General features: G+C 32.7%; 174 protein-coding genes and 4 pseudogenes. 42 read left to right on the plus strand and 136 right to left on the minus strand.

What is annotated here, in order from left to right; genetic code table 11:
• Nucleotides 1–480: 480 nt before the first annotated feature.
• Together MRU_RS05940 and MRU_RS12155 are read left to right on the plus strand one after the other, a co-directional pair.
• Entirely contained in the window at nt 481–2,175 is a 1,695-nt protein-coding gene (locus MRU_RS05940) for a tetratricopeptide repeat protein (RefSeq protein WP_012955985.1), read from the plus strand.
• Nucleotides 2,176–2,549: 374 nt separating this feature from the next.
• Complete coding sequence (locus MRU_RS12155; RefSeq protein ID WP_012955986.1) at nt 2,550–2,684, plus strand: hypothetical protein; 135 nt, start codon at nt 2,550–2,552, stop codon at nt 2,682–2,684.
• Between the two features lie 152 nt (nt 2,685–2,836).
• Here the strand turns inward: MRU_RS12155 and MRU_RS05945 are convergent, their stop codons facing one another.
• Complete coding sequence (locus tag MRU_RS05945) at nt 2,837–4,126, minus strand: TIGR02710 family CRISPR-associated CARF protein (protein ID WP_012955987.1); 1,290 nt, start codon at nt 4,124–4,126, stop codon at nt 2,837–2,839.
• A gap of 374 nt (nt 4,127–4,500) precedes the next feature.
• Here MRU_RS05945 and MRU_RS05950 point away from each other — a divergent pair, with 374 nt between their 5' ends.
• Nucleotides 4,501–4,839, plus strand: a complete 339-nt coding sequence (locus MRU_RS05950) for a hypothetical protein (protein WP_012955988.1) — start codon at nt 4,501–4,503, stop codon at nt 4,837–4,839.
• A 76-nt stretch (nt 4,840–4,915) separates the two neighbouring features.
• On the opposite strand, the gene MRU_RS05955 is transcribed toward MRU_RS05950, so the two are convergent.
• The 7 genes from MRU_RS05955 to MRU_RS05985 all read right to left on the minus strand — a co-directional run bounded on the left by MRU_RS05955 (nt 4,916) and on the right by MRU_RS05985 (nt 15,294).
• Nucleotides 4,916–5,185, minus strand: a complete 270-nt coding sequence (locus MRU_RS05955; protein WP_012955989.1) for a hypothetical protein — start codon at nt 5,183–5,185, stop codon at nt 4,916–4,918.
• Between the two features lie 336 nt (nt 5,186–5,521).
• Nucleotides 5,522–6,907 carry an MFS transporter gene (locus MRU_RS05960; protein WP_227717029.1) on the minus strand — a complete coding sequence of 462 codons (1,386 nt, stop codon included), beginning with the start codon at nt 6,905–6,907 and terminating at the stop codon, nt 5,522–5,524.
• An 897-nt stretch (nt 6,908–7,804) separates the two neighbouring features.
• Nucleotides 7,805–9,589 carry a DUF2207 domain-containing protein gene (locus tag MRU_RS05965; RefSeq protein ID WP_012955991.1) on the minus strand — a complete coding sequence of 595 codons (1,785 nt, stop codon included), beginning with the start codon at nt 9,587–9,589 and terminating at the stop codon, nt 7,805–7,807.
• A 135-nt stretch (nt 9,590–9,724) separates the two neighbouring features.
• Nucleotides 9,725–10,474, minus strand: coding sequence for a DUF2207 domain-containing protein (locus tag MRU_RS05970; protein WP_012955992.1), 750 nt, complete (start codon nt 10,472–10,474; stop codon nt 9,725–9,727).
• Between the two features lie 69 nt (nt 10,475–10,543).
• Nucleotides 10,544–11,104 (minus strand): LemA family protein, encoded by a 561-nt coding sequence (locus MRU_RS05975; protein WP_012955993.1) that lies wholly within the window; start codon nt 11,102–11,104, stop codon nt 10,544–10,546.
• Nucleotides 11,105–11,641: 537 nt separating this feature from the next.
• Nucleotides 11,642–13,432: a DUF2207 domain-containing protein gene (locus MRU_RS05980; protein WP_012955994.1), complete on the minus strand. Its 1,791-nt coding sequence runs from the start codon at nt 13,430–13,432 to the stop codon at nt 11,642–11,644.
• Between the two features lie 107 nt (nt 13,433–13,539).
• Nucleotides 13,540–15,294, minus strand: coding sequence for a DUF2207 domain-containing protein (locus MRU_RS05985; RefSeq protein WP_012955995.1), 1,755 nt, complete (start codon nt 15,292–15,294; stop codon nt 13,540–13,542).
• A gap of 412 nt (nt 15,295–15,706) precedes the next feature.
• Here MRU_RS05985 and MRU_RS05990 point away from each other — a divergent pair, with 412 nt between their 5' ends.
• Nucleotides 15,707–16,195, plus strand: a complete 489-nt coding sequence (locus tag MRU_RS05990; protein WP_012955996.1) for a hypothetical protein — start codon at nt 15,707–15,709, stop codon at nt 16,193–16,195.
• 548 nt (nt 16,196–16,743) lie between these two features.
• Here the strand turns inward: MRU_RS05990 and MRU_RS05995 are convergent.
• The 25 genes from MRU_RS05995 to MRU_RS06115 all read right to left on the minus strand — a co-directional run bounded on the left by MRU_RS05995 (nt 16,744) and on the right by MRU_RS06115 (nt 54,872).
• Nucleotides 16,744–17,250, minus strand: coding sequence for a hypothetical protein (locus MRU_RS05995; RefSeq protein WP_012955997.1), 507 nt, complete (start codon nt 17,248–17,250; stop codon nt 16,744–16,746).
• A 224-nt stretch (nt 17,251–17,474) separates the two neighbouring features.
• Nucleotides 17,475–17,939 (minus strand): hypothetical protein, encoded by a 465-nt coding sequence (locus MRU_RS06000; protein ID WP_012955998.1) that lies wholly within the window; start codon nt 17,937–17,939, stop codon nt 17,475–17,477.
• Between the two features lie 103 nt (nt 17,940–18,042).
• Nucleotides 18,043–18,510, minus strand: a complete 468-nt coding sequence (locus MRU_RS06005; protein ID WP_012955999.1) for a hypothetical protein — start codon at nt 18,508–18,510, stop codon at nt 18,043–18,045.
• 246 nt (nt 18,511–18,756) lie between these two features.
• Nucleotides 18,757–20,013, minus strand: a complete 1,257-nt coding sequence (locus tag MRU_RS06010; protein ID WP_012956000.1) for an MFS transporter — start codon at nt 20,011–20,013, stop codon at nt 18,757–18,759.
• Between the two features lie 436 nt (nt 20,014–20,449).
• Nucleotides 20,450–21,919, minus strand: coding sequence for a sodium-dependent transporter (locus MRU_RS06015; RefSeq protein WP_012956001.1), 1,470 nt, complete (start codon nt 21,917–21,919; stop codon nt 20,450–20,452).
• Between the two features lie 336 nt (nt 21,920–22,255).
• A complete protein-coding gene (locus tag MRU_RS06020) occupies nt 22,256–22,468 on the minus strand; it encodes a hypothetical protein (RefSeq protein WP_012956002.1) in 213 nt (70 codons plus the stop codon).
• A gap of 11 nt (nt 22,469–22,479) precedes the next feature.
• Nucleotides 22,480–22,689, minus strand: coding sequence for a hypothetical protein (locus MRU_RS06025; RefSeq protein ID WP_012956003.1), 210 nt, complete (start codon nt 22,687–22,689; stop codon nt 22,480–22,482).
• A 529-nt stretch (nt 22,690–23,218) separates the two neighbouring features.
• The gene (gene metX / locus MRU_RS06030; RefSeq protein ID WP_012956004.1) at nt 23,219–24,691 is read right to left on the minus strand and encodes a homoserine O-acetyltransferase MetX; all 1,473 of its coding nucleotides are present in this window, start codon (nt 24,689–24,691) and stop codon (nt 23,219–23,221) included.
• 597 nt (nt 24,692–25,288) lie between these two features.
• Nucleotides 25,289–26,056, minus strand: a complete 768-nt coding sequence (locus MRU_RS06035; RefSeq protein ID WP_012956005.1) for a hypothetical protein — start codon at nt 26,054–26,056, stop codon at nt 25,289–25,291.
• A 338-nt stretch (nt 26,057–26,394) separates the two neighbouring features.
• Entirely contained in the window at nt 26,395–26,595 is a 201-nt protein-coding gene (locus tag MRU_RS06040; RefSeq protein WP_012956006.1) for a pseudomurein-binding repeat-containing protein, read from the minus strand.
• A 304-nt stretch (nt 26,596–26,899) separates the two neighbouring features.
• Nucleotides 26,900–28,393 (minus strand): IMP dehydrogenase, encoded by a 1,494-nt coding sequence (gene guaB / locus MRU_RS06045; protein WP_012956007.1) that lies wholly within the window; start codon nt 28,391–28,393, stop codon nt 26,900–26,902.
• 334 nt (nt 28,394–28,727) lie between these two features.
• Nucleotides 28,728–29,447 (minus strand): (5-formylfuran-3-yl)methyl phosphate synthase, encoded by a 720-nt coding sequence (locus MRU_RS06050; protein WP_012956008.1) that lies wholly within the window; start codon nt 29,445–29,447, stop codon nt 28,728–28,730.
• A 436-nt stretch (nt 29,448–29,883) separates the two neighbouring features.
• The gene (locus MRU_RS06055; protein WP_171776165.1) at nt 29,884–37,104 is read right to left on the minus strand and encodes a right-handed parallel beta-helix repeat-containing protein; all 7,221 of its coding nucleotides are present in this window, start codon (nt 37,102–37,104) and stop codon (nt 29,884–29,886) included.
• A gap of 1,119 nt (nt 37,105–38,223) precedes the next feature.
• Nucleotides 38,224–39,453, minus strand: coding sequence for an LUD domain-containing protein (locus MRU_RS06060; RefSeq protein ID WP_012956010.1), 1,230 nt, complete (start codon nt 39,451–39,453; stop codon nt 38,224–38,226).
• A complete protein-coding gene (locus MRU_RS06065) occupies nt 39,453–40,211 on the minus strand; it encodes a (Fe-S)-binding protein (RefSeq protein ID WP_012956011.1) in 759 nt (252 codons plus the stop codon). The genes MRU_RS06060 and MRU_RS06065 overlap by 1 nt, the downstream gene beginning before the upstream one ends.
• A gap of 345 nt (nt 40,212–40,556) precedes the next feature.
• Entirely contained in the window at nt 40,557–40,922 is a 366-nt protein-coding gene (locus MRU_RS06070) for a DUF2304 family protein (RefSeq protein ID WP_338036737.1), read from the minus strand.
• Between the two features lie 78 nt (nt 40,923–41,000).
• On the minus strand, nt 41,001–41,708 hold the full coding sequence (locus tag MRU_RS06075; protein WP_012956013.1) for a glycosyltransferase family 2 protein: 708 nt from the start codon (nt 41,706–41,708) through the stop codon (nt 41,001–41,003).
• Between the two features lie 104 nt (nt 41,709–41,812).
• Nucleotides 41,813–42,271 carry a riboflavin synthase gene (ribC, locus tag MRU_RS06080; RefSeq protein WP_012956014.1) on the minus strand — a complete coding sequence of 153 codons (459 nt, stop codon included), beginning with the start codon at nt 42,269–42,271 and terminating at the stop codon, nt 41,813–41,815.
• A gap of 268 nt (nt 42,272–42,539) precedes the next feature.
• A complete protein-coding gene (locus MRU_RS06085; RefSeq protein ID WP_012956015.1) occupies nt 42,540–43,730 on the minus strand; it encodes a hypothetical protein in 1,191 nt (396 codons plus the stop codon).
• Between the two features lie 246 nt (nt 43,731–43,976).
• Nucleotides 43,977–44,810 carry an ATP-binding cassette domain-containing protein gene (locus tag MRU_RS06090; protein ID WP_048812444.1) on the minus strand — a complete coding sequence of 278 codons (834 nt, stop codon included), beginning with the start codon at nt 44,808–44,810 and terminating at the stop codon, nt 43,977–43,979.
• A 204-nt stretch (nt 44,811–45,014) separates the two neighbouring features.
• Entirely contained in the window at nt 45,015–46,118 is a 1,104-nt protein-coding gene (locus tag MRU_RS06095; protein ID WP_012956017.1) for an adenosylcobinamide amidohydrolase, read from the minus strand.
• A 174-nt stretch (nt 46,119–46,292) separates the two neighbouring features.
• Nucleotides 46,293–46,994 carry an ECF transporter S component gene (locus MRU_RS06100; protein ID WP_012956018.1) on the minus strand — a complete coding sequence of 234 codons (702 nt, stop codon included), beginning with the start codon at nt 46,992–46,994 and terminating at the stop codon, nt 46,293–46,295.
• Nucleotides 46,995–47,197: 203 nt separating this feature from the next.
• Nucleotides 47,198–49,135, minus strand: a complete 1,938-nt coding sequence (locus MRU_RS06105) for an ABC transporter ATP-binding protein (RefSeq protein ID WP_012956019.1) — start codon at nt 49,133–49,135, stop codon at nt 47,198–47,200.
• A complete protein-coding gene (locus tag MRU_RS06110; protein WP_143714318.1) occupies nt 49,126–50,181 on the minus strand; it encodes an energy-coupling factor transporter transmembrane component T in 1,056 nt (351 codons plus the stop codon). Before MRU_RS06110 ends, MRU_RS06105 begins: the two co-directional genes overlap by 10 nt.
• A 635-nt stretch (nt 50,182–50,816) precedes the next feature.
• On the minus strand, nt 50,817–54,872 hold the full coding sequence (locus tag MRU_RS06115; RefSeq protein WP_012956021.1) for a right-handed parallel beta-helix repeat-containing protein: 4,056 nt from the start codon (nt 54,870–54,872) through the stop codon (nt 50,817–50,819).
• 470 nt (nt 54,873–55,342) lie between these two features.
• Here MRU_RS06115 and uvrC point away from each other — a divergent pair, with 470 nt between their 5' ends.
• On the plus strand, nt 55,343–57,190 hold the full coding sequence (gene uvrC, locus MRU_RS06120; RefSeq protein ID WP_012956022.1) for an excinuclease ABC subunit UvrC: 1,848 nt from the start codon (nt 55,343–55,345) through the stop codon (nt 57,188–57,190).
• 258 nt (nt 57,191–57,448) lie between these two features.
• Here the strand turns inward: uvrC and MRU_RS06125 are convergent, their stop codons facing one another.
• The 3 genes from MRU_RS06125 to MRU_RS06135 all read right to left on the minus strand — a co-directional run bounded on the left by MRU_RS06125 (nt 57,449) and on the right by MRU_RS06135 (nt 59,702).
• A complete protein-coding gene (locus MRU_RS06125) occupies nt 57,449–57,991 on the minus strand; it encodes an AAA family ATPase (RefSeq protein WP_012956023.1) in 543 nt (180 codons plus the stop codon).
• Nucleotides 57,992–58,183: 192 nt separating this feature from the next.
• Entirely contained in the window at nt 58,184–58,930 is a 747-nt protein-coding gene (locus tag MRU_RS06130) for a 4-phosphopantoate--beta-alanine ligase (protein ID WP_012956024.1), read from the minus strand.
• A gap of 193 nt (nt 58,931–59,123) precedes the next feature.
• Entirely contained in the window at nt 59,124–59,702 is a 579-nt protein-coding gene (locus MRU_RS06135) for a thymidylate kinase Tmk2 (RefSeq protein ID WP_012956025.1), read from the minus strand.
• A gap of 245 nt (nt 59,703–59,947) precedes the next feature.
• Between MRU_RS06135 and MRU_RS06140 the strand changes: the two genes are divergently transcribed.
• Nucleotides 59,948–60,475: an SseB family protein gene (locus tag MRU_RS06140; protein WP_012956026.1), complete on the plus strand. Its 528-nt coding sequence runs from the start codon at nt 59,948–59,950 to the stop codon at nt 60,473–60,475.
• 211 nt (nt 60,476–60,686) lie between these two features.
• Here MRU_RS06140 and MRU_RS06145 read toward each other — a convergent pair whose 3' ends face one another.
• Nucleotides 60,687–61,544, minus strand: coding sequence for a DUF1002 domain-containing protein (locus MRU_RS06145; protein ID WP_012956027.1), 858 nt, complete (start codon nt 61,542–61,544; stop codon nt 60,687–60,689).
• Between the two features lie 274 nt (nt 61,545–61,818).
• Between MRU_RS06145 and MRU_RS06150 the strand changes: the two genes are divergently transcribed.
• Complete coding sequence (locus MRU_RS06150; protein WP_012956028.1) at nt 61,819–62,385, plus strand: hypothetical protein; 567 nt, start codon at nt 61,819–61,821, stop codon at nt 62,383–62,385.
• Between the two features lie 102 nt (nt 62,386–62,487).
• Here the strand turns inward: MRU_RS06150 and MRU_RS06155 are convergent, their stop codons facing one another.
• The 4 genes from MRU_RS06155 to MRU_RS06170 all read right to left on the minus strand — a co-directional run bounded on the left by MRU_RS06155 (nt 62,488) and on the right by MRU_RS06170 (nt 65,630).
• Nucleotides 62,488–63,087 (minus strand): hypothetical protein, encoded by a 600-nt coding sequence (locus tag MRU_RS06155; RefSeq protein ID WP_012956029.1) that lies wholly within the window; start codon nt 63,085–63,087, stop codon nt 62,488–62,490.
• A gap of 144 nt (nt 63,088–63,231) precedes the next feature.
• Entirely contained in the window at nt 63,232–63,915 is a 684-nt protein-coding gene (locus MRU_RS06160; protein WP_012956030.1) for a diphthine--ammonia ligase, read from the minus strand.
• Between the two features lie 272 nt (nt 63,916–64,187).
• Complete coding sequence (locus tag MRU_RS06165; RefSeq protein WP_012956031.1) at nt 64,188–64,973, minus strand: hypothetical protein; 786 nt, start codon at nt 64,971–64,973, stop codon at nt 64,188–64,190.
• A gap of 267 nt (nt 64,974–65,240) precedes the next feature.
• Nucleotides 65,241–65,630 (minus strand): hypothetical protein, encoded by a 390-nt coding sequence (locus MRU_RS06170; RefSeq protein ID WP_048812445.1) that lies wholly within the window; start codon nt 65,628–65,630, stop codon nt 65,241–65,243.
• 13 nt (nt 65,631–65,643) lie between these two features.
• Here MRU_RS06170 and MRU_RS06175 point away from each other — a divergent pair, with 13 nt between their 5' ends.
• A complete protein-coding gene (locus tag MRU_RS06175) occupies nt 65,644–65,850 on the plus strand; it encodes a hypothetical protein (RefSeq protein ID WP_143714319.1) in 207 nt (68 codons plus the stop codon).
• Between the two features lie 66 nt (nt 65,851–65,916).
• On the opposite strand, the gene MRU_RS06180 is transcribed toward MRU_RS06175, so the two are convergent.
• The 13 genes from MRU_RS06180 to MRU_RS06240 form a co-directional block, all read right to left on the minus strand.
• A complete protein-coding gene (locus tag MRU_RS06180; RefSeq protein ID WP_012956033.1) occupies nt 65,917–66,825 on the minus strand; it encodes a prepilin peptidase in 909 nt (302 codons plus the stop codon).
• 756 nt (nt 66,826–67,581) lie between these two features.
• Complete coding sequence (locus MRU_RS06185) at nt 67,582–68,181, minus strand: hypothetical protein (RefSeq protein ID WP_012956035.1); 600 nt, start codon at nt 68,179–68,181, stop codon at nt 67,582–67,584.
• Between the two features lie 436 nt (nt 68,182–68,617).
• Nucleotides 68,618–70,294 carry a CTP synthase gene (locus MRU_RS06190; RefSeq protein WP_012956036.1) on the minus strand — a complete coding sequence of 559 codons (1,677 nt, stop codon included), beginning with the start codon at nt 70,292–70,294 and terminating at the stop codon, nt 68,618–68,620.
• 275 nt (nt 70,295–70,569) lie between these two features.
• Nucleotides 70,570–70,950, minus strand: a complete 381-nt coding sequence (locus tag MRU_RS06195; RefSeq protein WP_012956037.1) for a hypothetical protein — start codon at nt 70,948–70,950, stop codon at nt 70,570–70,572.
• 184 nt (nt 70,951–71,134) lie between these two features.
• Nucleotides 71,135–71,587 (minus strand): hypothetical protein, encoded by a 453-nt coding sequence (locus MRU_RS06200; RefSeq protein WP_012956038.1) that lies wholly within the window; start codon nt 71,585–71,587, stop codon nt 71,135–71,137.
• A gap of 53 nt (nt 71,588–71,640) precedes the next feature.
• The gene (locus MRU_RS06205; RefSeq protein WP_012956039.1) at nt 71,641–72,384 is read right to left on the minus strand and encodes a hypothetical protein; all 744 of its coding nucleotides are present in this window, start codon (nt 72,382–72,384) and stop codon (nt 71,641–71,643) included.
• 104 nt (nt 72,385–72,488) lie between these two features.
• Entirely contained in the window at nt 72,489–77,177 is a 4,689-nt protein-coding gene (locus tag MRU_RS06210; protein ID WP_012956040.1) for a hypothetical protein, read from the minus strand.
• Between the two features lie 369 nt (nt 77,178–77,546).
• Nucleotides 77,547–77,846: a nucleotide pyrophosphohydrolase gene (locus MRU_RS06215; protein WP_012956041.1), complete on the minus strand. Its 300-nt coding sequence runs from the start codon at nt 77,844–77,846 to the stop codon at nt 77,547–77,549.
• Nucleotides 77,847–77,955: 109 nt separating this feature from the next.
• On the minus strand, nt 77,956–78,729 hold the full coding sequence (locus MRU_RS06220; protein WP_012956042.1) for a hypothetical protein: 774 nt from the start codon (nt 78,727–78,729) through the stop codon (nt 77,956–77,958).
• Between the two features lie 123 nt (nt 78,730–78,852).
• The gene (locus tag MRU_RS06225; protein WP_012956043.1) at nt 78,853–79,749 is read right to left on the minus strand and encodes a shikimate dehydrogenase; all 897 of its coding nucleotides are present in this window, start codon (nt 79,747–79,749) and stop codon (nt 78,853–78,855) included.
• A 13-nt stretch (nt 79,750–79,762) separates the two neighbouring features.
• Nucleotides 79,763–80,275 carry a DUF2115 domain-containing protein gene (locus MRU_RS06230; RefSeq protein WP_265101230.1) on the minus strand — a complete coding sequence of 171 codons (513 nt, stop codon included), beginning with the start codon at nt 80,273–80,275 and terminating at the stop codon, nt 79,763–79,765.
• Nucleotides 80,276–80,624: 349 nt separating this feature from the next.
• On the minus strand, nt 80,625–85,187 hold the full coding sequence (locus tag MRU_RS06235) for an Ig-like domain repeat protein (protein ID WP_048812448.1): 4,563 nt from the start codon (nt 85,185–85,187) through the stop codon (nt 80,625–80,627).
• 404 nt (nt 85,188–85,591) lie between these two features.
• A complete protein-coding gene (locus tag MRU_RS06240; protein ID WP_171776166.1) occupies nt 85,592–90,583 on the minus strand; it encodes an Ig-like domain-containing protein in 4,992 nt (1,663 codons plus the stop codon).
• Between the two features lie 393 nt (nt 90,584–90,976).
• Between MRU_RS06240 and hisS the strand changes: the two genes are divergently transcribed.
• The 7 genes from hisS (at nt 90,977) to MRU_RS06275 (ending at nt 99,049) form a co-directional block, all read left to right on the plus strand.
• Nucleotides 90,977–92,278, plus strand: a complete 1,302-nt coding sequence (hisS, locus tag MRU_RS06245; protein ID WP_012956047.1) for a histidine--tRNA ligase — start codon at nt 90,977–90,979, stop codon at nt 92,276–92,278.
• A gap of 100 nt (nt 92,279–92,378) precedes the next feature.
• The gene (hisI, locus tag MRU_RS06250; RefSeq protein WP_012956048.1) at nt 92,379–92,792 is read left to right on the plus strand and encodes a phosphoribosyl-AMP cyclohydrolase; all 414 of its coding nucleotides are present in this window, start codon (nt 92,379–92,381) and stop codon (nt 92,790–92,792) included.
• Nucleotides 92,793–93,001: 209 nt separating this feature from the next.
• On the plus strand, nt 93,002–95,098 hold the full coding sequence (locus tag MRU_RS06255) for a PINc/VapC family ATPase (protein ID WP_083777671.1): 2,097 nt from the start codon (nt 93,002–93,004) through the stop codon (nt 95,096–95,098).
• Between the two features lie 186 nt (nt 95,099–95,284).
• On the plus strand, nt 95,285–96,052 hold the full coding sequence (locus MRU_RS06260) for a sugar phosphate isomerase/epimerase family protein (RefSeq protein ID WP_012956050.1): 768 nt from the start codon (nt 95,285–95,287) through the stop codon (nt 96,050–96,052).
• Between the two features lie 81 nt (nt 96,053–96,133).
• Nucleotides 96,134–96,889 carry a sugar phosphate isomerase/epimerase family protein gene (locus tag MRU_RS06265; RefSeq protein ID WP_227717030.1) on the plus strand — a complete coding sequence of 252 codons (756 nt, stop codon included), beginning with the start codon at nt 96,134–96,136 and terminating at the stop codon, nt 96,887–96,889.
• A gap of 317 nt (nt 96,890–97,206) precedes the next feature.
• Nucleotides 97,207–98,508 carry a phenylacetate--CoA ligase family protein gene (locus MRU_RS06270; protein WP_012956052.1) on the plus strand — a complete coding sequence of 434 codons (1,302 nt, stop codon included), beginning with the start codon at nt 97,207–97,209 and terminating at the stop codon, nt 98,506–98,508.
• Between the two features lie 106 nt (nt 98,509–98,614).
• A complete protein-coding gene (locus MRU_RS06275; protein WP_012956053.1) occupies nt 98,615–99,049 on the plus strand; it encodes an amino acid-binding protein in 435 nt (144 codons plus the stop codon).
• A 201-nt stretch (nt 99,050–99,250) separates the two neighbouring features.
• On the opposite strand, the gene MRU_RS06280 is transcribed toward MRU_RS06275, so the two are convergent.
• From MRU_RS06280 to MRU_RS06320, 9 genes and pseudogenes are all read right to left on the minus strand, one after another.
• A complete protein-coding gene (locus tag MRU_RS06280; RefSeq protein WP_012956054.1) occupies nt 99,251–100,201 on the minus strand; it encodes a malate dehydrogenase in 951 nt (316 codons plus the stop codon).
• 324 nt (nt 100,202–100,525) lie between these two features.
• Nucleotides 100,526–103,009: pseudogene (locus MRU_RS06285) on the minus strand (excinuclease ABC subunit UvrA); the annotation flags it as partial.
• Nucleotides 103,010–103,281: 272 nt separating this feature from the next.
• Entirely contained in the window at nt 103,282–103,779 is a 498-nt protein-coding gene (locus tag MRU_RS06290; protein ID WP_012956056.1) for a ferritin, read from the minus strand.
• A 67-nt stretch (nt 103,780–103,846) separates the two neighbouring features.
• The gene (locus MRU_RS06295) at nt 103,847–104,002 is read right to left on the minus strand and encodes a rubredoxin (protein WP_012956057.1); all 156 of its coding nucleotides are present in this window, start codon (nt 104,000–104,002) and stop codon (nt 103,847–103,849) included.
• A gap of 313 nt (nt 104,003–104,315) precedes the next feature.
• Entirely contained in the window at nt 104,316–104,474 is a 159-nt protein-coding gene (locus MRU_RS06300; protein ID WP_012956058.1) for a rubredoxin, read from the minus strand.
• A 113-nt stretch (nt 104,475–104,587) separates the two neighbouring features.
• Nucleotides 104,588–105,196, minus strand: a complete 609-nt coding sequence (locus MRU_RS06305; RefSeq protein ID WP_048812450.1) for a flavodoxin family protein — start codon at nt 105,194–105,196, stop codon at nt 104,588–104,590.
• A gap of 26 nt (nt 105,197–105,222) precedes the next feature.
• The gene (locus MRU_RS06310; RefSeq protein WP_012956060.1) at nt 105,223–105,633 is read right to left on the minus strand and encodes a universal stress protein; all 411 of its coding nucleotides are present in this window, start codon (nt 105,631–105,633) and stop codon (nt 105,223–105,225) included.
• Between the two features lie 163 nt (nt 105,634–105,796).
• Nucleotides 105,797–107,518 (minus strand): ATP-binding cassette domain-containing protein, encoded by a 1,722-nt coding sequence (locus MRU_RS06315; RefSeq protein WP_012956061.1) that lies wholly within the window; start codon nt 107,516–107,518, stop codon nt 105,797–105,799.
• A 453-nt stretch (nt 107,519–107,971) separates the two neighbouring features.
• A complete protein-coding gene (locus MRU_RS06320) occupies nt 107,972–110,557 on the minus strand; it encodes a right-handed parallel beta-helix repeat-containing protein (RefSeq protein ID WP_012956062.1) in 2,586 nt (861 codons plus the stop codon).
• 450 nt (nt 110,558–111,007) lie between these two features.
• Between MRU_RS06320 and MRU_RS06325 the strand changes: the two genes are divergently transcribed.
• Nucleotides 111,008–112,063, plus strand: a complete 1,056-nt coding sequence (locus tag MRU_RS06325; protein ID WP_012956063.1) for a glycosyltransferase — start codon at nt 111,008–111,010, stop codon at nt 112,061–112,063.
• Nucleotides 112,064–112,218: 155 nt separating this feature from the next.
• The gene (locus MRU_RS06330; RefSeq protein ID WP_012956064.1) at nt 112,219–112,860 is read left to right on the plus strand and encodes a DUF447 domain-containing protein; all 642 of its coding nucleotides are present in this window, start codon (nt 112,219–112,221) and stop codon (nt 112,858–112,860) included.
• Nucleotides 112,861–112,933: 73 nt separating this feature from the next.
• Here the strand turns inward: MRU_RS06330 and cofH are convergent, their stop codons facing one another.
• The gene (gene cofH, locus MRU_RS06335) at nt 112,934–114,052 is read right to left on the minus strand and encodes a 5-amino-6-(D-ribitylamino)uracil--L-tyrosine 4-hydroxyphenyl transferase CofH (RefSeq protein ID WP_012956065.1); all 1,119 of its coding nucleotides are present in this window, start codon (nt 114,050–114,052) and stop codon (nt 112,934–112,936) included.
• 375 nt (nt 114,053–114,427) lie between these two features.
• Between cofH and MRU_RS06340 the strand changes: the two genes are divergently transcribed.
• Nucleotides 114,428–114,964 (plus strand): nicotinamide-nucleotide adenylyltransferase, encoded by a 537-nt coding sequence (locus tag MRU_RS06340; RefSeq protein WP_012956066.1) that lies wholly within the window; start codon nt 114,428–114,430, stop codon nt 114,962–114,964.
• 208 nt (nt 114,965–115,172) lie between these two features.
• Nucleotides 115,173–115,610 (plus strand): molybdenum cofactor biosynthesis protein MoaE, encoded by a 438-nt coding sequence (locus MRU_RS06345; protein WP_012956067.1) that lies wholly within the window; start codon nt 115,173–115,175, stop codon nt 115,608–115,610.
• Nucleotides 115,611–115,966: 356 nt separating this feature from the next.
• On the opposite strand, the gene MRU_RS06350 is transcribed toward MRU_RS06345, so the two are convergent.
• The 5 genes from MRU_RS06350 to MRU_RS06370 form a co-directional block, all read right to left on the minus strand.
• A complete protein-coding gene (locus tag MRU_RS06350) occupies nt 115,967–116,173 on the minus strand; it encodes a TOBE domain-containing protein (RefSeq protein WP_012956068.1) in 207 nt (68 codons plus the stop codon).
• A gap of 98 nt (nt 116,174–116,271) precedes the next feature.
• Nucleotides 116,272–116,478, minus strand: coding sequence for a TOBE domain-containing protein (locus MRU_RS06355; protein ID WP_012956069.1), 207 nt, complete (start codon nt 116,476–116,478; stop codon nt 116,272–116,274).
• Between the two features lie 109 nt (nt 116,479–116,587).
• Nucleotides 116,588–116,794, minus strand: coding sequence for a TOBE domain-containing protein (locus tag MRU_RS06360; RefSeq protein ID WP_012956070.1), 207 nt, complete (start codon nt 116,792–116,794; stop codon nt 116,588–116,590).
• Nucleotides 116,795–116,855: 61 nt separating this feature from the next.
• Nucleotides 116,856–117,062, minus strand: coding sequence for a TOBE domain-containing protein (locus MRU_RS06365; protein ID WP_012956071.1), 207 nt, complete (start codon nt 117,060–117,062; stop codon nt 116,856–116,858).
• A gap of 164 nt (nt 117,063–117,226) precedes the next feature.
• Complete coding sequence (locus tag MRU_RS06370) at nt 117,227–117,433, minus strand: TOBE domain-containing protein (RefSeq protein WP_012956072.1); 207 nt, start codon at nt 117,431–117,433, stop codon at nt 117,227–117,229.
• A 569-nt stretch (nt 117,434–118,002) separates the two neighbouring features.
• Here MRU_RS06370 and MRU_RS06375 point away from each other — a divergent pair.
• From MRU_RS06375 to MRU_RS06385, 3 genes are all read left to right on the plus strand, one after another.
• Nucleotides 118,003–119,226, plus strand: a complete 1,224-nt coding sequence (locus tag MRU_RS06375; RefSeq protein ID WP_012956073.1) for an HD domain-containing protein — start codon at nt 118,003–118,005, stop codon at nt 119,224–119,226.
• A gap of 79 nt (nt 119,227–119,305) precedes the next feature.
• Nucleotides 119,306–119,860 carry a UbiX family flavin prenyltransferase gene (locus tag MRU_RS06380; protein ID WP_012956074.1) on the plus strand — a complete coding sequence of 185 codons (555 nt, stop codon included), beginning with the start codon at nt 119,306–119,308 and terminating at the stop codon, nt 119,858–119,860.
• 101 nt (nt 119,861–119,961) lie between these two features.
• On the plus strand, nt 119,962–120,525 hold the full coding sequence (locus MRU_RS06385) for a methyltransferase domain-containing protein (RefSeq protein WP_012956075.1): 564 nt from the start codon (nt 119,962–119,964) through the stop codon (nt 120,523–120,525).
• Between the two features lie 160 nt (nt 120,526–120,685).
• Here MRU_RS06385 and MRU_RS06390 read toward each other — a convergent pair whose 3' ends face one another.
• A complete protein-coding gene (locus tag MRU_RS06390) occupies nt 120,686–121,417 on the minus strand; it encodes a molybdenum cofactor guanylyltransferase (protein WP_012956076.1) in 732 nt (243 codons plus the stop codon).
• A 137-nt stretch (nt 121,418–121,554) separates the two neighbouring features.
• Nucleotides 121,555–122,253 (minus strand): ribonuclease III, encoded by a 699-nt coding sequence (rnc, locus tag MRU_RS06395; protein ID WP_012956077.1) that lies wholly within the window; start codon nt 122,251–122,253, stop codon nt 121,555–121,557.
• A 796-nt stretch (nt 122,254–123,049) separates the two neighbouring features.
• Here rnc and MRU_RS06400 point away from each other — a divergent pair.
• Nucleotides 123,050–123,508, plus strand: a complete 459-nt coding sequence (locus MRU_RS06400; RefSeq protein WP_012956078.1) for a hypothetical protein — start codon at nt 123,050–123,052, stop codon at nt 123,506–123,508.
• A gap of 314 nt (nt 123,509–123,822) precedes the next feature.
• Here MRU_RS06400 and MRU_RS06405 read toward each other — a convergent pair whose 3' ends face one another.
• From MRU_RS06405 to MRU_RS06420, 5 genes are all read right to left on the minus strand, one after another.
• Entirely contained in the window at nt 123,823–124,335 is a 513-nt protein-coding gene (locus MRU_RS06405; RefSeq protein WP_012956079.1) for a flavodoxin, read from the minus strand.
• A gap of 393 nt (nt 124,336–124,728) precedes the next feature.
• A complete protein-coding gene (locus MRU_RS11415; protein ID WP_012956080.1) occupies nt 124,729–124,914 on the minus strand; it encodes a 50S ribosomal protein L37e in 186 nt (61 codons plus the stop codon).
• Between the two features lie 229 nt (nt 124,915–125,143).
• Nucleotides 125,144–125,377 (minus strand): LSm family protein, encoded by a 234-nt coding sequence (locus MRU_RS06410; protein ID WP_012956081.1) that lies wholly within the window; start codon nt 125,375–125,377, stop codon nt 125,144–125,146.
• A 527-nt stretch (nt 125,378–125,904) separates the two neighbouring features.
• Nucleotides 125,905–126,609 carry a 2-amino-5-formylamino-6-ribosylaminopyrimidin-4(3H)-one 5'-monophosphate deformylase gene (arfB, locus tag MRU_RS06415; protein ID WP_012956082.1) on the minus strand — a complete coding sequence of 235 codons (705 nt, stop codon included), beginning with the start codon at nt 126,607–126,609 and terminating at the stop codon, nt 125,905–125,907.
• A 149-nt stretch (nt 126,610–126,758) separates the two neighbouring features.
• Nucleotides 126,759–127,241 (minus strand): RNA-binding protein, encoded by a 483-nt coding sequence (locus tag MRU_RS06420; protein WP_083777672.1) that lies wholly within the window; start codon nt 127,239–127,241, stop codon nt 126,759–126,761.
• Nucleotides 127,242–127,628: 387 nt separating this feature from the next.
• On the opposite strand from MRU_RS06420, the gene MRU_RS06425 reads away from it, so the two are divergent.
• The gene (locus MRU_RS06425; RefSeq protein ID WP_012956084.1) at nt 127,629–129,116 is read left to right on the plus strand and encodes a sodium-dependent transporter; all 1,488 of its coding nucleotides are present in this window, start codon (nt 127,629–127,631) and stop codon (nt 129,114–129,116) included.
• A 210-nt stretch (nt 129,117–129,326) separates the two neighbouring features.
• On the opposite strand, the gene MRU_RS06430 is transcribed toward MRU_RS06425, so the two are convergent.
• From MRU_RS06430 to MRU_RS06440, 3 genes are all read right to left on the minus strand, one after another.
• Nucleotides 129,327–129,776, minus strand: coding sequence for a dCMP deaminase family protein (locus tag MRU_RS06430; RefSeq protein WP_012956085.1), 450 nt, complete (start codon nt 129,774–129,776; stop codon nt 129,327–129,329).
• Between the two features lie 157 nt (nt 129,777–129,933).
• Nucleotides 129,934–132,357, minus strand: coding sequence for a hypothetical protein (locus MRU_RS06435; RefSeq protein WP_012956086.1), 2,424 nt, complete (start codon nt 132,355–132,357; stop codon nt 129,934–129,936).
• Nucleotides 132,358–132,674: 317 nt separating this feature from the next.
• Nucleotides 132,675–133,469, minus strand: a complete 795-nt coding sequence (locus MRU_RS06440; RefSeq protein ID WP_012956087.1) for a metallophosphoesterase — start codon at nt 133,467–133,469, stop codon at nt 132,675–132,677.
• A 208-nt stretch (nt 133,470–133,677) separates the two neighbouring features.
• Between MRU_RS06440 and MRU_RS06445 the strand changes: the two genes are divergently transcribed.
• From MRU_RS06445 to MRU_RS12165, 3 genes are all read left to right on the plus strand, one after another.
• A complete protein-coding gene (locus MRU_RS06445) occupies nt 133,678–134,052 on the plus strand; it encodes a diacylglycerol kinase family protein (protein ID WP_227717031.1) in 375 nt (124 codons plus the stop codon).
• 429 nt (nt 134,053–134,481) lie between these two features.
• Nucleotides 134,482–134,736, plus strand: coding sequence for a DNA polymerase beta superfamily protein (locus MRU_RS12160; RefSeq protein WP_012956089.1), 255 nt, complete (start codon nt 134,482–134,484; stop codon nt 134,734–134,736).
• A gap of 25 nt (nt 134,737–134,761) precedes the next feature.
• Complete coding sequence (locus MRU_RS12165) at nt 134,762–135,226, plus strand: nucleotidyltransferase domain-containing protein (RefSeq protein WP_265101249.1); 465 nt, start codon at nt 134,762–134,764, stop codon at nt 135,224–135,226.
• Between the two features lie 260 nt (nt 135,227–135,486).
• On the opposite strand, the gene MRU_RS06460 is transcribed toward MRU_RS12165, so the two are convergent.
• A complete protein-coding gene (locus MRU_RS06460; protein ID WP_012956091.1) occupies nt 135,487–136,320 on the minus strand; it encodes a hypothetical protein in 834 nt (277 codons plus the stop codon).
• Between the two features lie 359 nt (nt 136,321–136,679).
• On the opposite strand from MRU_RS06460, the pseudogene glmS reads away from it, so the two are divergent.
• A pseudogene (gene glmS / locus MRU_RS06465) lies at nt 136,680–138,462 on the plus strand (glutamine--fructose-6-phosphate transaminase (isomerizing)).
• 229 nt (nt 138,463–138,691) lie between these two features.
• On the opposite strand, the gene MRU_RS06470 reads toward glmS, so the two are convergent.
• The 4 genes from MRU_RS06470 to MRU_RS06485 form a co-directional block, all read right to left on the minus strand.
• Complete coding sequence (locus MRU_RS06470; RefSeq protein ID WP_012956093.1) at nt 138,692–141,796, minus strand: HEAT repeat domain-containing protein; 3,105 nt, start codon at nt 141,794–141,796, stop codon at nt 138,692–138,694.
• A gap of 181 nt (nt 141,797–141,977) precedes the next feature.
• Nucleotides 141,978–142,439 carry a low molecular weight protein arginine phosphatase gene (locus MRU_RS06475; RefSeq protein ID WP_012956094.1) on the minus strand — a complete coding sequence of 154 codons (462 nt, stop codon included), beginning with the start codon at nt 142,437–142,439 and terminating at the stop codon, nt 141,978–141,980.
• Nucleotides 142,440–142,714: 275 nt separating this feature from the next.
• Nucleotides 142,715–143,089 (minus strand): hypothetical protein, encoded by a 375-nt coding sequence (locus MRU_RS06480; protein WP_048812452.1) that lies wholly within the window; start codon nt 143,087–143,089, stop codon nt 142,715–142,717.
• 185 nt (nt 143,090–143,274) lie between these two features.
• The gene (locus MRU_RS06485; RefSeq protein ID WP_143714320.1) at nt 143,275–145,251 is read right to left on the minus strand and encodes a hypothetical protein; all 1,977 of its coding nucleotides are present in this window, start codon (nt 145,249–145,251) and stop codon (nt 143,275–143,277) included.
• A 709-nt stretch (nt 145,252–145,960) separates the two neighbouring features.
• On the opposite strand from MRU_RS06485, the gene MRU_RS06490 reads away from it, so the two are divergent.
• Nucleotides 145,961–147,145, plus strand: a complete 1,185-nt coding sequence (locus tag MRU_RS06490) for an AAA family ATPase (RefSeq protein WP_012956097.1) — start codon at nt 145,961–145,963, stop codon at nt 147,143–147,145.
• A 212-nt stretch (nt 147,146–147,357) separates the two neighbouring features.
• On the opposite strand, the gene MRU_RS06495 is transcribed toward MRU_RS06490, so the two are convergent.
• From MRU_RS06495 to MRU_RS06505, 4 genes are all read right to left on the minus strand, one after another.
• On the minus strand, nt 147,358–151,797 hold the full coding sequence (locus tag MRU_RS06495; protein ID WP_012956098.1) for a DUF4062 domain-containing protein: 4,440 nt from the start codon (nt 151,795–151,797) through the stop codon (nt 147,358–147,360).
• 193 nt (nt 151,798–151,990) lie between these two features.
• Nucleotides 151,991–154,186, minus strand: a complete 2,196-nt coding sequence (locus tag MRU_RS06500; protein WP_012956099.1) for an elongation factor EF-2 — start codon at nt 154,184–154,186, stop codon at nt 151,991–151,993.
• Between the two features lie 309 nt (nt 154,187–154,495).
• Nucleotides 154,496–154,621, minus strand: a complete 126-nt coding sequence (locus MRU_RS12170) for a hypothetical protein (RefSeq protein WP_265101231.1) — start codon at nt 154,619–154,621, stop codon at nt 154,496–154,498.
• Nucleotides 154,622–154,901: 280 nt separating this feature from the next.
• Entirely contained in the window at nt 154,902–156,887 is a 1,986-nt protein-coding gene (locus MRU_RS06505) for a HEAT repeat domain-containing protein (protein WP_012956100.1), read from the minus strand.
• A 223-nt stretch (nt 156,888–157,110) separates the two neighbouring features.
• Here MRU_RS06505 and MRU_RS06510 point away from each other — a divergent pair, with 223 nt between their 5' ends.
• The gene (locus MRU_RS06510; protein ID WP_143714321.1) at nt 157,111–157,446 is read left to right on the plus strand and encodes a hypothetical protein; all 336 of its coding nucleotides are present in this window, start codon (nt 157,111–157,113) and stop codon (nt 157,444–157,446) included.
• Nucleotides 157,447–157,569: 123 nt separating this feature from the next.
• Nucleotides 157,570–158,046: a hypothetical protein gene (locus tag MRU_RS06515; RefSeq protein ID WP_012956102.1), complete on the plus strand. Its 477-nt coding sequence runs from the start codon at nt 157,570–157,572 to the stop codon at nt 158,044–158,046.
• A 177-nt stretch (nt 158,047–158,223) separates the two neighbouring features.
• Here the strand turns inward: MRU_RS06515 and MRU_RS06520 are convergent, their stop codons facing one another.
• The 3 genes from MRU_RS06520 to MRU_RS06530 form a co-directional block, all read right to left on the minus strand.
• A complete protein-coding gene (locus tag MRU_RS06520) occupies nt 158,224–162,978 on the minus strand; it encodes a DUF4062 domain-containing protein (protein WP_048812454.1) in 4,755 nt (1,584 codons plus the stop codon).
• 299 nt (nt 162,979–163,277) lie between these two features.
• The gene (locus MRU_RS06525) at nt 163,278–165,563 is read right to left on the minus strand and encodes an Hsp70 family protein (RefSeq protein ID WP_012956104.1); all 2,286 of its coding nucleotides are present in this window, start codon (nt 165,561–165,563) and stop codon (nt 163,278–163,280) included.
• 173 nt (nt 165,564–165,736) lie between these two features.
• On the minus strand, nt 165,737–167,386 hold the full coding sequence (locus MRU_RS06530; RefSeq protein ID WP_048812455.1) for a serine/threonine-protein kinase: 1,650 nt from the start codon (nt 167,384–167,386) through the stop codon (nt 165,737–165,739).
• Nucleotides 167,387–167,956: 570 nt separating this feature from the next.
• On the opposite strand from MRU_RS06530, the gene MRU_RS06535 reads away from it, so the two are divergent.
• On the plus strand, nt 167,957–169,102 hold the full coding sequence (locus MRU_RS06535; RefSeq protein ID WP_012956106.1) for a hypothetical protein: 1,146 nt from the start codon (nt 167,957–167,959) through the stop codon (nt 169,100–169,102).
• Between the two features lie 55 nt (nt 169,103–169,157).
• Here MRU_RS06535 and MRU_RS06540 read toward each other — a convergent pair whose 3' ends face one another.
• The 8 genes from MRU_RS06540 to MRU_RS06575 form a co-directional block, all read right to left on the minus strand.
• Nucleotides 169,158–169,961 carry an FHA domain-containing protein gene (locus MRU_RS06540; protein ID WP_012956107.1) on the minus strand — a complete coding sequence of 268 codons (804 nt, stop codon included), beginning with the start codon at nt 169,959–169,961 and terminating at the stop codon, nt 169,158–169,160.
• A 220-nt stretch (nt 169,962–170,181) separates the two neighbouring features.
• Nucleotides 170,182–170,952: a hypothetical protein gene (locus MRU_RS06545; protein ID WP_012956108.1), complete on the minus strand. Its 771-nt coding sequence runs from the start codon at nt 170,950–170,952 to the stop codon at nt 170,182–170,184.
• A gap of 168 nt (nt 170,953–171,120) precedes the next feature.
• The gene (locus MRU_RS06550) at nt 171,121–171,837 is read right to left on the minus strand and encodes an SIS domain-containing protein (protein ID WP_012956109.1); all 717 of its coding nucleotides are present in this window, start codon (nt 171,835–171,837) and stop codon (nt 171,121–171,123) included.
• Nucleotides 171,838–171,917: 80 nt separating this feature from the next.
• On the minus strand, nt 171,918–173,030 hold the full coding sequence (locus MRU_RS06555; protein WP_012956110.1) for an RNA-splicing ligase RtcB: 1,113 nt from the start codon (nt 173,028–173,030) through the stop codon (nt 171,918–171,920).
• Nucleotides 173,031–173,232: 202 nt separating this feature from the next.
• Nucleotides 173,233–173,946, minus strand: coding sequence for a hypothetical protein (locus MRU_RS06560; RefSeq protein WP_048812456.1), 714 nt, complete (start codon nt 173,944–173,946; stop codon nt 173,233–173,235).
• A 47-nt stretch (nt 173,947–173,993) separates the two neighbouring features.
• The gene (locus MRU_RS06565) at nt 173,994–175,106 is read right to left on the minus strand and encodes an adhesin-like protein (protein WP_012956112.1); all 1,113 of its coding nucleotides are present in this window, start codon (nt 175,104–175,106) and stop codon (nt 173,994–173,996) included.
• 23 nt (nt 175,107–175,129) lie between these two features.
• A complete protein-coding gene (locus MRU_RS06570) occupies nt 175,130–175,540 on the minus strand; it encodes a hypothetical protein (protein ID WP_012956113.1) in 411 nt (136 codons plus the stop codon).
• Between the two features lie 200 nt (nt 175,541–175,740).
• Complete coding sequence (locus MRU_RS06575; RefSeq protein WP_048812457.1) at nt 175,741–177,486, minus strand: BspA family leucine-rich repeat surface protein; 1,746 nt, start codon at nt 177,484–177,486, stop codon at nt 175,741–175,743.
• A 1,663-nt stretch (nt 177,487–179,149) separates the two neighbouring features.
• Between MRU_RS06575 and MRU_RS06580 the strand changes: the two genes are divergently transcribed.
• Complete coding sequence (locus MRU_RS06580) at nt 179,150–180,094, plus strand: tetratricopeptide repeat protein (RefSeq protein WP_012956115.1); 945 nt, start codon at nt 179,150–179,152, stop codon at nt 180,092–180,094.
• 203 nt (nt 180,095–180,297) lie between these two features.
• On the opposite strand, the gene MRU_RS06585 is transcribed toward MRU_RS06580, so the two are convergent.
• Nucleotides 180,298–180,900 carry a YigZ family protein gene (locus MRU_RS06585; RefSeq protein WP_012956116.1) on the minus strand — a complete coding sequence of 201 codons (603 nt, stop codon included), beginning with the start codon at nt 180,898–180,900 and terminating at the stop codon, nt 180,298–180,300.
• 256 nt (nt 180,901–181,156) lie between these two features.
• Here MRU_RS06585 and MRU_RS06590 point away from each other — a divergent pair, with 256 nt between their 5' ends.
• Nucleotides 181,157–181,666, plus strand: a complete 510-nt coding sequence (locus MRU_RS06590; RefSeq protein ID WP_012956117.1) for a hypothetical protein — start codon at nt 181,157–181,159, stop codon at nt 181,664–181,666.
• Nucleotides 181,667–181,800: 134 nt separating this feature from the next.
• On the opposite strand, the gene MRU_RS12070 is transcribed toward MRU_RS06590, so the two are convergent.
• Entirely contained in the window at nt 181,801–185,313 is a 3,513-nt protein-coding gene (locus MRU_RS12070; RefSeq protein WP_012956118.1) for a DUF5814 domain-containing protein, read from the minus strand.
• 263 nt (nt 185,314–185,576) lie between these two features.
• On the opposite strand from MRU_RS12070, the gene MRU_RS06600 reads away from it, so the two are divergent.
• Nucleotides 185,577–186,545 (plus strand): ketopantoate reductase family protein, encoded by a 969-nt coding sequence (locus MRU_RS06600; protein WP_012956119.1) that lies wholly within the window; start codon nt 185,577–185,579, stop codon nt 186,543–186,545.
• 145 nt (nt 186,546–186,690) lie between these two features.
• Here MRU_RS06600 and MRU_RS06605 read toward each other — a convergent pair whose 3' ends face one another.
• The 5 genes from MRU_RS06605 to MRU_RS06625 form a co-directional block, all read right to left on the minus strand.
• Nucleotides 186,691–187,179 carry a hypothetical protein gene (locus tag MRU_RS06605; protein WP_012956120.1) on the minus strand — a complete coding sequence of 163 codons (489 nt, stop codon included), beginning with the start codon at nt 187,177–187,179 and terminating at the stop codon, nt 186,691–186,693.
• A 584-nt stretch (nt 187,180–187,763) separates the two neighbouring features.
• A complete protein-coding gene (locus MRU_RS06610) occupies nt 187,764–188,006 on the minus strand; it encodes a DUF5654 family protein (protein WP_012956121.1) in 243 nt (80 codons plus the stop codon).
• A 400-nt stretch (nt 188,007–188,406) separates the two neighbouring features.
• On the minus strand, nt 188,407–188,793 hold the full coding sequence (gene tsaA / locus MRU_RS06615; RefSeq protein ID WP_012956122.1) for a tRNA (N6-threonylcarbamoyladenosine(37)-N6)-methyltransferase TrmO: 387 nt from the start codon (nt 188,791–188,793) through the stop codon (nt 188,407–188,409).
• Between the two features lie 313 nt (nt 188,794–189,106).
• The gene (locus MRU_RS06620) at nt 189,107–189,445 is read right to left on the minus strand and encodes a P-II family nitrogen regulator (RefSeq protein WP_012956123.1); all 339 of its coding nucleotides are present in this window, start codon (nt 189,443–189,445) and stop codon (nt 189,107–189,109) included.
• A 79-nt stretch (nt 189,446–189,524) separates the two neighbouring features.
• Nucleotides 189,525–190,736: an ammonium transporter gene (locus MRU_RS06625; protein WP_012956124.1), complete on the minus strand. Its 1,212-nt coding sequence runs from the start codon at nt 190,734–190,736 to the stop codon at nt 189,525–189,527.
• Nucleotides 190,737–191,690: 954 nt separating this feature from the next.
• Between MRU_RS06625 and MRU_RS11210 the strand changes: the two genes are divergently transcribed.
• The 3 genes from MRU_RS11210 to MRU_RS06640 all read left to right on the plus strand — a co-directional run bounded on the left by MRU_RS11210 (nt 191,691) and on the right by MRU_RS06640 (nt 194,906).
• Complete coding sequence (locus tag MRU_RS11210; RefSeq protein ID WP_012956125.1) at nt 191,691–192,110, plus strand: hypothetical protein; 420 nt, start codon at nt 191,691–191,693, stop codon at nt 192,108–192,110.
• Between the two features lie 293 nt (nt 192,111–192,403).
• Complete coding sequence (locus tag MRU_RS06635; RefSeq protein ID WP_012956126.1) at nt 192,404–192,973, plus strand: helix-turn-helix domain-containing protein; 570 nt, start codon at nt 192,404–192,406, stop codon at nt 192,971–192,973.
• Between the two features lie 268 nt (nt 192,974–193,241).
• Nucleotides 193,242–194,906, plus strand: coding sequence for an AMP-binding protein (locus MRU_RS06640; protein ID WP_012956127.1), 1,665 nt, complete (start codon nt 193,242–193,244; stop codon nt 194,904–194,906).
• A 133-nt stretch (nt 194,907–195,039) separates the two neighbouring features.
• On the opposite strand, the gene MRU_RS06645 is transcribed toward MRU_RS06640, so the two are convergent.
• Nucleotides 195,040–195,918: a PfkB family carbohydrate kinase gene (locus MRU_RS06645; protein ID WP_012956128.1), complete on the minus strand. Its 879-nt coding sequence runs from the start codon at nt 195,916–195,918 to the stop codon at nt 195,040–195,042.
• A 223-nt stretch (nt 195,919–196,141) separates the two neighbouring features.
• On the opposite strand from MRU_RS06645, the gene MRU_RS06650 reads away from it, so the two are divergent.
• Nucleotides 196,142–196,693, plus strand: a complete 552-nt coding sequence (locus MRU_RS06650) for a YgjV family protein (protein WP_012956129.1) — start codon at nt 196,142–196,144, stop codon at nt 196,691–196,693.
• Between the two features lie 390 nt (nt 196,694–197,083).
• Entirely contained in the window at nt 197,084–197,356 is a 273-nt protein-coding gene (locus tag MRU_RS06655) for a 2TM domain-containing protein (protein ID WP_012956130.1), read from the plus strand.
• A 151-nt stretch (nt 197,357–197,507) separates the two neighbouring features.
• Here the strand turns inward: MRU_RS06655 and MRU_RS06660 are convergent, their stop codons facing one another.
• From MRU_RS06660 to MRU_RS06670, 3 genes are all read right to left on the minus strand, one after another.
• On the minus strand, nt 197,508–198,458 hold the full coding sequence (locus MRU_RS06660) for a bile acid:sodium symporter family protein (protein WP_012956131.1): 951 nt from the start codon (nt 198,456–198,458) through the stop codon (nt 197,508–197,510).
• Nucleotides 198,459–198,943: 485 nt separating this feature from the next.
• A complete protein-coding gene (locus MRU_RS06665; RefSeq protein ID WP_012956132.1) occupies nt 198,944–201,760 on the minus strand; it encodes a heavy metal translocating P-type ATPase in 2,817 nt (938 codons plus the stop codon).
• A 125-nt stretch (nt 201,761–201,885) separates the two neighbouring features.
• A complete protein-coding gene (locus MRU_RS06670; protein ID WP_012956133.1) occupies nt 201,886–202,269 on the minus strand; it encodes an ArsR/SmtB family transcription factor in 384 nt (127 codons plus the stop codon).
• A gap of 819 nt (nt 202,270–203,088) precedes the next feature.
• Here MRU_RS06670 and MRU_RS06675 point away from each other — a divergent pair.
• Entirely contained in the window at nt 203,089–203,709 is a 621-nt protein-coding gene (locus MRU_RS06675; protein WP_048812458.1) for a DUF3800 domain-containing protein, read from the plus strand.
• An 873-nt stretch (nt 203,710–204,582) separates the two neighbouring features.
• Here MRU_RS06675 and MRU_RS06685 read toward each other — a convergent pair.
• From MRU_RS06685 to psmA, 22 genes and pseudogenes are all read right to left on the minus strand, one after another.
• On the minus strand, nt 204,583–204,765 hold the full coding sequence (locus tag MRU_RS06685) for a hypothetical protein (protein ID WP_012956135.1): 183 nt from the start codon (nt 204,763–204,765) through the stop codon (nt 204,583–204,585).
• Between the two features lie 233 nt (nt 204,766–204,998).
• Nucleotides 204,999–205,694 (minus strand): HisA/HisF family protein, encoded by a 696-nt coding sequence (locus MRU_RS06690; RefSeq protein ID WP_012956136.1) that lies wholly within the window; start codon nt 205,692–205,694, stop codon nt 204,999–205,001.
• 125 nt (nt 205,695–205,819) lie between these two features.
• The gene (locus MRU_RS06695) at nt 205,820–206,443 is read right to left on the minus strand and encodes a metal-dependent transcriptional regulator (protein ID WP_012956137.1); all 624 of its coding nucleotides are present in this window, start codon (nt 206,441–206,443) and stop codon (nt 205,820–205,822) included.
• A 141-nt stretch (nt 206,444–206,584) separates the two neighbouring features.
• Nucleotides 206,585–206,803 carry a hypothetical protein gene (locus MRU_RS06700; RefSeq protein WP_012956138.1) on the minus strand — a complete coding sequence of 73 codons (219 nt, stop codon included), beginning with the start codon at nt 206,801–206,803 and terminating at the stop codon, nt 206,585–206,587.
• A 69-nt stretch (nt 206,804–206,872) separates the two neighbouring features.
• Nucleotides 206,873–208,921 (minus strand): ferrous iron transport protein B, encoded by a 2,049-nt coding sequence (gene feoB, locus MRU_RS06705; RefSeq protein WP_012956139.1) that lies wholly within the window; start codon nt 208,919–208,921, stop codon nt 206,873–206,875.
• 1,038 nt (nt 208,922–209,959) lie between these two features.
• Nucleotides 209,960–211,156, minus strand: coding sequence for an NAD(P)/FAD-dependent oxidoreductase (locus MRU_RS06710; RefSeq protein WP_012956140.1), 1,197 nt, complete (start codon nt 211,154–211,156; stop codon nt 209,960–209,962).
• 394 nt (nt 211,157–211,550) lie between these two features.
• On the minus strand, nt 211,551–212,459 hold the full coding sequence (locus MRU_RS06715; RefSeq protein ID WP_012956141.1) for a hypothetical protein: 909 nt from the start codon (nt 212,457–212,459) through the stop codon (nt 211,551–211,553).
• Between the two features lie 23 nt (nt 212,460–212,482).
• The gene (locus MRU_RS06720; RefSeq protein WP_012956142.1) at nt 212,483–212,923 is read right to left on the minus strand and encodes a hypothetical protein; all 441 of its coding nucleotides are present in this window, start codon (nt 212,921–212,923) and stop codon (nt 212,483–212,485) included.
• A gap of 292 nt (nt 212,924–213,215) precedes the next feature.
• The gene (locus MRU_RS06725; protein ID WP_012956143.1) at nt 213,216–214,622 is read right to left on the minus strand and encodes a TIR domain-containing protein; all 1,407 of its coding nucleotides are present in this window, start codon (nt 214,620–214,622) and stop codon (nt 213,216–213,218) included.
• A 151-nt stretch (nt 214,623–214,773) separates the two neighbouring features.
• Nucleotides 214,774–215,532: a 4Fe-4S binding protein gene (locus MRU_RS06730; protein WP_012956144.1), complete on the minus strand. Its 759-nt coding sequence runs from the start codon at nt 215,530–215,532 to the stop codon at nt 214,774–214,776.
• 57 nt (nt 215,533–215,589) lie between these two features.
• On the minus strand, nt 215,590–215,886 hold the full coding sequence (locus MRU_RS06735) for a DUF3194 domain-containing protein (RefSeq protein WP_012956145.1): 297 nt from the start codon (nt 215,884–215,886) through the stop codon (nt 215,590–215,592).
• Between the two features lie 262 nt (nt 215,887–216,148).
• A complete protein-coding gene (locus MRU_RS06740; RefSeq protein WP_012956146.1) occupies nt 216,149–216,496 on the minus strand; it encodes a prefoldin subunit beta in 348 nt (115 codons plus the stop codon).
• Nucleotides 216,497–216,720: 224 nt separating this feature from the next.
• Nucleotides 216,721–216,999 carry a KEOPS complex subunit Pcc1 gene (locus tag MRU_RS06745; protein WP_338036738.1) on the minus strand — a complete coding sequence of 93 codons (279 nt, stop codon included), beginning with the start codon at nt 216,997–216,999 and terminating at the stop codon, nt 216,721–216,723.
• A gap of 62 nt (nt 217,000–217,061) precedes the next feature.
• Nucleotides 217,062–217,553, minus strand: coding sequence for a Brix domain-containing protein (locus tag MRU_RS06750; RefSeq protein WP_012956148.1), 492 nt, complete (start codon nt 217,551–217,553; stop codon nt 217,062–217,064).
• Nucleotides 217,554–217,881: 328 nt separating this feature from the next.
• Nucleotides 217,882–218,013, minus strand: a complete 132-nt coding sequence (locus MRU_RS06755; protein ID WP_012956149.1) for a DNA-directed RNA polymerase subunit P — start codon at nt 218,011–218,013, stop codon at nt 217,882–217,884.
• The gene (gene rpl37A, locus MRU_RS06760; RefSeq protein ID WP_012956150.1) at nt 218,014–218,283 is read right to left on the minus strand and encodes a 50S ribosomal protein L37Ae; all 270 of its coding nucleotides are present in this window, start codon (nt 218,281–218,283) and stop codon (nt 218,014–218,016) included. It abuts the gene before it with no gap.
• Between the two features lie 536 nt (nt 218,284–218,819).
• Nucleotides 218,820–219,611: an exosome complex protein Rrp42 gene (rrp42, locus tag MRU_RS06765; RefSeq protein ID WP_012956151.1), complete on the minus strand. Its 792-nt coding sequence runs from the start codon at nt 219,609–219,611 to the stop codon at nt 218,820–218,822.
• Nucleotides 219,612–219,622: 11 nt separating this feature from the next.
• Nucleotides 219,623–220,333 (minus strand): exosome complex exonuclease Rrp41, encoded by a 711-nt coding sequence (gene rrp41, locus MRU_RS06770; protein WP_012956152.1) that lies wholly within the window; start codon nt 220,331–220,333, stop codon nt 219,623–219,625.
• Nucleotides 220,334–221,152: 819 nt separating this feature from the next.
• A pseudogene (gene rrp4 / locus MRU_RS12175) lies at nt 221,153–221,977 on the minus strand (exosome complex RNA-binding protein Rrp4); the annotation flags it as partial.
• Nucleotides 221,978–222,193: 216 nt separating this feature from the next.
• On the minus strand, nt 222,194–222,898 hold the full coding sequence (locus tag MRU_RS06780) for a ribosome assembly factor SBDS (RefSeq protein WP_012956154.1): 705 nt from the start codon (nt 222,896–222,898) through the stop codon (nt 222,194–222,196).
• 351 nt (nt 222,899–223,249) lie between these two features.
• Entirely contained in the window at nt 223,250–223,393 is a 144-nt protein-coding gene (locus MRU_RS11940; RefSeq protein ID WP_012956155.1) for a hypothetical protein, read from the minus strand.
• Nucleotides 223,394–223,598: 205 nt separating this feature from the next.
• Nucleotides 223,599–224,354 (minus strand): annotated as a pseudogene (gene psmA / locus MRU_RS06785) (archaeal proteasome endopeptidase complex subunit alpha); the annotation flags it as partial.
• An 889-nt stretch (nt 224,355–225,243) separates the two neighbouring features.
• Between psmA and MRU_RS06790 the strand changes: the two are divergent.
• Nucleotides 225,244–227,487 (plus strand): MSCRAMM family protein, encoded by a 2,244-nt coding sequence (locus MRU_RS06790; protein WP_012956157.1) that lies wholly within the window; start codon nt 225,244–225,246, stop codon nt 227,485–227,487.
• Between the two features lie 209 nt (nt 227,488–227,696).
• Here MRU_RS06790 and MRU_RS06795 read toward each other — a convergent pair whose 3' ends face one another.
• The 4 genes from MRU_RS06795 to MRU_RS06810 all read right to left on the minus strand — a co-directional run bounded on the left by MRU_RS06795 (nt 227,697) and on the right by MRU_RS06810 (nt 230,392).
• Nucleotides 227,697–228,074, minus strand: a complete 378-nt coding sequence (locus MRU_RS06795) for an Rpp14/Pop5 family protein (RefSeq protein WP_012956158.1) — start codon at nt 228,072–228,074, stop codon at nt 227,697–227,699.
• Nucleotides 228,071–229,042 (minus strand): ribonuclease P protein component 3, encoded by a 972-nt coding sequence (gene rnp3, locus MRU_RS06800; RefSeq protein WP_012956159.1) that lies wholly within the window; start codon nt 229,040–229,042, stop codon nt 228,071–228,073. The genes MRU_RS06795 and rnp3 overlap by 4 nt, the downstream gene beginning before the upstream one ends.
• A gap of 217 nt (nt 229,043–229,259) precedes the next feature.
• Complete coding sequence (locus MRU_RS06805) at nt 229,260–229,700, minus strand: RNA-binding protein (protein ID WP_012956160.1); 441 nt, start codon at nt 229,698–229,700, stop codon at nt 229,260–229,262.
• Between the two features lie 143 nt (nt 229,701–229,843).
• The gene (locus MRU_RS06810; protein WP_048812624.1) at nt 229,844–230,392 is read right to left on the minus strand and encodes a 50S ribosomal protein L15e; all 549 of its coding nucleotides are present in this window, start codon (nt 230,390–230,392) and stop codon (nt 229,844–229,846) included.
• Nucleotides 230,393–230,686: the final 294 nt, after the last annotated feature.

Raw genomic sequence — 230,686 nt, forward strand, 5'->3', positions numbered from 1 at the left:
AAAAATAAGGAAAAAATGAGAAATAAAAAAATATTAAAAAATTAGCGGAAAATTGGAAATTTGTTAAAATCCTATAGGTTTGCACAAAATGGATTTTTTTGAATTTTCTTTATACCGGCTAAAACAGATGTATTAATATAATTTACTAAATTATTATTTTTTAAGACTTATTTTATAAAAAATGATATATTAAAACTATTTCTTTTATAATAAACCTTTTATAATTATTTATTTTATTTCATAAATTTTTCTTCTAAAAAAACAAACCTTTATATACTCCCAAGCCAATAAACTGTTTAAAAATATATTCTATTTTTTAAATTTATATAAAAACAAATATTTTAAAATAAAATTTATGTTTAAAATTAAACTTTTAAAAGTAAAAATAAAAGTTTAAAAACTAAAATTAAACTTTAAAAACAAAAATAAGAGTTTAATAACCAAAATTAAACTCAAACCAAAAAAATAAAGGTGATTAATATGTCTAGTCAACTTGAGGAATTAAAAAAAGAATTCCAAATAGCCGAATACAATCTCGACTTTGATAGACTCCACACCCTATGTGACAAGATACTTGAACATGATCCTAATCTAATCGAATACAAGCAATACATTGCAATTAGCTACTTCCTCTCTGAGGACTATGAAAACTGCATAAAGGAATACAGCATCTACCTTGACCGCCGTGAGAAGGATGCTGATGACGCGTACATACTTGCCATGAGCCATCTTCATCTCAACAACGAATCTGAGGCCATGTCGATTATCGAAGGCTTTGATGAGATAGACTCTCTTGAGCTAAAGCTCAAGGCATATCATGATATAAAACACTACTACAAGGCCATCAAGGCCGGTAACGAGCTTCTTGATATTGACAGCTCCAATGATGAAGCCTTGCAAACCATGTCGGAAATATATGACGAGCTTAACAATACCGAGATGTCGCTTTTCTATGAATGGGAGCTATGCAAGCTGAAGCCTGCATTTAAGGGCTTCCATCTCATGAGGCTCTATGAGCTTGGAAGGTATGAAGAGGTCATAGAGATATTTGAAAGGAATCCTGATGACTTTAAATGCGACCTTCTCCACTACCCATTCAACTTCTTGATAGGATCTTCATATTGTGAAATCGGCAAGCATATGGATGCATTGAAGTATCTATACAGGTCCAACCAGCTCCATGAGTGCCGTGATACAGGACTTCAGATAGCCCGTAACTATTATATACTGAAGGATTATGAGATGGCATATAAGATTCTAAAGGGGGTTGCTGTTAAGGAGGGTCTATTGGACTATGATGATTCTCTCTCGGACGATGAGCTATTGAATGATAATTCTCTTCTCCTATTGGATGAAGATGGTTTAGAAGATGATTCTTTACTCCTATCCGATAATGAGACTTTAAATGATGATTCTTTACTTTTATCCGAGGATAAGACTTTAAATAATGATTCCTTATTCTTAAGAGAAGATAAGACATTAGAACAAATAATGGATAAGTACTGCAAGGGGGCACCTGAAGAGAAAGCTGATGAAAAGACTTGCAATGAAGAAGAAAAAGAAACAGAAGTCCTAAGCGATATACAGATTCTTGACCAGATGCTGCTTGAGCTTGATATTGATGAAAGCCATTATACCCAAGTGGAAGAAGAGCCAAGCTATTTCAAGGAAACTGATGAGGATTCAATCGACGGCGACGAGGATATTGACATAGTGGATGCAAACATACTGAGAATGATGTCTGAGGTCTGTCTCTACCTTAAAAGATATGATGAGTGCATCATGATAGCAAACAGACTCTTAAGCGTCTCAGACCGATATGACGAGATTGTGAATGTGATAAGCGCATACTACCTTGAGATGGAAGACGAGTGGAAGGCTGATGAATGGTACCTTCTCCTTCCTATAGAGCTTGCATTCAATAAGCCATTTGTCTATACCATTGCCCGCAACCTCTCTCTCATCGGTGAGAGCGACCGTGCCCTGAAAATCTATAGCACCATAGAGAAGCTGATTGACGAAAGCCCATATCTCCTATATGAAAGGGCCGGCCTCTATAAGAGGATAGGGGAGAAGGAGCTTGCCATGAAGGACCTTGATAAGTATAATGAAATTGCCCTGAAATATCTATATGAGAATGGGGAACCGGAAGTTAAGTATGAGGATCTGGAATAGGTGAAAAAAGATTTCTATTTTTATTAGAATTATTTTCCAAAATGGATTATAATTCTTATTTTTATTTTTTAATAAATGTTCATTATCTAATATATGATTTATTGGATGATTGAATTTCATTTGATTAACTAAACTATTTTTATTAATTATAACTATTTTTATCACTTTTGCTTTTGGTAAACTATATGACATATATAGTAAACCAAAAGGAGAACGGAGATAACTTCTTTTTTTCTGTAAACTATTTATTAACATATGTAAATCATATAAATAATTCAACAATCTTTAAATAGTAAAAGAACATAAAAATAAGAGTTAAAGTGGTGTTACTATGATTAAATCAAAGTAAAAATGCATCGCTTAGGAGGTGAAACATGAAAGTTGAAATAATGATTATAGGGATCTTGCTGCTTTCAAACTTCCTATATCATCATGAGGATGGAAATCCTATTGTGCAGTATGTAGCATATATTGCCTCATTGCTTGTCATAATTTTAGGGTTCTTTTAAATAGAACCTTTTTTTATTTTTTTTAAAATTTTACCCTCCTAAAACAAAGAATAAGCTTTTAAAATTAAATAAATCTAAAAAAAATAAAAATAGAAATTAAAAAATAAAAAATAAAAATTTGATTAAAAAAAAGAAAAGAAAAATAGTAGAAATCAGGCATTATTAATATCCAACTTTAAGTCGAACTTTGCAAACCTGGTCTCTTCCAGGAACTTGTTCATGTCCTTATCAAGCTTTTTGGCCAATCCTATCACAAGCTCTAAAAACTTGTCAAAGTCTTCCTTGGACTGTGAGTCCAATCCGTGGGCCAAAATGGAATTGTTCCTCTTGAATGTAAGGTCCTTTATCTTAGACTCATTCTCCATAAAGTACTTGCCTAGCTCATCATCCAGCTCATTTAAAAGATGATAGTCCTTTATAAGTCCTATCCTAATCTTACCGTCTTCCCTCATATTCTCAAGCTCATCTATAAACTCTTGCCTTAATCCCTTTTCCTTGAGAAGATCTATATCAATATCAGAACTCATGAGATTGTATTTCTCAAGCCTTATCTGTGCAATGAGCTCAAATGACCTGTATAGCCTTGCAATTGCGTCGTCAAACTTATATTCCTCAGCTCTCCTTATTGCATTGTTTATGATGCATGCAAGTATATAGCAGTTCTTAAGGTTCTGGGACTTTGAGTTTACTATTATTCCCAAGGCATTAAGGTTCTTCTTAAGCTCGTTTTTTATCTCTGCAAACTCCATATAGTTAAGGTCTATGCTCTTTAGATGCTCATATGCATGGGAGAAGTCCATGGTGTCCCATGCAAAGTATCCCTTACAGAGGTCCACTAGGGAGTCCTTGTGGATGTTCATGTCAACTATATAGTTCAATACGTCAAGGCATGGCTGGAATCTGTTTGTGTTGAAGTTGTACCTTATCCTCATTATGGCCCTCTTGTCATATATCTTATAGAGGTTCTGGTAGTTTATTATCTCTGTTCCTGCTGATACCTCTCCCTTGGAGCGGTCCCCTCCGACAGAGATAAGGTCACGGCTGTAGAGCATTCCGCAGCATGCCATTGCAGCTGACATGGTCTTTGTCCCTGAGGTATAGTCCATGATTATCTGGTATTTTTTCTCATTGAGATAGTCGTATTCCCATATCTTTGCTTCAAAGGACTCAAAGCAGTAGTTGAAGTCGTCAATGTTGTTAAGTTCAACTATCTCATAATCCTCCCCCTCATTGAACTCGTCGCCGTCAAGCTCAAATAGCGCGTCTATGTATTTTATTGTGTGCTTGGATACGTTAGATGCAAAGAAGATTACATAGTTTGGATATATCTTGTTTAAGGTTGAGTAGAGCTTCTTGGCCAGCTTCTTGTATCCCGCCTCGTTGGAGTCTGGATTGATCCCGGTTCCAACGGTCATGAATAGTACTACTTCTTTTCTTTTCATTTTAATCACTTTAATTTTAGAAAATAATTGTTAGTTATTCTTTTAGGGCTAAGCATTAATTATCTAATCTTGATCTGTTTAAATTTTAATGTCTATTTTAATTTATAAATGCTTTAAATAAGTCATTCTCTTCATTAAGACTGATTGTCAGTTAAATCTCTATCGAATCCAGATGAAATGCTTTTTATGATTAACCCTTTGCTTATTTATATATGCTTATAGTTTGTATTAGAAAATATATATAAATATCTAAATGATGTTGGGTAATACTGAATGTTTTTTAAAAAAAGTATCTAAAACACATTAGTCAATAAATTAAGTTTTAGAAAATGATTTAAAATATAAAAACAGAAATTATACTAAGGAGGTAAGATATGTATAAAATAATTAATGAAGACGGCAGTTTAGTTAGAGGATATCCTTCAGATGCATTATATGATCTTTTAACTGATAAAGAAAAGGAACATATCCAATTATTCAAAAATGAAATTGAAAAGATAACAGAAAAAGAAGGGCTTGGAAAAATAACTGTTTCAGTAAGTTATGATGAACCTATAATTGAAAAAGCATTCCAAATACAAGATAAAAATGGATATAGCTTTGATGAGTTTCAAGAGATATTGGATAAAATTAGATTGCATATGGCAGATTTCTGTAAGAATAACAAAGAGTTATGCGAATTTAAAAAATTCTCTTATATTATTTCTGCTTAATCTCTTCTTAAAAAAAAAATTTTGTCTAAAAGTAGACAATGAAAAATTAGTGTTAAAAAAGTATGAAAAAATAGTTTTAGCAATAAAAACTATTTTCTAAATCTTCTTTTGTTTTCTTTTTTGGGCTGAACAATTCATTAAATAATTCAGAGATGTCTTCAACAGGATCGATTCCCATGCTGAAGCATGCCCCCTTATAAAGATCTTCGATTTTCTCATCAGAGATCTTCTCACCCTTTTCAGAAAGCATATATCCTAAGAAATATGCTGCCATAAGAGGTGTCACATTGATTCTAGAGCCCTTTACATTATTATTTTTTGCTAAATCCTTATCACTAACCATCATATTATCACCGAGTACACAATGTATAGACACAATCATTTATAAACCTTTGTTTTTTATAAACTATTTCTAATAAATAGTAAACCAAGCTTCCACTTAAAAAATTTCTAATAAATAGTAAACCAAGCTTCCACTTAAAAAATTTCTAATAAATAGTAAACCATGCTTCCACTTAAAAAATTTCTAATAAATAGTAAACCAAATTCTACTTTATAAAGCATTAATAAATAGTAAAATGATTGTCTAATAAACTTTTTCTAATATTGTATATAGGCAATAATTATTTTTCAAAGAAATATTTCTAATAATGGTCCTTAAAATTGATTATTTAACTTATATTTAAGTCTCATACTCATCATCAGAGCGCAGTCCAACTAATGATGCAACAACAGCAATCACACACAATACTGCAGAGATAATGCAAGACAATCTAGAGCTTTCCATAAGCAATGGATAATATTCAGGCACAATTGCCACATTTCCCATGATGTATGCAAATATCACAGTAAGCATTCCAAGGCTTAGTGTCTGTCCAATCACCCTAACTGCTGCAAGGGATGCTGAAGCGGAAGAAGTCTCTTCCTTTGGAACAGAGCTCATGATCGCATTTGTATTAGGTGAAGAGAACAATCCATATCCTATTCCCTGGAGAAACATTGCGAGTAGAATCATATATAATGGGGTTGATTCGTTTAGGAAGCATAGGATTGTTAGTGCCACTGTTACAAAACCCATGCCTATTGCTGCAAGCTTTTGAGGATCTATCCTATCTGATAGCCTGCCTGATAGGGGTGCTAGAATTGCCATCATGACAGGTGTTACTATTAATAACATGCCTGAAAATTTAGAGTCAAAGCCCATAATATACTGAAAATGATAAGTTAAGATGTATGTGATTACAAAAGTTGCAGTATAACTAATCAAGGATGCAATATTTGAAGAGGAGAACCTAGAATTCTTAAAGAGTCTCACATCAAAGACAGGATTATTGACCCTAAGTTCAAAATAAGCAAAGGCAATTAATAATAGTAAACCAATTATCAATAGAACTATGCCAAGCCATGTGTTTACTATGGTGAATCCATAGATTACTAGAAGAATACCTATTGAAAATATGATAGATCCAGTTATGTCTATTGGACCGTCATACATTGTCCATTCATCCTTGAGTGACCATGACAGGTAGGCTGAGAATATTAGTGGGATTAGCATTATATAGAATATGCTCTGCCAGCCAAGGTGGTAGATGACAAGGCCTCCGATTACAGGGGCTGATGAGAGTCCTATATAGACTCCAGCAATGTTCAGTCCCAATGCCTGTCCCCGGGTTTCTGGGTTAACTGCTGAAACGATTAATGCCATTGAAGCGACATTGATTAAAGCGGTTCCGATTCCTTGGATTACCCTTGATAGAAGTAGAAGTTCACTGTTGATTGAAAAGCAGGCTATGATTACTCCTATTATTGTAAGGATTATTCCTGCAAGCAATGACTTGTTTAGGCCATGCTTGCTTGTAAGCTTTCCTAAAGGGATGGAAAGCATGGCAATTGGAAGAAGGTAGATTGTGGCTACCCAATTTTGAATGATATTGCTCATTGCAAGCTCCCTTGCTATTAAGGGCAAAGCTACAGAGATGTTTGCAAGGAATGCAGTGACAAAGGATACAACTGCAGCAAGGAGTATGACTGATTTTTCCATACCTATTCTATCAACGATATTTGACATGATTGCACCTAAATGGATCATTATTTATCTAGAATCAAAATAAGTTAAGGTGATTAATTCACCTTAGAATAATTAATATATTGTTTAAATAGATATTTAAAATTTTATAAATTGCTTTATGGTGTAATAATTAAAATAAGAGTTAAATAAAGGAATATAAATCGGGTTAATTCTGAAATTGGATTAAGGATAAAAAGAGTTTAAGAAAATGAATCTGAATTGGGTTAAGTGTTAAATCGGATTAAGGATAAAAAGAGTTTAAAAAAATAAAAAAAAAACAAAAAGAAGGGTGGCAAAAAAGATAGGGTAAGATATAATTAAAATAATTGCTAATTTTTAGATAATGTTTTGTGTAAAGATTATATTTTTAAAATTTTGTGTTTGTTAAATAAATTGATTGTAGTGATTTTAGATTCAAATAAACTTTTCATTAGTAATTATTATAAAAATATCTTAAATATAGGGGGGAAATAGTAACTTACTAAAAAACCCGAATAATAACACTTTCAGCTATTTTTAAATTTTAATTGATTTTTATAGGTAACACAGCGATATAGTGAAAATCTAAAAATAATAATTATTTGCTAAAAAGTATTATTATCTACTTAACTATAAGGAGTAATAATTATATAAAGTTTTTCTTATTACAAATAATGAAAAATTAGGAAAAAAAGTAATATTGCTTATAAAAGGTAATAAAATAATTAGATAAAAAATAAAAAAGTAATAAAAATTTAATTTGAAAAAGTAATACTCAGCATATGAGAAAATTGGAATTTGAGATTAGTAAAAAAATTATTAATTTTCAACACAAATGACAGTAATGTGGGTCAAGCATAGCCAAAATAAAAAATTTTGGTCCAGCTTTTGCGGCCCGGAGGGCCGTAAAAGGTGGAGCTAGAAGGCACCTCCACCTCCACCACCGGAGCCTCCTCCTATTCCTCCTACAGAGCTGTTGTCTGCAGCAGATATGGTAGAGGATGCTGTGTTGAATGAATCATTGATAAACCTATGACCTCCTAAGTAATAGAACATGTAGAGATCATTTGTTCTGTAATAATCATCGCTTCCGCTATAGACTTCCATCTTCATGGCCTTATATACCTCATCTGCCACACCTAATGCTGTAGCATAGACAAGATACTTGTTCCAAATTACAATGGACTCTGGCGGATGCTCCTTTATCAATGAATAATCCTGAAGGTATTTCTTAAACTTCATCCATTTTTCCTCATAGAGCTTTCCTTCGTCTGTGTATTTTCCTGCAATTCCAGATGGAAGCATAAGGCAAACGACACCTACAATGACTAAAAGGACTCCTACGAATATTGTTGAGCCGGTGACTGCAAAGTCGAAGAATATTGATGCTACGAAAGCGATTATTCCAAGAATTATGAGAAGGAATGCGAAGTAATTAAGATAGTCGTTTCCTTTCTTGTCAAAGAGGCGGCTGAAGCTGTCCTCTGAGAAGTATTCATTTTCAAAGTTTTCCTTCCAGCTTTCAAACCTGCCTTGGAAGTATCTGGCTTCAGATTCTCCCCTAAGGCAGTCCTGCATATAGCTTAGGCTTATATTTCCGTTTAGCTCATATCTCTTTAGGATGTTAATGACATCAGCTTCAAATCTCTTGAGGCCTGATGTGTCCTTTATGGTAAGGAAGGTTGTCTTTGTAAATTCAGTGTCTTCCTCTGAGGATACACCCATCTTGCCTCTGTTGATAAGGTCCATTATTGTAGCTTGGAAAGCTTCCTGATTTAGACTGCCTACATCCTTTAGCCCTGAGCCTATCATACCATTCACATAGGCTGGAGGGTCATCTGTAGGAGGCTCATGCTCATATATTGCATCATATGTTGTCTTTGGCTCCCTTCCGAACTTAAGGTAGATGAGTCCTGGAATAAAGCATAGCACTACCAATACCTTATTTAATATTGAGAATAAGGATTTGAAGCCCTCTTGAGATTTCTTGTCATCGTCCTGTATCTTGATTATCTCATCCTTTCCGTTCTTGTTTATATGCTGTGCATATTCTGCATTGGAATCGAATTCGCTTAACGGAATCAATGCCCTTGCCTCAACATATTTGCCGTCTCCTACAAAGTCTGAGTGTATCTTCAGGTGGTCCTCTGCCCATCTGGCCTTAGCATTGCTGAAGTATGGGTTGATCCAGAACTGAAGCTCCTCATCATCTGGGAATGTGATTGTGGATTGAAGGTTTTCAAGGTCTTCGTCCCATTCATCACCCCATACCTTATACTGGAGCTCTCCAATATCGTTATAGATCTTTACAACCTTTGGCATGTCATAGACATAATGGACGGTTATTACAGAGTCTGAAGATAGCTTATGGCTTTTTGAGGAGTCTGTATAGAGATATACCTTTATCCTCTCACCGCTTCCTTTTGGAATGATCTGGTACTCTGCATAGGCCCCGTCAACATAAACCTCCAGATTCTCTATGGACTGGCCGCTTTTAAGGGGTATGTCTCTATAGACACCATTGGGGCTGCTGTCAAAGTCATATGTGATTGCCTCATGGACATGCAATAATCCGTTAGACTTAACCACATAGTCCATATCTGCATTTGTTAGGGTGTAATCAACTGCAGATACTGCGGCTATGGATGCTAGCAATATTAGGCTTAGACTTAGGATTATTAATGTTTTTTGTTTTGAATTCATTATTTTCTCCTTGATAATTAAAAGACTGGTTAAAGAGAGTTTAATTAATTTAAACAGTTAAAATCTGCCTTAAAAAGACTTAAATAAATACGAATTAAACCATAAAATCTGCCTTAAAAAGTACAATTTAAACAGTTAAATCTGCTTAGCCTTTGTCAAGTCCTTTAAATCATCCTTATCATTATCGATATCATTATCTATGTCATCATCATCATCAGTGTCATTGTGGACAGCATTTGAAAAGCCTGAAGCGAACTCATCTAATGGGATTTCAACGATTAATGCAAGACCATCTCCAGCATTAATATTCTCTCCAGTAATGGTCAATGTGTCTCCAGACCACTTGCCTTCAGCACTGCCGCTTGGAACAAGCTCGTAATCAAGCTCCTTCTTTTCAGGGAAATGGACGTTTGCTTCAATCTCCTCTAAGTCAACCTCCCAATCTTCTCCCAATAGATAATAGTTCAATACTGCATTGTCTCCCTTTACATCAAGGAGATCGCTCATGTAGTACTTATAATGGACTGTAACATCTGTACCAGGGTCGATCTTTTCGGTTTTATCCTTATCCTTATAGAGATAGACCTTAGCCTCTATTTGAGAGTCGTCATCATTACCCTCCAGTTCATAATATGCGCCATCAACGTCTACAGCAAAATCTTCCATGTTAAAGTTATTGATTGGAATGTACCTATAGACGCCATTCATGGTCTTATAAAAATGGTAGGTGATTGCCTCATCCACAAAGACTAATCCGTCATCCTGGATTACCATATCTATTTTGGCATTGGTTAAAGAATAATCCTCTGCAGATGCTGCTGCAATTGAACTGAGTAGGATTATGCTTAAGGCAAGGACCATTAGGGCTTTTTGTTTTGAGTTCATTTTTCCTCTCCTAAAAAAAATAACTATCCAATGAGTTTAAAGTTATTGAATAGTTTTGATTTTTTATAATTAGAATTCGACTTTAGGTACAGATCTAGCTTCACCTGCAGCTTCAAAGAAGTCAGCTTCCTTGAATCCGAAGAGGCCTGCAATCAAATTGCTTGGGAAGGTTTGGCATTTGTTATTGTACATCAATACAGTGTCATTATAGAACTGTCTTGAATATGCAATCTTGTCTTCGCTTTCAGCTAATTGAGCTTGCAATTCCTTGAAGTTTTCATTGGCTTTAAGCTCAGGATAGTTTTCAGCAACTGCAAATAAGGTCTTTAAGGTGTTTGTTAATTGGTTGTTAGCTTCACCGATTTCCTTAACTCCGTTTGCATTCATCAATCCTGCCCTTGCAGCAGTGACATCTTCAAATACAGATTTTTCATGACCGGCATAGCCTTTTACAGTTTCTACTAAGTTAGGAATTAAATCTGCTCTTCTGTTTAATTGGACATCAATTTGAGCCCATGCATTCTTTACCTTGTTTCTTGCAGTCACAAGGCCATTATAGAGAGCTACGATTATTCCTGCGATTATTAAAATAATACCAAGTATTATTATGACTAAAATAAAAGTACTCATATTATCACAACGTATTTTTTTTTATTTATAATCCTTAAATCCTTTAAAAATAAATTCAATATCTAAAAATATTATTTTTTGGACTTAATTACTATAATGCTATATATGAATTATCTATATATTTATTTTTTATGATTTAAATCGATAAAATAGATTATTTTTTTAATAGGTTTACTATTCATTATTTATAGTTAATTTAAAAAAATATGATTTTTTAATTGTTATTATTTTTTAATTATATTTTGTTTTAAGTTGATTGAATTGTTTTTAACTAGTTAAATTAATTTTCATAGGAATTAAAAATAGTGTGAAATATTTGATTAGAAAAAGGTATGGTTAAAAAAAAAGAATAAATAGTTGGATAAGAACCAACCGAGATAAAAATAATTGAATTTGAAAGAAGAAAAAACAGACGGATTAGACCCAACCGAGATAAAAATAATTGAATTTGAAAGAAGAAAAAACAGGAGGATTAGACCAAGTGAGATAAAAATTTTGGTCCAGCTTTTGCGGAGCGAAGGGCCGGAAAAGGTGGAGTTAAAAGGCTCCTCCGCCCCCTCCTCCAGATCCGCCTCCGATTCCTCCGATTCCACCGGAGCTAGAGCTGTCTGCTGAGATAATATTATTGACGGTAACAAATGAATTGTCAAGACTCCTGATTCCACCAATATGATAGAATACAAAGAGATCATTTGAACTGAAATTGCTGCCATCTGCCAATCCATCATAGACTTCCATCTTCATGGACTTATAGACCTTATCCGCTACCCCTAAGGCTGTAGCATATACAAGATACTCATTCCATATTGCAACAGATTCCGGAGGGTGCTCCTTGATTAGGGAAAAGTCCTTTAGATACTTTTCAAATCTTTTCCACTTTTGCTGATACTCCCTTCCCTCTTTAGTGTATTGTCCACCAATGCTTGAAGGGAGATAGAAACAGATTACCCCTACAAAAATCAATATTAGTCCCAATACCAGAGGTATCCAGCTGCCGGTTAAAAGAAGTCCAATGATTCCTGTAAATCCTGCAACTAATGCAATCCATTTGAATTTGCCTATCAAATCGCTTCCCTTTGTATTGAAGTATCTGCTTAAAACATCATCCGGCAAGTAGTCAACCTTAAAGTTACTGACCCATCTGTTGAATGCCCTGTTGAAGTGATATGCCTCATTCCTATTGGAGAGCTGCTGCTGCATATAAAGGAAATTGATCTTTCCGTTCTGCTCATACCTTCTAAGGATGTCTATCAATTCCATTTCAAAGTCCTTAAGGCCATCGGTTGACTTTACAGTAAGAAGGGACACAGGTCTTTTCTTATTTGTATATGCTATTTCCATTCCAAGCTTGTCTCTGTTAATGAGATCCATTATTGTGGCTTGGAAACCTTTCTTATCAACCTTTCCAACATCCTTACTCAATCCACTCATCATTGCATTTACAAAGGCTGGAGAGTCATCTGTTGGAGGCTCATGCTCATATATGGCATCACTTGACACCTTTGGCTCCCTGCCGTATTTGAGATATATGCCTAAAGGCGTGAGGATAAGAATGCCATATATAACGTTTAATAGATTGCCAATGGTGTTAAAGTATTGCTGCTTTTTTTGAAAATCCTCTTGCTGCTTTTTGACCTCATCAGAGGCATCATGATTGTAATGTAGAGCATAATCTGCATCAAAATCAAATTCACCTAATGGAATGAGAACTCTTGCTTCCACATAATCTCCCTTAGGAATGTCTGAGCCCTTTACATATAGTGTGTCTCCTGAGAAGCTTGATTCTGTCTTTCCGGAATCGTCATTAATCCAATATTCAATCTCCTCATCATTTGGGAATGTGACCTTTGCGTTTAGATGCTCAACTCCTTGGTCCCATTCCTCACCCCAGAGCTTGTATTCTAGGAGTCCTGTATCTCTGAATAGCTTTACAACATTTTCCATATAATAGTCAAGCTTTAGAGTGACTGTAGAGCCTTCGCTTACTCCGTAATCAGTTAAATCCTTATCCTTATATAAGTATACCCTTACTTCCTTTTCCCCTGAACGGTTAATGATATTATATTCAAAGTATGAGCCGTCAACATCCACTGTCAGATAGCTCATCTTCTCATCTGCCTTTAGGGGTATGACCCTATAGACACCATGTCCGTCGCTTTTGAAAAGATATGTTATGTTTTCGCTGACATGCAATATCCCATTGTCTTCCACATCCAAGTGGACATCTGCATTTGTGATTTTATAATCCACTGCAGATGCTGCTGAAATGCTTGTTAAAACAATAGCGAGTAGAATGAGGATTGCTAATGTTTTTTGCTTATTGTTCATTTTAGTTCACCTGTTCCATAGTTATTTGTTAAAAAGCAGGATTAGACCAAACAGAGATAAAAATTTTGGTCCAGCTTTTGCGGAGCGAAGGGCCGGAAAAGGTGGAGTTAGAAAGCACCTCCACCCCCACCTCCAGAGCCTCCGCCTACTCCGTCAGAGCCTCCGCTATCAGAGTCAAGGGTTGTGCTAACTGCACTGAAAGAATCCCCAATCAAGTCAAGTCCGTTGCCATCGCAGAAGACAAATACATCATTGTCCCTATATGTTTCGTCATTCAATCCGTCATAGAAGTTTATCTTCATGGTGTTTGAGACCTTATCCGCCACCCCTAATGCTGTAGCATAGACAAGATACTTGTTCCAGACTGCAACGGATTCCGGAGGGTATTCCTCCATCATTGAAAAGTCCTTAAGGTATTTCTTGAAGTTGTTCCATCTTTCCTTGAATATCTTTCCCTTCTTTGTGTAATGTCCTGCAAATGCTGAAGGTATGCATATGAGGACAGATGAGAGTATAAATAGAGCAATTACCCAAGGTAAAGGTTCCATTTGATTGAACATCAAGCAATATAAGAAAAGAATAACGCTTAGAATCAATCCGCCATATGCGAAAAACTTAAATAATTTGCTTCCCTTATCTTCAAAGTATTCTGCCTTGATGTCATCTGTAAGGTAATTGCTATAAAGAAGGTGTCCCCAGCTGTTGAATCTGCCTCTGAAATATCTTGCCTCTGACTTGCTGTATAATGAGAGTTCCATATGTTTTAAGTCTATTCTGCCATCTTCTTCATACCTTCTGAGGATGCTGATTAGGTCTGATTCATAATCTGCCAGGCCATCTGTTGATTTTGCCACAAGATATGTCCTTTGCTTGTTCTTTTCATTGATTTCAGTTTCAACAGATAGCTTTCCCCTATTTATCAGGTCCATGATTGTTGCCTGGAATGCCTTTGTATCCACTAGCCCGACGTCCCTAAAGGTTCCGCCCATTATTGCATTTACAAAGAATGGAGGATCATCTGTTGGAGGCTCATGCTCATAGATGCTGTCAAGGGTCACTTTTGGCTCCCTTCCGTATTTCAGGTATATTGCAACCGGAAGGATGAATGCGATGATTACAAAGATTTTTATCAGTATGTTGACTATCTGAATTAGGGAATACTTCAAATCGAATGAGTCGTTTTTAATCGCTTCCAATCCGTCAGAATCAATATGCTGAGCATATTTTGCATCAGCGTCCAATTCATCTAATGGAATTATGACAGTTGCTTTCGCAGGCTGGCTATTGGTCATATGAAAATGGTCCTCATCCCATTGGGCACTGCTTTCGCCCTCTTTAGGAATTATGAAGTATTCATGCTCCTGAGTGCCTGGGAACTTGATTCTTATATGGGCCATTCCTAAAGAAACCCCATTAAAATCTGTTTTATTGATTTGGTAAGTGAATGCCCCTACGTCATTATAGACCTTTACGGCATTTTCAATATCATATTCGACTTCCACATCAAGAAGATATGTGCCTGTGCTTTCAGAGTCATAATCATAATCTGAAGACTTAGGATGTATGACTAGCTCATCTAGAGTGTCCCCTTTCTTGAGGTCATAGGCAACCAAGAGATCGTTGACCCTAATATGGATATTTTCAATGCTTGCATTGGTGCCATGATAGAGGGGAAGGCTTATTTCAGACTCTGGAGATACCATTTGATATGTAAAGCTTTCGTTGACGTGAACCAAACCGTTTTCGTTTACGTTCATATGCACATAATCCATATAGCTTCCTTTATAGTCGCTTGCTGAAATGGCAGACATTAGAAGTATTGAGAGTATGAGCATGATAATTGCTTTTTGTTTAAGATTCATTTTCTTAACCCCTATTAAATATAAAATTATTATAAAAGATTCAATTATCTTCTTCTAAAATTAGTATAATCCTATATTTAATAGTCATATATATTTATTCTTTATGATTTAAATCGATAAGATGAGTTATTTTTTAAAAAAAGTAACTATAATTAATTTATATTAAAAATAAATATGCAAAATATTTTTATATATTCATATTATTAACTAGGTTAAAAATATGAAAAAAAGACCAAACCTTAAGATTTAATCATGAAATAAAAGATATATGAGAGAATATTTTAAAAAAATTTAAATTATATGAAAAATAAACTAAATTTTATAGGATTTGTTGAAAATACGTTTAATTAAATATTTTTTTATTTAATCATTTCAACAAGACCGAATTCTTAAATTATAAAGGAGGAAAAAAATGAAACTCAAATATTTTGCCGTATGTCTTTTTGTCTTGATATTGGCTGCAGGCATTTCAGCTGCTTATGCAACTGATGTGGATTTTGAAGGCGGCCACAGCTTCACCATGCCAGACGGCTATGAGATTGTTGAAGGACAAAACACTACCGAAGACATTATCATGGAAAAGAATGGGGACAATAGGATTGTTTTCCAATACTGGATAGATGAATATGAGGACCTTAAAAACATTGAAGAAAACTATAATTTTGGAGACATCATTAAAGCAGTAATGGAAGATGCAGTAATAGGAAATGAAGAAAACTACACCTTTGAAGACTATGATGTAACTCAAATTGACTATAAAGTACAAGGCATTCAATGTTACTCCTATATCCTTGATAATGGTAAGGAAGGTTATGTCATTCACCATATAGCTAAAGAAGACTTAAAAGACTTAAATGACCCAGATAACGTCATTGGAGATCTTGTTAAAAGTATTAAATAGCTATTGAATTTTTTTAATTTTTAATTTTTTTTAACTTTTTTTCTTTTAAATTATTTTTTTTTATTTTATTTACTTTAAGCTCTTTTTAAACAATAAACCATTATTAATCTCTTTTTAATCAATAAAACCCTTATTAATTTCATTAAAACTCCTTTTAATCAATAAACTATGAATTACATTAACTCTTTTTAATCAATGAACATTTAATTCAAGTATTTTAAAAGCTGTTCATATTATAAATTATGTGTATTAATATTTACTTGATAAGCATAAAAACAATAATTAACACTTAAAAAAAAGGACAAATAATATAAAAAGACAAAGAGAATAATGGAATTCTAAGTAAAAATAGCAATATAAAACATAAAATAAGAAAAACAGAAATAATGCCATATAAAACATAAAATAAGAAAAATAAGATAAAAATAATAAAAGAAAAAGGAAAATAAAAAAATAAAAAAAAGACATTTAAAATATTATAGAATTAAAGATCTTGTTTGAAAAAAGTAAAAAAGAATAAAGTTAAATTAAAAATTTAACTGTTAAATCTATTTAATAATTTCTTCAAGAAGGGTGTCGTCTGTTACAGTAACAGTGACTAAGTCACCATCTTCTGCATAGAAGAATACAGTGAATGTGTCTCCGCCTTCGTTGGAAGTGGTTATGTAACCGTCATGACCGTTAATGGTCTTTGGTTCACCTAAATTCATTTGTTCAAGCATATCGTCAGTTAAGTCAGTTGGATAATCTCCAATTAAGAAAAGGATTGCATCGGTAGCGCCTTTTTCATAACCTTCTTGATATACCTTATAGTCTATACTTCCGCTTGATCTTGTTTCACCATCTAAGGTGTAATTTTCTGCTTTAACATATCCGTCTGGAATGTTAAATTCAATTCCTTTAATAGTAGTTGTCTTGGCATCGCTATCTTCAGCAGCAGTGTCTTGATCGTCATTTCCTCCAAGGAAACCTAAATCAAGAGCGCTAACAGATCCTACTGCAACGATAGCTAAAAGAGCCAAAGCTACAATAACAAATATTTTTTTATTATCCATTATTTCTCTCCTAAATTAATCATCAAAAATATGATGTTAATAATATTTATTTTCTTATCAATAATTAAACGTTTCTATTTTATTTTAGCAAAGATAAAAAGAATATGCGAATAATTAAACGTTTCTATTTTATTTTAGCAAAGATAAAAAGAAAGCATTCATGTGAATAATTAAACGTTTCTATTTTATTTTAGCAAAAAACAAAAGGAAGGTAATTGTTTTATTTATTTAACTACCTCCTCAAGTATGCTTTCATCTGAAACAGTAACAAAACCTAAATTACCATCATCCACAAAACTGAACATTGTAAATCCGTCTTCAGAATTTATATAACCTTTTCGACCGTTAATGGTTTTTTCATCCCCTTTAGTCAGTATTTTTAAAATATAGTCTTCCATATCATCCTGATAATCTGAAGTATAGAGCTCTAGTGAATCCCCATCATCGTTTTCATAATACTGGCTGTTTACAATGTATTCATCATCACCATCATGTAGAGTTTCATTTACTATAGTGTAGTTATCTACTATTTCATATCCCTCTGGGATATTGAATTCAATTCCTCCAAGAGTAGTGGTTTGCTTGTCATCTCCTCCAAAGAAATTTAAATCAAAAGCACTGACTGATCCTACTGCTACGATAGCTATAATGGCTAAAGCTGCAATGGCAAATATTTTTTTATTGTTCATGAATATCTCCTCATATAATCATCAAATTGATTTAAAAATAATAAAAAAAGCAAGAATAAAATAAAAAAAGATAAAAATGTAAAAAGAAAATAAACTATTCAAACTATTTGATTATGCTTTCAAGGGCACTTTCATCTGAAACGGTTACTGTAACCAATTCACCATCTTTAGCAAAAGAGAATACAGTGTATACATCATCGGAAGTTATAAAACCTTCTTGGCCGTTAATGGTTTTTTCATCACCAACTTTCATTGCGGAAAGCATTTCATTGGTGATATCAGTATCATAATGTCCAACTAAGAACAATAGTTCCTCACCGTCGGAGTTTCCATAGCCTTCCTGATTTACAATGTATTCATTGCCTCCGCTGCTGGTTCTAGTTTGATTTTCTATAGTGTATGTATCATTTATCTCATATCCCTCTGGGATATTGAATTCAATTCCTCCTACAGTAGTGGTTGAGCTGTCGTCTCCTCCAAGGAAATTTAAGTCAAAAGCACTTACTGAGCCTACTGCAACGATAGCGAGAATAGCTAAGGCTGCTAGAATAGTTAGTTTTTTAGCATTCATTTTTTTCACTCCTTAATTAATCATTTAAACAATGATTTAATAATATATTGGCCTTATAAACTATTAAAACTTTCTATAATTTTCAATTCTTTGATGAAATTTGGTTATTTCATTCAGTTATTTTAAAGATATATGTTTAAATGGTAGGATTAATCTAAAAAAATTATCATTTTGTATGATTTTAAAAAAATATTTTTCATATCTTTATTCAGATAATTAAGCGCCTAAATTTAGAAAATAAGCAGATTATTTATTTCTTAAGGAATATAAACAGATTGGAAGTGCCATTAGAGTAATGAATGCAGAGATATAATAAATAGGAGCATATCCACTTGTAGCACTTACAAAGCATCCAAGCAAAGCAGGACCGAATCCTATAGTGCTGTCACAGAATATGAAGAAAGTGGAAATAGCATAAGGACGGCGGTCGATTGAGCAATTCCTTGTAACGATTGTTGTGCATGCTGAATTCAAGGTTCCAAAACCTAAAGCCGCACATACAGCACAGATATAAATTGTTATGTCAGATGGAGCATAAGCTATAAGGAAGAGTCCTATTGACTGTGCAACTATGCCTATTACACAGATGATCTTATCCCCATTTTTATCCTGAATCTTACCTGCAATTGGCCTTGATGCAACTAGGATGACTGAATAGATTAAAAAGAAAATTGAGAATGGGCCAACCAGGTCCAGTTCCACTGCATAAAGCCTATAGAATGAGAGTATGGACACATATCCAAGTGCAGTCAATGCTGTAAATAGGGAGACGGGGATAGCATCTATTTCAAATATCTTTTCAATGAAGCTTCTTTTTTCCTTTTGTTTTTTGATTGGGTTTGCATCTATAGATTCTGTGCCTACTGATTCAGCATCAGATAAAATATCTTCATTATTTATCTTTTCATCTGGATGATACCTTTCTATATCAAGGAAAAAGACACAGACCAATGCTATGAATGAGAATACAGTAGCTAGAAGAAAGCTGCCGAAAGAGCCCCAGATATCATAGAAGAATCCGCTGATATATGGACCTAATCCTACAGCGATAGTGGTTCCAAGCATAAAGTATCCGAAAGCCTCTCCAAAGCGTTTTTTAGGAAGAATTGAACTTGCAATAGTCACTATTGCATTTGCTGAAGCTCCAAATCCAAGGCCATGGATGAATCTGACTAAAATAAGCAATTCGACATTGTCGACAAAGAAGTACAATATGCATGCTAAAAAGTGAATTGAAAGGAATATTAGGGCTAAGGTCTTCCAATCCTTCTTTTCCAATGCATTTGCTGAATATATTCTTGAACAAAGCCCACCGAATACATATATTCCAGATACAAGACCTGCAATAGTTGCAGTGGAACCCATAGAGCTGGCATACTCTGTTACAGTGGACATCAATGCATACATTACAAGGGCTGTAAAGAGCAAAGCTCCAAAAATAAGACAAAATGACTTTGTTAATATTTTTTCATCATTATCAGACTGATTTTCTGTTATATTCATGCTTGCACTTCTGATTTATATTTTTTATATACTTATAATTTAAATTTCTATAAATATTAAATTTTCTTTTTGTTTTAATGGGAATTTTATTTTTAATTGGGCAAAAAACTGCCTTTAATGGATTAAAAGAGTACATAATAGTATCTAAAACACATTAGATTTTACAAAACTAAAAAAATAAAAAAGTATCTAAAATACATTAGATTTTACAAAACTGAAAAAAATAAAAAAAGTATCTAAAACACATTAGATTTTGAAAAGTATTAAAATTCAATATTATGTGAAAAATAGAAAAATTAGAACGAGTATTTAAAATTAAAGAAAAATAAAGAGTTAAATAAAAAAAGAATTAGATTTGAATAAAAAGAATAAAAAATAGAATGAATTTAACCCCCATAGGAGCTAAAAACATATTAAAATTTAATTTAATAATTAATTAAGCATTGTCTTCATTGCTTCCTCTTGGATTCAAGTGAGACAATATAAAGCTTAGAATAAGAACTGCAACGATTATAATTATATCAACCATTATCTCAAATGTCTTTGCAGTTGTGAATAAAGTAAATATTCCATATGCCCAGATAACGAATAGCACAACCGGCAATAGGTATTTGATTATAAACTTCCAAATTTTTCCTACCTTTAATATGCCGTTTTCATTTAAAACTGGAATGAAATGATCTATTCCATAAACCCAAGCAAATATTATGCACTGAACTCCTATAAGCAGGAGGATTCCGAATTGATTTACAAATGAATCGATTACTCCAACAAGATAACTGCTTATTCCAGTTGTAAGAAGTATTGAGAATGCGCATCCTATAATTGAAAGGATAGTGGCTGTCCTCTTACGGCTTAGATTAAACTTGGAACTTGCTGAGCTTAGCATAGGCTCGAAGAAGCCTAAAGCGGAAGTGATTCCAGCAAATAGAATTGCTAAAAACAAGAGAGGTGCCAATACTCTTCCTACCGTACCCATGACATTGAATATCATTGGGAAAACAATAAATACAAGCCCTGTTCCTTCTGTAACCAATTTGTTTAAGGCCATTCCAGAATTCAATGACATGTATCCCAATATGGAAAAGACTCCAAATGCTGTGAATATTTCAAACAATGAATTTGAGGCGACAACTATCAATACATTGTCAGTGAGCCTTGAGGACTCTGGAAGATAGCTTGCATATGTAAGGGCGATTGCCTGCCCCATGCTTAATGAGAAGATGATCTGTGCAAATGCTGCAAGCCAGATATTGACATCAAGAAGCATTCTCCAGTTAGGACGAAGCAATGCATCAATTCCTATCATATGTCCTGGCAATGTGATTGAATAGAATACGATTATTCCCATGATGACAAAAAGGGATGGGATCAATACTTTTGAAACCTTTCCTATTCCCTTGTCAACATCCCTATGGGATATAAACCATAATACAATCCACATAAGGACTACGCATATGGTTGTAGGAATTAAAAAGATTCCCCCCTTTGCCAAATCTGCACTGCCTCCAACTGTATTTGTAAAGTAAGCTGCAGTGTCCACTCCCCAGCCAAATGTAAAGCTGGTCAGCAGATATACCATATCCCAACTCAGTATGACCATATAATAAATTACAACTATAAATACAAAAAGAATCAGTATCCAGGCTACTATTTCAAGCCTTCCATCTATTTTCTTTAAGATATTCGTGAACGAATCCTTAAAGCTGAATCCAACACCATATTCAAGTATTAAAAAAGGAATTCCCATGATTGCTATTGCTACAAAATAAGGAATGAAGAATGATCCTCCTCCGTTAGAGTATAGTACATAGCTGAAACGCCATATGTTTCCAAGCCCTACAGCTGCTCCAATCATAGCAAATATAAATGAAAGGGAACTATCCCATTGTGCTTTCTCTCCCATATTAACTTATCCTATTTATATTGCTTATAGTTTTATTAGATAAGATATAAAAATTTATCTTAATAATTTTAAGTTTCAAGTTAAATTAGGGAGAACTTTTAAATGGGATAGTTTTGCTTTTTTAATTAAGTTTTCAAATGTTCTTTTTAATAAAATAAGTTTCAAATGCCTGATTTAGCAAAATTAAGTTTTAAAACAGTTTCAAATGTTCGAATAAGCAAAATTAAGTTTTAAATAGTATTAAATGTTCGAATAAGCAAATTTAAGTTTTAAAACAGTTTCAAATGTTGGAATAAGCAAAATTAAATCCTATTTACTTCAAATGTTCGTTATTAACTAGCCATAAGCATGAAACACTTTTATTGTCTTCATATTTCCCTCTTCCTTGGAACAGGTAATTATGAAGTTCTCACCTCTATCATCTTCATAGGAGTCGATGTTTTCAACCTTCAAACCTGAAACGTCTGTATCAAATGTCTCAGCAATGAGATTCAATAATCCTTCTTCAGTATATTCCCTTGAAGTCTTTAAACAACAGTTATAAGTCATAAAATTCCTCCTTAAGCAATTTCAAATACTCTAATACAATCTTCCTCAGTGGAATCAATTAATACAATTCTAATGGTAGGCTCTACACTAGACTCTCCTAAAGAAATATTAATGATTTCCATTTCAGACACATCTATGCCATATAATAGCCTTAATCTTCTTAACATTATCTCTTCAAACTTTTCTTTAGCTTCTTCATTCGGATATTCCATATCTTTCATTTTCTACCTCCAAATTTATCAGGAACTTAGACGATTTAAAAAACTTTTTAAGATCTTTTAAAAATCTGAAAAAGGATAGTTAATTGATAACAAAATTAAAATAAAAAATCAATATTAATTTTTTAAATCCAATCTAAAGTCCATATAATTAGTCATATTTTAAATGTAGTATATAAATTAGTAGGTTAATCCTAAAAAAGGTAGTTTAAGCCCCATCAATATTGTAGCGAAATTAAAACAATATTTACTTCATCTCGTAAAATTGATGTGAAAGTGTGAAATTGATTTGAAAATGTAAAATTGATATGAAAATGTAAAATTGATGTGAAAGTGTGAAATTGATGTGAAAGTAATAAATTGTTACGAAATCAAAACAATTTTGACTTGAAATCGAAAACATAGCAGAACCAATATAATAGGAAAATAATAATTAAAAAGTAAAAATAGAAATTAAAAAGTAAAAATGAAGTTAAAAAATAAAAATAGAAGTTATAAATAAGTAAAAAATTAAAAATTAGGTTTAAAAAACCTAATAAGATGAAATCAAATGACTAATCTGATCAGTTGTAATAATTCCCTCAAGGCATAGGTCATCATTGACCACAGGCAAGCAGGAAATGTCAAACTTCTTCATCTGTCTTGAAATGTATTCAATAGAGTCAGTAGACTTACAATATCTGACATCCTTAGTCATAACATCCTCTAAAAGCTTGCAGTCCTTTGCAATGGACTTGGATAAGTCCCATGCAGTGACTATTCCAAGCAGCTTATCATTCTCATCCACTACAGGAAGGTGAGTGACCTGATTGTCAAACATTATGTTAGCAGCATCCTTTATTGTGGAATTGATGTCAATGGTTGGAACATCAGTTTTCATAAGGTCGTCAACCACATTCTCAGAGAGGAAATTGTTTAAAAGGAAGTTCATCTGACCGTTTTCCAAAAGGAATGCGTCATGTCCGTAATCTGATTTTACTTCATTATAGCTCACTTCAACCCCAAGGGTCTGAAGGGCTGTAAGCAAGTCCTTAGACTGGTCTACAGGATATAGCCAATCAGAATCTACAGCTATAATCTGGAACTTGGCCTTTACATTCTTCAATCCGTCAGGCAATGAGCCATCAACAGACAGATCAAAGTAATCAACCGCCTTTGTAATGTATAAATATGAATTAGCGTCAAAACGCTTTACAAAACTTTCCCCTTGGTGGTGAAGATAGCTTTCCACCTGGAAATCAAGGGTAAAGTCATAGCTTAGCTGATCCTTATCCTGCAATTCCCTTCCAAACTTGATATACATTGATTCATCACTAAGATATGTGATGTGGCCAATCATACGGGCTACAGCCAAACCAGAACGAGGAGTTCTGTTCTTTCCATAGTACTGTCCATTGTTCCAGAACGGATCTGAAATGATGGACTGCCTTCCTACCTCATTAAAGGCAATCTGCTGAGGGGAAGACCTAGCTGTTGTGGCGATTATGCTTGCCTTTTTCATCATATTAGGATATGAGACTGTCCATTGCAAGGCTTGCATTCCACCCATTGAACCTCCAACTACAGCATGGAGCTTTTCTATTCCCAAATGTTCAATCAGCTTCTTTTGAGCATGAACCATATCCTCTATTGTAATGATTGGAAAGTCAAGCGCATATTCCTCATTGGTTTTTGGATTGATTGATGCAGGACCGGTAGAACCCTTACATCCACCTAAAACATTGGAGCAGATTACAAAATACTTGTCAGTATCCAATGCCTTTCCAGGGCCTATCACTATCTCCCACCAGCCAGGCTTTGTAGCGTTCTTATGCCAGCCTGCAGCATGGGCGTCCCCAGTGAGTGCGTGACATACAAGAATGGCGTTGGTCTTTGCAGTATTTAATTCCCCGTAGGTTTCATAAGCAAGTTCCACATTTTCTAGAGTCTTTCCTGAACTTAATTTTAATTTATCATTGATGGCAAATGTCTTAGTTTCAACTCTACCTACAGAATGTTGCTTCATTTAAGTCCCTTTTATAAGTTTAAGAATACTAAATTTTATAAAAAAAAGAATTTAGTACACTAAAGTTCTCACAGTGTCTTTTTTATCCAATTAAATTTTTTTTTATTGAATTAAAATTATTATAGTTAGCAAAATTATCTTAAAATCTTTATATATAGGCTTACCTAATACATTAAAAAAAAAATATCATTGTATTTATATTTATATATTTAAATACTATTTATATTTATTCATATTTATGGAATTATTTCTTATGTATTGAAATGGATTTATTCGACTGAAATAACTGATTTTAAAAGGGTATTTTATAGATTATGGATTTATTATTGTTTTATTTGCGAATAAGAATAATTTATTATTGTTTTTAGTAGAAAATAAGTATTTTTACTTTTAATAAATTAAAAAAATTAAACTTAAATAAGTTAATGAATTATTAAAAAATATTGAAAAAGTAATAAAAAGTTATAAAAAATGTAAGGGATAAAAAATAGAAGTTAAAAAGTAAAAATAGAAGTTAAAAAATTAAGATAGAAATTAAAAAATAAAAATAGAAGTTAAAAATAGTTAAAAATAAAATAAAAGAATTTAAAATAAGAATTATTCAGTCACATGAACATCTGCTTCGCTATCAAACGGATTGGTACGTATAGCAAGAGATATCATATAAGGATAATGCTTATTAAGGTATTTTAAATAATAAACCCATTCATAAACCAATTTGGAATAAACCCTTTTCATATCACCATTCAAGTGATTGAAATCAGCATCCTTTATGTCAGTTAATTCACCTCTTCTTGCAAGCTCTTCATCCAAGTGCAATAATGCAAGCAGAAGTGATGAGAATTCATCTTTCTCAAGCAAGTTAGGGTTATTGATAAGATTTACTAAAAATTCTCTGTTTTCAACCAATAAGCTCTGGATTCTGTTTAAGAAATCTTCCCTTTCCTCTGGAGCGATATTGGCCTTAAAGTCTACAGGATTGTTTTTCAATTCTTTTAGTTTATTATCATAATCTTTATCGTTCCATGATTTAATAGCCTTTAAATCATCAGTGTTAGCCTTATTTACATTGGCCTTGCTTAATTCTGCAATTAAATCATTTCCAATCTCAGAGAAGAATGTACCCATAAGCATGTCTATCTTCTCTAAAATGGCTTCATGCTCTTTTCTTCCCATGATCTCTTCAAGAACCAATGCTACAATGAGGATATCTATTGGAATAAATCCGATATGCTTCCAAAGATAAGCGATGATCTCTTCCCCATCTCCGCAGATAAGGTATCGAGCAAGGAAAATAAGAACTGCCAAAACAAACATGATAATTGCAAATTTAATTTTCCAGTTCATTTCTTTATTTTCTTTCATTTTTATAATCTCCAAGATAAAAATAATCGTCAATAGAAATAATTATTGTTTTAATAATTAGATACAATTTATATTTTATTGTTTTAAGTATAATAAATTAATCATTCATTAATTAACCAGTTAAATGATTATTGATATTTGTTTAAAAATTAGATAAAATAGTCTAAAATAAATAAAAGCAATAGATCGAATAGCCTAAAAATAACTAATTATTAAAGTAAATATATGCAAAAAAAAGATAAAATAGCCTAAAATAAACTATTAATAAAGTTTAACAACTTAGAATAAAATTATACTCAATATAATTTTTTAAAGATCTTGAATAAAAACAGACATAATCATTTAATTTGAACAAATTCAGGGCTTCTGCCATGCTGTAGAATATAGTTATTAACATCGTTTATCATGGCGGAATAATTCTCATGAGAGATTTCCTGATTGTTTACGCTTGCAAAATCAGGCATCTTACCATTTTCATTTTTAAATTCAATTATATCCTTTACCATTTCTCGGTATTCTGTAATAGTCAAATGTGTCATTAATTATCCCCAAAACATTAAGAACATTTTTAATATATATTAAATTTATTCTCATATATAAAATGTTCTTTTTTGATTTAAGTAATAATTTGCTAAAAGCATACCCCAATAAACAGTTTCATCCTAAAAATTTAGTAAATTGAATTTAAAAAATTAAAAGTGAATAATAATTAAAAAAAGATAAAGAATAGTTTGTAATTAAAATAATAGATTGTAATTAAAAATAAGAATAAAAAATAGATTGTAATTAAAATAAATAATAAGATAATAAAAAAAGTAAAAAGTAAGACTAAAACATATGATTTTAGTCTAAAGTTGGATAATTAGGACTTTCATTAGTGATTAAGAAGTCATGTGGGTGAGATTCCTTAATACCGCTTGTGGTAATTCTAACGAATCTAGCAACTTCTTTCATGGTTTGAATGTCCTTAGCTCCACAGTAGCCCATGGAAGACTTTAATCCTCCAACCAATTGGAAGACAACTTCAGCTACAGTTCCCTTATATGGAACTACACCTTCAACACCTTCAGGGACTAGCTTGGAATGTTTCATGTGAGATCCTTTTTCCAATTCTTGGAAGTATCTGTCAGCTCCACCTCCGGAACCTCCAGTCATCGCTCCCATGGAACCCATTCCACGGTATTGTTTGAACTTTCTTCCATTCATGGTTACTACATCACCTGGAGCCTCTAAAGTACCTGCAAGCAAGTTACCGAGCATTACAACATCTGCACCTGCACCGATAGCCTTTGCAATGTCACCGGAGTATCTGAGACCTCCGTCTGCAATGACTGGAATGCCTGCTTCTCCTGCAACATCTGCAACATCTGCAATTGCAGTGAGCTGCGGAACGCCGATTCCAGCTACAATACGGGTGGTACAGATTGAACCTGGACCGATACCTACCTTAAGGCCGTCTGCACCATGTGCAATCAAGTCTTCAGCAGCCTCTTTAGTTGCAATGTTACCCATACATAAGTCTGCATCGATATTGTCCTTAATGGTTTCAGCAAACTTGACCACATTCATGTTATGTGCGTGAGCACAGTCGATTGAAATGATGTCTGCTCCTGCCTCATCCAATGCCATAGCCCTGTCAAGGTCAAATGGACCGCAGGCAGCTGCAACAAGGTATTTTCCGTTCTTATCTACTGCAGCGTTAGGATGCTGATCTTGATTTAATATGTCTTTAATGGTTAGAATACCTACTAAAGCGCCATCCTCATTAACGACAGGCAATCTTTCAACCTTATTTTCATAGGCGATATCTAAAGCTTCCTCTTGAGAGATGTTTTCCTTGATTGTGACAACATCGGAAGTCATGATTTCCTTAACCAATCTTTTGGAATCGTTTTTTAGGAATGGCCTTACATCCCTTTTGGAGATGATTCCTACAATCCTGTCCCCTTCCATTACAGGAAGACCGCTGACTGATTCGTTTTCCATAATGTCTTGGACTGTTTCGATAGAGGAGTCAGGACTGATGGTTACAACATCACGTACAGTGATGTCTTCAGCGCTTTTTACCTTTCTGACTTCAGCGACTTGAGCCTCTTGATTGATGTTACGGTGAATTACACCGATTCCACCCTCTTGAGCAAGTGCGATAGCCAAATCAGCTTCAGTTACGGTATCCATTGCAGCACTCATAATAGGAATGTTAAGTTTGATATCCTTTGTAAGGTTTATTTTAGTGTCTACATCCTTCGCTTCAATCCAGGAAGCATTTGGAACCAATAAAAAATCATCATAAGTATAACCAGGTTTTGCATTATAAATTTTGTCTGAAAAACTCAATATTTAACCTCCTAATCCTTAAATAAATCAACAAATAAAAGTTAATTAAAAGTTTAAAAAAAATTAATTCTTTAAATGAATAGCAAAGGCTATAATAAAGAATTAATTATTGAATAAATAAATAAAAACTCTTTAAATGAATAGCAAAGCTATTATAAAGAATTAATTATTGAATAAATAAATAAAAATTAATTAATGATTTAAAAAAAATTAATTCTTAAGTTAATAAGAATTAATTTGGATAATTTAATGAATTTATTTTTTGAATAGATAAACACTTGAATAATATAAAGCCATTGAATAATATAAATGTATGTGGCTTTTTAGTCTATATCTATTCTTCAAATGATTGTACAAGCTCTTTTAATTCAGCTACAGCAGTTCTATCAATATGGCCAGTGTTTCTGTCTCCGCCAACACAAGCAGCCCCTCTAACACCAACTACATCACAGCCAACATCATATAATGGCTTTAATTGGTCTTTTTTAACAGATCCTGCTAAGGCAACTTTCAATCCATAGCTATGAGCTTCTTCTGTGAATTTTCTACAATCGTCAATGTCTAGATAATCAAATAAAGTATGTCCATCCTTGACAGCTGTATCTAACATGGCAATGTCTGCTCCTGAATCCTTTGCCACCTTAGGAATGTCCCAAGGACTTACAGCTCCAACTCTATGAGCATCTGCATAGCCGGAAGCAACAACTGTAGCATCAGGATTAGTGTCTTTTACAGCCTTAACTACACCTTTCATTACTTCTACGCCTTCTTCATAGTTGCTTGGACCATATAATCCGACTTTAATATAATCTGCACCAGAGACTAAAGCTCCCATTGCAGCAAGAGAAACGGTTCCAGGCTTGTATGGAACATCTCCTAAAGTTGCGCTTACAAGCATATCCTTTGGGGTAAGCTCTCTGATATCCTTAATTACCCAAGGGAAATTAGCTCCTAAGGAACCTTCTTTAGGATTTTTAACATCAACAATGTCTGCTCCACCTTCAATAGATTCAACAGCTTCTTCATGATTTATAGGACTAATTAATAAAAGCAAATATATTCCTCCATAAATATAAAAATTGAAAAGTATATTAATAATTTTGATTAAATTGAAAATAAATAAATTAATTAAATCAGTTTTTTTAAATTTTAATTAATTTAAATAAATATTTTTTTAAGATTAAAACTTCTTATATCTTGCTTTTTAAAAATCTTAAATAAAAACCAATATTTAGAATTATTAAAAGTTTTTAAAAAATTAATATAATATAAAAAATTTTAGATTATTTATAATTATATTAATAATATTATAAAAAGGTTTATATTTTTTAAGCTTTTTTCATTAAATTTTGGAAAAAAATAAGTAAAAACTATTAAAAAAATAGGGAAAATTTAAGAAAAATAAGTAAAAATCCATGCTAAATAAATAAATTTTGAAAATATATTTCAAATTTGAAAAAAAGAAAAAATGGAGTTATAAAACTCCATTACTAAAATTTAAATTTTCTATAGCTTAATGTAAACAAAGCAAAAATGGTTAAAACCAATAATGCCAATGGATGTCCAGTATTTTTCATTGGAACTCCTTTTTGTTGTTTAGCTTGGACGTGATTGCTAAGGTTCTTTTTAGTTGGATTTTTGACCTTTTTGCCTGCATGGGAATTATTATCCCCCTGGTTGTTTTTATTGGATCCGTCATTGGTTTTATTATCCATATAATCATCCCAAGGGTACATATCATAAAGGTCACTGCCATAATTACCAGAACCGCTGCCTGAGTCATTATCGCCATCTTCATCCAAAGAGCCATTGCCATCGGTATTTCCAGAGCCATCAGTATCACTGGAACCATCATCAGACTTTTCACCAGCATCAGAATTGCCAGAATTATCACCATCAGAAGAACCAGAACCATCAGGATTACCAGAACCGTCAGATGTACTGTTTCCATCACCATCTAAAGGATTATCACCATTAGAATCAGAACCATCAGGATTTCCGGAATTATCACCAGACTTATTATCACCATCGGAATTATCGGAACCGTCAGATGTACTGTTTCCATCACCATCTAAAGGATTATCACCATTAGAATCAGAACCATCAGGATTACCAGAACCATTAGAACTATTGTTTCCATCACCATCTAAAGGTTCATCACCATTTCCACCATTAGGATCAGAACCATCAGATGTACTGTTTCCATCACCATCTGAAGAATTATCACCATCAGGATTAGAACCATCAGATGTACTGTTTCCATCACCATCTAAAGGATTATCACCATTAGAATCAGAACTATTTACAGATTCATTATCTCCATTATCAGCTAATGGAAGAACTTCTACAATAGCGCTGTCAAAGTTATTGGATTTAACGACTTCATAAGTGCTTGTATCCACATTTGAAGGAAGAGTTATATTATCATTTGACCTATTAACCTCTGTCAATAATTTCAAAGAAATACTGTTTCCTTTGGCTAAATCTCCAATGTACCATAAGTTAGTTTCTTCATCGAATGTGTTTGAAGCTTTATCTGAATCATTAGATGAATCATCACTTAAATAAGAGCCAGATTTGAGTGATTTTAATTCCCCATTATCTAAATCAGAACCAACACCATCTAATTTAGAGCTTGCTTTAAGCATATTAGGGGATGAACTATCACTTTCATCTATGGAATCAGAATTTTCAGAATCTTCTGAAGAAATGTCCTTAACAAACAATCTAGAACCGTCATATGAGATGTCCATGCTTGTTGTTCCATAAGTCACATTGGAAAGGATTAGTCCTAAGGTCTTCAAGTCATCTAAAGTGACTATAACATCAGATGCATCATCTGGACCGTCATTATAAACAACTATGGTCCATTCAACAGTGCCTCCCTTGTTTACAGAGCTGTTGGATACAGTTATCTCAATTACCAAATCGCATAAAGGATTGACATCCAATAGCTTATCGTCATGGTTGTTGTCCTTATTAAGCTCATAAGTATCGCCTTGTACTATGGCCTCTACAGGCAAAGATGCATTGGACACATTTGCTTGAGTTGTGACTATTAAATCAACAGTCTCTCCTGGAGCCAAATCCCCTATAATCCATTTACCGGATTCTGGATTATAGGAATCATCAGATACATTCAAGACTATCAATCCTAAATCCTCAAGGTCGCTTAAGTCTAAGATTACATTCTCTGCAGTGTCAGGGCCATCATTAGTGACAGTTATTGTCCAATTGACTACCTCATCCTTATTTATTGTTGAATTTGACACATCAACAACTACAATCAAATCGCATAAAGGATTTACTGTGACTGTATCATTATCATAGTTATTTTCCTTATTCAATTCAAAGGTGTCGCTTAAAACAGCTGATTCAACTTCTATTGTCTTATTGGAAGCGTTAACCCTTGTTGTAATGAGCAATTCAACAGCATCGCCATTGTCCAGATTGCCAATGATCCATTGATAGGCGTCCCCATCAAATGAATCCTCGGAAGCATTAACTAAAATTAAGTTTAAAGCATCTAAGTCATTCAAATAGACTTTAACGTTTTCAGCCATATCTGGACCGTCATTAGTTACTGTTATTGTCCAATCGACAAGATCTTCTGTATTAACTGGAGAATCGGACACAGATATATCTATGATAAGATCGCATAAAGGATTTACAATAAGGCTTTCATTGTCATAGTTATTATCCTTATTCAATTCAAAAGTCTTGCTGTCAACTGTAGACTCAACATCCAATATATCGTCTGAAGTATTTACTTTTGCGGAAATTATTAAGCTAGCATTTTCATTATTATCTAAATCACCTATTATCCATTCATAAGTTTCAGGATTGAAATTATCCTCTGAAACGTTTAATATTTCCAAGTTCAATGATTCCAAATCAGATAAACTGACAATCACATCGCTGGCACCATCTGGGCCGTCATTGGCAACTACAATAGTCCAATTTACAATGTCCCCATTGTTTACAGGAGAATCAGATACTGATATTTCAATTGATAAGTCACATAAAGGATCAATCTCTAAAATATCATCATTATGGTTATTGCTCTTATCTAGCTCAAAGGTGCTTGTATCGACAATTCCATCAAGTTTTATAGTGTCATTGGAACAGTTTGCCTTTGTTGTAATAATAAGGCTTTGACTTTCTCCATCAGGCAAATCGCCTATTGTCCATTGGCCATTATCATAAGAACTCTCGGAAACATTCATTATGATTAGGGCTAAAGGTTCCAAGTCAGTTAGATTGACCACAACAGCCTTTGCATCGTCAGGACCATCATTAGTTACCACAATAGTCCAATTGACAATATCTTCCTTGTTTACAGGAGAATCAGAGACTGATATGTCTATGACAATATCACAGCATGGATTGACATTTAATGAATCATTATCAGCATTGTTTGCCTTGTTCAATTCATATGTGCTTGTATCCACATCAGCTTCAACCATTATGGTCTCATCAGAGGTGTCCACTTGAGTGGCCAATATGAGAGTCAGTCCCTTTCCGCTTGCAAGCTCTCCAATCTCCCAAGCGAATGATTCGCTGTCAAAATCTTTGCTTGATGAATTTACAAAGACCATTCCTAAAGATTCCAAATCAGATACTGTCAAGAAGACATCAGAAGCGGTGTCCGGACCATTGTTTTTTATTTTTATTGTCCAGTTTACAATATCGCCCTTATTTGCAGTCTTCTTTGAAGCGTTCACTTCAACAGCCAAATCACATAATTCCTCTACAGTCAAGAGGTCATCATCATGGTTATTGGCTTTATTAAGCTCATAAGTGCTTGTTGATACATTTCCCTCAACTGATAAGACCTTATCTGAACAGTTGACCTTGGTCTTTACAGTCATGCTTGAGATGTCTCCGGAGGCCATGCTTCCGATGGACCATATATTGCTTGACTTGTTGAAGTTGAATGTGGAATTCTCCAATACGGCAATATCCTTAAAGGTGAATGACCTGTTTTGGACTATTAAGCCTAATTTTTCCATATTGGTCAATGAGACCTTAACATCCTTAGCCTGATTTGGGCCGTTGTTTTTAACATTGACAGTCCAAGTAATGACATCATTCTTGTTAGCACTGTTATCTGATGCAGTCACTTCAATCAAGACATCACAATAAGGATTGACAGATAATGTGTCATTTGCAAGATTATTAGCCTTATTTGTCTCATAAGTGCTTGTATTTACAGTTCCCTTAAGGACAATGTTCTTATTTTCAGTGTTTACCTTAGTGCTAATCACCAATTCCTTAGAGGCATCCTTGTTAAGGTCCCCTACATTCCATTCGTTTGAAGCGTAATTGGCGTCTGACTTGTTAACAAGGCCTAATCCTAAGCTTGCTAGGTCACTGAGTGCAACATTTACATTGCTTGCCTTATCAGGACCGTAGTTTTTAACTGTTATTGTCCATTTGACAAGGTCATTTCTGTTTGCAGTCCTGTTAGAGACCTTTACAGTTATTCCAACATCACATAATGGGGCCACATTGACATAATCGTTGTCCTGATTGTTGTTTAGGTTATATTCAAATGTATCTGAGCTTACTGAGGAATTTACTGTAATCTTCTTATTGGAAGCGTTTACCTTGGTAGTTATTACAAAGCTTACGTTTGATCCACTAGCCAATTTGGAAAGCTCCAATGTCTGAGTGCTTATATTGAAATTGGCATTTGTGGACTTTTGATATATCAATTCGTTTCCAGAGAGATTGCCTAAGGAAACTACAACTTTGCTTGCATCATCCGGACCGTTGTTTTTAACGGTGACTGTCCAGTTTACAATATCGCTATATTTAGGGCTGTGATTAGATGAGGCAATGTCAATGAGCAAGTCACATTCAGGTATCTTTATTGATTGGTTATCCTTATTGTTAGCTTCGTTTGTGTCCTTTTCATAGGAGGATACGCTAACCGGATAATTTACTGCACCTGTAGTGTTAGCCCTTGTGTTTATGGCTAAGGTCTGGTTAACTCCGCTATTTAAGTTGCCAATGGTCCAGATTCCAGTGCTAGAATTGTAAGTGCCAACAGATGGACTTGAAGAAACGAGTATCAGTCCTTTAGGAAGCACAGCACTTACCTGAACGTCTGTAGCATTGTTTGGACCATTGTTTATAACCTTGACTGTGAACTTGTTTGTTCTGTTATATTCCACTATATCCTTGCTGGAGACAATGTCTACAGCCACATCCACAAGAGGGAGAATCTCAAACTGATTGTCCTCATCTATTTCCTTGTAATAGTCATCTTCAGTGTGCTTTGCATATAGAAGATAGTTTCCTGGAGCTATTGCCTTGCCCACAGATGAGCTGAGATTCAAGGACACGTTTCCAAGAATTCCTGTTGTGAATGTCTTGTTTAGGATTATGTCGTTTTTGTTTATTGCAGATAAGGAAGTAGATTTGCTATTAGGATCCTTATACACAATAACATTTACCAATTGATTGTCTTCACGGTCATCCTGGTATAGCAATGCACCGTTTTGGCTGTTTGATGCACCATTTACCGGATGTATTTCATTTGAAGTAGTTACTTTTTTACCCTTTGAGGATATATAGCTTACATTATAAAAGTAAATATCATTCACTGAAGCAGTATTATAAATTGCATTAGCAATATTATTGCCACCTATCAAAGTTAAATTAATTAAAATATCGCTTCTGTTAAAATAACTGCTGCTTGGTTTTATCACAGAATCCAATACATATGACCATGCCTGATTCCTGTCAAAATTGTCATTTGAAAGGTTCATGTTTTTTCCGTCGGTATATATTGCAGATCCGTTACGTGCTGTATTGTACTTGAAGCTTGAGGAATCGATTGTATTGCTGTTTCCCTTAATGTATACAGCGCCTCCAAGGCCGCTTTTAATGTCTGATTCGCTTGGAATCGCATTGTTGTATAGGAAATTTGAAGCCATTAGCTTGGCATTTGAGCCTACAACATAGATTGCCCCTCCGTCCTTTGTAACATTGTTATTTGTGAAATTGCTTAAAATCAATGTTGTGTTTGAGCCTTCAATATATAATGCAGCTCCGTTTTCTCCAGTGTTGCTTGCAAAATTACAGTTATAAACATAAGCGCCTATACCCTTTATATAGACAGAGCCGTTCTTGACATTGTGGTTAGTGAAGTTTGAGCTGAAAAGATTTGCATTTGAACCTATAACATAGATTCCAGCACCATAGCTTGCATTGTTTCTTGCGAAGCTGGAATTCAAGACAGTCACATATGAACCGTTGATTAGAATCCCTGCTCCCACATTCTTTGCATAATTGCTCTGGAATGTGGAATTCAATATCAAAGCATCGTTACCTAGAATGTAAACTGCTCCACCGTCATTTTCTCTTGCCTTGTTTTCTTTAAATGTAGAATTAGTTACCTTTACATTATTTCCTTTTATCAGAATCGCTCCGCCCATAGGGGCATAGTTATTTATAAAAGTACATCCTGTAATGTTTACGCTGATATTATCAGCCATAAGCCCTGTTGAGATTGCTCCGCCATATTCCCCTGCGCTGTTGTTGATGAATGTGCAGTTCATTATCTCCCCATCGCTGTGAAGGGTTGTGGCACCTCCCATCCTATTGCAGTAATTGTTGATGAAAGTGGAATTATAGACCTTGATTCCCGGACGGAAGCATAGCGCTCCTGCATGGGAATAGCTATGGGTGGTGATAACCCTATTGTTTATGAAGGTGCAATTTACCACATATCCTTCATTTATGCCTGAGGATGAAGCCCCTATCTGCAATGCAGCACCGTAACATTGTTCGGTTCCGCTTGCTTCATTGTTGATGAAATTGCAGTTTTTCACAGTGGCATTGTCTGCTACCACATATGCGGTACTTCCCATATCTGTCTTTCCATTTGTGAAATTGCAGTTTGTAAGTGAGAAGTACTTGATGTTTACAGCAACCCACAGGTGCTTATAATTGTAGTCGAAATGGCAATTATCTATTGAGGATCCATTTCCAAAGAAATATACGGAACAGTTGGTACTGTATGAGAAATAACAGTTCTTTATATGGACGTTGGATGCGCTTATCTTAAATATATATGATAAGTTTCTTGCATCGAATCGTGCCAAGTTTGTAGCAGAGCCACCGTTTATGGTGATGGCCTTCTTTATGGTTATAAATGAGCCGTTTCCGATAAATGTCTTTCCATCAAGATTGATTGTTGAACCCTCTTGGGCATTGTTTATCATGGTTTGCAAATCGCCAAATGTACTTGTGCCTGCTCCTAGAGCATTGGAACTTAAAGAATTTTTATTCTTTGAATCTAAAGAATCCTCCAAGTTCTCATATTCATTATCTCCATCTTCATAAGAAGATTTCTTACTAGAATTAATAGAACTAAGACTAGATTTAAGAGAATACTCATCTGAATCAATAGAATTTAGATCAGATTTTAAAGATGTTTTATCCTTGGATAAGTTATTATCTTTAGAATCCTTTGAATCTAAATTAGACAATTCATTCATAGTTTCTACACAATCATAATCTCCACTAGAAACTCTTAAATTATTATTTGCATTTAAATTTGTTTTCGAAGATTCAGACTGTGAAATAAATGCAGACTGATCTGAATGGGAGCCATCTAAATGATTAACTGAAGCAGTTAGATTTCCATCCATATCAATTGCACTAACAGTTGAAAATGTTAATAAAACACAGCAAATCATACAAATTAAATATATTAATTTTAATTTCACTGATTAACACCTCACATACTCGAAGGAAAAATATTATTAAATTGTTTGAATCAAATGAATGGAATTTTAGAAATGATTAAAATCATTCAAATGAATCAAATGTCGGATTTAACAAATAAGAAATATTTTATTAAATCTTCGTGGTCTAATGAATAAATAAATTATATTTATTAAACCAAAAAATCCGATTAAAATGAGCTATTTTTCAAATCTGAAAAGATCAAGTTAATCTGAATCAGATATTTAATAATAATCAAAATTTTTTTAATGAAAAAGATGATTTAAAAACATTGTGTTGGAATCTGATTAAACCAAATCTTTCAAATCCAAAATTATGATTTTTATCCCCGAAAATTATTTTTAAAAAATAAAATCCAGTTGAAAAAACCACCAAATTTTAAAAATTAAAAATCACTTTCAGGGGGTTTTTCCTTCAAATATATGTTGTAAGTTCTCCTTTATATACTAAACGGTTTTATATCGCCTTAAAATTGATTTTAAAATGTAAAATTGTTTCGATTTCGTAACAATTTACTATTCTCAAGTCAATTTCACATTTTCATATCAATTTCACATCTTCACATCAATTTAACACTTTTAAATCAATTTAGCACTTTGACATCAATTTCACATTTTCATATCAATTTCACATCTTCACATCAATTTTTACTTAAGTGTGAATGGTGATTTAAACTTGGACTTCGAGTGAAAAAAAGTCTTGAGAATGTTGGAAAAATTAAAAAATTTTGCCTTGAAAATTGGCAATTTTTGGAAAAAATGAGCAAAAAATTTAGGAAAAAATCAGTGAAATTTTAAAAAAATTAGATTAAAAAATTGAAAAATTAGGAAAAAATGAGCAAAAAATTTAGGAAAAATTCCGTGAAATTTCGGAAAAATTAGTTTAGAAATTTGAAAAATTAGGAAAAAATGAGCAAAAAATAGAAGAAAAAAATTGCAAAAAAATGAAATTTTTCGAAATAATAAGAAAATGAAAATTTTTCAAATTTTTGAAAAAATTAAGAATTAAAAAAATGTATAAAAAGTTGTGTAATTTAAAATAAGAAGTAAAAATTTAATCTAAAAGGAGGATTAATAAGGAGAACCCTTATTTTTAATATTGTCCCTAATAGATTTGTGCTGATTGCGAAAGAGGCCTTCTTTTTGGCTATCGCAACGTAAGTTTTCAATGATTTCATAAGTTGGAGTGAGAACCGGACAGTTTTCAGTGCACATTCCACATAAGGTGCACATATACAATCCAGAATCAACGCTTACCTCATTATCCTTAAGATATCGGCTTAAGGCAATTCCTCTTCCTCCCAAATAACTGGAATAGCCAAATTTGTTTCCAATTATATTGTATACCGGACAGCTTACAATGCAATTGCCGCAGCCAATGCACCATAGGCATTCATCAATTGCCTTTGACCTTCCATTGTCAAGAAGGATAACAGCAACCCTTTCAGCACCATACATATTCTTTAAAAGCTTCTTTTCAATGTCTGCTGTCTTTGAAGGGCCTGAAACTATATTCATATAAGAGGTTAAAGGCTTTCCTGTGGCATATGCAGTCTCCAGCTTTGCAATTGAAACTGAATCCTCAAGATGTGGGACCAGCTTATCTATTCCAGCTACAATTATATGGAGCTTCTTTGATTGGACAAAGCTGATGTTTCCTTCATTGTGAACCATCAGAATTGCACCGTCCTCTGCAGCTATTGAGTTTGAGCCGCTTATGCCAATATAAGACTTATGCATGAGATTCAATACATCAGACCTAACGGCTTCCATTATTTCCTTTGGAACAGGATTTAGATTCAAGTCCATTGATTGGTTGACGATATCTGCAATGTCTGATACTGTAAGGTGTGATGCAGGTCCTGTGGGATGGACCGGATCGTTATCTTCCTTTTTCAATTGAAGTATGCGGTCTCCCAAATCTGTTTCAATGACATTGTAGTTGTTTTCTTCCATAAGTTCCAGAAATCCTATCTCCCTAAGGGTGTTGGATTTGGATTTGCATATGTATACATCATTGCTGTCTATATTGGGGTTAGATTCTATCTCTTCATTGATTAGGTCTAAAATGATTTTTTGAGCCTCTATATCATTGCTTGCTAAAAAGCAGTCGATGTCGTTTTCCTTAAAGCTATTTTGAACTGTTTCTAAAAGCTGACTGTTGTTTTTTATGGCTTCTTTTCTAATTTCCATGACCCTCTTTTGAAGAGCTTGTATTGCAGGAGACTGTGAAAGAGGTTCGATTTTGTCTTTAAGCTGGGAGAATATTTTTCTCATTGATTCTATTTCTTCTTCTTTCATTATTCCATCTTCTTATTTTTAGATAACTCCAAATTATCTTCTTCAAGCATTTTTAAATTGGATAAGTCCAAATCACTTTCTTTAAGCATTTTTAAAACAAATTCAGACAGGTCTAAAACTTCCAAATCATCAGAGTTTTGACTTAGATTTAATTTGCAGAATGGACATGCTGAAACCAATAAGTCTGCACCAGTTTCATTTGCTTCTGCAATTCTTAATTTGGCTATGGAATTAGACAAATCGCCATAAGCAGACTTAACTCCACCTCCAGAGCCACAGCATCTTGACTTTTCTTTAATATTCTTCATTTCAGTCAGATTGGAAAAAGTCTTAATAACTGAACGTGGAGCTTCATATTCCCCCGCATGTCTTCCTAAGTGACAAGGATCATGATAAGTGATTAATAAGTCTTTATCTAACTTATTGATGCTATTTTCATTAATCAATTCATTTAAAAGTTGGGAAATATGAATTACTTCTAAATCTGCATCCAGATAAGTCTTATAATCTTCCTTAAGAGTTTTATAGCATCCTGCACAGGAAGTTAAAATGGTCTTTCCTTTAATGTCTGAGTAGGTTTTATTCATCTGTTCGATTCCATCTTCCTTAAAGCCAGTTCTAAGCAAAACAGACCCACAGCACTGTTCGTTGTCTAAGATTTCATATTCAATGTTAAAGAGTTTTAATAAGCTTTGAGTGGCTTCACTTATTGAATCTAACTTCTCTCGTGCAGTACATCCTCTAAAATATAATAACATAATCTAACCTATTAAATAATAATTATATAATTCTTTTTTAGTTTCTATTTAATTAAACAAATAGTTAAAATGTCTTTTGCAGTTAAATGAATAATAAAATATCTTTATTGTTAAATTAAAGATATCTTTGTCTATTTAATTAAATAAATAGTTAAAATGTCTTTTGTAGTTAAGTATTTAATCTTGTTAGAATTTAAAAAATAGTATTTTTTAGATTCATTATCGTTTAACAGCAATATAAATAATTAAAAATCATTAATAATTATTTTAGTTGAATAAACAACAATTAATCTAAAAAATATTACTTATATAAACTCCAATAAAAAGAAAAAGTGATGATGAAGACTATTCATCATTTTCTTCATCCAATTGTATTTCATTTCTTATAGCAATTTCCCTAACCAAATCAGTCATATTCTGATTTAGATTGTCGATTTTAATATAAAATCTAAATCCAGCATATGCGATTACTGCAAATCCTGCTATAATCAATAGATCCAGTCCTCTGCTGAATCCGAAGAATCCTGCTAGGGGATCACTTATTTTAGGGGCGAAAGCAAAGAATAAGACCACCATCCAAACAACCACCCATAATGCAAAGGTTGCAGGAGTTGATCTCTTATTGCGGACCCTATTATACATGAAGATTATGGCAATAATCATTACAATGATTAGTAAAATCTGATAAATTCTAAATGGACCAATAATAATAACACTACCTTAAATCGAATATCTTTTTATTAAATAATTTATTTGATTATGATTAAGTCAAAAAACCTTTAGCTATCTCTAGATTCTAAATAAGTCAATCACCATTTTACCTAATATCTTTAAGCCAACAATTGCATCTGTACCTTTATGTTGAGTCTCTGGAGTGTAAATTGTTGTGATTGTTACTTCAGCCAATCTGAGATTCTTATCACTGATTTCCTTAATGAATTCAGATGAGACTCCATATCCTGTTGAAACCACATCGATCTTCTCTGCAGCTTCAGCTGTAAAGGCTCTCAATCCTGATTGGGAATCCTTAACATTCCTTCCATAGAATATGAATGTAAGGGCATTCATAACAAGGTTTGCAAAGCTTTTAGACAAGGGCATGTCCTCAAAAGGCCTTGAACCGATTACTGCATCAGCCTCTCCATCCTGCAAAGGCTTGCAGACATTTGGAATATCGCTGATTTCATGCTGGCCGTCTGCATCAAAGGTTATTATGTATTTGGCTCCCTTATTAAGTGCAACCATCATTCCAGTCTTTAAGGCAGCTCCCAAGCCTCTGTTGATTACATGGGAGACAACAAATATCTTATCAGGATACTTTCTTTTGGATTCTGTTGCCAATTCGAGGGTACTGTCTGCAGAGCCGTCATTGACTAGAACTACATTGTATCCCCTCTCTGCAATGCATTCTATGATTTGGGATACGGTTCGCTCCTCATTATATGCAGGAACCACTAAAAATATTCCTTCTGTGTTTTGTGAAATTTCATTTGACATGGTATCTTAATAATTTATAAATTATTTACATTGTAAATCTGATATTTCTATCTGAAAATATGATGATTTTTGAAAAATCCGCTGACAGTTAATAATATTTAAAGCTATAATGGACCAACATCCTCTTTTCCTTCTCTCATTCCCTTTCCTGCTTCCTTTTCCATAAGTCTAGGATGGAACATCATCTTAATAAGGTTTTGTGCATGTTCACGTGCCCTGTTATCTGCCAATTTCTTAAGTTCCTTAGGATCTTCCTCCTCATCCTCATGAACAAATACTTCTAATATATGGGTGTTTGTCATAAGCTGAGCACGTATAAGTCCTGTAGAAGCCTCATGAGCACACATCTTATCCTTTTCCATAGGCCCTGGCATTCCTAAAGCCATGACTATCTCACAGCCTTCCTCTTCAATAAGCTTTTTGCTAGCTACTGGAAGGTCCTTTACCCCAGGAACAGTCCTGCGAATAATCTTAAGGTCTGAAGCGTTCTTCTTTAACTCATCTATTGCTGCAGCACCCATATCATAACGAGCAAAAGTAGTATCTGCAATTCCTATTCTCATTCACTCACCGTTTTAATTGATAAAAAAATTTTAATTGTAATTTTAATTAATTATAATTTTAATAATTCAAATAATAATTTGGTCTTATATGTTAATACATAATAAACTATGTTTTTAATAATATATAAAGTCAATTAATTTTTATAAACATTCAATCTTAAATTGATATAAATTTTTGGCAAAAAATAAAATCTTTAATGAAATAAGCCATCATAAGAACATAAATCACATTTTACAAATAAAAATAAAATTTACTAAAAAAAGAGGCCTAAATCTTATTCGAAAGAGCATTTATTCTTCCTAAGACTTGATTGTCCTTAGTCAAGTCATATAAAATCCTATAGAAGTATAAGGCTTGGCTAGTGTGCTTTCTACTATCCAAATCAAAGCATATAAACTTCAAGGCATCTAAAACAAAGTCATTGACTCCAACTTGAATGTTCTTTGATTCAATGATTCCTACCGCTTCCTCTGTTTCTATTTGGGTGTCCACTCCCCTTGACTTTAGATATTCAAGCTCTTTAACTACATGCTTATTATAGTCATAGTTTAAGCTGAAGTCATAGAATGCAGCTGCAACATCCAATTGATTTTCCTCAACATAAAAGAAGCCAAAGTTTCTATAGGCTCTTGCTATATCCTCATTTCTGTATGCAAACTTCAATGCATCCACATTATATAGGAAAAACCTATTATATGTTCTTGTCTTTGACTTATAGATGTCTGCTAGGGCTAGGATTGTCTTTGAGGATACGGGATTGATTCTCAATGCCTTCAAGAGATATTCCTCTGACTTTCCATATTCATCAGATTCAAAAAGCAAGGTTCCATAAAGATAGTACAAGTCAAATAGAGGCTCGTTGAATGGTATATATGCCAATTCCTTCTTTAGTCCAATGTAATGATAGAACAATATCTCCTCAAGAGGATTTAAGAAGCTATGATATTCCTTTTCATGGATTTCTTCAATTGAATTGCTTTCCATTTTCTTTATCTTGACATCCTTTCTCCAATTCACTTGCCTATCCTTTTTAGGACTTACCCTAAAGGATTTGGGACTGTCTGCCAATTTGTTTTCCCTATATCTTATATATTGAATTTCACGAATGGACCGGTTTGAATTGAAATCACTTTCCTTATGGTCCTCTTTGTTTTCGTATTTGTCTACAAATGACTCCATATATTTATCAAGCTTTTCCTTGGCAGTCCTCTTATCACGAGTTTCAATATATTGCATCACTTCATCAAGAATGCGGCTTGCCATAGTCTTTTTAGAGCCTATATCTTCAATAAGGTAAAAATCCAAGGACTGTAAAATCAAATGGGAGATCTCTTTGATTATCTCATAGGAATATTCATGGCCCTTGTAATATTCCAGTTGGGAAACCAGATAATCCCTATCCAAATCAGGATTTCCGCTCAGATTCCTTTTGATTTTATCAATCTCTTCTTTAGGCATGGTATCATCAAAATAAGTTAAATTAAATAAATAAGAATTCTATTTAAAATTTAATAATTTATATTATTTAAATTTTAAGAGTTGATTAGGACTAATAAAAAGGAAAAATAATTTAAATGGTATGAAAAGCTATAGAAAAAATTATAAATATAAAAAAAAGTAGTGGAGAATAAATAAAAAAAAATAAAATAAAAATTGTTGGAAAATAAGTAATAAAAGATTATAAGAGGCCATTAAAATAAACAGTTATTTTCCAAGCAGATCTAGGATTTTCTGACGGGCCTCGCCGATTGTCAAAGGATACTCTCCGCCGAAATCTATATCATTGTTCTTTTCCAATATCTCAGCAAGGTGAGTTACCCTTGGAAGTCTTAAATCAGCTTTTCTGATTGTTTCAACATCTGAAAATACCTCTTTAGGAGTGCCTGACTTTATAATCTCCCCATCGCTGATTAGAAATATCTTAGATGAATATACCGGTACAAGACCTACATCGTGGGTTGAAATGACAATGGTCATCCCCTCTTCATTCAATGAGTATAGCAATTTAAGAATATGGGAAGCTCCCTTTGGGTCAAGACCTGAAGTAGGCTCATCCAGAATCATTATCTCAGGTTCCATAGCCAAAATTCCTGCAATGGCTATTCTTTTCTTCTGTCCTCCGCTTAGATGGTGTGGAGATTTCTTCTCAAATCCTCCCATTCCAACCTTTTCAAGGGAATCCTTAACCCTCTTTTCAACCTCTTCAATAGGAAGGCCTAGATTCATAGGGCCGAAGGCAACATCCTCCTCTACAGTAGGGGCGAACAATTGATTGTCAGGGTTTTGGAAAACGATTCCAACCTTCTGACGAGCGAGCATAAGCTCTTCCTTGCCATAGGATAATTTTTCTCCATCTATATAGATTTCACCTGACTTTGGCTGGTGAATGCCGTTGAAATGCAAAAATAAAGTTGATTTCCCTGCGCCGTTTCTTCCTAAAAGAGAGACCATCTCTCCCTTTTCCACCTTGAAATTTATATTGTTTAGTGCAACTGTACCGTCTGGATATGCATAAACAATGTCTCTTGCCTCTAAAATAGTATAACCTCCAACAATACTATTATATTATTAAAGATATATAAACCTTTTAAAAGTATTAATAAATTGGTTTGTTTAGTTTATAAAGTATTACTTAATTGTAAAATAATTAATAAAAAAATAGGGAAAAGATAATCTTTAATAGGAGGATAGGATAAAGATGGTTTGAAATTTTATTTATACCAATATTAATCTAGTAAAGTTTTATTCTATCTGCTTTTCAATGACGTATTCCAAAAGCAGTTTCATGGAATTCCATTCCTTTCGGTTGAAATTGCTATTCAAAATAGAATTTAAAACCTTTAAGGCAGGCTTTTTATCCAATAATCCAATCCTATACTGATCTATGATATGAATGATTAATGAAACATATCCAACAAGCTCTGGGTTTTTTGAGACCTTAATTAAGGACATTATAAATTCCTTTTTCTCCATCTCATCCAGATTCAAGCTTTTGTCATAGAACTCATCCAGATTCATCTTAAATCTGTCTAGCCTTACAAGTGCATTCAGCTGATATGATGGAGTGAGCCATTGCAGATTAGCCAAAGCCTCCTTTATTGAGCGGATGACTGCATTTGCAATCAATTCACCAATCTTTGCATGCTTGCTCACATTCTCAATAAAGTTATCGCTTTGGAGATTTGAGCATATTGCTATGCCGTCTGTGCCTGTTCCGGTTGCTATCTCGCTAGAATAATTGCTTGAAGTCATAAGGTCCCTTAGAGCCACTGCCTTAGCCTCTACAGCTATCATTTCAGCTAAAAGAAGGGAGCTTTCATCAAGCCTGCAATTGATTAGGATGATGTTATTGATTGTTCCAGGCTTATTAGGATTTGGATCTTCATTTTCCAAATCAAAATCATATTCTCCGTTCAATTCATAATAGGAAGCGACATCCCCTGCTGAGACCGCATTAACGCGAACTCCAGCTGTTGTAATGGCTAGAACCTCAATGTCCTTATATCTCTCTACAGCAATTGAATACTCATCTATTTGAGCTGAAGTGACCAAACCGCTTAACTTATTGCCCTTCAAGTCAAGTTTATTATAGAAATCGTAGGATAGCATCTCCAAAAAGCCCAATATGCCACCATCACCATATTCGTCAATGTTCTCCTGTGACAGCTGATGATTGAATACAGCAGAGAGATCTTCGCTATAACCTCCATTTAACCAAGAAGTGACTATGGCATTCCTTTTGCCTGCAAATTTCACTACAATTGAATCATGATTGAGAAATATCTCATCGCCATCAATTGTTTTTGAAATGAGTTTGAATTCTTGGGTCTTATCATCATTTGTCATAGAACACTTCCTTTTTAAAAAAAGTCAATAATTATTATAATTCTCTTTAAATATAGTTTAAAGTTTAAAATATATATAATTTCATTCTTAATAGAAAAAAAGTCTAAAAAAATAAAAGTCATATAAAGATAATAAAAAAATAAAAAAAGAAAAATTAAGGCTTAAAAACCTTAATTAATTAGTTAAGTCAATGCTTTCATCACTTGAGCTTGGATTAGACAGATATTTAATCTTAGCTCTTGTAAACATCTTCTTAAACCAGTCATACAATACGACTAAAAGCACTGCATTAGTTACTCCGTGAGTCAAGTCATAGGTGAAACCGTTAATGTACAATGCAATGATTGGAGTAATCTGCAATGCGGTTCCTGAATAGAAGATAGCTGAAATATCAGTTATCCAGCCGTAAAGGAATCCCCATAGGAGTCCGAATATGAATCTGAATGGCAAGCTGTCAAACCTTGAAGCCAAGTATCCTGCACTTGCTCCCATAAGTCCCCAAGCAAGCATCTGGAAAATGACCCAATATCCCATTCCCATGAATATGCCTGAAACAAATGCTGTAAGGGCACCTACAAGGAAACCTTCCTCCTTGCCAAAGACAACCCCCACCATTATTATTACAAATGATGCCAGGTTTACAGCAGGTATTGACATTAGAATAAGACGTCCCACAGTTGCAATAGCTGTTAAAACGGCAATTAGAACGATTGATTCAACTGTAGGCTTTGACTGTTCATACATCTTAAAGACAAAATATATTATGCCTATAAGGAGCAAGATTGTAAAGACTAGAATTGTTATTGTAAATATTGGAGAGCTGGCTGAAGCTCCGCTTTCCGTTATAGACATGTTAGTTACTAATTCCTCTATCATTAAAAACACCTAAAAATATAAAAAATCAATAATTATGAATAAATTTATAAAATACTAAAATTTTGAATTTAATCAATTAAATAGACAAGAATAATTTTATTTAATCAGATAAATATAAATTACTATTTGAATATTTTTCTAGATTTACTTATTTAATCAATAAATAATAATTTAATCACTTTAAATCTAAATTAATGATTAAATCACTTTAAATCCCAAATCTCCTTTACATCATCCAATGTAACAGCTTGCGGAATATAATCCTTGACCATCCTATTTACAAAGGTAGTATAGAAGTTATTCTCTGCAAATATCACCTTAGGGTCGTCATCTATTTGAATGTCCTTATCAAATAGCATCAGACATCTCTTGCAATTGTTTGCAACGAAATCCAAGTCATGGCTTGTCATTACAATTGTCAATCCATTGTCCACCAATGAATTAAGTATATATGCCAAGTTTTTGCTTGATATAGGATCCAAACCTTTTGTAGGCTCATCCAATACCAGAACGTCTGTATTTTGAATCAATGCCTTGACGATTACTATCTTTTCCTGCTCTCCTCCACTGCAGTCATAAGGATGCTTATCCAAGAGATTTTCAATGTCAAAGAATCCAATAAGCTCTTTAAATCTATAGTCTATATTTTTAAACTTTAGATTGTTCAATAGGTCTGACTCTAAAAACTCATTTCCATTCAGCTTTAAAAGACCATCATAGGTTTCCATATTGAATTCGCTTGCGCTGAATGCATTTGAGCTTAATATTGATTCAAGGAACTCTTCCTTAACTGTGTCCTTGGAGAAGTGAATCATAGGATTCTGATGAACATATGCTATCTTCAGATTCTTACTATACCTTACCTTGCCCTTTATCGGCTTTAATATTCCTACCAATATCTGAAGGAAGGTTGATTTTCCTACTCCATTTCCACCTACAAGGCTAAGGAAATCTCCCTTGTTCAATTTAAAGTCCACATTCTTTAGTATAAGATTATTCTTCTCATATGCAAAGTATATTCCATTCATTCTAATTAATGTGTTCTTATCATTAGAGAATGGAAGCCTATCCCTAAGGCCTAACTTATTGGAATTGTATTTTTTTGTGGTCAAACTGGACTTTTGATAATAATCATGTTCTTTTTTGCTTGAAGTGGAATTTTGATTAGAATTATCTTTTTCTAATGAATCATATGCATAATCATTTTCAAAATTATTATTTTTTTGTACATCTTCATTTATTTTAATTAACTCATCACTAATTATATTAAGATAACGTCTACCCTCACGAATGCTTAAAGGAGTATTCAATTTAGTGAACTCTTCATATTCGCTTATATATTCCTCATTTTCAAGGTAGTTTTGGCTAAGGCCATTATAGATCTTTGTTACTGCAGGAAGGTAGTTTTCAAATATATCATCATTAATTACTTCCTCACAGATGTCATGGGCATTGTCATTGAACTCTATCTTTCCATCCTTTAGGAAGACTGCATTGTCTATGAATGGAAATATGCTGTCTGCCTTATGCTCGCTCATTATGACTGTTATTGAAAACTCCTCATTGAGTCTTCTTATTATTGAAAGGAACTCATATGAAGCGATCGGGTCAAGCTGAGACATAGGCTCGTCAAGAAGAAGAACCTTTGGCCTTAAGACAAGAAGGGAACATAGGTTGATAAGCTGCTTCTGTCCTCCAGAGAGCTCGTTTACATTCTTATGGAGAATGTCATTTATTCCAAAGAAGGCAACAATCTCGCTTATTCTGTTTCGAATCTCCTCTGTCGGAAGCCCTATGTTTTCAAGAGGGAATGCAATCTCCTGAATTACAGTGTCTGTCACTATCTGGCTGTCTGGGTTCTGGAAAAGATATCCTATATCGCATGCTGAAGTGAAATCATCAAGCTGGGCGATTTCAGTTCCATTGTATTTTATGCTTCCTTCACGTCTTCCGTTTGGCATCAGCTCCTTTTTAAGATTGGTTAGAAGAGTAGTCTTTCCGCATCCTGAAGGTCCGCATAGAAGAACAAAATCGCCAAAGTTAATATTTAGGCTGATATTGTCTAAGGACTTTTCTAGGGATTCTGTTCCGTCTGAATTTAGATATGAAAAGCTGAAATTCTTAAATTCGATTAACGCCATAGGAATCTCTCCTTAATTTCTAGATAGATTAAAGGTAATAAAAATACTATAAATGCAAAATAATAAATGTTAAATGGTAAATCGCTGAATGAGAAGTCTATTGAAGGATAAATGTTTATCATGCCATATCCTTGTATAAGGCCTATCACTATTATTGATACTGTGACTATGATTATTGCAAGGAATATGATGTCTGCAAGTCCGAACTTGTATGAAAGATAGCTTGTTCGCTCATTGGAGTTGTATCCACGGGCTTTCATTGACTTGGCTGTAAACATGGACTCTTCAAGGGACCATGAGACTGTTATTCCCATGATCTTTCCAAGGACCTTTGCCTCCTTTGCAATGGATTGGAACCTTTTAGAGGACTTTATCTTCTTGAAGACCCTTGAATCGGAACCGATGTCCAGGCTTGATATGTTTGAGTCGAATTGCTCTAAATCGAGAGAGTCTGAATCTTCTTTTGAATTATTTTCATCTGAAAGATTATTTTCCTCAGAAAGATTGTCTTCAAGAGAATCATCATTTAAATCATCCTCTTCATCTGATTCTACCCCATTGGCCTTCAGATTATTCAGCTTTTGAACCTCAATGGCCCTTGAATTGATTAGTGGAATGAACCTTAATGCCATTACAATTATCATTGAGATGATTGGAAGCTTTTTAGAAAAGATATAAAGCATCTCCTGATAGGAAACTGACCTATTATATGATGAGAAAACCAGAATTACAATGAGAAGTGCCAATGACATCAATATCCCATATGCAATTGCCTCATAGGTGATGAAGAATCCGTTGAAAAGATATATCCTATGTGCCCCTGTCCGATTCAGGAGGGGATTTAGAATTATAATCAGTACGCTTAAGGGTATGAAAAATTTCATTATGTTCTTTAGCTCGCTGGAGACTCCCTGAAGAGCGATAAGAATAAGAATCAAAGCTAAAAAACTCAATACAAAATAAGGATCGCTAAAAATGAAAGCCAAGAGAACCATTATAAAATAGTAAAGCAAATATACGCCTGGATGAATAGCTGTAAGTTCCATGATAGTTCTCCATTATAATATATTAATTTATCAATAAGTTACAATTCTATATTTATTTGCAAGCTATATAAAACTTTCTTTAAAAAGAATAAAACCTGATTGATAAAAATAAAATTAAATAGATTAAAAAGAGTTATATTGAAAAATAAGAATAAATTGGTTAAAAAAAGAGTAATAAGTAATTTATTGGTTTTTAAAGCTTTAAAAAAAAGCATACTTTAGGAAAATATTAATTCAATCATTATCTGACAATCTAGCCAACCAGATAATGATACAAAAAAATATTGGGAAATCCTAAAGTATAACTTACAATTATATTTATTAAATAATAAAATTTGTTTTATAGAAAATAAATTATAATTGATGGTAATACTTTATAAAAACATATTTATAAATATTATTATTTTTTTACATTATTAGAACAAAAATAGGCCGATTTTAAAAACGGAAGTAATAAAAAAATTATTATAAATTTTAAAAAAGTTTAAAATAGTGAAAAATAACTAAAAATCAGTCTTATAAAAATAGAAAAATATCTAAAACCTATTATTTACGAATTAACAATAATAAAAAAAAAAATAGTAAAAAATTAGTCTTAAAAAAGACTAAAAAAATAAAAAAAAGAATTTTAAAGATTATCTTATGTTTCTTTTAGACCTCTTGACGAGTTCAGACGCACACGCGAATATAAGCAGGAATAAGATACATAATACAGGTATGTTCATGCCTCCAAATGATAATGATCTACTTGATGCGGCATCTTCATCAACATCCAAATTATAGGCCCTTGCAGACTCTGTAACTGCTGCAGATGAGCTTGTTCCAACAGTGTTTCCCTTTAGTGTATCGGTCTCTGGATTGTTTCCGGAGCCATCCATATCGCTTTGGCTTCCTGAATTTCCATTATTATTATTGACCACAGTGGAATTTGAATTGGAATTCTGGCTTCCATTGGAACTGTTTCCGTTTCCATTGCTGTTGGTTTCGCCGGAGCCTGTTCTATTGGTCTGGCCGTTTCCGCCGGAAGGAGGAGCTGGAACCTCATTGTCAACAAAGATATTGCCTTCACCTCCGTCATCATAGAAAGCACCGGTATGAGGAGGAATCACATCTGCGTGATCTGTAAGATCTGTTCTTAGCAATTCTGACCAGTCCTTATCTGAATAGTCATGCAATGGATTGGATACTCCCAATTCTGAGAATATGGCATCAAAGTCGACGCCTCCAGGCAATTCACTAGCATCCTTAAGCCTGCCTTCCCTAAAGATAGGACTGAGCTTATTTCCTGCAATGTAATTATGTTTGGAGTTATACAAGCTTACATCACCAACATACTGGCCAAAGGCATTTAATGTATTATTGCTTATAAGATTATAATCAGTGTCATAGCCCTCTAGGACATAATTTATCCTAGACCTTGAAATAACGTAATTGGAATCCACCACTGAATTTAAAGCCCCTTCCAATATCACACCATAGCTTACATTGTTTGAAAAGCAAATAATGTAATTTCTAAGGATTGTAGTATTAATTGAATTATAACCTGCAATTATACCTGCTGCATAATAAGTACCATTCACAAATACGATATTGTCGGTAAAACTGTTATTAGTTGCAAATTGGTCTCGCTTACCGGTTTCGGCACCTAAAACCCCTAATCCATAAAGGTATGGATCCTTTGCAGAGACAACAACATTATTATGATGAACCTTATTATAGTTGCTATCATAATAGAGGTCGACTCCTACAATGGAGTTTGTAGACTCCTTAACTGCAGTGTAATACTTTTTAAGGCCTGATGTGGCGTTTATCACATTGTAGCCAATGTCGTTTGAAGATGAATAGAATAGAATTATGCCATATGTCTTATATACTTCAGGAATAATCATGCCCTCTGCCTCATAGTCATCTACGCTGATTGAAGTGTCAACCTGAATTGTAGACTCATATTGATGAGGATCGTCTGTACCGTTGACCTTGATTATATTGTCTTGAATCAGATTGTCCTTAGAATCATAAAGGATGATTCCAAAGGTAAGCTTATCTGCCTTCACATCAATGGAATTGTTTGATACAGTGGAGTCTTGAGTTTCGGATAGATAGATTCCATATCCGCTGTCATAGCTATCCAACTTTATTTTGTTGTTTATTACGCTAACATCCCTTACATAATCCAAAAGAATTGCAAACCGATGGTTGTCTTGCTTGTTTCCAGGATTTCGGTTGACTATTGTAAAACCGTCAACGACGACCTTATCTGATTCTATCTTGATTATTGAATCATAAAGAACTGCAGAATCTGAAATGATCCTTAAAGGCTGGTTCAGCACAATTCTCTTATTGCGGAAGTCACCTTGGAATATTAGGTCTGCATATTCATAATCCCCCTTAAGATATCCGTCTTCGCCGAAGTATTCATAGAAGTTGGATTCATTAAGGTAATATGAAACAGGAATTACAGAAATGTCTATTGTAATATTTGAGGATAGATAATAATTATTTCCCGTAAAGCTTATATTCATAGTGTAATTGTCCGGAATCGCATCAAAATGCAAACTTGCCTTTCCTTCACTGTCGGTTGTCTTAGCATAGACCTTATCCTTAAAGTGGAAGTCGATAGAAACGCCGGAGATAGGATTGCCGTATTGGTCCTTAAGGTAGGCATCCAAGTAGTCTCCCCTTAGGACTGTTGTGTTGTAGACAGTGATTGAAGTGGATAATTTAGTTATGTTAACTGGAATGGTAGCATTTCCTGTGCCGTTAATGTCAGTTCCGTTAACATCTGTTCCGTTAACATCTGTTCCGTTAACATCAGTAACATTAGTGCCGTTAACATCAGTTCCATTAATGTCTGTAATGTTAGTACCGTTTACATCAGTTCCATTAATATCTGTACCATTAACATCTGTAATATTAGTACCATTACCCGTATTTCCAGTACCATTATTACCGGAATCACTTGTATTTGTATTATTCAATCCGCTATCTGTATCATTACGCTCTATTTCAGAAATGTCAGTCAGATTCACAACTATGCCATTAATTGTATTATTAAATATTGCATAATGCTGAGGGACCAACGGGTTTCTGTTTGTATACTTTCCAACAATTATGGCATCCTCTGGATTGGAAATCTCAATAATATTGCCGCAGACAAGGGAATAATCTATCTTACCCTTTAGAACTATCCCTTCAGAGTCTGAACTTATATTATTGTTTCTTATTGTGGTATTTTCAACCAGCTTTGATGTATAGATCCTAACTGCACTTGAGCCTATGCCATTTAATGCATTGTCTTCAACTACTGCATTTGACTTTGTCAGGTTTATGCATGCAGAGGATTCGGTATTGATTGTATTTCCGGAAATGAAGGTTGCATCTCCGCTGGATCTGATTCCATTTGTGCCGACTGTGTCGATTGAATTGCCTATGATTCTTGTATTGGAACCATAGGTGAAAATCCCTACCACATCGCCTTCCTTGTTCCATTGGAATCCTTCAAGCCTTTTGGTGGAGATATTGTTATTCATTATTGTAACGTTATTTCCATCGACTATTATGCCTGCCTCTCCCCCTACATTCAATATGGTATTGTTTATTACCAGAGTGTCAGGTGTTGAGACTGTAATTGGCCTGAAGGTATTGTTGAAGGTATTGTTTGCTATAACCGTACCTGATCCTCCCGCCTCTGCCATGAGACAGACCGAATAGCAGTAGGAATCATATGTACCGTTTCGACTAGTGAAATAATTGTTTGCTATAATATTATCATGGGACTTTTCCAGATCCTCCCTTGGATAGAAATCACCGTTTCCGTACATACAATAGTAGATCATATTGGTATTGTATGTCTCTATGTAGTTTCCATAGAAGAGATTGTTGGAAGAGCCTGTCATTGGTATGGCTGTTGCCTGGCCTGTGATGATTGTGCTGTTGATAATCCTGTTATTTGAAGCGTTTGACATTATTATACCATAACACTTCATCTGGCTGTTGTTTATTGTCAGATTGACTATATCATGACCTGCAGAATTGATTATATGAATCCCGCATAGGTAGAAGGACCCGACTTTCTCATTTCTGTTTACAATCCTTAAATTGGAAAGACTTGTACCGGAGCTTCCCTCTATAAGGCGTATGAGACAATTGGACATTGTGTCCCCATCTGAGATAGGGAGAATGTTAATATTCTTTGTGATTGAGAATATCTTTCCAGAGACATTTCCAATGAGAAGAGTGTCTCCATCCTTGATGGTTCCTTCCCTAATGGCCCCATCCTTGGATAGGTCAAAGTAGCTTGAATATGAAGAATCTGTTATTCTTATTATGGAACTGTCTGATAATCTAGTTTTAGAATCTTCATTCTTTTGTGAATTATCCTGAGTTTTAGATGTCTCTTTAGAATCTTCCAAATCACTATCCTTTGCTAAATCATCTGATGAATCCAAATCCTCTGAGTCGTTTAAGAGTTGAGAACCTGCAGTTTCATCATCAGAGCTTAACCCATCATCATTAATGATGCCATTGTCACTTGAGAAATAATCCGATATGCCATTTGAATTATCAATTACACTATCTTGGGTGTCAGTGACATTAATATTTAAAATATCATCATTTGCACTAACTACAGCCAAAGACAAGAATAATATTAATACTAAAGCAAGTATGGAGGACAATTGAACCTTATTCATTTTTCACCTCCATTCAAATTATTATACTTTAATCTTTCTTATATATTATATATAAATATATCCAAAAAGTTTGAAAAGAACTAAAATTTAATTAAATCGAATTGATTTGAAAGAAAAGATAAGTTTAAATTATTTTTATATATCATTTTATTCTTAAAATTTCAAAACAATATCTTTGATAAATATTTAAAAAAATAAGGCCTTGCAAATATTGTTAGGACAAAACAAAAAATTATAAGAATATCAAATTATACAAAATATATAAGAAAAAGATTATTTAACTATTCTAATGAATATTTATAAAAATTGAAATTGGACAGTTAAAAAAAAAACATGTTTAAAAGAATTTATTTCATTAAAAATAAAGAACTATAAGTTATATTATAAAAATAAAGAACTATAAGTTATATTATAAAAATAAAGAATTTGAATTATTATTTTTCTTATAAAAACAATTTCAAGGTATAAAAATGTCAACTAAAGTACACTCACCAGATGAACTGCCTCAAAAGCCTGGAATATACATAATGAAAGACATAAATGAGGAGATCATCTATGTAGGCAAGTCAAAGTCTCTAAGAAACCGAGTAAAGTCTTATTTTCAAAAGAACCTTGACAGCCCTAAGACAAAGGTGCTGATGAGCCATTTCAACAGCCTTGAATACATAGTCACAAACACCGAAAAGGAAGCCCTCATTCTAGAGGCAAACCTAATCAAGAAGCATCGCCCGAGATACAATATACGCCTTAAGGATGACAAGAGATACCCTTACGTAAAGATAACAGACGAGGACTTTCCAAAGATTGTCATCACCCGCACAATATCAAAGACCGGAACATATTACGGCCCATTTACAGATGTTACAGCTGTTCGCCAAACCGTCAAGTTTCTAAAGCAGCTATTTAGAATCAGAACCTGCAAAAGAATGGACGGCCCATGCTTAAACAGTCAAATAGACCTATGCTATGCACCTTGTGACGGCCAGATCTCAAAGGAAGAGTATAAGGAGCATATAAAAAAGATTGATCTTTTTTTCCAAGGCAAATATAATAAGATAATCAAGGACCTTGAAATTGAGATGAAACAGGCAGCTGAAAGGCAGGAATATGAAAAGGCTGCAGTGATTAGGGACCAGATAAGCTCAATCGATGAGGTTATGAAAAAGCAGTTCGTTGAATTTGAAAACGACTTGGATCAAGATATCATAGCAATCGCATACACAATCCATAATGCAGTTGCAGTTGTTATGAACATCCGAAACGGAAAGATCATGGGCAAGGACGACTTTACAATGGACGGTTCAGAGAATACCACTTCAGATGAGGTTATCTCTGCCTTCATCAAGCAGTACTATGGAATAAACAGACACATTCCAAAGGAAGTTCTACTTGAAGAGGATATACCAGATAAGGAGCTTATTGAAGAATGGCTAAGCGACTTAAGAGGAAATAAGGTATCCTTAAAAGTGCCTCAAAAGGGAAATAAGCTTAGGTTAGTGCGAATGGCAGGAAAGAATGCAGAGATAATCAAGAACCAAAGGCAAAAGATGGAAAATTCAATGATGGAACTTAAGAGATATCTCAATCTTAAAAAGCTTCCAAGAGTCATAGAGGGCTATGACATATCAAACATTTCAGGAAAGCTTGCAGTAGGTTCCAAGGTTTCATTCCTCGACGGAAAGCCAAACAAGAAGCAATATAAGAAATTCAAGATGAATACTCCAGGACCTAATGACTTTGCAATGATGAAGGAACTCTTGGAAAGAAGACTTAAACCCCTTAAGGAACATTACGAAAAGGTCAGAATCAATGAGGAGCATACCAAACATAATGAAGCGGAAACAGAAAAGATAGAGCCCTTAAAATTAGGGGAAGAGCCAAACCTAATAGTTATTGACGGAGGAAAGGGACAGTTGGGAATGGCTGTTGATGTTCTAAAGGAATATAATCTTACCCACATACCGATAATAGGACTTGCAAAGGAGTTTGAAGAGATTTACATTCCTAACAGCAGCTTTCCAATCATCATTCCTCAGGACAATGAGGCTCTCCATCTGCTGCAGCAGGTAAGGGATGAATCCCATAGGTTTGCAGTGACATATCACAGAAAATTAAGGTCTAAGAAAATAGAGGAGTCTCCACTTGATGAGATAGAGGGAATCGGTAAAAAGAGAAAATTAGAGTTATTAAGGCATTTCGGTGACTTTGACAGCATTAAAAAGGCAAGTGTTGAAGAGCTGAAGGGCGTTGATGGGATGAATGAGAAAGTGGCTTTGAATGTTTATAATTATTTTCATGAGGGTGAAAAGGAGCAATAGTGAGAAATAAGTTCTATGAGAATAAAAAAATAAAAAATAAGTCTTATGATAATAAAAATAAAAAAATAAGCCCTATGATAATAAAAATAAAAAAAATAAGCCCTATAAGAATAATATAAAAAATAACTCCTATAAAAGTAAAAATAAAAAAATAAGCATTATCTAACAAATAGCTAAAAAAAGAAAAAAATCTGTTTATTCAAATTATAAGAAAAAATTTAAAAAAAAAGTTAAGGAATGTTTATATGGATTAAAAGATTAATCCATTTCCTTTTCAATAAAATCAGCAACGGATTGCTTGAATTCCTCTAAAGAGCATTCATTGTTAAGCATATAGTCCGCAGTTGCCACAACTTCAGCAATTCCAAATCCTATTTCTCTATTGTCCCTTACAAGGAAGTCCTCATAGACTTCAGGATCGTCTTCCCTGTTTCTAAGGACAAGCCTTTCAAATCTTGTTTGAGGGCTGGCATAAATGGAAACTGAAATGAAATTATCAAAGCTTTCCTTAAAGAGCTCTATTTCATAAGGGCTTCTGATTCCATCAACTAAAATGATCTTTGCATCTTTATCTTTTTCTAAAATTTCCTTAATTCTTTCAATTGTCAGTTCAGCCACTATATATTGGCCAAATTCTTCCCTTAATTTTCTGGCAGTGGTACCGCTGTCTTCTCCTCTTTCTGCAGCCTTTTCACGTACAAGATCGCCCATGCAAACTACTAGAGCTCCTTTTTCTTCAGCAGTATCAAAAAGAATGCTTTTCCCAGAACCTGGTAAACCTGTTACACCTATAACTTTCATTAAAATCACGAACTAGTTTATAATTTTATAATCGTTAGAAAAAATATTCCTATTTTCATTAATTATTAAATTTTTTAATCATTGGAAATAATATTTATATCTTTATTTATTATTAAACTTATCTTATTTTTTAAAAAATCACAAACTGCTAAAATCTTGAATACTATTTTTAAAATTCAAATGGATAATGACTTATTTTAATTTAATCTCAGCCAAGGAATCCTTAAGGTTCTGCTCATTGGAGAAATTCTTAATTATGTTTTCTAAAAATTCCTTATCCTTGTCCTTGCCTTTCTCTTTAAAGTCAAGAGCCATGCTTGTCATCAATGGAACTGCCCTTACAATATTATCCACAATAGAGACTGTAGACATCTTAGAAGTCCTTGATAGAGGATTTAAATCTATGCAAATTATCTTCTTGCCATTTTGAACTAGAACTTCAGCCCTGTCACCATCTTCAAGAGGAACAAGCATCACATCAGCAATGTAGCTACCTTCCTTGCTTGCTGTAGCCCTTGGGCTGTTGAGATTGTCAATATATTCAAGCTTTTCATCGTTTCCGCCAAGAATATCTTCCCAGCCCCTTTCCTTAAACATTCTTTCAATTATTTCAACACGTTCTGGAGTTCTGTAAAAGAGATTTATTTCTATCTTAGAGTCTGTTGCCTTTGCAAGCTCGATTATTTCATCTATGGCAAGTGCAGTAGTGTTTCCATTAACTGACAATACCGGATTTTCTGCAAGCAATATGTATGCAACAGCAGCTTCACATGCCTTTCTAGCAGGTTCTGTGGTTCTCTCGCCTATAAGATAGTCGAATGTCTCTCCCCTTCCGTGAGCAATCATTCCAGAATCTGCTAAATAGCCTTCCTTAAATGCGTTTTTGACTTTATCTCTTAATAATAATGATTCGTAACGTGGATGAGTTTTTGGTATCATAATTATTATATTGTTTAAATTAAGTTATAAAATCTTTTATTGGAAATGGATTTGATGATAAAGTTAATTCAAAAATAGCGAAAAAAATAGTTAATTGTTTCAAATAATTAAAAAGATATTAAATTGATAAAAAGAGATTTAAAATTGATTATTAGTTAAATTAATATAAAATAGCTTTAAGCATTAAAAAGACTTATTCTAAAAGTTTCTTATCTAATTCATCCAAGATTGCTTCTATTCTCGAAAATATTTCATCTGGAGAGTCATCTGCTGGAATAACATTCCAATTGTACAATACAGGCTCTGCCATTTTTCTCACCTTTACAAAGGCATCATAGTTTTCAAACATCTCTTCCTTTTCATTTCTTGACTTGACCCGTCTAACCAGCTCCTTTGGAGAGACATCCAAATAAAAGAAGTATTCGGAGATAGGAAGCAATACACAAACCAATTTATAAACAGGAACAGATATGGCTTTGCTTAAATAGGAAACAGCCAATGTATATCTTACAAAGATAACAGTATCGTATTTTCCATAATATTTAATTACAGACCTTATTGCATCTGCGCCATAGCAAAGGGTTGCAATGATCTTATTAAGCTTTCCCTTTTTCTCTAATGCGGATTTTGAATGGCGGCCAAAGAAATTGTCAGATGTTGGATGAGAACGAATTACCACAGTTCCTTCCTGCTCATACTTTTCCTTGATCTTTCTTGCTTGAGTGTCCTTTCCAGAACCGTCAAGCCCATCAATAGCAATAAATCGTTTCATGATAACATTCCCACAATTGGATAAATCAATTAGACTGTAAAAATAATTGTTTTTTAAAAAAGTCTAAACTTAATTAACTAATATTATATTGGAACTCTTTTATAAATCTTTATAAAATAATCTGTCTTTTTATTTCAAAAAGCATTCTAAATAACTGAATAAGCTTATTAAACAGGATGGTAAAAAACAATTATATCTAATAAAAATCATAGTAAATATTAAGAATAATTAAGAGGAGAGCAAACATGGATGAAAAAATAGAAAATCCCGAACTTAAAGCAATAATGGCAATCGACCCTGAAGAGATGGATGAAGACCAGCTAAACAAGTTTGTTGAAGCGTTTATGGAAGCGACACTAATTGTTCCAGCAGAAATGGAAACAGATATTGACATTGAAGGCATGAGCGATGAGGAAATAGCCTTGAATGAAGAGATTGAAATAACCATAATCAAGCTTGAGGACGATGAGGGACATGAATTCATTCCAGCATACACAGATGATGAGGAAGTTGAAAAGCTTGATTTTGATGTCTATGGATTAATTTTTAAAACAGAAGACTTAGCTAACCTTTTATATGAAAGCGAAGACGAACTTGAAGCGGTTGTATTAAATCCATTCACTGAATATTCTGCTGAAATTCCTTTGGATTCCCTTTTTGAGCTCTTTGATTTAGAGGAATGTGATGATCCTAACTGTGATAATCCACACCACCACCATCATGACCATGAACACAATCACGAGCATCATCATGACCATGAACACGAGCATTAAAAAGATTTAAATGAATTAAAAAGAGTTAAAAGGATAATTATAATTCCAATTGAAAAAAATAGAATTATAAAGTGTTTAAAAAAATAGAATCATAAAGTGTTTAGAAGCTTAAAAACAAGAGAAGCATAGTTAAATTTAAAAAAAAGATAAAAATGAAAATTAAGTAATAAAAAATTACTTAATTTAAAAATAAATAAAAAGATTAATTTTTTTAACTGAAATTAAAAATACTTAATATAGCATTGAGAATACCATCAATGGAGAATCCTGATGTGGTATTGTTAACAGCATCATCCAATTGTTCCTTATAGCTGTTTGCATCATCTTGAACCTCTTGGAGCTGTTGAATGGTATCTGCAAGGTTTTCAATGTCGCTATCGGAAATGTTGATATTATAGGTTGTGCTGTAGTCATTTATTATTGTCACAATTGTATCATGATCTGTAATATTCTTTTCCTGAACCTCTTCCTTTACATCATCCACCAATTTGGATAATTCTTCAGAGCTTACATCATCATTATTTTCAACAATTGCAGCTTCTGTATAAATTTGATCGTTAGCTGCTTGCTTTACATTTTCTGGAATTTCAACATCTGTAACTTCCTCATAACAGTTCATGATTCCTGCAAGGGCAGATTCCCCAGTAGCAGTTACAGGAGTGCTTACATAGACATGTCCGCTTGTAATTCCCGCTGACTTTAAGGCAGAGGCATACATTTGAGGAGTGATTGTTGTAATGGAATTGTCCACTTCAACTGTGATCTCATTGTTTTGGGTCATATCCACCAAAGCGCATGACACTATCTGATTGGAATTGTATGTTTTTCCGCTTATTCCAGAGGATATTGCATTTACGTCAGCTGCAGTAATCACTTCACCTTGAACGTTGGAACTTCCATATCCCTTGCTTGCAAAGTAATTATCCACAATAGACTTGTAATTTTGATTATTGTATGTAGTTTCGCCGTAAGTTATTACAATACCATTGTCAGTTGCTGAAAAGGCAGTTGGAATAACTGAGATTGCTATAATAGCAATTACCAATATAGAAATTATTTCTTTTCTCATACTTATCACCTCTTTAATTTCTATAATCTTAATTAGTCAAACTAGTATATAAATGTAATGTATTTTTTACAAAATAAAAAGATTTATAAAGGCACTCTTAAAATTGTTAAAAATTATAGTTCTAAGATTAGGTAAAAAAGCTTTAAAATTACTGGAATCAACTAAATAAATAAATACTATTTAAATCAAAAAGATCTATAGCGAATAAACTTATAATGATTATAAGGATTATAACGAATTAATCATTTAATCAAAAACAAGCATAGTGAATAAAATGAAAAGCTCCATAACTAAAGAAGACTATTTAAGAATCTATGAAATGACAGATGATGTTTTCACACTTGATTTTGACTGTGGAAAGCTCTGCAACAATATCTGCTGCACCATCGAAAAGGAAGCCAAGGATGATGAGTATCTTGAGATGGTATTGTATCTCTTGCCTGGCGAAGAGGAACTCTTTTTTGAAAACCAATGGTTTGAGATGTATTATGAAACAACAGATGAATATGAATACCCTGATTCATGGAAAGGGAAGGTATATTATGTAAAGTGCTCCGATCCACCATATTGCGATAGGAAAAGAAGGCCTATCCAATGCAGGTCATTTCCGGTAAGCCCACATCTTGATAAGGACAACAAGCTCCATCTTATCTATGATGAGGATGACTTCAGCTATGACTGTCCAATAGTCAGCCAAAAGATGGAATTAAGCGACAATTTCAAGGAAAAGATATTAAAGATGTGGAGCATCTTAATAGAGGATGAACTGATCTTCGATTTAATAAAGATGGAGTCAGTACAACGAGAAAATAATGAAAAAGAGTATGATTTTGTTTTTTAAAATAAATAACTAACCGTTTTAAAAAGAAAAAGGATATAAAAGACTACAAAATCTAGCCAATGAAAAATAATAAAAATAAAAATTATAATTTATTGAAGATTACTACCAATCATAGCCATAATAAGCGCCATCATCAAAGGAATCATCAAAAGAGTCATCATAAACGTCTGATTCATAATAGGCATCATCATCAAAGTCATATTCACTATCATGATAAGGCTTATAATCCCTTTGATTGGTTGATGATAAGACATCTTTAAGCTTTGGCCCTTTTGCTGCAATATATACAAAATCATCCTCTGTTGCAAAGACAAAATGCTTTACGCCATTCTTCTTTGCATAGAATCCAGTTACATGAGATATGGTTTTCTTATTCAGATTGATTCCATTTATTGTAAAGGAACTGAATCCATCCAAAAGGTTCTTGTTAAACTTTGTGGAATGCTTATCCAAGCTGATATTAAGGAAATTGTTTCCCTTTTTAAAATGAGCGTAGCTTAGCCTATTTACATCATCCCATCCCTCATCCACCAGTTTATATGAGTCAGGGACATTGAAGCAGACCCCACGAATATAGTAGTTGCTATATCCCTTTGGAGCATTGTCTGCTGCTGAGAGATTATCATTTAAAATAAAACAAGTGTTAATGAGTGCAAATGCTATAAAAATAGTTAATAATAATTTAAATCTTTTTTTATTCATTTTAACCCCCTTTAAAAATAATTTAAACCTTAAATAATTTAACCTTAAAAAAATAATTTAAACCTTAAAAAAAATAATAGATAATAGAATTTAAGAAATACCATTATTCATTCAATAAGCTATTAAACCCAATAATTTATAAACTTATTCTTTTTCTACCAATCTTGCCTCAATGACATTATATGTACCATTATCCAAATGCCAGTCTGTCTCGGCATCCACTATCTCAATTCTCTTTTTAAATATAGGCCCGTCAATCACAAGGGTTTCAGCCTCTCCCCCTTCAAATGCAAGATTAAGATATGTCTTTTCACTGATTTTCTCAAGCTCTTGGAGGGCTTGAGCATCTATCAAACGGCCTAGCCACTTCTCATCAAGTCCTTCTGCAAAGACACCGCTTATGATTACCTTAAAGCCTGTTTCCAATACAAGTTCCATATATTCCTTTGGATCCTTATGCCAATATGGTGAAATGGCCTTTATTCCAGTTTCATCAGCTAAGTTTTCTATTCTTGACTTTTGATAGGTTGAAAAAAGTGCTCCAGTATAAATTGCTTCAATTCCCTCTTCCTTTAGTTGTATGAATCCTCTTCTTAAGTCTTTAAGCTCTTCTTCCTTTACTCCATCTGTCTCCACTTCCATAAGAGGAATTTCAACAGCCTGTGAGATCAAATCAGTCATATGAATGTTTGGAACATGAAACATATATGACTCATCATTCTGGGATTTCATTGAAAGAAGATATCTAACATCATCTCCATTGTTTATGGCATAGTTTAAGGCCATTGCACTGTCTTTTCCACCTGAAAATAAAACTGCTGATTTCATTTATACACCATCGTAAGAATTAAAGTTAAAATAAATAAAACTGTAAGAATAAAGTAAAATAAAAAAATTTATGATAAAATAGCTAAAATAAATAATCTAAACAAAATAAACCAATAATAATTAAAAATTAAATAAATAAATAATTTAAACAAAATAAAACTTAATAAAAATTAAAAATTAAATAAATAAATAATTTAAACAAAATAAAACTTAATAAAAATTAAAAATTTAAGAAATGAATAAATTTAAATAAAAAATAGAAAGAAACGGGATTATCCCCCTCTTCTAAAGGCTCTTACAAACTTGGTTAAAGGCTCTACATATATGCCTGCAATAGCAACCAATACACCAATTATGCCTGTAATGCACATTACAACATAATCTGGAGCCAGATGATCATAGAAATAATGAATGGTATCCTGAACAGGGCCTTCTACTGAGACTATAGTATAATGATTGTCCCTTAAATATTCCTTGATATCCAGAACCTGATTTGCATTCACATTAACCTTAATGTGAACAAAGGCAAATTCCGAGCTCACTCCAACAGTATTGGAAAGCCAAGTAACAAGGGATCCCAATGTGGCTGTTGAGCTTGCATCGTTCTTTAGGTCAACGGAAATATTATTGGTTCCTATGCTATAGCGCTCTATCTGAGAATCATTCTTAAGATAGCTATCAATATATGTTTTCGTTTCATTATTTATCGAGCTTGTTGTAAGCTCAAATCCATTAGTGCTTACTGAATTGACCCCATTTTGATTTAGAATCTTTTCAGTGACATCACTGATATTGGATGTCGATGGAATGTTCAGGTTTATTATCTCACTTTCCATTGTAAACAATCCCTGGAGATTGCCCAATACATAGGGACTGTCCTGATACATAGGATATATAAAGAAGTATCCGCCAATAGCACCGAGAACAAATCCTATTGCAATAATGGAAATTATTTCACGCCTTCCAACATAGGGTGAGAGAATACCCATTGAAAAGGCAAAGACCATTATTATAATGAATAGGATTAGATATATTATTCCAGAGATTAAATCCATCATAACCAGCTCTTTCAATTAATAAATTTATAAAATATCGTTTAACAAACTAAATACAAAAAATAATTACCTAAATTAAGTTTAAAAATCGCAAAATAAAACATATCGAATATTAGAAACGAATGATAGATTATTTTAGATTTCAGTAAGATAAACTTAAAAAGATAAATATTTACAATTTTTAATCTATTATTATATTTAATACAAATAATTAATAAACCTTATGAAAATCTATTATTTTTATAAGATTTTGCATTTTAAAACGAAAATTTAATTTAACTTAGAGAGCCTGATTAGTCCGGTATCCTCATCCCATTCAACTAAAATCTTATTGAAACCCTTTGAAAACTGAATATTTGTATTTAGACCTATATAATCATATTCGCTAGATATCTCTTTGTGGTTATTATCTGACAATTCCAAATCAGCATATGCAATCCCCTTTTGGCCATTGTTGGTAAATCGAACAGAAAAATCTTGATTGAAATCAAGCAAGACCACCTTTTTAGAACCCTTTCCGCTATAGTAGCAGAAATCAATAGAATCAGTTATTTTTGACAGTTCATTCTTTGTGCTTATAGAGTTTATGACATCATTTGAATAATCAATTGTTAGTGAGAGGATAGGAACAGAAAGGAGTGTTATTAGTAGAATGACCATCATAGCGCTTAGTATGTATTCTAGTGAGAGTTGTCCTTTATTGTCTATTGATATAAACTTAAATAAACCTTTATTGTTGATTGATATAAACTTAAATAAACATTTATTAATTGATATAAACTTAAATAAACTGTTATTGTTTATTGATTTAAAAGGCAAAGAAGATTTTTTAGCTATTGATTTATCAAACATAATTACCTCAGCACAATTAAGAAATTAGATTATAGTTGAAATTAATCATTAATAGAAATTAATTAAATCATTATAAAAATTAATTTTATAAAAATTAGATTATTGTTGAAATTAAAAACACCAAATCACCGAAAGCCAAGAATACCAAATATCCTACAGTCAAAGAGGGAACAAAAGGAACTCCCATTTTGATTTTAAAATTGGGAAAGTTTATTAAAGTTTCCATATATGCAAAATTGATTAGTTTAATGTCATCCCTTGTCAGACCTGCCATTGAAGATGACTTAAGGACATAAGAATTCTCTTTAAATTGACTTGCTTTTAGATTGTAGCACTCTTCATTTCCAGTCAGCTCTTCCATCAAGTTAAATAGCTCCAAGCTATTGAAATAATAATCCTCTACAATCATTCCCTCCTTCAGGTCATTTATAAATACTGTCTTTGTTGACAGTTCCTTTATGAGCAATTTCATATTGGAAAAAGCAAATAATATCAAGTTCAGCTTGTTTTCCCTAAGCAACTTATAAACAAGCAGTAATAGAATAACCGGAAATGACAATAAGATTGAATTTATCAGTATTGAAAAGATCTTAGGATAAAGAATTATCTGGCTATTGAATGAAAAGCTATTTAAGATGCTGCCAGTATAGAAATGATTCAGAATATCTATAAAGGGAAGTGAAAACCCTATTGAACAGAATAGCTTCAGGTCTCCACCTCCCCAAAAGGATATTTTCCATAGGACAAATGAGATAATAAAAATTATAATTAAATAAGATACATAAAATATTGCGTACAATCGATTATTAAGGACAATTAAAATCAATACATTTATTAGAATCCCAAATGTCATAAGGAAAACACTTAACTTATTTGGAATAATCCCATACTTCAGATCATAATAGTTAGCCAATAAGAGTGTAAAGAATACCATAATGAAGCCAGACATCAGATAAAAGTCAATGTTGTTAAAGATATTCCAAAATAAAATATAGATATTCATGGAATCACCATCGCATGATTCAAATCTTTTAGATTCGAATTCTTTAAAATTTAAGGAGTTTGTCTTAGAAAGATTAATTAACTAAATTGTCTTTATTTAATCCAAATAAGACAATAACTATTTTATTTCTTCAAATATTTAAATTTAATGCTTTTTTTCAAGTAAAAATTGATTTCATTTCGTAAAATTGATTTTAGAATGTAAAATTGATGTCATCTCGTAAAATTGATGTCATTTCGTAAAATTTACTTGATTTCGTAAAATTTACTTCAAGATAGTAAATTGATTTCATCGTGTGAAAGTTGTATGAAAATGTGAAATTGACCTGATTTCGTAAAATTGATGCCATCATATGAAAGTTGTATGAAAATGTGAAATTGACCTGATTTCGTAAAATTGATGCCATCATATGAAAGTTGTATGAAAATGTGAAATTGACCTGAAGCTGGAATTTTTTGTTAGATGAGAGACAATAGGATTCTTTTAATTAGTTGGATTTAGAAATATGAAATAATATTTAAAAAGTTTTATTTTTTTAAAATAAAAATTTAAAACTAGAATCAGATTAAATAAGGTAAAATAAAATTAAGATAAAAAATTACAAAAGTCAATGAAATTATGAAAAAAGTAATACAAAAATTGTCAAAAATTTCTAAAAATAGCATGAAACATTTAAAATTAAGAAAATAGTCCAAAAAGATTGTAAAAAAAAATAAAAAATAAGAAAAAATAATTAAAAGAGATTCTAAAAAAGAACTATTTTAAAAAGATATAGCATTCGGATAGAATGACAGTCCCATTGTTTAAAACCATACCATGGCTTTTCAAGACAGACTTATTCTTTGGACTAGGCCTTAAGCTAATGAAATCAACGTCTTTGGAACTTGATTCAACAATTATGCGTTTTCCCTTGAACTTGATAAAGTTGTTTCCCTTATTGGAAAAATGTTGACTTTCATCAAGGTCGTTTTCCTCCAAATAATCCTTGAAGACCTGATCGGCTTTAGAGATCATCTTAATCCTTTCTTCCATAACAAGGTCGTTCAAGATTGTATTGACCAATTCAAATTCCAATTCTAAATTAATTGCTATCTCATCTAAAAAACAGACCTTATACTTTTTGAAGTAGCTTATTACCTCTCTTTTAGCGTCCTGATAATTAATTTTCCTCATGTCAGCAATTTTATAATTCTTCAATTGTTCACGAATCGCTTCCCTTAAGAAGTCTGAAATGCTTAAATAAGCACCACAGTCCACCAAATGAACTAATTCATCATGAACATTCATCGGAACCTTTGTAGCAATGGTTTTACCAATGCCTTTAGCGTTTGCAAGATTATTATCTAAATCATTCATATTACCCCTCTAAATAATTTTTAATTAAATATAATTATAGATTGAACTTAATATCATATAAAACAATTCCTAATGCGAAAAAAAGAAAAAAAGAAAAAGCACAATTGTGCAAAAGTGAAAAAACACAATATCACAAAAGATAAAAAATGAAAAAACACACTTGCACAAAAACACAAAAACACACTTGCACAAAAACACAAAAACACAAAAATGCAAAAATGCAAAAATAAGAAAAATATTCCAAAAAATTAAGTAAATAACTTTAAATAATTAAAATAAGGCCAGAATAAATTAAAAAATTATAAAAATGATTAAAAAAAAGTTAAAAAAACCAAACAATTAAAATTCATTTAATAAGTAAAAATAGGAATAAAAATAATAATTAAAATAAGATAAAAAAAAAGTTAAAAAAAGTTAAATTAGCAGCTAATAAAAACTATTTATTATCAAAAGCTGCTTGTACAAAAGAAGCAAACAATGGATGTGCATTATTTGGTCTGGATTTAAATTCTGGATGGAACTGACATCCAATAAACCATGGATGATCAGGCAACTCAACAATCTCTACCAAGAAATTATCTGGAGTTGTTCCTGCAATGACAAGACCATTCTCAGTAAGAACATCCCTATATTCATTATTATATTCAAACCTATGCCTATGTCTTTCCTGAATGTTCTCTTCTCCATAAGCTTCCATAGTTCTGGTGCCATCAATCAATTTACAGTCATAAGCACCTAAACGCATGGTTCCGCCCATCTTCTTGATTTTCTTTTGCTCTTCCATCATATCAATAACAGGATATGGTGTTTCTGTGTTGAATTCACTGCTGTTAGCACCTTCCATTCCAATTCTTCTTGCAAACTGAATAACCATACATTGCATACCTAAACAGATACCGAAGATAGGAACATCATTTTCAATTGCATAATCAACAGCCTGGAACTTTCCTTCAACTCCACGGTCTCCAAATCCTCCAGGGATAAGGATTCCGTCAAGCTTTGAAAGCTCCTCCTTGAATGCCTTCAATTCATCAACATCTTCCACATCAACATCAGAACTTAAATATTCAATATTCATCTTAGCGCCGATTTTGGCAGCTGCATGATGGAGTGATTCTCTTATACTAATATAAGCGTCTTCCAATTCAACATATTTTCCAACGATTCCGATGGTAACAACCGGATCTTGTATTTTAAGGGAGTTTACGATTTCTTCCCATTCGTTAAGAGTATTTTTATCATTTTCAAAATCGATTCCAAGATTTATTCTATCTGAAATGTATTGTCCGGCATTTTCCCTATCCAATACCAAAGGAACCTCATAGATTGATTGAGCATCAGGAGTGTTTACGACAGCTTTGACATCAACGTCACAGAAGTGAGCGATCTTTCTTTTCAAGTCATCGTCAATAGGTTCTTGGCTTCTTAAGACAATCATGTTAGGGTTGATACCCATGCTTCTAAGCTCTTTTGAAGAGTGTTGGGTAGGCTTTGTCTTGAATTCGCCAGCTGCATTCAAGTAAGGAACGAAAGTCACATGTACAAACATTACATTTTCAGAGCCTTCCTCATTTCTAAGCTGTCTTAAAGCCTCAAGGAATGGCTGGCTTTCAATGTCCCCTACAGTTCCGCCAAGCTCTACCAAAACAACATCATAATCGTCCTTGGCAGATATCTCACGAACCATTTCCTTAATCTCATTGGTGATATGAGGGATAATCTGAACACAAGCGCCTAAGAAATCGCCGTTTCTCTCTTTAGTAATAACTGATTGATAGACTTTCCCTGTGGTAATGTTTGATATTCCAGGAAGCTCTACATCCAGGAACCTTTCATAATGACCTAAGTCCAGGTCAGTCTCCATTCCATCATAAGTGACGAACACTTCCCCATGCTGATATGGGTTTAAAGTACCTGAATCCCAATTCAAATATGGGTCAATCTTAATAGCTGCAACCTTTAAGCCATACGAACGTAAAATACGGCCAATAGATGCAGAAGTAATTCCTTTTCCAATAGAACTAACTACTCCACCAGTTATTATAATATATTTTGTCAGATAAATCCACTCCTTAAAATTTTGAAAAAATCTTGAATCTTTGTAAAAATCCATGTGAATTTTTATAAAAATCCAATAGTAAATACTCAATAAAATATTAGTTTAATTTATTATATATAATTTGCTTATCGATTTTTAATATATGGAAAATTAGTTTTTAAATAGTGGAATATTCGTAAAAATCATAATAAAATTTGAAAAAATTAGTATGAAATTAAAAAAAAGTAAATTGAATAAAAATAGAAAAAATCAGAGTTAAAAATTAAAAAAAAGAATAAAATGATTTAAATAAGAAAAAATAAGGTCAAAATAAAAGAATTCAAATAAAATTAGAATTTAAAGAAATCAGTTACCCAACTTACTTGATGCTTAGCTCTTATAACCTTAATATCATAAGTCTCATCAAAACTTGCATATTCCTTTTCAATGATGTCTCTTTTTTGCTTGAAGTCCATAGGAGAATCTACAATTTTTTTAAGAACATTCAATTCATCATCTATTGAAGACATTTCCTTAGATAAACTTTCTTTTTTATCATTTAGCTCAGCAAGCCTCTCTTCAAGATAATCATTAGCTTGAAGTTCAAACTCTTCCCTAAGATTGAAAATCAGATCTATGGCTTCACCTACACTCAAATTATTCTCTTGCATTATTTGATATTTCTTATATTGCTCCTCATTCAATTCTGCAGTAATAGTTTTTGTATCCATAAAAACACCTCATCAATAATAAGTTTTTCTAACTTCATTAAATAAACTTTAAATATTTAATATAAGTTTATTTTTAATGATATATAAAAATATTCAATCAATCAAAGATTATAAAACACATAAAAATGCTCCAAACAATCCAACATTATAAAAGCCATTCACTATCAAAAAACGCTTCAAATAATCAATCATTTCCAAAGTCATTATTTATTAAAAATGCTTCAATTATTTTAATGTTTGACTCATCTTCCATTAAAATGCTTGAGCAGATATTTAATAATCCATCACCTGTATCTAAAACTTCTATATTATTTAATTCTAATCTATATGAGTCAATCAAAACATATAAAAATTTCATCATTTTGAAGAATTCATCTTTTGAAATGGACATTTCCAAATAGATTTCATTGTCTTCGATGAGGTAATTTCTATATAAATCAGAGAATGAACTTGAACTGGACTCCAAATCAGAATTTAATCTTGATTCTATATCAGAATCCAAATCTGAAATCATATTAGAAACCAAATCCAAACTGGAATTTAATTTAGATTCTGGCTTAAGTATTTTTTCAAGACTTGAATTTTCCTTTTCTAAATTAAGATTATTTTTATTTAATGAAGAATTATCTTTATTCAATCCAGAATAGTCCTTCTCTAATGTAGAATTATCCTTAGAATCTGATAGATCATTTAATTTATCTTCAGAATTCTTTTATTGGAATCATCATCTTCATTAGGATCAATGACCACCAGATCAGAATCCAGCTTATCAAAATTATAGAATCTGTCCTTTAGAACATCCGAATCAGGTTTTGAAAAACTATTGTTTATTGGAATAGATACATTTATTATTTTTGCATAAAGGCCATTGTCATATTCAAAAGTCACATTGGAAATGAAGTTTCGGATGTTTTTCAATGTGGTGAAATCACCAATGGCTCCGAAATTGATAAAGCCCTTTCCATCTTTAAGCTTGGTTATCTTATTCTTATTCTTTAAGACAGTCAATTCATCATTGTTTAGCTGACTGCAGTCTATTCTAAGCAGAATGACATTGTTATATTCTTCGCTGTCTTCAGCAAATACAATAGTTGATTTAGAGGAATCCTCCAGATTCAATACTGCAACTAAGGTAGGTCTTATCTGAGCACCCATATCCATATAAGAGGATGTGCAAACCACATTTTCACGGGCAAGGCCAAATAAGTAAGTGACTTCATCCCTTTCCTTAAAAAAGCTTGTATAATATATGGACTCCTTATTTGGCTTTCTATGTCTGATTGTAACATATGATTCTGAATTGAAATAGTCCAGATTGATATGGTCACAGTCTACTGTGAATGTCTTTTTATTGTTATGGAACCTTTCTAAAAACCTATCAAATTCCTTTTGATTTGCCTTTATCTTTTTGTTTTCAATTATTTTCAATAACATATGAACACCCCTTGAAAAGAAAAAAGTTAAAAAATATTTAATTGCTTAAATTTATTATTGAAGAAATTGCTACGAAATTTAACTCATTTAATTATTTAAAGCAATTAAAACTTATTTAATTCTTTTTTAACCTCCTTAAGACTTAAATTAGAAGAGTCATTCAAATCTTCATCTGATAAATCAGCAAATAAATCTTCTAAATTAGTGCTTTTAATTTCTTCTAAGAGATCTTCGGTAAATTCCTCTTCTGAGACATCAAACTTATCTAAAATCAAATCAACGAACATGGTTCTTTTTTTATGAGCCTCTTTTTCAGTTATTGAGTAACAGACAATAATATCATTTACTGAACTTGTCCATAAGCCCTCTTGTGTATTGAAGTCTATTCCTTCAAATTCGGAATATCTTCCATTCATACCACGTTTAGGCCTTTTGACTTTTCTTCTTAATAGCTTCTTACGTTCAATGTAAGCTTCCTTTGGAGTGTTAAATGACCTGATTAAATCTCCTCCAAGGAATGCAAGCCACTTATCGCTTTCCTCATCATATTCGATTTCAGTGGAATTTGCATACTTTTCATCAAATGCATCTGCTGGAACCTTTTTAGGCTTTTTAGCTTTCTTTACTTTAGGTTTAGATACCTTTGAAGCAGTGGAATCTGATTCTGATTCAGTCTGTTCTGCAGTTTCTTTAAGAGATCCTATTTCTTCCAAATTAGAATCTGAATCATTTGATTCGGTTGACAAATCTTCTTGATTTGAAGAACCTATATTGTCCAATTCATCTTCAAAACTAGTTTCAGATTCATCATCAAACAAATCGCTAGAGCTAGAATCATTATAGCCATCGAATAAGTCGTTAGCGCTTAAATCTGCAGATTCATCAAACAAGTTAGTTGAAGACAGATCAGATGAAACCTTTTCTAAGAAGTCAACATCATCAGAATCCTCATCCAATAAGCCTTCAGAATCCAAATCATCTTCATCATTGAAAATGTCTTCAATGGAATTGGAATTTGAGTTATCTTCACCCAATACATCACCATAATCAAAACTGGAATCAGTTGAGTCTTCTAAGGAGTCTGAATAATCCAAACTATCAAAATCATCATTTAAACTAGATTCAGAAACATAGTTATCTTCTTCAGGATTTAAAACATCTTCAACAGAACCTAAATCATCTTCTTCAGGATTTAAAACATCTTCAACAGAACCTAAATCATCTTCTTCAGGATTTAAAACATCTTCAGCAGAATCCAAATCATCTTCTTCAGAATTTAAAACATCTTCAGCATAATCCAAATCATTTTCAGCAGAATTTAAACCCTCTTTAATAAGATTTAATCCGTTTTCTAAAGTTTCCAGACCATTAGAATTTAAATCATCTTTAAATGTGTCAGAATTATCTTCAATAGACAAATCATCACCAATATCATCTGAAGTAGAGTTAAGTCTTTCTTCTTCCTTAATTCTATTTGCCTCTAAAAGACTATCTAAAGAAGTTGTTTTAAAGTCTTTAACCATTTCTGGCTTCTTATCAATGATCTTGGATTTTATTACCTTGTTTTCCTCAGCATTATCTATCTCATGGGCTTCCTCTAGACTGACTCTAACTCCGCCACGGATAATTGCCTTTTCTGATTTGGAATTAGATTTCTTATTTTTAGAGGATATTGATTCCTGCTTTGGATAGCTTTTTCTTTTGGAAATAGGATTTGCATCCAAATAGTCTTTTGACTTTAAAGATTTATCTTTAGCCTTTTGAGCATCTGAATCTTCTGCATCATTAGAGCTTAGTGAAAATTTATCATAAAGAGATAAGTTTTCCTTAAATTTAGAGCTTCCTTTATTGGAATCAGATTCATTGGAAACTATAGAATCATTAATCTTAGACTTGGAGATTAATGAATCTTCATTATGAGAACTTTTAATCAATTCATTTGAATGGGCTTTCCTTTTGTCTCTGATTTTTCCTATCTTGGATTGGACTAGTGAATTTAGATTTATATCATTGGAAATGGCCAATTTATCCAATAAGTCAAATTCCCAACCTAAATCAGACAAAAGATTTATCAATGTTACTAAATCAATTGTGCTTAACTTATACTGCACATTGATGAAGATGCTGAAATACTCTTCATCCACCTTGGAATAGTTCAATTTGACCATATTGTCCAAAATGTCTAAAAATATGATGTCCTTTAACTCATCCTTATTTACCATGCCCTGAAGGGATACGCATAAATAGGAATCGTTATAGGAGAGAACCATTTCCCTTCTGAAGTTATTGGAGTCGTATGAGTTCAATTTTATTTCCTTTAGTTCCTTACGATTAGAGCTTTTGAAAAGGTTTTCAGATATGTTTAGGAATCCATTGTTCTCATCCAAATTAAGCTGCTCTAAATTGAGGTCTTCCATATATTCGTAATTATCCTCTGATTCCAAATATGGAATTGATAAATCATCTGAAAGCCTATCGTCCTGATTTTGATTGGCAATTCCATAAAAGGAACTTTTCTTATACTCATTTATATTCTTTGAATTGTCCTCTTGGATTATTGCACCCATATTGAATTGCTTGTCTCCATCTGCTAAAAACTCCTGATCGATAACTCCCCTTCCATTGTCGGTTTCAAAAGCGCTGTCATTAGCAATGCTTTCACTGTTGTTTTTAAAATCTTCATCAGCACTTTCTACAGGTTTATTTATGCTTTCTACAGAATCACTTAAACTTTCTACAGAATCACTTAAACTTTCTTCAGAATCGCTTAAACTTTCTTCAGAATCGCTTAAAATATAATTGCCTGTATTTGTTCTAAATACATCATAAAAGCTTATTAATTTATCAGAGCCATCTTTTTGATTAGATGCTTCTGCTGAAGAATCTTCATTAGAAACAGAACCATCACTAAGATAATCCTTAGTGGAATTGTCCTTTATTAGATAATCCTTGCTTGGATTGACTATATTAGACAAGTTACCGTCATTTTCATCATTGCTTTTAATGTCTGAATTGATAAAGTGCATATCTCTTACATCAAAGCCTTCCTTAACAAGAGCTTCCTTCAATCCATAGAATGCATCTTCCTCGGAGTCAAAATGTCCGATCAGCTCCTCACCATTCTTTGCCAACCATAAATGGCTGTTGATGTCATAATCTATTCCATCAATGAATGAATAATTACCATTGGACTTTCTTGGAGGATAAGGCATTTCCTTAAGATATGCCCTACGGAACTTTCTTGCCTCATCTTCAGAGGCTTTCCTTCCTATCTCGTTTCCCCTAAAGTAAATGACCCATTCGTCATTGTCCTTATCGTAATCTACGGCGTTTTCTTCGCTGTTAAGCCTTACCTTAAAGTCAAAGCTGTCATCAAATAATTCCTCTTGGTGGAATATAAGGTCGCTTACATCAAATCCTTTGGATTTTAGGAATTCCTTCTTATAATTGAAGGCGTCCTCTTCACTGTCAAAGAATCCTAATGTCTCTCCCTTGATTGTCAATACCCAAATAAGGTTCTTATCGTCATAGTATATTCCCTTATGGATTGAATACTCCCCATCCTTGTTTCTCTTTGGTGGTGCAAAGCTGGAAATATGGCTTAATCGCTTTTTGATGGCTTCTTCCTTAGTGTCGCAAGTGGTTACATACTTGTTCTTATAGAATATCTTCCATCTTGAATCGTTCTTGTCCTGGACTATGCCTAAGTCCTCTAAGTCTATATCGAGCCTATAGACATTTGAAAGGTTATGTATTGCCTCCCTTTCGCTATCATAATAGTCCAGTATCTTTCCTTCCTTCTTAATGTACCATAGCTTATGGTTCAAGTCAAATGAGATTTCCTTATAATCTGAATAGGAGCCGTTTTTGCTCTCAGGTAATGGCAAGGTGTCTATATATTCCTTTCTTGCGATTATGGCTGAATTTTCAGATATGAAGTATCCCAAATCCTTATCGTCAAAGCTTGCTTTCCATAGCTTTTCTTCCATATCGAAATCTATTCCCTTGGAATCGGAATAGCTTCCATCTTCCAACCTTTCAGGAAGCAGGCATCCGTTAAAGTATTGAAACATCCTAAAGTCCTCGTTTAGAACGAATCTATATCCCTTTCTCACTGCAACTTCCCTTGTCTTGAAATGGCCTATGGTTACTTTCTTGTCATCAAAAATGAAAAATGCAGTGTATGCATTTAATTCCGGATTGAATTCAACATTGTTTTGGTTGAAGTAGCTGTGTACGTTATAGTCAACATCATGCTGATATATGTGATCGTTGGCTGATTTGATTGCTGTGGTGGCCTTATTATTATCTATGGTTTTTACATTGTTGTTTATGTTTTCCTTAAGTTGATTTAAAAAGCTTTCATCATGGCGATAGGTGACTCCAGGATATTTGAGTTTGTAATATGCCTCATCACCCTTATATGTCCCATAAAACCATGACAATATATTAAAAACGTCTTTATGAGTTTTCTTTGCTATGTTCATCTCATCCCTTAATTCATGATGAGTTGCAATGTTTCTATATTGACGTATGGAATCCAATTTATTGTATTTATCTTCAGGTATGATTCCTTTAGAGTATAAGGTATTGAGTTTTTTATTTTGGTCCAATTCGTTTAAATCAATACCCACGAATTTTGTAATATAGTGTGTAACACGTTCTGCTATCTTTCCTGCCCAGATAACTGCATCTACGCCGTCGCCTTCAACTATATTCTTTTCCATCCTCATGCAAAAATTAGAGATATCCTGAAAATCTGAGTCTAAAAACATAAAACTATGGTTTTTCATTACATATGCACCCCGTTTTAATTATAAATAATATATTAAAATCAAGTTTTAATATATTTTTAAAAATAATTTTTTTAAATTATTTTCAATATAGTTTATAGACATGGTTTTATTTAAACTTATTTAAATTAAGATGTTAGTTAAAAATAGTAATATATGGTAAACTTGAATATGAATCTATTTAGTGAATGATGAAATATAGTTTTGAGTCTTTAAACCATTATTTAAGTTTAAATTACTTAATGAATGAAAAAATATAGTTTTGAGTCTTTAAACCATTATTTAAGTTTAAATTACTTAATTAATGAAAAAATATAGTTTTGAGTCTTTTAAACCATTATTAAGTTTAGATTTAGGATATTCATAAATCTACTTAAGATCATCTGAACTGACCTTAGGAGGATATTTTATGGCATTCTTTTTCATCTTATTGAAGACTATTTCCTTAACGTCAACATCCAATGCATCCGCCATTAGAAAGCAGTAGTTAAAGACATCTGCCAATTCATCTACCACTTCATCCTTATCATATTCCTTTTGCCATTGAAAGTGCTCCAAGAGTTCAGCAGCTTCTATAGATATTGATTTGGCTAAATTCTCTGGAGTATGATACCTTTTCCAGTCTCTTTCCATTTGAAACTTGATTAGTTCCTTTCTTATTTCTTCCATAGTAAACCACCTGAGGACCAATTAAGTAAGTTCTATCTACAAATAACAATTAAAATTGCATTAAAAGAATAAAGACATTCAATTAAAATTGCATTAAAAGAATAAATACCTATTTTTGATGTGTCTCTAAAAAGCTAGAGGCTGCCAATACATTTTCCTTAAACTGAGGATTTATTTCGCTTAAAAATCCCATAAAGGAGTCTCCAATGTCATCATTATCATAATCAATTACATATTCCTTTTCTATGCCTAAAAAGTCATAAATCCACTCTTGAGGCACATTGATAAATGGAAATATGATTTTCTTGTCTTTGATATCTGAAGCATTAAAGCCATAAAGAGAAGACAAATCGAATTTCCTATCCCATTCTATTCCCTTTCCATCAAATATGTCATTTAAGATATGATTTACTTCCTGATTTAGGTTTAATGGAGAGACAATGGCATTAAAGTCTTTTAAATTGATATTTTCATTTTCATCATATTCAATAAAGATTATGCCATATTTTCTTGAATAAGACTCTAAAACAATAAATAAAAGCTCGTTATATTCATTGTCCATTTTTGGAATGATGACTCTATCCTTAGGGTCCAGGGAGTTTGACAAGGTCTTTGAAGCCCTTAAACATATCTTTTGAAAAAGGGAAGATCGGACAACTTCAATATCTGGATATTCATTATTGAAAATAGATGTTCTCTTTCTGGAAAACCTTGAAAATCGAAGATTCTCTATATATATCCTTTTTTCATTGTCTTTTTCAAAGAAGCTTACAAAACGAGTGTCCACTCCGATTTGCTTTAGAAACTTTAATACATCCTTTTTGGAGTCTGAGAGACTTGTTTCTTCTTCCTTTAAAACAAAATTTGATAGAAAGTCATCCATAATATCACATAAAAATAAAACTTAATAAAGATTATAAATTAATAAAATTAATAAAAATTTTAAACTAATAAACTAATAAAATAAATAAAAATTAATAAATAGATTAAATATTAATTCAATCACTTAAAAACCATTTAAATGCCTAAAAACTTTCAATAGAGCATTTTCCATTTCTTTTACAGGGGCTTCTTCTCCTAGCCATATTTCAAAGCTGCGAATGCCCTGATACAATAGCATCTTATAGCCATAAACCACTTCAGCATTGGCCTTTTTAGCCTCCTTAATCAAAGAGGTCTCCATAGGAGTGTAGACAATGTCATTTACAATCAAGTCATCATGCATCATATCTGCACTTGCTATTGGCTTGTCATTAATGTTCGGATACATTCCAATAGGAGTTGTGTCTATTAAAATCTCTGATTCCTGTATCTCTCTTTTTAGGCTGTCCATATCATAAGCATTGATATTTAAATTGAAATTATCGTTTAATTGCTTTAAATTACTTTTTATATCATTTGCAAGGGATTCTGCCTTATTGAAATTACGATTCAATATGGATAATTCCCCAATGTCTGAACTTGCCATCTGAAAGGCAATTGCCCTTGAGGCTCCTCCAGCACCTACTATTGTTATTTTTTTATCTTTGACTGATGCTTTCTCTTCAATGGCCCTTAAGCAGCCATAGGCATCTGTATTGTATCCTTTGGTTGATATGCCCTCATTTTCATCATAATCAAATTTGATTGTATTTACAGCACCTATCATATTTGCAATAGGATCCACTTCATCCAGACATGTTATAACTTCTCTCTTATGGGGAATTGTTACATTCAATCCCCTTATTCCAAGGGTTTTTGCCCCTTCTATGGCACTATTTAAATTATCTGATTTGACATGAAATGGAAGATAAATGTAATTTAAATTTAAAGCTTCAAGTCCGGCATTCTGCATAGCCGGTGAGAATGTATGTTCTATAGGGTCTCCTATAACTCCTAATATCTTTGTTTTTCCATCTACCATATAAACACTTCCTCTAAAACTCCAACTGTTCTGCTATGCACATCTTGCAGACAGCATTTGGAGATTCAAGATTTGCTTCCTTAACCGGACAATAAAAGACTCCATTTTTCTGAGTGACCTTAAGTGAGCCTGGAAACGGAGTTCCAACAGGATGAATAGGCTCTTCAAGAATATAAGTTGTGTATAAGGAGACTATTGCATATATTAAAGGAAACTTGGTCTTTGATGTTTTTGATTCACCTTCCTGATATGACTTTAAGGTAGCAACTGATTCAATGAAGTCATCCTTGTCTATGCTGCCATCATACTGATTATTATCATCACGTATGTTCTTTATACGGCCTAAGAAGTATTTTACATAGACAGCATTTGTCTCTTCCCTATATTTGTCCTGGACATATTTGGTATCTTCCCTAAGCTCAGCTGTAACGCTCATAAGGTCATATACAGAAATGGTTCCTGAATGTTCCTTTAAGACCTCTAAAAAGAGCTTGCTTAGATGCTGTCTCTTCTCCGCTAATGACATTCTTAAAGTCGTCATACATAGATTCATTGTCCATAATATCACAATACCTAATAAATTAAACTACTAAAAATTAACTAAATTAGTTAGTTAAATTAACTATTAAATTCTAATTTTTCTTATCATATAATATTATAACTTAATAAATATTAAATTTAATTATTTTTAACTTAATTATTTTTAATTTAATTATTTTATAAAACCAGAACAAGCAATTTGAAAAAATACTTAAAATAGCTTTTATAAAAAAATAAGATAAAAAAAAGAGTTAAAAAGAATCAAAAGAATTATCTGGATTTTAGAGAAAATTAAAAATAAAAAAGAAGATTAAAGGGTTTGAAAACCCTAAGAACTATTTTATAGTAAGTTTTGAGCTTTTAGTAATCTTCTTATATGTGCTGTCTCCTCCAAACTGAACTGTAAAGCTATAGGTTCCTTTCTTGCTTAGGCTGACCTTTACAGTAGCTATACCATCCTCATTAGTATTTGCAGAATATACCTTTCCATTAATAGTGAAAGTGACCTTTTTGCCTGGAAGGGCACTTTCCCTTGAGGATTTAAGTGTAGCAGTCAAGACCTTTGTCTTAGCGCTTGACTTATAGGTCTTAGGACTTGTAGTTAGAACAGGAGTCTGTTCAGTTACACTAATCAGCGCAACATTGAATGATCCGCTATAGCAGTCATCTCCAAGGAATGCTATTGCAAATGTGTAATGGTTGGCATACTTAAGGTTTATCTGAAGCTGTGCCTCACCTGTTTCGTTGGTTGTTCTATTGTATTTGACTCCATTGAAACCTATGAATACCTGTCTTCCGGCTATTGGCTTTCCATTATTATCCAGCAATTTGAATTTAAAGTATTCTCCAACTCTTCCCTCTAATTTTGAATCGAATGCAACTGTATTCATATCTGTGTAGTTAAATGATGTCTTTGCCCTTTTAACTGTCACCATTGCACTTGTGCTGGATTCTGTATAGTTTTCATTTCCTCCAAATGCAATGCTTGCATTGTAGTTGTCTGGAATTAGATTCTTAAGAGACACTTTGATTTGGCCATTGGAATCTGTAGTGTAATTTCTTTTTCCAGCCAAATCAACAAATACATTTGCTCCTGCAATAGGATTGTTCTGAGAGTTAGTTAAGCTTACAATAAGATAATCATCATCATTATAAGTGCTAATAATGTCTGTTGCATTTAATTTGCTTGAATCCTTGATAATAACTATCTTGCTTGAAGAGCTTGAACCGTTGTACTTGTAATTGCCTGCAAATGTGACATTCAAAACATGTGTATCTACAGCCAATCCTGTAGTTGAAAGCTTGATTTGTCCATTTGAATCTGTTATATAACTCTTTTTGCCATTTAAGTCAACAGTTATATTTGCATCTCCAATTGGGTTTCCGTTTATATCTTTTAAGCTGATTGTAAAATTCTTATCCATATTATAGCTTGAAGTCACATTTGGAACTGTCAATACAGTTTCAATCATTAATCCTTCAATGGAGATTGAACAATTATTATTGGACTGATTGGAATCGGCTTCATTGGCCTTGACAGTCACATCATTGCTTATTATTCCAGCTCTGTTGATTTTGGCAACTATTGTTAGGCTTGCACTTTCACCATTATTCAAATTGCCAACCAACCATTTATTTCCATCATAGCTTCCCTTTGTTGAGGAATTGGAAATAAGATCAAGGATGGAGCTTAATGTCTCATCCACATAAACTCCGCTAGCATTGGAAGGACCATCATTGACCACAGAGACTGTAAACTTAATCATGTTATCTACAAAAGCCTTAGATACATTTGCAGTTTTGTTTATTTTCAAATCAACCAAAGGATAAACGTTTATCTTTACAGTGGCATTGGAAGGAGAATAATCCTCATTTCCAGCATAACTAACAAATATAGTTGCATTTCCTTTTAAAATTCCAGTTATTCTTCCATCATTATCAATGACCGCCACAGTTTCATTATCACTTTGGTAATTCAATAAACCTGCTTCCTCTGGAGATAGTGTTGCATTTATTAGAGAGCTCTCTGTTTCGGCAATGGAAATAGAATCTGCCACATCGATGCTGGTTTTGATAAGAACATCAATTGAAACATCTATAGAGGAGCTGTTATGATAATCGTCGACAATCAAGGTCAGATTAGCAATATAATGGCCTGCATCCAATCCTGTGATGATTATCTTATCATCATTTACTGTGAAATTATAGTCTGTTCCATTTTCTAAAAGAGATCCGTCCTTTTTAATGCTTTCTATAGTTACAGTGCCGTTTTGAGCCATATAATTCAATTCTATATCGCTTCCATTTACAGCAACTGCCCCCTCAGCTTCAAGGGCTGAAGCTGCCTTATAGACATTGAAGGATGTCCTGTTTTGAATATAGACAAGCTCAACATTCTCCTGATCGATTGCCCTCAATTGAACATAAGCCCCATAGCCATCCTTTATGTCAAAAAGATGTGGAATTACTATTAGCTTTTCTCCTTTTACTACATCCTCATCGGTGATTGTGATATTATATCCCAATACCCTTCCCCTTTCAACATCCTGGTCTGTGAATGTGACATCATAGCTTGAATTTGCAATATAGACTGTGTAGTTACCTGTATAATTGGCGGTTATATTTACAACAGGATACTGGTCATAAGAGATATCCGCCACATCAATGCCAAGAATGTTTTCACAAAGATATGGGACATTGAATATGTCAGGCTTAAGCTTTTTGGCAGTGTAATAGCTGTTATCTGGAACGGAGACCTGATATGCATAAGTTCCGCTTGGCAAGGTCCTCATCTCATCAAATATAACCTCTCCCATGCTATTGGTCATCTTAGTGACATTTAAGCTATGTCCATTACCCCTGCAGTCAAGGATGATGTTTATTCCAGCTTCCAGATTTCTTTTTATAGGATAGTCGCCGGTGACAAATTCCCCATCCCAATAGGTGACATTGTGAAAATCGACAGTTTTCTCGGCATAGATGGCATTCATATAATTCTCATAGCCCCTTAATGTGACTATAAGATTGGCATTATCATTATAAGCAGATAATGAAAAAATATCTGCCTTATTATACTTGAAGGTTGAATTTGCAATAAGATTTACATCTCCCTCAACATAGATGGCTCCTCCTCTAGAGGCATAGTTATACTCAAAAGTGGAATTTGCAACTATGATACATTTTAATTGATCATATAAATATATCGCTCCCCCCTTTGTATTAGATCCATCCTCTTTAGGATGATTATTTATAAAATCACAATCTGTGATTATAAATCCTGAATCCGCCTCTACATTTGAGCAATAAATTGCAGATCCATATCGAGCCTGATTTTCCTCAAAATAAGAGTTTGAAATCTTACCCTTATTGACATACCAATATATGGCCCCTCCTGAAGAATTGGCAGAGTTGTTTATGAAGCGGCAGTTGTCAATATTGCTGTTGTTGCCCCTATAAATATAGAAGGCCCCTCCCTTTTCTGCCTGATTGCTGTCGAAGATGCAATGGGAGATGTTACAGTCATGGATTGAATAAATGGCGCCTTCGCTTTTGCCGATATTGCCTGAAAAATTACAGTTTTCTATAATGCTTCTACTTGAAACCATCATAATGGCACTGCCTGTAGTTGCATTATTTCCTATTAAAGTGGAGCCTTTAATAATAACTCCCACTGTGTTGGAATCAGTACAGATGGCTCCTCCATTCGCTTCGGCATAGTTATTTTCAAAATAACTATCTATGACATTACTATAGGAATGAAGGAATACAGCGCCAGCATGATGAGCTGAGTTATTTATGAATCGGCAGTCCGAAACATTATAGTTTGCAGTGCCTCTGATGGCACCTCCGGTATTAGCATAGTTATTATAGAATTGGCATAGGGAAACGTCAAATGGTTTTAAACTGCCATAGATGGCGCCCCCAGAATTTTTGGCATAGTTATCTATGAACTTGCAATTATAGACGCTTTGGTAGTAGCCGTCAAAATTGATGGCCCCGCCTCCCCCTGTGGCATTGTTATTTATGAAAGTGGAATTTTCCAAGCGGAAGAAAGTCATATCCCCATTCTTCTGAGTGTCTGTCATTATTGCACCGGCGGTAACGGCGCTATTGTTTTCAAAGCTGCAATTTGAAACAAGGCAATTGAATCCGCATGTGGTAATTCCCGCCCCAATTTGGGCATTGTTCTCTACAAATTTGCAGCCACCCACATAAAGGTCATTGGAATTGTTTGATTGGAAAATGGCTCCCCCCAGCCAAGCATGATTCCCCTTAAAGGAGCAATTTACAATTGCGCAGTTTGTTCCATCCAAATATATGGCCCCTCCATTGCCATTATTGTCAATATTTCCCCCATAGTCAAAGTGAATATTGATTAATGTGACATCGTCTGAATCTATATATAATATTCTGGACTTTAAGTATGCATCTAAATAATGGCTTTTGTTATTGGCTTCATAGCTACCTATGATTGTAAGGGGCTTATTGATGCTGATGGCGGTCCCATTCCCATGGAATTTGTATGACTTGAGATAAAGGATGTCCCCATCATTTGCCCTATCTATAGCATCTTGAATATCTTGAAATGTGCTTCCTGTAACATTTATGACATTTGAGTCCTTTAGGGCATTTGAATAAGAGCTCTTTGTATTGTATTTGAAATCATAATTCTCAAATCCCATTAGGTCTTGATTGGAATCTGCAGATATGTCTTTAGAATCATTAGATAATTCTTGATTAAAATTGGATTCTGGTGAATCCTTATTGATTTTATTTAATTGTTCTGATTCATCAAATTGGGAAATTTCATCAATTGAGTCTTGAATGGATAAATCTCCATTATCTTGAATAGATGAATCATTTGTATTTATAGCTGAAACGCTTGATAAAGATATCAATACGCTTAAAATAATTAGAATAGATAAAAATAATTTCTTTTTATTCGTTTTACTCACCTTTTTAATCTATTATATTAAAATGTTATTTAATTAATTATTATTAATTATATTTTAATTATTATATAATGATTTTCACTTTATTTAAATATTCAAGATAAACTATTAAAAACCATAAAATTTCTAGATTTTTAAAAAAAAAAGAATGAAAAAATAGGATTATTTAACTTAAAAAGAAATTAAAAAAAAGAATGAAAAAATAGGATTATTTAACTTAAAAAGAAATTAAAAAAAAGAATGAAAAAAATAGGATTATCTAACTTTAAAAGAAAATAAAAAAAAGAATTTTTAACTTTTTAAGTAAATTAAAATAAAAAAAGATTATTAGGGTTTAAAACCCTAAAATACTATTTTATTGTTAGTTTTGAACTTTTAGTCACCTTCTTATATGTGCTGTCTCCTCCATACTGGGCTGTAAAGCTATAGGTTCCTTTCTTGCTTAAGCTTACATTTACAGTTGCAATGCCATCAGAATTGGTATTTCCGCTATAAACCTTTCCATTAAGGGTGAAAGTGATTTTTTTGCCTGCAAGGGCTTGTCCTCTTGATGATTTAAGAGTGGCAGTCAAGGCCTTTGTCTTTGCAGTTGATTTATAGGTTTTAGGACTTGTAGTTAGAACAGGAGTCTGTTCAGTCACATTGATCAGTGCTACTTGGAAATCACCGCTATAGTTGTTATCTCCGAGGAATGCGATTGCAAAGGTGTAATGGTTGGCGTACTTTAGGTTGATCTGAAGCCTTGCCTCACCTGTTTGGTTGGTTGTTCTATTGTATTTTACTCCATTGAAACCTATGAATACCTGTTTTCCTGCTATTGGCTTTCCATCATTATCCAATAATTGGAATTGGAAATATTCTCCAACTCTTCCCTCTATATTTGAATCGAAGGCAACTGTATTCATATTTGTATAGTTTAATGATGTGCTTGCCCTTTTAACAACTATGATTGCACTTGCATGAGAGGAGTAATATTTCTCATTTCCTTCGAATCTTATTGTTGCATTATAAGTGTCTGGAATTAAAGACTTAGTTGGAATCTTTATTTGACCATTTGAATCAGTTGTATAATTCTTCTTGCCATTTAAGTCAACAGACACTATAAATCCACTTAATGGATTGCCTTTGCTGTCATTTAATCCAATTATCAAATCTTTATTAAGATTATAGCTTGTAGTTATATTATTTGCAGTCAATTGAGTATTTATTTTAACACAATTAATAGATAATGTGAAATTATTATTGGATTCATTTGAATCCTTTTCATTGGAATATGCAGTTACACTATTTTCAATTTTGCCTGCTCTTATTGCCTTAACAGTTAAATTTAAGCTAACTGGACTATTCGGATCTAATTGATCAACAGACCATACAGAAGTGGAATTATCATAGTTTCCAATGCTTAGATTGACATTGACAAGCTCAATAAACTGACTTAATAATTCATCTACAATAATATTTGTAGCCTTTGAAGGACCTAAATTAATAAGATTAATTGTATAAGTGAATGTATCTCCCACATTAAGTGATTTTTTATTAGAAGTCACATTAATACTCAAATCAACAATAGGGAGTGCTTTAATTGTGCTTATGCTTGCAATATTGTTTGTATAATTGGAATCCCTTTCTGTGGAATTTGCAATTACCTTATTATCAATGTTACCAACAGATTTTACATTTGCAATAATTGTTAGGTTAACTGTTTCTCCTTTATTTAGATTGCCAATAGTCCACTTGCTTCCATCATAATTGCCTTTTGTTGTAGAATTGGAAGCCAAAACAAGATTAGAGTTTAATGCTTCATTTACATATACTCCAGTTGCATTGGAAGGGCCATTGTTTGAAACAGTGATGACAAATTTGATCTTATCACCAATATAGACTTCACCAGATACATTTGCACTTTTAGCAATTTTTAAATCCACTAACGGATAAACTGTAACCAAAGCTGTAGCATTGCTGGCTAAAAACTTCTCATTTCCACTGAAGCTAACAGTTATATTTGCTTTTCCTTGGCCAAGTCCAGTTATCTTTCCATAATTGTCAACCTTCACTATCTTTTCATTGCTGCTTTTATAAGTCAAGTTTCCTGCATTTGCCGGGTCTAGAACTGCACCCATATCAATGGATTCATCCATATACAATTCAAATGACTTATTGACTTTGATTGATGTTGGCATGCTTCCTGAATAGACAGAGACCTTCACTGTAGCATTTGAAGGGGCATAAATATCGTTTCCATCAAATAGAACCATAATGGTTGTGTTTCCCTCAGATATTGCAGTGAGATTGCCTTTAGAGTCAACCTTCACTATGCTTTCATCATTGCTGATGTAACGTAGAGTCCCTGCATCTTCAGGAATTAGGGTTGGACTTAAAAGATAGCTCTTATCCTTTTCAATTGCCACTGACTCTTGAACGTCAATGGCTGTTCGACCTAGGATGCAAATAAAGACTTCTTTTGTTGAAGGGTTATAGTTGGAATCAACAATGGTTTTTAATTTTACAGTATAATTGCCCATATCCAATCCAGTGATTATTATCTTATCTGGAGTGACTGTAAAATTATAATCAGTGCCTTCCTCCAATATGGCAGAGCCCCTTCTAATGTTGTCTATGCTTGCAGTTCCGTTTTCAATTGTGTAGTTTACCTCAGCGCCATCCCCCTCAATGGCAATTGTTTCATTTGCATCTATGCTGGATTCTGCCTTATAGACATTGAATGAAGTCCTATTATGAATATTTATGTAATTTTCGCCGTCTTCAAGGTCTGCAAACTGAATGTATGCTCCATATCCGTTCTTAACATTCAAAGAATTTTTTAGGATTGTCCATTTATTTCCCTTGAGCTCATTCTCATTTACTGTAATATCATAGGCCAATACATTGCCCTTTGCGACATCGTCATCGGTGAATATTGCATCATAATTTGAATTTGCAATATAGATCCTGTATTCTCCAGAGACGTCAGTATTTACATTAACCTTTAGGTCTTCCCCATAGATTGAATCATCTAGAGAAATAGCAAGGGTGTTGTCAGTGGCTTTTTTAGGGACAGTGATCATGCCGCTTAACTTCTCTGACTCTGAATAATAGCTGTCTTTAGGATGATATGCCTCATAATAATAGATTCCTGGAGAAAGACCATTATACTCATTAAAAACAACTTCCCCCTTGATATTAGTTATTTTTGTAATATTTAAAACAACAGGACCTGCCGAAACGCCTTGGCGAAGAACTATTCTGATTTTTATGCCTGCTTCACAGTCACTCTTTATAGGGCTGCCGCTGGTGACAAATGAACCGTCCCAATAGGTCACATTCTCAAAGTTCAAACTGTAATCTTCAGTATAGATAGCATTAATATAATTTTCCTTGCCCTTAAAAGTAAATACTCTTCCATATGACTCTTTGGATTGGTTAATCTCTAAACTGTTTGCATAATTATTCTTAAAGGTGGAATTTGCAATAAGGCCTATACTCCTAAACACATGTATTGCACCTCCATAACTTGCTGAATTATCCTCAAAGCTTGAATTTGCAATAAGGTCTACACTCCCAAACACCTGTATTGCACCTCCATAACTTGCTGAATTATCCTCAAAACTTGAATTTGCAATAAGGCTTAAATTCCAATCCGCCTGAATTGCACCACCATTACTTGCTGAATTATCCTCAAAACTTGAATTTATAATTGCAATCTTTTCCGAAGAGCCATAAGAAATGTATAGGGCTCCGCCCTTATAAAGAGCAGAGTTATTTTTAAAGCTACAATCTAGAATGGAAGTATCCTCACCACTAATTTCCATAAAGACGGCACCACCGAAAGAGTAAAAATTGCTTACCCTATTGCCCTCAAATAGGCAGCCATATATCTGACAATTCTTTCCGAGGAAATAGATGGCGCCACCTTCATTGCGAGCATGATTTTCAATAAATCTGGAATTTTCCACTTTGATATTGTCATGGTCCCAAGAAAAAATGGCCGCGCCGTAATTATATGCATAATTTTTGTCAAATAAACAGTTGCGTATCGTAACATTATCAGTTATTATGTAAATGGCACCTTCACTATCAGCCTGATTATCCGTGAAAGTACAATTGTCTATGTTTAAATAAGCGTTTAGATAAATGGCACTGCCTGTAGTTGCATAATTTCTTGTGAAAGTGGAATTTATAATATTGCCTCCATTGCGCCCTATTTTATAGATAGCACCACCATGGGGAATAGCGTCACCGCCGGTTGCATGATTATTCTCAAAAGTACAATTTAAAAATGTCCCTCCATCAGTTAACCAACATATTGCACCTCCAAAAGCTGCAGAATTATTTTTAAAGGAACAATTAAAGAAATAAGGTTCATACCCATGTTTATAGATATATACTGCACCACCCCATCCTTCTGGAGCATCATTATTTAAGAAAGTGGAATCAATTACATAAACATCTTTAGCACTAAAACTGAGAGCTGCACCATTGGCCATGCCACCAGCATTATTCGAAATACCAAAATTACTGTCAAAAGTACATTTTGAGATTGTGGTATTTTGCGAACAGGTATATAATGCTCCGCCATCATATGCAGAATTATATTTGAATAAACAATTTTCAATATATTGATTTTTGAATTTCAACCCAAAGTAAATTGCACCTCCTTCAATATCCCATTCCATAGAGGAATTGGCGCAATTTAATGAGAAGTAAGAATTTATAATTTTCCCATTGTTTCCAAACCAGTAAATAGCTCCTCCGGGTTCACCTACTACGTAGCCATTGGTAAATTGAATATTGCTTATTGTAACATTATCTGCAGTGATATTGAAAATACGGGAACTATGTAGTGCATTTAAAATTATATATTGGCTGCCGAATTGAGAACTGCCCATTATGGTAAGGGACTTATTAATATAAATTTGTTCTCCAAGGCCATAATAATTATCTCCCTTAAACATATTTTCGCTTAGAATAATAGTGTCTCCAGCTTCTGCACCATCAATCGCTGATTGAATGGATTGAAATGTATTTCCCTTAACGGTTATGGATTTTCCCAGTCTTGAGCTTTTTAAATTGGAATCCTTTATATTCTCCTTTGAAGAGTCTTGGAGACTTGATAAATCTTGATTAGTTAATGTGTCATCTATTGATTCTGTTTGATTTATAGTCTCTTTTAGATTGTCAATAGATGAATCTTGAGTTTTTAACTCTGTATTAGAAGAATCTTGAATTAAATCTTCATTAAAAGAGTCTTGAATGATTAAATCATCATATGAATTTTGAATAGTTAAATCTTCATAGTCTTGAATTAAATCACTTGCAGCTGAAACGCTTGATAAAGATACCAATATGCTGAAAAGGATTAGAATAGATAATAATAATTTCTTTTTATTCGTTTTACTCACCTTTTTATCCATTTTTAAGAAATATTTTTTTAATTAATAATAGTTTATTCCAATCATTATATATTTATTTTCAATTAATTTTTTAGATATTTCAATATTAGTCCATTTCAATATTTTTAAGAGATATTGAAAAAAAATATTTGATTATTTGAATAATATTCACAATTAAGTTCCTCAAGACAGTTTTACTTTTGCAGAATCTAAAAAAATATCAATATATTAACAACTATTATATAATAATAGTACTATATATAATAATGTTAAACGATTAACCATAATAAAAATTATAAAACAAATTAATCTGATTAAATCATTAAAAATATTGGAGAGTTCAAAATGGAATTTGAAAGACCAAGAGGAACAAGAGACTTCCTCTTTGAGGAAATGAGAGAAAGAAAGATGGCTGAAGACACTTTAAGAAATGTCTTTGAAAATTACGGATTCGGCGAAGTGCAGACACCTCTTTTTGAAGACTTAAAATTATTCACTACAAAATCCGGAGAGGAGATTGTAGATCAATTATACAACTTCAAGGACAAGGGAGATAGGGATTTGGCCCTTAGGCCAGAGATAACCGCCCCTATTGCAAGGCTATACTTAAATGAGCTTCAAAAGACCTCAAAGCCAATCAAGATTTACTATTATGGAAGCTGCTTCAGATATGAAAGGCCCCAAAAGGGCAGATTCAGACAATTCTGGCAATTCGGATGCGAATTGATTGGAGCAAAGACTCCTGAAGGTGAGGCTGAAGTCATTGCAATGTGCAACAATGCAATCGAAGAGCTTGGAATAACTACAGCAGAATTCAATGTAAACCACCTCGGAATCATAAGAGGGCTCTTTGCCCACTTTGACATTGACACAGCCACCCAAAGGGAGATAATGGTTGTTATCGATAAGGGAGACAAGGACCTATTAAAGGACTCCCTTGTTGGAGAAAACCCAATCATAAAGGACAAGCCAGAGCTTAATGAAGTGCTGTTCAAACTTATGGACATGGTAGGGGATTCATCAATCATAAAAGACATAGAAGAGCTTGTCGCTCCATACGAAGAAACCCAAGAGGCATTGGAAGAGTTTAAAGAGCTTGTAAAAACCTTAGAAAGCTTCCAGGTATTCAACTACAAATTGAACCTTGGCGTCGCCAGAGGCCTTGACTACTATACAGGAATCGTATTTGAGGTATATGTGGAAGGACTTGGCGCACAGAAGCAGGTCTGCGGCGGAGGAACCTACAATCTAGTCAAGCTATTCGGAGGAGAGGATGTTGTTTCCACAGGATTTGCATTAGGATTTGACAGACTGATGAATGCAATAGAAGAGCTTAATGGCAAAGTTGAATTGGAACCAATAGTTAACACTTATGTTGCTGCAATCTCCGACTCAACAAGACACAATGCTTTCAGCATTGCACAAGACCTTAGAAAGGCCAACATTCCAACTGAAGTGGACCTATCCAGAAAGAAATTCAAGAAGATCTTGGCTTATGCAAATAAGATAGATGTAAAATACACAGTTCTTGTAGGAGAACGTGACCTAGAGGAAGGAAAGGTTACAATTAAGGACATGTTAACTGGAGAGCAGGAATTGGTAGCCATTGATGAAGTGGTTGACTACATTAAAGGCAAATTATATTAAATTAAGACATTAAAGATAAGTTGCATTAGATTAAGGCAATAAAAACAATTTATATTAAATTAAGACATTAAAGATAAGTTTTATTAGATTAGGTGAAAGAATGGAATTAAACTTCAGACTTAATATGGGTGGAGAAGACCTTGTAATTGCAGTTGCACAAGACTACGAAACAAATGATGTGCTCATGGTAGCTTTCATGAACAAGGAAGCTGTAGAACAAACATTAAAGACCAAAAAGGCTCACTACTACTCCACATCAAGACAGAAACAATGGCTAAAAGGAGAAAGCTCTGGAAATGTTCAGACTGTTAAGGAAATGTATATTGACTGCGATGCAGATGCAATCATTATGAAAGTCGACCAAATCGGTGCAGCATGCCATGAAGGATACAGGTCTTGCTTCTTTAGACAATTGGACATTGATAAGGAGAATATTGACTTAGACAGTCTTACAGATGAGGATATAAGCATAATCTCAGAAAGACTCTTTGATCCAAAAGAGATGTATGGATAAATACTCATTTAAAACAAATATTTCTATTAAATTAATCTAGAGATGTACGGATAATTATTCATTTAAAACTAATATTTCTAATAATAATTATTCATAACTCTATTAAAAATTAAATAATAAAAACCTCGAAGGGAGGTGAAAGAATGGATTTTAACGATTATGACTATGATAGCGAATACAACAATGATGAAGAAGAATACAATGATGAAATTAAAAGAATTGTGCCAGATACAAGCGCAATAATTGAAGGAAATGTAGAAAAGATAATAAAGGAAAAGGGATTGAACTACCCCGAAATAATAATTCCAGAAGCTGTCATTGCCGAACTTGAACATCAGGCCAACAACCAAAGGCCAACAGGACTAAGAGGTTTGGAAAACCTAAAGAAACTACAGGAAATGGCAGAGATTGGAGAGCTGTCAATTAGAATAACCGGCAGAAGGCCAACAAAGTTTGAAAAGGACAATGCAAAGCTTGGAGAGATAGACGGACTTATAAGAGATGTTGCAAAGGACGAATTGGCACTACTCATTACAAGCGACAAGATCCAAGCCAAGACAGCAGAGGCACAGGGAATCCCAGTCATATATTATGCTCAAGAGTATAAAGGCTCAATCGACTTGAAGATAGCAAAATTCTTTGATGAAGAGACCATGAGCGTCCATTTAAAGGAAAACGTTCCACCTATGGCTAAAAAAGGTAAGCCTGGCCATATCAAGCTTGTAAAGCTTGCAGATGAAAAGTTCACCTTTAAGCAGCTTGAATTCATAGCTGAAGAGATATTGGAAAAGGAAAGGTATGACCCTAAGACCTATCTTGAAGTGGACAGGCAGGGAGCGATTGTTGTTCAGTCAAGAGACCTTAGGATATCAATTGCAAGGCCTCCATTTGCAGAGGCACTTGAGATAACTGCAGTAAGGCCAGTAGCAGAAGTGTCCCTTGATGAATATCACCTATCCAGCCAGCTTATAGACAGACTTACCAACAGCGCAAGAGGAATACTCATTTCAGGTTCTCCAGGAGCAGGTAAAAGTACATTTGCCCAGGCAATAGCCAAATTCTATGACGAGGACTTGAATAAGGTAGTAAAGACCATGGAATCTCCAAGAGACCTTCAGGTGGCAGATACAATCACCCAATATGCCCCTCTTGAGGGGGATATGGAAAAGACAGCAGACATACTTCTTCTTGTAAGGCCAGACTTTACTATCTATGATGAGCTTAGGAAAAACCATGACTTCAGCATATTTGCAGACATGAGGCTTGCAGGAGTTGGAATGATCGGTGTAGTCCATGCGACAAAGCCTATTGATGCAATATCAAGAATAGCAAACAGGGTTGACCTTGGTACAATTCCTTCAATTGTAGATACAACAATCTATATAGAAAACGGTGAGATATCTGCAATATATGAAAACAAGCTTACAGTGAAGGTTCCAACTGGAATGGAAGAGCGAGACCTTGCAAGGCCTGTAATTGAGGTCAGGGACTTTGAGACAGGAACCCTTGTAAACGAGATCTACACCTACGGTGAGCAGACCATAGTTATGGACATAGGAATGGTTGAAGAGTCTAAAAAGGCAAAGGATAAGGAGGAAAAGACCCCTGTACAAATAATAGCCGAGCGAGAAATCCTAAGGACCATGAAAAGAATAGTCCCTAAGGCTGCAATGGAAGTGAGCATGGAAAATGACAGAAGGGTAAATATCTATATGAGTGAAAAGTACATTCCTAAAGTCATTGGAAAGGGCGGAAAAAGAATTGCAGAGCTTGAAGAGGACATTGGTATAAGCATGAACATTGAACCTCTTGACAAGGCTCCAGACAGCTTCAGCGAAAGATTATCCAAAAGATCCAAGAAAAAGAAGTCTAAAAAGGAGAAAAAGAAAAAATCCAAAAAATCAGGATTGAAGGAATACAATGGAGTAGAGGATGGAGAATTGTCTGAAGATGGTTTGAAGGACTATAATAAGGATAATTATTTTGACTTCACCGATGATAATGAAGATTATTATGAGGATTATGAAGATTATGATGATTCTGACATATTGGAAGATGATTATGAAGAGCTTTTCTATGACACCTTTGAAGTATTCCCAAAAGTTAGAAAGAGCCGTGTTGAATTGCCAATAGGCAAGAAGTATGTAGGAAAATCCTTTGACATATTCATTGAAGATGAGTTCCTGTTCAATGCAACCGTAAGCAAAAAGGGAAATGTCAAGGTACATAGGAAGTTAAAGTCCTATGGAAAGATAGTCTCTGCATTAGATGCGGGAGATAGAATCATTGCTAAGGTTAGAAAATAGTTATTAAAGAATAAAATTTAAAATAACTAAGAAAAAATAAGTAAAATTTATTATTTGCTTAAAATGAGTAAAATTTCTCCAATAATCAAAAAGAGCAAAATTCAACAAATAATTATTAAAACAATTAATTTACTGATAAATCGCAAAAAGAGCAAAATTCACTAAAAACATCATAAGAGGAAAAAAATGAAATTAGGAGCTTCAATATTTCCTAGAAAGATAATTCCAATAGAAAAATCCTTAGATTATTTTGAATCAAACAGATACATCGAATATATGGAAATATTTCACGACTATCCAAATAGGGACATTGATGTTGAAAAGGACTTGATTGACAAGTTTAACTCATATGATTTAAAGTACACAGTTCATGCCCCCTTTATAGAAGTGAATCCTGCTTCTGTAAACCCTGCTCTTGCAAAGGCATCTGTAGATGAGATAAAAAGATCTGTTGACCTTGCAAATCTTCTGGACTCTGACATTGTCGTAATCCATCCAGGAAGAGCCATATTTACAAATGATATGGAATATATGGCCTCTGTCTATAGAATAGCTGAAGAAAACCTAAAGGTTATAGGAGAATATGCCAAGGACAATGGAGTGATGACATGCATCGAAAACCTTCCAAGACTAAGGGGATTCATGTATCAGGACATTAATCAATTGAATGAGACTCTAGAGAGAACAGGTCTTCCAATGACCCTTGACATCGGCCATGCATACACTGCAGGCTTTGATGTTGATGATGTCTCATTTGATTGCATAAGCCATATCCACATCCATGACAATGACGGCATCCGTGACTCACATCTTCCTTTAGGGGAAGGAATCATTGACTTTAAAAGATTCTTTGAAATCTTTGACAAATATGATGGAATCTATAATTTTGAATTAGGCTCAAAGGAATATATAGAAAAGAGCATAGACTATTTGAAAGGCTTGAAATTGATTTAATATAAGAAAAAATAAATCTGGGAATATTTATAATTATTAATTTACTTAAATTGAGGTTAAAACATGAAAATAGGAGCTTCAATGTTAGCAACAGAAGATAAGACAATGAAAGAATCCTTAGACTACTTCGATAGCAACAAATACATCGAATATGTAGAAATATTGCATGACTATCCATATAGAGAATTGAATGACGATAAGGAGCTTATTGATTTAATCAACTCATATGACTTAAAATATACAATTCACTCTCCATTCATTGACTTGAATATCGCTTCCCTTAACTCAGCGCTTGCAAAGCTCTCTGTTGAAGAGATAAAAAGATCAATAGACCTTGCAAATATGATAGACAGCGATATCGTTGTAGCCCATCCTGGCTTTGTATCATTTAATGGAAGAGGCAAGGAAGATATAATTTATGAAATAGGAAGAGAAGGGCTAGTGGAAATTGGAGATTATGCCAAGGACAATGGCGTCAATGCCTGCATCGAAAACCTTCCAAAGATTGAAGGGTTCATGTATCAGGATGTGAACCAACTTAATGATACACTTGTTGAACTTGAGCTTCCAATGACATTGGATATTGGTCATGCACACACTGCAGGCTTCAGTCCTGATGAGATTTACTTTGACTCTGTTAAACACATTCATGTCCATGATAATCCTGGTGATGATGATACACACCTTGCATTAGGTGATGGGACTTTTGATGTAAATGGCTTCTTTGATGTTTTTACTAAGAATGGGTATGACGGCATATATATGTTAGAGTTAAATCATATCGATTTCATTCAAAAAACTTTGGACTATATGAAAAATCTAGGATTGATAGACTAAAAAAAGTTTTAGGAGTATAAAACTGTTTTAAAAAAACAGAACAAAATTTAAACTTTAAATTAAAACTAAAATTCCGATGAAACAAATTGTTTTATAAAAACAGAAAAAAATTTAAACTTTAAACCTATTTATACAATTTAAGATAAAATAAAAAATAGAGATTTTAAAAATTCTAAAAAAAATGATATCACTAAAATCTTAATTGTCAAATTAATATAAAAAATTATTAAATTTATAAAAAAATTATAATTAGCAAATTTTAAAAAAAAAATTACAATTATCAAATTTAAAAAAAAAACAAAAAAAAGGTTAAGACTATGTGGAATGAAGAAATAGAAACCATGCCTAGAGAAGACATTTACGAACTTCAATTGAAGAAGCTGCAAAGCACTGTAAAAAGAGCATTTGACAAGATACCATATTACAATAAAAAGTATAGTGAAGCTAATGTTTTCCCTGAGGACATAGAGACTTTAGAGGATATTGAAAAGTTGCCATTCCTTACCAAAGATGATTTAAGAGCATGTTATCCATTTGGAATGTTTGCAGTTGATAAAAAGGAAATCATAGAAGTACACTCCTCCTCTGGAACTACAGGAAAGCCTGTAGTAAGCGGATACACCCAAAATGACATAGACAACTGGGGAGAGATTGTAGCAAGAGGACTTACCATGATGGGCCTTGACAGTGACGACATCATCCAAAACACCCACGGATACGGCTTGTTTACCGGAGGATTCGGCGTTCACTATGGAGCCCACAGATTAGGGGCAACCATCATTCCTATCTCAACCGGACAGACAAGAAGACAGGTTGAAATCATGGCAGATTTCGGCACCACTTGCCTTATTTTCACTCCATCCTATGGAATCTATCTTGGAGAGGTAGCAAAGGAGGAAGGAATAGACTTTGACAAGCTAGGACTTAAGGCAATCGGATTTGGAGCTGAAATGTGGACTGCTGAGATGAGAGATAGAATCGAAGAGACATTCAAGACCAAGGCATATAACATCTACGGGCTAACCGAACTTATGGGTCCGGGAGTAGGTATAGAATGTTCTGCTCAAAACGGATTGCACATTGCTGAAGATTTCTTCTATCCGGAAATCATCAATCCTAAAACCGGAGAGACCTTAGCTGAAGGCAAACATGGAGAATTGGTATTGACCAATCTTGAAAGGGAAAGCATGCCTATAATAAGATTTAGAACAAAGGACCTTACAGCACTTCACTATGACACCTGCAAATGCGGAAGGACACTTGCAAGAATGGAAAGAATCACCGGAAGGTCAGATGACATGATCAAGGTCAAAGGAGTTGCCATCTTCCCATCACAAATCGAAAAGGCCCTTCTTAAGGTCAGCAATATTGAGCCTCACTATCAAATCATAGTCACAAGGCCAGACATTATGGATGAAATTGAAATTAAGGTGGAAGCTTCTGCATCCCTATTTTCAGATGACATCAAAGAGATGATGGCTGTAAAACGAAAGATTGGAGAATATATTCAAAATGAGACTGGAATTGCAGTTAATGTTAGTTTAGTAGCTCCTAAGAGCATTCCAAGAAGTACAAAAGGTAAAATACAAAGAGTTATTGACAAACGTAACTTACACTAGACAGATTCTATTAAAAAGAGGCTTATTAAAAAACATAACCTACATTATAAGCTTATTGACAAAGTAATTACACTAATCAATATAATTTAATCAGGAAGTTTTAAAAATGTATAAAATAACACAATTATCCATATTTTTAGAAAACAGAAGAGGGAAACTTTACAATACATTGAATTTGCTTGCTAAAAATGACATCAACATCAGAGCATTGTTTTTAGCAGACACTACCGAATTCGGCATTTTAAGGCTTGTTGTTCAAGACCCTATAAAGGCTAAAGACATTCTTGAAGAAAACGACCATATAGTTAAAATGACTCCAATCATTGGAGCAGAGCTTGATGACACTCCAGGTGGACTTTCAACTGTCTTGAAAATTATCAAGGACGAAGAGATTGATCTTGAATATCTTTATGCTTTCACTCATGAGAAAACTGAAAAGGCCATTCTTCTTTTGCAAGCAGATGATTTAGACAATTTGATTGGTATTTTAACTGCTTATAAGGTGCCTTTAGTACCTGCAGAAGAAGTTTATAATTTATAATTTGAATTAGACTTATTTAAATTTAAAAACAGCACAAAACCTTAAATTTATAAATAAATTCTAAAAACAGTTAAAAATTAAAAATTGAAATTTATAATTTTATCTATTATTATAAATTTCAAATTCTTCTTTTTTTATAAAAAATAGATTAAATCTTTTTAAATTAAAAAATAATTAAAAATAATTAAAATAGTTAAACCACTATTTTTCTAATCTTTCAAGAACTTCATTAGTAAGTTCCCTGACATGATTTGCAGCTATTTGAAACTTATTTACCTCATAGTCATTCATATGAATAGGAACAATCATGGCAGCTCCTTTTTTAGATAATACAACCGGAACACCTAAGCAGACTCCTTCAACATCTGCTATCTCTCCTTCAAGATACATGCTTACAGTAAGTATCTTATGGATGTTTGTAATGATTGTGGTAATCAAGTTTGATATTGCATAGGCAGGGCCATACTCGGTTGCCCCTTTCTTTGAAATGATAGTGTTTCCAGCATTTCTAAGGGTCTTCACAATATCTGGAAGGTCTAGTTTCACATCCTTGATAAAGTACTTTAGAGGAATACCCCCTATTGTTGTAGAGCTTAAAAGAGGAACCATCCTTTCACCATGTTCGCCAACAACCCTTGTATGAACCTCACTGCTGTTTATGTCCAGGCGTCTTGCAAAATATGTCTTTAATCTTAATGAATCCAAGTGGTTTCCAAGGCCGATGACTCTTTTCTTATTAAATCCAGAGGCTTCAAGAGCCACTGCAGTCATAACATCCACAGGATTTGTTGCAATTAGAATGATTGAATCTGGAGCATGGATTGCTATCTGCTTTGCATAGTTATAGACAATCTGTGCATTTGTATGTGCCAAGTCGCTTCTTTCCATTCCCTCTTTTCTTGGAGCCCCTGCTGTTATAAGGATAATTTGAGAGCCAGCCATATCCTTATAATCTGAAGTTGGAGTGAGCTTGCAGTCAATATCCTCTGCAGCCAATGCATCATACATGTCATATATCTCTCCTTTTGCTTTTGATAGGCTTTTTTCCCTTGTAAAGAACACTATTTCGTCTACAGTGTCTGCTCTTGCCAATTTAAAAGCTACATTTTTACCTATAACTCCTGTAACTCCAATAATACATACTTTTACCATGCTTAGCCTCCTCCTTTTCTTTTTTTAATAGATTAATATGATTAAAAAGTATAATAATTATAATTTTAATTTGTTTTTTATAATAAAAATAAATTTCTAAATTTTGATTTTTAAATTTTAAATCAAATTATGAAAACTTGTAACACCACTGCCAAAAAAAACACAAAAACACAAAAAACTTGTAACACCACTGCCAAAAAAAACACAAAAACACAAAAAACTTGTAACACCACTGCCAAAAAAAACACAAAAACACAAAAAACTTGTAACCCACTGCCAAAAAAAACACAAACTCAATAATAAATTCAAAATAGAAGAAAATAACTATAAATTAATCTCATTTAAATAATTAGCAGTCAGACTATCCTTAGAATTAAGAATATCTTCTAAAGTTCCCTTTGCAAGTATCTCTCCACCCATATGCTTGTCATCTATTCCAATATCAATTATATAATCGGCATTTGCAATTATATCAAGGTCATGCTCTATTACTATGATTGTTGCTCCGTCATCTATTAATGTCTGGAATACATTAAGCAATACCTTCACATCCAATGGATGAAGACCTATGGAAGGCTCATCAAAGATGAATATTGAATTCCTTTGGGATTTGCCTATTTCAGATGCAAGCTTTAACCTTTGAGCTTCCCCACCTGAAAGACTTGGTGTTGACTCTCCGATTGTAAGGTATCCAAGGCCTAAATTGGACAGTTTAGCCAATTTATTTATCGCTCTTTTTAAAAGAGGATCTATACTCTCATCTTCAATATTGGACAGTTCATCAATGGCCTCATCTATTGTCAATGCCATTATATCTGAAATGGAAAGATGACCTAACATTATTTCACCAGCTTCATCTGAATATCTAAGGCCATTGCAGTCAGGGCAAGTTATCTCCACATCAGGGAGGAACTGGACATCCATAGAGATTGTTCCTGTGCCGTTGCAGGATGGACATCTCAGGCTGCCTGTATTATATGAAAAGTCAGATGCCTTCAGATTCCTTTCAATAGAGGAGTCCAATTTGGCAAATATCTTTCTCAAGTCATCCAATACTCCACTATAGGTTGATACTGTGCTTCTCACATTCTTTCCTATTGGAACGCTATCGATAAGTTCTATTTTATTAATATTCTTTGCATCGATGGATTTTATATTGTTAGGGATATTTTCATCATTTATCAATGATTTAACTGCTGGATACAATGATTCAAGGAGCAATGTGGTCTTGCCGCTTCCTGAAACTCCGCTTACTACAGTGAGCTTTCCTTTAGGAAAACTAATATCCATAGGCTTTACATTGTGGATTTGGCAAGTTGAAATGTCAATGGATCCGTTTTTGAATATGGAGTTCTTATCTGACTTTTTCCTAATTATAATCTTTTCCTCATTTGAGAGGAATCCTGAAATCAATGATTCTTTATTTTTATTTATTTCATCTATTGTGCCTTCAGCAATTATCTTTCCCCCATTTGAACCTGCTGAAGGACCTAACTCAATCAGATAGTCTGCTATCCTTAATATCCTAACGTCATGATCTACAAGTATTATGCTATTTCCATCCTCTATCAGCCTGTTCATGACTTTTATCAGGCCTTCCACATTTGCAGGGTGAAGACCTATTGAAGGCTCATCCAAAACATATAGAACCCCTGTTGTAGGGTTTCTAAGGGTTCTGGCAAGCTGCACCCTCTGAAGCTCTCCAGTGGAAAGGGTATTGCTTGGCCTATCAAGTGAGATATAGCTGAGCCCCAAGTCAAGCAATATCTTGGCATTGTCCATAAACTCCTCTGCAATGTTATTTGCCATATCTTGCATTTCCTTTGGCAGATTGTTTATGACATTAGGAATCCATTTGACGATATCTTCTAGAGTCATCTGACAGGCTTGGCTAATGTTTATTCCACCTAAAAGAGTTGAATTTGCTCTTTTATTAAGCCTTGTGCCATGGCACTGGCTGCACTCCCTTATCTTTAGATATTTGTTTATTCTAGTAAGCCCCTTTTCAGTCTTGGCATTCTTCAATGCCTCTTCAACTGCCCTATGGGCATTTCTGTATTCTGCATTCAACTCAAATAGCTTTCCGTTCTTAGATGGAATGTTAATGTATCTCTTTACAGAGGGTCCCTTATAAACGATTTCCTTTTCCTTATCGCTTAAATCTTTAAAGGGAACATCCACCCTCACTCCAAGCTCTCCAGCCACATGATACATCCAGTTTATTCCAAACATGTTCCATGATTCAACTGCACCTTCCTCCAAGGTCTTGTTTTCATTTGGAACAAGTGTGGAATCGTCAATGACACGTTCTATTCCAGTTCCGCTACAATTGGGACATGCCCCATCTGAATTGAAGGCATATTCCTCAGCTCCAAGACCATAGAATCTCTCGCCACAGACATCACATTCAAGCTCAATCTCCCTTGCAACATTCAATGAAGGCTTGAGGATATGTCCATTTGGACATATATAGCTGCCACAGCGAGAGTATAGCAGCCTTAAGGAATTTAAAAGCTCTGTTGAAGTCCCAAAGGTGCTTCTTATATTTGGAACATTAGGTCTCTGATGCAATGCAAGAGCTGCCGGAACATATTGGACAGATTCCACATTGGCCTTTTCAGATTGGGTGATCCTTCGTCTTGTATATGTGGATAGGGCCTCAAGGTATCTTCTGGATCCTTCTGCATACAGAACTCCAAGGGCTAGGGAAGACTTTCCGCTTCCAGAGACTCCAGCTATAGCCACTATCTTTCCAAGAGGAATGTCCACATCTATGTTCTTTAGATTGTGTACTTTAGCTCCCCTGACTAAAATTGCATCTTTATACATGACAAGACCTTAAAATCAATATTTGGATAAAATAAGATAATTTGAATGAATGTGAGTTATAAAAGTATTTATAGTTAGTATTAGAATAATTAAAAAATTAGAAAAGTATAAACTTCCCTAAAAAAGGAAAGTGGAACTTCCTTTAGAAAAAGGAAGTGTAAACTTCTCTTTTAAAAAAAAAGATGGTTTAAAAAACCGAAATAAAAATTTTGGTCCAGCTTTTGCGGCCCGAAGGGTCGGAAAAGGTGGAACTATTCTGCAGCTCCACGACCTGCAAACTCTTCATTGAGTTTGTATAATAAAGAGTTGTCGTCGCCAGCTAATTTGAGTTTAGCTAAGTTTTCCATAGCGTTTTCTTCTTCTTCAACTTGTTCTTCAACAAACCATTGTAAGAAGTTGTTGGTAGCATGGTCTTTTTCTTCAATAGCTAAGTCCACTAAATCGTTGATTAAACCAGTAACCATTTTTTCATGTTCTAAAACATGTTCAAATGCTGCTAATGGAGATTCCCATTCGGTTTGTGGAGCGTCAATAGCAGTAAGGGTAACGCTTGCTCCTCTTCTAATGAGATAGTCATAGAATTTCATTCCGTGTTCCAATTCTTCTGCTGCTTGAACTCTCATCCAGTTAGCAAATCCTGCTAAATCAACATCTTCAAAGTAAGCTGCCATAGATAAATATAAGTATCCAGAGTAAACTTCTGCGTTTAATTGTGCATTTAATGCTGCTTCCATTTTTTCATTTACCATTGTTTCACCTTTAAATTAAAAAATAAATTTTAGAATTTTCAAAAATTTCATAGACTAATAAATTAGATTATTCTTCTACGAAATCTGCTTTTTCTGCACCACATAATGGACAAGTCCAATCATCTGGTAAGTCTGCAAATGCAGTTCCTGGTTCAATTCCATTATCTGGGTCGCCAGCTTCTGGATTGTATTCATATCCACAAATGTCACATACAAAAACCATTTTTTCACCTTCTCATATGAGAATTGTTAATATAAATTTTAAATCATTATTATCTTAAAACAATCATTAAAATAAAAAAAAATTAATTAAATTTTAAATCATGTTTAGCTTAAAAAAATCATTGAAATAAAAAAATTAATTAAATTTTAAATCATGTTTAGCTTAAAAAAATCATTGAAATAAAAAATTAATTAAATTTTAAATCATGTTTAGCTTAAAAAAATCATTAAAATTAAAAATTAAAAAAATAATTGATTTGAATTGATTAAAAATAAAAATTTTTAAAATACTGTTTGAGACTAGTTTAGAAAGTCTATTGAGCTCTGAACATGGTTTTGACTGCACCGCATAATGGGCAGGTGAAATCGTCAGGTACATCTTCCCATTCGGTTCCAGCAGCAAGATCTCTTCTTTCTTCACCAGTTTCACTGTCGTATACATATCCGCAAATAGTACATCTGTGTTGAGCCATGGCATTACCTCCCTAATTATTTATAATTATAGTTTGAATTTAATAATATATAAAATGTTTTATTAAATAACAAGAAAATAAATAAAAAAAGTATTAATGGATAATCCAGTTAATTAATTGCTTAATTTAGCACCGATTTCATAGGTTTTTTCTAAATTGAGAGTGAAACATTCATCTTCCGAACTAATTTCGCCATCAAAGCTTGTGGAATAGGTTTTCTTGGAATCATATTCTGCTGAGTAGATTTCCACTTCTCCATTGAGCATCTTTAAGATGTCCTCTGAATGCTTGAAATGAGGGCGGACAGACTCTTCAAAATAGCCCTTATCATAATGGAATGTATAGATAAGGCCTACATTGACCTTTCCCTTGAAAAGATTTTCTCCCTTGTTTGAAACTATGCAGAATATCAATCGCTCCAAAAGGGCCATATAATGGCTTGAGGGATTTGAAAAGAAGATTGGGGCAGCTATCAAAAGGCAATCTGCATCCAATATCCGGTCAATCAAAGGTGAAAGATCATCCCTAAGGAAGCATTTGCAGCTTTCAAAATCATCTCTCATGCAAATGAGACAGCTCAAGCAGCCTGTAAACTTCAGACGATATAAGTCTATGAATTCCACTTCAGCACCAACAGATTGGGCGCCCCTTAAAGCAGACTTTGCCATCTCTGCATTGAAGCCTCTTTTTTTAGGACCTGCATTGATTACTATTGTCTTCAAAGAAATCATCCCATAAGAGTTAAATATTATTTTACTAGAAGGACCGGAACTTTAGCCACCTTTAATGCATTCAAGGCAACTCTGCCTATCTTATCATATCTTATTTTGTCCTCTTTGTCTGTGGACTTGCCGAAAGCTCCAAAGATAGCTATATCAGGGTTTATCTTTCTTATCATGGTTTCCATATCTTGAATAGGATCTGCTGTTATAATGTGCTCAACCACAACAACATCCTTCTCTTTACCTTTTGCTGTGATATCATCCAATACAGCCCCTCCTGCATCATCCATATCATCATAGGACAAATCAAGGCCAAAATCCATGATATAAAGGGCAGCTACCCTTGCATCATACTTTGAAGCCAAATCAATAGCTATATCAACTGCCTTGTCTCCACATTTTGAGCCATCACTAGCCACTAAAATATTTTTAAACATAATATCCTCTAAAAATAAGTATTTAGATTAAAATAATTAATTTCCACTAAGACTATTTAAATTAAAAAAATAATTTCCTCTAATAACTATTTAGATTAATAATTAATTTTTGCTTAAAAAAAAGAAAAAATGTTTTGAGATTAAGATTCTCCAAAAAATCAATTTACATCAAGTAATCAGCCTTACAGAATCCAATGAAGTCATCTACAAGCTTATCAACATCTTCGCTATCGTCCTTTAGGTGACCTTGGTCAATGAACACTGCCCTATTGCTTAGCTCCTTAATGAAGTCTGTATTATGTGAAACCATCACAAGGGTTGTTCCAAACTCTTTGCAGATTCTCTTAAGTGAGTTTGCAACTATTCTCAATGTCTTAGGGTCAAGGTCTCCAAACGGTTCGTCAAGCAAGAGAATATCTGGCTTTGAAACAAGAACCAATGCAAGCATGGCCCTTACCTTTTGACCGCCTGACAATTCATATGACCTTCTTGGAAGGATATCGAGCGGCAAGTCAAGGGCTTCAAACAAGTCCTTAACCTCTTCCTTGATTTGAGTTTCTGGGAATTTAGGGAATAATTCATCCAATATAGTTGGGTCAAGACCAATCTGTTCAAGACGTGCCTTAGCCTCCCTTTCCGGAAGGTCTGTCAATTGATACAATGCATCAAGCAAGATATCTGGAAGGCCATTTTCCTTAGCTCTCTTTTTGGCTTCCTCTACCATATCCCATCTTTTGTATCCTAGCTTGACAGCCAATTGACTTTGTATTGTGGCGTAATACATCAATGCAAATTCCTGATGCATAAATCCAAGGTTTCTTCTGATTTCCATCCTGTCAAGGCTTGCATTTTCAATGTTTACCCATCTGATTTCTTCTTCTCCATCTTCCTTATTTACAAGCTTGAAGAGAACATCTCCACTATCAGGATAGTCAAGACCTCCTAGCATCCTAAGCAAAACAGTCTTACCTGCACCGCTTGGGCCAACTAGAGATAGCACATTTCCCCTATTTACTTCAAGGTTGACGTCTTTCATATGGAGAACGTTTTTGCCCTTAAGCAAATAGAACCTTTTGTCAATATCTATTGCTTTAATTATGGTTTCGTCAGTGGATTCGATGTCTATGTCAACAGGTTCCTCAATGTCCTTAAGGAACTCATCCACCACTTCGTTGACATCTCCGTCTTTGACTATCTCACCGTCTTCCATAAGGACTACCCTGTCTGCTAGGAACTTATGGATTTCCGGAAGGTGTGATACGAGAATTACGGTTATTCCAAGTTCATCATTGATTTTCTTGATTGCATCCAATATTTCCTGCTTTGTCTTTGGACATGCCATTGTGGCAGGTTCATCCAATAGCATTACTGCAGGCTTTTTAGCCAATTGACGAGCCATGATAAGTCTTTGCTTTTCTCCTCCGCTTAAGACAGATGCCAAATGATCAGCCTTATGCTCAAGGCCTACAAGCTCTATGATTTCCATAGCTTCCTTGTCAAATTGGTCATGAGCTATTTCAAAGTCAGTTCCAGACTCATCTCCGTATTTGGCACCGTATAATTTTCGAACAACATTGTCCAGCACGCTTTCAGGCCAAATACCAAATGACCTTTGAAGGTGGATTGCAGTTTCCTTCTTGACTTGATTATAATAAAATTGGGAGGAATCCGGCTTAATGGTGTATCTTCCTATGGTGAATTCACCTTCATCAAATTTTTCAACCCCTCTTAATATTCTTAAAAGTGTGGTCTTTCCAGATCCGCTGGTTCCTATGATTCCTAGGATTTCTCCATCCTCAACTTCCAGATTAATGTTTTTTAAGGCAGGAAGTTCTTCTCCATTTTCTAATTTATATGATTTAGAAAGGTTTTTAATACTTATCATGCTTATCACAGTTTATTTTTATAAATAAGGTAAATATTAGTTTAGTTTTGTAAAATAGATTAATTAAACTTAATTAAATTTTTAGAATTTTTTTAATAAAAATCTATAAAAATTTTAGCCATCTTTTAATTAAAATTTATAAAATTCTTAAGGATTTTTTTAATTAATCTTTTATTAATTTATACTACATATAATTTATATTAGTTAATATTTAAAACCTTTTATTAAATTATAAAAATAATAATTATTCAAGTTAAAATATTATTTTAAAAACTAGTATTTGAATTAAAAAAATAGAAAAAAACAAGATTAAAATATAAATCCACAATAAAAAATTAAAAAAGATTAAAAATGGGATGAAAAATAGAAATTAAGAAAAATTAAAAAAAAAAGATTAAAACATGGTATGAAAAATAGAAATTAAGAAAAATTAAAAAATATAAATATAAAGGCTTATTTAGTCTTTATAGTACAACGTGCTGTTTTTCCCAATAGCTTGACCTTAACAACTGCAGTCTTAGAATTGGTCTTTTTAAACTTAACTGTGGCCTTTCCATTTTTTAAATTCACTTTCTTGCTAGATAAAGTGCCTTCAGATACAGTCAAAGTAAGAGGATTGTTAAATGCAGTTGAAACAAGCTTATCGTTATTATTATATCTTAAGTCAATAGTCAATGTTGTGGTCTTTCCTTTAGCAAGCTTAGTGGTCTTAGCCCTTATTTTTAAATGAAGCCAAGTGCTCACTTTAACATTGGTCAATCCTAAAGTCTTAGGGGACTTGTCCTTAATTGACAATGTGTTTCCCCACCAGTTATTGTTTAATGTGATTGAAACTGTGCTGTAGACAGAATAGGATTTTGCAGTGTTTGAGACTATCATGCTTGATTTCATATTGACATTGCCTTCATTGATGAATAATGCTCCTCCAGTTTTTGTTGCTGAATTCTTATAGAATATGGAATTTCTTATTGTGCTTGTTTTTCCACCGCCATATAATGCCCCACCATTTGTTGCAGAATTGCTTGTGAAATTGCACTTATCAATGACCATCTTTCCATGATTGGTTATGGCCCCACCTGATGTGGCCTTATTGCTCTTGAAAAGGCTGTTTTTAATGGTGACTGTACTTCCATTCTTAACGAATACAGCCCCTCCTGAATGGGAGACAACCTTGCCTTGCTTGTTATATATTGTCTTTTTGGATACATTGTCTGCCTTATTGGATGAGAAGATGCAATTGCTAATGCTTACTGAAATGGATTCTATATAGAATGCACCTGCAACGGTTGCCTTATTTGATGTGAAATTAGAGTTTACTATTGATTGGACAGTGTTTACTCCTAAATATATTGCACCTGCTGCCTTGAATGCAGTGTTTGAATTGAATAGGCAATTCTTAATCAATACATTTACCTTATAGCTTCCTAGACTGAATGTGTCAATAGCTCCTCCGTCCTCATTTGCAAAGTTATTCTTGAAAATGGAGTTTGAGATTGTGATGTTTGGGGTTGCTAAGGAAATTGCTCCCCCATCCTCATAGGATGCGTTGTTATTTGTGAAATTACATTTGTTCAATGTAAATTTCCCTACATTTTTGGCTATGCGCACAGCACCTCCGTCGTTTTCTACAGAGTTCTTATTAAAATTAGAGAAGCTTAAAGTATGATTTCCACCATAATAGAATAAAGCTCCACCCATTGATTGAATTGACTTTTTCTGAGAACTGTTTGTAAGAGTTGTTTTACAATGGTTAGATGTGAAGTTTGAATATGCAATTTTAGATCCATAATAGATAAATGCAGCCCCTCCATTGCTTGCTTTATCATAGGCTTCCACAAAGTTTGAAACGAAATTTGAATAGGAAATCACCGTACTGTTGGATGAGCTGTAGAGCGCACCTCCATTTAATGATGCAGAGTTATTATTAAATCGGGAATATTTTATATTTAATCCGCTGCCTTTTGAATAGAGAGCTCCTCCGCTTTCATTAGCGGAATTATTGCTAAAGACAGACTGGTTTAGGATTAGGTTTAAAGTGGAATAGATGGCTCCACCATTTTTGCCTGCATGATTTTTGTTGAATGAGGAATTGTTTATAGTCAGGGTTCCTGTGCTATAGATGGCCCCTCCGCTGTTATTGACATAATTGTTATTAAACTTAGTCCCTTGAACGGTAAGCTTTTTGCTGTTATAGATAGCTGAGCCGTTTGTAAGATATGAAAATCCATTGAATTGGCAATTGAGGACAGTCAATTCTCCAGAGTTAAGTATTGCCCTTAAATTCTCTATTTCATGATAGTTTGTAAAGACAATGTTTTTAAGTGTGATCTTTGCAAAGGTCTTAAACATGTTTGTAACATCTAAGGAGCTTATGGAATGATTCCTACCATCTATTGTAATATTGTTATTAAGTGAGATAGTTTGATTAAGGACCAAATCGTTTTTTAGAACAATTGTGCCTTTAGTAGTTGTTTTGATTGCATTTAAGAACTCATTAAGGGCACTTTCCTCTTGAGAGGATAATTTTATAGTTTGAGTTTTAGATGCATCTGAACTGGAGTTATTGGTGTTAGCATTAGAATTAGTAGAATTAGAACTTGCAGAACTATTAGAATTAGTAGAATTAGAACTTGCAGAACTATTAGAATTAGTAGAATTAGAACTTACAGAACTATTAGAATTAGCAGAATTAGAACTAGTAGAACTATTAGAATTAGCAGAATTAGAACTTGCAGAACTATTAGAACTAGAAGCAACGGAACTATTAGAATTAGAACTAGCAGAATTATTAGAATCAGAAGATGTAGATTCATCCTGACTATTTAAACTTTTTAAATTAGAAATTGCTTCTTTATTTATACTATCTGAATTCACATCTGAATTTATAAAATCATCATTATTTAAGTCATTTAATCCGTTATTATCATTATCCTCCAATACAGTGCCTAAATCATTAGCGCTGATTGAATTAAATGAGATCAAACCGATTAGAACTAAAACCAAACATAAGAATGTGATTTTTTTTAAATTAATATTCATAATTTCAACCTGTTTTTCCTTTAACTCTAAATACCTAAAACTCCAAATATTTTCACAAAACTAAAAATCATTTCTCAAAAGACTACAGATAGACTCTTATTCGAGAATAATTTAATTAATAATTAATATAATTAATATAGTATAATTATATTAAATTGTATTAATAATATATGACTTTTAAAATATATAAAAGTTTTTAAAATTTTCTTAAAAAATGAATTATTCGTTAAAAATTCTTATTTGTTAAAAAGAAAGAAAAATTTGGATTTTTTTATTTAGATTGATTTTAATGGATTTAATCATTTTAAAACCTATGAAAAATAATTAATAAGATTAAAAAGGGTTTATAAGAATTAATAACATTTAATAATAAACAAATCCAAATATTATATAGAACTAGAATAAATTTTATCTAATAAATCCCAAAATGTATTGTTAAGAGGTAGAAACATGGGAATGAAGAATCTAATTTTATCCAAGAGCGATCAATTCAATCATTACAAAGATAAGGCAAATCAATTGAAAAAGGAAAATAAGGAATTAAAGCTAAAAAATGAGGAATTGGAGTTTAAAAACAATGAGCTTAGTCCTGAACTTGAAGAGGGAATTAGCCTAATCATTCCTAGCTATAAGGGAGAAAATCATATTCAGCCTCTTTTAGAGTCCTTGGAAAAGCAAACAATTTCAAAAGACCTTTTTGAAGTAATCTTCATCGTCAATGGAGAAATGGATTCCACAATAGACATATTAACTGATTTTGCAAAATCAAATCCTGACATGAACATAATAATTAGCTATACAAGCGAAGGGGGAGTGTCCAATGCAAGAAACATTGGAATTCGGATTGCAAAAAGGGAATATATAGGATTTCTTGATGATGACGACTTCATCAGCGATAATTATCTAAAAGCCCTTTATGACCATATAGCTCCAAATAGGGTTGTGCTCTCTAATTTCATCGACATCGATGAGGAAACTGGAGAAGAGATAGGGTCTCGCCTTGTCCCATATTCCATGAACAGGGAAGGCATATTCAATGATGTTGTTGTAAAACTGACTAACCTTTCCATCATAACAACTGCAAAGATAATTCCAGCATTAGCCGTTAAGGGAACTGACTTCAATCCAAATCTCAACAATGGAGTTGACGTTTCCTATTATGCAAGGCTATATCCAAAGAATCATTTTGAATTTTATTTTGTAAGCAAGGAAGAAGGAGCTGTCTATTATAGAATAAGGCGAAGCGGTTCCATTTCAAGACAGGAAACTTCCTATCAATTCAATGTACTGGACCGATTGAAGGTCATCGATGACATTAATGAAAGCTATAAACAAGTTGATAAAAGCGATGAACTCTATGTCCACTTCCTAAAGATACTCTTTGATGCTCAAACATACTTCATTGGATTGTATTTGGATGAATATCCTCAAGATCGTGAAAAGGTCATTGAAGAAGTGAGAAAGCATAATTTTGAATACTTTTCATATGAAAAACTAGAAGGATAAAGATAAATGAAAAGATAAGCAATGGAAAATTGTCAAATGACCAACAAGTGAATAAAATAGAGCAATGGAAAATTGTCAAATGACCAAAACAAGTAAAATAAAAAAATATAATATTTACATAAAAAAATGAAATAAAGTCTTAAAAGAGGTAAATCATGTCATTTAGTTTAGAAAGCATTGGAATAAAGGCTGGAGGAAGATATGAGACCATCTACACCACCATGAACAAGGCAGGTGAAATGGACGCTGCTCCAATCGGATTGAAATACATTGGAGACTACGATGTTGCTGCAAGGATATTTGAAGGAAGCAAGACCTTAAAAAACATTCAAGAGACAGGAATCTTTGTAGTAAACATTACAAATGACCCTTCAGTCTTTGCAAGATCCCTTTATGACAATCTGAAGGAAGAGGAATTCGTTAAGGATGATGACATTGTTTATTTGAAAAATGCAGATGCTTACTTCATTGCCCTTGTAAAATCCATTGAAGAGATGAAGCCGGAACATGACCATGTAAATGAAGGGGCAAAGAATTATATCATAAAGGCAGAGCCATTGAAGATAATCATCAATAGGCAAGGAGCCAAGGCACTAAACAGAGGACTATTTGCATTCCTTGAGTCATTAGTTGACTATACAAGAGTTGACATCATCGATGATGAGAAAAAGGAAGAATATAAAAAGAGATTTATTGAAAATGAAAGAGTCATCCAAAGAGTTGCAGAGGATGATGTAAAAGAGAATATGGCTATTTTAAAGGAAAAAATGATTGAAAAAGGATTGGATTTGGAATAATCCAAATCCTAAATAAAAATAAATGAGAATCAGGTTTTAAACAACCAGATCCTAAAAAAATAGTTTAAAGTTTTTATAATTCAATAGGATAAAATTCAGTATATTCAGAGTTTCTTTCTAGAGGGACTCTGCCTAAGTCTCTTACAAGTCTACTTAGGTCTTTTATACTTGCATCAACACCATCTGGAGCACCAGATGCTTCAGACAATTCATCTCCACCTAAAGTTCCACCTAAATCATTTGCACCAGCCAAAAGAGACACCTGTGCAAATCTGAATCCCATCTTTACCCAAGAGACTTGAATGTTTGGAATAATGTCATGAAACATGAGTCTGCTAACTGCATAAAGCTTAAGGTCTTGAGTTCCAGTTGCTCCTAAGTTTTCCTGTCCTTCAAGGAATATGGGAGAGTATTCATGCATGAATGTCATTGGAATGAACTCATTGAAGCCGCCGGTTTCCAATTGGATATTTCTAAGAATGTCCAAATGCTCAACCCTTTCTTCCATTGTTTCAATATGGCCGTACATCATTGTAGCAGAGCCAGTTATCCCTGCATTATGGGCTGTCTTAATAATGTCTATCCATTCCTGTGTTGTGACCTTCTTAGGGCATATAATCTCTCTTGAACGGTCAGTCAATATTTCAGCTGCAGTTCCAGGCAATGTTCCAAGGCCTGCCTTTTTGAGTATCTTGAATGCTTCCTCTATAGGCATTTCACTTTTCAATGCAGCATCCTTAATCATCATTGGGGAAAATCCATGAATCTCAATATCAGGATATTCAGACTTCAAGAGCTTGAGAAGATGCTCATAGTATTCAATGTCTGCATCCTCAAGGACCCCTCCCATCAATGTGAATTCGCGAGCTCCAGTCCTCACTGCACCTTCAGCCTTCTTTAATATTTCCTCATCGCTTAGATGATAAGCGTCAGGATCATCTGCATCCTTTCCGAAAGCGCAGAATCCGCAGCGGACCTTGCAGATATTTGTAAAGTTGATATTGCAATTGTTGATAAATGTAACATTATCTCCAACCACCTTTTCACGTATCGCATCTGCAGTAGCCAAAAGCGGAAAAATCTCTGAACCCTTTAGATTCATTAGGTAATTCCCATCTTCAACTGAGATAGGCCCGTCAAGAGCGCTATCTAATATTTTCTTAGTCTTTGATGCCACATTTTCATTATACATAGTCTTTCCACACTGGTTGATTAATTAAAAGCGTTAAAAAAATATCTAATTTACAATCAATTGATTAAATATAGTTTTTATAATTAGACTTTGTAATTTCTAATAAAAAATACTTATAGGTTTATTTTAATTTTTATTGCTTATTTTTATTAAAAAAATTATAAGGTTTTCTTAAATTTTAAATAAATATTATTGATTAAGTCTATGTATAAAAGTATACATTTAATTAAATATAATTAAATTAGATTAAATTTTAACAATTATTTTAAAATATGGATTAAATGCAATGGACAATGGAACTTATTCAAAAGAGAGAATCTATAAGTTTGCATAAAAAATAAGCATTAAATAATATAAATTATAAAACTAAATACAATGAAAAGAAAAAACCGTGGCTTATTAATTGGAAGAATGCAGCCTGTTCATAATGGACATATTGAAGTTATAAAGGAGACTTTAGAGGAAGTCGATGAGATTATAATCGGAATTGGAAGTGCTCAGTTAAGCCATGAGCTAAAAGATCCATTCACTGCAGGGGAAAGAGTTTTGATGATGAGAAATGCCCTAATAGAGGAAGGGATTGACTTGAATAAAACATATATAATCCCTATAGAGGACATCAACCGCAACAAGCTATGGGTTTCTCAGGTTGAGATGGTCAGCCCTCCTTTCAAGAAGGTCTATAGCGGAAATTCCCTTGTTCAAGTCCTATTTTCCGAAGAGGGATATGAAGTAATCGCTCCTGAATTGTTTGATAGAAAAGTCCTTTCCGGAACTGAAATTAGAAAAAGAATATTGATGGATGAGGATTGGCAATCATTGGTTCCTAAGGCTACAGTTGAAATTATTGAAGAGATAAATGGTGTGGATAGAATAAAACACCTTAATAAAAAGGAAATCAGTGAATTATAATTTCTTTTCATGCTTTTTTTTATTTTTTAAACGATTTAAGCTAAGCTTAAAAAATTTTGAATTTAAAAACTATCTGAATTTAAAAACTATTTGAATTTAGAAATTTATAACAATAGTTATATTTATAAGTGAAAAGAGTCAAAATATAAATAAATTATATTAGTCAATAAATACAAAATTAATTAAGAGAAAACTATAGGTTGATAAAATGGTAATTAAGATTGTTGAAAAAGATGACGAATACTTTACAATAGGCGATTTAATAGAAGAGATTAAAAAGTCCGACAGAGTGGACGAAGCAGGAGCCATCTACAGTTTTGAAGGAATTGTAAGAGGAGAAGAAGAGAATTTAACCGTTGATAAGCTTACTTTAACACTTCCAGACAAGGAAAAAGGACTTGAACAGATAGAATCTATCGTAGAAACCGCTAAAGTAAAGCATGGAGTATTTGAAATAAGCGTTATCCATTTCATTGGAGAGTTCTATACTGGAGATCAGTTATTCCTAGTTGTTGTTCTTGGACCTCACAGAGGAGAAACCTTGGAAGCCCTTACTGAAGTTGTGGAAAGAGTCAAGCATGAGATTGACTTTAAAAAAGAGGAGCTTTCCAATCAAGGAACTAAAATCATAATGGCAGGAGGATAATCCTGTTATTATCTTTTTTTAAATAAATAAATAATTTAGAAAGTTTTAATAAAAAAAAGCTCATTTTAAATAGTTGTCAAATAAATTGACAACTAGATTAAAACTTGATAAAAAGATTATATAATAAATATAAATTAAAAAAAGTGAAATTGAATAATAAATTTATTAAATGAGTTATTTTTAAAAATAAATTTATTATTGAGTGTTTTTATGTGAATAAATTTATTAAAATTATTTATTAGAATAAATTTATTATAAATTGTTTTTATGTGAATAAATTTATTAAAATTATTTATTAGAATAAATTTATTAAATAATATATTTTGTAAAATAAAATAAATAAAGTTTTATTAAATCTATTTAGCTACCATAACTTGAGTAGATTTAATGATAGCACTTACATCATCGCCAACAGCTAAGTCTAAGTCTTCTGCAGATTCTTTAGTAATGACTGCAGTAATTAAAGCAGGATCTTCCACTTTAATCTTGATGCTTGCCATAACTTTACCTAATTTTACACTTTCTACAGTACCTTTAATACCATTTCTTGCACTAATTGCCATATAAATCACCTTAAATTTTTTTTTAAAAAAAAATAATTACCTAAATACCTTTTAAATAAATTACCTAACTAAATTGAATTTTCTTCTTAAATTCACAATTATTTTTCTACCATGATTTCAGTAGATTTAATAACTGCACTTACTTCATCACCTTCAGCTAAAGATAATTCTTCAGCAGATTCACGAGTAATAACAGCAGTGATTACAGCAGGTTCATCCACTGCGATTTTGATGCTTGCCATTACTTCTCCTAATTTTACATCTTCAATTTTTCCTTTTAATCCGTTTCTTGCACTAATTGCCATTCAAATCACCTTTAATAAATATTGTTTTTTAAATTCCCCAAATTAAATTTAATCTGGACAAAGCATATATTTGCTTTTAAAATTCATCAATCGATTTAATTCAATCTATCTATTTCGCTACCATGATTTCAGTAGATTTAATGATAGCCTTTACTTCATCGCCAACAGCTAATTCTAATTCTTCAGCAGATTCAGCGGTAATTGCTGCAGTGATTAAAGCAGGGTCTTCAACTTTGATCTTGATGCTAGCCATTACTTCACCTAATTTTACACTTTCTACAGTACCTTTAATACCATTTCTTGCACTAATTGCCATTCAAATCACCTTTTAATTGTATATTTCTTTTTTTAAATTGATATTTCTTCTTCAATCACAATTATTTTTCCACCATGATTTCAGTGGACTTAATAACTGCACTTACTTCGTCACCTTCAGCTAAAGCTAATTCTTCAGCAGATTCTCTAGTAATGACAGCTGTAATTACAGCAGGTTCGTCAACTGCAATTTTGATGCTAGCCATTACTGCACCTAATTTCACATCTTCAATTTTTCCTTTTAATCCGTTTCTTGCACTGATCGCCATAATATCACCAGTATATTATAATATAATTTTTCAAATATATATTTATTTATAGTCTTATTTAAATTTTGTATAGTTTTTATTGCTTTTATTAAACAAATGAAAAATTATTATAAAATAAAATTTTCTTAATAAAAAGCAAATAAAGAATAAAAATCGTTAAAAACTTATTTTTCCACCATAATATTAGTGGATTTAATAATTGCTTTAACTTTGTCACCTTCTGCTAAACCTAAGTCTTCTGCAGATTCTTTAGTAATGATTGCAGTAATTATAGCAGGTTCATCTACTGCTATTTTGATACTTGCCATTACTTCTCCTAATTTTATACTATCGATTTTTCCTGTTAATCCGTTTCTTGCACTAATTACCATGTTAATCACCAAAATAATTTTGTACAATTTTTTCATTCAAATTTTGTACATAGTTAATAATTAAACTTAATACTATATAAATGTATCTTTTTTTTAGAAAAAAATAAATTTCTATCGATTTCCTTATTTTATTCATATCGTAAAAAATAAAGTCAAAAATAAGTTCAATATGAAAATGTAAAAACTATTGCATATTAATAAAATAAAAAAGCATGAAAAGATTGATTCGATAAAAATAGGTCCCCGAACTATAAAAAAGGACATAGCGAAAAATGAAAAAGCTAAGAAAATCAAACCAATATTCAAAAAAGATATAAAAATTGTTTAAAACTATAAAATTTTAATAATATTGTATAAAAATTAGATATAAAAAGCAAATAATTACTAGAATTTAGTAAACTATATTAAATAAGTCTTTTATAAATATTATTAATTCTATTAGGCTTAACATATTATATATCATAAAAGAAATGAACAATTCATTCCTATACAACTTACAGCAAAAAAAAGAAATGAACAATTCATTATTATAGAAACAACCGCCAAATAAACCTCCACTAGGTGATAATATGTCTGCAAATAAGAAATTCATCAGAGACAGTATTCATGGAAACCTCCCCTTAAATTCATTTGAACTTGAAATTTTAGACTATCCTCAATTACAGCGCCTTAGAAGAGTGAAGCAATTAGGATTCATCTATCTAATCTATCCAGGAGCAAATCACTCCAGATTTGAGCATTCAATCGGAACCATGCATCTTGCAAGCAAGCTGGCAGATCAGCTTGAGCTTAACGATGACGACAAGGACTTAGTTAGAATAGCCGGACTTCTCCATGATGCAGGACATGGACCATTCTCCCATGTATCCGAAGCAGTGTTTGATGTTCCCCATGAGGAGCTAACTGCATTTGTTGTCAAGAACACTTCCCTTGCAGATAAGCTCTCTGAAAAATTCAACACAAGTGAAATAATCGACATCATCAATGGAAAAGGTAAATTGGGACCGATCATCTCTGGAGAGCTGGATATGGATAGAATGGACTATCTAATCAGAGATTCCCACTATACAGGAGTGGCTTATGGAGTGATTGATACCGAAAGAATCATCAGCAATCTGAAGCTAGAAAGGGAACTGATTTTAGACATAAAAGGGGTTCAAGCTGCAGAAGCAGCACTTGTTGCAAGATATCTTATGTATCCAAGCGTATATCAGCACCACACCACAAGAATTGTCAATGCAATGTTTAGAAGATGCCTAAGGCATATGATTCATCAGGACATTTTAAATCCTAAAGAGATGTACAAATATGACGATGCAGACATGATAAGCATGTGCAGAAACTCTGAAGGATTCTCAAGGGACATTATGGAGCGCATTGACAACAGAAGGCTCTTGAAGGTTGCAAAGTCAATTCCAGTCAACAGATTTGAGAACCCAGACAAGATATTTAAAATAAGCAAGGAAGAGTTGCTTAAGGCCGAAGAGGAAATCAGCCAGGACTTCAATATAGACAGAAACTATCTCATTATCAACCTTCCGGAATATCCTAGATTTGATGAGATGAAAACCTGGGTGTCCTTTGGAGATAAATTATATCATTTGAATGAGATTTCAAGCATTGTAGGTGCTTTAAGCAGCGCAAGATTCAATTCCCCAGACATTTGCCTTTATGTGCCTAAGGAAGACCTTGAAAAGACCAAAAGAATCAAGCTGGAAAACTATTTGGACTTGCCTGAAGAAGTGAGAAGGTATGATACAATTCACTTTAACCAGTCCAAATTGTTTGATTAAAAAGAAAAAACCATAAAAGAATTATTAAATCAAACTAAAAAAAAAAGCATAATTTTAAATTATAAATTGAGAGGAAATAATGATTATTATAGCAATTACAGGTGCAAGCGGAGTAATCTATGGAGTGGAACTCTTAAAAGCACTTAAGCAACTTAAAATAGAAACAGGACTGCTTATAAGCAATCCTGCCAAGATTGTAATCGAATATGAATTGGAAGAATCAGTAGAAGAAATCAAATCATTAGCAGACCACTATTTTGAATCTGAAGAGATAGACTCCTCTGTAAACAGCGGATCTTTCAAGTTTGACTCTGCTGTAATCATACCATGTTCCATGAAGACAGTATCAGCAATAGCCAACGGCTATGCATCCAATTCCATAACTCGCCTTGCAGATGTTGCCCTTAAGGAAAGACGCACCCTTGTTCTGGTTCCAAGGGAAACTCCATTAAGGGATGTCCACCTTGAAAACATGCTTAGGATATCTAAGGAAGGAGGCATAATCCTTCCTGCAATGCCTGCCTTCTATCATGACCCTAAAGACATAAGCGACATGACCAATTTCATAGTTGGAAAAGTCTTGGATGTCCTAAAGATAGATAATGATATGTTTAAAAGATGGGAGAAGGAATAAGATAAATCCATATATTAAATAAAACTAAATATTATATTTTTTAAAATACATTTTTATATTAACTTATTTTTTAATTATTTATTATATTATAATGTGATAAAATGATAAAAGATTTTGACTTTATTAATACCTGCGATATCTCCGGATTCATTAAAGAGGAAATTAGAGCAATAGCCCTCTATAAATCAGATGTGAGTAAAGAGGACATTGTTTTAGACATTAACTGTGGAATTGGAGAAATATCTACAGAATTTTCCAAATTATCCAAGGAAGTCTATTGCATAGATGAAGACAATACAGCAATAGAGTTTTCCAAGACAAATATTGAAAAGCATGGAGATATTGATAAGGTCAAATTCATAAATCAGGACCCTCTTTCTGCTATAAGAAGCATCATCGACTTTGACATTGCCATAATAAAAGCAAATGATGACAATATTGGTGAGATTATAGAAGAGATTCACAATAGAATCAATTCAAAAGGCAGAATAATAATCTTGACAAACATTCTTGACTTTGCTTTAATGAGTGTAAATAAGTTAGATGAATTATTATACAATCCAACAATTAGTCAGATTGATGTATCTAAAGGACAGCAGTTAAATAAAGGGGTAAAATTAATTTCAGACAATCCTATGACTATGATTTATGTTAAAAAGAGATAGAAATAATACTGATTAAAAAATTAGTAAAGGCAATAAAACTAGAAAAATAAGACTGATTAAAAAATTAGTAAAGGCAATAAAACTAGAAAAATAAGACTGATTAAAAAATTAGTAAAGGCAATAAAACTAGAAAAAAATAAGATTAAAAATAAAGTAAAAACTATTTTTTAAACTTTAAATTATCAATATCCTCTTGTTTATTTAGATTTTTAAAGTCATCATCAAATAAAACCTTATTATCCACTTCAATAAAAACAGGGCTTTTTAAAGACCTGATAAAAGATTTCACATACAAGCTGTCATCATCTAAAAGAGATTTTATATTATTCAGATTGTCCTTTTTATAAATTGAATGCAAAGGCTCTGAATTCTGTATCTTCATCTCTAAAGACATTTCATCTGCATTTTTAAAGTTAAACTCCTCATTGTCCTTGAACTTATCCTTATTTGACTTAATATGAAAAGGGATTATGGCATCTGCTAAAGGATTTTCATCAAGAATCCCAAACATGCTTTCTATATATTCTCCACTTATAAATGGAGAGTCGCAAGGCAATACTAGTGCATAATCTGTTTTTATATTCTTTAATCCAGTCATGACCCCTGAAATAGGGCCTTTTGACTTGACCTCATCCTCAATGAAGCTCAATTCATAATCAAAATTTTCTTCTATATCATTGTCTGCATATTGATTTAGAAGATTTCTATAAATTGAAATCCTTTCTGCATTATTTAAAACAATTACAGCATCATTTATCTTATGGTTTAGCCTTTCAAGTATGTGTAAAATCATAGGTTTATTGTAAATAATCATAGATCCCTTATCCTGACCCATTCTTCTGCTCATGCCTCCAGCTAAAACTATGCAAGAATACTTATTTTGATTATTCATAATATTATTCCCTATTGAAAAGTTCTGTTAATAAGCATTAAAATAATTTGAAAAGTTCATTATAATAAGCCTTTAAAAAAAAAATTGAAAAGTTCCCTTTAAAAAGCTTAAAAAAAGTCTTTAAGAATTTGAAAGGACTATTTATACAAACGCATATACGCAACATCCTGGCCATGATCCAATCTTAAAGTCTTAATTGCATTGCAGGCAGCGACTTGTTCAGCTTCCTTCTTGCTCTTTCCTACTCCATGGCCGAAATCAACGCCATCTATCAATATTTTCATCACAAATGTCTTGTCATGGGGAGCGCCATGCTCTTCAATCAGCTCATAAGTGATTTCCTTATCTATGGCATCGCCATATTCTTTTATAGTTGACTTATAGTCATGGAAGAAAATCTGCTCATTTTCAATATAAGGAAATACTGTTATTGTCAGGAACTCCTTACACTTAGAAATGCCTTGGTCTAGATAGATGGCTCCTAAAAAGGATTCGAAGACATCAGCTGTGATTGAAATGACCTCATTATCAGTTAATGCATTGTCCTCAAGATTCAATTTCACGCATTTGTCCAATCCAAACTCATGTGAATAAACAATCAATGCATTCTGACAGACATAATTAGCCCTAAGCTTAGTCAATTTGCCTTCACCGAAATCAGGATGCATGTTTTGAAGAAATTCAGAAGTGAGCATGTTTAAAACAGAGTCACCTAAAAATTCTAATCTTTCATAATCGTTCAAATGATGCTTGGAGGCATAGGATGAGTGTGTAAATGCTGTCTCATACAGTTCCATATCATTTGGCACTATGTCAAACTTATTTAATATATCCATTTATATCCCTTTTAAACTAATTAATTAATGGTATAAAAAGAGAAAATGACTTTAAATCGGAATATAATAATTGGGTGATGATTTATTATTAATATTTCAAATTTATATCAATAATAATTTAATATTAGATTATTCGATAGTTTTTTAAAAAAAACCAGATTAGAGAGTCGATAATAATTTAATATTAAATTATTACTTTAAATACCATTATCACTGTAAACAATACATATATAATATTAGTTTATTGCTTATACTTATTAAATGTTTATAAAAGGTTATGGTGATTGTTTTCAAGGCCTTAAAATATATGTTTTTTAGTTTGAATATTAGGGGATTAGTTTTCAAATGCTCTCGGACAAGTCATTTATATATGGTAAGTTAAACTATTAATTGCATTTCAAAATAATTGGGCTTAGTTTTTTTTAGATTTTGGACTGATTGAAATCAAGGACTGAACTTTAATTATTAAAATAAAGACACTCCAACAGATTGAAATCAAAAGGACTGAACTTTAATTAATAAATAAAGACAATCCAACCGATTGAAATCAAGAAGATATCTTTTAAGAATTAAATCTAATTTTTTTGAACATATGTTGAAAATTAGTGATTTTTAATCCCTTATTAGAGGAGTATTGATTTGATCTTTTTTAAAAAATATCAAGGATTTGCATTATATCTCGGATTGCAAAAAAATCCTATCAGATGTTTTTTTAATTTCATATTAGTATATTTTAATAAAATTAAAATAACATTCAACTAAAACACAAGAAAAACAATGATTTGGAGAAAGAAATATGCTATTGAATTGGTGTGAAGAGATAACAAATATAGACCCTTCAATTAACTTTAGAGCAACTGGAGGATGGCTTAAAACCGTTACTGGTTTAGATAAAAGTGTCTTGAATGGCTATTCATTAGTTGGAGAGTTTGTTAAATCAGGAGATTATAAACATGAATATTCCGATGGATTGTATCTTGATTGCAACAAGGAAGGGAAAAAATCAAAGCCAAAACAGGACTTTAGACTCTTTAGACTTAAAAACGGCAAACTGACTCTTATCGATCAAGTTTATGACGGCAAAAAGAATTGGGCCTGTGAATTCTGGGAAAGCGTTAGCGAAGAGCTGAATCCCAATTTCAGAGAAAGCGAAGCTGATAAGATAATCAGCCTTATTTTAGATAAAACAGGTAAAGACAAAAAGCTTTTAAGAGAGGTTCAAAGCCAATTGGATTTAGTCATTTCTGAAATTTGATTTATAATGTTTTAAATATTGCTTGTTATCAAATATAGCATAAGTTAATTGCTTTTTCTAAAAAAAAAGAAGTAAAAATTAGCAAATAATAAAATTTACGGCTTTTTTATAATTTTTTATCGAATAAAAATATAACAGTGTTATATAATAAATTAAAAAAATATAATTAAAAAAGGAATTAGCCTTTTTTAAAAGATTAATTATATAAATCTTTTCTTTTAAAGATTTAGCCTTTTTTAAAAGATTAATTATATAGATTTTACCTTTTAAAAGATTTAAAAGATTAATTATATAGATTTTACCTTTTTAAAGATTTAACCTTTTTTAACCCAATGTTTTACCTTTTTCTTAGAATCTTCAACTGAACTGCCTCGGATGGATAATCCTTTAGCTAATTTAACTCCAGGACATAGGTTTTTAATATCCTTTTCAGATTTGCCGAATCCACTGCCTTCATGGGTGACAAATGGCTTTATGGTTTTTCCATCGAAATCAAGCTTTTCCAATTGAGTCCAGACAGGCATAGGCATAGTGTTCCACCAATTAGGAAAACCAAGATAGATCATATCATATTCACTAATGTCTTCAATGTATTCCTTCAGTTCAGGTCTTGCATCATCATTCAGCTCTTTTTGAGCCACTTCAGTACATTGCATATAATCTTCAGGATAGTCGTTTAAAGGCTCCATCTTAAACATATCCGCTTCTGTAAACTCTTTGATATAATTAGCAATGACCTCAGTATTTCCAATTTCAATGTTTTTTATTCCTTGGCTTGTATAGTTTTCTCCAGCCCTTGAAAAATATAGGATTAAGCTTTTTGTCATATGAAAACTCCATTTAATTGTTTAGAAGTAAGTATTAATTAACCATATTGATTATTTAAATTTTATTTGTATTTAATTTAATATAAATATTTTTATTTTGCATGAATTTTATAAAATTAACCAATTAAAGAACTAAAAAATGAACATATGAATAATATTAGAAAATAGTTTAATAAGTGAGTATAAAAATAAGGATAATTAATCTAATAAAATAAAAAATAGAGTAAACTAAGACAGAATAGCCTAAATAAATAAAAGATAGAGTAATCTGAGATAGAACTATCTCTGAAAATAAAAAATATATAAAAATAGTGGTTTATTGAGATAATTCGCTTTTATTATCTCAAAATAATTTTAAATGCAAAACAATAGTTCTGCAAGCTTATAAAAAATCTACACTAATCTTTGGCGAGTAGTGGATTTTTTGTTTTGCCAACTGTAACTTCTTAATCTGCTAGATCTTCCGAATCCGCAGGAAGCACAAACTTTCTTACGTACGTGGTATGAGTTTTTACCACATCTTCTACATCTAATATGGGTCTTTTTATTCTTTTTACCCATTGATGGAGTTCCTTTCACTTCTCTCTCCTCCTTAAATTAATAATAAAAATTGTAAGTATAAAATAAGTCTTTTTACATAGGATAAACTACATATAAAAAGAATCTAAAAATAATTTAAAAAAGATTTAAAAATCTAATTTAATAGCTTAAAATAGATTAAAGATCTAATTTAAATTGAAATATAAAATTGAATAATCTTTATTGAGAGCAACAAAGAAAATTAGAAAAATAAAAATTAGAAAAAGTTCTATGGAGAAATATATACAATATTGTCTCCTCTAATGAGAACAGTACCTAATCTTCTTAAAACTTCTCCTTTTTCTAATTCTTCAGCATCATCAAGAACAAGGTTCATGTGTAAGTCAAAGCTTTTTAAGATGCCTCTGAATTCTCTTTCTCCTTTGAGTTTGATTAAAACTGGAGAGTTTACTGCTTTTCCTAATGCGTCAAGTGGTCTTTGAACATTTTGTTGTCCGCTCATGATTATCACCTATACTATATTAAATATGTTCGTATAATATATAAATTTATCGATTCTATAGATTTTTAAATCTAAAAAAGTGTTTATTAAAAACAACTATAAAAACACAGCTATTTTTAAAATATTATACAGAGATTAATTAATTTTAGAAAAAACAAATTGATTTTATATTTTAAGACAAAAGCTTAAAAATTAGAATTTTTCTAAAAATTTAATCAATTAATAAGATTAAACTATAAAATTAAAAAACTAAAAAATTATCTTAAAAATCATTAAAAACTATGAAAATTCTAATAAAATTTGAAAATAATCAATAATAATATAGCAAAACCAAATTAATATTATTAATAATTATATTTTATATAGTATATAAAGGTTTGTACTTAAAATTTTAAAATAAGTATAATTTAACTATATTTTCTATTGAAAATAATTAAAAGTTATTAATATAGAAAAAAGATTATGGAATTTAGAATTAATAGCTAAATTAGAATTCAAGTGTTTTAATAAAATCAAAAACAACAGAACTAATAGCCATAATGAGAATCCAACTGTTTTTCAACATCCAAAAGAACAGAATTAATGGCTAGCTTTAAAAGCTCCTGTCCATAGACATCATCCACATAAACGCCATTCTCTTCAACGTCAAGAGCCCCTTCCTCAATGTTAGGATCGTTTCTACGAGCTTCCCCAAACATATAAAGGCCCACTTCACCATATTCCTCAAGATTGGTCTGGTTTTCAACCTGACTTTCATCTATGATTCCTAAAGCCTTAGCCATAGAGAGTTCGCCAGAACCTCCATGAGGTCCTTCAGATTCTATGATCTTGCTGTTTAATGTTATAAGAAGGCCAGTTCTCTCTTCAATATCATATAAAGTAGTTACAATAGGCAGATTTCCACCATGACCATTTACAATGATTACGCTGCTAATCCTTAAGAATTTCTTTGCTGATTTTAATACCTTAACGATTTCATCGGTTAAATCTTCTAAACTAACATGTATGCCATGGTTTATTTCCTTTAGCTCATGAGCAGGATAGATAACTCCTAAAAACTTAGCTCCGCTTTCAAGAGATGCTTGAAAGGCAATATGAGAAGCTATCTTAGCATCTGTATCAATAGGCAGCGCAGGACCATGATTTTCAAGATGAGATCCAAGGGCAATTATGCCAATTTTGTGAACATTAGGATTCTTTACATTTCCAGCATTTACTCTTAATTCCACCATATTATCACTTAAAATATAAAATATTAAAGAATTTACTCTTAATTCAAATATAAAAATAAAATATCAAAAAAATAATGAAAATTAACGATTGAAACTGAAGATTAGACCTCAAGATTCCAAATGGCATCTCCAAAAAATAAAATCTAAAATCAGACCTCAAGATTCCAAATGGCATCTCCAACATAATGAATTGACTTAATAGCCTTTCCTTCACTGTTTTCAACCATTTCAGGCCCAGTTATAAGACTGATTCCAATAGCCAAAGGCTTGTTATGAGTCTCTTCAACGATAATGACAATGTCATCTGGAACGATGGACTCATCTGCATCCACAATTCCCGGACTCATTATATCTGCCCCTTTTGTTACAAATCTGACTGCACCCATATCCACAACAACAACCTTGCTGTCCAATTCCATATTTAAGGCAGCCTTTAAGGTAGGATATGGCTTGTCATTAATTATAATAATATAAGGCTCTCCATTTACAAGAATAAAGTTATAATCCTCTGCCTCAAGCATTTCAAGAGTGTCCTTATTATTTATAAATGATCCGTAATCTCCAAGTTCGCTTTTAATTTCCTTTACTTTCTTCTTCTTTAAAAAATATCTTTTCTTAATTTTCAAAATCAGCACCTTGAAACCATTTAGTAGATTTAAATTAAAAAAATCAATGATTTTAATTAATTTAATCAATTAATAGATTGAATATTATTTTCTTATAAATCAATTTCAATTTTATTTATGTAGTTTATTTTAATAATATTTTACTAATTTTTAATAAATTCACTTAATGTTAATTATGTAACATAGTATAGTTTTTATAGCATAAAATGAAAAATAAATATATCAATTGAATTTTTAAAATGAATGTTTAATAGGGATTGTTTTAATGTAAAATCAATCAAGGAATAAGAAAACATTCAAAATTGATAAAATAAACTCAATCAAACAAATTGATTTAAGATAAAAGATGAATCAATTGAGATAATGTTTTATAAAGATTATTAGTGATTTATTATGAGTGATAAAAATGAATGGGGCAGCAATCTATCATTTGTTCTTGCGATGGTAGGTTCTGCTGTCGGACTTGGAAACATATGGAGATACCCGTATGTATTATACAGCAACGGTGGAGGGGCATTCTACATCCCATATATCGTTGCCATACTATTGATGGGAATTCCATTTTTAATATTGGAATATGGCGTTGGATATAATTTCAAATCATCCTTTCCAAAGGCCATTCGCAAGATTAGCTCCAAAGCAGAATATCTAGGATGGCTGCTTCCTACCTCAGTATTCATCATCATGATATACTATTCATGCATACTGGGATGGGATGGAATCTATGTGATATTAAGCTTCTTTAAGGGATGGGGAGCAGATCCAAACACATTCTTTGCAAGCACATTGCTCCAGTCAAGCGAATCTGTCAGCGGAATAACAAACTTTATTCCAGTCATTGCAATTGTAATGCTTATAAGCTGGGGAATCGTTTGGTACATTTCCCATAAGGACTTGGAAGAGGGCCTTGGAAGGGTGAGCAAGATTCTTGTGCCTTTGCTTTTTATAATCATGATTGTGATTGTATTGTTTTCATTGACCTTGCCTGGCGCAATGATTGGATTGAATGAACTCTTTTCACCGGATTGGAACTTGCTTTTAGACTTCAACATATGGATGGCGGCATTCGGCCAGATAATATTCTCCCTTAGCCTGGGAATGAGCATTGCATTTACATATGCAAGCTATACAGGAAAGGAAGGAGACATTATTACAAATACACTGGCCATTACATTTGCAAATTGCGCCTTTGAAAACTTCTGTGCATTGGGAGTCTTTTCCATTCTTGGATATATGTCCCTTCAAAGCGGAACAGCGGTGGCAGACCTTGTAACTCAAGGTACAGGATTGGTGTTTGTAGCATATCCTACAGTCTTAAACGTATTGGGACAATATGCATATGTAATCGGACCTTTATTCTTCATAACAGTCTATCTTGCAGGGCTTACAAGCATCCTATCAACTATTGAGCCATTGTCTTTCAGCATACAGAATAAGTTCACTTGGTCCCGTAAAAAGACCATGACCGTTCTTTGCCTGATAGGGGCAGTCCTTTCAATGATGTATGCTACAGCTTATGGAGGAACCTTGCTTGGATATGTTGATGCATATATCAACCAAATAGCAATTCTATTTGGAGTGATACTTGAATGCATAGTCTTTGCATGGATATTCAAATGCGAAAACATCATTCCAATCTTGAATGAGCGAAGCAAAACCATAAAATTAGGCAAATGGTGGGTGGTTATAGTAAAATATATTTTGCCGTTGTTCATAACGATTGTATGGATTGGTGGAGTATTGGATACAATCAATGATGGTTCTACTGATCAATTGATTGTATTTGGAATACTTACTGTAATTCTGCTTGGATTAACTGCATTATTTACTCATTTGCCAGCTACAAATGAAGAATGGGATGAAACTGAATATAGATTATGATTTATTTTAAATTATAATCTATTTATTTTTCTTTTTTATTTGATTAACCCATTATTAAACAATTATTCTATTTTTTACTTGATTAACCCATTATTAAACAATTATTCTATTTTTTACTTGATTAACCCATTATTATACGTAATTATTCTTTTTTACTTGATTCATCCAATAAATAAGTTCTTAAAATACTATAAAAAAAGAGAGGGAATATTATAAATCAATAACTACTCCCTTACTTACTATTTTTTTAACTCCAGAGTTCTTAATCATCCTGAAGCATATTGGACAAGGTTCTGCATCTTCTATTTCGAACCAAGAATCGTCCTTAAACATTTCACCAGCAAGATAAATGGTTGCTCCAATCATTTCATTTCTGCTTGCGCTGATCATTGCATTCTGCTCTGCATGAACTGAAAAGCAGTCAGAATAGTCTCCAGAATTAGAAGGAACGTCCATTCTTTTACAGGATCCTCTGTCACAGCAGTTTTCCTCTCCCCTTGGATTTCCATTGTATCCAGTGCTTATTATCTCATCATTGTTGACTATTACAGCACCATAATGTCTCTTTAAGCATGTGCTTCTTTTTGATACTGCAAATGCAATTGCAAGGTAGTAATCTGTTTTACTCATACGACTTAAACTTTTTTCATCATTAACCATATTAATATCTCCGTTTTAAAAAAAATATGTATAAAATAAATCTACAAAAAATAATCTAAAAATAAAAATAGTGGAAAAAATAAATCCACAAAATAATAATCTAAAAATAAAAATAGTGGAAAAAATAAATCCACAAAGTAATAATCAGATTTAAAGACTATTTATTTTTAATAATCTTCAAATCAGCTTTCAAACAAAGTTTAGGCAATTTCTTAAAGGTATTCATATTAGGCTTTTTCAAACTGTAATCCAATTCATCCCAAGGATTTATCCTAGGATTGTCTGTTCCATCCTTATTCTTACCATTAGTGCAACCATCATTCAATTTTCTTAAATACCAAGCATTATGCTCTCTTCCAGCCAAATAGCCAGTTTCCTTATTGTTCTCAAACTTAGTTACAGCAGGTCTCTCATCATCCTTTTCAACAATTTCATAGCCGATTTCATTTAGGTATTTTGCAATGAGATAGGTTTGCTTATAATTTATCTGCTGCAATTCAAATGGCAAGTCCTTAAACTCAGGAACTTCTTTCTTGCCTGCAATATAATCCATATATTCATTATGCATGGCAACTGTAAACAACTTATATCTGTTTTCAACAATCTTTAAAGGATTGTTCTTAATCAATTTCAAATTATCTGGAAGGTCTTCAAACGGCCTTCTATCCTTATTCTTAGAATATTGATTGAGTTCGTCATAAGGAATAATATTTGAATGAACATAAAGGTTTCTCTCTGGAGATTCTATCTTATTATGCTTATTGGTCTCGCAGCCTTCCTCATTTGTTCTGCATAGTCGGTCATATTCTGCATCATCGATAAGACCTCTTTTGAATGCATCATGATGGGAAATGTAACCTACATTCCTTTTTTCTCTGCACCAAGCCTCATGCTCCCTTTCTGCAAGGAAATCAAGCTCATCATCGCTAAGGGAATATTCATCTCTAGGATCATTTTCTGAGACCATCTCACATCCAATGAGATTCAGCTTCATAGGAAACTCCTTAGTCTGTCTTATGCTGGAGAGCTTCCTCTTAGGACTTAATGACTCATAAGGCTCATCAGGATTGCCATGGGCCTTTCCGATTTCATTATATCTGTTATGGCTTGCACGTGCAATCTCCTCAACATGGCGGAGCAATATCCTTGGAGTCTCAACTTCAGATAATGAAATGTCCTCTAAAGGATACTTCTCATCCAAATAAGGAGTTATGTTTACTTTCAAACCATTGGAGAATATTGATGTAACATCCAAAAGATTATTAATTAATTCCTCCTTATTTTCAGAGAAATTAAGACCTAATGCACTGTTTTTAACGATATAATCAACTAAGACCTGATTCTCATTAATATTGATTTTAATATCATGGACATGGTTTTTAGCCTTGTCCTTTAGTCCAATTGGCCTGCGGTTCCATTCTTGAAGTTCGTCACAGAAAATCAAAAGAAAAGCTAATGGGTTTTGCATAGGTTCCAATTTGCCTAGATTAAACTCATCAGTCTTGCTTTCCTTCTCATTTAAGGTTCCTCTAAAATAATTATGAAGCAATATGGAAGTTGCGCTGTTTAAGACAGGATAAAAGAAATAAGCATATTTATTTATATAATAGTCGAATTTTTCCTCATCATCATTGAGATAATGTTTCTGCATAATGGCTCCATAGGAGTTCAATACAAAGATAGATGAAAAGAAGCCGTGGTCAATGAAATTGTTTGATGTCATATAATCCACAAAGCCATCCAAATGGACAACCAACTTATATAGATATTCATTCAACTCATCAAACTCGTCAATGGCCCTAATATCAGAATCCACATACAAATCAGTAAAAATCTGATGAGCCATAAGGTTTGTTGGCTTGTATACATCAATGAAATTGGTTTCAGGATAGTCCATCCTATAGATTATTGGGAATTTAGGGTCTAGCTTTATGATGGAATTCAATTCATTGAAATTCTTAAAGTTGACAGCTGTATTGACCTTATATTTTTGAGATATTGATTGGCTGCTGTCGTTTATAAATTTGGATAACTGCTTTCCAATGATTTCAACAGGATAGCCGATATCATGGAAAAGGGAAGCTATTCCCCAACGGTATAGGAACTCCTCTGCGGAAAATTCACCATCAGCAGTCTTATAGTATTTCTTATATGGACTGTCTGTCACATAAGCCTCAAATGCATTCCTATATTTATGATTGCTTGCATAAATGGCCAAACCAAGGATGAATACGTTTACTGAATGGATGAAATGATCCCTCTGCTTTTCAATCAAATCCCCTGTATTCTCTTCATAGTCCTTCATTACATTGACCAGTTTCAATAATGAATTGGACTCGCTGATGTCTATGCTTTCAGTCTTATGCCCATGGGACTTGTCCTCATCTGTGATTTGATAGATCATGAAAAAGTTTTCATAGATTTCATAGGCGGTATATGTGTTTTCCTTTTCTAAAAAAAGAATAATGCTTCCTTCTAAAAGGTCTTTATAGTGATGACCATTCTTGTAATCGTCATATAATTGCAAATCTCTAAAGAAATCCTCAATATAAGGTCTTAAGTTATTTTGTTCCCCTTCCATTTTATCACCAAATAGGAATTGAATAGATTATTGTGAAAATTATTTATTTTATTAAAATGTTTAGTTATATAAACTTCTTTTAATAATCACTTAAATAATTTTATATCATTATGAATACTATTTTAATTAATAATTGGGTAAAAATTATTTTTGTTTAATGAAATGAAATAGGCAAATCTAAAGTGTCCCAAATTAATTAAAATTGAGCAATAAAAAAAAGAATTGAGAAAAATAAGTAAATAAATAAAAAAAAGGAAAAAAAAGAATTGCAAAAAATAAAAAAATAAATAAATAAAAGAAAAGAAGAAAGAATTTAATCAGTCAAAATACCTAATGCAGTCCAATAAATCCCTCATGTGTTTGATTTCTTTAGACAAATCAATATCCAAATAAACCTTGTCCTCAGTTTGAAAGCTGGAAGAGATTATCAATTGATTTCCATACTGCTTATAGCCATCTACAGGACTATGACCTACCACCATGCAGTTTGCTCCCACAATATTTAGGAAATTGAAGATGTCTCCCTCATCATACAAATTACTGTCAGTCAATATGTTTCTACGTCCATAAAGGTTTCTTTTTGGGCGAAGCCATAAGAAATCATCTAAAATAGGATTATGATAATCTCCATCAAAAATGCCATTAAAGTCTTCGATTGACTTTACCTTTCTTGAAGGCCCTGCATGGGATAAGAAAAGGCCATTTTCAGTTTTTACAAAGAAAGGCATGGATTTAAAGAATCTGATATATTCTGTAATGGCTGGCTCTATAGTACCTTTCTTATAGGATATCAAGTATTCGAAATCCTCCCTAATGTTTTCTCCATTTTTGAATATGTCCCTATGAACAATATGAGCCCATTCATGATTTCCGAGCAATACATGAAAATTGGAATATTTCTTATCCTTTTCGATTACATCATCCAACAGCTCTACAGACTTATCATTAAAGTAAGGGGAATGAATTAGGTCTCCAAGAAAGACAATATGAAAATCAGGATCTTGGCAATCCCAAAGGTCAATATACTTTTCATAGTCATTTAAATTACCATGCAAATCGCTTACAACCATCAAGCGACCATAATTTGGCAATTCTATAAGTTTATCATTCATTCTATCACCTCATTTACTTAGATAAAATTTTTAGAGATTATTGTCATTATATTAAAAAAAAAACATCACATTACTTTCATTTAAAGATTTATTTATTAAGCTATATAAATTGACTAAAGTCTTCACTTTATTTAGATTAAATAGTCGTTATTAGAAAGAATATATTAAAATTATTTTTTTAAAAACAAACAAAGGAAAAGGTGATATCTTGAGAAACCATAGCATGATAGACAGTTTTAGATATGCATTAAATGGAATTGCAGTTTCTATTAAAGATGAGAGAAACCTGAAAATCCAAATGATTGTTATGATGCTTGTTATAATAGCCGGATTTCTTTTAAAGATTAGCAGAACAGAATGGATAATTTGCATAATCCTATTTGCACTTGTAATAAGTGCTGAAATGATAAACACTGCCATTGAAAATGCTATAGACTACACCAGAGAAATGACTGTTGATAAGGACAATGACTTAGCCAGAATTGCTAAGGATGTCTCTGCAGGAGCTGTTCTTGTAATTGCAATTGCATCTGCGATTGTTGGATTAATTATTTTTATTCCGAAAGTTCTCTTATTGCTTTAAAAAACTTTAGAACTAATAGTTTTTTATATTTGAAAAAATTAATCTATTTTAAAGCTATAAAAACTATGATTTTTAAAATAATGAAAAAATTATAGGAATTTTTAAAAAACTTGTAAAAAATATAAAATTATTGAATTTTTTAAAACATTACACAAAAATATCAAAATGTGATTGATTTTTGGCTATAAAATAATTAAAAGTTTACTATATGAAATGTATAGTAAACCAAACAACTAGCCATTTAATGAAGTCAATATTTAATTTAATCAAAAGATATGAAAATATTATATATTTGTTAATTATAAATGTAGATATAGCGATAGAAATTTATTAATTTTGCATGATTTTTAAAAAAATAAACAAATTAAAACAGAATAAAAATTAAAAGAAGAATATAGAAATTTCTTAAAACTAAAAGGGAGGTAAAGAATGGAAGAAATTATTCAAACCTTAAAAGAGATTGAAAAGGAAAATAACATTGAAATCCTATATGCCATTGAATCAGGATCTCGCGCATGGGGATTCAGCAATGAGGAATCAGATTACGACATTAGATTCATATTTAAAAGACCGATCAAAGACTACATCTCCCTAAAAAACAATAAAGATGCCTTAGACATTACAATCGACGATTATGACATAGTGGGATGGGACATTAAAAAAGACTTTAAGCCTCCATTATAAGGACAATCCAAACCTAAGGGAATGGATTAAAAGCCCGATTGTCTATATGGGAAATTGCGACTTTCTAAATGAACTGCCAGACTTCGATAAGGATGTTTTAAAGTACCATTATGCAAGCATAGCATTTAATGTATGGAAAGAAGCCTTGGATAGAGAAGAAATGGATAGAAAATCTACTAAACGTTATTTATATTGTATTCGTTGCATCCTTGCTTGGAAAAGTGCAGATTTAGGCAAAGATTCTTCAATAAGCATTTTTGAGCTGATGGAAGACAGTGAGATTAATGATGATTTGAAAAGTGATATAAATACACTTATTGACTATTACAAATCATTATGCAAGAATGAATTGGATGAAGAGCTGATTGATCGCCTAAGCATTTGGATAGATGATACTGTGAAAAACATCAAGGATCACTATCCTAAAAAAGAGAAAAAGGACATGAGTCTTTATGATGATGTCTTATTTAAAGTCTTGGAGATTGAATAAAAAAAGATTATTTCTAAGTCTTAATAAGTAAAAATCTAAGTTTTAGAGCTTGAATTAATAAAAATTTAAGTTCTAAGACTTTAAAATTAAAAAAAAGAAAAAAATAAAATATAACAATTAAACTGATTTTATAAATAAAAAAATAAAAAAAGAAAAAGTTTTAAATTAAAAAAATAAAAAAAGAAAAAGTTTTAAATTAAAAAAATAAAAAGATTTAAGATATTTTAAGTCTAAATCTTACTTAAATAAAATATTTAAGTCTATAACTCATTTTTTAACCTACTTTTAATGATTTCACGAATCTCTCTGTTTTGAGCATATAAATTCAGACTATCCAACTCTTTTTTACTTAAAAGATTATTGTCTTTGATCATATCAATAGGCTTAAACCATTCCTCACAGTCAAAGGCAAGGTCAAATAAAAGCTCTTTATCATCTATCCTTTCTAAAGCAGCCTTACGAATATCTAAATCAAAGAGCTTTAAAGGCAATTTATCCATATCATAGAAAATATCCACTGCTCCAGTGAAATAATAGTAATTGAAATCATTTCTGACAATATCTAATAGAATAGACTTATCCTTAATATGTTCTAGAACAAATAAGGAAAGATCCTTATCCTTGCTGAAAAGAATAATGGATGCCAAAACATCCTCATCATCGATATATCCAAGGGCAATCTTACGAATCTCATCGTTTGGATGCTCCAATACCTTCTTTGCAAATGGAGAATAATCCTTTCTGTAATTAATTGGATATACCAAATCATCCAATATTTCCTTTGGCAAAAATCCCCTTTCAAAATCAAATTTAGATAAATCCATATATTTTCTAGGAGAGAGCTTACGGTCGATGCGATCTTCCATTATCTCATCGGCAACAGGCTCAAAAATCCAAGTGGAATTTTCCAAAGCAATATTCTCTACAATAGTTCCAGTTAAATTACCACTCTTGTCCTTTGGCACAGTTATGCGGATTCTGTTTCCAATTACATCTGCTGAAACGTTTATCCTATTAAAAGAGCTTCCGACATCAACAGTGACTCTTTTAAAAGGGTCTAGGTATTTGTCTTTATTGTCTTCTTTAAATCCCATTTAGATTCCTCCTTTCGATTTTTAAATAAATTATAGTTTTCTAATTTTAAATGCCTAGAGATTATTGCTTAAATATTTCAAAATCGTAAACTTTTCTCTAGACCTATTAAAAATTTATTTTTATGCTTATTTAAATTGAATAAAGGAAGTGCTTTATTCAAGTTATAAATTCACAAAACTAATATTATAAATAATATTTTGTTTTAAAAAATATATAAATTTTAAAAAAGGGGCTAAATTAAGAAAATATAGTCAATTTTAAATAATATGAATAACTTATAGAATAAAACAAAACTAAAAAAAGTCTAATTGAGCAATAGATTAGAAAAAAGCTTAATAGTCCCAAAGGAGATGATAAAATGTGTGGAATCGTAGGATGCATACTTAAAGATAAGCAAAAGTCTGTAGCTCCCATTTTACTTGAATGTGTGGAAAACCTTGACTATAGAGGATATGATTCAGTTGGAATAGCTACTTTTGACGGCAGCATCCACGTAAAAAAGGACAAGGGAAAAATCCCTGAAGTGGATGAAAAGCTAGACTTGGCCGACATGCCTGGAAACTTTGGAATAGCTCATGTAAGATGGCCATCCACTGGAATTGCAAGCAAGGAGAACGCACATCCCCAATTGGATGAATCCGACAGCATTGCAGTTGTTCACAACGGATCACTGAAAAACTATGACGAACTTAAGGGAGAGCTTATAGCAGATGGATTCAAATTCAAATCCACAACAGACACTGAAGTGATTCCTCATCTAATCAGAAAATATATGAATGAAGGGCTTGACCTTGAACATGCATTTAGAAAGACCATAGAAAGGCTTGACGGCTCATATGCAATTGCAGTAATCTCAAAAGAAGAAAGCAATAAGATTCTAGCTACAAGATACCAATCACCATTGAAGATTGGAATATCAGATGATGCCTACTTCATATCATCAGACATACCGGCAATCATAAACTACACCAGAAAGATCATTCTTCCAGCTGAAGGGGAAATGGTCATATTGGATGAAGATGGAGTCCATGTTCATGATGAGGATGGCAATGAGATTGAAAAGGAGATTCTAGTGATTCCATGGACCGCTCAAATGGCAAGCAAAGGAGACCACCCTTACTATATGATTAAGGAAATCCTAGAGCAGCCAGATGCTGTGGAATTCACTTTAGGTGAAAGGGAGAATATCCAAAGAATCGTTGATGACCTTGGAGATATTAAAAACATCTGCTTTGTAGCATGCGGAACCTCATACCATGCATCCTTAACTGGAAAATATCTGCTTCAACATCTGGCTAAGATAAAAACAGATGTGGTTCTTGCTTCTGAGTTCAAGTACACTGCAGACACATTAGATAAGGACACTTTGGTTGTTTTCATTTCACAGTCAGGAGAAACCTTAGACAGCATGAATGCTTTAAGAATTGCAAAGGAAACTTCACCAACCCTTGCAATCGTCAACAATATAGGCTCTTCAATGACAGAGGAAGCCAAATATACAATAATCACTCAAGCAGGCCCTGAAAAGGGAGTTGCTGCAACCAAAACATATATAGCACAGCTTACTGCAATCTATCTGTTTGCAGGTCTTTTGGCAAATGATGAAAAATTGATCAATGAATTGTATAATGTTCCAGGTTACATTAGGGAAGTGTTGAAAAAATCATCTGAAATCGAGGTTCTATCTAAAAGATACAGCTTTGCAGATGACTTATTCTACCTTGGAAGAGGATTCTCTTATCCTATTGCCTTAGAAGGTGCATTGAAATTAAAGGAAATCTCTCTTATTCATGCAGAAGGCTATGCATCAGGAGAATTGAAGCACGGCCCTTTAGCCTTAATCAACCATAAGATTCCAGTGATTGTGATTCTACCTCCAGGCAGTGATTATGAGGACACTATGGTAAATCTGGAGGAAGTTAAGGCAAGAAAGGCAATTATCCTATCAATATGTGCTGAAGGAGATGCGAAAGCAGAATGCAAATCAAGAGATGTCTTTACAGTCAATTCAAAAGTCAGTGAGACCATTGCACCTCTTGTCTATACAGTTCCTCTCCAATTGTTAGCTTATTATGTGACTTTAGAAAAAGTAGCATGACCCGGATAAGCCTGAGAATTTGGCAAAAGTAATTACTGTATAGCTAAAAATAGTAACTAATTGTTGTATTAGTCTAAAAGAAATAAAAAGTGTCTAAACATCAAATAGTTAAAATAAAACAAGTTAAAAAAATAAATTAAAAAAATAAATCATGAAATAGAATTTTTCATGATTTTTTTCTCTTTTTTTACAAGAATTAAAAATATTCCTAGTGCTAATTTTATAAAATGACTCATATTACTAATTTTATAAATAATTCATATTACTAATTTTTAAAAAACAATTCGTTTAAATTGAAAATCATCGGAAGAACCATCAGAATCATCTGAATTATTACTACGATTTTTATATTCCTTATCCAAACGATCTAAAAGTTCAAGATCTCTTTGATAATCCCTTATATCAAATATAGGCCTGAAGAATTTATTTTTTCTATTATCCTCTTTCTTTATTAAAGGAGACTTAAATCCTAATTCTTCCATTCTAGCTTCAGCCATTTGCCTTTTAGGCCAAAGCTCCCCATAATAATTCTTCAAACAAACCAATTTTAAAAGAATATATTCATATCTTATCCGGGAAATGGCTTTTCTATATACATGATGATTCTTGCTTTTGATAAATATTTTGGCCAATAGCTCATTTCTTTTTATTCCATCAATGGCAGATAATTGAACTTTGATGCTTTTATCATTGCTTACAATGTAAAATAAGAAATATTCATCATCAATATAAGAAACAACAAATGCACGAACCTTTTCTGATTCATCATTAAGTGCCCTGTCAACTAAAAGATCTTGAAGTGTGTATGGTTCATCATCTTCATATAGAACTATTGAACTTGCATCTGCATATTCATTTTTCTCATTTTCACTAGATTTTACCTTATTTTCAGATTTAAACTTCTCATTATCTCCTTTAATCAAAGAATTATAATATTCCCTTCTTTTTAAATGATTTAAATATTTATCCTCATAAACATCAACACTGCTTTTAATGAACTTTCCAACTAGGCGAGCAATAATATTTCGTCGAACCGTCCAATCTTCATCTGTTTTTGCAATATCCACCAAAACACGATTGTCATCAATATTTGAGATTGCTGCATTCCTTACAATCCCTCTTGGATGATTATAAGCAAAGTCCTTAATTATTTCCTCATTATCCAATTTGGACAAGATTGTTCTTAATATATTTGAATCTTCATTTTTATAGATTAAATCCTCCAAAACATCCTCATCATCAATATTTGAGATTGCAAAATCCCTTACTAAATCATCCTCATCTTCATATGCAATATCAATCAAAGCAGACTGATTTTTTATTTTTAGTACGGCCTCCCTTCTAACAATTGCTTCAGGGTCATTTTTTGCAATGCCTATCAATAAATCCTCATCTTTGATGTTTCTTACAGCTTCACTGCGTGTAGGTCCCCATGAATCATTTAGTGCAATTTTCTTTAAAAGGGATTGGTCTTTTACTAGATTTCCTTCAACTAAATAATATGCTTTCCTATTGGTTTCTTTTAAGTAATATTCAATGAAATTATCATCATTTAACTTTTTTATAGCATTAAATGAGACTTTATCATCCTCATCATCTAAAGCAATAGACATCAAATCATTGGTATCTTCAAGACCTAAAACTGCAATAGAGCGAACTAAAGGACTTTCATCAATTTTAGCAAGATCTCCTAAAATATCTGTAATCCTTTTATTAATTATAGGCTTAAAAACTCTATGTTCCTTTAGATTGGGAATATCTAATTTTAAACTAAAGCTTTCAAGAGTCTCATTTAGAGTTTTTCTAGGCAATGCAATAAGAATCTTAGAGGCATAGGCCCGGATATTGTGATAATCTATTTCATCAAATTGAGACTCCCTTATGAAACTATCTTCATCCCCAATACCTCCCTCACAGAGCCCGTCATATAAATCTTGATTTTTTCCTTTGAACCTAGGGTTTGTTATTATTGCAATGGAAAGGAGAATCAAGTAATCCTCATCCTTAATCGTATCCAAGCAAACTCTTGCAAAGCTTGGGTTTGCTTCAGTGTTTGCTAAATTCACTAAAAATACATCATCTTCTATCTTTGATAAGCAATATCTTTTTATTATGCTATCCTTTGACTTATAAAAAAGCTCCTTTAGGAAGCTTTGTGAATCTTCATCAGATAAGTTCTTCAATCTTAAAAGTCTATTTAATAGGGATTTCAATACATCTCCTTCACTAATCTCCCCAGGATAATATAATATTCCATGTCTAGGCTTTGCATCCTTATTAAAACCATTTAATGCAATATCATATAAATAATCAATGTCTGTTATCTTATTTACAGCAATATAGCGTACAGACCATTGATTATGATAATTTGCGATTGCCTTTAAGGCGTCTTGACTTCTTATCTTGCTTACAGCATGTTCATATGAGTTTTTAGGGTCTGTCTTTACAATAAGATCATCATCCTTAATTGAAATTTCACTAATGATGATCTTGTCATGCCTATTAAAAAGAGACTCATCGATTTTAAAATCATCGATTGCGTCGCTATAATCCAAATTAAAATCTATTTCAATAGGAATTTTGCCCAAATAATCAATGTCTTCAATATCGTTTAAATATCTTTCTTTAAAAAGATAAAATAAAGCAGACTTTCGAACAAATAAATCTGGATCATTAAATAGAAAATCAAGCCAAACATATGGTTTTAAAACCATGCCTAAAGCAAACCCTCGAACCTCTGCATCCTTATGATTATAGGCTATATCCAGAAAGGCAGATTCATCATAATCCTCTAAGATTTCTTCATTTAGAAAATCACTTTCAAATATTTCCCATTCATAATAGTCCTGCAATTGAGAAAATTCCTCATCGCTAATGTTGTATAGTTCAAGTATTTCCTCATCAGTTAGATTATTGATATCTAAGCTTTTTCCTTCGTTCAAATGATTAATATCTGAATTTTCTCCATTTTGATTGTCTTTAGAATATAAACTCTTTAGGAGTTTTTCCTCAATCTTTAGATTTTGCTCTTCAATTGCCCCATCTATATTTGATATTTCTTCTTTAATGATTTCAACAAGTTTCAATAATTCATCTTGAATTTCAATATAATTTTTATCAATAGATGCTTCAAGAATCTTATTAAAAGTTTTTCTATAAAATGAAGGGATGGTTTGATAAAATGATAAAAGAATAAAAAGTTCCTCATCATCCAAATAATCAAATTCCTCCTTGATTCTCTCTAAAAGAAGATATCTTAAATCCTTATTCCCTTTAAGTTCATCTCTATTCTTAATGAATATGTTAAGATTTAATAATTCTTCATTATAGATTTCAATTAATCTGGATTTAATTTCTTTAGGGCTGTTTGCTATCATTTTATCAAAATACTTATTATAATAATTTATTTCGAATTTAGAATACCTGATAATCTTTTTTAAAAAATAGTTAATAAAAGAGTTTTCCTTTAAAATTTATTTAAAAGAGTTTAATACATAATTAAAATATTAAAAGTTAATTAAAAGAATTAAAAGCTAATTAAAAACCATATTAGATTATTTAATCCTTTTCTACATTAAAGCCATAGCTTAAAAGCTTATCTGGATCAATCTTTTCTAAAGACTCCTTGATTTCATTGAAAGTGGCTTCATAAACCTCCAAACTTTGATTATAAGGGTCTTCTATATCATAAACATAATCAACATCATTAAATTCCTTGATTGTATAGATGGAAAGATTAGGATACATATTCAATAAGGTGTTTCTATGAGACTCCTCTAAAGTCAATACCAAATCCATATCCTTGATATTTGACCTCTTAACATTAGTGGCCTTATGATTAGATACATCCAAACCATGCTTTTTGCAGACATCAATAGTATTCAATGAAGGGGAACTGCCGTCTTTTGCCATAATCCCTGCGGAGGATATTTCTATATCTCCACTAATCATGGTTTTAAATAAATATTCTGCCATAACACTTCTACAAGTGTTTCCAGTACAAACAAACATTAATTTCATAGTTTCACTTCATTTAAAAATACATTAACTCTTAAAGATATTTTTCTCTTATAATAGTTTAAACATTGAATTAAATAAATTTATGTAAATTAGTAAAAAGTTAAAAATTAAAATAAAAATTAAAAATTAAATAAAATAAAAAAAAAGATATAAAGATTAAAAATTAATAATTTCTCTTTAAAATCAATAAATCAAGAGAAAAATGATAATCATGCTAAATTAGCATGATTACCCTCAATGATTTAAAAATAAATAATTTTTAGATTTTATCTAAATCATCGTAGATTTTTTCTTAATTCTTCAATAGATTTTTCAGATAATTCTTGATCTTGTTTGTTTTCAATAATTGCTAAGATCTTTTCCTTTTGAGCCTTATTAGCCATAGCAATTTTTGCTTTTTCAATCTCAGCGACTTTCATTTGGAAAATGCTTTTTACAATATTGATCTTGCAGTCTAATTCTCCTTTTAAAGGATTTTTATTAGCATCTAATAGAGAATCAACTTGTAAGTCATTTTCGTCTCTTTTTAAATTCTTATAGATGTAGTCAAGGTCCTCTAACTTTAAATCGAATAAGTCTTCAACATTGATTAGACCCTTGAATTCAAATCTATATTTGTTTTTTAATGCTTCAATCCACATATTGTCCATAATCATCTCCTCGATTGATTTTTCTAAGGATAAATAAAATTAATTGATTAAAATAATTCGTATAAACACTAGTCAAATGATAAAATAAAAGAGTTAAAAGAGTTATTAGATGATTATAACCAAAATAGCTAAAATCCTATCCAATAACAAATTAAACACTCTTTCAATAACTAAAATGTCGCTATCTATCCAATAACAACATTAAACACTCTTTCAATGTTTTCAGATTTGACCTTTAAAGTGACCTTATTCTTTTGAGTGAATGAGAAACCAATACCGCTTAGCTGCTCATCAGACTCTTCCACTTTTGCAATAGTTGCTAAAGCTTCAGTTACCTTACGATGGTCCCTTAATTCGCTAACTAAGTATTCGTTAAACCATGGGTTTGGTCTTCCGTCATTTAAACAGTCCTTTAGGATAAAGAAGATATGCTTATTACCTACAGCATTGTCTCCCCAGTAGTTAGGGCTGTAGCAAATCAGGCTTACTGGAACGAATCTGTTGTAGTTTAAGTTCCATTCTTTAGCGCTAGCGGTTTGATTGTCTAAAAAGCTATTTAAAGTGAAGTTTCCATCCTCACCTAAGCTCACTTTTGCAACATCGACATATTCATTTTGATACAGTCTCATTGGATAGATGAAGTTAAAGATCCTTCCGTCAAATTCAATCTCTGCCTTAAATCCGTCATCTCCACCACGGTAGGTGTATTGATGGACACGGAATAGGTAATCTCCAGGAATCATCTGATTTCTGTCTTTAAATTGAATGTTTTCAACAGCAGGTACATTCTTTTCAGGGTTGATGATATCAACATCCAGCCATCCTCCGGTTTTTGAGCTTCTCATATGGCTGAAGTAGATTTCCTCCCCTTCAGGAGTGGTACAATGAGCGTCTAAATCGTTTTTGTCCCATTCATTGTCATTCCATTGGATGGTAAATCTTAAATCTACATCAACGTCTCCACCTAAAGCCTTTACTCTCTCTTTCATAAGGCTGTCTGCAATGTTGTTTTTATAAGCCCAGCTGAAAGGATTGTCCCATTTAAACATTGATGGAGCGTCCCTATTGACCGGTGCGATTAAAGACATGAAATTATTGCTTAAGTCATATGATAGGTATAGTTCAACTTCAAGAGCAGTAGGAAGGATGCTTTCAACAAAGTCCTCTAGTGAGATCTCCTGAACCTTATCAAAGTTACGAGCCCTGTTAACAGTTAGCTCTTTTAGCTTGTCAAAGAAATTCTGATTGTCTTGAATCTCACTGGTGTAATCCCTGTTTGCAAATAGAACATCATTAATGCTTAAGTCTGCCATATTAGCATAGCGTCTGTAGATTGACTCTCCAAAACCTAATTCATTGATCTTCTCTTGTGCGTCCTCTAGCATTCTTTTAGAAAAGATTGGCTTTGGTCTTTGATAATTGGTAGGTGCTACAATTCTTTCATAGTTTGAGACAGCTTCATCTAATGGCACTCCTTGGGTTACGTCCATTAAAAGAACTCCAATACTGTGGTTTTTGATTCTAACAAGTAATGATCCAAGCTCAATGCTTTTAATCCAGTAGAATAAATCTTCATCCATGTCGTTTGCTTCATATTCCTTTAAGTAGTCCTTAAAACTTTTTAAAGCGTCTTCCCATTGGTCTCCACGATATAGGCTGTTAGATGCGATAAGCTCTAATACAGTGTCTACAGCATCTTGAGAGATTCTTTGGGTACTGTTTTCTAGGACAATTCTGTTATTTCTATAGATTGCCTTCTGGCTTAAGTTTCCAACATATTCACTTGGCACATCCACATAGAAATGGTACCAAGTATGGACGCTTCCGCTATCAAGCATTTCATGATTGCTTTCGATTCCTACCCTTTGAGTGTCGCTCATAAATACGTCCTTAATCTTTGCGGATTTGACATATTCGTCTAAAGCACGGAATACTTCTTTTTCTCCATTGGTTTCACCAGCAAATAATGAAATAAAATCACCAGTGTCTTCATCAAGTGCTACAACATTTGCCATTCTTTTAAAAAAGCTGCGGCATGCACTACAATCCAGTTCTCTTCTTTCACGATAGATTGGGTTCATTTCTCTTGGAAATCCGTCTAGATACATGTTCCATAGTTCTTCCCAATCACGGTCTACAATAAATAATTTTCTTGGTGCCATATTTTCATTAAAATGATTGAATAATCTGTCACGCATATTTTTAAAATTGATACTTTCACCTCCTTTTATTATCAATAAAAATATTTAAAAATTATTTTTCTTTGCAATTTAATAAGCAATATTAATGGATATTAACTTAGAGACAAATTTTAATCTTAAATAGATCCAGATTAATTTTAATAATTTAACTTATCAACTATGATTAATTTTAAATCATAATTCCAAGTGAAATTCGTCAAATAGCCAAATATTCAATTAATAAAACCAATCAAATAATTTTATTAATAATCCAATCAAATAACCAATTAAAATAACTATTTTTTTATTTTAACTAAATTAGCCAATCGAAATATTAACAAATATACATATATTTTAAAACTTATATAAATCGAATAAAGCATTTGCTTTGGTCAATGATTATTTTTAGAAAAATAGAATATCTTAAATTTAAAATTAAAAAGGAATAAGGCAAAAATAAGAAAAATTAGAATAAAATAAGATTATTTGGAAATTATATTGCAATGTGTTTGAATTAATTTTTATCATGAGATTAGAATACATAATGCAAAGTGTGTTTTTCCCATTATAATAAAAAATACCATTACATAATGCAAAGTGTGTTTTTCCCATTATAATAAAAAATCCATTATAATGCAAAATACATTACATTTAAATAATATGTGTTTTAACATATTAATAAGGTGAAATTATGGGAACTTTACCATTAGGAAACGATAATGATTTAGATGATTCACAGTTTTACAATAGAGCAGAAGAAATTTCATTTATTTCTGAGAATTTAGAATTAACTAAAAAGGGATCCACCCCAACAATACTCCTTACAGGCATTAGAGGCGTAGGAAAAACTGCATTGATGAAAAAATTAAAAAAAGATTTCCAAAAAGATGGATATATAGTTGTTTATATGGAATTATCTGGAATGAATAAATATAAAAAAGATTCCCTAGACCGCTTTTGTTTTATGAAATTATTCTATGAATCCATTATAAATGCATACAAGGAATCAAATATCTTATCCATAAATACGCAAATCTTGAAATACATAAAAACCCGTAATTTCAAAATAGACAAAATATCATCATTTGAAAAAATTCCAATTCCAATCATCACAACGGAAGAGGACTATTCCAAATTTGCAGGTTTTGTAATGGATTTGCCTCAAATGATATATGATGATTTTAAAGACGAGATAAATGGAGTTTTAATATTTATGGATGAATTTCAAATCTTAAAACAACTCGATGAAGATGTGAATGGGTTCTTATGGTACATCAGAAGCATTATTCAATCACAAAAAAACATAGGTTATATATTCTCAGGAAGCATGAGCCTTAAAGATGATTTGATTGCAGACATTGCAGGTCAAAAAGGTGCCTTTGGCGGGAGAATATTGAATTATGAAATAAAAAGATTTTCTTATGAAACAACAAAAAACTATTTGAATGAAAAGGCAGATTATCTTAATTTTACAGAAGAGGGTTTTGAAAGATTTTACCATTGCACCAAAGGCAATCTATATTATGTAAATAGTTTTGCAAGATTGCTCCCTCCAAATATAGAATTAAATGAAGAAAAGGTAAACTCTGAATTTGACAAGTCCCTGCCTTATTTGGTAATTCATTTATCAAGCGAATGGTATAAATTAAGCAATCAAGAACAAAGAATCGTCATTGCCCTAATCGAAGGACCATTAAAAAGAATTGAAATAGCAAATAAATTACAAGTAACTAGCGGTGCAATTGGCAGTTCCTTAAAAACACTGCAGAATAAAATGTTGATTGAAATGGATAATAATAAATATCAGATATATGATTCCATTTTCAAAGCCTGGCTAAAAAAGGAATATAGGGAAAAGGGAGATTATCCCTTTTAATCCATAAATTCATTTCGACAATGTTCAGATTGCCCCAAATAAAAATAGATCCCACATATTCACTTGATACAGCATTTTGAGTGATTAGGAATTAGAGAGGGTTATGCTGCCTCCTGCAATAAAAGAAATAACACTACTTTTCACTAAATAAAATTTAAATAAAGAAATACAGATACTTATAACTAAATAAAATTTAAATAAAAGAAATGACACTACTTTTCACTAACCCCACCATTATAATACTCGTTTAAATTATCCAATGAAAATATTGCATCATCTGCCAAGGCTTCAACCTTATATCCCAAATCCAATTGACTGCTGCCAAAATTAGACATATAATTCAAAAATGAGTCTACACCATTTATCCTTTTATCAAATTCAGATTTAAACTCCCTTAATTTATCCAAATCCTCTTCATCCTTAATTGCCTTATTGGCATATCTGCAGGCAGCTTCTATAAACATAGGAATGGCATAAAAGGCATCCTGATATTTCATAAAGCTCTCGCTGTCATTCTCATTTCTGAATTTACGCGGCCATTGAGTGTGAGGGTGAGGATATGCTTTCATTGCATACTTCAATGAATCGGCACTCTTTTTAGCAAGGACTAACGCAATTTGGCTAAAGAACTCAAACTTATCTTTAGAGTCTATCATTGTAAAGCCCAAATACTCTTTGCTAGGTCCATAGAACTTTCCATATTTATATCCAAGGAAAATGCAACTAGGATGAATGCCGTTAATCAATCTATCATCATTTAAAACATTCATTATTCCATCATAATCCTTTAGGAGTTCTAGATTATACAATATCTCATCGCTTCCGTTTGCAAGTGAATCTGGAGATTTTAGAATGTTATTCTTATATATTTCAACCAATATTTCCCTTATCCTTTGCTCACAATCACCATATAAGCCAAGGATAGCCTTTTTAAACTCATCAAACTTGATGAAGTACCTATCCTCAATGGCAAGGATATAATCGCCCATTCTATAGAGGAATAGCCTTAGCTTTGATCTTGCATCAATATGGCTTAATGATTCAAGCCCAAAGACCAATTCCTCTTCATTCAACCCATGTTTTGAATAGATGAGCAAAAGCAATGTGTCTCTAGCAAAGCCATTTGCAAAGCTTGCATCATTTTCAAGTGCGCGAAGCAGTTCCTCAAAAGCGCTTAATGTGGAATCTCCGAATCCTTCAATCTTTTCAACTAAATTCTCATAGGAACCGAAGTTTTTAAGCTCATTCAAGAGTATCTTAAGGAATAATGGAGACTTTGAAGCGGGATTTGATATTATCAATTCCTTCTGTGCCTGATTCAAGTTCTTTAGGATATGATTAAGGTATTCGTTGATTAATTGCTCCCTTTCAGAGATATCTTCAAATCCTTCAATGATCAACTCCTTATGAAGAATGGCAATTTCATAGCTTTCACCGCAAGAGAGTATGATATGGAGATTGTCTGGAATCTCATTAAAGACCAAACGGTCATTTAGCTTATCTGCATTGGAAATAATTAGAACTCTCACTCCACTATCGCTTAACTGCTTAAGGAACTCATCATCAAGGGCATGTTTAACTCCTTTATATAATGCCTCCTCTCCATTGAAAAGACCTATTTCACTTCCAATGCTTAAGGACAAATTGGAAGAGGAATTGCTTTTTGCTGTTGCATTTGATATCCTCATTATTGAAGATATTCCCTTTTCATTCAATAGGGCATGTACCCTAGAAAGAAGGGTGTTTTTACCAATGCCCTCTGCTCCCTTAACTAGAAGCAATCTTTCATTGTCTGATTCGATGAATTCATTAATATAATCGATTTCCTTTTGCTTTCCTACAAAATCGTGTGATATGGACATTATCTCCAAGTTCTGAAGCATTGCATCATCTAGGAAGATATCATCTGTTTTAACAGGCTTATAATCTGGAAACTCATTTTCAATCTGCTTTTTAACCTCGGCGATAATGACCTCGGAAAGGGGTCTGCCATTACAGGTGAAATCAGTGAGCCCTCCCTTTGAGGATGACAATTCATAAAGCTCCATATTCTCATCCCAAATGCAGGAATAATCAAAGAATATGCATTTCTCCCTTATCAAGTCCTTCAGTTGGGAAAGCTTCTCATCATCTTCAGGCTTTCTATTCAAATAGATGTCCCTTTGGGCAGGGGAGAGATCTACATCTTCAAATGGGTTCTCACGCAAGAAGAACAGTGCCCTTTTTGCATGCTCATTATCAAAATCATTTTCCAAAAGCTTGAATAAAGGCAATGTTGTGGCATGCTCTATCTCCATTTCGGTAACTGACAGATGTCCAACAAGATTTGAAACCTTTGGGAAATTTATAAATGTTTCTTCAGTAACCTTTCTTTCTCCTTTTTCTGGAATTCGACCTCTGCGCTGTCCAAGGAAGCATATAAAGAAAGGCCTGCACTTATCAATATACTGGAGGCAGATATTTATTGAATTGCCTGATCTGCTATCCTCACGTGTGATACCCCATCTCAAATCCACTTCAGTAAGCAATATCCTCCTTTCCTTACACCATTTGCTTAGCTCAGGGAAGACTTCAGTAATGAGATAATCCCTTTCGGAATGCATATCCTTAAAGGTGGAGCTTATAAATATCTTAATTTCAATCCACTTTTGGCTAATTTCCACTGTATTTAAAACTTCCACCCCATCTATTACAAAAACCAGCTTGCCTCCATCCTCATTATTTATATCAATGCCTTCAATTTGCTTATCATTAAAGTTATAAGCCTTTAGCTTTCCGGAATTTTTTATTTGGGCACTTTTGATTGGGAAGTCCTTATCTATCTTTAAAAGGCCCTTGTTTATGATGATTGAATGGTTGAAATTGGAATCATATAACTTGGAGAGGTTATTATTGAAAATGCTAATTTCACCACTGTCTGAATTGGAATTGTTTATTTTACTGCCTAAATTGGAATTAGTTATTTCACCACTATCTGAATTGGAATTATTAGCTTTATCACTTTCAAAACTGCATTTGCAGATTCTTAAGCTATCATAATTGCTTATATCATTACCATTTTTTACAGAACGATTATCAGTGAAATCACAGTTATTCAATGACAATGCACCGCTCTTATTTAAAATAGCTCCACCTTCTCCCCAAAGAGATGAATTACTTATAAATAGGGTATCGATTATGGAAAGGGAGCCATTTTCATTATATATTGCACCTCCTCCAGTTTCAAATTTTATGGCATTTGCAGCGTTATGCCTAAATATTGAACTGTCAATTGAAACCGATGCATCCTTAATTGAGATTGCACCTCCATTATATGCTGCATTATCCCTAAACTCCACTTCATATATTTTAAGAAATCCTTCTTTCATGCTTATTGCAGCACCATTGGAGAGTTTTGAGAATCCATTTTCCAAATTAACGTTTCTAAATATAATATCATTACCTGCCAAGGTGAAAATGTTTCTCATTCTTAATGCATCAATAGTATGGCCATTTCCATTAAAAATGAGATTGTCCCGATTAAAGTTTATTCCATCTGGAAAGTACAATTGCTCGTCATTGGCTATGTCTAACTTTATATCATGCATCAAATCTATTTGGGAGTCATTTCCATCCAATAATTCCTTTAGGAAAGTAAAACTTTTCTCATCATTATTTAATGGAGCAAATTCGATTATACCTCCCTTATTATCAATATCAAAGGATTTTCCCTTTTCAATAAAAACAGTCCATTCATTATCTATTTTCAAATCTGAATGCATATCCTTTAAAACAAGATTGAATCTGTTTGAAATGTCATTAGCTGATTTGCGGCCTCCATTTTTATCAAAGGAGCTATTTTCAATAATTGTCTCTCCATTGAATTCATTGTGGATTGCACCTCCCCGTTTATTGGAGTGATTGAATTCAAATCTTGAGTCTGAAAGCTTGAGCAAACCTTCATTAAAGATTGCTCCCCCGTCCTCTAAAGAGAGATTATATTCAAAAATTGAATCGGATATATTAAGGGTTCCAGTATTTTTAATGGTTCCTCCCTGTCCCCTGGAAGAGTTGTTTCTTATATGGCAATGGTGAATGGTCAGCTCCCCCATATTTCGTATTATGCTTCCTATACAAACCAGATTATCGCCAAATATCCTATGGGACTCATTGGAATTTTTAAAAAAGCTGCAATTGGATAAATGCAACTCGCCTTTTGAAAACACATCTATGATTGAATCAAGCTCACTATATCCATTTTCAATTCTAAGATTTTTAATGGCAAGGTTTTTAGATGAAACCTTAAATATTTCCGCCTTATTTCTTCCATCCACCACATGTCCATTCCCATCAAGGGTTATATTACTCCCGCCGATATCTATTCCTCTTTTGTAAGATTCAATTTCACTATCAGCTAGAACAATATCGCAATCCAGAACAATATCCTTTTGGCCGCTATGGATTAGATCATCCAGATATTTGAAATTTCGAACATTATTGTTATCTGAAGAATTTCTATTTTGATTATCTGGAAGAGAATTCCTATTTTTATTATCTGAAAGAGAATCTCCTCTTGGATTATCTGAAATCGCTTCATTCTTTTGAGATTCCCTCTTATCATGAGATTTATTTCCTGATTCAAGTGCATTTTTCAACTTATCGAAAAAACCCATTTTAACACCATAGAATTAAATTATTTTTATAATTATTACCAAATCATTGCCTAATTAAAAATAAAAGACCTAAAAAAAGAAAAAAAGTTTTTTGAACTAAATAAGAATTATAAAAATAATTTTAAAAGAAGAATTAAGTAAAAATACTTATTCTTCTTAAAAACTATTTAATATGTTTTAAATTTCCTTTAAACTATGCAGAATAGTGTTCTGGACCATAAGGCTCTGGTGAAAGACCCTTTCTTGTACGGATTTGTCTTACAATATCATCCTGGAGATAGATTGGCAAGGTTTCAAATCCTTTCATTTCTGTTGAGAAGTCACCTTTACCTCCTGTTGCAGATCTTATGTCTCCTGCAAATCCGAACATCTTTGCAATAGGAACTTCAAAGTCCATCTCTGCAATGACTCCTTTTGTCTCCTGACCAATGATTCTACCTCTTCTGTTTTGAATGTCCTTATTACAATTGCCCATATACTCTAATGGAGCTGAAATGAAAACCTTTTGAATAGGCTCCAATAGACATGGGTTTGCAGACATTATTGAAGCGTAAATCGCTTTCTTGATAGCAGGAAGAACTTGAGCCGGACCTCTGTGAACTGCATCCTCGTGAAGCTTAGCGTCTGAGAGGATGAACTTCAATCCTACAGCTTCCTCATTTGCCAAAGGACCGTCCTTTAAGGCTGCTTCAAAACCTTCAAGCAATAGCTCCTTTACTTCATCCAAGTATTGGATACCTCTGGTCATATTGATAAACATGGACCTGTTGTAGACATCCCATACCCTTCTTGCCTCTTCCTTATCCATTCCAAGCTCAATGAAGTCTTGAGCAGTTTCCTTGGTTTTAATTCTGCCTTCCTTCAAGTCTCCTTCAATCAAGGCATCATAAAGAGGCTTGTCTAAAGGCTGAACGTCAATATAGAACCTGTTATGCTTGTTAGGTGATTTACCTTCAATGACTGGAGAATGACCTAATACGCTTTCCTTGTATACGATGATAGGCTCTGAAACAAGAATTTCCAATTTCTTGTCATTAATTATTCTGTTTGTTACAACTTCCAAGTGAAGCTCTCCCATACCTGAAATCAATTGCTCTCCAGTGGTCTCATTGATTTCCACCTTGATTGTAGGGTCTTCCTTAGAGACCTGTCTTAAGACCTCAATCAATTTAGGAAGATCCTTGGTGTTTTTAGCCTCTACAGCTACAGTAACTACAGGCTCTGAAATGTGGTCGATAGGCTCAAACTCATCGATGATACAATCTGCAGAACAGATGGTCTCACCTGCGCTTGCTCCCTTTACACCTGTCAAGTAAGCAATGTTTCCAACTGGAACCTTACCTGTATCGATGGTTTCAGCACCCATAAAGATTCCAGCCTGCTGGACTCTTGCCTTGCCGTGGGAACCTACCAGATATATTTCGCTAGACTTCTCCAAGGTTCCTCCATAGATTCTGCATGTTGCAACGATTCCCGCATGCTTATCTACAGCCACATTGGTAATCATTCCGGCTAAAGGACCATCTGGAGACATCTTTATCATGGTCTGGCCAACTTCAGACTCAATATCGCCATCCCAAATCTTAGGAACCCTGTAGACTTGAGCCACATTAGGTGAAGGCAAGTGTTTAACTACCATATTCAACAGGACTTCAGTCAATGGCAAGAGCTGCTTCAATTCGTCTTCCTTGCCTTCATTGCAGTAATCTATAATGTCCTTAAAGGTAAATTTTGTCTCCTGCATCTTTGGAATGTTGATAGCCCAATTCTTGAATGCAGAACCGAAAGCTACACTTCCTTCCTCTACATTTACCATCCATTCATTTTTCTTATCCTTAGGGGCCAATGACTTGATTAATGCATTGACTTCAACGATAATGCTTGTAAGTTGCTTCAATAGCTCTTCTGGACCTAATTTCAATTCATTGATAAGCCTGTCTACCTTGTTGATGAATAGAACTGGCTTTACGTTTTCCCTTAAAGCCTGCTTAAGAACTGTTTCAGTCTGAGGCATAACACCGTCTACAGCACATACCACTACAACGGCACCGTCTACAGCCCTCATTGCACGGGTAACGTCCCCTCCAAAGTCAACGTGACCTGGAGTGTCAATAAGGTTAATGAGGTATTGTTCTCCCTCATATTCCTGTACCATAGAAGCGTTTGCAGCGTCAATGGTAATTCCACGTTCCTGTTCGTCCTTTTTAGTGTCCATACCAAGTGCCTCTCCAGCCAAATCCTCGGAGATCAATCCAGCACCTGCAAGCAAGTTATCTGATAAGGTTGTTTTACCGTGATCAATATGTGCACATATTCCTATGTTTCTGATGTATTCTGGCTTGTACATCAATTCCTTTATCTTTGCAATCATTTTGTCTCTTCTTGACATAAATAACACTCCTTTTTGTTTATAAGTGATTTAAATTAAATTAAAATAATTCAAATGGGTTCTTATTAAAAGATAAGAACAAAGATTATGAAAGCCCAGTAATTAAAAATAAGTTAATTAATTTAAAATAATGAAAAAAATAAAATACGATTTGGTTTTTCTAAAAAAAGCAGTTTTATAATTATTTTTATTTAACAAATTGATTAAAATGTTATAAAAGTTGTTTTAAGATTATTTGATCAAAGAATTATTTAATGCCCAGGATAATTCAATAAACCTAGCATCATCCTTTAAATTGATTTTTTTAAACTAGTAGTTTCTTTTTTTATAATAATCAAATAAACACATAAACTTTGCAATGTTAATCATAGAACCATTTAATTTAGAATCAGCTTTCATAAAATTAAAATCTGTTTCTGAGTCTTCGAGTCCCATGGCTAACACCCCCAAATAATCTTTAATTTTAGTATATATTTAATAAATATATAAAATTTATGAAATTTGTCTAAAAACAGAAAGATTTAGACAAATAACTAATTTTATTCATTTTAAACTTCTTTAATTATAGTTTTGATTAGATTGTATATAAATAGAGTAAAGGAATTGCTTTATTTAAACTTGATAAAAATCGAAGGATAATCAAGGAATTATTTCAATCAACAATAAATCCGTGAACATTTTAAAAGCAGGAATCATAATATAGGATTCCGATGCACTATAAAAATTTCTTATCCATCAGCCTGTAATTAACAAACTGCTCTGCAAACTTATTCTCTGCATAATCGGAAATAACAGACTCTTCATTAATACAGTGCTCAATCACCTTTGGACTGATTTTAAAATTGGAATTATCCAAAACGTACTTCCTTAATACATCATTTTCCTCATTTAGGAAGGCCTCTTCCAGAATAGCATTATCAGTTGTTTTAGAAAGATATAATAATTTTATTCTAAAATCATTGCTGTTCAAATAGACATACTTTAAGAATGCCTTTGACTCTATTCTGCCGAATGCAGTATAGCGAATGCGTTCATCGATTGCATTTAATGCAATATCTGTTAGAAACAATGGATTTTCAATCTTATAAATCACCAAGTCCCTTAAAACAAAGCTTCGAGTGTTTTTTATAGCATAAACCAAATCCAGATAGTTGTCTATCCTTTCAAGAAGACAAAATGAAATGGTGTTTCTATAATAGTTCCAAGCTACCTTTTCATAATAAAAGGAATCCAGCCTATTGTCAAATAGACGCTCGTAATGCTCTAGGTCATGACTGTAAAAGTCATAAGTATTAAAGATATCAAAGTAATCATTTGAATTATCAGAGATATAATCGCATATCCAATCATCATCATAGAAATTAGCTTCCCTAATATCCTTATCGATTTGATTGACAGCTAAATCTAGTAGATATGCTGAATCAGTCAATCTTTTGATTGCAGTTTTTCGAATATCACTTGTTTTTCCATTCTTTGCAAAGTCAAACAATACAGAATTGTCAGATATTGCTTCAATAGCCAATCTAACCATTTCACAATTGGAATCGGCATATGCCAAATCAATGAAGTAAGACTCTTCAATCTCCTTATCTAAAGAGTAGGAATCATTAGACTCATTAAACAGTTTTTTTAAATCCGAATCTTCATTAGAACTATCAGAATCTCCCAAATAAGAATCATAATCCAAACCATTTAGATAGTCCAAATAAAAGTTCAAATAAGCATGTCCTCCATCATATGCCATTTGATAGAGATAAAAGCTCCTTTGGTCACCTTCTGCAAGCTTTAGCTTGTCATACATTTTTTTCCTATAGGAATCATTCTCTAATTTACTCTCATCAAATGGATTATGAATCTCATAATGGTAAAGGGCCTTTTCAAAAAAGATTTTAAGCTTATCTATCAATTCATTATAGCATTCATTAGCTGAAGAAATATAAATCTGATCCAATAGCTCAAAGTCAATCAGATCCCTTATTCCCTCATCATTATCCATTTCCTTAGGGACATAATCATCGATAGAGCTAATCATATGCCAAGACATGTCATGAAATTTCTTTTTAAAGTTAAATTTCTTATTTAAGGAAGGATTGAAAAGATTATATTTAAAAACCAAGTTCTTTAAAGCAGGAATGCGAACAATATCCTCATCATCACTAATGACTTTCTTTAAAACATCCACACCCTTTGTAGAATAGTTAGAAACTGCAGCGGCACGGACATCTTCATCATCATCATTCAATGCAAGGCCTTCTAAAAATTTGCTGTCATTTAAGCAAGGGTGACAAGCTGCAAGAGAGCGCAATTTGGGGGCTGATTCATTTTCAATTATGTATTTTAAGGCATCTTCATCAGTTAGATGTTTGTTTTCCAATGCTTTAATACGATAATCAATATCATTATGGTTTAAAGCTATTTCTTTTAGCTTAGACCCATCGTCAAGCATTTCTATAACAGCTAAAGCAAGCTCCTTTGGAACGCTGTCAATATCAATATGGTATAATGTGACTCCAAATAGATCAAGACAGTCTAAAGCAGCTATGCGAATGTCTAAATCCTCCTCTTCATCAGTTACTAAAGAGTCAAGAGGATAAAAAGGATTTAGAAGGCTGATTGAAAAAAGCCTATCTTCCTTCTTTTCATCTTTATTTAAGGCTCTTAAACGTTCCTCATCCAAATCATACATTACAGGAATAGTCATTTTTTTAACCTTTAAATTTTTATCTCAAGCTTTTTTTTCTCCCATCAAAGGAATACTAAAATATTCAAGAATTAGCTCTTTTTCTCCCCATCAAAGGAATAAATAATTCCACATAAAGAATCTTAAATTTTTTATTATTAATAAGTATATTTTAAAAAGTATTTAAATTGTATAAATAAATTCATTTATGGGATTTATAATGATTATTAATAAACTATTTAATATGAATGAAGATAATGAAATTTATTTAGTAATTATACTTGTATTAGCTCCTTTAATCTTTTCTATCATTGATTTTACAAGCTGTTTAGTAGATCATGGAGTAATAACATGGTTTAACTGCTATACATTTAAGACATATATTTGTTTTATTCCAATATTGCTTATTTGTTCTATTATAGCCAAAGTGATTTGGAGAGAGAAAAGCCTTAAAGATGTCCTTGAGATAGCATTTGCTCCTTTGTTTTTCTGGCTAATTGAAATAGGATTTGCATTGTTTGTCAGTTTATTCATTGGAGTATTTATTGATATGATTATAGGGATAGAAGCTATGGTTTGAATAAATAAAGTAATTAAAAATAATAGTTGAATAAATAAAGAAATTAAAAGCAATATTTAAAAAAATGATTAGAATAATTTTAGAGGCCAAATAAAAGAAAATTTATAAAAAAGGAGGTAAAAAATGGCTAATTGGTGTGAAAACAAATTAACAGTAAAAGGAACAAGTGAAGAATTAGTAAAACTTATAGAAGAACATGTAATTGATGGAGAATTGTCCTATAAGACATTTGCAACAGAACATAGATTATTCGGTGAAAATCATTTTGACCTTGATGAGATCTTAAATGAAAGAATAAGCGAAATAGTCTTTTGGTTTTCAACAAAATGGTCACCTGTCCCTGCAGAGAAAGTTTGTGAAGAGATAAATCAGACTTATCCCACCCTTAAGGCAGAATTATCATTCTTTTCAGCAGAAAGCGGATTTTGGGGACAATATAGCGACTATGGCGGTGAGGAGTATTATGAACTAAAAGAAGAGGATATTGAAAAAACAAGTGAGGAATTTTTTAAATTTGGACTTGAAGAAGGCTTTTTAGAAAAAACAGAAAGTGGAAAATACGCCTTCACCCATGATGTCCCTACTTTTAGATTATTATGACTCTTAAAATAAAGCAAAAATAGACAGAAGATAGATGCTCTTTTAATTAGATAGAGCATATCTTCCAATACTTTTTTTTAATTATTTTTTTAAATTAGATTTATTAAAAATAAATCCATATAAGTCCTTTTTTTAGAATTTATAAAATCTATAGAATTTATAGAATTTTTCCAAAATCTACAATTCAAAGAACCTTAAATTACCTAAAGTGTCACCAAGAATCAATTTGCCATCATTAACACTGACAGATGTTGCAAATATGTCTAAGAAGTAAGTATAAGTGCACTCATCATTCTTCCAGAATTTTAATGTCTTGTCTTCTGAAATAGTGATTAATCTGGACTCATCAAGATAGATATTTGTTATGGCCTTATCATGAGCCTTAAAGCTTGCTGTTTTTGTACCGCTTAAGTCAAATATCACAACAGATCCATCCTTAAATCCTGCGACTAATCTATCGCCACTTACTCTAATTTTAACAACTGGAGAATTGATTCCTGCATCAAATTCTGTTTCTCTTGGATATGAACTAATGCTTCCGTCTTCAAATCCTACAAATGCTAGATTGGAGTCGAATTGAGTAGCTAAGCTTGTAGCCTTTTTATCAAAGCCTGCCTCATAATCAGGCATGGAAATCTTTTTCTCTTCAATGAATACCATTCCATCACTGATTTGAGCAATATCAATGACAGGATTAGGATTGTCCCTATCATCAGCATTTAAGTCAATAAGCTTTTTGGACTTTTTAGAATCGCTTCCATCATCTTGGACCTTAATAGGCTCCCACATATCTGTAGCGTCACGGCTAGCTATCTTATATATCTTATTGCCGTCTTTCTCCTTCTTTACACCTGATAAGAGCAATTGTGACTTGTCCCTATCATATGAAATAGAATTGACTCTGAATTCACTTGCAAATTTATTAATGCATTCTTCCTTATTTAAATCCCAAGCAAATATTTCACCATTATCTGAAGCTGTAATCATATGATTTCCATCTATTTTTATTGACAATACAGACTCACTATGTTTAGTTTCCTTATTGGCTTCCACTTTCTTATTCAGGTCGATTACGCTTATGTCATTGTTCTCATTAGCTACAATGACCCATCTCTCATCACCATCAGTGAAATAGTCAATAGCTGTAGGTGACTTAATACCTGTCTGAATGTCCATAGGAATGTCTGAGCCTTCGATTTTAGCTATTTCAAACTTAGGCTGCCTTGGCCTTGGAATGTTCCAGACCCTTAGCACTCCCATATCTGAAATGGTTATTATCTGGTCCTCCTTCTCTAATGTGATAGCTTGGGCGAACTTGTCGTGAGGGCTGCATACCTGTGCCTCATCAATGCTTTCTCCACCGCCAGAGTTTTTAAGGGTGTTCCAGAACTTCATCTGTCCGTTTTCAGAAATCAAGGTAAGGAATCTCTTATTAAGTCCCATAAACCTTATTTCCTCTGATGAATCCAATTGGGTGGAGCTTTCCTCTCCTGCAGGATTTTGCTGATGCTGCCTGTTATATGCCTTTCTCTTTTCATAGACATCCCAGCCGTCAACCTCCTTCTCGTCACAGACAAGGATTGCCTCGTTTCTTCTTGGAACAAGGATTTGATTATATTTCTTATGCTCTATCTCTTTTTCTTCACATAGCTCTTTTGTATCCAGGTCTATTGTGAATATTCCCTCATGGGAAGATGCATAAATCTTATTATATGTTCCAGAGAGATAGATGTCTGTGATATTGGCATTTATTTTTGGATAAATGTTATCGTCATCCTTGAAGATTGAACGATTGTTTATGTCCCATTTATTGATTTGGCCATTGCTTGATGCCATCAGCATATTTTGGCCTTCATCTGTTGGTATTATTCTGATTACCTTAGAATCATGAGGCTCTTCAAGAATCTCCAAGTCATTGCTTTCAAGGTCAAAGAGGTTTAATGTTCCATCCTCATTTGCAGAGATAAGCAATTTATCATCGGTTATTTCAATGCTTGATGTGGATTTTGTTCCATTCACCTTTGGCCTTTTTATGATTGAGCTCTTTGGAGAGTAAAGGGAATTGGATTTTGGCTTTAAGACCATCTCATAATCAGCCTCAATTTCATCTATAAGTGGACTTATCACTTCATCATCCCTTAAGTCAACCATCCTTCCATATAATTGGGCAGGAAGCTCAGACTTATCATCAGAGAGGATAGGAGCAGAGAGTTCCAATGCCCGACCTATCAGGACTATTGAATGGTCCTCCTCATCCTTTATGAATGGATGTTGGGCATCTTCAAAGTCCTTGAACTGATAATCAACAATAAGATTGTTGATGTCGCTTAGATTGATCTTGTTTTTAATGAATGAGTATGAAGACAATATATCTTTCAATCTGTCAAAGTCTCTTGACTCGTTTGCATGGTATGGAAGCTCATTATATGAGCGGATATTTTCCCCTTTAAAGTTGAAACCATCTATAGTACTTAAGTCTAGGGTTTTATCATTAGAATCCGCCGAATCTTGACCTAAAGCATCTTTTAAGAAATAATCTGCAAGCAAGGCATTGACATTGATTAACTTATCAGAATCTTCCTTATCCTTAAAGTATTCATTCAAACGCTCATTCTTTGGAATGTTTTTAGGAGCATACCTTTCTTGTGCAGCTAGTTTGAAGCTTTCATAGAAGAAGTCGTCCCTTCCTTCCTTTCTTGCCATGAATGGCTTCACTTGCCTTAGGTTAAGGTTTATTGTATCTCTGATGTATTCATCATCCAAATCAGGCTTTGCGGCCTTTATTATGGAAGCCATTTCATCCCTGGACAATCCCACCCTTGCATTTGCAAGCAGTGCAAAGATTAAAGGAACAAGAGCTTCACCTTCAACAAGGTCCTCGTCATGCTCCAATCTTTCCAAAACATGGTTGAATGCTGTCTTTGGAGAACCTTGAGATTGCTTTTTAGAGCCTTCAGAATCATCAGAATGATTAGAAGAATCTTCAGAAGTCAATTTAGATTCATCTGCAAACTCATCCTTAATAAACTCTTGAATCTCATCCCTTAGCTTTTCAAATGAGGCAAATACCCTAAGCTCGGCCAACAATACCTTTAGGAAAAGAGGGTTTTTAGATGCATCGAAACTACATATGGTTTCAATATCCTTATTAGAAAGCTCCTTCAAGTAGTTTTTAAGATATGCATTGATTATCTTAGTCTTTTCGTTCTTACAATCCTCCAAGGCCTTAAGCTCAAAGCTATAGTTCTTATATTCTCCTCCAAGCTCATCCTCATGACCGTCCTCAAAGTAAGGGCAGATTGCATTTCTATCCTTTATGAATTTTAAGCTTTCGAGGCATAGTTCCTTATCTTCATTATCTTCCTTACATGATATTATTATCTTTAGATTAGATGATTCAGGTGCAGGGAGCCATTTTAGCATCTCTAAGCCGTCAGGCATCTGATTGACTGCATCGATTATGATTACAGACTCTCCCTTCTGGGAAATTTTATCAAGAATCTTATCTATGGATTTCTTTAGCTCATCCAAATTCTTTGGAATCTTGAAATCATCATCCTCTGTCAAACCTGCTTCTTGAATGATTGTATCCCATAGAGAGAATGCCTTTGAACTTAAATTGGAAGCTCCACAGAATCTCTTATAGATAGCCTTTTGGTTTGGCCTTGTCTCATCATATTTATTTGTATATTTCTTCTCAAGTTGAATGGCCAAGTTTGCAAGAAGCATAGTCTTACCGAAACCTGCCTCAGAGGATACAAGACATATCCTGCTTTCATCGGCGTCTTCAATGTATTTGCTTAATATGTCTGTGTCCTTTTTGATTGGAATATAGCCTTGGCTGTTAAGATATGCAAAGTTATCCTGTTGATTCAACTCATTCTGGAGGATTCTTTCCTCTTCGGTTAGGTCCTCATCCTCCTTAAAGTTTTCTGGGAATTCCAATTCCAACTGTCTCTTCATCTGTTCGATTATGACATCCTTAAGTGGCCTGCCGATTTTAGATTCTATATTTTCAGATTTCTTGATTAGACTTATATCCTTATAATCCTCTTTAACCTCTTTAAAATTACTTAGCCTGCCCATCCATTCATAGTCATTGTAACGGCGGACCTTTTTCTCTGGATCGTCCTTATCCTTATTGGTGAGAGCCTCAATTTCTGGAATCTTCAAGTTCCTGTTCCAATCCCCAGTGTACTTTGTTATTTCAATGTGAACCTTCTTTTCATCCTCTGGAAGATCACAGTCCCCTTTCATTTTGATTATTCTATCAACAATCTTTTGAGAGGAATTGTCGGCATCTTCGATGATTTCCTTGGTTTTTAAGGACAAGTCATCTATTATCTTAGGTTCCCTTATGCAATTGCCTTCGCTGTCATATTCTCCAGGGATAAACTCTCCATGTTCAGCATCTACCAAACCGTAATTTGTATATACCCTCTTTTGAGCGTCTGTGATTTCATCCAATGAGGACTTGTCCCTTATGAAGAATAGGGAATGTCTTGTACGTAGATTCTCTGGAAGCTCATCGTCATCATTTAAAAAGTCTTTTAACGGTGAAAGCAATGCATGCTCAATTTCCATTTCAGTGGCTGAAAGACCGCTATAGGCTGCAATCTCCTCATATCTTTTGAAAGTGTCATCGCTGATGTCTTCAGCGAAATCTGGAATCCATCCCCTCCTTTGAGCGAGGAAACATAAGAAGAATGGACGGCTTTCGTCAATATTGATTAGGCACTTTTCGATTGTGCTTTTGTTGTTGGAGATTTCTTCTGGAACTCCCCATCTTAAGTCAATGTTTGATAAGTGTATCTTGTGCTCTTCGCACCACTCCTCTAGCTCTGGGAAGACCTTTTTGATAAGGTAGTCCCTTTCTGCATGCATGTCTATGAAACTGCTGCTTATAAATATAGTTGCATATTTCCATTCCATAAGGCTCACCTAATTTAAAGAATTTTGTCAAATAAGTTTTATAAAGGGTTTTAAAGAGATTTTAAAAAAACTGTTTGTTTAAAATAAACTTAAAAAAACTGTTTGATTAAATTAAAAATTGTTAAAAATTTTTTTATATGATTAATATTATGAAAAGAATTATTATTAAATGTTTATATAATCTTTCATAATAATAGAAAATAAGTAAATTTATAAAAAAGAGAAAAAACAATTTTTTCTGGTGAAAATTAAAAAGGGTTAAATAAAAGAAATAAGAAATTAAATAGAAAAATAAGAAATTAAATAGAAAGCTCCACATCTGCAATGGTCAAAAAGAACTTGCATTCATCTAAAACATCATCCAAATAGTTCAAATACTCTAAAGATGGATAAACAGCTATCTTATCATACCTAGCCATATCAACCAATATATCAAGATAATCAATTATCTCCTTTTCCTCTATCTCTTCAATATTCTCATAGACTCTCTCTATGCTTTGATAAATGCCATTTTTTAAAAAAAGCTCTTTTTTATCTTCATCACGAGCAAAATCCCTAATTTTATTGTATTTTTTTATAATCTCATCATGCTTGCTCTTTAAATTATCATAATTATCAATAAAACCATTATAATTATTGTAATTATTGAAGCTAAATGAATTATTAAAGCTTTGCCTTAAATAAGGAATAAATACTTCAAAATCAATCATATTAGACTCGTTTATATTTATATTCAATTCTATCTCGCTATCCTTAGGCAAATCATCAATAATATCATTGCCTGTGATGACTATCTGTCCCAATAAGGTATTATAATTGGCTAGAATAAGCTCTCCAAAATAGAATGAAAATTTAATGAAGCTGTCACCATCTCCTTTTTTGATTATTTTACTGGTGTGTAGAATCTCTTTTCTGCTCATTGGGATTATATCCCCCTTAGATGCAATAGGATAGGAAGAGTTGAACCTTTTAGAATATTCAATTATAAAGTCATTTTCTGTGTCAAGATCAATCAAGTCCTCTGAATTCTTTAATATCAATGAAGAATCCTCATCAAGATAAAGACTGATTGAGGAAGATAAAATAGGATAACCTGGATTTAAGGCTTTCTTATAATGAATTGAATTTGGAGAATTTTCATCAAGTTCAACAAGATCCCCATTGCCGTCATAGATATTGATTAAAAACTCATTATAGCTATCTTTTACATTCAGATTAAGTCTGAAATTGCCATCTATATCTAAATCAATCCTTTCAGTAGGATTTCCAGTTTTAGAGTCCTCAATATAAATGATTTCTCCATTGGAGCCTGTAATCTCAATTGAATAATCCAAAAATGAATATTTCTCGTCCAATGCAAAGACCTTTCCGTTAATATCAATATTATCCTTAAAACCTATCTTTTCATAATCCAAAATTAAAGCAAATCTGTGATTTTCACATTCAATAAATTGTTTTTCTATGGTTCCAGCATAAATGGAAGCACCTTGTGCAACGACAGTCAAAGGATTAATTCCATATTCCAATGGCCTATCGAATTCATCTTTTAGGCTGTCCCTTAAAATTGAGCTTAATGTGGAACCTCCAACAAGAATGATCTTTTCAACATCATCAATAGAAAGATTGCTTTCTTCCAATACCTCATAGCAATGATTAAAGGTGATTTTTAAAAATGGCTTCATTATATTCATTAAATCTTCTTTGCCTAATATATAATTAAAGTCATATGATTTGTCCCCTATTTCGATAAGCTTTTCAATAGAAAGTTCATAATCTTTAATGTCATTATCAGAACCAGATAAAGCTATTTTAGCCTTCTCAGCTTCATTTTTAAGTATTGAAAATACCTTAAGATAATTAGGATTGTCCCTTCTAAAGTCAGTCAGATTCAAGTCATCAATGATCTTTGGAGTGAAATAGTCATCTACAATCTTCCAATCAAAGAGCTTTCCACCTAAATTGTCTTCACCGCTTGTTGCAAGCTTCTCTATCTCCTGCCCATTTGCCTTAACAAGGGACACATCAAATGTTCCTCCCCCTAAATCATAGATCATCCAAATACCAGTATCCTCTTTTTTTGCCCTTAATCCATAGGCGATGGCTGCTGCAACAGGCTCTAAAATAAGATAAACTGATTTGAATCCAGCTAGCTCTGCAGCCTCTTTAGTTGCCTTTGTCTTAAGGGGATTTGAATTGGCAGGAACTGTTATCACAATCTCTTCAATGTTTTGGTTTGTTTGGTGATAGATGGATTTTCTTAAATCCTTTAGAAGTTCCGCAGACAGTTGCTCTGGATACATCTTAATCTGTGAGCTTTCAAATAAAAATGGAATTGGAAAGCCCATATTGAGCTTAAATTCACTTGTGGCATTAGAAGGACATTTTAAGACAGCTTCCTTTGCAATCCTGCCAACGTGGATTTCACCTAAACTGTCTATATAAACAGCAGATGGAGTATGGTCCTCACCTGTAGAGTGATTTTTTATAATCTCAGACTCTTGACCGTTAAAACAAGCTATTACAGAGTCGCTTGTTCCTAGATCAATTGCAAAATCAATTGTATTTCGTCTAATTTGTCTCATCATAAAAATCACTCATTAATTACTTAAACTTGATTCGACTATTTAAATTGCCCTATGACTATTTAAATTGCCCTATGACTATTTAAATTGCCCTATGACTATTTAAATTGCTCTATAAAATAATAGATATAAATCTTTTTAATTAAATGGATATCTACAACCATATTAGTTAATAATCACATACTCAAGTCCTGTTTCCACAAGGACAATTTATAAGCATAATCCTTTCTTATTTCATCATCATAAACTACCAATAGCTCCAATAACTTAGAAGCATCTATCAAATTACCCCTATCAGCCAAATCAATTGCCTCATTCAAAATCCTATCCTCATCATAGCTTTTTAGTGTGTCTATTGAATCCTTATAAATATCCCTTATCTTATCATTTCTATCCATAAGATTCTCTAATCGATTAATAGATATAATAAAATCCTTATTTTTATTTAAATCTATAAAAATACTCCATAAATCTATGTAGTAACCGTAAGTGTCCTTCAATATAGGATTATATGCAAAGGCTTCTCTTAAAAGATCAATAGCCAATTTATAATTTTCTCCTTTAAGTGTAACTGTGAAAGCCTCTGAAATTAGTTTGGCATCGGGATAATCCCCTTTCCATAACCTAAGAGTTTTTCCATAGGTTTTTCTAATTTCATAATCCTTCAAGACTTCCTTTTCAAGAATGGAACTTGCCTCATCCAATCCATCCTCTGTTTTAGCCAATCTGAATGCCTCTAGAATATTGTCATTTAGGATATGGTCTTGGTCTTTAGAATCCTTATTAGATTCCCCTAATTTAGAAGATTCCTTTAATTCAGCAATCCTAGAAGATTCTTCCAATTCCTTTAATTCGCCAAATTCACCTAATTCTCCCAATTTTCCTAAATTATCTAATTCATCCAGTTCTTCAAGTCCTTTAAGCTCATTCAAATACTCCTTATAATAAGAATATTCCTTAAATTTTTCAATTGCCTTATCCAAATCATTTTCAAAGTCCTTTGCATCAATATGCCTTTTGTTTGGATTGACATCCAATGCCTTCAATACAAGCTTGTCAACAAACTTAGGAACGTTTTGATTAAAATGGCTAGGAGGCTTCAAATCAATCTTCCATGGCTTTCCATCAACTATATCACCAATGACATAATCAGAAAGCCTATAAGGAAATTCACCTGCTAGAAGAAGATAGAATATAACTCCAACAGCATATACATCGCTTCTTGTTGAAAACACTCCATTAAAGCATTCAGGAGCCATATATGGCTTGGTTCCACCTACCTCAAAATCATCTGCATTTGAACTGAGCTCCCTTGCAAAGCCAAAATCGGATATCTTAACAATCAGCCTTTCATCACCATAATTCATAAGGATATTCTTTGTCTTTAGGTCCCTATGGATGATGATAGGATTTGAAGAGTGAAGGGTGCCTAGCCCCATAAGGATTTGCTTGATTATATCCAAGGAAATATGGATTGGAATTGGCCTGTTGGCCTTAAGATATGAAGTCCTATAGTCCTCAAGGTCTCCGCCGGAAACATACTCCAAAACAAAGTATGCAATATCTCCGATAAGTCCGGCATCATATATATCCAATATATTCTCATGGTGGAGTTGGCTTGCTATTTGCACTTCGTGAAAGATATGGTCGATATTTTTGGTATTTGAAAGTGGTTCTTTGATTATTTTCATGGCTCTTTTATCGTTTAGGAAGTTTTGCTTTACGAGGAAAACTTGAGCGAATGATCCTTCCCCTAAAAACTTTAAGACCTCATATTGGCCATGGAAATAATCTTCTATCATGTCTTTTGTTTGATTATAATTCAAGAGAACCACCGATTAAATATAAAATAGCTTTAAATAAAAATTTATTAAAGATGGTTTATTAAGTTTACTAATATTGTAAAATTTATTTATTATCGTGAAATTTTAAAAAATAATAAGTCTGTTAAAATAGTAAAAATTATGATTTTTGTGAGATTTTAAAAATAAATAAGTTTGCTAAAATTGTAAAAAAAGGGTTTGAATTTAAAAAAGATCATTAAGTTGAGTAAATTTTTAAAAAAAATAGGTGTTAAATATAAAAAAATTAATTAATCAAACCCATTAACTAAAGAATCTAAGCAAAGAAAATCAAATTTAAAGCTTGGAAATTCGATATTCCAGAGTCACATCAATTTCACACGATGACATCAATTTTACATTGTCACAACAATTTTACGAAATGACATCAATTTTACGAAGTCAAATCAATCTTTATTTCATTAAAGCAAATTGATATGAAAGTATTAAATTGATTTGAGAGTGTTAAATCATCAAAATAAGAAAATAACCAACAAATTTAAATATTAAATGAAATAAACTAATATTACAAAGATTTTTCGGAGGTGAAAAAATATGAAGAAAAAGTTAGAATATATACAAACTGAAAAAATAAAAAACAAGAACTATGAATTTTATCGCAACATAGAAAATAACAAAACAGTGATTTTTAGAAAAACAAAGTTTGGAAAAAGAGAGAAAGTCAATATCATAGATTCAGATGACTTGACAGAGCAGATAATTAATTTATCATACAATAAATCTTCTAGAAATAAAAAAATTCAATTCCCTTATGATAAAATCTGCAAATTTGTTTTTAAAAACAATTTTCAAGCATGCAATATAGTATTTAAACTAGGTATAGACTTTAATTATTTTTTAGATACTGAAGTGATCAATCAGATTTTTGAATCTACAAGATCAGACATAGTCATTTGTGCAAAGGAAGAAATAATATATATAATAGAATTCCAAAAGGATAAGCTTAAAAAGAAAGATAAAATTCGGTTTGGAAATTATCAGACCAATCTTCATAATTATTATCACGGCCGAAAAGTAATTGTTTTTGTTATTAGTTTTGACCCTAATGAAGAATTGGGAGACATTCCCTATGGATATGATAAGGAATATGGGTTTACTATGCATGTCAAATCGTTTAACGAGCTTGATGCGGAAGAAACTATAAATATCATAAATAAAAGAATTAGAACTAGGGCTAAAATAAATTTTATTGATATTGTTTTATTGCATTTTCTACCATTTATGAAGTCTCATAGGTCCCAAGAAGAACTATTAAGGATAGCTGTGGATTTGACAAACCAAATAAGGACCTTAAACGAAGATAAGATCTTGGAGTTAAAAATTACACAAACTGTACTTGCACAAGAAATTTTAAGTGAAGAAGAATTTGAGGAATTATTCAAGGTGATAAAAATGGAAGACACTGGATTAGTTGAAGAAGTTAGACAGCTCTATTGGGAACATAAAATAAGAAATGACATGAATGAGCTAAATCAAATGAGAAACGAACTCAACGAAAGAAGCAACCAACTCAACGAAAGAAGCAACCAACTCAACGAAAGAAGCAACGAACTCAAAGAAGAAGGAAAAATAGAAGTTGCAATTAATTTACTAAAACTAAAACAACCATTTGATTTAATTGCAAAAGCTACTGAACTAAGCGAAAGCACCATCAGAAGCCTTCAAAAGACAATATTATAAATTGTATTCCTATATAATTTATTTTTATTTTATTTTTTTTAAAAAGAGAAAAAAATTAGAAAGAACAGTAAATAACTGCTCCTCCTTCACCTCTGGATAATTTTAAAAATGAATTCTTCTTTAAAGGAGTTATTCTGCCAGTGGCAACTTCATTTTGTCCGATAAAAGTACCGTTTGTACTTCCTTCATCCAATATGCACCAACTGTCATCCTTATAGAATAACTTTAGATGAGGTTTGCCTACATTGCTCACTGCAGTATAGCTATTGTCTAAAAGTATTGCAAATGAGGCAAGATCTCCTTTTGAGAAATCTGCTTTTCTTCCAATAAGGACTGTATCATCCTTATGGACCTTAAATGTCTTGCCCTTATCTGCTCCATTGAATATGGTCAATATGCAGTAGTCCTCATCATGGAACTTTTGGTTTATCTTATATAAGTCAAAGAAACTTAAGAGCTCATCTGAGAGGAAGTTGATTTCAAGAAACAGCTCTTCAAAGGCATCAGGCTTTAGGATATATCCCTTGACGTTTCTGGCACCTATCTTATTAGGAACCTCTTTCTTTAGAGGAACCTCTTCAATCAAGCCAGCTGTCAAAAGCTGCTTCATATGCTGGCCTAACATCTGAAGGGAAATATTAATATCATATTTCTTTAAAAGAATCTCATTAAGTTCGCGAGAGTAATAAGGGTCTTTTTTGAATGTCTTGTCCTTATTCATGTTGAGCTTTTGAAAATCCCTTAATATTTCGAGTATGGAAAATCTGACCTTGTTGTTGATTGCTGCCAGCTTAAATGAAATCAGATTGGAATCCTCAAAGTCTATAAATTCTGTATAGTCAATTTCCTCTTCGCTCATGATAATTGCTCCTTTAAATGGTCTTTTTGATTAATTTTGAATTAGATTAAATATAATAATTTTTTGATTAATTTATTATGATTAACATTTTGTAATTATTTATTTAAAATATTTTGTATAATTCACTATGTTTCATCAAGAAAAAATATACAATTAAAAGAAAAAAAACCTTCTAAAATATCTTCATAAATAATCTCCATCTAGAATTGTCCTTTTAAAATTATTCTAACTTACCCAAACTATTTTTAAAGAAATGTTCGGTAAACACTTCCAGATACATCTCTTCCCTATTTGGAGATGAATCAAAATAATTAGGATCCAATAGCCTTATATCCTGATAGACGTCATATGCTCCAGGAATGTCATTTATATTAAACAATACATCTAACTTTCTATTTAAATTAAATACGTTTAGATTGCGAGCTAGAATCTCATTTATAAGAAGCAATGCCTCGCTATAAAACTTATTTATATAAAAGAACTGATATAGATTGATCATTGCATAATAATCCACATAATCCATATATTTCACTTGAATATATAAATTTGAAATAAGATTTAGAAAGTCCTCTTCAACATTAATGTCCTTTTGATTTAAGGCAATCTCCAAATAATGCATGTCCTCAAGATAAAATAAGAACAGTTCCTCATCGTCTTCCTTGATAATATTAGAGAACTCTTCTTTTATACTGTCAAATAATAGTTTTTTGATTGGAGACAATTCATTGAAAGCTGCAAGACGCAATAATTTCAAGTCCCCCTCATCATGACCTAAAATCATGGCCTTTTGGCTTAGAAAGAATGATGACTTATAGTCCCCATAATAGAAGCTGAAAAAAGCCATATCATAGTAAAAAGAAGAATCATCTGATTGGAAATCTAATACATCATAAAAATTAGTGTTTCGAAAGCACCCTAGATTATCTTTGTATTTTTCTTCTATAAAGACATTTAAGATACTTGCATATGAATATGAGGGCCTAATATTCAAATTATCACCTTCTAAAACTTAAAATAATTCTGTTTTTGAATTGATTAAAAATAAAATTTAAAAAAAAATTACTATCTATATAAAAAAATAAAATTAGAAATAATTTTTTAGGTCATTAGGCCTATTAAATTATTTCATTGACTGTTTAAGTCTATTAAATTAAATTTTTTATTTTTTAGACACTTTAGGCCTATTAATATTCTCATGATTGTTTTCCAAGTCCTCTTCGCAAAGACCTAGATTGTTCATCATCTCTACAACTAAAGCGTCAAGAATCAATAATGCAGAGTCTTCAAATCCAGTTCCCATGATTACAAGCTCATTAGAGTTAAATCCTAATGAATCAAATCTTTCAGACTCTTCTTTGGTGGATTTTCTATCCCTTTCTGCTTCAATGACAATCTTAGCATCAGAGTGGCTAGCCAAGTAACAGTCAAAGCTTCCGCAAACTGATAGAATCTTTACATTCTCAAAGATCATATTGTTTTTTGAAGGGGAACTCTTGGACTTTTTAATGTTTTCAAGCTTGGTGGATTCGATTGAATCGGTTACAGCATTCTCTCCACCTGATTTTGATATGAATAAGATTATATCTCCATCATGAACAGGAGGAACTAAAGTTTCGCCAAAAACATATACATGAAAGCCTAAATGCATCAATCTCATAGCAAAGAACTTAGCTACAAAACCAGACCTGCCAGAACCTGCTAAAAAGATGGTTGCATCATTTCCATTATCAAAGCGTAAATTTCTAGCAGTTAAGATAATGTCTCTGAATTCCTTTATTTCATCATATTGGTCTTTAAGAATTGATTCTGTTTTATTTACAGTTCTTAAAAGTTCATTTAAGCTTAAATCCAGGATATTTAATTCTAAATTAGTCATTTTACCCCCTCAAAATTATGCCTAAAATATTAATCTTAAAATTGAAAATTAAGACTTAAAATATTTATTAAGATTAAAAATTAAGCCTTAAAGTTATAAACAGGCTTAATAATATCAATAATTTCAACAGTGTCTTGAATATTGTTTACAATGGCTTCAATTGGCTTATAAGCCATTGGAGACTCATCAATGGTTCCTCTGTTTACTGAATTTGTAAAAATTCCTTTCATTGCATTTTCATATTCTTTTAAAGAGATCTTGTCCTTTGCCTCTCTTCTGCTCATCAGCCTTCCCGCACCATGTGGAGCAGAGCAATTCCAATCCTTATTCCCTTTTCCCTTACAGATTAAGGAACCTTCTCTCATATTAATTGGAATCAATAGCTTTTCTCCTTTGTAAGCTGAAACCGCTCCTTTTCGCAAGATCATTTGATTATGGTCTGTGTCTATGTAATTGTGAATTGTTGTAAAGCTGTCTGTATAGTCCATTCCATAATGGCTGAGAATGGTTTCGATGATTGCCTTCCTGTTCCAGCTTGCAAATTCCTGCATTATCTTCATGTCATGGATATAGTCCTCAAACAATTGGCCTTCACAGTATATGAGTTCCTTGTTTGTTGCAGTCTTATGCATTCTTTTAAAGCTCTTCAATGCCTGGTTTTGATAGTATTCGCATACGTCTGCACCGATTCTTCTACTTCCTGTGTGGACGACAAGGACTAAGTTTTCCTCTTTGTCCTTTCCAACTTCAATGAAGTGATTTCCTCCTCCAAGGGTTCCTAAGGAAAAATTGCCTTGGCTTCCTGCTTCAAGATCGAAATAGCATCTCATTTCAGTGAGTCTTAGTTTCTTTATGTATGGATGAGGATTTTCCCTAATGTCATAGCCATGAGGGACGTATTTGCGGACTATCTCATCAAAGCGATTGAAATCTATTTCATCTGTGTCAAGATAGACTGTTTCCATACCGCAGCCAATGTCTGAGCCTACAAGGTTTGGAACTGCCTTGTCTGTGATTGTCATTGTGGTTCCGATTACACAATTGCTTCCTGCATGGACATCTGGCATCATTCGGATGGATTGGTCCTTAGCTATAGGCTGATTGAGAAATTGAATTATTTGAGATACGCTGTCATTGTCTATATTGTCTGCAAAGACTTTAGCTGTATTGTACTTTCCACTTAATTCAAACATATTTTTCACCTCACATAGCTTTATTTAATAATCTGATTCATTCTTTATATAAATAGTATAAAGGAATTGCTTTATTGAAGAAATTAGATTTTCCTAATTGATCAACTCACAAATGAGGAAAATAAATAATAATTCTAGATTATAAACCCACAAAAAGCAAAATCAATAATTATCATTATTTATTAACCCACAAAAAGCAAAATCAATAGTTATCATTATTTATAAACTCACAAAGAGAGTTTGATATGGAAATATCCTCATTTTCTGTCTGTATGTCATTTCCATCGCTTGCTTTATTGTTTTTAAAATGAGAATCATTTATAGTCAAACTGTTTTCATTAAAGATGGCTCCTCCCTTAAAGGCCATGTTCTGATTGAATATGGATTTGTCTATGATCAATTCTCCCTTATTGTAAATGGCTCCTCCATCGAATTCAGAGATGTTGAGCTCAAATACAGAATTATTTATCTTTACTGTTGAATCTGAATCAATAAAAATGGCCCCTCCAAAGTCTGAATCATTTTCCTTAAATATGGACTTTTCCACAGTCAATTTAGAGTTTTCTCCATTGTAGATGGCTCCCCCATACAAGTCACCTGCATTTTCTGTAGAGTTATCTATGAATTGGCAGTGCTCTACCTTTAAGTCATTGGAATAGTTAGTTATGGCACCGCTATAGTCCTCTGAGAATCCGTTTTTAAATATGATGTTTTTTAAAGTGATATTAGAGGCTTTTATATATAATATTGGAAGCTTGTTATTTCCATCGATGATATGGTTTTTTCCATCAATGACCAAGCCATCTGTCTTGATTTCAATAGGCGCTTGTGTCTTATCCTCCAAACTTATATCTTCATTTAGAGAAATCTCCTTTACTCCGCTATTTATTAATTCTTCAAATTCCTTGAAATTCATTTTATCCCCTTCAACTTCCACTATTTGATTTTTATAATATTTGCAATTTAAATAGATTCATCAGAGTCTTCAAAATCTCCAGAGTAAATCAAATCAATTTTATTTTTTAATAAATCCATCAAATATTCGTCATCTTTATAGTCAGATAAATTAATATCGCCTAAATTGAAATCCTCTAAATTAAAGTTATCCGAACTTAAATCATTAATGGATTCAATAATATTCTTTTTAAAGATGAAGCCAACTTCTTTTGTATCGAGATTGTATGTCTTCTTATACTCATTGATTAAATCACCAATATCTGAGCTATCCAGTACCTTTCCATCTAATTCCACTTTATATTGGTTTCTTTCCCCATATAATAATCCTACAAAGCCTCGATTGAAAATCGAACCTTGAATTTCAAGATTTTCCGGATGATGATAAAATCTGGAACTATTGATTAACAAAAATCCAAGATTGAATATGGAATGGGACTCTCTGGTATTAAAGCAGCAATTGTCCATGGTTATAATGCCATTTTTATTTTGAATCGATTCACTGCTTGAATCATAAGCGCTCACCACCCCATTATCTTCAAAATTGCAATCAAATAAATATAAATTAGCGTTTTTATTAAATATTGCACCGGCATTAGAGCCAAAATCCTTAAACCCGCCATCTGCATAATTATTTTTAAAGCTGCAATTTTTCATTATGACAGTTACATTAGGCTTAAAAAAAGTCTCCAAATATATTGCACCGCCATCAGATCTTACTGAAGTGTTAGATTCAAATATGCAATCATTTATATTCATATCTTCAAAGCTGCAAATAGCTCCGCCGCCAAGAGGACCCAGTGAACAATTATTGAAAAAATGAGAATTTTTTATGGATAATTCTTTTCCCACATTCTCAATGGCTCCTCCCCCATTGCCCTTATGAGAAACGGCATTTTTAAACTTAAGGTTTTTTATAGTTATATTATCTCCTTGAATATGGAATGCCTTTGCCCTTTCCATTGCATCAATGACATGTCCCTTGCCGTCAATGACTAAGCCATCTCTCTTGAGTTCAATGCCTCTTCTGTAATCTTCATCACTTTCTAAAATGACATCCTCATAAAGAGAGATCTCCTTTGCTTCGCCGCCCAATAATTCTTCAAATTCCGTAAAATTCATATCAACACAACTTAATCTTAATTTTAAGATTGTGAAATTATATCAATCCATTTATTTATTAGATCCTTATCTAATAGTTCTGTCCTGATTTTGACGATTAAATCCACCAATTCATAATAGTCTTCATCACTTGTTCTTCGGGATGGAAAAAAAGCCCATAAGCCCATTCTTTCCTCAATTTCACAGATAAAATCATTTGCAAAATCAATAGTGCTTTCATATATCACTCTCTCACCAACTCTGACATCGGAAGAGAACTTGAAAGTATAAAACCATCCTTCTGCATTGAATTCGACAGACTGTTCATCACCTGTTTCAAAATAGCTTAAGAGAGCCTTCAAGATATTAAATGGAAAATCGTCAATATATGATATTCTGCTTCCAAAATTATCCAAATCCCAATCGGCCCATCCTGCTCCACGATAATATAACATTTTATCCTCCCCATAAGGTAAAATCCATTATTTCATAATTTAACCACTAAAAGAATCCATTAGTTATTATAGCCAAAAATCCATTATTTCATAATTTAACCACTAAAAGAATCCATTAGTTCTTATTAAGCCAAAAATCCATTATTTCATAATTTAACCACTAAAAGAATCCATTATTTTGTCATTATTAGCCATAGAAGCTATTTATCTGCCTCCAATACTGCATTCATAAAGGCCATCAGTTTAGGATATGAATTCAAATTTTCTGGAATGCAAACTTTAGCCTTCGCTATTCTATCCTCCAATTCATCTTTAGAAATCTTTTTTATATTTAAAATAACATAAGCGCAGTGCATATTGGCGTCATCAGGACAGTCAGTATCCCAAGAATCAACTAGACCCCTAAGCAGATTCAACTTTTCGACGCGATCATTTTCAAGAATATCTTGGAAAAAGTCTAAAAAGGCCGTTGCATAATCAGTTGAGTTCATATGTGACTTATACATATTGTTAAACAACTGGGAGAATCCAATATCCTCATCCACCCTTTTTTCCATACATTCTACAGCTGTGGAACTAAACCAATTAAATAATGATGGGTCTTGTGGTTTTTCCTCCATTGATATAATATAGGCTTCAAAGGTTTCGCTGAATTCTATTTCCTCATCTGAAGAGTCTGAAATAACCTTGGCCAGAATAAAATTAGCATCTGTGGAATCATATCCTCTCCATTGGGATAAGACTAGAGATGCCCTTTCTCTGTCATGACCTTCAAAGGCTTGCTTGAACTCTCTAGGATAATCCTCTATTATTTCAAGTCCTTCACTTTTAAGCTCTTTTAACTTATTCTCTGCCTTGAAGCGGACCAAATGACTTTTATCATTATTGGCAAGCCTTCTTATGATTCCAATATTGGTGAAATTAGGATTTTCAATTGCATAGGCCCTTTCCACATAATCCTTGCTATCTGCAAATTCCTCTAAAATCTCTGTGTCATTTAAGTTTGGATTTAAAAGAGCGGCCCTTCTTGCATAAAAATGGACAGAGGAATCTCTAAGCAATCTTTTCAGGCATTCTTCATCCCTGATATATCCTACTGCTATGAAAATGTCCTGGGGGTCGAATCCCCCTGCAATCTTATAGAAAAATGAATCGTCATCAATAAGGTTTAGCTGATTTCTGATGCCGAATTGATTGATGAACTCATCATCATACCAGCTTGGAAAGCTTTCAAGCTTTCTGCAGTTGGCAAATAGATTGTCACCATTTTTTAGATTCTTAAATTTCCAATTCAAGCAGCTTGCATCCTTTAGGCTATAGCAATCCCTAAACATTTCAAAGATGTTTTCCACATTGGACATGTCCCAGTCAGATAGGAATGAAATGTCTTCCAAGGACATGCAGGACTCAAACATGGATTCCATATTCTCTGCAGAGCTCAAGTCCCAATTCTCCATTCCATCTATGGCCTTTAAGCTGCAGCAGGCAACAAACATTCCCCAAAAGTTACGAATATGGGAAGTGTCCCAATCCTCAAAATATGCATATTCCAATGAAAGGCAATTGGCAAACATATTCTTTAAAGAATCAGTGCTGGAGATGTCCCAGTTTATTCCATAGAAAGCCACCAATGAATGCCAAGTAGACAGTTTAGTAATTAGATCTGCCTCTTTGAAAAACAAGCTGCCCACTCCAAAATTGGGGCGGACATAATTCTGTAGGATAAGCACCTTTGCATTTTTAAAATTACTAAATTCAGTGTAATTTTCCTTACACCGGAAGTCTGCACTTAGATATAAGATATCATCAGGATTGCTTAGCTCACTCCAGCTGGTCAGATTTGTTCCGTCCTTTAAAATGATTAAAAGCCCAGAGATTCCCAAATCAAATAGGCTTTCTGTAGTGTGATTCAACTCTTCAAATTCCTTAAGATAATCCGTATTCATATAATCCCCCATCATTGGATTTAATTAGAGCAAATTTTTATAATTTGATTATTCTGCTATTGATTTTATTTATATTTATACTAGTATATAATCTTAAAATTTATTAAAATAGCCATTATAGTCTTATATACATTCATTAATAATTCTTATGGATTCATACACATTATTCTCTTAAATAGAATATATAAATCCAATAAAGGGTTTTATTTACTCTTGATAAAAAAAGAATTAGAGATTTTATTAAAATAATTAAAAATAGCAGTTAAGAATGAACTGGAAATCTAATCCATTTAAAAAGATTAGATTCCTGATCACTCTCCCAATACCTATATTGCAAGATAAAATCTTACAACACTTCCGATTAGATATTGAAAATCTGAATTATACAATAAGTTGGAATTAAAAAAATTCAAAAAATGAATTTTTAAAACTCTGTTAAAATATATGAAAAAACTAATATATAAAGTTTTTTAATCAATTGATAGGTTTATAAGTCCTAAAAATAAAAAATAAATAATATGAGATTTTTAATAATGAAAACAAGTCCAAAAAGTATAAATAATAATTATAAATAGTTACATAAGTAAACCAAAGAAAAAGTTTGAAGATACAATAATAATGTAAAAAATATTAAAAATAGCAAAAAATGATATAGGAATCTAATCTATCAAAAAAAACAGATTAGATTCTAAATCATTCCTCAATACCTATATTGCAAGATAAAATCCTACAAAACCCAGATTAGATATTGAAAAATTGAATAAAACAATAAGTTGGAATTAAAAAAATTCAAAAAATGAATTTTTAAAACTCAATAATGAATATGAATTAAATAGTATATAAATTTTTTTAATTGGTTTATAAATTGCAGGAATAACCATTACAAGCCAAATGAAACCAACAATCCTGGGAGATTGTGTAAAAAACAAAACAAGCAATGATTATTTATTCCTACAATTTAAAGGAGGGAAATTATGTCATCATAACAGTTTAACTAAAACCATTATGACGATAAGGTTCATACACATCAAATAAATGACATATAAGACCAGCACCATCCAGATCTTAGATCGGATAGTCATAATGCCCCTCCCTTATTGTTTTATTCAATTGCCTAGCAGAATCTTCATCAAATATGACTATTTGAATCGGTTTCATGGGACAAATGCTTTTAAACATTGTATCACCTCCAGGACTTGAGGTTTACATTAGATATAAAAATATGTAATTCTTAATATATAAACTTTATTTCTAATTTAAAGACTATATAAGTGTTATTTTAAATCAAAATTGGCTTGAAGTAGTTAAATTGACTTCATCTCATAAAATTGATGTGAAAATGTAAAATTGACCTCATCTCGTAAAATTGATATGAAGATGTGAAATTGACTTGAAAGTGTAAAATTGACTTCATCTCGTAAAATTGATATGAAGATGTGAAATTGACTTGAAAGTGAAATAAGAATGCATAATTCCCTAATTCTTCTAAAAAGCCATAATTAACCCTTAAAGAATGCCCTAATTTAATGAACAAAACTTTTTTTTTAATGAAAAATACCTGTCATTTCTGCCACATCCCATAAAGTTTTTTCTTTATTCCATTAATATTATATAAACCATAAATGAAAGATTGGATTTATAAAATTTAAAGGATGTGATTGGAATGGAACTTGAAGAAAGAATTGAAGAAGCTTTAGAATATATTCAAAATGATAGCAATTATGCATTGGAACTTTTCAATGGGATTCTAAAGGAAGACCCCCATAATATAAATGCTCTCAATGGCAAAGGGTCAGCCCTTATGAAGCTGCATAGAAACCAAGAGGCTCTAGATGCATTTAATGACTCATTATCCGTTGAAGAAAATCCTTCTGCATATCTCAATAAAGGGATCATACTGAAAATCAATGGAGACTATAGGAATGCATTGAAATCCTTTGATAGGGCATTGAACTATAATCCCCGATTGGCTTCCATTGTGAGTCTGCTCAAAAACGAAATACTGGAAATCTTTGAGAAGGAATCTACGGATATAAGTTTGCTATATGATTTCAATGAAAGCTGTACAGCACTGATTAAAAAAGCTTATGGCTATAAAAACCAAGGCCTTCTCTGGGATGCTCTAGACTGCTTGGAGGAAGCCGTTAAACAAGATCCAAAATCTGAAAATTCCATAAATGACATCATTAAAAAACTTATTTTAACCATCAAGAAAGAATTCTTATACAAAGAAATAAATTCCAAAAGCACCAAAATCGACAAATTGAAATTTCAAACAATTAAAAGCATAATTGTTGAAGACAATCCCCATAAAACATTACTGCTTACAAATAAGATATTTGAAATAAATGAAAATGATTTAGATGCCTTAAACTATCAGGGCATTGCCTATTTTAGCTTGGGAGAATATATTAAATCGATAGAATCATTTGATAAATGCTTATCCATTAATCCCAATTATACTTACTGCTCATTTAATAAAGGACTCGTTTTAAGAAGAATGGGACTCTTAAACGAGTCTTTAGACTGTTTTAATAAAGTGATGAATGAATCTGATTTTTTAAATAAGGTTAAGCCATTTCAAGAAGAGGTTTTAACTAAGATATAGTTTTGATTGATTAAAAAAAGAAAATATTGATTGATTAAAAAATTTTAAAAAAAGAAAATATTGATTAGGCCCATTAAGAGACCTAAAATAAGAAATTAGACTATTAGACCCTTTTATAAACTAAAATAAGACTATTTTTTAAACTAGAATAAGACTATCTAATAAACTAGAAGACTATTTTTTAAACAAAAAATAACAATAAGTTAAACTATTTTTTCCAAGTATCTGCTGCCTAGATGCTCTATTTTTACCTGTTTAGCCAATTTATCTTGAACGCTTTTAACAATGCCAACATTATCTGTTGCAACAAAATAAATGACCTGTGCTTCATACTGCTTTTCAATTACAGCCAAATTCTTGGCCCTAACCTCAGCATCAATTGCCTTAATGTCCTGATATTCAAAAGTGAACCTAAAGAGTTCATAAAGTTCCATTTCAACTATCTCAGCAATTGCCAAGCATTCAAGAACAGATTTGCTATATGCTCTCACAAGCCCTCCTGCTCCTAGCTTGATTCCACCGAAATATCTTGTGACAATGGCAACCACATTATTTATCTCATTTTTCTTTAGGACATTCAGCATAGGCCTTCCTGCAGTTCCTCCAGGCTCTCCATTATCATCATAGCCTTCCCCATCGCTTACAACATAAGCAGTGCAGTTATGTGTGGCATCCTTATACTCTTCAGATATCTCTTTTATAATATCTTTAGCCTCTTTTTCAGTCTGTGCAGGAAAAAGGCGACAGATGAATTGAGATTTCTTTATGTCTATTGAATTCTGGAAAGGCTTTGCTATTGTTTTCATGCTATCAGTTTAAAAAATTCTATAAATCGCTTTAAAATTTGAATAATTCAATTAAAATTAAAAATATTTAAATATTAGAAAATATCTTATATAAATTATTTATACAAATATATGTTTGAAACATATAATATTATTTTTGATTAATCTCATTAAATAAACTTTAGATTAACAAAATATTAAATCTTAAAAATGATTAATTTTTTAATTTGAAAACTTAAAATTACTATTTTGATAATAAAACCAATGGGGTGAAATCATGGAAGATAGAAAAGCAAAATTTATCGTTTATGTCGTTGTATGCTTACTTGCTTTTATCTGCAGCAGCACAGTCTTCTCTATGACTGGCGGTCTTTCTGATTGGATTGTATCAAATGTAAACACTAATGAGGATGCCAATAACAATGGCTATATAGACAGCAGCGAAGGACAATATTATTCTGACTCTGACGGACAATATTATTCCAGTTCCGACTCCTATGACAATTCAAATGGAGGCTCTGGATTTTTAGATGGGCTCTTTTCAAGTTCGGACAATTCAGAATCAAACTACTATTCAAGCTCTGATGAAGAACCTGATTTTCTTGCAAGGCTCATAAGGGAATTCATAGGTGGCAGTTCAACAACAGACAGTTATTATGACTCCTCTGATTCAAACTACTACTATGAGGACACATCAAATGGATATGATCTTGGAAATGGATTCTCATATGATTTAAATGAACTCTTTACAAAAACAGACAATAAGCTTAATCAGTTGTTTAATTAAACAACTGACTATTGCTATTTTTTAAATTTATATTTAAATAGAAATAAATTAAATATTGAATCAATTTATTTCTAAAAACTCTTTTTTCTTATTTTAAATATTTAAAGAATTATTTTAGAATTTAAAACTTTTTTTTATTTACCAGTTTCAATTATCTTTATTAGTTTATCCGCTTCTTTAACTATGTCCTTTTTACCATATGCCTGTGCAACTCTTTTAATAGCATCCAAATTTCTCACATAGGCATCCAGCCATGAGAAAATATCTCCAGGATAAGCTTGAATCTGATATTCCTTAAGAAGTGATTTGGAAATGTCAATAGGATCCCTCTTATTCAATCTTTGATTCAATATATAATAGGAAATTCCCCTTTGAAGACATTCACAGAATGGCCTGTCATTGCAGTCACATCTTAAGAAATCTATCTGAAGCTTTAAAAGAGCATCCTGGAACTTAATATCCAATTTGGCAATGGCTTCACCAGAGGATATTATATCAAGGGTTGATTCTGAAAACAATCTTGTGGAAAAGTTTACTTTAAGTGCAGATACTATCTGCTTATGAACAACAGGAGCAAGATATGCATTTTCAAACAATTCCAAGTCAAGGGCTATGGACTGGACCTTAAGAAGATTGTTAGCGTTCACTTCCTTTTTAGACATTCTTGGATTGATCTCGCTAAATATATTTTCCTTAAAGTTAAGCTTGTTTACAAGAATAGGCTTATCTTCTATGGTTTTATGCTGCTTTTTAGACATGTTGATTCTTTTATTATACATTACTTTTTTAGAATAGTCCTTTAAATCATCAGAGACAGATGCATTTGAATTCTTATAGTCCTTAGAGATAGGATGGCTGTCTTTTTCTAAGTTTTTAGATTGATTAGATTCTGATTTAGACTCTTTATGATTAGTTTTATCTTTATTAGAATCTTTAGAATTATCATTTTTGTTCTTTGAACTTGAATTCTTATTATTTTTATTAGATTTCTTAGATTTATTATATTTATTAGATTTATTATATTTATTATATTTATTAGATTTATTGGATTTTTTATCCTTTTTAGAACTCTCAGATTTATTGTCTTTAGAATTCTTAGACTTTTTATCTTTTTTAGAATCCTTAAATTCCTTATTAGAACTGTTCTTTTTATTAGATTTATTAGATTTATTCTTATTTTCAGATTTATCTTTTTTAGATTTATTAGATTTATTAGATTTATTCTTATTCTCAGATTTATCTTTTTTAGATTTATTAGATTTATTAGATTTATTCTTATTCTCAGATTTATCTTTTTTAGATTTATTAGAATTATTTTTATTTTTCTTATCTTTCTTAGAATCCTCAGATTTCTTGGACTTCTTAGAATTATCTTTACCTTTATCCTTCTTAGAATCCTTAGACTTCTTAGATTTATTCTTTTTAGACTTCTTATTCTTCTTATCAGTCTTATCTTCCTTATCCTTATCCTCTTTCTTTTGAGATTCGTTCTTCTTTAACTGATCCAACTTATGTTGTATCTTCCTATTTCTATTAAGAATCTCCTCATTCTCCTCATCAATCCTATCGGACAACCTTCTAAGCTCCCTAAGATTGGTCTTAAAGAATGGCTTGCTGTAATACTGGCTTAAATAATTCTTATCATTAATGGAATCCTTAATGATTACCCCATCATCAATTGACAAGAATGACATAGCCACCGCTTTTCCAAACCGAGTTACATCAATAGTATCATCTGCATGTATCTCTATCGCTTTTTTATCCCTTAATTCTTCAAGGGCAGTATTTATATCAATTGGAACTGGAATATCCTTATAGAAATTGATTACATCCCTCACTTTAGTTAAAGACCTTGATGAGATGTCTGCAAGTATCTGCTCAAGTGATCCGTCTTCTGTATAATCAACAATGATATTCTCCACATCACTTTCTAAAAGATCTAGGGCTACGGACTCCTCACTTTCACCGTCGAATTCACTTCCAATCTCTGGAACAAGATATATGATTCCCCTGTCATGATAGCTAGGCCTTCCTGCTCTTCCTAACATCTGTGAAAACTCATTTGGAGAAATCCATTTGTTTCCCATTAAAAGGGACTCAAATATTACTTGGGATGCCGGGAAATCCACTCCTGCAGCTAGAGCTGCAGTGGTGACCACCGCTGCAATCTTTCCCTTTGAAAAGTCCTTTTCTATCTTTTCCTTTTTAAAGTAGGATAGTCCGGCATGATAAGCGGAGGCGTTTATTCCCTTACCAGATAGGAAATTAGCTATCTTATGGGTTTTTCTTCTTGAATTGGTAAATATCAATGTCTGTCCGCTGAATCCCTTTGAGGATGTTGAGTAAAACTCCCTTTGAACTAATTTTCTCATTAACAGTCTTCTTTGAACATCTCCATTAACAAAAACGATATGTCTCTCTAAAGGAACTGGGCGCTCCTTATACTGGACCAGTTTCATGTTAAAGTCCTGTGCCAAAGTCTTTGGATTTTTTATAGTTGCAGAGAGGCCAATCACTTGGGTGTTTGGAAAGAGATGCTCGATTCTTTTTATAAGTCCGTTGAGTCTGAGACCTCTCTCCTCATCGGAGATTGTATGAATCTCGTCTATTAAAACAAGGCCTAAATCATTCAAGAGGTCTGATTTGCCTGATCTAAGTAGAAAATCAATACCCTCATATGTTCCAACCACAATGTCCGCATCGGCAATATTTGAATCTGGAAGCTTAAGCTCTCCCTTTGCTTTGATTCTGTTCATCCCCACTTTGATTGCAACCTTAAGGCCAAGTGGCTCATATCTCTTCTTGAAGTCTCTGTACTTTTGATTTGCAAGTGCAACAAGAGGGGTCAGAAAGAGGAATTTCTTACCATTCAATGCCTTTGGAACCCCTGCAAGCTCTCCAACCAATGTCTTTCCGCTTCCGGTAGCTGAAACAACCAAGAGATTCTCATCCTTAAGGAGGCCTTCCCTAATTGCAAGGTATTGAACCGGCAGGAGATATTGGTTATCCTTGAGGAGAACATCCCTAAATTCCTTTGGAACCTTAAGACGCTTCATTGCGATTTTAGGTATCTTATCCTCATGAACCTTTATGGTGTCAAATAAAGTCAAGTCTGTATGGGCGAGAGGGTCAAATCTTGGTGAAAGCATCTCTAAAACATCATCCAAGCTGCCAGTCTTTTCAAGGACCTTCTTGAAGTTTCTAAATACCTTCTTGTCATATCCCCTAAGCTGAAGCTCTCTCTTGATTGTCTCTTCGGCACAGGATTTGCAGATGAGCTGATCATGATAGTTATATGAAAAATCTGAGTTTATAATGGTCACATATCCTTCATAACTACAATGCTGACAGATGTTTGTAAATCTGACCTTGACATTGTTCTTTTCAAGGAATGCCTCCATTTCATCATCTTTTTGTGCCAAGAAAACAGCTTGAGATCTTAATAAATTGATCGCCTTAGAAGGAGCAAGAGGCTTTTCTTCCTTATCGCTTTTAATTAGAAAACGCTTGATTGATAATCCGTCCTCCCCTTCCATAAAGCGGAGAATGCCTACAAACTCAGCCTGCCTTTTTGTATTAAGAGCTCCTTTAGGACTTCCAATAGGATATATTTCCCAAGATTTCTTTCTTTTGTTTAAAACTATCATTAGTTTATAATTATATTTTTAATAGTTTAAAAAGATTAAGATTAAAATTGTTTTAATCCTCGAAATAAAAATTTTTAGAGATTTTTATATATAATTCAAGTAATTTTTAAATTAGAAGAAAAAAAAGAAAAAATACATTTAATTATTTATAATAAAATCGATATAACAAATAATGTATTAAAAAAAATAACAAAAAGAACTTAATTTCAAGAAAAAACTAACTTAATTTCAAGAAAAAACTAACTTAATTCAAGAGGAATAAAATGAACATACTAATCAATGGAACTGGAGCTATCGGAATAGGGCTTGGAGCATCTATGATTTCACAAGGTGCAAATGTATCTTTCTTTGCAAGGGAAGAGACTGCAAATGCAATAAGGAAAAACGGAATTAAAAGAACAGGCATATTCAATCACTATTCATTTGGTCCAGAATCATTTAAAGTCTACACAGATTACAAGGATATTCCAGATAATGAGTTTGACTTTGTCCTTGTATCAAGCAAAACAATAGCTAATGACGATATAAGCAGAAAGCTAAACGAACACAAGTCCATCTTAAAAGAGGATGCTAAAATAATCATATTTCAAAACGGCTTTGCAAATGACGAACCATACTTAAGATTCTTTCCAAAGGAACAGGTCTACTGTGCAAGAGTCATTACAGGGTTTAAACGCCCAGAAAGATACATCAGCGAAGTCACTGTCCATACAGAACCTATATTGCTTGGTTCTCTTCAAAAGGATGATGACGGCGAGTTCATTGACAGCCGCCCAGTCTCAATCATTTCAAAGATGATCAACGATTCAGGAATTCCATCTGAAACCACTGAAGAACTGGATAAGTTCCTATGGGCTAAAATGCTTTATAACTGCTCCCTTAATCCTCTTGGTGCCATATTGAATGGGAATTATGGAAAACTGATGGAAAATGAATATTCCGTTAAAATAATGAATGAGCTTATTGATGAAATATTTGAAGTAATCAAGGCATCAGGATACAGAACCAATTGGGACAGCCCAGAGGAGTATAGGGAAGTCTTCTATTCAAAGCTTGTTCCAGACACTTATAATCACAGGTCTTCCACATTACAAGACATTTCCAAAAGGCAAAAGACAGAAATCGATACATTAAATGGAAAGGTCATTGAACTTGGAGAGAAATATGGTGTTGATGTAAGTGTGAATAAGACAATTTATAATATTATTAAAACAATAGAGTCTGAATTTTAATTTAATTTGAGTTTAAATTAAATCAGCTCTTTTTTTCTTTTTTTAAGCTTAAATAGCAATCCATTAAATAAAACTCCACATCACTTATTTCACTATTTTAATGATTATAATAGAAAATGCTAATTGAAAAGCTTAAATTCCCACATTAATGATTATAATGGAAAATGCTAGTTAAAAAGCTTAAATTCTCAAAAGTGGAAGGATCGCTAGAGCTTGGAATGTTAATAAAGTAGCCATAATACTCTCCTTTGCTATTGAAGAAGATATAAGCGTTTCCATCCTCATCTACATCACTATTATATACCCAATCGCTAGATGGAGTATTATAATCCACCTTATACAGACTGACTATATACCAAGAGCCATTGTCAAGTTCTATCTCATAGGCCTCATAGCCTGAAATCGTAAAATTCTCATAGGATTCTAATGTGGAATAATTGGAATCCACCATTTTAGATTTGCCTTCTCCGCTTAAATAAGTGCCGTTTTCAATATCTATGGTAAAATGAGAAGTCTGATTTTGAATAATTAGATTATTGTCACTGTTATCATTGCTGTTTGTCAATCCAGGGAACAATCCATAAAAAAGAACTATCAAAATTAAGATAACACAGATTGTAGTGACTATTATCATTAGAGAACTAGATCCATTGGATTTGGATTTTTCTTTGCTTTTAGAGGTTTTTGAACTAGAATTATTAGAATTAAAACTAGAACTAGAATTAGAATGGGGATTATTGCTTTGAGAATCATGATAATTAGAATTCGCATTGTTTTGAAAATCTGTCCTAATATAATTTGGATCAGGCTCTATCGCCCTTAGTCCACATTTAGGACAGAACTTTTCACTATACCTTTATCTCATTTCCGCAATTATGACAGTATTTTACCATAAAAACCCCTTACATATTTAATAAATTAAATACTATTTAAAGATTTGCCACTTGGATTTAATATATTTATTTATTTGATTTTTATAAAACCATTAGTGAAAGAATGATTAGTGATGAAAAGAATGAAAATAGCTTTTGTAACTAGATTAGAAAAATAGATAAAATAATAATTGTTAAACAACAAGATAAAGGATCTAAAAATAAGAAAAATAGATAAAATAATAAGTGTTAAAAACAAGAAAAGCTATAAAAAATAAGAAAAATAGATTTAAAGAAAAAATTATGAATGATTTAAAAAAAGTAAAAAAGAGAATAAGTTATAAACTTATTCTTCTAATTCTACGCCCATTTTAGCTGCTATTCTAGCAAGTATAATGGTTACAACAACTGCAAGAATGGTTACAATAACAGCATAAGTAAATAATCCAGTAAGTGCGTCTCCAGGACCCATTACAGAGTCGATTAATTTTTGAATTGCATCGTTCCATGCTAAACCTGCGACTAAACCAAATGCAGTAGTTACTAAAGTAATAATAGTTGTTATTACAGTTTTACCAACATCAGACATAAAATATCTCCTAATAATTTTTAAAAAAAATAACTAAAAATTAGTTTTTAACTACAATATAACCCAAATTTCAAATTTCTAAAATGTTTATAGTCAAATATAAATATTACTAATTATTAGTTATTTATAATTTTGTAATTCATTATATATAAAGATATTAGTAAAATAAACTTTAATAAATTCTATAAAATAACTTTTATTAAATATTTTCAAATTTAATAATGAAATAATGAAAAATAGATAAAATATAAGAAAATCAACTAATAATATAGAATAAAAATCAAAGGATAAAATAATAATTTCAATAAAAAAAATTTAAAAAAAAAGTATTACTCATCCATGATTTGAAAAGAGAATTAAAAAAATAAAAATTACCTATTAACTTAGAATAATAAAAGCACTAAGCATCTTTTATATCAAGGACTGGAGTGCCATTTAACATATCAACACCATTGAATTTGATCACATTTCCATTAATTTCCTTGACTTTTATTATTGAAACTCCAATAGGATTTGGCCTATTAGGGGCATGGGTTGAGAACAAGCCTGTTATTGGACCGTCACCTCTAAAAGGAACCCTTTGCTTAAATCCGTTTGACTTATGGAAATAGAATATAACCATATACTCCTTGCCTGCTTTCATGTCAGACATGCTTTCCAAGTACTCTTCATTGACTATTAGCTCTGCCTCATCCTCCATGCCTTCCCTTGGGGATTTAGGCATGTTTTCAACTGTTTCATATTTGGATTTAATATATCCGATCGGCTTAAATACTATCTCTTCCATTCTATCATCCCAAGAACTTAGTTTCTAATTAGAGATATGGTTTCAAGACATAAATTTATATCGATTAGATGAAAAATCCAAAAAAGTTATGAAATGAATTAAGAAATTATATCAAAAAAGAATAAAATAAGCAAATAAAGTAAAAAAAAAAGAAAAAAAAGAATGTTTATCTAAATAACTTAGATAAACCGTTTATATGTTTAAAAAGTTTGAAATATACAAGTTCTAGAAACATTTTGATCAAACTTTTTCTAAAAGTTTGAATAAAATTTTGGTCAAGGTTTTGCGGGCCGAAGGCCCGGAAAAGCTTGAGTTATACCGCCTTAGAACCTCTCTCACCAGTTCTTATCCTAATAACTTCCTCTACATCGGATACAAAGATCTTTCCGTCTCCGATTTCACCGGTCCTTGCACTTTCAATGATTGTGTCAATAACATCTTCAAGGTCATCTTCATTTACAATCAATTCAAGGCGTGTCTTAGGAATAAGGTCAATGCAATAGTTAGAGCCCCTATATGATTCTTTAACACCTAACTGTCTTCCCCTTCCCTTTACTTCGGAGATGGTCATTCCTTCACAGCCTATTGCAAGAAGGGCTCTTTTTACATCTTCAAACTTTTGTTGACGAAAAACCGCAACTACTCTTTTCATTCTATCACTCCCATAATTTTTATCTAATTAAAATTATTTTTCCTTAAGCTATTTATAATTTATAGCCAAATCCATTAAACTATAATCTATAACCGGATTCCTTGTGTATTTTAGTATCAAGTCCTTCGATTTCAGTTTTCTCATCAACTCTGATTCCCATGGTCTTATCAAGGATCTTAGCAAGTATGAAGCTTATAGTGAATGCATAGACAATGGTTACAATTACACTTATTACTTGAATTGTGACTTGACCTGGATTTCCATAGAGCAAACCTGCTGCACCTCCGACTGCTGGAACTGCAAATATACCGGTTGCAATTGCTCCCCAAATACCTGAAAGACCGTGAACTCCAAATACATCCAAAGCATCGTCGTAGCCGAATCTTGTCTTTAAGTAATAGATTGCAAAGTAGGATACGAATGTGGTTACAAAACCAATGACAATAGCTGCTGGAACATCAACGAATCCTGCTGCAGGGGTGATTGCAACAAGTCCAGCCACTCCACCGGTGATTGCCCCTAACATGGTTGGCTTTCCGACTTTTACAATATCTATAATTACCCAAGTGATAAGTGCTGTTGCAGCTGCAACGTTTGATACAAGGATAGCTGATGCTGCAAGTCCGTTAGCTGCAAGGGCAGATCCTCCGTTGAATCCCATCCATCCGAACCAAAGGAATCCTGCACCGAGAACTGAATATCCTAAGTTGTGTGGCAAAAGGGAAGTGTCTTTTCTTCTTCCGAGAACAAGGGCCAATGCAAGAGCTGTTACACCAGAGTTAATATGTACAACTGTACCTCCTGCAAAGTCCAGGGAACCCATCTGCATAAGGAATCCTCCTCCCCATACCCAGTGGGCAATCGGTACATAAACAAGGGTGACCCAAGCAATGATGAAGACTATCCATGCTGAGACCTTCATCCTTCCGACGATTGAACCTGAGATAAGGGCCGCTGTAAGACCGGCAAAGGTTAATTGGAACACAATAAACAATATTGTAGGGATGGTTCCTGTAAGATCTTCAATTCCGATTCCGCTCATGAAGAAATGAGCAGGTTGAGCTATCAAACCGCTTATACTGACATCTCCAAAGGCAAATGGGTATCCATATACAACCCATATTATGCTTGCTATGGAAAATGCAATAAAAGTCAGAAACATTGTATTTAAGACATTTTTACGTTTTGTTAAACCACTATAAAAGAAAGCTACTTCAGGGATGCTCATTAAAAGAACAAGGATTGTTGCAATGAGCACCCATGCAGTATCTCCTGCACTAAGTACTACCATATTATCATTTTCTCATATAATCAATTAAAAAACTATAAATTTAAATTTTAATATTTTTCTCATAAATCAATAAAAACTTAGAAATTTAAATTTTAAACTTTGTTTTAAGTAAATAAATATTTTTTATAATTTGTTCATTTTTTCTAAATTTCAATAATCTAGAATATACATTTTCAATTTCAATCTAAAAGATCATGAAAAGCAACTATTTTTCAGTTTTATTGAGATTAAATATTTGTGATTTATAAGTTAAATTTTAAGGATTAATTTATTTTCAATAGCTGCCTTTCATGAGGATTAGATTTTAAAATCTAATTTCTATAGGCATTTTCATATTTTTAATTTTATTCAAAAATTTATTTTATTTCAATAAATAATCAAAAATTTTATTTATTTCAATAAATGAACTAATGAAAAGTTTGTTAAAAAACACCTAAATTTTTTTATTAATATCTTTAATTTTAGACATTCTTTTAAAAAGACAAGCCTTAAATAAAGAGATTGATTTTTAAAAGAACTTTAATTTTACCTGATATTAAGTATTTGTCTTATGTCGGAAAACGGCTTCCGACTTCCGACATATAGTATTTAGTTTCTAATCATATATAAACCTTTTGGAAAAATGGATAAGAATAAGCAAAATACCAAATTGAGCAAAAATAAACAATTAATCTTAAAAATGAATAAAAAATAGACAATTTAGAAAAATAAGAATAATATTGATTAAGTTAATTAAATAAAAAATAACTAAAATCACCATAATATATAAATACTAATTAATATTAAAATTATAATTGTATTATTGATATACAAGAAATATTAATAAAAAAATAAAATTTTAATTGATTATTGATATGAACAATTTAAAAATAATCAAATAACTAATCAAATATCGATATACAACAAATATTAACTAGAGTATTTTTAAATAAATTAAAATTTATAGGTGGAAACTTGAAATCAGATAAACGGGCTAAATTTGCCATATTCTTCTCAATTGCAATCCTTGCCTTGGGACTGAGCAATATTGCAGCTGTATGGACTGGAGACTTGATAAGCGGTTCACTTCCGGTAATCAATGAAACAGATAAGTTGATTGCCTTGGACAATGACAATTTCTCTCCAGCAAGTTTGAATACAGTTTATGAAGAAAAAAAGGTTGTAGAAGTAGTTAATGACACATCTGATGCAAACGATACTGATTCCACTCCGAACAATGCAGATTCCAATACGGAAAGTGATGATACATCAAATTCAAACAATAATAACAATAATCAAAACAGCAATGGCAACGGCAATCAAAATACAAATCCAAATAACAATGCCGAGCCTAGCTCTGGAGGATCTGCAGGTCAGACAGAAACAGAGGAATAGCTATCAAAAACCATTTAATTAAAGAAATAATTTTAATTAAGAAATACTTCTTTTAATATTTCCTTTTTTATATTTATAAACTTTTCAAACACCCATTACTTTTTTTATAATTTTTAAATCAAAAAAGAGTAAAAAGAGTATGGAAAATTTAATCATTTTAATAATAACGAATAAATTAATTCAGTTAATTAGAATATGGCATGAATAATCACTTATCAAACCATATTCGTTTAACTAAATAACTATGATATAAATCATAATAATACTTAAAAACTTTGTATAAAGGTGAAACAATGGAAGAAAATAAAAAATTCGCTCAAAAGGTAAAAGACATTAGAGAAAGACAACAAATGAGTATTGAAGAACTTGCAGAAAAAAGCGGCGTAAAGCTTGAAGTGCTTCAGGCTATGGAAAACGGTGAAATCATTCCTTCACTCACTCCTCTTACAAAGATGGCAAAGGCCCTTGGAGTAAGGCTTGGAACCTTCCTTGACGATACCGAACAGCTCGGACCTGTAGTTGTAAGGGACGGCAAGATGGAAAACACCTTATACTTCTCAGGAAGGGAAGACGTCGCAAATGCAACAAATCTTGAATTCCACTCATTAGGTGCAGGCAAGCATGACAGGCATATGGATCCGTTCATGATTGACATAGACCATGACGACGAATATGAATTGTCCTCCCACGAAGGTGAAGAGTTCATCTATGTTATGGAAGGAGAGATTGAAGTGGTATATGGCCAAGACAGCATTACATTATCCAAAGGAGACAGCATATACTATGATTCAGTAGTTCCTCATCATTTACATGCAAAGGCTGAAAAGGCTAAAATATTGGCTGTTTTATACACTCCATTCTAGATAAAAAGAAAAGAATAGACAGAATAAAACATTATAATATTAGAATTAGCTTTATTTAAATAAAACAAATCAGAATTAACCTTTATACAAATAAAGTATTGAAAATTACAATAATTCTAAAAATTGAAGAAGGTTAATGATAATACAAATAATATAAAAAAAAAAAAAATTAAAAAAAAAATTTTAAGAAAAAATAATTAAAAAAAATAATTATAATAATTAAAGAAATGTTTAAAATCATTAAATCAATACTCATGGCGGTGAAAATATGAGTGAACTATTTACAGAGCTTCCAATTGGAAAGTTCTTTGAAATGCAAGTGGAAAAGCAACCGGATCACGAATTTATGGTTTATCCAGACAGAAATCTCAGATTTACATATGAACAATTTAACGAAAGGGTGGACAACCTTGCAAAAGGCATGCTCTCAATAGGCATAGAACCGGGAGACCGTGTAGGAATATGGGCAAAGAACGTCCCTGAATGGCTTACATTCATGTTTGCAACAGCTAAGATAGGTGCTGCAATCGTAACCATCAACACTGCATACCAGTCCCACGAGCTTGAATATGTCCTAAAGCAATCTGAAATGAAAGCGATTGCAATGACTGACGGATTCAGAGACACAAGCTATTTCGATATCATCTATGGCCTTGTCCCTGAAATAAAGGAAAGGGAAAGGGGAAACCTTAAAAGCGAAGAGTTCCCTTATCTTGAATACATTATCCATGTAGGTCAGGAAAAGCATAGGGGAATGTACAACACCAATGAACTTTTATTACTTGGAATGAACTATGACAATGATAAGTATCAAGAGATAAAGGATGCAGTTACCCAATATGACGTTATCAACATGCAATATACAAGCGGAACCGAAGGATTCCCTAAAGGAGTAATGCTTACAAGCAGAAACATCCTAAACGACGGCTATTACATTGGAGAAAATATGAACTATACCGAAAAGGACAGGCTTCTCCTCCAGGTACCTCTTTTCCACTGTTTCGGAACCGTGCTTGGGGTAATGGCTGTAATCACCCATGGCTCAACCATGGTTGTCCTTGAGGAATACGACCCTCTCCTTGCAATATCCCCCATCCAAAAGGAGAAATGCACATCAGTCTATGGAGTTCCTACAATGTTTATCGGAATGATGAACCATCCTATGTTTGACATGTTTGACATGTCCTCACTTAGAACAGGAATCATGGCAGGCTCAACATGCCCAGTTGAAACCATGAAAGATGCAATCAACAAGATGAACATGAAGGAAATCACAAGCGTATACGGCCTTACAGAGGCAGGTCCTGGATTTACCCAAACAAATGCTGCAGACTCATTTGAAAAGAAAATCAGCACAGTGGGAAGAAAATTCCCTAATATTGAGGTAAAGATTGTAGACCCTGAAACCGGAGAGGAGCTTGGCCCTGGCGAAACCGGAGAGATTATGTGCAGAGGATTCAATGTAATGAAAGGATACTACAACATGCCGGAAAAGACTGCTGAAACAATCGAGCCAGACGGATGGCTACACTCTGGAGACCTTGCTACAGTGGATGAGGATGGATACTACTCAATTGTAGGAAGAATCAAGGATATGATCATCAGAGGGGGGGAAAACATATACCCAAGAGAGATAGAGGAATATCTATTCACCCACGAATGCGTTCAGGATGTTCAGGTGGCAGGTATCCCTGATGAAAAATACGGAGAGATTGTAGGAGCTTTCATAATAAAAGAGCCTGGATACGATGACATTACCGAAGCAGACATAAGAGACTTCTGCATAGGCAGCATCGCAAGATATAAGGTTCCTAAATATGTCTTCTTTGTTGATGAGTTCCCACTTACAACAAGTGGTAAGATTCAAAAATACAAGTTAGGAGACATTGGATTAAAACTCCTGGAAGAGAGAAGAGAAAGAGGAGAATTATAATTCTTCTCAATTTACTTTTTTTTAAATTAAAGGTGCCAAAAACACCCAAAATATTAAATACACCAAAACACCTTAAATATCAAAATCGTAAAAAAATAGCCAAAAATAAAAAAAAAAGAAATAAGACAGAAAATTAATCTGTTCTATAAGGACCAAAGAATTCTAATTTTTTACTTGCAATCAATGATGCAAAATCACCAGAGTCCTTTAAATCATTTCCATTTAGAAGATTAGAAATAAATGCAGCCATATAACTATCTCCACAGCCAGTGGCATCCACTATATTATCACATTTCACTGAATCTATCTTTATGTTTATGCCCTTAAAATCAGTGATTCTTGACCCTTTGCTTCCGTTTGTAATGATAAAAATAGTGTTGGTTTTTTCATCAAAACCAATGTCTTGAATTTCAATTTTAGAATCAGACTTATCTTCATCACTGACAATCTTTAATTCCTTTTCATCTAAAAAGATCGCTTCAGCAATATTAAAAATATAATCCAAATCTTCATATGACTTTAAAACCATGGAATTATCTTTATCCTTGAATCTCAAAAATCCCTGAAGGGATATAAATATAGGCAAATTAAAACTGTTTAAATACTCTAGAGTTTCTAAAGGAATGTCATTGCTGTTTAAAGGATTTATGACAAAGGCATCGATATTATCCTCATTCAATCCCAAATTGTTAAAAATAGCTTTTAAATCATCAGCCAGAATTGGAATGTCTGCAAAATTAGTGGATTGCTTTCTAATATCTCGATTGTCCTTATCTGGATATTCATTGATAAAATAATGGGTATCGTCCTTTAAAATGAGTTCTGTTTTAGACATATCTGGAAATTCATTAATCAAATCAGTGTTTTGAGCATTTACAATAGCAATGTAGTCATCATAAAACTCCTCATAGACAAAGCTTTGAAAATAGCTTGCACCTCCTATCCTAGAGCTCTTCTCATTGCCTATTATAATCAAATCCTCACATGCAGGACCTATCAAAACAAGTGTCATATCAATCAATCCCAATCATCTTAAATATCTAAATCAGTTAAAATAAGTTTCTTTTTAAAAATATATAAACTTAGTGAAACATAGATTATATTATTCAAAAGCCAATCATTTATAATAAAAATGATTAAGAACTAAAGAAATCTAAATCTAAAAAAAGATAAGGAAATAACATAGATATAAACTAAAGAAATCCTAAATGTAAAAAAAATATAAGGAAATAGACATGAACATCTTAAATCTGCCACTTAATATCCTCATAGGAAATGGAATCTCATTCTTTGCCTCAATTGCACTTATCCTAAGCTGTGTAGTCAATGACAAGAGAGAGGCCTATAAATATCAGGTCATTGAAGCCCTTATCCTAACGGTTTCATCAGCCTTCTTCCTCTCATGGACTGGCATACTTACAATGCTCATTGCAGCGGCAAGAAACTATCTTGTCATGAATGAGAGATTAAGCTCCAGATTGGCCATAATCTTTATCATAATAACACTGATCATATGTCCCCTAATTAATACAATGGGCCTTATCGGACTTCTTCCTATGATTGGAATAATACAGCTTACAATCTGCAACTATTATCTTAAGACAATCAAATGGATAAAGGTGGCATTCATTGTAAATGTATTGATATATGCTGTTTACTTCATTGGAATCTATGACCTTGTATCATGTGCAACCCAAGTGATTACAGCAATAATCGGATTCATATCTTTAGTAAAGCTAATCAAGGATGAAAAAGAGGGCAATATAGACTCTCAGCCCAATAATTAAAAGAGAGCAATATATATTCTCAACCCAATAATTAAAAGAGAGCAATATATATTCTCAACCCAATAATTAAAAGAGGGCAAATAGATTCTCAGCCCAATAATTAAAAGAGGGCAAATAGATTCTCAGCCCAATAATTAAAAGAGGGCAAATAGATTCTCAGCCCAATAATTAAGATTTAAAAAAATAGAAATACCTTTGAGATTCAAAAATCCAAAGGCTAAAGAATCTAAAATCCCAATAATTAAAAAACTATTTAAGCAATTAAAAAAAGAATATTTTTATAACTTAATTAATTATTTAATCTAAACTAAAATTAAGAATATCTTTCAATTGAAATGAAATAAAGATAATAACTAAAATAAATTAATATAAAACTTGTGCGTGATCTTAATGTCTGATGATGAATTATATAGAAGAGCTGAAAGAAAAGTGGATGAAAAAATTGGATTTTATAAGCATTTATATAGCTATATTGGTGTAAACATACTTCTTTTTGCCATAAATGCAATCACATCCTTCGGCAAATGGTGGTTCTATTGGGTAACTATCTTTTGGGGAATAGGCATTGTAATTCACTTTTTAAAAACATTTGTCTTGACTGGAAAACTTGAAGACAACCGAGAGGAAATGATTCAAAAGGAAATGGAAAAGATGAAAAAATAATTCATTTCTTTTTAAAAGTCTTCATCAATTCCTTTTTTTAAATTTTTATCTTACTCCTTTTTATCATTTAGATATAAAAAATTACTCTTTTTTATCTTTGAAATATTAAAATATACTTTTTTTCTTTTATTTAATTAAAATATAAATCAACCTATTCCTCATCAGTGAAATATTTTCTAAAAATATATGCAAGTATGGAACCTGCAAAGTTTTGCCATACTGAATACAAGGCTCCTGGAACAGTTGCAAGGGACAATGCTGGAAAGTGAGTCTTTGCAAGGCTTGTAGACAATCCTGAGTTCTGGAAGGCAAGCTCTATTGCTATGGTCACCATCTGCTTTCTTTTCATTCCAGAGAGATATCCTATCACAAATCCTAAAAGCATGGCTATGAAGTATTGCACCACGATCGCTGCAATTATCACCACAGATGAGCCAAGAATGGCCTGTTTATTTGCACCTATCACACCTGCAACGATTATTGCAATCACAAGAGAGGACACTGCAGGCAGATAATCCTTAAGCTCCTCACAGAAGTCTGGAAACTTGTAATTCAAGAGCAATCCAATAGCTATTGGAAGAATTACAATCTGAACAATTGAAATGAACATATCCACAGGATTGAATGCAATATTGTTTCCAATAAGAATCAGAGTGATTAAAGGGGTAAGAATCGGTGATATGACTGTAGAGACTGCAGTAAGGGATACTGAAAGTGCAAGATCCCCCTTTGCAAGGAATGTGATAACATCGGAAGCGGTTCCCCCTGGAACTGTTCCCACAAGGACAAGGCCAACTGTCAATGCCTCATTGAGGCCGAATAGGCTGGCAACCCCAATTGCAACAAGAGGCATGATGATATATTGGGCGCCGACCCCAAGCAATATCTCCTTAGGCCTTTTGAATACGTTTACAAAATTCTCTATCTTCAAAGTGGTACCCATTCCAAAAAGGATTATTCCAAGTAGAATGTTTATGATGTTGATACCCATAAACTCTCCCATAACCCAATCGAATGAGCCTGGAAAGACAACTGCAATTGCAACTGCAATTATGATGATTATAAAGAAATATTTTTCAACTAGCTTAAAAAGTCTTTTCATAGATTTATATTTGTTGAATAGATAGATAAATTTTTAGTTTAAAAATTCTCTTAAAACTTGAAGGAATAATTAAAAAAATCATAGGGATATTGAACCGTGACAAAATATCACACTTTGAACTTCATGCATGAAAAAATTAAATATAAAATTTAAAATGAGTTATGATATGTATAGATGACATATAAATTATTAAACAAAAAAATATGAAACTACAATAATTTTAAAATAAAACTTTATTAAAATAAACAAATATTTATTCTCTTTAATTATATTCATCGTCTTTTTACTTAAATTGTATGAATAATCCAAGCCATAAATATGATAAAATAGCATATAATATAAGACATTATAAAAGTTAATGATAATTAGTTGATTAATTAAAAAAAGAATTATTGTATTTGTTAAAAAAAAATTATTGTATTTGTTAAAAAAAATAAAAAAAAATAAAATTAATTGGCCAATTAAGACCAATTAAAAATATTCACCTAAAACAAAGGATCCTTAACCATAGCTATCCTGAATGAGTTCAAGATAACCACCAAGGTAAGTCCAAGGTCCCCTATACCTACAGACATCATCAAGGTAATCAATCCTAATATTGCAAGGATTACAAAGAGTGCCTTTACCACAATGGCAAGGGTGATGTTCTGCTTGATTATATTCATTGTCTTTTGGCTTAAACTGAATAGGTATGGAAGCTTGCTTATGTCATCCTGCATGAGAGCAACATCAGCAGTCTCGATTGCAACGTCAGATCCTGCAGCACCCATTGCTATTCCTATGTTTGCCCTAGCCAATGCAGGAGCATCGTTTATTCCGTCACCTACCATAGCCACATCACCAAACTTGTTTCGGAGGGTATCCAATATGTTTAGCTTGTCCTCTGGAAGGAGGTTAGAATAGACATAGTCAAGGCCTATCTCATCTGCAACCTTACCTGCTGCAATCTTATTGTCACCTGTGAGCATGAATGTCTTGACACCTTGGCTCTTAAGGTCTTTAATTACTTCTGAAGCGTTGTCACGGATTCTGTCCATTACAGTGATGCTTGCAATGACAGACTGCTCATCTCCAATGAATATCAGGGTTTTACCTTCTGCTGAGTATTGGTTTATCTCCTCTTGGGAAATGTTGAACTGGCTTCCTTCAATCAAGGATTCGTTAGCTGCATAATACTGCTTTCCACCTATATTTCCTATGATTCCCTTACCTGGAACGTTTCTGAAGTCTTCAATCTCTTCAAATCCTATTTCCTTTTCATTTGCATAGTTTACGATTGCCTGAGCAATAGGGTGGGATGAGCTGTTTTCAAGGGATGCGGCTATCCTTACAATCTCCTCTTCGCTGTATTCGTCGTTTATTATGTTGATGTCGTTTAATTCAAGCTTTCCCTCAGTGAGTGTTCCAGTCTTGTCAAATATGACTGCCTTTACGTTTCTCATCTCTTCCACATAGGTACTTCCCTTGATGAGGACACCCTTCTTGGTTGCTGATGTGATAGCTGAAACCATTCCGATTGGAGTGGAGATAAGGAATGCGCAAGGACATGATATTACCATGATTGAAAGTGCCTTATAGATCCAGTCGATAAGGTCCTGACCAAAGACGAGTGGAGGAACAAATGCAACGCAGGCTGCAATTATAATCATCAATGGAGTGTAATATTTGGAGATCTTTTCAACCATGGTTTCAGTTGTTGACCTGTTAAGCTGAGAGCGCTTTACAAGGGTTACTATCTTATTGATTACAGAGTCCTTAGCTTCCTTGGTAACCACAACCTCAAGGTATCCGTCTTCGTTCACTGTACCTGAGAATACCTCATCTCCAACGGTTTTTGTTACAGGAAGGCTTTCACCTGTGATTGATGCCTGATTGATAGATGAAGTTCCATAGACCACTTCACCATCCAAAGGAACCTTGTCTCCAGGTTTTACAAGCACAATCTCTCCAACTTTAACCTCTTCAATCCTGCGGGACTCTTCACCGTCACCTACCTTGACCCTAGCGGTTTCAGGAGCGATTTCAACAAGTGACTTGATTGAGCGCTTTGCCCTGTGCTCAGCAAGGTCCTCAAGGAATTCTGCTATATAGTACAAGAGAGCTACAGCTGCACCCTCTTCACCGTGGCCTATGATGAAGGAAGCAATACATGCGATAACCACAAGAAGTGCAGGACCGACAGTGTGACGCTTGACAAGGGACTTGTATGCAAGGATTGCTATCTCATAGCCTGCTATAAGTGCTCCAAGCATGTAGATTATTGTGACAATTGTTGGGCTGAATGAGAGGAATTCGAGGATATGGCCTGTGATAAACAATATTCCACTGGAAACCATGATTTGAATAGGTCTGTTGTATATGAGTGGCTTTCCCTCTGCGAGGAGTTCCTCTTGGCCATGGTCATCATCGTCATCATCTGCACAGTCAGGACATGCACATAATGAGAAGTCGTCATCATCGTGGTCCTCTCCACATCCGCAGGAGTCTCCATGGTCATGGTCGTGATGGCTATGGTCATGTCCATGATGGTCGTGACTATGGTCATGGTCATGACTGTGCTCATGATGATGCTCATGGTCGTGATCATGCTCATGACTGTGTTCGTGCTCATGAGAATGTTCTTCATTATGATGGTGCTCATCTTCATGCTCATGGCTATGATGGTCATGTTCATGTTCATGATGATGCTCATGGTCATGTTCATGATGGTCGTGACTATGGTCATGCTCATGACTATGTTCTTCTAAATCATCATGGCAGTCATCATCATCGCAACCGCATCCACAAGTATCCTCAGACTCATGCTCATGGTCATGACTATGTTCATGGCTATGCTCATCCCCATGCTCATGCTCGTGATCATGGCCATGGTCATGGTCATGACTATGTTCGTGGCTATGCTCATCCCCATGCTCGTGGCCATGTTCATGACTGTGCTCATGCTCATGCTCATGACTATAAGAATGCTCATGCTCATGACTGTGTTCATGGTTATGGTCATGGTCATGATGATGGTGATGATCATGGTCATGGTCGTGATTATGGTCATGGTCATCCGCACAATCAGGACATCCACAAAGACTTATATCAACATCTTCATCATAATCTATCTCTTCTCTATGATCATAAACACTTAAATCAGTGCTTTCTTGATAATCCCTTAATAGCTGCTTATTGTAATGCTCTTCGTTCAAACATTTCTCATCGTTGCAGTCAGGGTCGAAACAAATGTAATTGTAATGTTGGGGATTACGGCAATCCTCAGCATCACAATCTGGATCATAACATCTATTTTCAGACATATTTACACCTTTTTTTAAATAATTTTAATAAAAGAAAACTCATTAATCATACAAATTATAGAAAAGTTATTACTCGATTTTTAAAAAAAAATATATTCTCTAATTTAAAAGCAATGCTCACTTAATTATTCAGTCATATGCTCTAAGCCCATCTTATAAATCATTTCAACATGAAGGTCTGTCAATGAATACCTTGCTGACTTTCCTTCCTTTTCAAACTTTACAATATTATGTGCACGCAATATTCTCAATTGATTGGACACTGCATTCTGGTTCAATCCTAATGATTCGCAGATGTCACATACACATAGGTCCTCAAAGCTTAAAAGGGATATAATCTTAAGCCTTGTAGGATTTCCAAAGATCTTAAAGAATTCAGCCAAATCAGAATATTCCTCTTCAGAGAGAACATGCTTCTTTGCACGCTCTATTGATTCCTCATGAGGATGAAACACTTCACATAAATCGTCATTATGATTGTCGTTTGTAGGCTCCTTATAATCTTTCATGATTACACCTTTATGAAATTAAAAGAATAATTTTCTTATATAATGATATTATGATATGTTTACATATTTAAATGTTTTCATATCATGATGTTATGATATGTTGTTTAAATGGGTTAAGATATGAAAAGTCATATTTTGGAAGAATTTAAAAAGAAGTTTTAATTAATATTAAAGGACTAAATTGAGTTTAAAGAATAAAAAAAGCATTTGAAGAAAAGAAGAACCCACAGCCACCTAATTGACCATATACTATGGAAAGTCGCCCCTCATCAAGACAAGGACGTGCAGGTTTAACTTCCAAAAAAGCTTTTACCTTCCCATCTTACAATTTTTTATTTAACTTTGTTTATATTTAAATATTTCGATTAAAACTGTCTTATTTTGCTTAATTTTAAATAAAAAGACTTATTGGTTTACTATTTATTATAAATAGTTTACTTTACTCTTTTTTATTTTAATTTTCTACTGCTATTTTTAAGAATTTTTTTTAATTTTTTCCAGATTTTTGCAGTTTTTGGCACATTATTTCCTTATCATCTAGAGATATTTCTGTGCTTTTTTCTACAATATATTAGATATAATGGCTTTGTTCAGTTTCACATCAATTTTTACTTTAGAATGTAAAATTGATATGAACGTGTGAAATTGACTTAAACTTGTAAAATTTACTATATATTATAAATAGTAAACCTAATATTACCCATATTAAATTTTAAGGATATATAAATCTTATTATTTAGAAAAAACTTATATACTTCTTTTTACTAATTTAATTTTGTACAATATTTTAGATTCAAATAAATGGGTAAAGTGTTTATCATGTCTTATATTTTTATTGATGAAAGCGGGGATTTGGGAACTAAAAAATCAAGCTCCAAATACTTTGTGATGGCTGGAATAAAAGTTGAAGATTCTCAAAAATTAGATAGAGTTATCAGAAAAATCAAAAGAGATGATAAAAAAAATATCATTACTTCTAATGAAATTAAAGGTTCCAATTTACCTCATGACATAAAAATTAAAATTTTAAAAAAATTAGATAGTGTTAATTATCAAGTTTTTATAATTATTTTTGAAAAAATCAATAGGTATAAAGTTAATGATGGTTATGACAATATTAAATTGTATGATCTTTTGGCTTGCGAACTAGCTAAACAAATTGATATAAGTAGTTCTTCTAAAATCTTTATTGATAAATCAAAAAATAAAAAAGAAGAAATAGTTAATTTCAATAAAGCATTTTTGGAAAATCTGAATAACTTTAAAAAATTTCCTATAAAACTAGAACATGCCAATTCAATGAGTTATAAAGGTTTACAAATAGCAGATCTTATTTCTTGGGCTATTTTTCAAAGTGTTGAACACAACAATAATGAATTTATAGATTTAATAAAAAATAAAAAAATAAAAAGAGTATTTGAAGAAAAGAAGAACCTATAGTTACCTAATTGACCATAAATCATTATGGAAAGTCGCCCCTCGTCGAGACAAGAACATATAGGCTAAACTTCCAAAAAAGCTTTTACCTTCTAAATCTTACAATAATTACTTTGATTTTGTTTATATTTAAATCTTTCGATTAAAAATGTCTTATTTTGCTTAATTTTAAATAAAAAGACTTATTGGTTTACTATTTATTATAAATAGTTTACTTTGCCCTTCTTTATTTTCATTTTCTACTGCCATTTTTAAGAATTTTTTTATATTATTAGGAGTTTTTGCATTTTTAGGCAGTTTTATTGTGTTAATTTGAGCTAAAATTTTAATAATTATCATATTGCAATAAAACATGCTGATTCTAAGAAGATTAAAGGAATCCAAATAGTAGACCTAAATCTTGATCTGCATTTCAATATATTGAAAAAAAATGATGGATTTAGAAAAAATAATGCATTAAAAAAAGTTTTAAAAAGATTAGAGAACTCCTATGCCACTGCTTACGCCCCTCATCAGGACGAGGACATAGGAGATGATAATTTTTACCTCCTAAATCTACAATAATAGTTTATTTTGTTTATATTTAAATCTTTCGATTAAAACTGCCTTATTTTACTTAATTTTAAATAAAAAAGATTTTTAGTTTACTATTTGTTATAAATAGTAAACCGAATTATTATTTAGTCAATCAAACTAAAATAAGAAAGTTTTATAACAATATCTATAAATTATCCAAAAGCCATGAAAAAGAGTTTTATTGAGAATAAGGTGACTTTATTAGGAAGATGACAACTATAAAAAGAAAAAGCAATATAAAAATCGATTATTTAAATAAATAATCGTTTAAATTAAAAATAAATAAAAAAAGAGGAGCAATTAAACTCCTAAGATAGGCAAGACTACAAACGGACTGAAAGCAGCTGCCAAAAATAGAATTATGCCAAAGGCAGTTATAACCTTCTGCTTGTCCATTATTCCATTAATCATTAATAAGATGCTGAAAAATCCTAAAATCAAAGGAAGAATATGAGAAAAAAGTATAATAAATTCTGAATTCATTTTATCACATTAAAAAATTAAATAATTAATTTACTATTTACAATTAAATTTGAAAACTTTATACACTAATAATAATTTATTTTACTTTATATTTAAATTTAACACAAAATCGGATTAATTCAATCATATTCAAGAATAAATAAAAATGATTGAATGATATAAATTTAAGAAAAAATCAATTTACCAATCTGATTCTAGAATAAATAAAAATGATTTTTTAGACCAAATAAGGATTAAAAAGGATTTAATCTGATTTGTCCCTTATGCAATGCAGTTCCAACCAATGCCTTCCTGATTCCCAAGGCATCCAATTGACTTATTTCATCTGGAGTGATTCCGCCACCAAGGATTATCTTGTCCTTAAACTCTTCAAATGATTCCAAGAGAGGCTTATTGAATCCACCTTCTGTTCCTACTGAACTGATGTCAAGCAATATTATCTCATTAGGATCGATTCGTCTTAAGACTTCCTTGAATCCTTCAAGGTCAAGATCCATATTCTTTGCATAGAGCTCATTGTTCTTGACATCAACGCTTACAATGATTCTCTCCTTAGGGTACTTTTCAAATATCTTCCCAAGTTCCTCTATTGATTCAAGGGTTTCGGTAGCGACTATTATCTTATATGCAAATTCAAGGAGAAACTCAAATGTTTCAAGCTTGTCGACTCCTACATCAAGGATTACAGGCAATACACTGTTAACTTCCTTTATCTTGAAGATATTGTTGTTTCCGTTTCTTTCAATGAAATCCAAATCTGCAATATACATCTCCTTTGCACCTGCACTCTTAAGTGAAAGTGCAATTTCCAATGGATCAGATGATGACGCATATATAGTTTGAAGAGGAGTGTAAGTTTCTCTGTTTCCACTTTTACCAGAAACCGCTACAGAATTCATTAAATCAATTACAGGAATTATTTCTAACATTTAATCACCTAATAAAAAGAAATTGTAAGTAAAATAACATTGACTAGTTTAATAAAAAAAAATAAATAAATAAATAAAATACTGATATTTTTCATTATTTAAAGCAAACTTAATTTAATTATAGGTTATTCATCTAGTTTAATAAATATTTCGTTAGCCAATTCCTTGTCAACTGCCAATTGAGTGTTTCCCAATTGGAAGACATAATTTGGAAACTTTTGAATAAGACAGATTCTAGAGCCTGGAATAAGACCAAGATTCATGATCTTTCTTAATTTACGGGCGTCCTCTGTTTTGATATGGGATACCTCTCCAGACTCTCCGCTATGGCAGGAGACCAAAGGAACAGAATATTCCTTGCTTATGCCAGGAGTAGTGTCCCCCTTAGGAATCGGGTTATTATGAGGACAGTTTTCAGGGTTTCCCAAGATTCGGCAGATGTTCTCTTCAACCTCTGCACTCATAACGTGCTCGATTTGGTCTGCCAACTCTTCCATCTCATCCATATCTGCTAAAAACAAGTCGGCAACCACTTTTTCAGCTATCCTATGCTTTCTAACAAGGGATCTTCCCAAATATTCTCCATTTTCAGTCAGATTGACAAAGCCATCATCTGTTTTGATATATTCTTTTTTAGCTAATAATTCTATATCATCAGCATTGAATTCATCTACAACTAGCTTTTCTCCTCTTTCATATTCTCTAACCCAGATATCTCGTAAATAATGTTCTATTTCACTTTTTTCCATTTTAACACTCCGCTCCTTAAAATAATAATGAATAATAAATTAAATTAAATTAAATTTATTAAATATGTTAATTAAGATAAATTTATTAAATTAAGTAAAATTAAATTAAATTTATAAATTTGTTAAATTAAGTTAGATTTATTAAATTGACTTAAAAAGCCTATTCCTTATCTTTTTAACACCATCTTCCAGGAACTTATAAGATTTGGACTCAGGCAAAATCTCATAACCGCAATTAGGACATCTAACCGTTTTGCAATTAATAGGGCAGGAATCACAGCTGATGCCATCACACTTTTGAAATGTGAATCCGCAGAATTCACATTTGATTATCTGACTTTTATTATCATTTTCATCCATAAAAACACCCAATTAAATCCTACAAAACTCCAAATAATTAATAAACTTCTTTCTTTAAATTTATAATAACTATAAGACCACATTCAAGCTAGTCAATATGAAATTGACAATAAAACCCATGCTGAATGCTAGAACTATGCTCATAACAGCTATAAGACCAGCAAGTTTTACCCCTCTTTCCTTTATCATGATCATAAGCTGTGCAACGCAAGGGAGGAACAATGTCAAGGTAACAGATGCAACAAGCAATTGAACTCCAGTCAATTGATTTTGGATTGTCATTAGTCCAGCTGCTCCAAAGTCCCTTCTAAAGAATCCAAGGACAAATGAGGAACTTGTTGAGCCTGGAAGACCTATTGCATTAACGATTGGAGTTACACAAGCAATTATCCATTGGAAAATACCGACCAAGTCAAGAGCCCAAATGATTACACTTATTAGAATAAATATTGGAATCAGTTCTTTAATATACATAACAAGACGTGTCCAAGTCTTCTTTGCAATGTGAGAGAGCTTAGGCCATCTGAGGGGAGGCAATTCCATAAAGAAGCTTGGCTGTGCCCCTGGAACGAATCTCTTTGCAAGATATCCTATAACGACAAAATTAAAGACAATCACAGCAAGCCAAATCCAGATTGACCTTGGCCTTGCAGACAATAAGGCCATGATTACCCCAAGCTGTGCAGAGCAAGGGATTGTAAGAGCCATAAGCATTGTTGCAATGTTTCGCTCCCTTTTGGTCTCCAATGTTCTTGTCACCATTGTAGCCATGCTTCCGCATCCAACAGCAAGAACAAAAGGAATTACGCTTCTTCCGCTTAATCCTATTCTTTTAAATCCGTTATCCACAAGAAGAGCCAGCCTTGGCAGGTATCCGCTGTCCTCCAATATTGAAAATACAATGAAGAAAAGGGACACGATAGGGAGAATGATTCCGAACCCATAGGTCAAACCAAGTGTCACAATACCGTATTCCCCTACAAAAAGGTTCTGTATAGGAACCCATGGAATGTATTGAACGACCACAGATGTTACAGCAGGGTTTATGTACTGGCCGAATATGGTGTTTTCAAGGAAATCCACAAGAATTCCAGCACCAAGAACTCCTACAATAAGATAAAGGCCAAAGAACAAAACACAGGCAAGTATGATAAGACCATAGAATGGATGGATCATGATTCTGCTTAGCTTTTCTCCAAGGCTGTCGGTATCCTGAATGTTTACGCTGTCTATTGTTGTAAAACTTGACTTTATATGTTTTGCATAGTCTGCAAGACGCAACTTAGTCAGATACTTGACAGGCTGGTCGAATTTTGCCTTTTGAGCACCAATGACCTGGGATAGATTATCCCAATCCTCACTTTCCATTAGAAGGTCTTCGCTGTCCTCATCACCTTCAAGAAGAGAAACTGCAAGATACCTTTTGGAAACCGGATAATTCCCTTTGATATTTCTTTGAATCTCAGAGATTGCTATTTCAATTGACCTTCCATAATCGACATCCAACAATGTCTTAGACTCGCTTAAGATTTGATTCTCTATTGAATCATAGTTTACGATTGTATGCTTCAAGTCATCCAATCCTCGGTTTTGGGCAGCTGCAGTAAGCACAACTGGAATTCCAAGCTCATGGGACAATGACGGGGCATCTACAGTTGCACCCATTTTCTCAAGCTCATCCATCATGTTCAATACAAGGATAACTTCCTTTCCGGCATCTATAAGCTGCAAGGTAAGGTCTATTGACTTTTCTATGTTCTTTGCATCCACAACATGAACCATCAAGTCAAAGCGTTTGTCCAATACCAATAGCTTGGCTACACGTTCCTCTTCGGTTATTGTGTTTAGATCATAAAGCCCTGGAGGGTCTGTTATATGAACTGTCTTGTTTTCATATGTGAAATTGCCCTCATCGATATCCACAGTGGTTCCAGGATAATTGGAAACCATAGCTGTCATTCCAGTCAGCTTATTGAATGTCAGGCTTTTGCCTACATTGGGACTTCCTATCAAAAGGACATTTTTATAGTAGGAATCATTGCCTTTCTTGCTGGCAAGGGCTTTGTTTTTATTATTTGAATATTTAGCCCCACCATTAGGAGTAATACTTTCACTCATTATATCTTCTCAAAAATTGAATAAAAATCAGTAATACAAATTTATTTTTTTATAATACTTATTAATCTTAACCCATTTGTTTTTTACCTACATATAAATACATATCTATAAAAAATAAGATATTATAGTAGTTATTTTTACAATTAGGTATGCCTAAATTATTATTGTTTTATGAATTATATAAATATTTCCATTAATGGATTTTATAAAAAAGCAATTGTAATTGAATGTGAAAATATTATGAAAAAATCAGCAAAAATTAAAAAGACCAGGCAATGAGATTAAAAAAAAAAATAAGCAATGAAATTATAAAAAAATCGATCTTTTAAATCAAAATAAAAATTTTAAAAATAAGCCAAAAATGGATAAAAATCTTTATAAAACAGAATAAAAAAAATGAGTTTAAAATACTTAAAAATAGGATTGAATAGTAAATAATAGAAAAAATAGTATAAAAAGAGTACAAAATAATTAAAACAAATAATGGAGAAAAGAAAAGAGATTAAATCTCTTTTCTTACTCTATTGTGTTTAATTATACTAGCTAAGATTAAAAGTTTCAAGAATTGAACCCTTACTACTATTTTATCACTCATAGTATATAAAGTTTGCTTGAAAAATTATAAAATTTAGTTGATAGCAATATTTTGCAAAGAGATAGCCATAAATGGGAATATATTTTTTATAAAAAGATTTGAAAATCATCAAATAGGGAATGAAGAATTAAAAAATTTATCAAATGAATAAATTAAGAAATAAAGAAATATTAAATTAGCCAAAAGAGGAATGAAAATGATGTAAAAGAAAAAGCATAATAAAAGGAGATGAATGAAAAAATTAGATAAAAGAAGATAAAAAGTGTTAGAAGGAATAAGAGAAAAATTTAAAGAAAAAGAAAATTAAAACAATAAACAATTCTTTACACAAATCACAATTTAAACGTGTCTGAAGCCTAAAATAGATAAAATTTTTGGTCAAGGTTTTTAAGGCCGTAGGCCTTAAAAAGCTTGAGCGAAGGCTCAAAAAAAGCTTGCTTGGATTAGAGCACAACCTTAAACAACTTCCTAAACTTCAATGCAAGTCTTGGAGACAGTTTAAAGAAGACCTTTAAAATATCCTTTGGGCTCATGCTCTTATAATCAAGACCTTCAAATGCATGAATGATCTGGTTTAAGTCATCATCGCTTAATGAAAGATATACATCACGGCCAACTGCCAATTTAGGAATTGCACCTTGAGTATATTCATCATACAATTCATCATATTCCTTTAACCTTTCCTTGGAATAATCGCCATCCTTGATTGCTCTTGATGCAACCTGGCCTGCAGTCATGCCTCCAAGCATTCCAAGGATTATTCCCCCTCCTGTTATCGGATCCACCTGACCTGCAGCGTCTCCGCAAACAAGCAAGTTATCAGAATAAATCTGGCCTATCAATCCTCCGATAGGGTCTCCTCCTACATTAAGCTCAACCGGCTTTGCATCCTTCAATGGAGGATAGGATTCAATGAATTCGTTGAGATAGTCAATTGCAGGCCTATCGCTTTCGCTTGATATTCCTATCCCAACATTTGCAATGTCATCTCCCTTAGGAAATACCCAAGCATATCCTCCACCTGCAAAGGCACCTAAATGAAGCTCTATCAAATCCATACGCTCACAGTTGACCCCAACCATCTCATATTGGACACCAGACATCATATACTTTGGTTTTGTAGTTGAATTTACGCCAAATGCCTTAGCTACACGTGATTCAGGACCGTCTGCAGCTATCACTATTCTTGCCTTCACTTCAATGATTTCTCCCATCTGCTCACAGTCAACAGTATAAAATGAGCCTTTGGAATCTTCACCCCTTTGAATGGACTTTGCTTGAGTCTTCACCATAATCTGAGCGCCAGCCCTGGCTGCATCCATAGCCATATACTTGTCAAAGACCTTTCTCTCTATGATATAGCCCTTTTCAGGCAGAATTGTCTCATCAAGGGTAAGTCTTGTTTTATCCGGAGCAATAAGGGTTCCTCCGTTTATTCTTTGAACAGCCCATGCAGGGTCCGGCTCAATCCCCAGCCATTTAAGTCCATGGTCATAGATGCCTTCGGCACATCTCTTAGGAGTTCCTATTTCAGACTTCTTATCGATTAGAATAACATCAGCCCCTCCTAAGGCTGCATGCTTTGCAGCAGCAGAGCCTGCAGGACCTGCACCTATTACCAAAACATCAGTTTCTATCATATTATCATCTTTAAATAAAAAGAAAAATTGTAAATTAGTGTTGTCTATAAAAAACCTAATATTTAATTGTTATTTTATCTTTTAAAACATATTAAATTGGATTAAAAGTAATTATATAATAATTAAGCAAAGGTATTATTTAAAGTTTAAGAAAAGTTTGTCTAATGAGTAAAAAGGCAAAGTTTTGTTAAATAAGTAAAAAGAGTAAAATCAATTTATACTAAAATTCAATAATTACCAAAAAATAAGATAAAAAAATAATTAAAAAAGAAAAAATAGAATAAAAATATAATAAAAAAGAAAAATAAGATAAATAAATAATTAAAAAAAAATAGAATAAAAATATAATAAAAAAGAAAAATAAGAAAAATAAGAAAAAATAAAGCAGAATTAACTATTTAAAGTTAACCTTAACAGCATCTGCCTTATCTAATTTACAATCTGTAGCAGTGCCTCCATACATGGCATTTCCTTCTCCATTTGTTACACTGCATCCGCTGAATGAACAGCCTTTAGCGGTTGTGTTTAAGGTCGCTCCACCATTTCCATTCTTAGCAAGGGAGTCTTGGAAATTGCAGTTAAATGCAGAGCCTCCACACATGGAACCTCCTTCGCTTGAATAGCAGTTTTTAAAGTCGCAGCCTATAGCTTCCACTTCATACAATGCACCGCCTTGCCAATAGGAATAGCAGTCTGTGAAATTGGCAATTGGTTGCCTTATGATAGGAAATTTGCTCCCGCCACAGCTTTTTGAGAAACAGTCATTGAAGGTGCAGTTGGTAGCAGATCCATCGAATATTGCACCGCCATGGTAGTTTGCGCTGCAATCTTCAAAAGTGCATCCTATGGCATTTCCATCTACAGCACCGCCAAATGCATCTGAATAGCAGTTGTCAAATTGACAATTCTTTACTGAACTGCTTGGCTCTTCACCTAATAGAACAGCACCACCTGCATCGGAAGAATTGCCGTTTACAAAATGAATATTTTCAAAAGTGACATTCTTTGTGCCGTTCGCATTGAAAATCCTTCCTGCACTTTTTGCATCTATTGTAATGTCCTTGCCTTCTTCCCCTCTAATGACAAGATTATCTCCAGTGATCTTTATTCCATCTGCATCATATCCGTCAGTATTTGCAAAATTTTTTGTCAATGTTATAACACCGGTCTTATTATCGCCGGACACTAATTTAGCCAATTCCTTAAAGCTTCCCTCTCCAGAGTCATCTGCTGAAACTATGCACATAGATGCAAAGATAACAGCTAATAAGCTTATGGCTAAAACCATCTTCTTATTAAACATTTGAATCCTCCTAAAAAATATAATTAAAATGCATCTTCATCATCAACATCATCAATACTACTTGTTCGTTTAAAGAACAATGCTCCACAAAATATATTGAATAATGCATAAATCAATACCATCAAATAGCCATTAGAGCAAGCACTGATATCACTTGTACTAGGAGTAGAGTTAATTAAACCGTTGACATACATATTTGTAAGAACATCATAGGCCCCTAACATTCCACTAATTGCAAAATATGCTACAATAATGACTAAAATAAAAGTAAGAGCACCTATTGCTCTACTATTTTTAATTGCATCATTAGGAACAATCAAGGCTATTGCCGGAATTAAAAATACAAATATCAAGTAAAATTCAATATATGGAGGTGTAATGAAATAAACAACTATCGCTAAGATAATGGACAAGATTCCCACAATCATTTTAAAATTATTATTGATAAAACTTAAATTCGCCATATTAACACCATATCTGTTAAAATAATATTTTTATCATAATTTATTTCAAATTTTTCTAAACAATGTTTAAAAAAACTAGAATAAATGATAATTAATTAAAATTCTTTAAATATTAATTTATATAAGTTTCTATGTAATTTTTTTAAACTGTAAAATCATTAAGAAAAAAGAGAGGATACTAGAAAAGTTGAAATAACTAAAAAAATAAAGTTTATGATTTAAAAGGAAAGAATAAAAAAAGAAAAATAGCTTAAATGAAAAAATTCTAATCAAACTCTTTTAAAAAGTCTGACTATTCCTCATCCATCAATCCATACATTACAAAGGCCCTTCTGCATCTTTCCACATAAAACTCTTCAGTCATGGCATATTTCAAAATTGCCTGTACTGGAGACAGCTGCAAATCAAGACCATACTGCAATTCAGTCTTTTCAAGATATATTGGAACAACCGGAATCTTCTTATTAATAGCTAAAAAGATTTCTCGCCTTACATTAATTGATTCCACAGCATTAGCTGAAATAAATGCAATAAAAAGAGTGCAAGCCTTTAACTTACTCTCAACAACACCTTGCCAACCAAGTCCTGATTCAATGCCCTCATCATACCAAATATTTAAGCCACAATCATGAAAGCGCTTTAGCTCTAGAAAAACCCTGTTTGCATCATCATGAGAATAGCTGGCAAATATATAAGGATCCTCATCACTTGCAGGGAATGGAGTTATCAAATGAGTGAATCCCAAATTAATAGGGAAGGTTGTTTTATTATCAGAGACAGTGATGGTATACTTCTGATTCTCATATTCATTGGAATTTACCTTTACAGATATTTCTCCTTCCTCTACATCATCAAAGATGCATTCTCCATTTTCATCTGTAGAGCCCTTTATGCCGCCAACGCTAACAATTGCATCACTGACAGGCTCACCCTTATGCTTAACTAAAATTTTAATGTCATGCCTTTGAATCAGTCTCTCTAGCTGAATGTCAAAAAGGACATTATTTTCTGAAACATCAATATTTCCATTAAATGAGATGTAATGCTCAGCAGATACCTCTAGCGAATGTTTTCCCTCTTCGATTCCTTCTAAAACACATGCTCCCTCATCATTGGAAAATCCGCTTTTATCCCCTATCCTAATAAGGGCGCCCTTTATATGGTCCTTATCACCATTTATAAGAAAAGAGACATCATGCTTTGGAATGATTCTTTTAATTTCACCATTATTAGAAATAAGAGGCTTTATCTCATGTTCCTCATCCTTTAAAAGATATATTGTACCTAAATTATTGATTGAACCATCAGCATCTGAAAAATTACAATGGCAGATGCTTAATTCAGAGCCGTTAGAAATGTCATTTCCTCCTTTTTTTGCACGATTATTCTCAAAAGTGCAATTTATGAGCTTACATTCCCCTGCAACTCTGATTGCTCCTCCAAACTTTTCAGAAAATCCGTTCTTAAAGGTGAAATTCTTTATGACTACATTTTTAGAGAGCACATTGAAAATACGGTTTTTGCCCCTTGCATCAATGGAATGGCCATTTCCATCAATAACTATATTATCACGCTTGATTTCTATTCCCTTCTTAAATTGATGGGCTTCAGACCTTGTTAAAACAACATCATGATTCAAGACAATAGGCTTTTCATAATCTGAAATCCGAGTTAAGACATGGTTAAAATCCAATTGCATCCAATCACCTAATTAATCAATGCCAAGAAGAATAAAATTGAATATAAAATAAAAATAAAATTTCTTTTTAGAAATAAAACTGAATAAAAAATTAAAGTAAAATTTCCATTTAGAAATAAAACTGAATAAAAAATTAAAGTAAAATTTCCATTTAGAAATAAAATTCAGGCTCTTTCCTTTCTGCATTTGCCTCTTCAAATAGTGGCTTTTTAGATAGGAAAGCATCTCCAGCAAATGATCTTGCATCCTCTGGACATATGTTTATGCATGCAGTGCATCTTGAGCATATCTCAAGGTCGATATCGGCAGGGTCATCATCTGGAATGGCCTTCTCAGGACATACTGAAACACATTCAAGACAGAATACGCATTTATCCACATCGCATGCCACAACAAATGGAAGCTGCTTATAATCTGTATAAGGCCTGTTTCCTGGAATATCTGATTCAAGGGAGCCTCCATTTTCTATTTTTTCAATTGCCTTTTGGGCAAAGTCATTAATCTTTTCAATGTCATCTTCATCTGGCCTTCCTAACGCAACACCATCAAAGATGGAATGATGGCTGACAGTGGAAGCCGCTGCAATCACATCAAAATTGTTTTCATTAAGAATGTCAACAAGCTCTATCAATGCATCATTAACATGAGCATTTCCATAGTTTGCAACAGCAATTGCCTTTGTATTATTACCGGTTAGCTTTGATAGTCTTTCTGAAGCAGTCTTTGGAAGTCTTCCTGCAAATACAGGCATTCCTACAATAACTATATCATCGGACTCAAATTCCTTTTTATCATTGAAATATAATAAGTCGCAAATTGATTTTTCCTCTTTGAAGTTCTCTGCTATCTGATTTACAACTTTTTTTGTAGTCTCTGATGGAGAGAAAAATATGCTTGTCACTTTTGCCATATGATCACCTGAAATCATTTGTTTTAGTAAAATAATATTCTAAACAGAATATGCTATTCATTTCCTATAATTGTCGTTAATGTATTCATCAAGTTCCACATAAGAGTCCTCGATTAATTGATTGACTTTTTCATCTGATAAGTTGGACAGTTCATCTGTAGTTATATCAACATCTACATCTACCATCAGTTCCTCATTTTCATCATTGTATGCTACTTCTATATCAATATCCATAGCAAGAATCTCTTTTTGAGACTTTACAGAAGATGCGATTTTCTTATCAATGACTCCTGCAAAAAAGTCAGATATGTCGTCGATATCCTCTTGAGTTAATTTTTTTAATTTTGCTTCCATAATAACACCAAAATAAATATGATTTAATTAAATTAAAAATAATTAATATTTCAATTTTAATTTAAGACAGTTTAATAAAAATTAAATTTAGATTATTTGAAAGATTATTTCATAGTATACGAATGAAAAAATTAGAGATAAAAAAATTAAGAAAAAATAGATTTTAATAATCTATTAATCCTTAAGGTTGAATAAATTAGATAATTTATTCGTTTGAACGTCAAAATATTCGTTTCAACTTTAAAATAAATATTAAGGCTATCTATCCCTGTAAGCCTTGCATAGCTTGTTGAATGGATGCTTGCATCTCTTCAAGCTTTTTCATGACTCTTTCTTCTTGACGTTGCATGGTTTGCTGTCTTAACTTAAGAGTTTCAACCTTGTCTTCAAGATCTTCTAAAGTGCTTGCACGTTCAACCTTAATGAGTAAGTTACCTGCGGATTTGTAGACTTCAGCATCTTCTGGAGTTTTCTTGAGTTCGTCGAGAGCTGTTTCTGTTTCTCTTAATTGGATGTCTACATTTTGCTTTTGAACGGTAACAGCTTGAGCTTGTTGTTGTAATTGTTGGAATTGATTTAATTGATGTTGTACATTTTGTGGAATTTCCATATTTTCACCTTATCTTTTTTTAAATAAATTTTTAATTAGTTGATAAATCTGATAATGAATTGATTAATTGATTTAATATTCAAAATTATCATATTCATGCTAATAAAACATTATACTATAATATATTGATTAATTTGTATTTAAAACTATTGATTTATAGAAATTGCTTTGATTATTGAAATTAAAACTATTGATTTATAGAAATTGCTTTGATTATTTGTTTCCTATTCTACCAATTCGTTAATCTCTACAGCCAGCTTTATCCATTTGATTGCTGAATTGATTGATGCCCTAAAGGAAGTGGCGTCCTCGGCATCTATTTTGATTTTTATTGAATTTCCATCTAGAGTGAGCTCCATTGAAGAGCGATAGTCTGGAGCTGTTTCAAATTCAAGGAGAATTGAGTCATAGACTATTTTAGCCTGCTTTTCATCCTTGAAATCAACTTGGATGTCACTATTGATAGATTCTAATATTTTTTCGCTAATATTTATTCCCCACAGATTTTTATTTTAATTTAACTTTGAAAAAAAGAGAATGAATGTTATGAATCACTTGTAATCAGTTAAGGCTCTACAATCTTTTTGACATTGATTCTAAAATCAATCTGTTCTCCTTTCTTGTTAATGAAATATAAAATTGCAAAATTGCTCTCGTCATCATAATCTGCATATGAGATCCTTATATAATTGGAGTCTTGAGGTTCCTTGGTTACTTCAATCCCTAGAACTTCTGCTAGAATATCCAATTCTGGAACTGTTGAGCGTATCTTCAATTCCTCTGGCTTTATGTGAAGACGCTCATTGGTAGTGTTTACTGATATGAGAAGAGCCAATCTTTCATTTTCTTCCAGGTCATAGAATGTCAGCTTGCTTGGGTTTCCCTTGATTTGATAGACCAAAACGAGACCGTCGTGACCTAGTTGCTTGGCCTTTACAAGCAAATCCCTTAAGCTGCTTTTGCCTCTGTTTGTATAGTCAAAGCCAAATGCATGTGAGAAATTCTTGCAAAAGGTTCTTGTTTTCTGTGAAGGTTTTCTTGATGTGGAAATAAGCATATTATCACTTTAAAATTGTATAACAAGTTTAATTTATTGATAAATATTAAAAATTATTATGATAAAACTTCAAAATAAATAAAATAATCTAAATGAATAAAAACACTAGTAAAATAAAAGCGCATAATAAAATAAGTTAAAAATAGTTAAAAATAACTATTTAGCTAAAAAATAGTTTAATTAATTGTTAAAAAAGGTTATAAGCTAAAATAGTTATTAAGATAATTAATAAATTAATTAAAATTAATAAATTAACTAAAATTAATTAAGATTAATTAAATTAGAAATTAGTTAAATATAAAAAAAGCAAATTAAAATTAATCAATAACTACCTTGCTTTAACGAGTTTTCTAACTTCAGGAACTTTCTTAAATAAAATCCTATATCTACATTTAGGACATTTATTTTCCATGTATCCTTTATGGTCGACTTCTTCGCCACATTCTGGACATTTATACAATTATTCTCCCCCAACAACTCTTTTAATACTACGGGTTGCAGATTTAGCCATAGGAGTTTCAGGTACGTAAGCTCCTCCGGTGAATACTACACCACATTTTTTACATTCCCAGATTCCAGCGCTTACTCTTTTAACATAAGGTCTGTCACATTTAGGACATACATGTTTCTTTTTCATGTTTTCTTCAATGTTCTTTACAGATCTTTTTGCTTTTCTTCCGTATCTAGCACCGAATCTACCAGTTATTCCTACTTTTTTTGTTCTAGCCATTTATAATATCTCCAGTAAAATTGAATTGATAAAAACTTATTAGGCTTTTTAACTAATCTATTTAATTAATTATAATCCTTCCAGCCTAATAAAAATATTATTTAACCGTTTTAATTGATAAACAATAAATATGAATTTGATAAGTTAATAAGACATACGATTGTCTTAATTCATAAGATTAAATAAAAAATTGCTTTAACACACAAGGTGTATTAAGATAAAAAATTGTTAATTAAACATAGAAAAATTCAGTATAAAATTAACTAATAATATTATATTAGTAAATTGAAAAGTATATAAAAGTTTAATTGGGTATTTTTTCAAATATTTTTCATTATGAAAAAAAGCTGTTTAAGATAATGGATTTTAAAAAATCTTTGATTTTTTATTTTAGATATGAAAAATATCCATTTTTTACAATAAGTTTATATATTAATAAAATTTCTTGAATTAGAAATATTAGGATTTTAATTTGTAAAAAATAAAAGAAATTTAGATAAATGAATATCTAAATTTAATTTTTAAACGGTTTATTTCTAGTCGAGATAACTAAGAAGATCATCTTTGGTTTCAAATGCTAAATGGACTGCATCGAGAATGTCATCTCTTGTTAGAGGTTCTTCTCCGCCTTTTTGCATAGAACAGATATGATTTCCTTCATCAGTTACTCCGATTGTGATTCTTGCATCCAAGATTTCCTCTTCCTCAAGGGAAGGGTCTAAGATCAATCCATTGCCTATCTTTACAAAAGTGGATAAAGCCAATTTGTCCCTAACAGGAAGGTCCATTGTTTCATCTTCGGATAGGACCACTTCATCATCAATGTATTCAGCAACAGGCAATTTTGTATTAAGCAATGCAGACATTACAGCAAGATTTGCACAGTCGAAGAGGTTTCCGTCATAATCGATTACATGCAAGTCAATGAAAAGCATCCAAACTTTCTTACCTTCTTCAATGCATAGCTTTTCAAGGTCTACCAATTCGCTTTCACGGATTCCACGGTCTACAACACGTGCAAGCTCAATTGATTCAGGGCTTGGTGGACCTGGTTCAAATCCAGGAGCAGCCATAGGTAAAAGCTCACAGTTGGTCATTAAGACACCTAAGTTAGGAGTGTCTGCAAATGGTTCGCCAATGGTTGGCTTTACACCTACAATGACTTGAGTGTCTCCTAATTTAACTCTTGCAGAACCTTCTGCCTTATCAATCACATTAGGTTCAATGAAAATATCTCTTCTTTCATCAAAAGCTCTTCCATCAGCTCTTTTACCATCATTTATAAGTCTTGTAATACTTTTTCTAGTAATTTCAGGTACAATATCCATATTTTCACAACCTATTGGGAACTATATCTTGTCTTAAGAGCCTCATGTTGGATTTCGCTGATTTTCATACATCCTTCAATTGCTAAATCCAAAGCCTCTTCAAATTCTTCTTCAGTCAAGTTTCCATCTGCTTGAAGCAAGGTAATCTCACCGGTTCTTGGCATGATTGCAATAGGAACGTCAGCTTGTCCTTCCTTATCCTCTTTTTCAGATAAGTCCAATACAATCTCATCATTTACCTTACCTGCAGCGCATCCTACAACAATGTCCTTCATTGGAATTCCAGCATCTGCTAAAGCAACTGCAGCTGCAGTGATTCCAGCGCAACGGGTTCCTCCTTCTGCTTCAATTACTTCTATTGAAACATCCACCATGGATCTTGGGAAAGATTCCAACATCAATGCAGGTCTAAGTGCGTCAGCTGCAATCTTAGAGATTTCAGTTGATCTTCTGTCTGGACCTGGTCTTTTACGATCATCCACTGAAAATGGAGCCATGTTGTATCTTACTCTGATTACACCAGTGTTTGGTTTTAATAAACGTCTAATATAAGATTCTCTTGGACCATAAACAGATGCTAAAATTTTATTTCCACCTACTTCCAAATAAGCTGAACCATCTGCTCTTTTCAAGACTCCAGCTTCTATTTTAATCGGACGAAGTTCGTCATATGCTCTTCCGTCCCCTCTTAATTTTTCATTTTCTGAGATAATAAAAAACACCTCTTCAAATCACATTATAATCATTAAATACGAAATAATAATGAATAAAAGATTAAATCCTTAAATAAGAATCAATTTAATCATTAAATACGAAATAATAATGAATAAAAGATTAAATCCTTAAATAAGAATCAATTTAATCATTAAATACGAAATAATAATGAATAGTTAAAATTCAACTGCTTAGATACCTCTTCTTTGTGAAATGTTTAAAGTAGGAGAGTCGGAATTATCTGCACGACTTAAATCAAAAGAAGATTTGTTTTTCTTTTTCTGTTCGTTAATATATTCGAAAGTGTCTAAAAACTTAGGTTTTTTAGACTTTTCTTCTTTTTCCTTTTCCTCTTCATCTTCACTTTCATCTTCTATAGAATCATCTTGAGATTCTTCATCTTCTGAGATCGCTTCATTGATTACTTCTTCAAGCTCATCATCTGAGATTTCTTCAGCTCCATCAAGGACTTCCGCCTCATCAAATATTTCTGCTTCAGACTCTTCAAGGACATCGAATTCCTCTTCATCATCCTCTTCATTAAGGGATTCTGCATCTTCGTCTAATTCGATGATATCCTCTTCAATAAAATCAGAATCCTCATCGGAATCATCCATGAACTCTTCGGTTTCTACTTTTTCTTCTAATTCTTCTATTGCGAGCTCATCTTCATCATCTTCAGAATCTGCATAATCAATTTCTTCTTCGGAATCCAAATCATCTTCAGAGTCATCAAAATCTTCATCATCTGAAATATCTTCAGAATCATCAAACTCTTCATCAGAGTCATCAAGTTCTTCAGAATCATCAAACTCTTCATCCAAGTCTTCTTCAGACTCTTCTAAAGCCATCTCTTCAGCAATTTCTTTTTCAACTTCATCTCTGAAATCTTGAATTTCAGGCTTTTTCAAGCCTTCTTCAAAGGATTCTTCAACAATCTCTTCCTTTTCTTCCATGACTTCAGTTTCCTCTTCTGGAAGTTCTCCATCAATAAGCAAGCAGAGCTTGTTTTTAACTCTGTCGGTTAAACCAGAGGTATGAGCTTCTCTTTCGATTAATTTAATGGTATTCTTAACGATTTGTTCCATGTCTTCATTACCTTTAACCCAAACAAGACCATTCTGACCTACAACAATCTTACAGCCAGTTTTATCCTTGATCATGTTAATCATAGAACCTTTCTTACCGATTAAACGAGGGACTTTGGTAGGAGCGATGTCTACAATGACTCCTCCTCTAAACTTGCCCATTCCACGGCCTTTCAATCCTAACTTAACCTTCTTGACCTCATCGACATCGACGATTCTTAAGAAAAGAACGTCACCGATATCGAAAACTCTACTTAATTCCTTTTTCTCTCTTCCGAATACTTCAGATGCCGGCAAGATTCCAGAGTAAGGTGAGTTAATGTCAACTCCCCACATTGAAAATCTTACATCATCGATTTTACCGATGACAACATCTCCTTTTTTCGGAATGTATTTGCTTTTTAGAGGAATTACACTTATCTTCTTGTTTCTTAAAGAAACCAACCCTAAAAGTTTGGAACATATTTTTCCATCATCTTCAAAGGTTCCTCTTCCTGAATAATAATCATCCTCTGCCAATAATTCTCCAGGAACTACTAAATCTTTCTCATTCACATATATCATACATATACTTCCCATATAAGTATATAAAAATATTCAACTACATAAAAAAGCAATTAATAATAAATTAAGCTTTAAATCAAAATTAAAGTATTCATACAAATATAAACTTAAAATCAAAATTAAAGTATTTTTATTGATTATAATAATTTACACCTATATTTAAAATTTATACAAATATACACTAAAACATCTACAATCATTTGATAAAAGCTTAAATTATTTAATTACTTTAGTTTCAGCTTCTCCTCCTGAGATGGAAGCCATTTTATGATTAAAATCATCTTGAAGACCGCCAGGCATTTCAACAATTGCAATCCAAGAACCATCTTGTTGCCATTCTTCATTCAAGATTGTTCCAAATGGACGAATTGCAGAATAGCCATTGCCTGCAGCAGTGCTAGGCAATCTGACAGCCATTTTTATCTTTTCAAATTTAATTGGAATTAAAACTTTAATTGCCTTTAAAGTTGTTTGAACCTGTTCATCCACTGATTTGAAAGCATCAATCTTAACTTTAGATTCGTTCATTGCATTCTCTATCCTGACTGCCGGATGAGGAAGACCTGTTTGAGGGTTGATTCCCTCTCTTGCTATCTTAGCAACTACTTGCTTTCTCTTATCCTCTTGCATCTGTCTTCTTTGCTCTGCAGTCAGCTGAACATTTCCCTTATGAAGGATCTGCTCTGCAACTTCCAAAACGTCTGTAGTGTCAAATACCTTTCTCATGGATTCCTCTGAAGCCTTGTCACCTTTTTTGGAATCTTTAAATATTTCCTCTACAGCTAATATCTCTTCAATATCAATTTCTTTTTCATTATCAGGATTTCTAAAGTCTGCAGCTAAATCAGGATCAACTAAAATCTCAAACTTTTCACCGTAAGATTCTAATCTTGCAATAATAGCATCATCTATATTAACCATGACTATTCACCAATCCAATATAATTTGATACTCTTTTATACATCCATATAGTTAAAAACTAAATAAATGCTAATAAATAGTTAAAAACTAAATGAATACTAATTAAATAGTTAAAAACTAAATGAATACTAATTAAATAGTTAAAAACTAAATAAATGCTAATAAATAGTTAAAAACTAAATGAATACTAATTAAATAGTTAAAAACTAAATAAATATAATAATACATTATGTAAATAAAATAAATATAATTAATAAAAATATATAAATATAAAAAGATAAATGAGTTCTAAAAATAAAATAAAGAACCCACAATCAAAAAAATAAAATTTAAAAGAATTTAAGAAAAATCCTACATCATGTCAACAATTTTTCCTAAATGCCTATGCCTATCAAAGAAATCTGAAGGCACAACAAACATTATTCCCTTCTTTGCGGTTTTTCTAGCAGTTTTGCTAAGAATAACCTTTTTTATGATTAGTTTTTTTACTGACATTTTTATCAATTAATATTTTTGAACTGGGAAAATGAATTTTCCCATTCAATTGACAATCGAATGAATCGTCTTGCCTTTATTCTTCAGCAGAATCTTTATCTTCAGAAGCTTCTTCTTCAGAAGTTTCTTCTTCAGATTCTTCAGCAGCGTCTTCTGCTTCTTCTGATTCCTCTACTGCTTCCTCTACTGCTTCTTCTTCAGCTTCTTCTTCTGGCTCTTCCTCTTCAGCATTTCTCTCAAGAAGATCTTTTACATAGCCAGAAACTTCCTCATCGGAAAGCTTTCTATAAGCTTGGGTTGCAACTTCAATTACAGCTATTTCGACGCTGTCTTCAGTTGTTCTGCCTTCAGTAGCTTCATAAAGTGCATCTAAGCCTAAGTTGATTGCATCTTCCAAGCTTAAGTCTTCTTCATATCTTTCTTCAAAGACATCTACAGCAGCTTGCACTCCAGAACCAATTGCAGTTGCCTTATATTCAATTAAGGCTCCGCTTGGATCTGTTTCATATAATCTAGTTTCTTCGCCATTAACTCCGCCTATAATGAGTGCGGAACCGAATGGTCTAACACCCCCATTTTGTGTATATAATTGTTTTAAGTCACAGATCTTCTTAGCAAGTCCCCCTACAAGAATAGGTTCGTTGTAAGTGATCTTATTAATCTGAGATTCGATTCTAGCTCTTTCAACCAAAGCTCTTGCATCAGCAACTAATCCGGAAGTGGCTACGCCAATGTGGTCGTCGATTTGGAATATCTTTTCGATTGACTTTGCTTCCACTAATCTGCTGACGGTTCTTTTATCTACAATAAGGACCACGCCGTCTTTTGACTTAAGACCTAAGGAAGTGGTACCTCTTTTTACAGCTTCTCTTGCATATTCTACCTGGAAAAGCCTTCCATCTGGGCTAAATACAGTAATTGCTCTGTCATAACCTGCATTCTGTTGTTGTAAAGGTTGCATCTAATATCACCTATCTTTTTAAAATAATTTTTTTTAAAATTTAAAATCTTTTAAAATATTTTTTTAAATTTAAAATCTTTTAAATATATTAAATATTATAAATTTAATAATTCAACTGTCTTAGGAAAATAACCAATAATCAAGAAACTATTAAAGTGAATATCAGTTTAATCCAATCAATTCATAATACAAAGACATATCTATTTTATTCATTCAAAAAAAGCTTAAAATTAAAACTTCAATTATTTTTCATGACTTAATAAAAAGAATCTGATAAGTTTCAATAATTAATTGATTGTTTAATTGGATACTTTTTGTTATAGTCTACGAATTCATTATCCTAATAAAGAATAATTAAAAATCAATCTTTTCAAATCAAATAATCCATTATATTTTCCATCTACGATTCTAAATTACGGCATTAAAAAAATAAAAGTTTCACCATAATTTATATTTAAACATTCTTTGAATTAATAAAAAATAAACCAAACATTCTGTTATTTGGCAAATATGTTGTATTGATATTTCTGTTCAATAATATATTATTATAAAGTTATTTATAAAGTTAGTGTTTTTATTCTATAATGTTTAAAATAATATTTCTATAGTTCACCATGTTAAACTTAAAAAAGAGATAAAAAATAAGGAAAATATAAAATTATCAAAATATTCAAAAATGACTTAAAACCGTGAAATATTTAATAATTGTGCTTGATTTTTAAAAAAACTTATATAAAATAAGATTTATAATAATAAAATAATAATACTTATATAAAAAATAATTGTTTTGAATGTGTGAAACAAATAATTAATAAATAAATAATAAGTAAACAATTTAATTAAACAAATAAAAGATAATTAAAAGCATATTTATCATCTGAGGCATAATATGAACTTTATGAAAACAAATCTTAAAAAAACAACAATCATATTGGCACTGCTGATGGCCATTTTAATTTTATCGATTGGAGCCATCTCTGCAAATGATTTAACATCAGCAGATTCAAATGTAGATATGAATAATGATTTAAACACAAATTTGGATAGCAATGATATAATCGCCAATTCAAACAGCAATTCAATTGATGCTGAAATTGATGAAGCAAACTATTCAAATCAAAGAGCAGATGCCAAGGAAAAGTTAAAGGAAAGCAATTCATTAATAGAAAACGAAAATACTGAAGGCAATACACAAATAGAAGATGAAAATTCAAGCCCTTCAAATAAAACAGATACATCAATATCAATTGAAACAAACAGCATAGAAAGGGGATCCGATTTAACAATCTATCTAAAGGACATAAATGGAACTGGAATAGCAAATGAAAAGCTATCAATCCAAATAATAAACAAGACCTACACAAGAACAACAGATTCAAAGGGCTCTGCCCTTTTTAAAATAAATCTTGCATCTGGAAAATATCCTATAGCAATATCCTACAATGGCAGCGAAGATTATGAATCATCATCAGATGACTTCAACATAAGCGTTTCCCCTATGAAAACAAAGATCAATATGCTCAGCAATTCCATTGTAAACGGAAGGAAACTAACTATAGAATTGTTGGATAAGAACAACAATCCATTAAAATACAAAAAGATCTCCATTATCCTAAATAAAAAGCTATATAATCTCACCACAGGCAAAGATGGAAAGGTTAGCTTAAACATTAATCTGAATCCTGGAAAATTTCCTATCCAAATAACTTTCAGTGGAGATGCAAACTATCATACAGTATCTAAAAGCTCTGCGATTGATGTATATAAATTAAAAAGCAGCTTTACAGTTCCAAAAACATCAATCATAAAAGGAAAATACTTATATGTCTATTTAAAAGATAGCGAAGGCAAAGCAATCCCATCCGCAAAGGTTGCCTTCAAGATCAATGGAGTAAGCTCCACAAAAACAACAGACAAGAACGGAAGAATCAGCCAAAAGATAGGCCTTAAGGTAGGAAACTATACCGTCCAGCTCAACTATAATGGAGACAAGTCCCATTTGAAAAAAGTCCAAAGCTTTAAGATTCGCTCTTGCAACTCCAAAACAAAATTCACTGTAGCTAATTATACAGTGGTGAGAGGAAAATACCTAAGCGTCTATCTGAAGGATTCAGAAAACGCCAATCTTGCAAATAAGAAAGTGACCTTCACATATCTTAAAAAATCATATACAAAGACAACAGACAGCAATGGAAAAGCCAGCCTAAAGATGACAGAGGCAGGAACAACTACCGTCAATCTTCAATTCAAGGGAACAGGCCCATATCTAAAGTCAAGCGCAAATGTCAAAATCAAGGTACTAAAAAACACAACAGCAGATATCATTGCAAAAAACCAGACAAGACACTTGAACGGCAGTTCCACAATAAGGTATTATGTAAAGCTTACTGACAATAACGGAAATCCAATAGAAAATGAAACAATAGAGCTTAAGGTCAGATGCAATAACATAACAACAGGAAGCGGAAACAAGATTACTAAAAAGACCATCGTATTAAGCTCAGATAACATAATTAACAAGAGCGAAGACAAGAAGCTCCTAAACGAGATGGCAAAGATCCTCAGGGCAAAAGGATATAAGGTAATCGTTTCCGGAATCGGACCTAACTATCATGTAAGCGATGTAAGGGACTATTCCAATGTCTGCGTATTCAGCCTTGTAGGAGGAGTCGACAGCGGAATGTTTGTTGACATGTCACACAGCTACTATAAGAACTACCTTAAAAAATACAAGAACCAGTTCGTATTGGGATGTGTAGCCCCTCCGGTATATCTTAATTTAGGTAATATGACCTGGCTTAAAAGGGCTCATGATGATGACTACAGTCCGAAAAGCTTTAAAGGACTTTATTATCCAGGAAAGTACTTCAATACAGTGACTAAACTGGATTATGTCTATGGTGATGGTGCTGAAGAGCTTGTCAATAATTTCTTAAACTATGCAAAAAAAGGTAAAAGCATAGACCTTGGACAGTCAGTACCTAAGACAACTACAACTTATAAGCTCACTACAGACAAGAATGGAAATGCTTATGTCGATTTGCAAGTAGGCACTTATACCATTTCCTCATCTATATTAGGCAATAATTATAAGGTTGACACCCAAACAAGCAAGGTAAATGTGATTAAGTAGTAAAAGCATTTAAATTAGTTAAAAAAAAGCAAAATAAGTAAAAATTAGTTTAATTATCTTATATTTTCATATAAGATAATTTTTTTCTTTTTTTTAAGATATTTTATCTTTAGCCATTTAAAAAAACAGACATTATTAAATTCTTTTTTTAAAAAAATATAAGTTGTTCTATTTTTAAAAAAAAACATAACATTCTTCTTTTTTAAAGATTATTCGTCAATGAACTTATTAATGCCAGACTTAACAGTTCCAGATATTCCAATCGTATTTATGGATATCTTTTTCTTATTATATCTGTTTAAAGTGGCAAGTGCAGAGCGAACATCATCTTCATAAGATCTTTGACATCTTAAGACTGTCTTATAATTGAATACAGGCTCATTATTATAGATAGTTTCTTCAATAGGATAGTGTCTCATGACCCATAGATTGAAGTTACTTGAATGGTTCTCTCCCCAATATCTAATGCAAGCGTCCCATATATAGTGAACTATATCATCTTTGGAAAGTTTTACTTCAGACTTTACATCCAGAATAAGATAATGGTGATTCTTACGAAGGGTGGGAGGCAGGACCTTAAGCTTCATAATAAATCCTCCTTTTCAAGAGATTCGAACTCAACATCAGTAAATTCATCTTCAGATTCCCCAACAAAAACTTCATCTTCTTCATCATAATCGGAGAAATCATCTTCAGATTCATCACAATCAAAGAAATCATCTTCTTTTTGAGATATTGCTTCATCAAAACATTCAGACTCTTCAAATTTAGGAGTTTTTGAATCAATTTCAGTAAAATCACTTGCTCCTTCAATCACTTTAACTCCCTTAATAACCATGTTCTTTCTTTGGCGGTTAAAGTCAATTATCTCCCTTGGATAGTAATAGAATCCATTATAAATCTCTTTGTCTGAAAATCCTATTGACTTAAAGAAGCCGACTATATCCTTTGTTGAGCGAATGTCATAGATTGATTTGGAATCAGTTGTCAGAATGATAGGAAAATTATATTTCCTATGAAACATCATTATTTCCTTAAAGCTGCTGATTATATTAGCCCTAAACTTCAGGCTGTTCTTTAATACGTCACGGAAGCATAATTCGATAGCCACATTGTTTCGGGCTGCTTCCTTAGCCAATACATGATTCATGCCGGAATCCCTTCTTTTATAATATGGGCGGGACAATACATCCATCCTATGGTTTTCACATACGCTACGGTTTACCTTTAAGTCCCCGCCTAAAGCACTCATATAAGAGCAATTGTTCCTATATTTGTTTACAATCTTTCTTATCTCATTTGAATTGGCATTCTGAATGTTGATTCCCATGGAAATCTCTATGGACTGGCTGTTGTATTTGTTTCTATAGCTGTCTTTCCATTCAAAAAGAGATATTTCCTCAAGCAAATCATCCTTATAGGATAAGGCTTCCTTATAATGGTCTTGGGAATAATTTAAATTAAGATAATCCCATCCGAACTTATAGGCCTCTTTGATTAGAGCCAAATCGTTATTGTAGTCTGTTCCTCTTATGTTCAAGTCATGGAATTTCATAATGATTACCTTTAATTAGTTTTAAAAATAGAAAAAAAATCAGTTAATAATTTTTAAAAAATCAAATTTGTTCATATAAATATTTATTAAAAGTATTTTAAATAGTTTAAAGTTTGAAAGCATTTAAAAATGAAAATGATTAAAAAGTTTTCGATGTCTAAAATATTAATTAAGAATTTATAATACCATCTGGAAAGACCTCTTTAATCTTTCTTAACTAAGCATTTATAATATCCTCTGGGAAGACTTCTTTAATCTTTTTTAATGCAACTTCCTTTTTAGCCGGATATGCAGCTATCTTTATCTTTAGATGTATGCTGTCTCCACCATCCAATATTTCCCATTCCTCATCTAATGCCTTCTCTTTGGATAATCTTAGGAAGAGATTGCCTTTTTCATCCATCTTTCTATCCAAATCATTATATAGCTTGATTAATTGATCTTCTCCAATGGATTCGATAAGGGTGTTTAAGAACTCTTTGGTTTCTCTCTTTTTGGAGATGGCTCCAGTTAGAATAAGCATCTTCTCTTCGAGAAGCCCCTCTGCCTCTTCAGCTTCAGGCTCTGCTGTTGGAAGTATATTGAGTAGGGCTTCTAAAACCTTATCCTTATCTTCATTTTCATAAATAAAAACACGATATCTGATATTATGAATCATAACTAACAATCCTAATTGAAAATTAAAAAGAATAAAATTTGAATATAAAAATCATAAAATAAGCATTAAAATTAATTAAAAGTAGAAAAAATAGTTGTTAAAAAAAATAAAAAAATAAAAAGAAAAGAAAAATTAAAAAAAGATTATTTTAATCTTTTTTCACTGCCTTTTCCTCCATTTCTACGGCCACGGCCTTTTTTACCAGCACTGGTTAAGCCTCTGAGAGCTCTGCTTCTGTGCTGTTTTTCACAAATCCAGTTGATTTTTGGGTCGTTTTTAATGGAAGGACTTTGTGGGTCTACTAAGATAACTTCAAAGTATTTGTATTTTCCGTCAGACCATACCCAGTAGGAGTTTAATACTTCCATGTTAGGGTATTTCTTAGCAACACGTTCTTCTCCGATCCTTTGAATGGATTTAGCCATGGTTATTTTGTTTACACCCATTCTTTTTGGTCTACGACCGTGTTTGAAACGAGTTTTTCTACGTCCACCACGTCTAACTTTTACTCTTACAACTACGAAACCTTTTTTAGCTCTGTAACCGAGAGATCTTGCACGATCGATTCTGGTTGGCCTGTCGATTCTGGTAATTGCAGGTTGTTTTCTCCATTTAGGAACTCTTTGCCACATAAGTTCCCTTACATAAGACTCATCTGGATTTTTCCATGCATCTCTAATATATTTGTACATCATTTATATAACCTCTTGTTCAGCTTTTCGCCACATCCAAAGGACAATATTTAAAATGTGTTTTGATTAATCGTTTTAGTTTAAATAAATTGAATTAATAAATTGTTTAAAACAATTTGAGGTATCATTCTTAATTTTTGAGTTTTACGTTTTTAATTAATTATTTAATTATTAATCAAATTTTAAATATTATAGTCCCATAAGAGTTTAATAATACACGTTAAAAATTAGTTTTAATGCAAAGGCATGATAAAACTTATAGTAAAATTTCTAACGTAATTATATATTTACAAG

Origin of the sequence: Methanobrevibacter ruminantium M1 (assembly GCF_000024185.1) — an archaeon.
Lineage (GTDB): Archaea > Methanobacteriota > Methanobacteria > Methanobacteriales > Methanobacteriaceae > Methanobrevibacter > Methanobrevibacter ruminantium.

Excerpts from the sequence above, each read along its gene's own strand:
- MRU_RS06425 (WP_012956084.1), top strand. The coding sequence starts at position 127,629 with ATGAGTGATAAAAATGAATGGGGCAGCAATCTATCATTTGTTCTTGCG.
- MRU_RS06380 (WP_012956074.1), top strand. The coding sequence starts at position 119,306 with ATGATTATTATAGCAATTACAGGTGCAAGCGGAGTAATCTATGGAGTG.
- MRU_RS06170 (WP_048812445.1), bottom strand. The coding sequence starts at position 65,630 with ATGGTCATTCTACTAATAACACTCCTTTCTGTTCCTATCCTCTCACTA.
- MRU_RS06430 (WP_012956085.1), bottom strand. The coding sequence starts at position 129,776 with ATGGTTAATGATGAAAAAAGTTTAAGTCGTATGAGTAAAACAGATTAC.
- MRU_RS06035 (WP_012956005.1), bottom strand. The coding sequence starts at position 26,056 with ATGAAAGAAAATAAAGAAATGAACTGGAAAATTAAATTTGCAATTATC.
- MRU_RS06150 (WP_012956028.1), top strand. The coding sequence starts at position 61,819 with ATGAAAAGCTCCATAACTAAAGAAGACTATTTAAGAATCTATGAAATG.
- MRU_RS06710 (WP_012956140.1), bottom strand. The coding sequence starts at position 211,156 with ATGATAGAAACTGATGTTTTGGTAATAGGTGCAGGTCCTGCAGGCTCT.
- MRU_RS06190 (WP_012956036.1), bottom strand. The coding sequence starts at position 70,294 with ATGGATTTTTACAAAGATTCAAGATTTTTTCAAAATTTTAAGGAGTGG.
- MRU_RS06475 (WP_012956094.1), bottom strand. The coding sequence starts at position 142,439 with ATGAAATTAATGTTTGTTTGTACTGGAAACACTTGTAGAAGTGTTATG.
- MRU_RS06360 (WP_012956070.1), bottom strand. The coding sequence starts at position 116,794 with ATGGCAATTAGTGCAAGAAATGGTATTAAAGGTACTGTAGAAAGTGTA.
- MRU_RS06590 (WP_012956117.1), top strand. The coding sequence starts at position 181,157 with ATGGAAGATAGAAAAGCAAAATTTATCGTTTATGTCGTTGTATGCTTA.
- MRU_RS06540 (WP_012956107.1), bottom strand. The coding sequence starts at position 169,961 with ATGAGCGAAGAGGAAATTGACTATACAGAATTTATAGACTTTGAGGAT.
- MRU_RS06130 (WP_012956024.1), bottom strand. The coding sequence starts at position 58,930 with ATGATACCAAAAACTCATCCACGTTACGAATCATTATTATTAAGAGAT.
- MRU_RS06735 (WP_012956145.1), bottom strand. The coding sequence starts at position 215,886 with ATGGAAGCAAAATTAAAAAAATTAACTCAAGAGGATATCGACGACATA.
- MRU_RS06385 (WP_012956075.1), top strand. The coding sequence starts at position 119,962 with ATGATAAAAGATTTTGACTTTATTAATACCTGCGATATCTCCGGATTC.
- MRU_RS06625 (WP_012956124.1), bottom strand. The coding sequence starts at position 190,736 with ATGGTAGTACTTAGTGCAGGAGATACTGCATGGGTGCTCATTGCAACA.
- MRU_RS06610 (WP_012956121.1), bottom strand. The coding sequence starts at position 188,006 with ATGTCTGATGTTGGTAAAACTGTAATAACAACTATTATTACTTTAGTA.
- MRU_RS06750 (WP_012956148.1), bottom strand. The coding sequence starts at position 217,553 with ATGCTTATTTCCACATCAAGAAAACCTTCACAGAAAACAAGAACCTTT.
- MRU_RS06375 (WP_012956073.1), top strand. The coding sequence starts at position 118,003 with ATGTCTGCAAATAAGAAATTCATCAGAGACAGTATTCATGGAAACCTC.
- MRU_RS06300 (WP_012956058.1), bottom strand. The coding sequence starts at position 104,474 with ATGGCTCAACACAGATGTACTATTTGCGGATATGTATACGACAGTGAA.
- MRU_RS06000 (WP_012955998.1), bottom strand. The coding sequence starts at position 17,939 with ATGAACAATAAAAAAATATTTGCCATTGCAGCTTTAGCCATTATAGCT.
- MRU_RS06345 (WP_012956067.1), top strand. The coding sequence starts at position 115,173 with ATGGTAATTAAGATTGTTGAAAAAGATGACGAATACTTTACAATAGGC.
- MRU_RS06065 (WP_012956011.1), bottom strand. The coding sequence starts at position 40,211 with ATGTTATTATATTTTAGAGGATGTACTGCACGAGAGAAGTTAGATTCA.
- MRU_RS12155 (WP_012955986.1), top strand. The coding sequence starts at position 2,550 with ATGAAAGTTGAAATAATGATTATAGGGATCTTGCTGCTTTCAAACTTC.
- MRU_RS06175 (WP_143714319.1), top strand. The coding sequence starts at position 65,644 with ATGTATTCTAGTGAGAGTTGTCCTTTATTGTCTATTGATATAAACTTA.
- MRU_RS06315 (WP_012956061.1), bottom strand. The coding sequence starts at position 107,518 with ATGATAAGTATTAAAAACCTTTCTAAATCATATAAATTAGAAAATGGA.
- MRU_RS05970 (WP_012955992.1), bottom strand. The coding sequence starts at position 10,474 with ATGAACTCAAAACAAAAAGCCCTAATGGTCCTTGCCTTAAGCATAATC.
- MRU_RS06485 (WP_143714320.1), bottom strand. The coding sequence starts at position 145,251 with ATGGCACCAAGAAAATTATTTATTGTAGACCGTGATTGGGAAGAACTA.
- MRU_RS06210 (WP_012956040.1), bottom strand. The coding sequence starts at position 77,177 with ATGAAAAACCATAGTTTTATGTTTTTAGACTCAGATTTTCAGGATATC.
- MRU_RS06295 (WP_012956057.1), bottom strand. The coding sequence starts at position 104,002 with ATGGTTTTTGTATGTGACATTTGTGGATATGAATACAATCCAGAAGCT.
- MRU_RS06060 (WP_012956010.1), bottom strand. The coding sequence starts at position 39,453 with ATGAAAGAAGAAGAAATAGAATCAATGAGAAAAATATTCTCCCAGCTT.
- MRU_RS06025 (WP_012956003.1), bottom strand. The coding sequence starts at position 22,689 with ATGAAAGATATGGAATATCCGAATGAAGAAGCTAAAGAAAAGTTTGAA.
- MRU_RS06280 (WP_012956054.1), bottom strand. The coding sequence starts at position 100,201 with ATGGTAAAAGTATGTATTATTGGAGTTACAGGAGTTATAGGTAAAAAT.
- MRU_RS06740 (WP_012956146.1), bottom strand. The coding sequence starts at position 216,496 with ATGGAAATTCCACAAAATGTACAACATCAATTAAATCAATTCCAACAA.
- MRU_RS06155 (WP_012956029.1), bottom strand. The coding sequence starts at position 63,087 with ATGAATAAAAAAAGATTTAAATTATTATTAACTATTTTTATAGCATTT.
- MRU_RS06185 (WP_012956035.1), bottom strand. The coding sequence starts at position 68,181 with ATGAATGATTTAGATAATAATCTTGCAAACGCTAAAGGCATTGGTAAA.
- MRU_RS06075 (WP_012956013.1), bottom strand. The coding sequence starts at position 41,708 with ATGTCAAATGAAATTTCACAAAACACAGAAGGAATATTTTTAGTGGTT.
- MRU_RS06085 (WP_012956015.1), bottom strand. The coding sequence starts at position 43,730 with ATGCCTAAAGAAGAGATTGATAAAATCAAAAGGAATCTGAGCGGAAAT.
- MRU_RS06720 (WP_012956142.1), bottom strand. The coding sequence starts at position 212,923 with ATGGCGAATTTAAGTTTTATCAATAATAATTTTAAAATGATTGTGGGA.
- MRU_RS06505 (WP_012956100.1), bottom strand. The coding sequence starts at position 156,887 with ATGACTATTCCTGTAATGTATGATTTGGATGAGGAACGTTTAAGAGCC.
- MRU_RS06550 (WP_012956109.1), bottom strand. The coding sequence starts at position 171,837 with ATGACTAATTTAGAATTAAATATCCTGGATTTAAGCTTAAATGAACTT.
- MRU_RS05990 (WP_012955996.1), top strand. The coding sequence starts at position 15,707 with ATGAAACTCAAATATTTTGCCGTATGTCTTTTTGTCTTGATATTGGCT.
- MRU_RS06570 (WP_012956113.1), bottom strand. The coding sequence starts at position 175,540 with ATGTTATATTATCGTGGAGCAGGATGGGCCGATTGGGATTTGGATAAT.
- MRU_RS05980 (WP_012955994.1), bottom strand. The coding sequence starts at position 13,432 with ATGAACAATAAGCAAAAAACATTAGCAATCCTCATTCTACTCGCTATT.
- MRU_RS06410 (WP_012956081.1), bottom strand. The coding sequence starts at position 125,377 with ATGAGCGGACAACAAAATGTTCAAAGACCACTTGACGCATTAGGAAAA.
- MRU_RS06220 (WP_012956042.1), bottom strand. The coding sequence starts at position 78,729 with ATGGATGACTTTCTATCAAATTTTGTTTTAAAGGAAGAAGAAACAAGT.
- MRU_RS06230 (WP_265101230.1), bottom strand. The coding sequence starts at position 80,275 with ATGTCATTAGCGGAGAAGAGACAGCATCTAAGCAAGCTCTTTTTAGAG.
- MRU_RS06010 (WP_012956000.1), bottom strand. The coding sequence starts at position 20,013 with ATGAATATAACAGAAAATCAGTCTGATAATGATGAAAAAATATTAACA.
- MRU_RS06405 (WP_012956079.1), bottom strand. The coding sequence starts at position 124,335 with ATGACAAAAAGCTTAATCCTATATTTTTCAAGGGCTGGAGAAAACTAT.
- MRU_RS06495 (WP_012956098.1), bottom strand. The coding sequence starts at position 151,797 with ATGGGTTTTTTCGATAAGTTGAAAAATGCACTTGAATCAGGAAATAAA.
- MRU_RS05985 (WP_012955995.1), bottom strand. The coding sequence starts at position 15,294 with ATGAATCTTAAACAAAAAGCAATTATCATGCTCATACTCTCAATACTT.
- MRU_RS06555 (WP_012956110.1), bottom strand. The coding sequence starts at position 173,030 with ATGTTTGAATTAAGTGGAAAGTACAATACAGCTAAAGTCTTTGCAGAC.
- MRU_RS05975 (WP_012955993.1), bottom strand. The coding sequence starts at position 11,104 with ATGAGTACTTTTATTTTAGTCATAATAATACTTGGTATTATTTTAATA.
- MRU_RS06520 (WP_048812454.1), bottom strand. The coding sequence starts at position 162,978 with ATGGAATGGAAATATGCAACTATATTTATAAGCAGCAGTTTCATAGAC.
- MRU_RS06275 (WP_012956053.1), top strand. The coding sequence starts at position 98,615 with ATGTATAAAATAACACAATTATCCATATTTTTAGAAAACAGAAGAGGG.
- hisI (WP_012956048.1), top strand. The coding sequence starts at position 92,379 with ATGGAATTAAACTTCAGACTTAATATGGGTGGAGAAGACCTTGTAATT.
- MRU_RS06535 (WP_012956106.1), top strand. The coding sequence starts at position 167,957 with ATGAAGAAAAAGTTAGAATATATACAAACTGAAAAAATAAAAAACAAG.
- rpl37A (WP_012956150.1), bottom strand. The coding sequence starts at position 218,283 with ATGGCTAGAACAAAAAAAGTAGGAATAACTGGTAGATTCGGTGCTAGA.
- hisS (WP_012956047.1), top strand. The coding sequence starts at position 90,977 with ATGGAATTTGAAAGACCAAGAGGAACAAGAGACTTCCTCTTTGAGGAA.
- MRU_RS06805 (WP_012956160.1), bottom strand. The coding sequence starts at position 229,700 with ATGATTCATAATATCAGATATCGTGTTTTTATTTATGAAAATGAAGAT.
- MRU_RS06265 (WP_227717030.1), top strand. The coding sequence starts at position 96,134 with ATGTTAGCAACAGAAGATAAGACAATGAAAGAATCCTTAGACTACTTC.
- MRU_RS06325 (WP_012956063.1), top strand. The coding sequence starts at position 111,008 with ATGGGAATGAAGAATCTAATTTTATCCAAGAGCGATCAATTCAATCAT.
- MRU_RS06500 (WP_012956099.1), bottom strand. The coding sequence starts at position 154,186 with ATGTCAAGAAGAGACAAAATGATTGCAAAGATAAAGGAATTGATGTAC.
- MRU_RS06140 (WP_012956026.1), top strand. The coding sequence starts at position 59,948 with ATGGATGAAAAAATAGAAAATCCCGAACTTAAAGCAATAATGGCAATC.
- MRU_RS06180 (WP_012956033.1), bottom strand. The coding sequence starts at position 66,825 with ATGAATATCTATATTTTATTTTGGAATATCTTTAACAACATTGACTTT.
- MRU_RS05960 (WP_227717029.1), bottom strand. The coding sequence starts at position 6,907 with ATGTCAAATATCGTTGATAGAATAGGTATGGAAAAATCAGTCATACTC.
- MRU_RS06780 (WP_012956154.1), bottom strand. The coding sequence starts at position 222,898 with ATGGTTAATATAGATGATGCTATTATTGCAAGATTAGAATCTTACGGT.
- MRU_RS06575 (WP_048812457.1), bottom strand. The coding sequence starts at position 177,486 with ATGAATACGGATTATCTTAAGGAATTTGAAGAGTTGAATCACACTACA.
- MRU_RS06125 (WP_012956023.1), bottom strand. The coding sequence starts at position 57,991 with ATGAAAGTTATAGGTGTAACAGGTTTACCAGGTTCTGGGAAAAGCATT.
- MRU_RS06730 (WP_012956144.1), bottom strand. The coding sequence starts at position 215,532 with ATGGCAAAAGTGACAAGCATATTTTTCTCTCCATCAGAGACTACAAAA.
- MRU_RS06135 (WP_012956025.1), bottom strand. The coding sequence starts at position 59,702 with ATGAAACGATTTATTGCTATTGATGGGCTTGACGGTTCTGGAAAGGAC.
- MRU_RS06725 (WP_012956143.1), bottom strand. The coding sequence starts at position 214,622 with ATGCAATTGGATTTTAACCATGTCTTAACTCGGATTTCAGATTATGAA.
- MRU_RS06260 (WP_012956050.1), top strand. The coding sequence starts at position 95,285 with ATGAAATTAGGAGCTTCAATATTTCCTAGAAAGATAATTCCAATAGAA.
- metX (WP_012956004.1), bottom strand. The coding sequence starts at position 24,691 with ATGAAGCAACATTCTGTAGGTAGAGTTGAAACTAAGACATTTGCCATC.
- MRU_RS06320 (WP_012956062.1), bottom strand. The coding sequence starts at position 110,557 with ATGAATATTAATTTAAAAAAAATCACATTCTTATGTTTGGTTTTAGTT.
- MRU_RS06195 (WP_012956037.1), bottom strand. The coding sequence starts at position 70,950 with ATGGATACAAAAACTATTACTGCAGAATTGAATGAGGAGCAATATAAG.
- MRU_RS06670 (WP_012956133.1), bottom strand. The coding sequence starts at position 202,269 with ATGAAAGATTATAAGGAGCCTACAAACGACAATCATAATGACGATTTA.
- arfB (WP_012956082.1), bottom strand. The coding sequence starts at position 126,609 with ATGGTGGAATTAAGAGTAAATGCTGGAAATGTAAAGAATCCTAATGTT.
- MRU_RS06700 (WP_012956138.1), bottom strand. The coding sequence starts at position 206,803 with ATGGATGAAAATGATAATAAAAGTCAGATAATCAAATGTGAATTCTGC.
- rrp42 (WP_012956151.1), bottom strand. The coding sequence starts at position 219,611 with ATGGATATTGTACCTGAAATTACTAGAAAAAGTATTACAAGACTTATA.
- MRU_RS06790 (WP_012956157.1), top strand. The coding sequence starts at position 225,244 with ATGAACTTTATGAAAACAAATCTTAAAAAAACAACAATCATATTGGCA.
- MRU_RS06605 (WP_012956120.1), bottom strand. The coding sequence starts at position 187,179 with ATGATAATAGTCACTACAATCTGTGTTATCTTAATTTTGATAGTTCTT.
- MRU_RS06795 (WP_012956158.1), bottom strand. The coding sequence starts at position 228,074 with ATGAAGCTTAAGGTCCTGCCTCCCACCCTTCGTAAGAATCACCATTAT.
- MRU_RS06165 (WP_012956031.1), bottom strand. The coding sequence starts at position 64,973 with ATGATGGATTTAATCTCTGGAATAATATATCTAATCCTATTCATTATA.
- MRU_RS06400 (WP_012956078.1), top strand. The coding sequence starts at position 123,050 with ATGCTATTGAATTGGTGTGAAGAGATAACAAATATAGACCCTTCAATT.
- feoB (WP_012956139.1), bottom strand. The coding sequence starts at position 208,921 with ATGAGTGAAAGTATTACTCCTAATGGTGGGGCTAAATATTCAAATAAT.
- MRU_RS06510 (WP_143714321.1), top strand. The coding sequence starts at position 157,111 with ATGAATGAAGATAATGAAATTTATTTAGTAATTATACTTGTATTAGCT.
- MRU_RS06645 (WP_012956128.1), bottom strand. The coding sequence starts at position 195,918 with ATGACACTTGTTTTGATAGGTCCTGCATGTGAGGATTTGATTATAATA.
- MRU_RS05950 (WP_012955988.1), top strand. The coding sequence starts at position 4,501 with ATGTATAAAATAATTAATGAAGACGGCAGTTTAGTTAGAGGATATCCT.
- MRU_RS06205 (WP_012956039.1), bottom strand. The coding sequence starts at position 72,384 with ATGTTATTGAAAATAATTGAAAACAAAAAGATAAAGGCAAATCAAAAG.
- MRU_RS06310 (WP_012956060.1), bottom strand. The coding sequence starts at position 105,633 with ATGTTTAAAAATATTTTAGTGGCTAGTGATGGCTCAAAATGTGGAGAC.
- MRU_RS06115 (WP_012956021.1), bottom strand. The coding sequence starts at position 54,872 with ATGAATAAGGTTCAATTGTCCTCCATACTTGCTTTAGTATTAATATTA.
- MRU_RS06715 (WP_012956141.1), bottom strand. The coding sequence starts at position 212,459 with ATGTTTAATAAGAAGATGGTTTTAGCCATAAGCTTATTAGCTGTTATC.
- MRU_RS06145 (WP_012956027.1), bottom strand. The coding sequence starts at position 61,544 with ATGAGAAAAGAAATAATTTCTATATTGGTAATTGCTATTATAGCAATC.
- MRU_RS06620 (WP_012956123.1), bottom strand. The coding sequence starts at position 189,445 with ATGAAAAGAGTAGTTGCGGTTTTTCGTCAACAAAAGTTTGAAGATGTA.
- MRU_RS05965 (WP_012955991.1), bottom strand. The coding sequence starts at position 9,589 with ATGAATTCAAAACAAAAAACATTAATAATCCTAAGTCTAAGCCTAATA.
- MRU_RS06040 (WP_012956006.1), bottom strand. The coding sequence starts at position 26,595 with ATGACACATTTGACTATTACAGAATACCGAGAAATGGTAAAGGATATA.
- MRU_RS06340 (WP_012956066.1), top strand. The coding sequence starts at position 114,428 with ATGAAAAGAAAAAACCGTGGCTTATTAATTGGAAGAATGCAGCCTGTT.
- MRU_RS06365 (WP_012956071.1), bottom strand. The coding sequence starts at position 117,062 with ATGGCGATCAGTGCAAGAAACGGATTAAAAGGAAAAATTGAAGATGTG.
- MRU_RS06660 (WP_012956131.1), bottom strand. The coding sequence starts at position 198,458 with ATGAAAAGACTTTTTAAGCTAGTTGAAAAATATTTCTTTATAATCATC.
- MRU_RS06350 (WP_012956068.1), bottom strand. The coding sequence starts at position 116,173 with ATGGCAATTAGTGCAAGAAATGGTATTAAAGGTACTGTAGAAAGTGTA.
- MRU_RS06110 (WP_143714318.1), bottom strand. The coding sequence starts at position 50,181 with ATGGAACTTACAGCTATTCATCCAGGCGTATATTTGCTTTACTATTTT.
- MRU_RS06810 (WP_048812624.1), bottom strand. The coding sequence starts at position 230,392 with ATGTACAAATATATTAGAGATGCATGGAAAAATCCAGATGAGTCTTAT.
- MRU_RS06690 (WP_012956136.1), bottom strand. The coding sequence starts at position 205,694 with ATGTTAGAAATAATTCCTGTAATTGATTTAATGAATTCTGTAGCGGTT.
- MRU_RS06675 (WP_048812458.1), top strand. The coding sequence starts at position 203,089 with ATGTCTTATATTTTTATTGATGAAAGCGGGGATTTGGGAACTAAAAAA.
- MRU_RS06105 (WP_012956019.1), bottom strand. The coding sequence starts at position 49,135 with ATGGCGTTAATCGAATTTAAGAATTTCAGCTTTTCATATCTAAATTCA.
- rnp3 (WP_012956159.1), bottom strand. The coding sequence starts at position 229,042 with ATGAAATTCCATGACTTGAACATAAGAGGAACAGACTACAATAACGAT.
- MRU_RS06355 (WP_012956069.1), bottom strand. The coding sequence starts at position 116,478 with ATGGCAATTAGTGCAAGAAACGGATTAAAAGGAAAAATTGAAGATGTA.
- MRU_RS06440 (WP_012956087.1), bottom strand. The coding sequence starts at position 133,469 with ATGAATGATAAACTTATAGAATTGCCAAATTATGGTCGCTTGATGGTT.
- MRU_RS12170 (WP_265101231.1), bottom strand. The coding sequence starts at position 154,621 with ATGGGACTCGAAGACTCAGAAACAGATTTTAATTTTATGAAAGCTGAT.
- MRU_RS05955 (WP_012955989.1), bottom strand. The coding sequence starts at position 5,185 with ATGATGGTTAGTGATAAGGATTTAGCAAAAAATAATAATGTAAAGGGC.
- MRU_RS06095 (WP_012956017.1), bottom strand. The coding sequence starts at position 46,118 with ATGACAAATGATGATAAGACCCAAGAATTCAAACTCATTTCAAAAACA.
- MRU_RS12070 (WP_012956118.1), bottom strand. The coding sequence starts at position 185,313 with ATGATAGTTTTAAACAAAAGAAAGAAATCTTGGGAAATATATCCTATT.
- MRU_RS06100 (WP_012956018.1), bottom strand. The coding sequence starts at position 46,994 with ATGATAGAGGAATTAGTAACTAACATGTCTATAACGGAAAGCGGAGCT.
- tsaA (WP_012956122.1), bottom strand. The coding sequence starts at position 188,793 with ATGGAAGAGATAGTATTTAAGCCGATCGGATATATTAAATCCAAATAT.
- MRU_RS06225 (WP_012956043.1), bottom strand. The coding sequence starts at position 79,749 with ATGGTAGATGGAAAAACAAAGATATTAGGAGTTATAGGAGACCCTATA.
- MRU_RS06160 (WP_012956030.1), bottom strand. The coding sequence starts at position 63,915 with ATGAAATCAGCAGTTTTATTTTCAGGTGGAAAAGACAGTGCAATGGCC.
- MRU_RS06460 (WP_012956091.1), bottom strand. The coding sequence starts at position 136,320 with ATGGGATTTAAAGAAGACAATAAAGACAAATACCTAGACCCTTTTAAA.
- MRU_RS11940 (WP_012956155.1), bottom strand. The coding sequence starts at position 223,393 with ATGTCAGTAAAAAAACTAATCATAAAAAAGGTTATTCTTAGCAAAACT.
- MRU_RS06270 (WP_012956052.1), top strand. The coding sequence starts at position 97,207 with ATGTGGAATGAAGAAATAGAAACCATGCCTAGAGAAGACATTTACGAA.
- MRU_RS06580 (WP_012956115.1), top strand. The coding sequence starts at position 179,150 with ATGGAACTTGAAGAAAGAATTGAAGAAGCTTTAGAATATATTCAAAAT.
- MRU_RS06585 (WP_012956116.1), bottom strand. The coding sequence starts at position 180,900 with ATGAAAACAATAGCAAAGCCTTTCCAGAATTCAATAGACATAAAGAAA.
- MRU_RS06470 (WP_012956093.1), bottom strand. The coding sequence starts at position 141,796 with ATGATAGCAAACAGCCCTAAAGAAATTAAATCCAGATTAATTGAAATC.
- MRU_RS12160 (WP_012956089.1), top strand. The coding sequence starts at position 134,482 with ATGGAAGAAATTATTCAAACCTTAAAAGAGATTGAAAAGGAAAATAAC.
- MRU_RS05995 (WP_012955997.1), bottom strand. The coding sequence starts at position 17,250 with ATGGATAATAAAAAAATATTTGTTATTGTAGCTTTGGCTCTTTTAGCT.
- MRU_RS06685 (WP_012956135.1), bottom strand. The coding sequence starts at position 204,765 with ATGAATTCAGAATTTATTATACTTTTTTCTCATATTCTTCCTTTGATT.
- MRU_RS06390 (WP_012956076.1), bottom strand. The coding sequence starts at position 121,417 with ATGAATAATCAAAATAAGTATTCTTGCATAGTTTTAGCTGGAGGCATG.
- MRU_RS06635 (WP_012956126.1), top strand. The coding sequence starts at position 192,404 with ATGGAAGAAAATAAAAAATTCGCTCAAAAGGTAAAAGACATTAGAGAA.
- MRU_RS05945 (WP_012955987.1), bottom strand. The coding sequence starts at position 4,126 with ATGAAAAGAAAAGAAGTAGTACTATTCATGACCGTTGGAACCGGGATC.
- MRU_RS06655 (WP_012956130.1), top strand. The coding sequence starts at position 197,084 with ATGTCTGATGATGAATTATATAGAAGAGCTGAAAGAAAAGTGGATGAA.
- MRU_RS06290 (WP_012956056.1), bottom strand. The coding sequence starts at position 103,779 with ATGGTAAATGAAAAAATGGAAGCAGCATTAAATGCACAATTAAACGCA.
- ribC (WP_012956014.1), bottom strand. The coding sequence starts at position 42,271 with ATGAGAATAGGAATTGCAGATACTACTTTTGCTCGTTATGATATGGGT.
- MRU_RS06640 (WP_012956127.1), top strand. The coding sequence starts at position 193,242 with ATGAGTGAACTATTTACAGAGCTTCCAATTGGAAAGTTCTTTGAAATG.
- MRU_RS06480 (WP_048812452.1), bottom strand. The coding sequence starts at position 143,089 with ATGGACAATATGTGGATTGAAGCATTAAAAAACAAATATAGATTTGAA.
- MRU_RS06600 (WP_012956119.1), top strand. The coding sequence starts at position 185,577 with ATGAACATACTAATCAATGGAACTGGAGCTATCGGAATAGGGCTTGGA.
- MRU_RS06650 (WP_012956129.1), top strand. The coding sequence starts at position 196,142 with ATGAACATCTTAAATCTGCCACTTAATATCCTCATAGGAAATGGAATC.
- MRU_RS06005 (WP_012955999.1), bottom strand. The coding sequence starts at position 18,510 with ATGAATGCTAAAAAACTAACTATTCTAGCAGCCTTAGCTATTCTCGCT.
- MRU_RS06515 (WP_012956102.1), top strand. The coding sequence starts at position 157,570 with ATGGCTAATTGGTGTGAAAACAAATTAACAGTAAAAGGAACAAGTGAA.
- MRU_RS05940 (WP_012955985.1), top strand. The coding sequence starts at position 481 with ATGTCTAGTCAACTTGAGGAATTAAAAAAAGAATTCCAAATAGCCGAA.
- MRU_RS06560 (WP_048812456.1), bottom strand. The coding sequence starts at position 173,946 with ATGAATTTCAAGGAATTTGAAGAATTAATAAATAGCGGAGTAAAGGAG.
- MRU_RS06695 (WP_012956137.1), bottom strand. The coding sequence starts at position 206,443 with ATGGAAAAAAGTGAAATAGAACATTATTTACGAGATATCTGGGTTAGA.
- uvrC (WP_012956022.1), top strand. The coding sequence starts at position 55,343 with ATGTCAACTAAAGTACACTCACCAGATGAACTGCCTCAAAAGCCTGGA.
- MRU_RS06015 (WP_012956001.1), bottom strand. The coding sequence starts at position 21,919 with ATGGGAGAGAAAGCACAATGGGATAGTTCCCTTTCATTTATATTTGCT.
- MRU_RS06330 (WP_012956064.1), top strand. The coding sequence starts at position 112,219 with ATGTCATTTAGTTTAGAAAGCATTGGAATAAAGGCTGGAGGAAGATAT.
- MRU_RS06565 (WP_012956112.1), bottom strand. The coding sequence starts at position 175,106 with ATGAATTTTACGGAATTTGAAGAATTATTGGGCGGCGAAGCAAAGGAG.
- MRU_RS06435 (WP_012956086.1), bottom strand. The coding sequence starts at position 132,357 with ATGGAAGGGGAACAAAATAACTTAAGACCTTATATTGAGGATTTCTTT.
- MRU_RS06055 (WP_171776165.1), bottom strand. The coding sequence starts at position 37,104 with ATGATTTGCTGTGTTTTATTAACATTTTCAACTGTTAGTGCAATTGAT.
- MRU_RS06370 (WP_012956072.1), bottom strand. The coding sequence starts at position 117,433 with ATGGTAATTAGTGCAAGAAACGGATTAACAGGAAAAATCGATAGTATA.
- MRU_RS06215 (WP_012956041.1), bottom strand. The coding sequence starts at position 77,846 with ATGGAAGAAATAAGAAAGGAACTAATCAAGTTTCAAATGGAAAGAGAC.
- MRU_RS06020 (WP_012956002.1), bottom strand. The coding sequence starts at position 22,468 with ATGACTTATAACTGTTGTTTAAAGACTTCAAGGGAATATACTGAAGAA.
- cofH (WP_012956065.1), bottom strand. The coding sequence starts at position 114,052 with ATGTATAATGAAAATGTGGCATCAAAGACTAAGAAAATATTAGATAGC.
- MRU_RS06490 (WP_012956097.1), top strand. The coding sequence starts at position 145,961 with ATGGGAACTTTACCATTAGGAAACGATAATGATTTAGATGATTCACAG.
- MRU_RS06665 (WP_012956132.1), bottom strand. The coding sequence starts at position 201,760 with ATGTCTGAAAATAGATGTTATGATCCAGATTGTGATGCTGAGGATTGC.
- MRU_RS06525 (WP_012956104.1), bottom strand. The coding sequence starts at position 165,563 with ATGATGAGACAAATTAGACGAAATACAATTGATTTTGCAATTGATCTA.
- rnc (WP_012956077.1), bottom strand. The coding sequence starts at position 122,253 with ATGGATATATTAAATAAGTTTGACATAGTGCCAAATGATATGGAACTG.